The sequence below is a fragment of the Rossellomorea sp. GQ25 genome (genome assembly GCF_059758515.1).
The window spans coordinates 1-230,686 of the sequence record NZ_JCAXEQ010000004.1 but is presented as its reverse complement, the minus strand read 5'-3'; the positions used below and the strand labels follow the sequence as shown (position 1 = coordinate 230,686).

Sequence of the window (230,686 nt, the reverse complement as noted above, 5' to 3'; positions counted from 1 at the left end):
AGTCACAGGCGATGGCAGAACAGCTCGTATCTGAATTATTGTTGATTCACATTACGATGGCGATCCTTTCATATGGGGCCTTTTCACTATCCTTTGTGTTTTCCTTGCTATACCTCTTGCAATTTAAACTTTTGAAGGAGAAAAAATGGGGACAAAGGTTATGGCGGATCAGCGATTTGTCCAAACTTGAGAAGATTTCATATATATCGAACTCCATTGGTGTAGCAATGCTTCTATTGAGCTTGATACTGGGGCTGCAATGGGCATATATCAAGTTGCCGGATTTCATTTGGTATGATCCGAAAATAGTAGGCTCATTCATTCTATTAATTTTATATAGTAGTTATTTATATCTTCGCATTAAAAAGAATGTATTTGGTAAGTCATTAGCTTTACTTAATGTAGCAGCCTTCTTGATCATTTTAATTAACTTTTTCTTGGGTAGTCGGTTGTCTTCATTCCATTTCTGGTATTCATAAGTTTTCAGGAGGTCATTATGAGAAAAATCATTGTTGGATCGAGACGAAGTAAATTAGCACTGACACAAACAAACTGGGTGATCAATCAGTTGAAATCACTGGATCCCTCTTACGAATTCGAAGTGAAGGAAATTGTAACAAAAGGGGACCAGATCCTTGATGTCACCCTGTCAAAAGTCGGTGGAAAAGGCTTGTTTGTTAAGGAGATTGAACAAGCGATGCTGGATAAAGAAATCGATATGGCCGTTCACAGTATGAAAGACATGCCTGCGGTCTTACCTGAAGGACTGACTATCGGATGTATACCGGAACGTGAGGATCATCGTGATGCGTTCATCAGTAAAAATCATGTGGCACTTAAAGATTTACCGGGCGGTGCAATCGTAGGAACGAGCAGTCTGCGCAGAGGGGCACAGATTTTATCCGTTCGTCCAGATCTTGAAATCAAATGGATCCGTGGTAATATCGATACGCGCTTAACGAAGCTTAAAAATGAGGATTACGATGCGATCATCCTTGCAGCGGCAGGGTTATCACGTATGGGCTGGACATCAGATGTTGTAACGGAATTCCTTGACCCTGACCTTTGCCTGCCTGCAGTCGGACAAGGTGCGTTATCCATTGAATGCAGGGAAAATGATTCTGAGTTGCTTGAGCTTCTTCAGAAGTTTGCATGTGAAGAGACCACTGAGACTGTTACGGCCGAAAGAGCGTTCCTTCATAAAATGGAAGGTGGATGTCAGGTGCCGATTGCAGGATTTGCTGAGTTGAAAGACAATGGGGACGTAGCTTTAACGGGGCTTGTAGCTTCACCTGATGGGAAAACGATCTATAAAGAATACATGGTGGGACAGGATCCTCAGCAAGTAGGGGAAAACGTTGCAGAAAGCTTAACAGACCTGGGAGCTAAGGCTTTAATTGATCAGGTGAAAGAGGAGCTAGATCAATAATGAAGGGTATAGGGCCTTTAGAAAACATAAAGGTTTTGATTACTCGCGGAAGTGAGGGATCCAGTGAAACGGCTACCCTCATCGAAGACGTAGGAGGGGTTCCGATTGTGGTGCCGCTCCTTCATTTTCAACCTCATGAAGATGAGTGGGAAACGAATCTTCACACAACCATACATACGTACGAATGGATTATTTTCACCAGCAAAAATGGAGTAAGATTCTTTCTTCAAGCATTGCAGCGATTACAGATTTCCATTTCTTCTTTCCCTGGAAAGTTTGCTGCAGTCGGAAGTAAAACGGAACACTATTGCAGGAAATATGGAATCCCTGTCTCCTTCGTACCTGAACATTTTACAGGGGATGACTTTGCAGACGAATTCATTTCGAAAGTGAAGCCTTCAGGGGACGTCCTGATCCCAAAAGGGAACCTGGCAAGAAACGTCATTGCTTCAGCGCTTGCCTCTGCAGGGGTGTCCTGTCAGGAATGGATCGTCTATGAAACCGTCCTCCCTCAAGGGAGCATCGGTCATTTGAAGGATATCATTGAAGAAGAGAAACCTGATATCATTACGTTTACCAGCTCATCAACGGTTCATCATTTTATGAAGGTGGTCGACCAGTACAGCCTTCATGATAAAATCCAGGACCTACCCATTGCGTGCATTGGTCCCATTACAAAAAATACGGCTGAACAGTACGGATTACATGTAAAAATCTGTCCCAGCATTTATACTGTAAATGAAATGGTAAAAGAAATGAAAGAATTTATCATGAATAGATCATCGAAATAAAGCTTTATTTACTTAGGAGGTTTTCACATGAAAGATCTGCATTTTAATCGTCATCGCCGCCTGCGTCAATCAGGTCATATGCGTGCGTTAGTAAGAGAGACTCATCTAAGAAAAGAAGATTTAATCTACCCGTTGTTTGTAGTGGAAGGGGAAAATATTAAAAATGTCGTTCCTTCCATGCCAGGGGTTTTTCACATTTCCCTGGATAACTTAAAAGCAGAAATGGATGAAGTGGTTTCCTTAGGTATAAAATCCATCATCTTATTCGGAGTTCCAGCTGAAAAAGATGAGGCAGGAACACAAGCGTATCATGACCACGGAATCGTCCAAAGAGCAACCCGATTTGTGAAGGAACATTATCCTGAGCTTGTCGTCATTGCCGATACTTGTTTATGTCAATATACAAACCACGGACATTGTGGAATCGTAAAAAATGGTAAAGTACTGAATGACCCTACGCTTGATCTATTAGCGAAAACGGCGGTCAGCCAGGCTGAAGCGGGAGCTGACATTATTGCTCCTTCGAATATGATGGATGGATTCGTTGCAGCGATCCGCCACGGATTGGATGAAGCCGGCTATCATGATGTGCCGATCATGTCATATGCCGTTAAGTACTCCTCAAGCTTCTATGGTCCATTCCGTGATGCGGCACACTCCACACCACAATTTGGAGATCGCAGAACGTATCAGATGGATCCTGCGAATCGCCTCGAAGCGTTAAGAGAAGCACAGTCGGATATAGAAGAAGGCGCAGACTTCTTAATTGTCAAACCTGCCCTTTCATATTTAGATATCATGCGGGAAGTGAAAGACCGTTTTAATACCCCAGTTGTCGCTTATAATGTAAGTGGAGAGTACAGCATGGTGAAAGCAGCAGCTCAAAACGGCTGGGTAAACGAACAGGAAATCGTAATGGAAAAACTGACAAGCATGAAACGTGCGGGTGCAGACCTTATTATTACGTATTTTGCAAAAGATGTAGCGAATTGGTTATCTTAATTGGTGGAAAGTTCCTGTAAGGATGACGAAGAGATCACTAAAGGAGGAACCCGGAATGCGTTCATATGAGAAATCGAAGCAAGCGTTTAAAGAAGCAGTAAAACTGATGCCTGGGGGAGTTAATAGTCCCGTTCGGGCATTCAAATCCGTAAAGATGGATCCTATTTTCATGGAAAGAGGAAAAGGAGCTAAAATTTACGATATCGATGGAAATGAATATATTGATTATGTTCTATCCTGGGGACCACTCATTCTTGGTCACAGCAATGACCGCGTGGTGGAGTCCATTAAAAAAGTAGCGGAAAACGGGACAAGCTTCGGTGCCCCTACAGAGATTGAAAACAAACTTGCCGAACTAGTCATTGAAAGAGTTCCAAGTATCGAAGTGGTACGTATGGTGTCCTCTGGTACGGAGGCGACGATGAGTGCCCTGCGTCTTGCGCGTGGATACACTGGACGCAATAAAATCATCAAGTTCGAAGGCTGCTACCACGGACATGGAGATTCATTATTAATCAAGGCAGGATCAGGTGTAGCGACTCTCGGGTTGCCCGACAGCCCGGGTGTCCCTGAAGGCGTAGCAAAGAATACGATTACGGTTCCTTATAATGATTTGGAAAGCATCCGTTATGCCTTTGAACAATTTGGTGATGACATCGCTGGTGTGATCGTAGAACCTGTTGCCGGCAATATGGGTGTCGTTCCACCTCAGCCAGGCTTCCTGGAAGGTCTTCGTGAAATAACGGAAAATCATGGTTCTCTGTTAATTTTTGATGAAGTCATGACTGGATTCCGTGTCGGATACGGATGTGCCCAAGGCTATTACAATGTAACCCCAGACTTAACTTGTTTAGGAAAAGTCATTGGTGGAGGCCTGCCGGTAGGTGCATACGGCGGTAAAGCTGAAATCATGGGAAGAATCGCTCCAAGCGGTCCGATTTATCAAGCTGGAACCCTATCCGGAAATCCATTGGCCATGACGGCTGGATATGAAACCCTGAGCCAGCTGACTCCTGAAACGTACAAAGAGTTCGCACGCAAAGCAGACCTGTTGGAAGAGGGCTTAAAGAAAGCAGCAGAAAAGCACAACATCCCTCACAGAATTAATCGTGCCGGCTCCATGATCGGGATCTTCTTCACGAATGAAGAAGTAACCAACTACGAAGGGGCGAAATCATCAGATCTAGAGATGTTTGCCGATTACTACCGTGAAATGGCCCATGAAGGTGTATTTTTACCACCTTCCCAATTCGAAGGCCTATTCTTATCGACAGCTCACACAGATGAAGATATTGAAAGAACCCTTGAAGCAGCGGAAAAAGCGTTTGAGAAGATTAGTAAGAAGTCATGATGATAGCCGATCCTTTGGGGGATCGGCTATTTTTTTATGGGTGTTGAATTGGGAGAAGTGTTGTTTTGGAATTGGAAGGGAGTCGAATTTTGTAGAACGGTCGATATTGAAAAACCGTTGATAAAATGAAAGAACGGTCGATAAATCCATTTGAGTGTCGATAAATCAAAATAACGGTTGATAAATCGAAACGACCAACATCAATCCGGTTCACTCCCCGGTTTCTAAACCAAAAATCACCACACTCCCCACAACTTTTCGTTTTCCTATCATAATCCCCCTTTTCGGTTCATAAAGTGATAATGGCATTGTTTACTATTTCTTTGTTTGGAACCTGAAAGGAGGAATTTCTTTTGTCACAAGAACAACAATCGTGTTTGCGATTTTCCTTGGAAGAATCAATTTGGTTTAAAAAAGGACAGGAAGTTGAAGAATTGCTATCTATCTCCTTAGATCCTCATATAACGATACAAGAGCAAGAGCAGTACGTACTTATCAGGGGAAGCCTTGATCTTTCCGGTGAATATTTACCCACTTCACCGAGAGACGAAGAAGAGGATGAGTTTGAAGCGGGTGGTAAGTTTGTTCAAATTGTAGAAAAGAGGGAAAAAGGTGAATATGAATTTGTCCACCGTTTCCCGGTCGATGTGACGATTCCGAAAAATAGAATTGCCAATCTGGGCGATATCGATGTGTTCGTTGAGTCATTCGACTACATGGTTCCCGAGAATGCTTGTCTAAAATTGAATGCCGATTTAACGATTACAGGGATTTATGGAGAACAGCAGACGCATACTCCCCTTGAAGCTGAATTTAGCAGAGAGGAAGATTACGAGCCGCTTTACCGTTCCAGTGCAGTTGCCGAAGTAGAAGAAGATACAGCGGAGGAAGAAGTAGAAACAGAAGAAGAGCAAGAAGAAAGAGAAGAAGTATACGAGTATGAGAACTACGACGTTGAAGAATTAACGGCGAACGTTGAAGAGCAGGATGAAGAAGAGGATTCTGAAGAAGACTCTGAAGACGACGAGTACCAGCCGTTTAATCTGGAAGGACGGACACCGCCAGCTGAAGAGGATGATGAGATACCCGTACAGATTCAATACGATGCTCAGCCTGCTCCTACCTATGAGGAAAATTATATCCGAAAAGAAAACGTGTTTGAATTGCCACAGCATGAACTGAGCGAGTCATCAGAAGAACAGCCGACTGAACCCAAGGCTGCCTACACACCGCCTCCAAAATACAAACAGCAGGAGGAGGAAGAAGAAGAGTCCTCTTCATCATCTGCAGTAGATGCAAAAATGGAAGATAGCGTTGAAGAGCAGGATGAAAAGAAAAAGGCTAAAGGTAAAAAGAAATATGAGACCATTTCCCTAACCGATTTCTTTGCGAGAAAAGAAGAGGAAAAGGGTGCAACATTAAGGGTATGCATTGTTCAAGAGGGAGAGACGCTGGATTATATCGCAGAAAAGTATGATCTAACCATTCCTCAGTTATTGAGGGTCAATCAACTTGAAGCCAATCAAGACGTCTATGTGGGGCAGGTTCTATATATCCCGAAAAGCGAATATGTCTTCAAGGGTTAAAGGAATATAGCAAAGTCGCTCCCATCTAAGAAGAGCGCAATTGCAATATAGAAGGAACTACGGGGCTGACACCAAATGGAGTTAGTCCGTTTTTTTAGAAAAGTAATCTTAGAAGGTGAGAGGTATGGTACAAACGCTGGAGGGATTAAAGCCTGTCTTACAACCTTATGGTGTTGAACCCCATTTTGTTGAGAATTACGGGAAGATTTCCAAAGTATTCTCCAATAAAGGCACACTGGCTGTGAAGCAGCTACCCGCCCAAACTGGAGTTGATTTTGTCAGGAATGTACAAATGTTGTTTCAAAGGGGCTATAACCGGATTGTTCCGATCTATCCGACATTGGATGGGCGCTATGCGGTGTGGAATGATGGGCAGTTATACTATGTAATGCCCTGGCTCTTGAACCTGGAAAGGGAAGATCAATTTGAAAAGCATCAGAAAATGTTCCGGGAATTGGCAAGACTTCATACTCTCTCCTCTCAAGAAGTAAAGATTGATAAAGAAGAGAGGGAATCTCATTACGAGCAGCTGACATCCAGGTGGGATAAAGAACAGCAGTTTCTCGATGAGTATGTGGAAACATGTGAAAGGACAACGTATATGTCTCCTTTTCAATTCCATTTTTGTATGTACTATAAGGACGCTTCCCAAGCACTAAAATTTTCACGGAAAATGCTGGATGAATGGTATGAGGAGACGAAGGAGTTGGAAAAGGTCAGAACCGTCATTACACATGGAAAGGTATCGACGGAGCATTTTTTATTCGACGAAAGAGGCTTGGGGTATTTTCATAACTTTGAGAACTCCAAGATGGCATCACCCTTCCATGACCTGCTGCCGTTTTTATCCAGAACGTTGAAAACCTATCCTAAGTATTATGAGGAATGTATCGAGTGGCTCACCACGTATTTTCAGCATTTTACCGTACGTAATGAAGAGCGGCTCCTGTTCATGAGTTATTTAGCTTATCCAAGCTCTGTCATCGCTGTGGTGGAAAAGTATTTTCATACACCGAAGGATAAGCGGAATGAACGGAAATCTCTTAAGAAACTGCAACGGCATCACTGGCTTCTGAAAAACACGGAATATGTGGTCATGCGTTTAGATGAAATGGAAAAAAAGAAGCAGGAGCAGGCGGCCGACACAGAATAAAAAAAAGGACTGGCGAAGTCCACATTTCGTCAGTCCATTAAATCCAATCGAAATAAATGGCAAGGCCTATACCGATAAAAAGAGTTAAAAGAAGGACATCAAAAGTGGTTGGAAGCAAAATGGTCCGGACCCCTTGAAAGATAGTAAAGGGAATGATAAATTGCTTACATATTAACCGGGCGTTTCCCATCCATTTCTGCATGGTATATTGATTGATTTTTTTCATATTCGTCCACTCACTTTCCTGGGTATATTCACTACTTTATCTTATGAATACAGGATAGAATGGTGCCTGAGTAGGCGAAATGAATATTTTTATTAAAAATTGCCGATAATGATTGACGAAAGTTTATCTTTTCCTATACTATAATGAGTAAATAAATAATACTTGAAAAGCAATGAACGGGAAGAGTACATTGATCCTTACTTTCAGAGAGGAAAATCGTTAGCTGAGAGATTTTCTACGTTAAGACAATGGAAGGTCGCCTGAAGAGCTGTTTCTATGAAATTCAGTAGTAGAAGCCGGTTAAAAGCCGTTATAATCATCGAGAGTTCAGGAGGCTTATTTCTCCTGAGAAAAAAGGTGGTACCGCGAATGGAATCCTTCGTCCTTTTCATAGGACGGGGGATTTTTTTATTTTTTTTAGAAAAGTGTAGTAATTCGCACTAATATAGGAGGAAAACAAATGGAAACTCAAGATCAGCAATTATCTATGCCGACAAAATATGATCCAAATGCCATTGAGCAGGGCAGATACAAATGGTGGCTGGAAGGTAAATATTTCGAAGTCAAAAACGATAAGGAGAAGGAGCCGTACACAATTGTCATTCCTCCTCCGAACGTAACAGGAAAACTTCATCTTGGTCATGCTTGGGACACAACCCTGCAAGATATCCTGACTAGAATGAAACGCATGCAGGGATACGATGTATTATGGCTGCCGGGTATGGACCATGCCGGCATTGCGACACAGGCGAAAGTAGATGAAAAACTTCGCAATCAAGGCATTTCACGTTATGACTTAGGTCGTGAAAAGTTCGTAGAAGAAACATGGAAATGGAAAGAAGAATATGCCGAGCATATCCGTCAGCAGTGGTCTAAGGTTGGATTAGGCCTAGACTATAGCCGTGAGCGTTTCACGTTGGACGAGGGCTTATCGGAAGCTGTACAAAAGGTTTTTGTCGACCTTTATAACAAAGGCTTAATCTACCGTGGTGAATACATCATCAACTGGGATCCGGCAACGAAAACGGCCCTTTCAGACATTGAGGTCATTCATCAGGATGTACAAGGTGCATTCTATCATATGAAATATCCGTTGGCAGATGGAAGTGGTCACATTGAAATTGCCACAACCCGTCCAGAAACGATGCTTGGGGATACGGCCGTTGCGGTTCACCCGGAAGATGATCGCTACAAGCATCTAATCGGCAAAAACGTTACCCTTCCTATCGTTGGACGTGATATTCCGATTGTAGGGGATGACTACGTTGATATGGAATTTGGTTCCGGTGCAGTGAAAATTACACCTGCCCATGACCCGAATGATTTCGAAATCGGTAACCGTCACAATTTAGAACGTGTTCTAGTCATGAACGAAGACGGAACCATGAATGACAAGGCGGATAAATACCAAGGCATGGATCGTTTCCAATGCCGAAAAGAAATTGTAAAGGATCTACAAGAAACAGGAGTTCTGTTCAAGATTGAAGAGCATATGCATTCAGTCGGTCACTCAGAAAGAAGTGGAGCGGTGGTTGAGCCTTATCTTTCGACTCAGTGGTTCGTAAAGATGGGTCCTCTGGCAGAAGAAGCGGTAAAACTTCAGCAGGATGAGAACAAGGTCAACTTTGTACCTGATCGCTTTGAAACGTCTTACCTGCGCTGGATGGAAAACACGCGTGACTGGTGTATTTCCCGTCAGCTTTGGTGGGGACATCGCATCCCGGCCTGGTACCATAAAGAAACAGGCGAAATCTATGTAAACAACGAAGCACCGGAAGACATTGAAAATTGGACCCAGGAAGAGGATGTACTGGATACATGGTTCAGTTCAGCTCTATGGCCGTTTTCAACAATGGGCTGGCCTGATCTGGATGCAGAAGACTTTAAACGCTATTATCCAACGAATACACTCGTGACCGGATACGACATTATCGGTTTCTGGGTATCGCGCATGATCTTCCAAGGACTGGAGTTTACAGGAGAACGGCCATTTAAAGACGTACTGATTCACGGACTGGTTCGAGATGCAGATGGACGCAAGATGAGTAAGTCACTAGGGAATGGTGTAGATCCGATGGATGTCATCGAAAAGTACGGTGCCGATTCACTTCGCTACTTCCTATCGACAGGCAGCTCGCCGGGGCAGGATTTACGTTTCTCCTTTGAGAAAGTAGAATCTGTTTGGAACTTTGCGAATAAGATCTGGAATGCATCACGCTTCGCTCTTATGAACATGGATGAAATGACTTATGACGAAATTGATCTTTCCGGTGAAAAATCAGTTGCGGATAAATGGATTCTTACCCGTTTAAATGAAACAATCGAAACCGTGACACGATTAGCCGATCGTTATGAATTTGGTGAAGTGGGACGCGTTCTTTACAACTTCATCTGGGATGATTTCTGTGATTGGTATATTGAAATGGCAAAACTGCCTTTATATGGAGAGGATGAAGAGGCTAAGAAAACAACCCGTTCGATTCTGGCCCATGTACTCGACAACACAATGAGACTTTTACACCCATTCATGCCGTTTATTACCGAGGAAATATGGCAGAACTTGCCGCATCAAGGCGAATCCATTACTGTAGCTGCATGGCCGACGGTTCAAGATGACCTTACAGACCAAGCGGCAGCAGAAGAGATGAAGCTGCTCGTTGACATCATTCGTGCCGTACGTAATGTCCGTGCAGAGGTGAACACTCCGATGAGCAAGCAGATCAACTTGATGCTGAAGGCAAAAGATGCACACACGCTAACGATCATCGAGAATAACAAAGCGTATATCGAAAAATTCTGTAATCCAGAGAAGTTGGAAATGGGTACAGATTTAGATACACCGGATAAAGCGATGACGGCGGTTGTAACGGGGGTAGACTTATTCCTTCCATTAGAAGGGTTAATCAACATCGAAGAAGAAATTGCCCGTCTTCAAAAAGAACTGGAAAAATGGACGAAAGAAGTTTCCCGGGTTCAAGGCAAATTAAACAACGAAAAATTTGTGAGCAAGGCGCCTCAAAAAGTAGTAGATGAGGAAAAAGCAAAAGAAAAAGATTATTTAGAGAAACAAGCGACTGTTAAAGCAAGAATCGAAGAGCTTAAATCACTATAATCTTATGAATAGAGGATAAGAAGAGGGCTTTAGAATCGGGTCTGATTGAGATAGGTGAGGGGATGCATGAAGGTTTTTCTCTCCAGCAATCTGCCCTGGTCGGAGCCCTCTTTCTAATAAAATCTTAAGGGGAGTGACTGAAATTGTTAACCTATGAAATGGCCGTTGGATGGATACACTCAAGACTCAGACTTGGAATCAAGCCGGGTCTAGAGAGAATGCAGTGCTTGTTAGAGAAGCTTGGGAATCCTCATGAAAATCTCAAAACCGTTCATATTGGGGGAACAAACGGAAAGGGATCCACTGTAACCTATTTGCGAAATATATTACAGGAATCAGGGTATTCGGTAGGCACCTTTACTTCACCTTATTTTGAACGGTTTAATGAGAGGATCAGCATCAATGGAGAGCCTGTTTCTGATGAAGATTTAACTCTTCTTGTGGAAAAGATAAAGCCCATTGCCGAAAGCATGGAGCATTCTGAATGGGGAACCCCCTCAGAATTTGAAGTCATAACAGCTATGAGCTTTTATTATTTTGCTGAAATGCAACCGGTAGACCTTGTCCTTTATGAGGTCGGGCTTGGAGGAAGACTTGATTCGACGAATGTCATCACACCGATGGTTTCAGTCATAACGAGCATCGGTCTGGATCATATGCAATTTCTGGGAAGCAGATTAGAAGACATAGCCTTTGAGAAAGCTGGGATCATCAAACGTTCTGTTCCTGTCATATCAGGGGTTCACCAGAAAGAAGCGGCTGAAGTGATTAGAAAGAAAGCGCTGGAAATGGGTAGTGACCTGTTTGAACTTGGAGAGGATTTTTCTGTGGAACGTAAAGCCTTACTCGAAAGAGGTGAGAGATTCCATTACACGTCTCCTGTCCAAAATGAAACATACGAGCTTTCCATGATCGGTGCACACCAAATCAATAATGCAGCGATTGCAATTAAAGTGATAGAGCTTCTTAGTGAAAAGTATAAGATAGCAAGTACCCATATTAAAGTGGGACTGAAAAAGGCATCATGGCCAGGCAGAATGGAAGCTCTATCATACAATCCCGGGATTTATATTGACGGGGCCCATAATCCTGAAGGTGTACAAGCCTTGGTGAAAACCATAAAGGATCGCTTTATCAATAAAAGAGTAACGGTTCTTTTTTCGGCACTCCACGACAAAGAATTGAAACCGATGATCACTCAATTGGAAGAAGCGGTGGAGGCAATTGGATTTACGACCTTTGCCTTTCCACGAGTCGCGTCAGTTGAAGAGCTTTATGAATTATCTTCCCATCCTAATAAGAAGAAAGTTCACCAATGGAGAGACTACCTTCCTGAAAAAATACAAGGCATGAAAGAAGAAGATGTCCTGTTAATAACAGGTTCCCTATACTTTTTATCCGAGGTAAAACCATATCTGCTGGACCAACTGGGAAATGCCAGAAAAAAGTAAGTGACTTTATTGAACTGCTTTGATAAAATATTCTTAAACTTGTGACTATTTAACTAGTATAGTATGATCGGACTATATTAGATAAATTGTGGACCTATGGGGGATAGATATGACGTTATCAGTAAAGAAGAAGCTGTACATATTGCTGTCCTGGCTGACCGTTGTACCTGCTGGTTTGTATATTACATATCAATACTATCCTCCTGAGAATATGGCAGGAAATGAGTTAGAGCTATTAACCTTGGTGGCTTTCGCTACTTTCATCCCGCTCATGCCCATTGTGATAAATGGTGCGACCATCTTCTTCATCCAGTGGGTGACCCTTGTAGGGTTTATAAAGTATGGTTTATTTGTTGAGATCATCCTCATGCAGTTCTCTATTATCCCATTACTCATCCGGCTTCAATTGACCAAAAATGAGTGGCATAGAATCCCCTTGAATTCAGTCATGTTTTTTATCGTTTCATTGGTTAGCGGTCTGGTCTATTTTCTATTCGGTGGAGAGGTCGGATTAAGAGATATCAGTCAATTAATCCTTCCTATATTGAGTTATCAAATAGTATCGATCATGGTTAACCAGATACTGCTTCTTCTATATCAACACTATCTAGTAAATAGTGATGTTCGCTTTTACAGCAAGGATTTTGTATGGGATTTTACGGCAAACATGATCATGTTCCCTCTTTCCTTATCTCTCTATTATTTAACGTTTGAACTGGGAGCCTTCGCTTCTTTATTGATTGGTATCCCTTTTGTGAGCTTATCGATCATCTTAAAGATGTATAACTCTTCTGAAAAGATCAATGAATACCTTCAAAAAGCGGGTGAAATCGGTCACCAATTAACGGAAAGCCTTAAAATAAATGAAGTGCTTGATATATTCATCGAGAAGATCATTGAGACTCTGCCGGTTGAATATGCATATATCCTTGATTGCCAGGAAGAAGAACTTGTCCTGTTAAGACGTGTTGAAAATGGAGAAATGAAGTCTAATAACCTGCGTCCATTAAAGAAAAGCCAGGGGATCAGCGGTGTAGTGTGGGAAACAGGGAAGTCCGTCCTCTATACTTCACGATCTGATTGGACCGGGATCGCTGAAGGGTACATGCCTGATGGAGTGGAAAGCGTTTTGTGCGTTCCCATTGTAAGAAGTCAAAAGGTACGAGGGATCCTTCTATTGGCTTCTTCCAAAAAGAAAGCCTATGAAAAATATCAATTGATGATCGTCGATATTTTATGCTCCTATTTCGGAGTGGCGATCGCAAATGCAAGGCATCATGAACGAACGAAGAAAAACAGTGAGAGATGTGCTCTGACAGGATTATACAATTACCGCTATTTTGAAGATCTCCTGTCCCTGGAATTCAGTCATCTAGATGTTGGGAAAAGGAAGAGTCTATCCCTCATTATGCTCGACCTTGATCATTTTAAGGTCATTAACGATAACTATGGTCACCAGAGCGGTAACGAAATCCTGATTGAACTTGCAGACCGCCTTCGTACTCTTATTGATACTAGGGGAACGGTTGCGAGATATGGAGGGGAGGAATTTGTCATCCTTCTGCCGGATACAAAACGGGATGAAGCGCTTAGCCTGGCAGAGCATGTCAGGGGTGCGATAGCCAACAAACCCTTCGCCATCCATGATAGTCTGGATGATTCCAACAAACAGATGATGGTCCGGATCACCGCAAGCATCGGAGTTTCAACCGCGCCAGAAGATGCTGATGATACCCTGGCACTCATCCGCCACGCGGACCGGGCGCTTTATACGGGGGCAAAGCAGGCCGGTCGGAATCGGGTTGCTCAGTATGTGAAATGAATATCAAAACACCTTCCTGATGTGAAGGTGTTTTCTGTTTGTGGAATAGAATACAGGACTTTTATTCTATTTTTTTCTACTAATAGCGGATAGTAGCTTTTCAATTACCTCTGGATATACTAAAATAGTAGTAGTCGAATTTTGTTGATTTTCATCGAAGGGGGAATCAGATTGGATGGTATAGTGTTTGCTCTCATAGCCTATCTTTTGTTATTGCCCATCCTGACTCTGGTTTCTAAGAAACTGGCATTTAAGCATAAAGTCCTTGTTTCTGCTTCAGCCCTACTCTTTACCATTTTGTGTATACTGGCAAGCCTAGTTATTCCTCTTTATCAGGTAATGATCATTTTCACATTATTACTACTTCTAAGTACCTACTTCCTTGAGACGAAGTTAAGACCATTATTTCTACATTCCACGAAACCACCCGAGAATCGTTCCAAAACAGAGAACAGCGTGATAAGTCAACAAGAAATGAATGAGAGGCCTGAACCCGAAACGGATGTTTCTTCAGAAGTAAGTGAAGACGTTCAAAGAGATGATTACATAGAAGAACCATTCTCGTATCCAAGTTCATCAGAAAACGTTTATAAAGAAATGAAAGAAGTAGAATCTTCTCCTCTCGAAGAATGGGATGACCTTGAGAAACAAATAAAAGGGTGGTACCCTCCTTCACAAGAGGGGGATTTAATGAAAGAAAGCGGGATTTCTTCTTCGACTCTAACATCAGAAGAAGAGGAAGAATACAATCCCCTATTCTTCGAAACCAAGAATTGAAAATCAATTCAAAAAAAGGAGCATCTGGGATGAGCAAAACGTTACCCTTAACGAACTTATCTGTCTTCTTTGTGTTATGCAGTATTTATATGTTTGGTTTTGCTCATCTTGGAGCTTTTGCATATGACCATTTTATATCACCTATTCAGTCATTTTCAGAAGGAACCAGAATCGGGGAAATAGATGTTTCAAATCTTTCTTATCAAGATGCAGAAGACAAACTGAAAATGGAAGTAGCGGGGTGGAAAGAAAATCAGTCTTTGGCCCTTTCCTACATGGGTAATCAGATACCTGTCGATTCAAGCTTGGTTGATATCGACATTCACTCTTCCATCAATAGGGCAATTCAAGGAAAACCCTCTCCATTGTTGGTGAGCATACATGGACTTGACTCCTTTCTGGCTTCAAAAGAAGTGGGCATAAGCTTGATCGATGTGGATTCATTAGGACAGGAAATTGCCCACCATGCAGAGAAGTTGGTTGTGACTGAAAAAATAGTGTTAGTCAGTGACTTTTTCATTCAATCAAATTCTATTGAAACCATTTCAGAGATCAACATGGAAGGTTTAACCATTACTCCTGGGATTCAAAACTTTGTTGATACATATCCAGAAATCGAAATAGAGGGGACTTCCCCATTTTCTTTATTAAAATTCATTGAAAATGAGGGTTTCTCTGGAGCATCCAAACAAGATTTAAGTACAATTGCATCAAGCATATATCAGTTGGTGCTGCGAACCAATTTTGAAGTGATCGAGAGACATCGGGGAAGGGAACTTCCAAACAATATCGAGCTGGGATTTGAAGCTTTCGTAAATCAGGAGCAAGGTCAGGATTTTAGTTTCATGAATCCCAATGATGCTTCCTATACGGTCAGCTTTCATAGGCAGGGGGGGTTGCTGTCCCTTACCCTCACTGGTGTAGAAATTCCATATGAGATCATTGTTGAGAGAAGAAACGAAGAAACCTTTAAACCGAAAGTGATTAAACAATACAGCCCTTATTTAAATAGCGGTGAAGTAAAGGTGACGGAAGCAGGCAGGAATGGCATGAAGATTGAAGTGTGGAGAAGCTTTGAGACAAAAAACGGTGAACTTCTCAAGGAAGAAAGAGTATCAGAAGACTTTTATCTTCCAATTTATAAAAAAGAGATACATAGTATGCAAGATTATGTGGCTCAACAACCTGCTCCCTCTTCTGAGACGAATGGGGCTGCCTCTCTGAATGAAGATACGAGTACTCAGGCGAGTCTGGAAACTCAAGAAAATGATAGTCAATCAGAAAACGTTGGTACATCTGACCCAACCGGAGCAGAGGACCTTTCAGCAACTGAGAATTCGAATGTTGACTCACCTCCTTCTGAAGAGGATCCCCCATTGGCTAAAATGAAATAAGAAACTGACAGTTAGGTGGAATAGCATGGCCCAAGAGAGGAAACGTTTAGGCGACTTATTGGTTGAATCAGGGTTATTGACAGAAGAAAAACTTCAAACCGCTCTTAAAGAAAAGGGAAAAAATCAAAAACTTGGAGACGCTATCTTACAAAAAGGGTACATAACGGAGCAACAGTTAATAGAGGTGCTGGAATTTCAACTGGGTATTCCACATGTCAGCTTATTTCGTTATCCGTTCGACCCTAAGTTGTTCCATCTGGTCCCAAAAGAATCAGCAAAACGGAATTTGATGATCCCTCTAAAAAAAGATGGAGATAAGCTTTTCGTCGCTATGGCAGACCCCATGGATTTTTATACGATAGAGGATTTACGATTGTCCACGGGATTTTATATTGATACGGCTATCGCCACAAAGGATGACATCCTTCGCTCCATCAATAAGTACTACGATATGGATGAAAGCTTTGAAGAGTTGAAGGGAATGGATAATGAACGTCCCCCGTTAGAGGATGAAACATTAACAGATCAGGATTCTCCCATTGCAAAACTTGTGAATCAATTGTTATCAAATGCCATGACTCAAAAAGCGAGCGATATTCATATCGATCCACATGAAACTAAAGTACTTATACGATACCGTGTGGATGGTATTCTAAGAACGGATAGAGCCCTTCCGAAGCATATGCAAAGTATGTTAACGGCCCGGATCAAAATTATGTCTCAATTGGATATAACCGAGCATAGAGTTCCTCAGGATGGAAGGATCAAAGCGAACATTGATTTTCGTCCCATTGACTTACGGGTATCAACTCTTCCGACGGTATATGGAGAAAAGATTGTTCTTCGCATATTGGATCTAAGTTCATCTTTGAATGACCTGGGACAACTTGGATTCAACAGCCTAAACCTTAAGCGATTTCAGGATTTGATTGATCGGCCAATAGGAATTGTCCTTATTACAGGCCCTACCGGTTCGGGTAAATCTTCCACTCTTTATGCAGCTTTGAACAAGCTAAACAGTGAAGAGGTCAATATTATAACCGTCGAAGACCCTGTAGAGTATCAATTGGAAGGAGTCAACCAAATTCAGGTCAACTCCAATGTAGGTCTTACTTTCGCCACAGGGCTCCGGTCCATCTTAAGGCAAGATCCGAATATCATCATGGTGGGGGAAATCAGGGATAGAGAAACGGCGGAGGTAGCAATCCGAGCTTCCTTGACTGGACACCTTGTCCTCAGTACCATCCACACAAATGATTCGTTAAGTACGGTAACCCGTTTGATCGATATGGGGGTGGAGCCATTTTTAGTCGCGACGTCTGTCAGTGGGATTGTGGCCCAAAGGCTGGTTCGGAAAGTGTGTAGGGATTGTGCCCAAGAAGAAATACCCACCTTACGGGAAAAGGATATCTTTAACCGAAGAGGAATGACAATTGAGAAAATCATCAGGGGCAGAGGGTGTGCTTCATGTAATATGACAGGATATAAAGGAAGAATGGCCATTCATGAAGTTCTGATGGTAAACGATGAAATGAAGAAAATCATGATGAACAATGAAACGCTCTCCACATTAAGAGAAGTTGCGATCAAAAACAAAACCATTTTTCTTCTGGATGATGGATTGTTCAAGGTAAAGCAAGGATTGACGACGACCGAAGAAATTCTGAGAGTAGCAATAGAGTAAAGAAGGTGTATCACTTGAAGGAACGGATCAATCAGCTATTACGGGCAGCCTTTGAATTGAAGTCTTCGGATATTCACTTAACGATAGGCTCAGCACCGGTATTTCGCATTCATGGAGATTTAAAGAGGTACGGACAGGAAGTACTAAAGCCTGAGGATACAGAGCAAATGGCAAGAGCCATTGTTCCCGAGCACCTATGGACGGAATTCAAGGAACGGGGGGAAATGGACTTTTCGTATGCTCTCCCGGGCGTTTCACGCTTCAGGGTGAACGCCTATTTTCAACGATCCTGTATTTCAATAGCTTTGCGTGTCGTCCCAAGAAACATACCGACCCTTGAAGAACTGAAGCTTCCACCCGTATTAACGAAAATAGCAGAAAAACATCAAGGATTGGTTCTGGTGACCGGTCCGACCGGAAGCGGGAAGTCGACAACACTTGCTTCGATGATTCACTATATGAACCAGACGATGAGGAAACATATCATCACGTTAGAGGATCCGATCGAGTACCTACATAAGCACGGTTCTTCCATTATCGATCAACGAGAGGTCGGGTTTGATACAAAGTCCTTTGCATATGGATTACGAAGTGCACTTAGACAAGACCCCGATGTCATCCTGGTTGGGGAGATGCGGGATCTTGAAACCATTCAAACGGCGATTACAGCAGCTGAAACCGGTCATTTAGTGCTGGGGACGCTGCATACGTCCAGTGCCGTGTCTACAATCGAGCGAATTATAGATGTTTTCCCAGCGGAACAGCAATCACAAGTACGGGTTCAGCTAGCATCTGTGTTGCAGGGAGTCATTGCTCAGCGCCTCCTGCCTACGATTGACAAAAAAGGGAGAATCGCCGTTTCAGAAATCCTTCTGAATAACTCAGCTGTATCCAACCTGATTCGTTCTGAAAAAATTCATCAAATCCCAACCGTCATGCAAACCTCTAAAGCTATTGGAATGGAGCTTTTTGAATCGAATGTAAGCAGATTCCTTCACGCTGGTATGATTTCGAAAGAAGTGGCGTCTCCTTTTCTTCAGGAGAATAGTCAAAGATGAGCAAATTTAAGTATGAAGGTCGGGATAAAAAAGGAAAGAAGAAAGGGCAAATCACTGCATCCTCCAAAAAAGATGCCATGCTCCGTCTGAAGAATCAAGGCATTCGCATTATATCCGTGGAGGAAGTACCGGAAACCCTCTTAACGAAAGAGATTTCGCTTGGGAATCCTGTTAAGCTACAGCATATGGTGATTTTTCTAAGGCAATTTTCAACGTTACTAAAGGCGGGTGTTACAGTTGTTGATGCGACCCGTATTCTCAGCAGCCAAACGGATAGCAAAACCTTGACGAAAATACTCCTGGATGTAGAAATAGAGCTGAAGGAGGGAAACCCTCTTTCAGATGCATTCGGCAAGCATAAAAAAGTGTTCGAGCCTTTATTCATCAATATGGTGAAAGCCGGCGAAGCCATGGGGAGTCTTGATGAAACTCTTGAAAGGCTTGGAGATCACTATGAAAAGCAACACGGGACACGTCAAAAAGTGATCGCCGCTCTCTCCTATCCGGCCGTCGTCGGTGTCATCGCCATCGGTGTCGTCATTTTCCTGCTTGCTGCAGTTGTTCCGACATTTGTGGATATGTTCAATGATTTCGGGGGAGAATTACCGTTAATAACGCGATTCGTCCTAGGGGCAAGCGAAGCCGTCCAACGATTCTGGTATGTCATTTTATTGGTTGTAATTCTTTTTATCACCGGGATTGCCATGGTGAGGCAAAGAAAATTATCAAAATACTACCTGGATTACTTCATCTTAAGGATTCCCATCTTCGGAAAGCTGATCCAAAAAGCGGTTTTGGCCCGAATGACCAGAACATTAAGTTCCCTTTTCTCATGTTCTGTACCCATTCTGCAGTCCTTGGCAATAGTGGAACGGGTAGTGGGAAATGAAGTCATGGCAGGTGTTCTCAGAGAGTCCAGGGAGTCATTGGAAAGAGGCGGGACATTAACAGAGCCTATGAAAAAACACTGGGCCTTTCCACCCTTGGTTTCGCAAATGATTTCGATAGGAGAAGAAACAGGATCCCTCGATTCAATGCTTTCAAAGGTCGCGGATTTTTATGAAAAAGAAGTGGAAAACTCCACTGATCAATTAAAGGCACTCATCGAGCCACTGATGATCGTCCTTTTAGCGGGACTTGTCGGGACTATCGTCACGGCCATCATGATTCCGATGTTTGAAATATTTAACAATGTTCAAAACTTCTAGCAATTTTGATAATTTTTTACACACATTTAGACTTATATTTTATTCTTCATGTTGTATAATAAAAATAGATTAAAAGAGTACTAAAGTACTACATGTGGTTAAGAGGGGGAAAATAAAAAGTGTTGAAGAAAATGAGAAAGATGTTGAAGAATGAGAGAGGTTTGACGTTGGTTGAACTTCTAGCTGTCATTGTGATTTTGGGGATTATTGCGGCGATTGCGGTCCCTAGTATTGGGAATATTATTGAGAAGTCACGTGCTGATGCAGTAAAAGCTGAAGGGATTCAAGCTTTAAACGCAGCTAAATTATATGTTGCTTCTGAAGGTACACCTGAAGCAAATACTGATGGAGACATTGTTATCACTTCTGCAAATATAGATAAGTATATGGACAAGCAAAGTGATACACTTACTGGATACACTGTAATGGTAGATACAACCGATGATAATAAACTAAAGCTAACAGCAACAGGTAAAAAAGGAAATGTATCAATATCATTTGCAAACGCAACTGTTCAAAATATTAATGAAGCAGAATCCACTACAGGTACTATACCTGCAGAATAATGACAATAATAATTTTAACTTTCTACGCACTCCTCCTAGGCTCATTCTACAACGTAGTAGGCCTCCGGGTGCCATTAAAGAAATCCATTGTAAAGCCAAGGTCGAGCTGTCCGTATTGTGGTCATCAACTGACTGCCGTCGAGCTGCTGCCTGTCTTTTCTTATCTCATTCAAAAGGGGAAATGCCGCAAGTGTCATGGGCGCATTTCTCCTTTATATCCGTTTATGGAGGCTTTGAATGCTAGTCTATTTGTACTGGCATATCTGGAGTTTGGATTCGATTGGGAGCTGCTTGTCGCATGGACGCTCATTTCACTGTTTATCATCATTACCGTTTCTGACTTGAAGTATATGGTCATTCCGGATAAAGTCCTACTATTTTTTGCGGGGATCTTTTTGCTGGAACGTCTGTTTATTCCATTAACTCCGTGGTGGGATAGTCTGGTCGGAGCTGCAGTGGGGTTTGCACTTTTACTTCTTATCGCCATTGTAAGTAAAGGTGGCATGGGCGGAGGGGACATCAAGCTATATGGGGTCATCGGCTTCGTTGTAGGATTGAAGGTCATGATTCTTTCCTTTATGCTCGCCACCTTCTTTGGAGCGTTCTTTGGCTTGATTGCACTGGCATTCAAGGTCATTGAGAAAGGGAAACCGATTCCGTTCGGGCCGTTTATCGCTTTAGGGACCATCCTCGCTTATTTGTATTACGATTCCATCCTATCTGCTTATCTATCGTTCTTCTATTAATTAAAGAAAGGGTTCATTCTATGGGTTTTTTATCGTTTCTCTCTAGCAGCAAAAAAACATCCAATATCGTTTTCACAGACAATTCCATCCGCTTTCTAGAGTTGAAGCAGACTTCCCCTCTACTCGTTCAGGCTTTAGGGGAACGCAGCATTCCAGACGGCATCATCAAAGGGGGCAGGATCCTTGATGAACAAACTCTATCTTTTATATTGGAAGAATGTGTAGAGGAGTGGGGGATTAGAGGAAGGTCGGTACGATTTGTCGTTCCAGATGCGTTTGTTGTTTTAAGAATAGTGAAGATTCCCCTTGATCTTAAACACGATGAAATAGAAGGTTACTTATTTTTAGAAATTGGCACAAGCATTCATTTACCTTTTGAAGATCCTGTATTTGACTATGCCCTATTGGATGAAGTGGGACAAGAGAGGGAGGTTCTTTTAATCGCATCCCACCAGGAAGTGGTCGATAGCTACAAAGATGTGTTGGAGGAAGCGAAATTAAAGCCCGTTGCTGCAGACATTTCTCCCCTCGCCCTTTACAGATTATCAGTAGAGCAGGGATTCGTTTCATCACAACAACATACAATGTTTCTTCATTTTGATGAGAGATTATTAACCATTTCGATTTTTCGTGAACATAAGCCAATCTTTACAAGACCGATTGTCATGGAACAGGAATATAAGAACGTATTGATAGAAGATCGTCTTGCTTGGAGAAATGTAGAAGATGCGTTTAGTGAAATAGAAAAAGTGATGAATTTTTATCAGTATTCACTGCATAAAGGAGAGTTCTCTGTCGAAAAGGCCCTTATTAGCGGAGATCATCCGAGTATACGTGAGATAGAAGTGTATGTAAAAGAACGGTTTACCATCCCCGTAGGGTTTCAGAATTTAGATGGTATCTATACGATGGACGACGAGAGAATTTCCAATCAGTTTGCCATCGCCCTGGGTCTGGCGTTAAAAGAGGTGCAATATATTGAATCTCATTGATATAAACTTATTGCCGGAAAAAGAAAAGAAGAGTTCCGTCTTTTTATATAGCATGGCTATCATCCTTCTATTATTTTTTGTCGGTTGTCTCTCCTTCTTTTTCTCTCTTCGAAGCATTCAAATGGATACGGATAGAACTCTGGGAGATATCTCTCAAACCAAACAACTTATTGAGGTGCAGCAAAGGAAACTGCTTGATTCTGAATCCACTGGGGGAGCAAAAAAACTTGAAAAAACGATTGAATGGATGAAAGACTATCCAATCCAGACAGTTCCGGTCCTTAACAAGCTGATCTCGTTACTCCCTCCCCGGGGATTCATTCAAACCTTTGAATATACTGATAGGCAAAGGGTCAATACCTCTGTACAATTCGATTCATCCCGGGAAGCAGCTTATTATTTGCATCATTTAAAAGAAGTATACTGGATTAAAGATGCAGAAATTCTTGAAATCACGACAGGTACTGGTGAAGAAGCAGAGGCTGATGAAAGGGAAGTGGTTCCGAGATATCTAGTTGAGTACACCCTTTCACTTAATCCAGAAAAACTTCAAGATTCAAATGAGACAGAAGATGCCTCTCTAGAAGAGGAGGTTGAAGAATGATTTCATCCCTGAACAATAAAGAGAAAGTGCTTTTTATAGGAATGACGATCGGGTGCATGTTCACTCTGCTTATCTTCTATTTCTTAATCTTTTCTCCTCAAAAAGAGAGGCTGAATCTGAAACAGGAAGAACTCAAAACGGAACAAAAGCTCTTAGCAGCGATTGAATCAAAGACATCAGAGATCGCAAAACATTCATACAGAGATACCAAAAGCATGCAAGAGCTAATCCCTGTCGATCCGCTAACAGAGCAACTCCTCCTTCAATTTGAAAAAGCGGAGGTGCTTTCTCAAAGTACCATCCAATCGATGAGCTTTGCGAAGGAAGACTTCATTTTTTCAATTGAACAAAATGAAGACGCCACTTTGCAATATCAAGGAGAAACCTCTGAGGAGCAAGTGATAGAGAACGACACCTCTACTGTCAAGAGAATGCAGATTACCATGACGGTAGAATCCGATAACTATTTTTCCATGGAGGAATTCATTAGTACCTTAGAAAACCTGGAACGAATTGTGGAAGTGAATCAACTTGTATTTGAAGGAAGGGCAGAAATGAGCCCAGTCCTTACTGGGGAGGAGACCCAAGTCATAACCTATCAACTAGTAGCGTCTGCCTTTTATTTACCGGAATTGACGGATTTGAAGGACAGTGTACCATCCATTGATAGTCCACCTCCGTCACTAAAAAAGAATCCCTTTATTCAATATACTGATCCTGCTACAAAAGAGGCTGATCAAACGAACGACAACGTTATTCGCTAAAACTAAAAAATTTGACGAAAACCTATTAGGACAAGACGACAAAAGTCTTGTTCTTTTTTTTGTTGGATGTGATAGCATGGAAAAAAATAGATGAAGGAGGGTGGCGATGATGGATAATAAAAAAGACAAAGATAAAAAGATATCTATTAAAATTAATGGTGAAAAAACAAATTTTGAGGAAGATCTTCTTGTTTATGATTGGAAGTTGGGGGAGTCTGAAACAGCTGCCGGGGAAGAGGCGGAAGACAATGGATTCGATTGGATCCTTCCCGACGATGAGGAAGCCCAACCTCCTAAGGAATACAAAAAAATCAACTATGTGTCAGGAAACAAAAAGAAGCGCAAGTCTTTCAAAAATCCTTTTCAAGACTCTGTTAATCTTCTAATGTCCATAATTGGTGCGGTTGTGGTAGGAGCGGTGCTGGGATTCGGCACGCTTAAAGTCATTACGACAACAGATGTTCCTTCGGCACCTGCTGCAACGTTGCAAGATACGACAGCAGAAGGAAATAAGGAAGGGAAGCAGTCTGTATCGGCTGTTGAATTACAGGATTTCTCAACGTCGATTCTCCAAGGCGGTGTGTTTTCTAAAAAGGAATCGCTAAATGCCATGAAGGACAGCTTAGCAGGAAAAGGGTTGAGCTACGCAAGTGTCGAAAAGGATGGACAATTCTTTCTTATATTGGGTGTTTCGGGAGATCTTGAAACAGCAAAAACACTTGGGACAGAATTGAAAGGGGTAAAGGTTTTCGCGAAAGATTTTGTATTTGCAGCTAAAGGAATAAATGCTTCAAAGGAAGAGAAATCCTTTTTGGAAAAGGGAAATGGGCTCTACAGCACATTAGCGCAGGAGAGCAGCAGTGGAATGGTCGGTGGAACGCCTGACGAAGCGACGATTCAAACCATTCAATCCGTAGTGAAGGAACTGGAAGGAATAAAGGTAGGTCAAGATACCATTGCTTCCATGAAAGAGTCCTTAGTCAATGCAGGGAATCTCGCGGCAGCGATGAAGTCCCCGGAGGATGCCCAAAAAGTTCAGGAAGAGCTATTATCCTACCTGCAACTTTACAGTGGATTATAATTTCGACTGAATTAGACTATTTTCTAGGAAATAATCTTTTATCGAAAATAGAGCCTCTCTCATTTTGTCAGATTTAAGCTTACTGACCATAAGAGGGGAGGCTCTATTTTTACTTGTTTAAAGAGGCGGAATTTGGTAGTATAATCATGTATCTCCCAACTTCTACCTTGAAAGGATTGGTATGGTGTGTCCAACCTCATACTCGCTTCACAATCTCCTCGTCGAAAAGAACTTCTGCAACAAATTCAACTTTCTTTTTCCGTTATCAGCTCCACTGTAGATGAAACCTTTTCATCTGATTTAATGCCCCATGAAGTCGTGATGTATCTTGCCTGCAAAAAAGCGAAAGAAATCTCGGATAAATACCCCACCCACTATGTAGTCGGTTCAGACACCGTCGTAGTGAAGGATGACCAGATTCTTGGTAAACCGGAATCCAAAGAGGAAGCGAAAGAAATGCTGACAATGCTTTCGGGTTCTACCCATTCTGTTTACACGGGGGTTGCCATTCTGCATGGTGATGTGGAGAATCACTTTTATGAAAAAACGGATGTAACGTTTTGGGAGTTGACTTCTAATGAGATCGACGATTATATTGCATCTGAAGAACCTTTTGATAAAGCCGGTTCATATGGTATTCAAGGAATCGGAGCGAAATTTGTCAAAGAAATTAAAGGCGATTATTTCTCCGTCGTTGGATTACCCATCTCACGGTTGAATCGCGTTTTACTTGAAATGGGCTATCTTCAACTAGAATGACTCCTTAACGTACGAAAAGGAGGAACCAATGGTTAAAGCAATACCTCAGCATGAAGAAAACAGGCTTATGATCCGGGATTTCCCTCAGGATGAAAGACCTAGGGAAAGATTGATTCAAAGTGGTGCAGCAAGCCTTTCCAATCAAGAACTGCTGGCTATCTTACTCCGGACCGGAACCAAATCCGAATCTGTTCTTCAACTGGCCAACCGGCTTCTCAATCACTTTGATGGATTGAATCTATTAAAGGATGCTTCCCTGGAAGAGATTACGAAAACGAAGGGAATCGGCCTTGCAAAGGCGGTTCAAATCATGGCCGCCGTCGAATTCGGTCGAAGAATCAGCAACTTGGCTTTTGATGACAGATATAGCATCCGTTCCCCCGAAGACGGAGCCAATTATGTCATGAACGACATGAGATTTTTGGCCCAGGAGCATTTTGTATGCTTATACCTCAACACAAAGAATCAAGTTCTCCACAAGCAAACCATCTTTATTGGAAGTCTGAATGCTTCCATCGTGCACCCCCGGGAGGTTTTCAAAGAAGCATTCCGACGATCCGCGGCATCGATCATTTGTATCCATAACCATCCATCGGGAGATCCGACTCCCAGTAGAGAAGATATAGAAGTGACAAAAAGATTAGTGGAATGTGGTCGAATCATTGGTATTGATATACTCGATCATCTTATAATAGGGGAGAAGAAGTTTATCAGTTTAAAGGAAAAAGGGTATTTATGACACTATGATTTTTTTCCTGGTTGCGATATAATAAAGCTTATGATTTTTACAAACAATATGGTGATTCTATATAACGCAGCTTATTGAAAAGAGAGAGTCATTCTTCAAGGGAATGAGTCTTTTCGTTATGCATGAACGTACAATTATTGTGACGAAAATTACGAGGATAGAGAGTGATTGGACAACTCTCCTGTGAAAACACATATAAAACGTTAAAAACCAGCCAATTTGTATCAGAAAGGGAGATACCATTCATGTTTGGAACGAAAGATTTAGGGATTGATTTAGGAACAGCTAACACTTTGGTGTACTTGAAAGGCAAAGGGATTGTCGTTCGCGAACCTTCTGTTGTAGCACTTCAAACAGATAACAAGCATATCGTTGCAGTCGGAAATGATGCTAAAAACATGATCGGTAGAACACCGGGAAATGTCGTGGCTCTTCGCCCAATGAAAGATGGGGTAATCGCTGACTACGAAACAACAGCCACGATGATGAAGTATTACATAAGACAAGCGACACGTAATAAAGGAGCTTTTTCCCGAAAGCCTTACGTCATGGTTTGTGTACCTTCAGGCATTACCGGAGTTGAAGAAAGAGCGGTCATTGATGCAACAAGACAGGCAGGAGCAAGAGATGCTTACACGATTGAAGAGCCGTTTGCCGCTGCGATTGGTGCAAACCTGCCAGTGTGGGAACCGACAGGAAGTATGGTCGTAGATATCGGTGGAGGAACGACGGAAGTAGCAATCATCTCTCTAGGAGGGATTGTGACAAGTCAGTCGATCCGTGTAGCCGGGGATGAGATGGATGATGCCATCATCAACTATATCCGCAAAACGTATAACCTGATGATTGGGGACCGTACAGCGGAGACGATCAAAATGGAAGTCGGTTCTGCCGGTGATTCTGAAGGAATTGAAGCAATGGAGATTCGCGGACGTGACCTTCTGACCGGTTTACCGAAAACGATCGAAGTAACGGCGATTGAAATTGCATCTGCTCTTCGTGATACCGTATACACGATTGTCGATGCCGTTAAGAGTACATTAGAGAAAACACCGCCTGAATTAGCCGCTGACATCATGGACAGAGGAATTGTGCTGACAGGTGGCGGGGCGCTTCTTCGTAATCTTGACAAAGTGATCAGTGATGAAACGAAAATGCCGGTCCTTATTGCAGAGGAACCTCTGGATTGTGTGGCAATCGGTACGGGGAAAGCCCTTGACCACATCCATCTCTTTAAAAATCGAGGGAAATAATAATAGATAATGAATAATGAATGGGGGACGTTTCCTTAAGGATGCTTGGTTAGCCTTAAGGTCGGCCCCATCTTTTTTCGAACAACCATGAATATTTTGACGAATGATATCAAAAATAAGCGATTTTTGATATAGTATTTACTAGAATGAGAAAAGGTTGAGGTGTACATCATGCCACAATTCTTCCTGAATAAGCGTTTGATCATTCTGCTCGTCGGTGTCATAGTCCTGGTGGGATTAATTGGATTTTCTTTGCGGGACCGTGATAGTATCAGCTGGCCTGAGCAGTTTGTGAAAGATATGGTAGGATTCGGACAGTCGTTGGTTTCAAAACCTGTCAATTATGTTGCCGGAGTTGTTGATAACGTTCAAGATCTTCAAAATACATACACAGAGAACGAAAAATTGAAAACACGTTTAGATGAATTAGTGAAGCTTGAAACAAAGGTGAAAGACCTGAAACAAGATAATAATGAATTAAGAGCGGTCCTTGAAAAGAAGGAAGACCTCCGTGCCTATAACACGATTCAAGCTACCGTTATTGCAAGGAATCCTGATCGCTGGCAAGAGCTCCTGACGATTGATAAAGGAGAAGTGAACGGGATTAAATCAGACATGGCCGTCATTTCATCGGCGGGATTGATCGGAAAGATTAAAAGCGTAAATGAATTTTCATCTACTGTTGAATTAATTTCAACCAATAATACTAAAAACCGGATTTCCACTGTGATACAGGGGAAAGAACAAGATATCAACGGGTGGATTGAAGGGTACGACAGTGATAAAAAAGAAATTTTGGTTAAGCGGATTTCCAACGATATGAAAGTCGACGAAGGCTCTAAAGTGATGACCTCCGGATTGGGAGGAGTATTCCCTAAGGGGCTGGTCATTGGGGAAGTGAAAGAAGTGAAACCGGATCAATACGGGTTGACTCAAACGGCATATGTAAAGCCTGCTGCTGATTTCTATCACCTGGAGCATGTCATGGTCATCGACCGTGAAATTCAGGGTGTGACGGAACAGGAAGCGGATGCTGAGGAGGATGGCAATGATCAGTAGGCTCCTCCTTCCGTTTATGACCCTGCTCTTCTTTTACAGTGAGAGTTTATTTGTTCATCTTTTTCCAAATGAAGAGTGGTTTGATCAGAAAATCATTGTTCCTCATTTTCTGATCATTGTGCTGTTCTTTATTTGTGCGTTTTATCAATACCGCACTGCATTGCTTTATGGTTTCATCTTTGGCTTTCTATTTGATATTTATTACACAGAAATCAATGGCATTTACTTAGTGCTCTTCCCATTTGTCATCTTTTTATCTCACCAGATAATGAGAATTTTACATAATAACCTCTTTGTATTGGGAATTATTTCAATTGTGAACCTTTCCGTATTAGAGTTTTTGGTGTATCAAATCAATCTAATTATCCAACGGACTGATTTGACGTTTATGCAGTTCGTGGACTGGCGTTTGTGGCCAACATTAGTCCTTAATATATTGTTTTATATAGTTGTGGCATTTCCACTTAGGAACTATCTTCTCCGAAAACGGAAAGAGTGGCTGGATGAATAAATTCTATTAGTAATTTTTTCATATAAAGAGGAAATGGCACTGCTTATGTCGAATTTAATAGACGACTGAGGTGAAAAATTGCGCCATGAATAAAAAGCCAAATGTGATGATAAAAGGAACAAAAGAAGGACTGACTCTTCATCTCAATGATCAATGCTCCTTTCATGAGTTAAAGAAGGAATTGGACGATAAGCTGTCTGCACATTACCGGGAAACAGAAGGGACTCCCCTGCTCACGGTCAATATTCAAACAGGAAATCGCTACCTGACGGATGATCAAGTAGAAGAGTTGAAAGAGATCGTAAGACAAAAACGTAATTTAGTAGTGAATGAAGTATGGAGTAATGTGATTACAAAGAATGATGCAGAGAAACTCATAGATGAACGAAATATAGAAACTCTAACCGGCGTGATCCGGTCGGGACAAGTCGTGGAAGTGTCAGGAGACATCCTTATTGTCGGCGATGTCAATCCCGGCGGGAAAGTGCTGGCTGGAGGGAATATTTACATATTGGGTTCGTTGAAAGGAATTGCCCATGCCGGCCACAATGGAAACCAGGATGCAGTCATTGTGGCATCCAAAATGGTTCCGTCCCAGCTCCGAATAGGGGATTCCCTGAACCGGGCACCTGATCGGGTGGAAGAAGACGATGAGCACGAAATGGAATGTGCTTATGTCGATGATCAGGGGCAAATTGTTGTGGATCGATTACAAGTTTTAAAGCATCTTAGACCAAATATTACTAGTTTTAAAGGAGGAAGCTAATGTGGGTGAAGCCATAGTTGTTACTTCAGGTAAAGGTGGAGTGGGAAAGACGACTACTTCTGCCAATGTTGGTACAGCATTAGCTCTACAAGGCAAAAAGGTTTGTTTAATTGATACAGATATCGGCCTCAGAAACCTGGATGTGGTGATGGGACTCGAAAACAGAATCATTTATGACTTAGTAGACGTTGTAGAGGGCCGCTGTAAAGTACACCAAGCTCTGGTAAAAGATAAGCGTTTCGAGGATAAACTATTTTTACTGCCAGCTGCACAAACAAGTGATAAATCCGCTGTTAACCCTGAGCAAATGAAGAAGCTAGTAGTAGATTTAAAACAAGACTATGATTATATCATTATTGATTGTCCTGCGGGGATCGAGCAGGGGTATAAGAATGCTGTGGCGGGTGCCGATCGTGCGATTGTCGTCACGACACCTGAAATTTCAGCTGTACGGGATGCGGATCGAATCATCGGTTTGTTGGAGAAGGAAAATATTGAACCACCGAAACTCGTCATTAACCGCATACGCAATCATATGATGAAAAACGGTGAAATGTTGGATGTGGACGAAATTACAGCCCATCTTTCCATCGATCTTCTTGGGATCGTAGCCGACGACGATAATGTCATCAAATCTTCCAATAAAGGTGAGCCCATCGCTCTTGATTCAACAAGCAAAGCCTCTATTTCCTACCGGAATATTGCCAGACGAATCTTGGGTGAATCGGTTCCGTTACAGTCTCTGGAAGAAGAACGGGCAGGAGTCTTTTCAAGAATTAAAAAATTATTCGGTGTAAAAGCATAAGAATCAATTCAGTCCCGGTAAAGCGCATCGAGCGTTTTGCCGGGACTTTTTTATTCTCCCCATGAATATTCTTTCAGGACAAGTCATACATTGTAGCAAATCATATGTAATCGAATGGGTCTCTTTTTAATATGGATCTAACACCCCTTGTCCCTCATCATGAATAGAACCATTTAGTATAGAATCACTCTTGAACGGGGTGATGCATCCAGAATTGAACCAGACGTTTATGAAACAATACCTTATAAAAAGGAATGGTGTACATGGGGAATCGTGCGGATGAAATACGTAAGCGGATAGCGAAACGAAAGAAAACGAATCCAGGCCAGAACTCTTCATACTTTCTCCCATCGGACGAGGAGCGCTATGGACTGGAACGACAGACAAGCTTTGAAGGGGGACCGCCACCTGAGGGAGTGCATCCATTATTTAAAAAGGAAACCTTTATGCTTAAGATACTTGGAGCGGGAATCATGGTATTAGTGACGGCGATTATGTTTAAGAGTCCTTCACCTGTATTCAATGAAGCGAAATCCGTTGTCACGAAAACCATGGATACAGAATTCCAATTTGCCGCCATTTCCACGTGGTATGAGGACCAATTCGGAAAACCATTAGCGTTATTACCAACAAGTAATACCAAGAAAGAATCCTCTACTGCACAAAGTTCGGAATATGCCATACCTGCGTCGGGGAAGGTCGTTGAAAATTTTAAAACCAATGGACAAGGCATCATGCTTGAAACGGGCTTAGGTGAAGATGTAGCGGCGATGAAGGGAGGCTTGATTATATTTGCAGGTAAGAAAGAAGAGCTGGGAAACACAGTCGTCATTCAACATGCAGACAAATCAGAATCCTGGTATGGTCACCTCGAATCGATTGATGTGAAACAGTATGAATCGATTGAGAAGGGATCTCTTGTAGGCAAGGTTTCCACCAGCAGTCAGAACGATGTGACAGGAGAGTTTTATTTCGCGATTAAAATGGGTGATGAATTCATCGACCCGATACAGGTGATGTCATTTGACTAATATCATTTCACTTTTAAAAAAATTTCATGTACACCCTTTGCTTTGGCTCGTCATAGCCATTGCGATTATGACGGCTCATTTTTTTGAACTGATACTGCTTCTCTTCATCATTACGATCCATGAATTGGGACATGGACTGATGGCCCATTCCTTTTCCTGGAGAGTAAAGAAAATCGCCCTGTTGCCTTTTGGTGGGGTTGCGGAGATGGATGAGCATGGAAACCGTTCCTTGCGGGAGGAGTTCTGGGTGGTGGCTGCGGGTCCCTTGCAGCACATATGGCTCATAGCCTCAGGTTGGGGGCTTATGAAGACCGGCGTAATCAGCCCGGACTCATTTTCGCTTTTTTTTCAGTTGAATATGATGGTGTTGTTGTTTAATCTTCTTCCCATTTGGCCTTTAGACGGAGGGAAAATCGTTTCCTTACTTTTAGCCACGAAGCTTAATTATTTGAGAGCATATGAATACACACTTCTCTTATCTTTTGGTTTATTATTGCTGTTCCACCTGGTTGTACTCATCATCGCTCCCCTTCATTTGAATCTGTGGATCGTTCTTTTGTTCCTGTACTTTTCATTATGGGTGGATTGGAAACAGAGGCGGTATGCGTTTATGAAGTTTTTGTTAGAGCGGTATTACGGGAAGAGTCATCAATTTGTGGAACTGCGGCCACTTCCCATTGAAAGCGAAGATTCCATCATTACAGTAGTGGAGAAGTTTCAGCGGGGGGTAAAGCATCCCCTGGTTGTCTTTGAAAAAGGAATTGAAGTAGGGAAGCTGGATGAAAATGAGCTCCTCCACGCCTTTTTTGCCGAAAAGATGACCTCTGCCAAAACGAAGGACCTCCTCTACCTTTATTGACGAATGAAGACGAACTGTATAAAGTAAGGGCATACTGGTAAAAGGGTTGGAATCAACCCTTTTTTCTTATGACTTTTTTCGTGGAAAAGGGGTTTTCGGTTTGGAAGAAATCATTGTACACAGTAAGAGCAGGGAAAAGCGGTGGGTATACCGATCAGATAATGAAATCATTGGATTATATACATATCAACCTGGAGAGGAAAGCTTAACAGGCAATATTTATCTTGGAAGAGTCGTCAAGGTTCAAAAAGGGCTGGGTGCGGCATTTGTAGATATTGGCGGGGGTAAAAATGGCTATCTTCATGAAAAGGACTTTCCGCAAAACGTGGAGGCATACCACGCCGGAAACGATCCTCATCCCATTGGAAAGTGCGTGCATGAAGGGCAAAAAATTATCGTGCAGGTCATGAAGGATGAGCTGGGAACGAAGGGTGCAAGATTGACGGCCGTTATCGAGCTCAAAGGGGAACATCTTGTTTACATGCCACAAGGGTACTATGTGGCGGTATCTAAAAAAGTGGATGTTGAAAACAGGAAGGTCTTAAGACGCTTAGGGAATGAGTGGAAAGAGCCGGAAGAAGGCATTTTGATGCGCACCAATGCCGTTGATGTGAGAGAAGGAGTGTTACAAGGGGAGCTGCACTCATTACGTTCTAGATATGAAAGCCTGGAAAGGGTGTCTCTGAGAGCTAAATGTCCTTCACTCTTATCCCGGCAGGATACTTTCTATGAGGATCTCCATGAACAACTGAAAAAGGGGAGTGGAGGAAGAATTGTAGTCGATGACTATGATAGTCTTCTTCATTTAGAAGAAATGAGCGGAGCCGGGATAAAAGATAAGTGGATCTTCGAACTTTATCAAGGCCAAGAAAATATTCTTCGTCATTATCACGTTGCCTCTGTATGGGAAAACGTACTGAAGAAAGTGGTATGGCTCGATAAAGGAGCATTTATTGTCATTGAGTCAACAGAAGCCATGACCGTTGTGGATGTGAATTCAGGAAAGTTTACGGGTAAAGACGATTTAGAACAGACCATTTTACAAACTAATAAACTGGCAGCGAAAGAAATGGCGAAGCAACTCACCCTTCGGAATTTGAGTGGCATGATTCTCATCGATTTTATCGATATGAAAAAGGAAAGCCACAAACAGGAAGTGGTGGATGCACTTTCAGATGCGTTAGTATCGGATAAGCAGCGCACGACGATCGTAGGCTTTACATCCCTTGGCATTCTTGAATTGACACGAAAAAGGACCCGTCAGTCCCTGTCTGCCTACTTGACTCGTCCTTGTTCAGTATGTCATGGTACAGGGAGAGAAATGACGCCTGAAACGTTGGCATTCCAGCTTGAAAGGGAGCTGTGGGAAATGCAGGCGATGGATGGGTCCCTCATTGAAGTAGAAGCGACTGGGGAAGTCGTAACCGTCTTTTCTGGAAAGCAGAACGTTCACCTTCAAAGATTGGAAAAAGCGTTGAGAAAAGAAATCAAAATAAAAGAAATCACTCATGAACATCCTTATTATCATGTAACAAAGTTTACATGAATTTCTTGATTGTTATTGACAGTACATCAATTTTTATGATAGGATTCTAATGTTATTGATTGTAGCACCCGTGCTACAACCGCTCATTACAGGTAGAAAAGCTTGGAGCAATCCAACACCTGTCATTGGCGAGTCTGAGTTTATAAGGAGGTGCGATTATGTACGCAATTATCGAAACAGGTGGTAAACAAATCCGTGTAGAAGCTGGTCAAGCGATCTACATCGAAAAGCTAAACGCAGAACAAGGCGATACGGTAACATTTGACAAAGTTCTATTCGTTGGTGGCGACGATGTGAAAGTAGGAAGTCCGTTAGTGGATGGAGCTACTGTAACAGCGAAAATTGAAAAGCAAGGCCGCGCGAAAAAGCTTGTAGTATTCAAATACAAAGCGAAAAAGAACTACCGTCGTAAGCAAGGTCACCGTCAACCTTACACTAAAGTTGTCATTGACGAAATCAACGCGTAAGGCGTGATGACATGATTAACGTTTACGTAGAGCGTTCCTCCAAGAAAAGAATCCGTTCTTTCTCTATGGATGGACATGCTGATTTTGCCGAAAATGGGCAAGACATTGTTTGTGCAGGTGCTTCTGCTGTTTCATTTGGCAGTATTAATGCCATTATGGTGTTAACCGGTGTAGAACCGGCCATCGAGCAATCCTCTGATGGTGGCTATCTTCGCTGTGTCATCCCTGATGATCTTCCGGAAGAAACAGAGAGCAAGATTCAGCTGCTACTAGATAGCATGCTTATCAGCCTCCAAACGATTGAAAGAGACTATAGTGATTTTATTAAAATAACCTTCAAAAAGTAGGAGGTGGAACAGATGTTAAGATTAGACCTTCAGTTTTTTGCGTCTAAAAAAGGAGTAGGTTCGACTAAAAATGGTCGTGACTCTATCTCAAAGCGTCTTGGTGCTAAGCGTGCAGACGGTCAAATGGTTACTGGTGGATCAATTCTTTACCGTCAACGCGGTACGAAAATTTATCCAGGCCTAAACGTCGGCCGTGGTGGCGACGATACACTTTTCGCTACAACCGACGGTGTTGTTCGTTTCGAACGCATGGGTCGTGACAAGAAAAAAGTGAGCGTATACCCAGTTGCGAATGAAGCTTAATCGCATATCTTTAACGAAAACTCTAACCGACTTTCGGTTAGAGTTTTATTTTTATCAGGGATATGGGTGTGGGCTCGGGTTTTGATGGGGTTCCAGACGAATTTATATGGAATTTGGGGCTGGTTTTGCTGAATTTGAGATACTTTTACTGAGAAATAGGGTTAACATGGAGAGTGTTTGATTAAAAGGCAGATGTAAAAGCGATTTATTTTCAACTTTAATCCATTTATTTTCAAAAATTGAATTTTATTTTCAATTTCCACCCATTTATTTTCAAATTTAAGGATTTATTTTCAATTCCTGAAAATCCAGCATCCCACTTAATCTCCATTCACCCCCACCAATTTTACAGAAACAATATACGCACCAGTCTCATCTTTGATATACTTACAGGTAGCACTTAAAGTATAGGAGTTAGATTATGAGCGAAAATTGGGGTGTAGTCGAGGCGTTAAGGCATGCTCGCCACGACTGGATGAATGATTTGCAAATAATAAAAGGCAACTTGGATCTTGATCGCGTGGAGCGGGCGAAGCAAGTGATCATGGAAATGGTTCTCGTTGCACAAAATGAGTCGAAGCTATCGAACTTAAAGCTTCCATTATTGGCAGAATGGATATTAACATATAATTGGTCAAGACATTTGATTAAGCTGGATTTTGAAGTCCTTCAATCGGAGTCATCACACGGGCTTGAAGATAGAAGGCTTTACAACTGGTGCAAGGAGTTTCTTGAATTCCTTGAATCAAATGTAATGAACAATGTAGAAAATCAATTATCCCTCTTACTGGACATTACAAAAGAACAATCCCGTTTTATATTTGATTTCACAGGCATACTAAAGAGTACAAGCATGGTGGAAGACTGGATAAAGAATCAACGATCAAACGGAAAAAATATAGAAATAGAACAACTTCAAGAAGAGGTTCTTGTCATTCATGTAGTCGCCCGATGAGGCGATTTCACGGATAAGTTAGGAGTGAAAGTATGTTTATAGATCAGGTCAAGGTTTATACAAAGGGCGGTGACGGCGGAAACGGTATGGTTGCCTTCCGTCGTGAGAAATATGTACCTAAAGGTGGTCCGGCCGGAGGAGATGGCGGTCACGGTGCAGACGTCATTTTTGAAGTGGATGAAGGCTTAAGAACGTTGATGGATTTCCGTTATCAGCGTCATTTCAAAGCACCTCGTGGAGAGCACGGGATGAGTAAGAATCAGCATGGACGCAATGCGGAAGATATGGTTGTAAAGGTTCCACCTGGAACCGTTGTGAAGGACGACGATACAGGTGAAACGATTGCCGACCTTGTGCAGCACGGTCAGCGTGCAGTTATTACAAAAGGTGGACGCGGTGGACGAGGGAATTCGAGATTTGCAACGCCTGCCAACCCTGCTCCTGAGCTTTCTGAAAAAGGGGAGCCGGGACAAGAGCGTTATATCGTGATGGAATTGAAGCTACTTGCAGATGTTGGCCTGGTGGGATTCCCAAGCGTTGGGAAATCAACTTTGCTTTCAGTTGTTTCAGCTGCCAAGCCAAAGATTGCTTCGTACCATTTCACAACAATTGTTCCGAATCTTGGAATGGTTGAAACAGGAGATGGAAGAAGCTTTGTTATGGCTGACTTGCCGGGGTTAATTGAAGGAGCCCATGAAGGTGTTGGACTCGGTCACCAATTCCTGCGCCATATTGAACGTACACGTGTTATTGTTCATGTGATCGATATGAGTGGAATGGAAGGAAGAGATCCATATGAGGATTATCTGACGATCAATGAAGAGCTTAAGCAATATAATCTTCGTTTAACGGAGAGACCTCAAATCATCGTTGCCAATAAAATGGACATGCCTGATTCAGAAGAAAACCTGGAGATTTTCAAAGAGAAACTGCAGGAAGATTTCCCTGTCTTCCCGATCTCAGCTGTTACGCGTCAAGGGCTAAGTGAGCTTCTGTATGCGGTAGCTGATAAGGTAGAAACGACTTCTGAATTTCCTATTCATGAAGAAGAGGAAACAGGCATTCACCGTGTTCTTTATAAGCATGAAGAAGAAGAGAGAGAGTTCGAAATCACTCGTGATCCTGATGGAACATTCGTTGTCAGCGGTGCGAAAATTGAGAGATTGTTTAAGATGACGGATTTCTCCCGGGAAGATTCTACGAGACGTTTTGCAAGACAGCTTCGTTCGTATGGAGTGGATGAAGCCCTTCGTGAGCGTGGTGCCGAAAACGGCGACACGATCCGCTTGTTAAAATATGAATTCGAATTTGTCGATTAAGTTTCATCCTTCATCTATTTCAGACAGAAGTGCATTGTCGGTTTATATAGACCGGCAATGCTCCACAATAGAAAGCTAAGAGATTTTCATAGAGGCTTAATCTTTGTCCCTGGCCTCTGCAGCTAGACAATTGGAGGAATAGTCATTGGGGAAAAAATTTCAAGAGGGCAAGTTTTATTTAGTACGTGAAGATGTGCTGCCCGAAGCGATGAAGAAAACCCTGGATGCCAAAGAATTGATTGAAAGAGGCAAGGCCGACTCAGTATGGGAAGCGGTCCATCGGGTTGATTTAAGCCGGAGTGCCTTTTATAAATATCGTGATACTGTGTTTCCGTTTCACACCGTGGTGAAGGAGAGAATCATCACGCTATTCTTTCATCTCGAAGATCGTTCAGGTACGTTGTCTCATTTACTCAGTGAAACAGCCAAGCATGGTTGTAATATTTTAACGATACATCAGACAATCCCCTTGCAAGGAAGAGCGAATGTCACACTATCACTAAATGTGACAGACCTTACGATAGGATTGGAAGACTTACTTTCAAAGATGAGACGATTAGAATTTGTAGAAAAAGTAGAAGTGTTAGGCTCCGGAGCCTAACACTTCTTTTTTTTCTAACAGACTATTTTCTAGAAGAATTTTGTTTTAAGTTAGCTTCTGTTAACCCCACTGCTACACCATGATGTTGATTGGAACGGAAGGTGCTCGACTCCTGCGGGAATAGCGGGACAGGTGAGAGCCCGCAGGAGCGCAGCGACGAGGAGGCTCACCGCCCGCCCCGCGGAAAGCGAGCATCCTGTAGTGGAAATCAACCACTATCTTCTATGCAACACATTTACGAATACAGCCATCTAAAAAAATATCTATTGTCTGCTTCGTTAGAAATAAAAAACTCTTCCTCTTTGATGCTATACGTGTTAGAATGTTCAATAAATTTGGTGAGAGTGAGAGGAAGAGTAGAGTGAAAATTGCTTATTTAGGACCCCAGGCTTCCTTTACAGATTTAGCTGTCAAGAAGGCATTTCCAGAACAAGATACGGTGCCGTATGTAACGATTCCTGATTGCATTGAAGCGGTGATAGAGAATGAGGTCGATTATGCCGTTGTTCCATTAGAAAATGCCTTGGAAGGCTCGGTACATATTACAGTCGATTATTTGTTTCATGAAGCGAATTTAGCGATTACAGCAGAATTGACATCCGCGATTCAGCAGCACTTAATGATACATCCAGAATGGAGCGATAGCGAAGAATCGATTCGAAAAATTCTTTCCCATTCCCACGCATTGGCACAGTGCCATAAGTTTTTACATAAGCAGTTTCGGGGCGTCACTTTAGAACAAACGACCAGTACGGCAGCTGCAGCTAAATTCGTGAGTGAGAACCCTGATGCGTTTCTAGGGGCGATCGGAAACGAGTTGGCCGCTGAAAAATACGGGTTAACGATCCTGCATGAAAATATTCATGATTTTGCCTATAATCATACAAGGTTCATTGTTTTACATAAGACGGCCGATCCCTTGTCGCTTTCCCAGGAAAAAACCATGGATAAGACGACCTTGATGGTGACTCTCCCGAAAGATCGATCAGGAGCGCTCCACCAGGTATTATCAACCTTTGCCTGGAGGCAATTAAACTTAAGTAAAATTGAATCCAGACCGTTGAAAACAGGGTTAGGGGATTATTTCTTCTTAATTGATGTGGCCCACGAAATGGATGATGTGCTACTGCCGGGAGCAATCAGTGAAATGGAAGCCCTCGGATGCAAAGTAAAAATGATCGGGTCGTATTCTTCTTATTTATTGGATAATTGAACAGTGAAAAGGCAGATTTCCAATTAGAAATCTGCCTTTTTTATTAAGACTGAATTAAAAATCCTGCTTCTTGAAGCGCACTTTCTGCTTTTTCCAGCGTTTCTTCATTTGGAGCCATTAACGTATGTAAATGAACTCCATCTGTTAGTTCCGATAGAAAGGAAGCTCCTGTATCCTCAATTTTGTTCATGAATTGTTCTACCTCTTTACGGTTTGAAACCATAATCGAAGCGGTTAGATCTCCGTAAACGCCATGCTCGATCTTTACATCTTTAACAGTTACGCCGTGATCGACAAGTAAGAATAGTTCTTCTTCTGATCGTTCAGGCGTGTGCTGACAGGCAACCGTGCGTTCGATCAGCGTTTCCTGGTTGGAAGTCGGCATGTACAGATAGCCCTGACTGGTTGCAATAATAGGTTCTCCTTTTGCTTTCAGCAATGTGATGTCACTTACGATGACTTGACGACTGACATTGGTCTGTTTAGCGAGATCTCCACCTGTTACAGGGGCCTGTTTTGTGATTAGTTTATCGAGGATCCATTGTCTTCTCTCATTCCCAAGGATCTTTTTTCCTGCCAAAGGTATCTCCTCCGTCCCCAATTTTATATAGGAAATCATACCACAACTCGTTCTTCAAGTTAAGGAAGATACGTGAGCCGCATGGATTTCAGAAAAAGTTTGTACCAATGCTTCTATGTGTTCTTCCCTCGTATCTCTTCCGAATGAAATCCGGATGAATTCTTTTCCGGCTCTTTGCCCGACTCCCATACTTGTCAATGTCTTAGGCGTATCCTGTGATCCTGCCGCGCACGCACTGCCTGTGGAAATGCCCATTCCACGCCTGTTGCATTCGAGCATGAGCCATTGACCCTCCAGGCCGTGAATCCCAAGTCCGACAACATGTGGCAACTGTGCGAATGCAGGCCCTTCATAGAGGGTGTAAATACCCGACAGTTGTTCTTCTAATTGTGTTAAGAAATGCGCTCTCAACCGAATAAAATGCGGTGTTGAAAAGGAGTCATGACACATACTTGCGGATGTCACGAATCCCGCTATCCCTGGCAGATTCACCGTTCCTCCCCTGAACCCGTCCTCATGAGTCTGTCCCGGGATCATGGGAGATACGTCCAGAGATGGATTGATATAAAGAGCACCGACTCCCTTTGGACCATAAATTTTATGAGAAGAGAGTGTGAAACTGTCAACGATGGAAGTGAATTCAGTGATGTCCATTTTCCCGAATGATTGAACCATATCGCTGTGCAGTAAAATGTCACGGTTTTTCAATAGATTCTTAATGTCGTGCAGGGGCTGGATCGTACCGATTTCTCCGTTGACGTGGCCGATGCTGACAATGGTCGTGTCCTCTGAAATCGATTCTTTTAATATTTGAAGGTCAATTAATCCTTGAGAGGTGAAAGGGATTTTCGTAATCGTAAAGCCAAATTGCTCAAGAAAAGCGACTGAGGAGTGCAGGGATGAATGTTCTGCACCACCCATGATGATGTGTTTTCCCTTCTCTTGTCTACTTAGTGCGAGCGTGATGAGGGCTAAATGATTCCCCTCTGTCCCTCCAGAGGTAAAGTATATTCCTTTAGGTGGGACCTCAAGCAATCCTGCCAATTTTTTTCTGCATTTAGTCAGTAAATGCTGTGCTTTTCCGCCAATGTCGTGAAGACTGCTCGGATTACCCCAGAACTCCTCACTGACTGTTTGAACCACATGTAAACTTTCAGGATCTATAGGGGTTGTAGCGGCGTAATCAAAATAGTTCATCATGTAACCTGCCTTTTATTAAAATAGTCTGAATATATGAGTCTGGTAAAAAACTCTTGTTATTAGTTTAAATATGTGTAAATATATGTGTCAAGACACCTGTAAATAATCAGGAGGGTTTTTGATGAAAAAAACCGATATTATCATCGTTGGAAGTGGCATTGCCGCCTTGCAATTGGCACGTCAGCTTCAAAATCATTTTTATGTGATGATTATCACAAAGGATAAAATCAAAAGTGGTAACTCTTACCTCGCTCAAGGCGGGATTGCGGCACCTTTAGGACTGAAGGATTCTGTAAATGCTCATTTTAAAGATACATTGGAAGCTGGACGCTATCACCAGGATGAAGATGGTGTGAATCAACTCATAGCAGATGGAAAAAGAATCGTACAATCCCTGGTGGATGAAGGAGCACCATTTGATCGAAAAGAGGATGGAAGTCTTTCTCTGGGGATGGAGGGAGCACATAGTGCACATCGCATCCTGCATAGTGGTGGAGATCAAACGGGGAAATATTTGGTGAAGTATTTGTTGAAATCCCTTTCAATGGAAAAGGTCGAATTCTTTGAAGGAGAAATGGTTTACGAGCTTATAAAAGATGACAAGGGCCATTGCTGTGGAGTGAAAACGAAAGATAAGAGTGACTCAATCCGCTATTACTATGCTTCACATGTCGTTCTCGCCACAGGAGGAATCGGCGGTTTATATTCCTCTACATCCAATCATCCAGCTGTGACGGGAGATGGAATGGCACTTGCTTTTCTTGCAGGGGCAAAGCTATCAGATATGGAATTTATTCAGTTTCATCCGACCCTGCTTTGGTTGGACGGGAGAACATGCGGTCTTATTTCGGAAGCCGTAAGAGGGGAGGGAGCCCTTCTCTTAAACGATAAGGGAAAAAGGATCATGGAGGGAGTCGACCCCCAACTTGAACTTGCTCCCCGGCATATTGTCGCTGAACGGATTTATAAGGAGCGGAAAAGGGGAAGGAACGTGTATCTGGATATTAGTAGAATAGAAGATTTCCAAGCGAAATTCCCTTCCATTTCCACTCTTTGCTTGAAACATAACATTTCCATCGAGGATGGGATGATCCCAGTTTCCCCGGGATGTCATTTTATGATGGGTGGGGTCGTAACAGATCATGCGGGAAGAACGAATATCCCCGGGTTATATGCCATCGGGGAAGTTGCATGCACCGGCATTCACGGGGCTAATCGACTGGCAAGCAATTCATTATTAGAAGGATTGGTATACGGAGATCGTCTGGGCAAATTTCTTATTCAAAAAGGAGACAGCGCCTCACCTCATTTCCCCTCCACATCTGACCAGATTAAAGAGGGGGAGTCCCTGAATACCCCCTTTCAATCTGCTGATATAAAAGAAGGTATGATGAATCGTGTTGGGATCATTCGGGAGGAAGATGGGCTGCTCGCTCATTTGAAGTGGTTAAAGGCACAGCCACTGACATTCCATGAGCTGCTTGATTTTAATTCACGTGAAGAGATTCACAAATATTTCATGTGGATCGTAAGCTTGCTCGTGACCGAGTCCGCTTTATTACGGAAGGAAAGCAGGGGAGGTCATATTCGATCAGACTTCCCTCGTGAAGATAATGATCAATGGTTTAAACGAAAAATGGTTTTACAAAACAATGATGGTCGATTGAGGGTGGAATATCATGAACAAAATGAAACTAAAATCTATGCTTGAAGAGTTTTACCGTGAAGATCTTGGCGACGGGGATCTATCTTCTGAGATCCTGTTCACGAAGAGCGATGAAGGGTCCTTTTCACTTCAAATGAAAGAGAATGGGATCTTTTGTGGAAAGGATGTAGTTGAAATCGGATTTTCATTATTCGATCCTTCTGTCAACGTTCAGGTCTTCGTTGAAGATGGTGAAGTGGTGGAAGCTGGCCAATTGATTGCTGAAATCAGAGGTACGGTAAGAGATCTCCTTCAAGCTGAACGGGTCGTTCTGAATCTGATTCAGCGCATGAGCGGTATTGCCACCGAAACCCATCGAGCCGTACAGCAGGTGAAAGGCAGTGGAGTTCGATTGTGTGATACACGGAAAACAACCCCTGGATTACGGATGCTTGAGAAGTATGCTGTAAGGACCGGTGGAGGATTCAACCACAGAAATGGCCTTTATGATGCCGTCATGCTGAAAGATAATCACATTTCATTTGAGGGATCGATTACAAATGCTGTAAAAAAGGTGAAAAGTCACATTGGTCATATGGTGAAAGTGGAAGTGGAGATCGAAACAAGGGAGCAATTAGTGGAAGCGATCGAAAGCGGAGCAGATGTCATTATGTTCGATAACTGTAGTCCAGAGGCGATCCGGGAGTGGATCCCCCTTGTTCCCTCTCATATCGTGACGGAAGCATCGGGTGGGGTCACGAGGGAAAGTCTCAGTGCTTATGCAGAGACAGGTATTCATTATATCTCCCTCGGGTACTTGACACATTCGGTGAAATCACTTGATATCAGCGCAAGAGTAAGAATAGCGAAAGGGGTATGAACATGGGGGTACTGGATGAATTAACAAAAGAAACGGGTGTTTTGCCTGAATCGATTACAAGCCTCACAACGGAACAAATGGAAAGTAGAGTGAGGGAAATTAAGTTCGAATTAGGAAAGAAGCTTTTTATCCCAGGGCATCATTATCAAAAAGATGAAGTAATCCAATTTGCTGATGCCGTCGGGGATTCTCTTCAACTTGCCCAAATATCGGCTCAAAATAAAGAAGCGGAATTCATTGTGTTTTGCGGGGTCCATTTTATGGCCGAAACGGCAGATATTTTAACGGATGAAAATCAAGTGGTCATCTTACCCGACATGAGGGCGGGGTGTTCCATGGCAGATATGGCAGATATTTATCAGACGGAAAAGGCATGGATCAAACTGACGGAACAATTCGGTGATACAATCATTCCCCTCACGTATGTCAATTCCACCGCAGCAATCAAAAGCTTTGTTGGCAAGAATGGAGGAGCTACGGTTACGTCATCAAATGCACACAAAATGGTCGAATGGGCATTAGGGCAGAAGGAACGGATTCTCTTCTTGCCTGATCAACACTTAGGACGTAACACAGCGGCTGATCTTGGTGTTTCCTTAAGTGAAATGGCTGTCTGGGATCCGATTAGAAACGAGCTGATCCATGATGGAGACCTTGATGGCGTGAAAGTGATCCTATGGAGGGGCCACTGTTCCGTACATGAAAACTTCACAGAGAAGAATATAGACGAAATCCGGAAAAATCATCCTGACATGAAGATCATCGTTCATCCTGAATGTCGCCGTGAAGTGGTGGAAAAATCAGATTTTAATGGAAGCACGAAATATATTATAGAAACGATTGACCAGTCGGCTCCAGGATCTTCCTGGGCGATTGGAACAGAAATGAATCTCGTGAAAAGACTGATCAATCAACATCCCGATAAGACTATTGTTTCCCTAAATCCATATATGTGTCCTTGTTTAACGATGAATCGCATCGATTTACCCCATTTAGTATGGTCCTTGGAAAAGATTATGGAGAGAAAAACCGAAAATATCATTAAAGTGGATGAAGATACTGCAAGAAATGCGATTTTCGCTTTAGAACGCATGTTAGCCCGTGCTTAATGAAGTTAAATAAATAAAACGACCAAGCTTAAATATACCTTCCCATCGCCGGGACGGTATATTTTTTTTGAATCACTCATAAGTTTTTATGTAGATGATTAGCAATTTGCCTATCTTGTCATAGGATATATAGACTTATGCCTGAGGAGGGAAAAAGAGTGAAAATCCATATTGTTCAAAAAGGGGATACTCTATGGAAGATCGCCAAGAAGTATGGCGTGAATTTCGAAGAGTTAAAACAGATGAATGCCCAGCTATCAAACCCTGACATGATCATGCCTGGCATGAAAATTAAAGTGCCGACTACAGGCGGATCCGTAAAGAAAGAGACACAGATCAAATACGGTTCCAAGGAAATGCCAAAGAAGGAGATGCCTAAAGCAGAGCATCCGTTCAAAGAGCAGAAGCCTATGGCCATGCCAGTAGAAGAGCCAAAGAAAGAAAAGCCGAAAGAAGTACAAAAGCCATTTGCACCTAAAATGCCTCAACCAGTAGTGCCGGAAATTGATATTAACAACTACTACATGATGAATATGGCGAATATGCAAATGCAACAACCAATGCAACAACCAAAGCAGCAAGCAAAGCCAAAGCCAAAACCTCAAACGCCGCCTAAACCTACTAATGTACTTCCAAAAGCAAAAGAACAGCCAAAGCCTAAACCGAAGCAAGAAGCCGTTCAAGGTATTCAAGAAGAAGAAAGCTTACAAATGCCATCTCAACCACAAGGAGGGAACACCCAGCCTATGTTTAACCCAAATAATTGTGTACCCGTATCACCGGTAATGCCAGGATCAGGTTTCTGTCCACCACATGGATGGGGAATGCAGCCAGGAGGATATGGAATGCCGATGGGTCAAGGAATGCCAATGGGACCTGGAAGCGGGGTTCAGGGTGCTTCCATGATGCCTGGAATGCAGCAGATGCCAATGATGCCACAAATGGGGTATGAAGAAGAGTCTTCATCTGTCATGCCATACATGCCGCATGGTCAAATGCCGATGCAACAGCCGATGCAACAGCCGATGCATATGCAACAGCCGATGCAAATGCCAATGCAACACCCAATGGATCAGCCGTACGGAGTAATGGGAGTGTCAGATGAAAATGACTATCCATCCGTTCATATGCCGCAACAGGTATCACCGGCCATGATGTATCCTCAGAATTGCTATCCAGTCTCTCCTGTCATGCCGGGACCAGGATTCCATGGTGGTGGAATGCCAGGAGGGTATCCAATGGGGCCAGGAGGTCATGTTCAGGGAGCAATGTCAGAAGAGTCCCCTTCTTCGATGATGTATGGACATCAAATGCCGATGGGCCAGCCATCAGGAGTAATGGGAGCCCAAACGGGTGGCCAAATGCCGATGGGCCAGCCATCAGGAGTAATGGGAGCCCAAACGGGTGGCCAGATGCCGATGGGGCAGCCATCAGGAGTAATGGGAGCCCAAATGGGTGGTCAAATGCCAATGGGTCAGCCGTCCGGAGTAATGGGAGCAAGCGACCAAGGTGATTGCGGATGCGGTGCACCTCAAGGGTATGGGCCAATGATGCATCATCCAATGATGCAACAACAAATGCCTCAAGGAATGCAGCAACAACCATACGGCTTCGGACCGGGAATGATGGGGCAGGGAATGCCTGGCCAAGGAATGCCGATGGGACCCCAAGGTCAGGGAATGGGCATGCCAATGGGACCTCAAGGAATGTTTGGTCCAAGAGCATTTTCCATGCCCAACTTCAATGACGATGACTTTGAGGGCTAACATGCATGTACGAGGAGACGATTATTCACATCGTCTCCTTTCTTTTTTACAATCTAAGTTATACGATCCCGGAGCAACCCTTAAAACGTTAAAAGAAGGAAAATGGAAGCTCAAAAGCAATGGTAGAAAGTGGTTTGTGAAACGATTTCCAAATCAACTGAGATTCTTACATCAGGAACGGCTGATTTCAACGTTGTTAAGGGAAAAGTTTTATCACGTTCTGCCGTTTCATCCTATTCATGAGCGGGAGATATTATTATTTGAAGGATCTCCGATCGGTATTACCACTTGGTTAGAAACGTCCCAGTCCATCAGTTATGATCAACCTGAAGATCGCGAAGATGCATTAAAGGTACTGAAAAAATTTCATTCAGTATCGAAAAAGATCAATGATTCATGGACAACTGAAATTCCACGGTACAAATGGCTGAAAAAATGGAAAAAACGAATGATACAGTTTCAATATAATCTTCCCTATTTGCAAGCCTTCATTCAACCTTATTATTTGTATACGTATTTAGAATGGGGGAAGTGGGCACTGAAAGAATTAAAATCAATCGACATCGATGAGCATGGAAAATGCATTACTCATGGAGATGTAGCACATCATAATTTCTTAAGAGGAAAGAACGGGATGGTGTATATGATTGACTTTGATTTAATGTCACTTTCTACAGAGTTAACAGATGACCTGCAGTTTTGTAACCGGATTTTACCATATTTAAATTGGTCTCTAAGTGACGTCAAACGCCTGACACCATTCAAATCATACGAGGATGAGCTCATTTTTTATCTTGGTTTAATGTATCCATCAGATGTGTTTCGAGAGTGGAATCGATTCATCCGTGAAGATCAATCTTATAAACAGCGTGTGTGGGGTTACTTAATCAATTTAACCCTTCATCAATTTTCGCAACGAATGCAATTCAATCAAGAGCTGCATGGAGAAGTGAAAAGGATCAATACCCAATTGTAGGAGATGTCTCCAAACTTTGACCCGAATGAAAGGTGAGATGCTTTCACAACCTATTGGTGAGCACAAAATATGCTCAAGTAATGGGTTGAAGGAGGAATCACCATTGAATAAACGATTATTCATGGTACCATTAACAGCCGTCATGACATTGGGCCTTGCTGCATGTAATAGTGGAGAAGAAGAAGCCCAAGATCGCTATACAGACTCCTATGAGCCCCTCGGCTTCTATTCAAACGAAGGCCACGGGGGAGATAAGGGAGATGAGAGGGACGGACCTCTAACTGAAATGTATGATCATTCTGTTGGGAAAGAAGGGCAGGATATCCGTCAAAAGAAACGTGATTACCTTCAAGTGAAGGATGAAAATGGAAATCCTCAAAATCCTTCAAGACCACTTGCTAACTATGACGAGAATTTCATGGCCCAAGACGGCCGCGCGAGCCATGGTGATGCGAATTATCACGGTCATTTAGATGATAATACGCGAAATGCGAAGAGATCTTATTATACAGCTTATGAAGGTGACCTCGCTGAGAAAATTGGCGATGTCACAGGAAAAGTTGAAAATGTCAGTGACGTTCGTGCGGTAGCTTATGGTTCTGATGTCTTGATTGCTGTAGAGCTTGATGACCATAGCAAGATAGAAGAAACGAAAACCAGAGTGAAAAAAGCCGTACAGCCATATCTTCATGGAAGAACGGTTTCGGTCGTGACCGATGAAGGTACATTCAGTCGAGTCAGAAACATTGACAATGATTTACGTGACGGCGGCCCAAGAGAAGGAATTAACTTTGATATGCACGATATGTTTAAGTCAGTAAAGCACCGTATCAATGAGTAAGAAGGGTGAGACTACTTAAAGAGTTCAATCTCTTTGGTAGTCTTTTTTTTGTTCTTTTCTCAAAGTTTGTTGTTTTGTAACATAAGCTCTGCCATTGGCTCTGTCAATCGGTGTGTGCAGATGGTGAGGGGAAATTTCAAGACAGAGCTTAAAATTGATAATACATTTAATTGAAAACAGGCTTTTTAGAAGATTTCTTTGCCGATTTCTACAACATAGGCGAAAATCAACCACATTACTCTTTATTAGAGGTTGCTTTTATTTTAGGATTTATTAAAACAAACCGCCCCGCGGAAAGCGAGCATCCTGTAGCGGAAATCAACTCCTACTTTCTTCTGTAAAATAGGTGATGGGTAATTTATTTCACTTTCTGAGGTCCGTCCCTAAAATAATTCACTTCAGACTGGATATTCTTATCATGGTTTGGCAAGACTAGTGGATAGAGCGTTACATAATTTAAGTTCGAGGTGATCACGATGACGATTAAGGTTCGAATCGTGTTTATGGTGATGTTGTTAATAGGTGCTTTTTACTTCACATTCTTTTATACAGAAGAGAAGCAGGCTGCTGATGGAGGCGAGCTGAATGAAACACCGGCAGAGGTTGCATCCGCCCACACAATCACGGTGATACTGGAAAGAGTATATCTGGATGGTGAGGTCAGTGAGGAAATTGTGCAGGAAACGATTTGGAGCATGGAAGACTTCTGGGCTGCATACGAGGATTGGCAGCTAGTGGATATGACGGAAGAACAGATCGTGTTTCAAAAACAAATGGATGATATATCCCCTCTCCTAAAGACAAATGGATATTTCGGTATATCGGATAATGGTGTTTTATCCATTTTTAATGGAAAACCGGGACAGGCAGAGATTATTCAATCCTTCTTCCCGATCGATGTAGAGAAGCTCGAAAGTAAACGGCATGATGATTTAGTCAAGGGCATCCCCATTAAGTCGAAGCAGGAATATGAAGAGGTACTCGAACAATTTAAAGCGTACTCCGTCCCTAAATAAGTGAGTGTAAAACCAGTGCACATGCCACTGGTTTTTTTATCGTTGAATTTTTCCCTGCCCAAGCTTTTCACAATCTGATAAAAATAGAACAAGTGTTTCTTTTTTGTCTCTCTTTCCCATCACTTCAAATAGTGATATGATACAATAGGTTTTATATGACTTTTTAACATGGTATGAAAGACTTTAGATAAATAGTGATAGTGGGAACAAGGAGAGAATGAGATGTATGAATATATAAAAGGGACAGTGACTCAAGTGGGTCCCGAGTACGTAGTGGTGGAGAATAGTGGAATCGGATTTCAGTTGTATACGGCGAATCCGTTTGTTTATTCTAAATATCAAAATCAAGAGATTCAGATTTTTACATATCAGCATGTGCGTGAAGATCTTATTGCCCTTTATGGCTTTCTTGCAATGGAAGAAAAATTGCTATTTATGAAACTATTAAATGTTTCAGGAATTGGTCCAAAAGGAGCTTTAGCGATTTTGGCCTCGGGTGCCCCCCAGCAGGTAATCACCGCCATTGAAGAAGAGAATGAGAGTTTTTTGACGAAGTTTCCCGGTGTGGGTAAGAAGACAGCACGTCAGATGATCCTGGATTTAAAAGGGAAGCTTCAGGATGTTGTACCTGATTATTTTCCAAGTTTATTCTCAAATCCAGAGGGGTCTGAAGTCTCCTCAGGGAAGGATGAGGCATTTGATGAAGCGATTCTTGCACTTAAAGCCCTTGGCTATTCTGAACGTGAAATCAAGAAAATCACTCCAAAGTTAAAAGGAGAAGGGCACACATCAGACGAAATCATCAGGAAAGCTCTTCAGCTCCTATTGAAATAAGTGGATTCCATGAAGGGAGGAAGTCTGGATGGAAGAAAGAATCGTATCAGGCGAATCAGAGTTAAATGAAGATTCCTTTGAATATTCCTTGCGTCCTCAGACAATAAAACAATATATTGGACAAGATAAAGTAAAGCATAATCTGGAGGTTTTCATTGAAGCGGCAAAGATGCGTCAGGAAACCCTGGATCATGTTCTTCTTTACGGCCCACCAGGATTGGGGAAAACAACCCTCGCTGCTGTCATTGCAAATGAGATGGGCGTAAACATGCGCACCACATCCGGCCCTGCTATTGAGAGACCGGGAGATTTAGCTGCCGTCCTGACGGCACTGGAACCTGGTGATGTGTTGTTTATCGATGAAATCCATCGTTTGCCACGGGCGATCGAAGAGGTTCTTTATCCGGCAATGGAAGACTTTTGTTTAGATATTGTCATAGGGAATGGTCCGAGTGCCCGGTCTGTTCGTTTAGACCTTCCGCCTTTCACCCTCGTGGGAGCGACGACCCGCGCCGGTGCATTATCAGCCCCTCTCCGTGACCGATTTGGAGTTTTATGCCGTTTGGAATATTATAATGAGGAACAGTTGAATGAAATTGTTCAGCGGACAGCCGCGATTTTAAATACAAAGATCGAAGCGACTGCATCTGAAGAATTGGCCCGCAGGTCGAGGGGGACTCCACGTATCGCCAATCGGTTACTCCGAAGGGTGAGGGATTTTGCTCAGGTGAAGGGCAATGGGGATATTACGACCAACCTTTCAAGGGAAGCCCTCGAGCTTCTTCAAGTAGACAAACTGGGTCTTGATCATATCGACCATAAGCTTCTTAAGGGCATCATCGAGCGCTTTAGAGGCGGGCCGGTAGGACTTGATACAATAGCAGCGAGTATCGGGGAAGAGTCCCATACGATTGAAGATGTATACGAGCCGTACCTTTTGCAAATTGGATTTATCCAACGGACTCCAAGAGGGAGGATCGTCACTCATCTTGTGTATGAACATTTCCAGTTGGAGGTGCCAAACAATTGACGGGATTGCCTAAGTTACTAATGATTATAGGTGGAATCATTCTTATTATCGGATTCCTGATGCAATTTATCAAAATAGGTAAGCTTCCTGGAGACATTATTATTAAAAAAGAAAACACAACATTTTATTTTCCACTTATGACTTCTATTCTGTTAAGTGTTATACTTTCCGTTGTCTTATATTTAATTGGGCGATTTAAATAGGAATCATGGGTGAGATTTAAATAAGCTAGGTGACAAATTGTGAAAGTAGAAGATTTTGATTTTCATTTACCGGAAGAACTGATTGCCCAGACTCCTCTGGAGAATCGTTCCGAGAGTAAACTGATGGTGTTGGATAAAAAGGATGGATCCATAGATCACCTCCATTTTAAAAATATCGTGGATTTCCTTCACGAAGGGGATTGTCTCGTTTTAAATGACACAAGAGTACTACCGGCACGTCTTTTTGGACAAAAAGAAGATACGGGTGCCAATATTGAAGTGCTTCTATTGAAACAAGAGGATGGAGACCAGTGGGAGACCCTTGTTAAGCCAGCGAAACGAATTCGCATCGGTACAGAGATTATCTTTGGAGACGGAAAATTAAGGGCTACCTGTGTTGGTTTAAAAGAGCATGGGGGAAGGATTCTTGAATTCCATTACGAAGGGATCTTCTATGAGGTTCTTGATGAATTGGGAGAAATGCCCCTTCCTCCATATATTCGCGAGCGATTGGAAGAGCAGGACCGCTACCAAACCGTATTTGCAAGGGAAAGAGGGTCAGCGGCAGCTCCGACGGCCGGTCTTCACTTTACGGAAGAACTGCTGGAAGAACTGAAAGCAAAGGGTGTACACATTGCGTTTATTACCCTTCATGTGGGGCTGGGTACGTTCAGACCGGTTTCCGTCGATACGATCGAGGAACATGATATGCATGCTGAGTTCTATCAGGTATCTGAAGGAACCGCCCGTCTATTGAACGATGTGAAAGCAAAGGGAGGGCGAATCGTAACAGTCGGAACAACGTCAACACGTACCCTCGAAACCATTGCAACGAAGCATGGGACATTCGTGGAAGAGAACGGCTGGACCAATATATTCATCTATCCTGGATATGAGTTCAAAGGGATCGACGGGTTAATTACCAATTTCCATTTACCGAAATCGACCCTGATCATGCTAGTCAGTGCCTTTGCGGGACAGGAAAACGTGATGCATGCCTATCAAACGGCCGTCAAAGAACAATACCGTTTCTTCAGCTTTGGAGATGCGATGTTTATTAAGTAATGGCTCTCTTTAACAAAAAGTCGTTGTTTTTGATATAGGTTTTGTAAACGTAATGGGTTTACCAAGAAGTTGATTGGAACGGAAGGTGCTCGACTCCTTTCGGGAATAGCTGGACAGGTGAGACCCCACAGGCGCTTGCGCCGAGGAGGCTCACCGCCAGCCCCGCGGAAAGCGAGCATCCTGGAGTGGAAATCAATCACTACTCGCTTATCAACAATGTTACTAAAACACCCTAAGTAATATACATGGGGACAAATAATGTTAACCCCTATGGAAATCGGAAGGAGAATTCGCACGTTGACTGCAATTAAATATGAATTAATCAAAACATGTAAACAAACGGGAGCGAGACTTGGGCGTGTACATACACCACATGGTTCATTTGAAACGCCGGTCTTTATGCCTGTTGGGACGTTGGCTACAGTAAAGACCATGTCTCCAGAGGATTTAAAATCAATGGATGCCGGGATCATTCTAAGTAACACGTACCATTTATGGTTACGCCCCGGACACGAGATTATCAGGGAAGCAGGCGGCCTTCATAAATTCATGAACTGGGACCGTGCCATCCTGACTGATTCCGGTGGATTCCAGGTGTTCAGTTTAAGTAAGCTTCGTCAGATTGAAGAAGAGGGTGTGCATTTCCGTCATCATTTGAATGGAGATAAGCTTTTCCTTAGTCCAGAGAAAGCGATGGATATTCAGAATGCCCTGGGCTCTGATATTATGATGGCCTTTGATGAATGTCCGCCGTATCCAGCAGAATATGAGTATATGAAGAGTTCTGTAGAGCGTACGTCCAGATGGGCAGAACGATGCTTAGCTGCACATCAGCGACCGCAGGATCAAGGATTATTCGGAATCGTGCAAGGTGGGGAGTATGAAGAGCTTCGTAAACAAAGTGCCCGTGATCTCGTTTCCCTTGATTTCCCTGGTTATGCTGTGGGAGGCCTTTCTGTCGGGGAGCCGAAGGACGTCATGAACCGGGTACTGGATTTCACGACGCCTCACCTGCCATCTGATAAACCTCGTTATTTAATGGGTGTGGGCTCTCCTGATTCCCTTATTGATGGATCGATTCGTGGAATTGATATGTTTGATTGTGTGCTTCCAACCCGTATTGCCCGTAACGGGACACTTATGACAAGCGAAGGCCGTCTGGTTGTGAAAAACGCAAAATTCGCAAGGGATTTCAGACCGATTGATGAGAATTGCGATTGCTATACATGTAAAAATTATAGCCGTGCGTATATCCGTCATTTAATTAAATGTGACGAAACGTTCGGAATTCGCCTTACGACTTATCATAATCTTCATTTTCTGTTAAAATTAATGGAGCAAGTCAGACAAGCGATTCGTGAAGATCGTCTAGGAGACTTTAGAGAAGAATTTTTCGAGCAATACGGATTCAACCGGCCTGATGCGAAAAACTTCTAAAGCTAAACCATAAATAGATAATTGAAAGGAGGGGAAAAGAATGGGAGGAAGTTTAGGAACAATTTTACCTTTAATATTAATGTTCGTTCTGTTTTACTTTTTACTGATCCGTCCTCAGCAAAAGCGTCAAAAAGCCGTTTCAAAAATGCAAAATGAGCTTGCCAAGGGTGATAGAATCATCACGATCGGTGGATTGCACGGTGCGATCGATGCTATCGAAGAAGGAAAAGTAGTCATTCTATGTGGTGACGGTAGCCGTCTTACATATGATCGTAATGCGATCAGAGAAGTAGTGAGAGCAGATCAAGTATAATAAAAAAGGGTTCCTCATCATTGTGCCAAGGCACTTTGGGAGGGACCCTTATTTATTTGGTGAGGGGACTAATTCTCCCTTTTTCCACCACTCATATTCACCCCGAGGATCCCCCCCATCATGGCTGTGAGGATGTAGCAGCCGTGATAGATAAGCTGCTCTATTGAAAACAGACTATCGTACCCGAGGTATTGAAATAAGAAGATGACCAGGGTGTAAATGAGCCCGGTTGATCCTCCGAGAGCCCATCCTTTTGTTTTTCCTTTTCCACCAGACATAAATCCGCCAACAAATAAAGACAGAAACGATATGATGGTGACAAATAATGTGATGGAGCTTTCAGTCAGTTCTGTAAACCGAAGCAGCAAAGAGAATAATAAGCTTGCGACAATCGCTATGACAAATATGGTTGTTGTCCCGTATAGAACGGCACCTCCCATTTTTTTCGCCTCGATGATGGTCCTCTCCCTTCTAACTCATTAAATTTTATTCATGTGATAGTACAAGCATATTCATCCATCCCTTGAAAAAGACTAGAAATTTTTCATGGTCAAGCCTCATAGACTAGTATGAAACTTCCTGGAGAAGGAGGGGCTGTGACCATGTCTCCGATAATCGTGTTGATTGTGTTTGTTTCTGTATACATCCTGCTGATGACTGAGAAATGGAACCGGGTATTGGCTGCCATGGCAGGCGGTGTTGCCATGCTTTTAATCGGGGCTTTTCCAATTGAGAAGGCGTTGTTTACGTATATAGATTGGAAAACCATCACTCTGCTGTTTTCTATGATGTTAATTGTGACGTTGACGAGTAAAACGGGGTTCTTTGAGTATATTGCCATCCGGTTTGCACAATGGGTGAATGGGAATGGACTGGCCCTTCTGACCCTTTTTTCCTTATTGGCGGCGATTGGCTCTGCCTTTTTGGCTAACGTAACGATTGCCATGTTACTAGTACCAATCCTTTTTAAACTTACGAAGTTACTTGAACTTCCTCCCATTCCTTTTCTGATTATGACGATCCTCGCTTGTAATATTGGGGGAACGGCGACTTTGATTGGCGACCCACCTAATATGATGATCGGTCAGGCGGTTAAACACTTTACGTTTAATGCATTTATTGAAAATTTATTACCCGTCGTTTTGCTGGTTTATATTGTTACGTTAATCATCATGTGTGTCCTATACAAAGAAGTCCTCCACGTAAAGGAAGACAGGAAATTACTTCTTAAAGGAATTAAGGCAGAGGAGTATTTAAAGAAAGACAGGGGGCTCCTTCAGTCCCTGTTTGTGCTTGGCCTAGTGTTGGTCGGCTTTTCTTTATATCCGATGTTTCATCTCGATGTAACGACCGTCTCCCTTGCCGGGGCGGTTCTGTTAATGCTGCTTCTCGAAAAAATTCATCCTCCAGAATCGATATTAAAAGAGGTGGAGTGGGGGACGCTGTTTTTCTTTATGGGCTTATTCCTTCTTGTGGGAGGGATCGAAGAGGCAGGCTTCATAGATGAAATCGCCCGTGAAATTTTGCGGTTAACAGATGGAGATATGAAGAAAACGGCATTCGTCATTTTATGGGGGACCGGTATATTGTCTGCCATTGTAGATAACATTCCATTTGTAGCTGCCATGATTCCGGTCATCCAGGAATTTGGTGAATTCGGTATGGTCAATATGGATCCATTATGGTGGTCGTTGGCTCTAGGTGCTTGTTTAGGCGGGAACGGTACATTGCTTGGTTCTTCATCAAATCTTGTGATTGCAGGACTGGCATCAAAAGAAGATGTACATATCAAGTTTTATCAATATTTACTTATTGGTGTACCCGTGACGTTGATTTCCCTTGCTGTTTCAACGATTTATGTGTATTTCAAATATATTCAGCCATTTTTAGGTGGATAAATATTCCTCCCATTAAATTTCTCTAACTGTCGATACTACATAAGACGAATGTATGAGGGGGAAAAGTAGTGGAGGAATATTTCCTAATTATTATACGCACTCTTTTTCTTTATTTTTTGATCATCTTTATTTTTCGAATCATGGGAAAAAGAGAGATCGGTGAACTAAGCATACTGGATTTAGTGGTCTTTATCATGATTGCCGAGATGGCTGTCATGGCCATTGAGCAACCTAAGGACCCCATCATCCACACGTTGCTTCCAATGGGGGTCATTGTGATGATACAAATCGTATTTGCATGGTTTTCCCTGCGATCCAAACCGTTTCGTGAACTGTTAGATGGGAAACCATCCGTTATCATCCATAACGGAATAATCGATGATAAGGTGATGAAAAAACAGAGGTATAACTATGATGATTTACTTCTGCAATTAAGAGAAAAAGATATCTTTAATCTGGCAGATGTCGAATTTGCAATTTTGGAACCTTCAGGTAAATTATCTGTATTAAAAAAAGATGATGAGGAGCAAGCATCTCAGTCCCTGACTTTGCCGTTGATATTAGATGGGCAGGTCCAAACCACTCATCTGGATATGATCGGGAAAACGGTTTTCTGGTTACGAAAGGAAATGAGGGATAGAGGCTTTAAGAATATACAAGAGATTTCATTCTGCAGCTTTCAGAATGGGCAATTCTATATTGACGAAAAAAATCATTAATCTTTAAAATGCAGGATCTGTTACCGTTCATGTAAAAACTCCTCAACAACATGTTGAGGAGTTTTTATGTGTGATGATTATACTGTAATAAATCGGCGGATGAATGGAATGCGCGCAAGGTCGTTTTTCACGATAAGCTTAAGACCGATGGAGAGGAGAAGGTATACAATCGTTGAAGACATGACTCCAATTAATAAGCGGAACACCAGGCCTTCACCGCTAAATAAGTATAGATACGAATAATGAGCCCATAATCCTGTGACAATCAGTACGAAGCCGATCTTTAAGTAATCCCTTAAGTAAATCGTCATCGGGATATATTTAAGGATGGTCATGAAATGAAGCATGGTGACGAGCATAAATCCTGTTACAATCCCGAGAGCTGCCCCATTGATGCCAAACGCGGGTTGGGAGGCAAGAATGAAGATGACACCGGTTTTTACCACGGCACCTATTAAGCTGTTGATCATTGCGGCTCTTGCCAGGTTCAGAGCTTGGAGAACAGCTTGCAGGGGCCCTTGATAATAATAAAATATAAAGAAAGGGGCCATGATCATTAAGAAACCTGCACCACTTTCGCTTCCGTACATCACCTGCATAAGAGGCTTGGCATAGACGTAAAGGATGACAACGGATATACCACCCGTAATCAAGCAGAATCTCAGAGCCTGTTGAAGCCTATGCTCAATTAATGTGAAGTTTTTTTGAGAGTTGGCTTCGCTTATGGCAGGTACAAGAGATTGAGATAATGAGAGTGTAATGAATGACGGAAGAAACAAGAGAGGTAGGGCATACCCTGTAAGAGATCCATACTGTTTCGTTGCCATTCCGGCCGCCACTCCAGCAAGGGCTAAGCTATTGACCACGACTATCGGTTCGAAAAACCAGGCAATCGACCCAATCATTCTACTCCCGGTTGTAGGCAAGGCCACACTCATCAATTCATTAAACGTCTCCCGTCCATTTCGGATCGAGGTGAAGAAATTTCGTCTAATTTTGAACTTTTTCTTTAATTTGAAGCTGGCGAACAGGTAAAGTAGAGATGCGAGTTCCCCTAATACGGATGCTACCATTGCAGCTGCGGCTGCATATTCAATCCCATATGGAAGAAAGGTTTTCGTTAAGACGGCTATCAACGTAATCCGGACCACTTGCTCAATGACTTGAGAATATGCAGATGGCTTCATGTTCTGTCTTCCCTGGAAATAGCCTCTGATGACAGAGGAAATCGCTACAATCGGAATGATCGGAGCGATGGCAACCAGGGGATAATAGATTCGATCATCAGTAAATAAAGCTTCGGTCAAGTAGGGAGCAAGCAGAATGAGAGCCGGGGTGAAGATGATGGAAAGCCCGAGTGTGATCGATAAGGAAACCACCAATATTTTTTTGACCTTCCGGATATCTCCCCTGGATTCAGCTTCAGCCACATTTTTTGAGATGGCTACAGGAAGGCCCAGTTGAGTGATGGTGATGACAAGGATCAGGGTCGGAAAAGCCATCATAAAAAGACCGACGCCTTCTTCACCGATGAATCTTGCAACGACGATCCGGTTTACAAACCCTAATATTCTAGTAATAAAGGCTGCCATCATTAAGATCATAGTGCCCTTAAGAAATTTTGACATAAAATTCCCTGCCTTCTCAAAATTGGTATTATCGTATACAATGATGTATATGCACAAGGGTGGACAAAGCATGACAAGTAGTGAACAATTCCGGCTATATTTAGCCCAGATGGGGTGAACGGGGAATGAAGAATAATCAGCATCCTTATGATCGTTTCTATGAATCGTTAGAACCAGCACTAATAAGCAAAGTAGAAGAATTTGAAATTCTTGGCTATGGAAAAGCAGATGTCGGCCGACTTTGGTCCTACTTAACGAAGAAAAAATGGAAGAAACCCGAAACGGATGTGAAATTCTTTCAGTTAGTGAGTGATGTGTTAACGGTTAAACCCGGGGAGTATATGAGCTTTGAAACGATTGAAGCATACAGGTCTCCCAATTGGTTCGCAGATGTGAATGAAGATGAGTTGAACGAACTTCTTCGTCCTAATAAGCACGGAAAATAGCCCGAAAAGAAATTGACACCTTTTTCTTTCTCGTAGATAATGAGAATGCCCGAAGATTTCAGGAATTATATTACTTTTTGAAGCACATAGTTCGTATGGTTTTTAAAACGGCAAGGAGGATCTATACATAATGGTAAAGCGTGGCCGAATAATTGCCTTCTTTATACTTGTGGTATTACTTGCAGGTACTATGGGAGGAACAACGAAAAGTATTGTCGATAACATTAAATTAGGATTGGACCTGCAAGGCGGATTTGAAGTTCTTTATGAAGTTCAAGAGATTAAGAAGGGTCAGGAAATTACGAAAGAAACGGTGTCCAATACAGCCGATGCATTGGACAAGCGTATTAACGTATTGGGTGTCAGTGAGCCTAATATTCAAATTGAAGATGGAAACCGGATCCGTGTTCAATTAGCAGGAGTGGAAGATCAAAACGAAGCAAGAGAAATCTTGTCCACTCAAGCCAACCTGTCGTTCCGCGACGTAAATGATAAAGTCCGGTTGGATGGTTCGGATCTTGCATCCGGTTCTGCGAAGCAAACCTTCGATGACAAGAACAATCCAATCGTTTCCTTGAAATTAAAAGATCGTGAAAAATTCTATGAATTGACAAAGGAAATATCAGCAATGGCTCCTCAAAATCAGCTGGTGATCTGGTTGGATTTCGAGGAAGGAAAAGATTCTTATCAAGCTGAAGTGGGGAAAGAAGATCCGAAATTCTTGTCTGATCCCGCTGTAAGACAGCCGATAAACTCCGATGAAGTCATCATTGAAGGGAATTTCACTGTTGAGCGTGCTCAGAATCTTGCTTCCTTATTGAATGCAGGAGCACTCCCTGTAAAGCTGGATGAAATATATTCAACTTCTGTCGGGGCAAAGTTCGGTCAGCAGGCTCTTGATAAAACAGTCACTGCCGGTATCATCGGGATTGCGATCATCTTCTTATTCATGATTGCGTATTACCGTTTCCCGGGCCTGATTGCTACGATTACACTTTCAGCTTATATTTACTTAATTCTATTGATTTTCGATTTAATGAATGGGGTCCTGACACTCCCTGGAATTGCAGCACTCATCCTTGGGGTCGGTATGGCCGTCGATGCCAATATCATCACCTATGAACGGATCAAAGAAGAAATGCGCGTTGGAAAGCCGATTCGTTCAGCCTTCCAAGCGGGTAATAAATCTTCATTCTTAACGATATTGGATGCTAACGTAACAACGATCCTTGCAGCAACAGTACTATTCTTATATGGAACAAGCTCCGTAAAAGGATTTGCAACGATGCTGATTGTCAGTATCCTGACAAGCTTCGTTACAGCTGTATGGGGTTCACGTTTATTACTTGGACTGTGGGTAAACAGCCGCTTCTTTAATACAAAACCAGGCTGGTTCGGTGTGAGCCAAAACGAAATCAAAGACCTGGCGGAAAATTACGATACGCTGGATCTGCCAACTCGTTTCGATCGCTTTGATTTTGCTGCACAGCGCAAAAAATTCTTCGGATTATCAGCTATCCTGATTACGGCGGGAATCATCATCCTGGCTATATTCAGATTGAATTTAGGGATCGACTTCGTGAGTGGTTCACGTATGGAAATCCTTGCCAATCAAAGCTTAAAGACAGAAGAAATTCAAGAGGAATTAACAGAGCTTGATTTGCCTTCTGAAGATGTCGTGATTTCAGGGGACGATGGGAATATCGCCGTCGTTCGCTATACGGAAGATTTAAACAAAGATGAGATCGCCGCATTAAAGGACCGATTTAATGAACTGTACGGAGCGGAACCAAGCATCAGCACCGTTTCACCTGTTATCGGGAAAGAGCTTGCTAAAAATGCGATGATCGCTGTTGCAATCGCATCGATCGGGATTGTCATCTATGTGACATTCCGCTTTGAATGGAGAATGGCAGCCGGTGCGATCCTTGCACTCCTGCATGATGCATTCTTTATCATTGCCTTCTTCAGTTTAACAAGACTTGAGGTAGATCTTACATTTATCGCAGCGGTCTTAACCATTGTCGGTTACTCTATAAATGATACGATCGTTACCTTTGACCGGCTCAGGGAAAACCTTCATAAGAAGCGTCGACTGAAAACGGATAAAGATATAGAAGATGTCGTGAACCAAAGTATCAGACAAACGATGGGGCGTTCGGTGAATACCGTATTAACGGTGGTGTTTACGGTTCTGGCTCTCATGATCTTTGGTAGTGAGTCCATTCGTAACTTCTCCATTGCCTTATTGGTCGGGTTGATTTCAGGTACGTATTCTTCTGTATTCATTGCCTCTCAAGTTTGGCTGGTGTTGAAGAAGAAAGAACTGAAGAAAACAGGTACGATCAAAACCGTGAAAGAAAAGAAAACGTGGTCAGACGAACCACAAGTATAAGAGTATGAATGGGTCCGGGGAGAGCTTCTCCCCGGACCTGTCTTTTTTTGTTTTTTTACGGTATTGGGTTACAATACTAATAGTTGAAAGGAGGCGACACCGTTGAATCATGAAGACCGTTTTAGGAAAGCTGAAATAGCTGCAATGATTGGTGTTGTAGGGAATATTGTACTGGCGGTTATTAAGTGGGGAGCCGGTACATTAGGAAATAGTAGAGCGTTGATTGCAGATGCCGTTCACTCTGCCTCGGATGTTGCAGGGTCTCTCGCCGTCTTTATCGGATTACGTGCAGCTAAGCAGCCTCCTGATCAGGATCATCCATATGGGCACGGGAAGGCCGAGTCCATAGCAGCAATCATTGTGGCCGTCTTATTGTTTTTAGTAGGGATTGAGATTGGAAAATCGTCCATAGAATCTTTCTTTCATCCTTTAACACCTCCAACAGCGATTGCTATCTATGCCGTCATCTTTTCCATTATTGTGAAGGAAGCAATGTTTCAATACAAATATCGATTGGGTAAAAGAATAAAGAGTGATGCTTTGATCGTCAATGCATATGAGCATCGTTCAGATGTCTTTTCATCCATTGCGGCACTTGTCGGGATTTCCGCATCCATCCTCGGAGGGAAATTCGATATAAGCTGGCTTGTATACGCAGATCCCGTAGCCGGTATCTTTGTTTCACTCCTTGTCCTCAGGATGGCCTGGCACTTGGGAGCTGAATCCATACATAATACGCTGGATCACGTAATGCACGAGGAGGATATCGTACCCTTTCGTAAAATGGTGGACTCTGTCCCTGAGGTGAAGGAAATCAATGAACTCCATGCCAGGGAACATGGGCATTACGTTATCATTGATTTGAAAATCAGTGTAGATCCGCATATGACTGTCGAGGATGGTCATCGCGTCGGGAAGCAGGTGAAGAAGAAACTTCTTGAAGAATCCAATGTGAATGATGTGTTCATTCATATTAATCCGTATAATCCGGATTCTGAAGAAAGGGATGAACAAATAGACTTATCATAAGGAGGGGAATCCGATGAAATTTCAGTGGACATTATTATTAGGTATTTTCTTTGCATTGGTGGTTTCCGTTTTCGCTGTCATCAATGTAGATCCTGTCACCGTCAATTATTTCTTTGGTGAAGCTGATTGGCCACTTATATTAGTCATACTCGGATCTGTATTCATGGGGGGAATCATTATCGGCTCGGTTGGACTGTTTCGATTATTCGTCGTCCAACGAAAAGTAAAGGCTTTAGAGAAAGAAAATTTACTGTTAAAAGAACAAGCTGAAGGTATGCATAAAGAAAAGGCAGAAAAAGTCCCTTTGAAAAAGAGTGCTCCCGGCTCAGTAGGGGAAACGGGAGAGTAAACAGCTTGGTGGTTTTGCCACCAGGCTGTTTTTTTATTGTATAAGAAAAAACCCTCCTTCTATTAAGATTGAAACCAACCCTTCCTTTTTGTATAATGAGTAAGGCTGAGGGGTGAACGTATGTTAAACTCAAAAACACGTTGGATGATGACAGAATCAGATCAACATAAAATATCAGAATTGGCAAATGAATTAAAAGTACCTTCGCTTGTGGCGAAACTATTAATCAACCGGGACTTGGAAGATGTTGAAGAAGCCCGGAATTTTTTATTTGATACAGGCGATTCATTTCACGATCCATTTCTTTTTGAAGATATGAAAAAAGCAACGGAAAGAATCCATAGAGCCATTGAAAATGGGGAGAAGATTCTTGTTTATGGAGACTATGATGCTGATGGGGTCAGCAGTACGTCGGTATTGATGACAGTGTTAAGGGACCTTGGAGCAGAGGTGGAATTCTATATTCCAAACCGGTTCAGCGAAGGATATGGCCCTAATGAAGGTGCTTTTCGCTGGGCAAAGGACGAGGAATTCACGCTCATCATAACAGTCGATACGGGAATATCCGCTGTGAACGAAGCAAAATTGGCAAAAGAACTGGAAGTCGATTTGATCATTACGGATCACCATGAACCTGGACCGGAATTACCTCCGGCTTTTGCCTTGATTCATCCAAAGGTCGAAGGGACCACCTATCCATTTGGAGAACTGGCAGGAGTAGGAGTAGCATTTAAACTGGCTCATGCCCTTTACGGTGAACTGCCTGTCCATCTGCTTGATCTTGCTGCGATTGGGACCATCGCCGATTTAGTACCGTTAAGAGGTGAAAATCGCCTTCTGGCCAAGCGTGGGATTGCCCAGCTTCGGGTATCAAACCGATTGGGAATAAAAGCATTATGCAGGATTGCAAATGCCCACCAACAAGAAATTACGGAAGAATCCATTGGATTCATGATTGCTCCCCGTATAAATGCTGTTGGGCGGTTAGGGGATGCAGACCCTGCCGTTGATCTTATGCTCACAGAAGATGCTGAGGAAGCAAAGGCCCTGGCTGAAGAAATTGACAGCTTGAATAAAGAAAGACAGGCGATCGTGTTTCAAATGACCGAAGAAGCGGTTGAGATGGTGGAGAATGATTTTCCTCTAAACGATAACTCTGTCCTTGTAATTGGGAAAGAAGGCTGGAACCCTGGAGTAGTCGGAATTGTAGCTTCACGCTTAGTGGATAAGTTTTATCGTCCAACCATCGTGCTTAGTTTCGATTCTGAGAAAGGAACGGCAAAGGGATCCGCAAGAAGTATCGCAGGTTTTGATTTGTTCAAGAATTTATCAACCTGTCGTGATATTCTGCCCCATTTTGGAGGCCATCCGATGGCGGCAGGCATGACCTTACAGTTGAAAGATGTCGAACAGTTCAGGGACAGGCTGAATGAATTGGCCTCTATAGAATTAACGGAAGATGACTTTATACCGGTCACTCAGCTTGATGCTTCTGTTACGGTCGACGAAATCTCCGTAGAGTCGATTGAAAAGCTTCAGCTTCTGGCCCCTTTTGGGATGCATAATCCAAAACCGAAGTGGATCATAGACAATGTAAGCATCGAACACTATAAAAAAATCGGATCTGCACAAAATCATTTGAAGCTGGTCTTAGAAGACAAGGGCGTACAATTGGATGGTGTCGGTTTTGGATTGGGAGAACTGGCAGATCATATGACACCATTTTCGAATGCCTCTGTTATAGGTGAATTATCGATTAATGAATGGAATAATCGCAAGAAGCCTCAGGTGTTTTTACAAGATGTCAAAATTGAACATTGGCAATTATTTGATGTTCGCGGGATTAAACAAGTCCATAAATGGAATGGGCTTATCCCTGATGAAAATAAAAAAATTATTTGTTTTAATCCGGCTACTTTAGAAAAGCTGAGTCTGGAAAAAGATGAAGTTATGCTACTTGAGGATGGTTCTTCACTTGAAGGAATTTCCACCGATAAGGCAAGCCTGGTTCTTCTGGATCTGCCCGTTTCCAAACCTATACTGGAAGAGCTCTTGAAGAAAGGTCATCCTCATCGGATTTATGCCCATTTCTTCCAGGAAGAAGATCATTTTTTCAGTACGATGCCAACACGTGAGCACTTCAAATGGTACTATGGATTTTTAACAAAGCGTGGATCATTTGATTTAAATAAACATGGTGATGACCTGGCGAAATACAAAGGCTGGTCAAAAGAAACAATAGATTTCATGTCACAGGTGTTTTTTGATTTGAAGTTTGTTACAATAGTGAATGGATTTATTTCTCTCAATCCTGAGAAAACCAAGAAAGATCTTTCTGAATCTCTAACATATCAGAAGAAACAACAACAATACGAGCTTGAAAACGAATTGTTATATTCTTCCTATCAAGAGTTGAAGACTTGGTTTAATGAAAGGATAGAAGAGTCTGTTACAATTGAGGAGGAAGTAAGAGCATGAACTTAAAACAATATGTTACGATCGTTGAGGATTGGCCTAAAGAAGGAATTAAGTTTAAAGACATCACTACATTAATGGATAATGGTGATGCATATAGATATGCGACAGATCAAATCGTAGAGTATGCAAAAGAGAAACAAATCGACCTTGTTGTGGGACCAGAAGCGCGAGGGTTCATCATTGGATGCCCAGTGGCTTATGCATTGGGAGTGGGTTTTGCTCCTGTACGTAAACCTGGTAAGTTACCGCGTGAAACCATTCAAAAAGAATACGGATTAGAGTACGGTAAAGATGCTTTGACGATTCATAAAGACGCAATCAAACCTGGACAACGAGTTCTTATCACGGACGACTTGCTTGCAACTGGTGGGACGATCGAAGCTACCATTAAGCTTGTAGAAGAATTAGGTGGAATTGTTGCTGGTACGGCATTCTTAATCGAATTAACGTACCTGGATGGCCGCGACAAGCTTGACAACTATGATATTCTTACATTAATGCAATACTAATTGTTTATCAATTTTCATATACGTATATACTTTGTGATATACTGTTAACTTAAGGGACTGACATCTGGTTTTGAATGTCAGCCCTTATTTTTTATTTGGAAGGGTCAATTAGATGCTGGATGTGGATAATGCGGATTTTTTCGTCGACAATTATCGACGAAAATAGATGGAATCTGAGAATTTTACACTAACCCCTTTACATAACCCTATTTTTTTTTGATAATAGTAACAATCATTAAAATCGAACACTAGTGAAATATATTAAAATACAAAGGTGATTTTGATCATGGCTAAAGATCAAGTACTAACCCCTGAACAGGTTATTGATAAAACAAGAGAATACTTAAACGATGAGCATGTAGAGATGGTCCAGAAAGCCTATGAGTATGCAAGGGATGCCCATAGTGAGCAGTACCGTAAGTCTGGTGAACCCTATATCATTCATCCCATCCAGGTAGCGGGAATACTCGCGGATCTGGAAATGGATCCGGCAACCGTCGCTGCCGGTTTTCTTCATGATGTAGTGGAGGATACAGGCGTTTCTCTTGGGGAAATTGAGGAAGCATTCAATGCCGAAGTGGCCATGCTTGTAGATGGGGTCACAAAGCTTGGAAAGATTAAATACAAGTCACAGGAAGAGCAGCAGGCTGAAAATCACCGGAAAATGTTTGTGGCGATGGCTCAGGATATCCGTGTCATTCTGATTAAATTGGCAGACCGTCTGCATAATATGAGAACGTTGAAACATTTGCCACAGGAGAAGCAGCGAAGAATTGCAAATGAAACACTGGAAATCTTTGCTCCTTTGGCACATCGTTTAGGGATTTCGAAGATTAAGTGGGAATTAGAGGATACTTCGTTGAGATATTTAAATCCTCAACAGTATTATCGTATTGTCAACCTGATGAAGAAAAAGCGTGCGGAGCGTGAAGAGTATTTAGAGGACGTTGTAAATGAGGTTAAGGATAAGTTAGGCGACGTGAAAATCACAGCGGAAATCTCTGGCCGTCCTAAACATATTTACAGCATTTATCGCAAAATGGCTCTTCAAAACAAGCAGTTTAATGAAATATATGACCTATTGGCAGTGCGTGTAGTAGTAGATAGCATTAAGGATTGCTATGCGGTTTTGGGAATCGTTCACACGTGCTGGAAGCCAATGCCTGGCAGGTTCAAAGATTATATTGCCATGCCGAAGCCGAATATGTATCAATCTCTTCATACAACTGTCATCGGTCCTAAAGGGGATCCTCTTGAAGTGCAAATCAGAACGCTTGAAATGCACCAAATCGCTGAATACGGTGTGGCGGCACACTGGGCATATAAAGAAGGAAAAGAAGAAGCGAACGAAAAGGTTTCCTTCGAGAAGAAACTTTCCTGGTTCAGGGAAATATTGGAGTTCCAGAACGAATCTGCCAATGCGGAAGAGTTCATGGAGTCTCTTAAGATTGATCTCTTCTCTGATATGGTCTTTGTGTTCACACCTAAAGGAGATGTACTGGAACTGCCATCGGGATCTGTTCCGATTGACTTTTCTTATCGTATACACTCAGAAATCGGTAACAAAACGATCGGTGCCAAGGTAAATGGTAAGATGGTCACTCTTGACTATAAGTTGAAAACGGGGGATATCATTGAAATTCTCACGTCCAAACATTCTTACGGCCCCAGTCAGGATTGGCTGAAGCTTGCGCAAACGTCTCAAGCGAAGAATAAGATCAAGCAATTCTTCAAAAAGCAGCGAAGAGAAGAAAATATTGAAAAAGGCCGGGATTTAGTAGAAAAAGAAATCAAGAATCAAGATTTCGATGTGAAAGAAATCCTTACTCCTGAAAATATTAAACGTGTATCTGAGAAGTTTAACTTCTCAAACGAAGAAGATATGTATGCAGCCGTTGGCTATAACGGGATTACGGCGGCTCAAATCGCCAATCGCTTAACGGAGAAAGACCGGAAGAAACGTGAACAGGAAGACAGCCTGGAAGAAACGATGAAGGAATTGAATGCCCAACCAGTCAAGCGTAAAAAAGATGCCGGTGTCCAGGTAGAGGGCATTGACAATCTTCTTATCCGTTTATCCCGTTGCTGCAGCCCTGTTCCCGGGGATGAGATCGTAGGGTTTATCACGAAAGGCCGTGGGGTTTCTGTGCATCGTGACGACTGTACAAACGTAATGGCGGATGAAGTAGAGCAGCGTCTCATTCCAGTGTCATGGGAAAGTGATAGAAATGACCGTAAAGAATACAATGTGGATATTGAAATCTCCGGTTACGATCGCAGAGGCCTTTTGAATGAAGTGCTTCAGGCGGTAAACGAGACGAAGACGAATATATCGGCTGTAAGTGGAAAATCCGATCGAAATAAAGTGGCAACCATTAATATGTCCATTTCGATTCACAACATCTCCCATTTACACAAAGTCGTGGAGAGAATTAAACAAATTTCAGATATTTATGCTGTAAGACGAATCATGAACTAAAGGAGATTTCTTTATGAAGGTTGTACTGCAAAGGAGTAAAGAAGCCTCCGTCACTGTTGATGGAGAAGTAAAGGGAGCCATTCGTTCAGGTGTTGTATTGCTTGTGGGGATTACCCATGAAGATACGGAAGAAGACGCTCGTTATGTTGCAGACAAAGTAGTGAACCTGCGTATTTTTGAAGACGAAGAGGGGAAGATGAATCATTCTTTACTGAATGTAGAAGGGGAAATTCTCTCCATCTCTCAATTCACTCTTTACGGGGACTGCCGTAAGGGGAGAAGGCCAAACTTCATGAGTGCAGCGAAGCCCGATCACGCAGAGTCTGTTTACGACTACTTTAATAAGGTATTAAAAGAAAAAGGTATTAAAGTGGAAACGGGCGTATTTGGAGCCATGATGGACGTGAAATTAACAAATGATGGTCCTGTTACGTTAATTATAGAAAGTAAATAAAGAAAAGCTGATCCTGCAAATAATTCAGGATCAGCTTTTCTTATTTTATTCATATAGCATGTTGTTCTCTGCGCAGCATCAGTCGGAAAAATAATCCCCTAATCCGTGATAGATAGCCGTTGCCGCCAGGTCTTGAAAATACTGTGTATTGACATTGGCTTCCTCTGCTGGATTACTTAAGAATCCCAGCTCCAAAAGGACCGCCGGCTGATTGTTTTCACGAACAACGTGATAATCTCCTACTCGTACACCGCGGTCTTTCGTCGGTAAACGATCTGCCAAGCTTCCATGAATTTCATCTGCCAGTTCTTTCTGCTGACCTTGATAATAGTAGGTAGTATGCCCGACGATAGAGGAATCAAGAATGCTGTCAAAATGGAGGCTGATAAAGGCATCAGCCTGATAATAATGAGATAATGATACCCTTGATGGTAATGAAAGATATTCATCGTTTTTCCTTGTTAAGACCACTTTGGCTCCAGCGCTCTTTAGCTTTTCGGCAAGGAGTTCCCCGGTTTTCATGGTAAGGATCTTTTCCAATGTCCCACTTGCTCCGGTCGTTCCACTGTCTCTGCCTCCATGCCCCGGATCAATCACCACGACTTTATCTTGTAAGCCACCGTTCCGGTTACGTGAAGGAGTGGTGTTTTCCCCGGTGCTGGATCGGATGGACACAACCCAGCCGGCAACAAAACCTGCACTGCCGTCTTCTAATTCAATTTCATACCAATCTCCGTTTTTGCTAATAACGGGGAAGGTGTCACCACTGGAGCCTCGTTCGATAACGCTTGCTCCGGCGTTTGCTTCACTTCTGATGTTGGTACCATTGTATAGAACGGTGACGTTTTCATTTTCTGAAGATGGTTCCCCCTCATGGGCGGAGGCAGTAACGGTTTTTTGGACATACCAACCGGCAATCCAGCCTTTTTTCCCATTTGAGAGTTTAATCTGATACCAATTGTTTTTCTCTTTTAATAAGGAATATTTCTCTCCTTTTGAGACCTTTCCAACGATACTCCCGTTTAAGGAGGTTTCATCACGGACATTTAAACCGTGAACCGTAATGATTCCTATAAGATCTGTGGATGAGGAGGCAGGCTCCTCTTCATTAGCGCTCGACGAGAATTCTACATAGGCATCGTTCACCCATGCCTTGTCGCTGCCAAATTGAATCTCGTACCACCCGCTGACACTTCCTGTTACCTCTACGTGATCTCCCTTATTTAATACTCCAAGGACGGAACTTTGAAGAGAAGGGGAGGTTCGAACATTAAGGGAGTTGTCGGTGATAATCCCTTGTTCATTCTCACTCTTTTTCGATGGGGAAGAAGTTGTGTTGTTTTCCGACACGTATTCCTCATACACCCAGCCGCTGTTCTTTCCCCATTCGATGAACAGCCAGTCACCCTCTTCGTCGGAAACGGATACCCTATCACCAGAGTTTAAAACCGTCACAACTCCTTCAGAGGTGCTGGGCCCTTTTCTGACGCGTAATCCATCGGTGTTCACCTGTCCTTCCTGTTTTGGAGAAACATCGGAAGCAGCAGGTTCTACTGAGACTAACCATTCGGCTACCCAGCCCTCACGACTATCGGTCCTGACCTTATACCAATCATTTTGTGTGTCTACTATACTGTACTCTTCCCCTCTATGTACCTTCGTCAGAACCGGATAACTGAGTCCTGGCCCCGTACGAACATTCAGAGTCGAAACACTGATCGTGGCCGTGCCGGCTTCTGCATGTGCATAATCAGCTTCAAGTGGCTGAAAAGGAATGATTATGAGCACAATCAGTATAGATGCAATTATTTTCTTAATCATCTTCACCTCCTGTTTGAAATACAAACCCCCATAGTAATATCGGATCTTTTCACTTAGATATTGATCAAAATTTCGACGATTTATCGAAAAAATCCCTTATGGTTTTAATACGATAAAAAAAATTAAATTCCTCTAAAACGAAATAAAAATAGGTAATTGGAAATGATAGAGTTAAGGAATGTTTTGAAAGGATGATGGAATTGAGGTCAAGTGAAAAAGGGTTTATGAATGCAAATGGTGATAACCAGCTGTTCGGTGTGGATTTTCACCAGTTTCTAGAACGTGAGAAAGATGCTTTAAATGTGGAACTTGCCTCCGAGTTCGGGTTATCGTTGAAAGAAGTTAAGCTACTGAAAAAGAAAATGGAAAGATCGTAACGAAATTTTCTTTAACCTCTTGACATGAACTAACGGCATCCGTATCATTATAGAAATAAAATAACATTTACAAAAACCGTTGATTGAGCATAGTAGCTGACCCCCACGTGTAAAGAGAGGAAATGCCTTGGCTGAGAGCGTTTCTACATTGTGACTTAGTGAATGAACACTCAGGAGGTTTCTCTCTGAAAAAGTTTCTTTAGTAGGAGATGAACGTACCAGGCGTTAACTGGCTAAGTGGAGGTCTTGATAGACTTCAATTAGGGTGGCACCACGGGAATAACAGCTCTCGTCCCTTGTATGATATACAAGGGATTGAGGGCTTTTTTTATTTACATAAATATCAATGTGCTTTATAAAAGGAGGAAATCAACTTGTCCATTCAGATTCCAAGAGGTACACAGGACATTCTACCAGGTGAAGTAGAAAAATGGCAGTTTGTAGAGGAAGTGGCGAAGAATCTTTGCCACGCCTATCAGTATAAAGAAATCCGCACACCTATCTTTGAGGCGAGCGAGTTGTTTACCAGAGGCGTAGGGGATACGACGGATATCGTTCAAAAAGAAATGTATATGTTTGAAGATCGAGGAGGCAGAAGCTTGGCGCTCCGACCTGAAGGAACCGCTTCTGTTGTTCGCTCCTTTGTAGGAAATAAGATGTTCGGGCATCCAAATCAACCAACAAAGCTCTTTTACTCTGGTCCTATGTTCAGGTACGAAAGACCACAAGCTGGCCGCTACCGCCAATTTGTCCAATTCGGGGTTGAGGCATTGGGAAGTGAAGACCCGGCGATTGATGCAGAAGTGATTTCATTAGCGATGGGGATTTACAAGAAACTGGGACTTACTCAATTAAAGTTAGTCATTAATAGTCTTGGTGATACGGGTAGTCGAAACGTTCACAGAGAAGCGCTGATCAATCACTTTAAACCAAGAATCGATGAATTCTGTGGAGATTGTCAGAATCGTTTAGAGAAGAATCCATTACGTATTCTCGATTGTAAAAAAGACCGTGACCATGAATTGATGACTACGGCGCCCTCGATTCTTGATTACTTAAACGGCGAATCGAAAGCCTATTTTGAAAAAGTCCAAACCCACTTAACCGGGATGGATGTTGAATTTGTTGTCGATCCGACTCTTGTTCGCGGCCTTGATTATTATAATCACACAGCCTTTGAAATCATGAGTGATGCAGATGGCTTTGGAGCCATCACGACCCTTTGTGGCGGAGGACGCTACAATGGATTGGTGGAGATGATCGGTGGTCCGGAAACTCCGGGAATCGGTTTTGCCTTCAGTATCGAAAGACTACTTTCGGCACTTGAAGCTGAAAACGTTGAACTTCCAATCGAGCGAGGCGTCGATTGCTTTATCGTTTCATTGGGGGAAGAGGCAAAAGATTATGCGGTTAAACTTCTTCACAATTTAAGACAAGTGGGAATTTCTTCAGAGAAGGATTACCTGGATCGAAAGGTAAAAGGTCAATTTAAAGCAGCGGACCGTTATGAAGCGAAATATGTAGCCGTCATTGGCGACAACGAATTACAGGAAAATAAAATCAACCTGAAAGATATGTCTACTGGTGAGCAGGAAGAAGTAAGTCTTGATCGTTTTGTAGAGAATGTGAAAGGCAAACTTGGTAAATAGAACCCGTTGATTTTGACAAGGAGGAGAACATGATGACAAAAAGAACAGCGTATTGCGGAGATATCACAGAATCATACATCGGTAAAAAAATTACGATTAAAGGTTGGGTACAAAAGAGAAGGGATCTGGGTGGGTTAATCTTCATCGACCTTCGTGACAGAGAAGGAATCGTACAAGTCGTCTTTAATCCGGATTTATCAGGGGAAGCCCTCGCCCTTGCGGAGAAAATTCGTAATGAGTATGTACTAAGTGTGACAGGTACTGTCGTAGCAAGAGGAGAAGGGACGGTCAACCCTAACCTGAAAACGGGGAAAGTGGAAATTCATGTAGAAGAGGTTCAAATCATAAATGAAGCGAAGACCCCTCCTTTCATGATTGATGATCAGATGGAAGTGTCGGAAGATGTCCGCTTGAAGTACCGTTACGTAGATCTTCGCCGCCCAGCGATGATGGAAACGTTGAGAATGCGTCATAATGTTACGACATCATTCCGTAACTTCTTAAACGAAAACGGATTCCTGGATGTGGAAACACCGATTTTAACAAAGAGTACGCCTGAAGGTGCCCGTGACTATTTAGTGCCGAGCCGTGTTCACCAGGGTGAGTTTTACGCGCTGCCACAATCACCGCAAATCTTCAAACAATTGCTGATGGTATCCGGTTTCGACCGCTATTACCAAATTGCCCGCTGTTTCCGTGACGAAGATCTTCGAGCAGATCGTCAGCCGGAATTCACTCAGATTGATATGGAAATGAGTTTCATGGATACAGAACAAATCATTTCCCTTGTAGAAGATATGATGAAGAAGCTGATGAATGATGTGAAAGACGTGAATGTTCAATTACCAATCCAAAGAATGACGTATGATGATGCCATGAGTCGATACGGTTCAGACAAACCGGATACGCGTTTTGGAATGGAACTGATCGATGTATCGGAAATCGTGAAGGAATCCGGATTTAAAGTATTCGCAGGTGCTGTAGCAAGCGGTGGTCAGGTGAAACTGATCAACGTAAAAGGCGGGGCTTCACAGTATTCCCGTAAAGACATCGATGGCTTAACAGATTTTGTTGCACGTTTCGGTGCAAAAGGGCTTGCCTGGTTAAAGGTAGAAGAAGAAGGCTTAAAAGGACCTATATCCAAATTTGTAACAGAAGAGGATGCTTCGCAAATCACTGCTTCAGCGAATGCAGAAGCCGGAGACCTATTGCTATTCGTGGCTGATAAAAAATCAGTAGTGGCAGATGCACTGGGTGCCCTTCGTTTGAAATTAGGAAAAGAATTGAAACTGATTGATGAAACAACATTCAATTTCCTATGGGTGACCGACTGGCCATTGCTTGAGTTTGACGAAGGGGAGAACCGTTATTATGCTGCCCACCATCCCTTCACGATGCCGGTGAGAGAAGACCTGGAACGTTTCGAGACAGATCCTTCCTCGGTCCGTGCAGAAGCATATGACCTTGTATTGAATGGATACGAGCTTGGAGGGGGATCCCTTCGAATTTATGAGCGTGATATTCAAGAAAAGATGTTTAATGTACTTGGTTTCTCAAAAGAAGAAGCAGAAAAGCAGTTTGGTTTCCTATTGGAAGCCTTTGAATATGGAACACCCCCACATGGCGGAATCGCCCTTGGTCTGGACCGTTTAGTGATGCTCCTTGCAGGACGCACAAATCTCCGTGATACCATTGCATTCCCTAAAACGGCAAGTGCAAGCTGTGTATTGACGGATGCTCCTGGTGAAGTGAGTGAAGCTCAGTTAAAAGAGTTATCCTTGTCGCTGGATGTAGAATAATGTAAAAAAGTTCCGGGGGTCATTCGTTGAAATCATCAAGGTGATATGATATTATTTAAACAATCACAAACGGGTCCTGATGTGTGCGACGTTTTTACCTAACAGTTTTGACCGAACACTTCAAACTTTGGGAGCTTGACGTTTCTGCTAGGCGTTCATGCCTCATGCCGAGGACTAACAAATAGTGGAATAAAGCACCCACCTGCCGAGAGCGGGTTCAAAACGAAGGAAATGATGGCGACGGCACGATTGGGACTCGTCCAAACATGATTTTTAATGAAGATCCTATAGAATGAAGAGTCAGGCTGAAAGTGGCCTGGCTTTTTTGTTGGGACTAAACCTCCTCTTAATAGGGTAAACGAAAGAGAAGGACAACATTTCATATTGATTTTCGTTCCTGTATCCTTTATTCTAATTCAGTATAAACCTAGTTGAATACTTATAATGGAGTTGATTATTTTGCTACACCAGTTTTCACGAAATGAACTAGCGATCGGTAAGGAAGGTCTTCAAACCCTTAAGAATAGTACGGTGGCAGTATTAGGAATCGGGGGAGTAGGATCCTTTGCAGCCGAAGCTTTAGCTCGATCAGGTGTAGGCCGTCTTGTGTTAGTGGATAAAGATGATGTGGATATTACAAACGTGAATCGTCAAGTTCATGCATTGCTTTCTACAGTAGGTCAGCCGAAAGTCGATCTGATGAGGGACCGCATCAAGGATATTAATCCGGACTGTGAAGTCATTGCCTTAAAGATGTTCTACACGGAAGAAACCTACGAAGAATTCTTCAATCAAGGATTGGATTACGTCATAGATGCTTCTGATACGATTTCGTACAAAATACATTTAATGAAAGAATGTCTAAAACGCGATATTCCATTGATCGCGAGCATGGGAGCGGCGAATAAAACCGATCCGACCCGCTTCAAAATTGCGGATATCAGCAAGACCCATACGGATCCAATCGCAAAGGTGATCCGGACCCGCCTGAAAAAGGAAGGCATTAAAAAAGGCGTGACTGTTGTTTTCTCTGATGAGAGTCCTATCGTCATCCGTGAAGATATTAGAAAAGAAATAGGGAACGATGATGCGAAGATTCGTAAAGCGCAGCTTCCTCCATCTTCAAACGCATTTGTCCCATCGGTTGCAGGTCTTGTTGCAGCCAGTCATGTGATGAACCAGTTGTTAAAGCATATTGAAATCAAAAGAGTAAAAGATAAATAATGCTTGTAAGGACTGAGTCCACTTTCGGATTCAGTCCTTTTTCATGTTCCGAAAAATCAATGAATAATAGGAGAAGGGAGACCTGCGTTTTTATCGAGGGCTTCTGCTTCCTTTAGCAGCGATAGCATCGCTTTTAACTTTTCATGCTTTTCAGAATACGCGACGTATTTTTTCTTCAGTTCGTTTTGTTTTAGAAGCAACTCTTCCTTTTCATTTAGGAGAAGTTTATTCTCTTTCTGCTTGCTGCCTCTCATTTCCCTTTGTAAAAAGGCTATACAAGATTCCAATGATATTTCAGATGTCTGCTTGTTTATTTTTGTATAATATCGGTGTGAACAAGTCCCGGGCGATCGCTTGATTTTCACTGCAGCTTCTTCAAAGGCCTCTCTTTTGGATTTACCTTTTTCTATATATGATTGGACGACTTCCCATATTAGTTGATCTTCTTCCTCAGTCCAAGGACGTTTTTTCTTTTCCATTTCCCATCCTCCTCTCCTCTTAGCTTTACACACATCAGCAAAAAAACAATTCCATTAATTAGGTGAAAAAGGTATTGACGGTACAATGTGTCATAGTGTACTATCTAACTAGAACACTAAAACACGTTATGAAGGAGTGCAAGTATGAGCGCTTTTAAAGGTCTTCTTTGGAAAGACTTCAAAACCTCTAAGGTTTGGTTCTATGGTTGGATTGCCATTATTTTTCTGATTTACATCATAGGAATGGTGATCGGAAACTTCGCCAACGAGCCTATAATCGTTCAAATATTTATTATCATGATCGGTGTGTTTCACTTTGCGTTTCTGCCGGGTATTGTCTTCTCCATGCTTCGATTAGAAGGAAAGACGCAGCTTTGGCTCCATAGTCCTTATAGTGGATTTATGCTTTTGTTGCCGAAACTGATTACTGCCTTTATATACTCTACGATGTCACTTCTATTAGTGGATCTTTTAGGTGTGATCACCATGGCGATCTTCCCTGAAGACTCTCTTTTTTCCTATTGGCCAATCAAAGAAGGTATCCTATTTAATTTAGGGGTAACAGTAGTTGGCCTATATTTTTCCGGATGGACGATATTCTTGTGGACTTTCTACCACTCACTTTCAAAGTATCCATCCATCAAGAATATACGATGGATTTTTGTAGCTGGTTTTATCATAGTGTATCAAAGTGTTGTCGCATTTCTTATGAGCATTAAATGGGTGGAAAGATTACTCTTCGATACTTTTACAGTTGAAGTGAGTTCGGGCGTCTTTTTCTCGGTTGGCTCTAATGAGGCGAATGCCGGTTTTGACCCTGAAATGATCCCGCTGCCCTTGCTGCCGTTTTTATTCGAAGGAATGGTGATGATTATCGTATTTATCATTTCCTGCTGGCTATTAGATCGTAAGGTTGAGGTGTAATACATGACAGAAGAATATACTGCTTCCAAGCCGATATACCTCCAAATAGCTGATCGAATCATACGTGAGATTGTAAGAAAAGAAATATCTCCGGGGGACAAACTGCCATCTGTCCGGGAAATGGCCGTTCAATCCGGGGTGAATCCAAATACCATTCAGCGTACGTATAGCGAATTAGAGAGGATGGACATTGTGGAGACGAGGAGAGGGCAAGGAACATTTGTCACGGAAAAGGAAGAGGTTCTTTCCGTTTTGAACAAAAAGGTTCAAGAGGAAATAATCGAGTTGTTCATTAAAAACATGAGAGAACTGGGGTTAACAAAAGAACAAATGATAAAAGGCGTCGAGAGATATCTTGCCCAAAGAGGGGGGGAATAGGATTGGTTGTGAAATTTGAAGCTGTGACCAAAAAATATGGTAATGAATTAGCCCTGAAGAATACGTCGTTTCACTTCGAAAAGGGGAAGATTTATGGTCTGCTTGGTCCAAATGGCAGCGGGAAATCGACCACTTTAAAGATGATCGCGGGATTAGTTCTTCCGAGTGTAGGTACAGTGACCATGAACGGTAAGCCCATTACCCGGAAACGAGCCAGTGAAGTGGCGTATTTAACAGAGCTGGATATGTTTTATGAAGCATTTACCGTTGATGGGATGATCCGTTTTTACTCTTCTCAGTTCGCGGACTTTAATATACAGCGGGCACATGAGTTAGTGGGATTCATGGAACTGGACAGTAAGAAAAAAATCAAACATTTATCAAAAGGGAATCGCGGCAGACTGAAGCTTGTTCTTACCTTATCCCGAAATACAGAGGTTCTGCTCCTGGATGAACCATTTTCAGGATTGGATCCCATGGTAAGGGACTCCATCGTAAAAGGTCTCTTATCCTATATCGACTTCGGAAATCAAACAGTAATCATTGCAACCCATGAAATCGATGAAATTGAAGGGATTCTGGATGAAGCGTATATCATCCATGATGGTGAAATTAAAGGGCACTGTCAGGTAGAGGAGCTTAGAGAAGTGGAAGGATTATCTGTCCTGCAGTGGTTGAAACAAACAACGAAAAAAGAAGGGAAGATGAAGTGATGAAGACGGTTGTGCAATTACAGGATGTCTCAAAAGTCATTAAAGGCAAGACTATTATCGATAATTTATCCTTTGACGTGTATGAAGGGGAAGTATTCGGTTTTCTGGGACCAAATGGAGCAGGAAAAACGACGACGATCCGAATGATAGTAGGACTAATGAATATTTCAAAAGGAGACGTCCTGATTTCGGGGAAAAGCATCAAAAAAGATTTTGAAGGTGCCATAAAAGATGTTGGTGCCATCGTTGAAAACCCAGAGCTCTATAAGTTCATGTCCGGGTATCAGAACTTAAAGCATTTTGCCCGCATGCAAAGTGGAATCACCGAAGAAAGAATGAAGGAAGTCATTGAACTGGTCGGTTTAACAGACCGCATCAATGATAAAGTGAAAACCTATTCCCTCGGGATGAGACAGCGCTTGGGTCTGGCGCAATGCCTGCTCCATAAACCGAAGCTCCTCATACTCGATGAGCCTACAAATGGTTTGGATCCTGCCGGTATCCGCGAAATTCGTGCGTATATCAGAAAGCTTGCCCAGGAAGAGGGTATGGCGGTCATCGTATCAAGTCACTTATTATCTGAAATGGAAATGATGTGCGATCGAATCGGGATCATCCAATCCGGAAAGCTTGTGGATGTACAGCAGGTACGTGATTTCGTTGAAGGTTCCGAACAGGTTTACCATTTTGAGGTGAATGATGTAGAAAAGATTAGAGCTGTACTCAGTGCGTTCGATCCGGGGATCAAATATGAAACGAAGGGTTCGGAAGTACAGGTCGCTTTAACGAAGGAACAAGTACCGAATGTCATTCGGGCACTTGTGGATGCGAATGTTCAAATCTTTAGTGTCATGCCAATTGCCAAGACACTGGAAGATAGATTCTTAGAAATCACGAATGAAAAAGGAGAGGTCGTGCATGCTTAGTCTCATTAGAAATGAATGGACAAAAATATTTAAACGGGTCGGAACATATGTCATGCTCGGATTGCTTATTCTGATTATTGGAGTGACGGCAGCTTTTACGAAGTATGATGACGGGAAAGCAAAGGAATCGGAAAACTGGAAGCAGGAACTCTCAGCACAAGTGGAAGCAGATAAAAAAATGTTGTCGGAAAATCCAAATATGAACAAATTCATAGAGAAAGACACTGAACGAAGAATTGCGCTAAATGAATATCGTATTGAAAATGACATTCAACCGAAAGTAAAAGAAACGGTTTGGACGTTTGTTGAAACGAATGCCTTTTCCGTACTTGTTGTAGGTCTGTTTGCCATCATTGTGGCAGCGGGAATTGTGGCAAGTGAGTTCAGCTGGGGTACGATCAAACTTTTGCTAATTCGTCCCATCTCAAGAACGAAAATCCTTCTATCGAAGTATTTCACTGTCATCATATACGGAATGAGCATGCTACTTGTATTATTCGTTGTATCGTTCCTGATCGGCCTCCTATTATTTGGTGGAACAGATCAGTCCACTCATCTGGCGTATGTGGATGGGAAGGTAGTCGAACAGAACATTGTCGGGTACTTGATCAAAACCTACTTATTAAAAACCATTGATGTCGTGATGATGGCTACAATGGCCTTCATGATTTCAACTGTGTTCAGAAGCAGCTCACTGGCTATCGGGATTTCCTTGTTTCTATTGTTTGTGGGAGCCAATGCAACAAGCCTGCTCGCTCTTCGTTTCGACTGGGCAAAATTCAGTTTGTTCGCAAACACAGATCTGACTCAATACACAGGTTTCACACCACCGCTAGTGGACGGCATGACCATGGGCTTCTCCATCACCATGCTCATCATCTACTTCATCATCTTCCAATTGCTGGCCTTCATCGTCTTTAATAAGAGAGATGTAGCGGCATAGAAAAGCGGAGGCGGCTTGTTCAGGCCCGACAAGCATAAGGCGAACATCCCGGAAAGGCGTCCTTTTGCCTTTTTGGGATGATTGACTTATGACCTCGAGGGACTAGCCGCAGGAGCTGGACAAAGAAAAGCGGAGGCGGCTTGTTCAGGCCCGACAAGCATAAGGCGAACATCCCGGAAAGGCGTCCTTTTGCCTTTTTGGGATGATTGACTTATGACCTCGAGGGACTAGCCGCAGGAGCTGGACAACTAAAAAGCAAACAAAAAGTGACGGACTCATCAGAGTTCGTCACTTTTATGCATAACGGTATAAATCTGCGAACTTCAAACGTGTGACTTGTTGAAGGAGAAAGGCTGGCTCAGTGGCATCTTTTTTTCGAAGAGTATTTAAAGCTTCTATCATTTCATCATGAGTCATGATTCCGACTCCGTGACCAAAATACTGATCCTTTCCTAAAAACACAGAATTTTCCCCCATCCATATAGGATCGTCATAGTCGGGATTAGAGAAGTAGTATACATCCCCTGGAATATAGTCCACTCCTTTATAAGTGACCATGCTCATATCATCGTCATAATTGTGACCCCACACTAAAAGGGGAGAGAACAGCTGATTGAAATAAGAAGTCCTGATCGTATCAAGGATCGATTTATAGTATATGAGGACAATGCTGGTAACGCATTCGAAGCTATAGGCAGAGCTATTTGTGAAAATATCTTCAATGGCCTCTGATGGAAGTTTCGAGTCGCGAAGCCTATATCCGTATGGAGTCTTAATCCAAAAAGTAGAGTTGAAATAGGAGTGTTCAAAAGCAGCAAATTTGGCGTCACCCTCATTCATGCTCCTTGCATTGACAATGAATCTTTCCCGCATCTTCAACTCAAATCGGAGCTCGCCTAAGCTACGGTAACGATACTCTGTAGGACTGCTTTCCAACGCTTTAACGATGCTTTCTTCTACAGGTGATAGATTCGTTAACTCTTTACTGGACAATCCATTTTCAATGATAATCAATCCATACACCTCCTGGCCTTTTTACTAATGTATGTTTAGGTGGGGTAATATGGCATCAACACGGTAAAAAAACTCCCAGCTCGTTGGGAGTTTTTATAGTGATGTTCACAATTTGGCGCAACAAATCCCGGAAGTACCGCAACAAATGGTAAAAGTGCAGCAACAAACGGCAAAGTGCCGCAACCAACCTCAAAAAGTGCCTCAACACCTAAGGCCAGCGGGTCATTTATAATAAGAATGCTTGTCGGGGCTAAACAAGCCGCCTCCGCTTTTGTTTCATCCAGCTCCGGCGGCTAACCCCTCGAGGTCATAAGACGAGCCACCCAAAAGGCCAAAAGCGCCTTTCCGGTGACTCGTCTTATGCTTGTCGGGGCTAAACAAGCCGCCTCCGCTTTTGTTATTTCTGTTTATTAATCTTCTCATACACCTGAGCGATCGCCTGTTCAAATTTACCCGTCGATTTAGGGGTATAGTATTGAGCATGCTTAAGTTTATCTGGTAAATAGGTTTGTGGTACCCATCCCGATTCGTAGCTGTGTGGGTACTTGTATTCAATGCCTCTTCCCAGTTCTTTGGCACCTTGATAATGAGCATCCTTCAGGTGATCCGGAACCTCGCCGCTTTTACCTTTACGGATATCACCGAGTGCCAGGTCGATGGCCGTAATCGCCGAGTTCGATTTAGGTGAGAGACAAAGCTCGATGATCGCATTGGCTAACGGAATTCTCGCTTCTGGAAACCCGATTTTCTCAGCTGTTTCGACTGCCGCCAATGTTCTTGGTCCCGCTTGGGGATTGGCAAGGCCGATATCTTCATAGGCAATTACCAATAGTCTGCGGGCGATGCTCGGTAGATCGCCGGCTTCAACAAGTCTGCCTAAATAATGTAGAGCCGCATTCACATCACTTCCTCGGATTGATTTCTGAAACGCGCTTACGACATCATAATGGGCGTCACCGTCTTTATCGTGAGAAAAGCTTTTCTTTTGCAGGCACTCTTCTGCGATATTGACATCAATAGAAATCACACCGTCCTCATTCGGTGATGTGGACAAGACAGCCAGTTCCAATGCATTCAACGAACTCCTCACATCTCCAAAGCTGCTGCTTGCAAAATGTTCAATCGCTTCGTCGGTTACATCAAGTGAATATCCACCTAATCCACGCTCTTCATCCTGTATGGCTCGATGCAAGGCGATTTTCATTTCATCGATCGTAAGTGGCTTTAGCTCGAAAATTTGGCATCTGCTTCTGATCGCTGGATTAATGGCATGGTAGGGGTTGCTTGTTGTTGCCCCAATCAGGGTGATCATCCCGTTCTCTAAATAAGGAAGGAGAAAATCCTGTTTTCCTTTATCCAAGCGATGAACCTCATCTAATAGAAGAATCACTTTCCCGGACATTTTGGCTTCTTCCGCTACGATTTGAATATCTTTCTTATTATTGGTTACAGCGTTCAGGGTTTTAAACCGGTATTTCGTACTTCCGGCAATGGCGCTCGCGATGGACGTTTTTCCAATACCAGGTGGACCATACAAGATCATGGAAGAAAGCTGTTTTGCTTTTACCATCCTGTCTATTATTTTCCCTTCTCCAACTAAATGCTGCTGCCCGATGATCTCATCAATGGTTCTGGGTCTCATCTTAAAGGCAAGTGGTTTAATCGACATGAAAACATCTCTCCAAACTGACGTTCAAGTTAAAATTACTTTATCATAGGCGGTTCTTTTAAGGAAATATTGTGGCTGAGAAAAAGGGGTGGAAAAGAGAATGAAGTCGCCATTTTCACAGTGAGATGGCGGATATGCTATAATAACAAAAGTCAATACAGAAGAAAAATACGTCTCGCTTATGGTTGTGACGTTATTAAATATAGTAGAGGTGCTGAACATGAAGATATCAACTAAAGGCCGATACGGTTTAACCATTATGATTGAATTAGCAAAACGCCATGGTGAAGGACCGACTTCACTGAAAACGATCGCGCAGCAGCATGAGCTGTCGGAACACTATCTTGAGCAACTGGTGGCTCCACTGCGTAATGGCGGTCTTGTAAGAAGTATCCGAGGGGCGTACGGTGGTTATGTGTTGGGACATGAGCCATCTGAAATTACAGCGGGAGATATTATCCGGATCCTTGAAGGGCCCATTAGTCCTGTAGAAGGTATTGAAGATGAAGAACCTGCAAAACGTGAATTATGGATCCGAATTCGGGATGCTGTTAAAGAAGTACTCGATAATACAACGATAGAAGATTTAGCCAGTCATTCAGATGACGGTGAATCAGATGCCTACATGTTCTATATCTAGGAGGTAACGAAAAATGGAAAGAGTGTACCTGGATCATGCTGCAACGTCTCCCATGCATCATGAAGTAATTGAAGAAATGACTTCAGTGATGAAAGAGTCCTTTGGTAATCCATCGAGCATTCATTCATTTGGCCGTGCATCACGTCATCTTGTCGACCGTGCACGTACCATCATCGCTCAAAGTATTCATGCAGATTACAATGACATCATTTTTACAAGCGGTGGAACTGAAGCGGACAATTTAGCTATTATCGGTTCAGCCGAGGCTAATAAAGGAAAAGGAAATCATATCATTACCACACAAACAGAGCATCATGCTGTTTTACATGCGTGTGAATTTCTTGAATCCAAAGGGTTTGACGTGACCTATCTGCCAGTAGACCGTACGGGCAGGATATCGGTGGAGGAACTGCAAAGGGAACTTCGAGACGATACAATACTTGTTACGATTATGTTTGGGAATAATGAAGTAGGAACGATCCAGCCGATTAAAGAGATTGGACAGCTTCTTCAAAATCATCAAGCTTATTTTCATACAGATGCTGTACAAGCGTTTGGCTTAACACACATTGACGTGAAGGAGCTTGGAATCGATTTGCTTTCAGTTTCGGGTCATAAGATAAATGGTCCTAAAGGAATAGGCTTTCTTTATTCACACAAAAACGTGGATGTTCAGCCTGGATTATATGGTGGAGAACAGGAAAGAAAGCGTCGCGCAGGTACAGAAAACGTCCCGGCCATTGTTGGTCTAGGAAAGGCTGTAGAAATTGCACAAAAAGCCGTTGAAGAGAAGAATTCCCAGTATTCTGGCTTCAAGGCTTTACTGAAAGAAACCTTAGCCGGAGCAGGCATTGATTTTGAGGAGAACGGATCTCTTGAGTATGGATTGCCCCATGTGCTAAACTTAAGTTTTCCCGGCACGGATGTTGAATCCATGCTGGTGAATTTAGATATGTCAGGTATCGCTGTATCAAGCGGTTCTGCTTGTACGGCTGGATCTATAGAGCCTTCACATGTACTGGTCGCGATGTTTGGCAAACAGTCAGGGAATTCAAGGAACTCCATCCGCTTTAGCTTTGGTCAGGGGAACACGGAGGAGCAAATTGTCTGGACTGCCCATGAAGTCGCAAAAATCGTGAAGCGATTAACAAATTAAGATTGTCGTCCGCAACGGACGAATGAACGAATAAGGAGGTGGCGTTAGTGAAAAAAGAACCAAAGGATACGAGAGTGGTCGTTGGGATGTCTGGTGGAGTAGACTCTTCTGTAGCCGCATTATTATTAAAGCAACAAGGCTATGAAGTCATCGGGATTTTCATGAAAAACTGGGATGATACCGATGAAAATGGGGTTTGTACCGCAACAGAAGATTACAACGATGTGATTCGGGTATGTAACCAAATTGGTATTCCTTACTACGCTGTGAATTTTGAAAAACAATACTGGGATAAAGTGTTTACGTATTTCCTGGAAGAATATAAAGCAGGAAGAACACCAAACCCGGATGTTATGTGTAATAAAGAAATAAAGTTCAAAGCCTTTCTCGATCATGCACTGAAGCTTGGTGCAGATTATCTGGCAACCGGCCATTATGCACAGGTTGAATACCGTGATGGAGAATACAAGATGCTCCGCGGTGTCGACAACAATAAGGATCAAACGTACTTCCTCAATCAGTTAGGGCAGGAGCAACTTGAAAAAGTGATGTTCCCCCTAGGCGGCATCGACAAGAATAAGGTTAGGGGAATTGCGAAGGAAGCAGGCCTTGCGACTGCTACCAAGAAAGACAGTACGGGGATTTGCTTCATCGGTGAACGCAACTTCAAAGATTTCTTAAGCAATTACTTACCCGCCCAACCGGGAACGATGGAAACATTAGACGGTAAAGTGATGGGCAAACACGATGGATTGATGTACTATACGATTGGCCAACGTCATGGGCTGGGTATAGGTGGAGCAGGTGAGCCTTGGTTCGCAATCGGTAAGGATCTTGAAAGGAACGTGCTCTATGTAGGTCAAAGCTTTGAGCATCCCGCCCTTTATTCAGATTCCATTCTCGCAACAGATGTACACTGGACCTCAAATGGAGAGAAACCAGCTGAATTCGCCTGTACGGCAAAATTCCGTTACCGTCAGGATGATAACAACGTAACGGTTATTCCTTTAGAAAATGGTAAGGTGAAAGTCATCTTTGACGAGCCTATCCGTGCTGTCACACCAGGACAGGCTGTTGTTTTCTACAATGGTGATGAGTGTCTGGGTGGAGGAACGATTGATACCATTTATAAAGACGAAAAGAAACTTACGTATGTAGGTTAAGACTGACCATAACCACAAAAAAGGACTGAGAAGAAGAGATGTACCACCTCTCTTCTCTCAGTCCTTTTTTCATCATGGATGTATATCAATATTGAGAGTACCTTATGTTATACTAGAAACGATAAACGGGAATATCCTTACTCAACTGGCATACATAAATCATAACAATATAGAGGTGTTTGAATTGGATAAGAATTTAAAAGGAATTGAGTTATTACAAGAAGGAAAAGTAGAAGAGGCTGTGAAGCTTTTTACAGAAGCCATCGAAGAAAACCCTAAGGATCCTGTAGGATATATTAATTTCGGGAACGTATTAATGTCGGTTGGAGACAATGAAAAGGCGAAGAAGTTTTTCGAACGGGCGATCTCGATCGACGAGAATGCAGGGGCAGCATACTATTCCCTGGGGAACCTATACTTTAATGAAAATAACTTTGATGAAGCAAAGGATCAGTTTGAAAAAGCTGTTTCGAAAGGAATGGAAAATGCCGACGTTTATTTTATGCTTGGAGTCAGTTTGTTCCAATTGGAGCAGCCGAGACTCGCTCTCCCTTACTTACAGCGAAGTGTCGAACTGAATGAAGAGGACACAGAGGCGCGCTTCCAGTTAGGCCTATGCTTAGCGAAGGTTGAAGCATACGAAGAAGCGATCGCGCAATTATCTCAAGTAGTGGAAGCCGATCCAACTCACGCAGATGCTTACTACAACTTAGGGGTTGCCTATGCAGGCCATAAAGATGATGCAGATACGGCACTGATGTATTTCAACAAAGCAATCGAAGTTCAACCAGATCATATGCTAGCGGGCTATGGCATCAAGATGATCGAAAAGCTAAAAAATGAACAAAGTGAATAGTTAGGAGGTTCACTGATTTGAGCCAGCAAGATTCTTTAAAGCTGTTTGGTGAGGAAGAAATCTATATAAAAGGAAGGCACCTTGTCACCATTTTTCATAATGAGGAAAATCTCTATACCGTGGTCCGGATCCGGGTGGACGAAACGAATGATTCTTATGAAGACAAAGAAGCGGTCGTAACCGGGAATTTTCCTAAGATACATGAAGATGAGACCTATGTGTTTTACGGGAGGTTTCAAGAGCACCCAAAGTTTGGCATGCAGTTTCATGCGAAGCATTTCAAGAAAGAAATCCCACAAACCACACAAGGTGTCGTCCATTATTTATCAAGTGATTTATTTAAAGGAATCGGGAAGAAAACAGCTGAGAAGATAGTGGAACATATCGGGGAAAACGCCATTACCAAAATACTCGAAAATCCAAGCCTACTGGATGAAATTCCAAAGCTTCCAAAGGAAAAAGCGAAAAGTATTTATGATACGCTTTCCGAGCATCAAGGCTTGGAGAGGGTCATGATCATGCTGAATGATCTGGGGTTTGGACCCCAAATTTCCATGAAGGTCTATCAAGCCTATAAAGAGCAGGCACTTGAAATCATTCAAAATAATCCCTATAAGCTCGTGGAAGATATTGAAGGAATCGGCTTTACCCGGGCCGATGAGATTGGGTCTAAGATTGGTTTGACAGGAAGTCATCCTGACCGGATCAAAGCAGGCTGTTTATACACTCTTGAGCAAACATGTGTGAAGCAGGGCCACGTGTATCTCGAAGCAGAAGAGCTCATTGTAACGGTGAAGGATCTCCTTGAGAAAAGTCAGCCCGAAAAAATCGATTACACTGAAATATCCAGTCAACTGGTTTCCTTAGAGGAAGAGGGTAAAGTCATTGGAGAAGGCACAAGGGTGTATGTTCCTTCTCTTTACTTCTCTGAAAAAGGGATTGTGACAAACATTGAAAAGATTTTGTCTCAAACCCAATATAAAGATCAATTTCCTCAATCCGAATTTCTTCTGTCACTTGGAGCACTCGAGGACCGACTGGGAGTTCAATACGCACCTTCCCAAAAAGAAGCCATCGAAACAGCGTTAATGTCCCCCATGCTCCTGTTAACCGGAGGGCCCGGTACCGGTAAGACGACCGTCATTCAGGGGATTGTCGAGCTGTTTGCTGATCTCCATGGTTGCTCCTTGGATCCCAAGGATTACAAAGAAGAACCCTTTCCTGTCTTACTGACAGCCCCGACTGGTCGAGCGGCAAAGCGCATGACAGAATCCACGGGCCTCCCTGCCATGACGATTCACCGTCTTTTAGGCTGGAACGGTCAAGAAGGATTTCAGAGTGATGAAGAACGGGCGATTGAAGGAAAGTTGTTAATTGTGGATGAAGTGTCCATGGTCGACACATGGCTTGCCCATCAATTATTGAAGGCCCTGCCTGAGGAAATTCAAGTAATATTTGTCGGGGATGAAGATCAATTACCGTCTGTCGGTCCCGGCCAGGTACTAAAGGACCTATTGAAATCGGCAGTGGTGCCAACAGTTAGGTTAACGGATATTTATAGACAGGAAGAGGGCTCTTCCATTATTGAACTTGCTCACTATATGAAAAGGGGGCAGGTTCCTGCAGATCTGACCAAACAGCAAAAGGATCGATCCTTCTTCCCATGCAGAACCAATCAGATATCCGAAGTTGTTCAAAAAGTCGTTGAGAACGCGAAGAAAAAAGGGTACTCGCCAAAGGATATACAGGTCCTTGCTCCTATGTATCGAGGCCCTGCAGGTATCGATCGATTGAATGAACTCCTTCAGGAAATCTTTAATAGCAATGACGGGACCCGGAAAGAGATCGCCTTTGGAGATGTGAAATATCGAATTGGAGATAAGGTGCTTCAGCTGGTCAATCAGCCTGAAAACAATGTATTCAACGGAGATATCGGTGAAATCGTCTCGATCTTTTATGCAAAGGAAAATACCGAGAAGCAAGATATGATCATTGTTTCATATGAAGGAAATGAGGTCACCTATACCAGGCAGGATCTCATGCAAATTACCCATGCGTATTGCTGCTCGATCCATAAGTCACAAGGAAGTGAGTTTCCCATTGTGATTTTACCTGTCGTGAAAAGCTATTATCGGATGCTGAGAAGAAATCTTCTATACACTGCCATTACCAGGAGCAAGCAATTCCTCATTCTTTGTGGAGAGCTTGATGCTTTTACGCTTGGAGTGGAGAGAGAAGATGATTTTCTCCGCAAAACAACCCTGAGCGAAAAACTGAGAAGCTTAACCGATGCTGAAGAGAACACGGCAGTTTCTCCTGAAGAAGGTTTACCCATTGAAGAGATCTTGCTGAATGAGGATCCAATGATTGGAATGGAAGGCATCAGCCCCTATGATTTCATGAAAGCATAAGGTCAACGAATGAATATTTCTCATGTAGAAACCATTCATTCGTTGACCTTTTTCTATTGGTTCACTGTCTTAATGATAGGCTCTTTTCGTAAACATTGTTGCTAAGTAGTAGTTGATTTCCTCTCCAGGATGCTCGCTTTCCGCTAGCCGGCCGGTGAGTATCCTCGTCGCTGCTTTGAAGTCTCACCCACTGGCTTTGAATTTCTTCCAAAAAAAGTGAATTTAATTGTGTGTTAGTGTGAAAACATGGACCGTTCCTTTCCGCTCCAGTCACAAGCCACGGGGAGGAAGTCTTAGCCTCCTCGACGTTCCGTCTGTGGGGTCTCGACCTTTCATCTATCTCCTGCAGGAGTCAAGTGCATTCCGCCACAATCCACTCTGTGCTACTCCATTCTTACTCTATCTCCAAAGGAGTACAAAAAAAATTATGTTACCTCATAAGTCGGAATATTATTGAACTATCTTTCAAATGGGTCAAACATCCCTTTGAATTGTCCATGTATGGAGCACCAAGCCCCAAGGCATATGGAATCAAATGTTATCGCCATGATTGCCTATATCCATTCCTTCAATGACAAAAAATAGGATTGAATAACAATCTTATCTGTAGATAGTCTTCTTTGCTCCACGGTAAATAACCTCTTGTGAAGAGCAGTGGTCGCTCTTCTCTTGTGTACTGAAATTCCGTTTTCTATAGATTTGTTTTTGTCACTTTTAAGCTCTGTCACGAAATTTTCTTATAGATGGTGAGGGGAACTGCGTAGACTCCGGCGGATTTTGGACGTGCCGAGACCCCGTTCGGCTAAGCTGAGGAGGCTCGGCCGAACGCTAGCTGCAAGCGGAGCGGTTCCCCTCACCATCCAGCACACACTAATGGACAGAGCCCAAGTAGACCTTATGTTAAAAAACAACAATCTTTGCGAAAAGAGCTTAATGAAAATATTAATGTTAACTATAAATAAATTAAAGTTGACATATATTTGTTGAAAGCGATATCCTTATCTTGTAGAAAAAAGACAGATGGGGGAAGACAGATGAACAGAAAATTAAGGACAATCGATCTTACACTGGCAGGGATGTTTGTTGCACTTATGGCGATTGGTGCCAATATCACGACATTCGTACCTTTTATGGTAGTGGGCGGTGTTCCCATTACGTTACAAACGTTCTTCGCCATTTTAGCAGGAGCGATCCTTGGAAGCAGGGTCGGAGCCATTTCCATGACAGTGTACGCACTGGTAGGATTAGTGGGTGTTCCTGTATTTGCACGATTTGGAGCAGGGTTATCTTCTATAGTGAGCCCCACATTCGGATTTATCGTTTCGTTTATTTTCACAGCTTACATTACAGGTAAAATCGTAGAAAAACATAAAGGAATCAAGGTCTACATTTTCGCGGCACTAGTCGGGATGGCTGTCAATTATGTGGTCGGTACGAACTGGATGTATGCAGCATACAAGCTTTGGGCTGCAGCTCCTGAAGGATTTACATATAAACTTGCATGGGCCTGGATGGTGGTTCCTTTACCGAAGGATATCATATTAGCCGTGTGTGCTGGAATAATGGCTCATCGTCTGGAGAAATCGGTCCTATCAAAGAGTACATTTAAGAATATAAATAGAGCGGCTTAAACTAAAGGGGGAGAAGGTTACATGAAAACGTGGAAGGAACTGGCACTTGGGGTAATCGAGGGAGAAGAATTGACGAATGAAGAGGCGTTATCGATTTTGCAAAGTTCAGATGACGAGCTTCTGGAATTATTACATGGCGCTTACCTGATTCGAAAACATTATTATGGGAACAAAGTGAAATTAAACATGATCATCAATACGAAATCAGGTTTATGCCCTGAAAATTGCGGCTATTGTTCACAGTCCATTGTTTCAAATGCTCCGATCGAGAAATATCGCATGGTGGATAAAGAGACCATTCTAAAAGGAGCTGAAAATGCTCATCAGCTAAATGTTGGAACATATTGTATTGTGGCGAGTGGAAGGGGCCCGAGCAATCGTGAAGTCGATCATGTGGTTTCAGCAGTAAAGGAAATCAAAGAGCAATATAACTTAAAAGTATGTGCGTGTTTGGGGTTATTAAAAGACGATCAGGCGAAACGGTTAAAAGAAGCAGGGGTGGACCGTTATAACCATAACATCAATACTTCAGAGAACCACCATGAAAACATCACCACTTCCCATACATATGAAGACAGGGTGAATACCGTAGAACAGGCGAAAGCACAAGGGATTTCCCCCTGTTCCGGAATCATTGTCGGCATGAAAGAGACATTACAGGATGTGGTTGATATGTCACGCAGCTTAAAGGTGCTGGATGCCGACTCCATTCCAGTGAACTTTTTACATGCAATAGATGGAACACCTCTTGAAGGAACAAACGACCTCGATCCGAGATATTGTTTAAAGGTCCTATGTTTAATGCGCTTCATCAACCCGACAAAAGAGATCCGTATTTCAGGGGGACGGGAAGTGAATTTGCGCAGTTTACAGCCACTAGGCCTTTATCCGGCCAATTCGATTTTTGTTGGTGATTACTTAACGACAGCCGGCCAGGAAGGGACAGCCGATCACCAAATGCTTGAAGATCTGGGGTTTGAGGTTGATTATGTGAAGGAAGTAATTGAGCAGGCAACTTCATGAAAATTGGATAAATAAATTTAGGTGGGTGCTATGGAAAAGGTTACTCCTTATGAAATCAAGAAAATATCCCACACTATATAAGAACGGTGATCAAACATCGTTTGGGTGGATATTCTCATCGAACAAGTATAAAATGAGCTCGGATTGGTCATGATGGTAGGGAATACACACCAGGTTTGGTGTAATAGAGGTGAACCTTACCGATGAAGTGTCCAAATTGTCAGAGCAAAGATATCGGAAAGATCGGCATCAACCAATATTACTGTTGGGGTTGCTATATAGAGCTTTCCTTGTCAAAGGGAGTCATTTATACTCATCAAGTGGAAGAGGATGGATCACTGAGCTCCTTAGACGACTTGTTTGATGAGGAAGAACGCCGACTAAGCTAGGAAGAGGTGTCTTTCTTGAACAAAACATTTGCATCCATCGTTGGTTTTGGAGCAGGAATCGCTGCTTCTATCTATTCACAAAGATCCAATATGATGAACCAAAGACAAATGAAACGAATTCGTAAACAAGTAAAGAAACTTTTTTAACAGCTAAAAAGGCTGGCTTTCGGGTCAGCCTTTTTTTATGTTTACACCTAAATGAATAAAACACCCTTCTATCTTCCAACAATATAGAAGAGAGGGAGTGTTGATGATGGAAAAGAGACCCTATGCCAAATGGTTGTACCGACTTTCAATTGCCCTTATTCTTGCTTTATTCCTTTATATTCTCTATTTATTGAAGCCTGTATGGCATCCGGTGCTGGAAGTCATGTTATTTTCCTTCCTTCCCTTCTTGATAGGGGGATTCATTGCATATTTGCTTCATCCTATAGTAGAAAAAATCCATGAGGCCGGCATTCATAGAGGAATAGCAATCATGCTCATCTACATCCTTTTCTTCGGAGGATTAGGATACGCGGTGTATAAGGGAACTCCGATCATCATACATCAGCTGAAAGATTTATCAGAGAATGCGCCACTATTTACAAAACAATACCAGAGGTGGCTGGACTATGTGCAAAGCGAGACTTCCACTTGGCCTGACGGAATACAATCTCAATTAGAGGAAAGAATAGATGGGATCGAAGCCTGGTTGACGGGGCTGGTAGCAGCCGTTTTGGCCACTGTGATGAAGTTTATGAACAGCCTTCTGCTTGTTGCGATCATTCCCTTCGTCTCTTTTTATTTATTAAAGGATATTACCAAAGTGAAAAAATTTCTGTGGCAGCTTACTCCTAAAAAATGGAGGGACAGTGCGATTTCATTCTCAAAGGATGTGGATGAATCACTGGGAGGTTATATCAGGGGACAGCTTTTAGTTTGTTTGATCATTGGGGGGCTTTCTGCCGTCACACTCTGGTTGATCGGCATGAAGTATCCCTTGATTCTCGGATTGATCATTGGGGTAACCAATGTAATACCCTATTTCGGACCGATTATCGGAGCGGTTCCCGCTGCCATTGTAGCAAGTACGATTTCTGTCAATATGGTGATTTATGTCGTCATCATGGTAGTAGTTCTCCAATTCTTGGAGGGGAATATTTTATCGCCTTTCATTGTCGGAAAAAGCCTTCATATGCACCCACTGTTTATTATGGCGGCCCTTATCATTGGTGGTGAAGTGGGGGGGGTGATCGGCATGATTGTTGCAGTACCCTTTTTAGCTGTGGTAAAAGTAGCGATTTTACATGGACGAACCCACTTCATTCATGCAGTAGGGGAAGATTAAATTAAAAAATTAGGCTCAACATTGACAAATACAGTGAATATTTCTATAATCCAACATATACAAGTATTCGTATAAAATGAAAGCAATGAAGGATCGAGTAAGTTATAGTCCATCTACCAGAGAGAAATCCCCCCAGGCTGTAAGGGATTTTAGATGAAGGATAACCGAATGCTAATCCTGAGTGCAGGTAAAGCCTGCCGTGTAGCCGCGTTAAGGTGTTTTGAGGGATGAATATAAGAAAAGCTGAAGGCTTTTCTCTATTCATAACCAGGGTGGTACCGCGAGAATAGCTCTCGTCCCTGTTTTAGGGATGAGGGCTTTTTTGTATTCTTTTTTAACTATACATACAAAGGAGGAAGCTTCAAATGAAAAAATTAACAGGTGCAGAAATTCGTCAGAAGTTTTTAGATTTCTTTCAGGAAAAAGGACACAGTGTTGAACCAAGTGCATCATTGGTTCCACATGAGGATCCGTCCCTTCTATGGATCAATAGTGGGGTAGCGACATTAAAGAAATATTTTGATGGACGTGTCATCCCTCAAAATCCAAGGATCGTGAATGCCCAAAAGTCGATTCGTACAAATGATATTGAAAACGTAGGGAAAACAGCACGTCATCACACGTTTTTCGAAATGCTTGGAAACTTCTCGATTGGAGAATATTTTAAAGTAGAAGCAATTGAATGGGCTTGGGAATTCTTGACCGACACGAAATGGGTCGGTTTTGATCCTGAAAAACTGTCTGTTACCATTCACCCCGAAGATCACGAAGCATTCGACATCTGGAACAAAAAAGTTGGCGTACCAGCTGAACGAATCATTCGCATCGAAGGGAACTTCTGGGATATCGGGGAAGGTCCAAGTGGGCCGAATACAGAAATTTTCTACGACCGTGGGCTGGAATATGGGGACAACCCTGAAGACCCTGAATTATATCCTGGAGGAGAGAATGATCGTTATCTTGAGGTATGGAACCTTGTGTTCTCACAATTCAATCATAACCCTGACGGAACGTACACTCCGCTCCCTAAGAAGAATATTGATACCGGTATGGGACTTGAACGTATGGCATGTGTGGTTCAAGAAGTACGTACAAACTTCGATACTGATTTATTTATGCCGATCATTTCGGCTACTGAAGAAATTTCCGGTAAGTCATACGGCAAAGACAGTGAAATCGACGTAGCGTTCAAGGTCATCGCCGATCATATCAGAACGGTTGCCTTTGCCATCGGTGACGGAGCTCTTCCTTCCAATGAAGGCCGCGGGTATGTATTAAGAAGATTGCTTCGCCGTGCGGTTCGCTTTGCGAAACAAATCGAAATCAACCGTCCATTCATGTATGAATTGGTCCCGGTTGTTTCTGAAATTATGGTGGATTTCTATCCGGAAGTGAAACAAAAAGCGGAATTCATTCAAAAAGTAGTAAAAAATGAAGAAGATCGTTTCCACGAAACATTGAACGAGGGGCTTGCTATTCTTTCTTCCATCATCAAAGTACAAAAATCTGCAGGTAATAAGGTCGTTCCTGGTGAGGATGTCTTCCGTTTGTACGATACCTACGGATTCCCGGTTGAATTAACGGAAGAATATGCAGAAGAAGAAGGATTAACAGTTGATCATGATGGTTTTGAAAAAGAAATGGAAGCTCAGCGTGAAAGAGCGAGATCGGCTCGCCAGGATGTAGGAAGCATGCAGGTGCAGGGTGGAGTCCTTAGTGACATCAAGGTAGAAAGTCGCTTTGTAGGGTATGACACTTTAGAAACGAGTGCTACTATTCTTGAACTATTGGTTGACAATGAACGTCAGCCGAAAGTAGATAAAGGACAGGAATGTCAATTCATTCTGGACCAGACACCTTTCTACGCGGAGAGCGGCGGACAAATCGGCGATAAAGGGTACATTGAAGCTTTGGGTGTGAAAGTTTTGGTGACAAACGTCAAGAAAGCGCCTAATGGCCAAAACCTTCACTCTGCCATCGTTGAAGAGGGTACGTTAGAGCAACATGCACAGGTGCTTGCTAAAGTGTCCCGTGAATCCAGAACAAGAGTGGAGAAAAATCACACAGCTACTCACATCCTTCATCAGGCATTGAAAGATGTTCTTGGAGAGCATGTAAACCAGGCAGGTTCTTTAGTAGAACCAGATCGTCTGCGATTCGACTTCTCTCATTTTGGTTCTGTTTCCCAAGAAGAGATTGAGCGAATCGAAACCATCGTCAATGAGAAGGTTTGGAAGGCTATTCCAGTGAACACAGCCCTTAAATCATTATCAGAGGCAAAAGCGATGGGGGCGATGTCTTTATTCGGAGAAAAATACGGTGAAGAAGTTCGCGTCGTATCGATTGGAGAATATAGCTTAGAACTTTGTGGTGGCTGTCATGTATCGAACACGTCTGAAATCGGGTTATTTAAGATTCTTTCTGAAAGTGGAATCGGAGCAGGCACGAGAAGGATTGAAGCTGTTACAGCAGAGAATGCTTATAAAGTGTTGAATGATCAGGTTTCTCAACTGAAGGAAATAGCAGGCAAACTTAAAGCGAATCCTAAAGAAGTTGTCAATCGCGTTGACTCTTTATTAGTAGAAATGAAAGAGCTTCAGAGAGAAAATGAATCATTATCCGCAAAGTTGTCTAACATAGAAGCAGGTAGCTTAACGGATCAAGTCAAAGTCATTGACGGGGTGAATGTTCTTTCCGCGAAAGTGGCTGCTGGAGATAGCAATGGATTACGTACAATGATGGATGATCTTAAACTGAAATTGGGATCAGGGGTTATTGTATTGGCAACAACTGGGGACGACAAAGTTACGATCATTGCAGGAGTTACGAAGGACTTAGTCGAAAAAGGATATCATGCTGGAAAACTTGTTAAAGAAGTAGCTTCACGCTGTGGTGGAGGAGGCGGTGGCCGTCCGGACATGGCTCAAGCTGGGGGTAAACACCCGGAAAAAGTAGAAGAAGCACTGCAAATTGTAGAAGAATGGGTCAAATCCATTTAACTCCGTGTTAAAGTGGTGTACAATGTAGGTAACGATTAACAATTCGGTTGTCAAAAAGACAAGCCTAAAGAGAGGTGCTAAAAATGAGTTCTTTTGACAAAACGATGCGATTTGATTTTTCAGAGGAGCCGTTCGAACATGACGTGAAGGAAGTACTCCTGCAAGTTCATGATGCTCTTCAAGAAAAAGGGTATAACCCGATCAATCAAATCGTAGGGTACTTATTATCTGGAGATCCTGCTTACATTCCAAGACATCAAGATGCCAGAAATATCATCCGCCGTTTAGAACGTGATGAGATCATCGAAGAATTAGTCAAATCGTATTTGAAACAGCACAAAGAGGGATAATACATGCGTGTAATGGGTTTAGACGTCGGCTCTAAAACAGTGGGAGTCGCAATTAGCGATGAGCTTGGTTGGACCGCTCAAGGAATTGAAACGATTAAGATTGACGAAGATCAAGGTGTGTTCCGGATCGACCGATTAAAGGAACTTGCCGAAGAGTACCAGGTGGATACAGTTGTAGTCGGATTGCCTAAAAACATGAACAACTCAATTGGTCCCCGGGGGGAAGCGTCTAAAGCATATGGAGAATTAATTCAGCAAGAGTTATCCCTTCCCGTTAAGTACTGGGATGAACGACTGAGTACAATGGCAGCGGAACGAGTCCTTTTAGAAGCCGATGTAAGTAGGAAGAAACGTAAGAAAGTAATTGATAAAATGGCTGCGATGATGATCCTCCAAGGATATCTTGACAGCCAAAAATAATGAGGTGAATGTTCATGGAACACGGAGAAAAACAAATTACAGTAGTTGACGAACAAGGAAATGAACAATTATGCGAGGTTCTTTTCACGTTTGAATCAGATAAATTCGGTAAATCATATGTCCTTTATTATCCACTGGGAGCAGATGACAACGATGAAGAAGAAATCGAAATTCACGCTTCTGCTTTCCTTCCGGGAGACGAAGGTCAAGAAGGCGAATTAAAGCCGATTGAAACTGAAGAAGAGTGGGACATGATTGAAGAAATGTTAAACACTTTCTTAGACGAAGAAGAAGACGCAGAATAAGCAGTAAGCTATAGTTTCATACGAAACAGGGACCGCAAAAAGGGACAAAAAATTCACCTTTTTGCAGGTCCCTGTTTCACTTTGTGCAAAATATTGTATAATAGTGGAGATGATGTCGAATTACGTTTAACGGATATCCCGCTTTTTTGCTCGAAAGGGGGAAATATAGCTTTGGAAAAGAACAAAAATATAAAAGAGACACTTATGAAAAAACTGCTGGAAAGACAAGAGGAGGCAAAGGTCATTAGAAAAATAGTAGGACTTGTCATTCTTTGTCTAGTCATCATTATTGGAGGAGCGGCCGTAGGTGGGTATCTATATGTGAATTCCGCACTGAAGCCAGTCGATCCGGATAATACGAAACCAGTGAAAGTGGAAATACCGATCGGTTCTGGGGTGACATCCATTGGGAACATTCTGGAGGAAGAAGGAATCGTCAAGAATTCCACAGTCTTTAAATACTATGTGAAATTTAACAATGAATCCGGTTTTCAGGCAGGATCTTATGACTTGACGCCTTCCATGACCTTGAGTGAAATTGTTAATAGTTTAAAAACGGGAAAGGTAATGAGAAAAGCAGAATTCAAGATTACCATACCCGAGGGACTTCAATTAGATCAGATTGCAGAGATTATTGCAGAAAAGTCTCCTTATAAACAAGAAGAAATCAAAAAGAAATTAAGTGATAAGAAATGGCTCGAGCAATTAAAACAGGAATATCCGGCACTGATAACAGATGAAATAATAAAGAAAGAAATCAAGCGTCCGTTGGAAGGATATCTTTATCCTGCGACGTACCCTTTCTATGAGAAGAAGCCTTCTTTAGAAGCCATCTTAACGAAGATGATTGCCCAAACGAATGAAGTCCTCGCTCAATATGAGGGAGCGATGGCAGACAGGGATTATACGGCTCATGAGCTTCTTACGTTATCTTCCCTCATTGAAGAAGAAGCGACAGAAAAAGCAGACAGAGGAAAAATCTCAAGTGTTTTCTATAATCGTATTGAGGAAGGTATGCCTCTCCAAACCGATCCTACGGTGCTTTATGCATTAGGTAAACATAAAAAAAGAACAGTCTACAAAGATCTAGAAGTGGATTCACCTTATAACACATATCAAGTGAAGGGGTTACCGCCCGGTCCGATCGCGAATGCCGGTGTATCTTCGATTGAAGCGGCTTTAGAACCGGAGGATACAGAGTATTACTATTTCCTGGCTTCTTCCAATGGATCCGTTTATTATTCTGAAACATTAGAAGAGCATAACGAGAAAAAGGCGAAGTACATTACTAACAAAGAAGAATAGCCGGTGAGAAGAGGAAAGAAATATTCGCTTTCCTCTTCTCTATGTGATAAAATAGTACAAGTTATTTTTATATACGGGCGATATCTTTATGAAGATGTGTGTGAAGTAGAAAGCTATTGTAGCTTTCTTCTTTTCATGTTGTCTGAGAAAGTATCGTTACCCGAGACCACTTATGAACATGATCGTGAGGCTTATTTATGAACGAACAGGTTATTCACTATATAGAATCAATCGTGAAAGAACGTCCCCCTTTACTTGCTGAGATGGAGCAATATGCAGAGGCTCATAACGTTCCGATTATGGAACTAGTAGGGATTGAAGCATTGCTGGGGATGTTACGTATACAACAACCGAAACGCATCTTGGAAATTGGGACTGCCATCGGGTATTCAGCTCTGAGAATGGCGGAGGCCCTTCCCGGTTCGACAATCGTTACCCTTGAACGGGATCAAGAAAGATTTGAGGCAGCGGAGAGGTTTCTGTCCCGTGCTGAAGAGGGGAAGAGAGTCGTAACCTTGTTCGGTGATGCCTTGGCGCTCAGCGAACAAGTGGAAAAGCACGGTCCTTTTGATGCGATATTCATCGATGCCGCCAAGGGACAATACCTTAAATTCTTTGAACTCTACTCTGAAATGCTGTCAGTAGAAGGGGTCGTCTACTCGGATAATGTCCTGTTTAAGGGGCTTGTTGCTCAAGAAGAGGTAGAACAGAAAAGAATTCGGAACATGGTCAAAAAATTAAAGAATTATAATGAATGGCTCATGAATCATGGGCAATTTGATACGAGTATTTTACCCGTTGGGGACGGTATTGCCATCAGTAAAAAAAGAGGTGATCGCTCATGAAAAAACCAGAATTACTCGTGACCCCTGTCTCTGTTTCTGATATTGAACCGTTAGCATTGGCGGGAGCTGATGCGTTTATGATTGGCGAACAAAGGTATGGCTTAAGGCTTGCAGGAGAGTTTTCAAGAGAAGATGTAGCCGAAGCGATCAAAGCGGCCCACAAACACGGAAAAAAAGTGTATGTAGCCATGAACGCTCTTTTCCATAATGATAAAATTTCTGAACTTGACGACTATATTGCATTTCTTCAAGATGCATGCGCGGATGCGATTGTGTTCGGTGACCCTGCTGTGTTAATGGCTGCCCGTGAAATGGCACCGGATATGTTGCTTCATTGGAACACGGAAACGACCGCCACCAATTGGTATACATGTAATTATTGGGGCAGAAAAGGGGCGAAACGTGCTGTTCTGGCCCGGGAATTAAGTATGGATACCATCGTGGAGATGAAAGACAATGCAGAGGTTGAAATCGAGGTCCAGGTCCACGGAATGACTTGCATGTTCCAATCAAAACGTTCATTACTAGGTAACTATTTTGAGTATAGAGGCAAGGCGATGGAGATTGAAAACCGTAAAGAACAACGTAATATGTTCCTGCACGATAAAGAACGTCATAATAAATACCCAATCTATGAAGATGAGAACGGCACTCATATTATGAGTCCGAATGATATGTGCATTGTAGATGAACTGGGTGAAATGATCGGGGCCGGCATTGATTCCTTCAAGATCGATGGGGTCCAGAAATCATCAGACTATATATTGGAAGTGACGAAACTATATCGTAAAGCCATTGATCTATGTGTAGAAGACGAAGATCAATACGAAGAGAAAAAAGACGGGTTTTTAGAAGAAGCGAAGAGCCTGCAACCTGAAAATCGTCCATTGGATACTGGATTTTTCTTTAAAGAAACGGTGTATTAAGAAGGAAATGAAGATTGATCAGAACGGAGGAGTTACGATGACCACGGTTGTGAAAAACCCCATATCCAAGATAGTAGATGGAAGACGTGTCATTGTGAAGAAACCTGAGTTACTGGCTCCTGCTGGTAATCTGGAGAAATTGAAAATAGCTGTCCATTACGGTGCAGATGCAGTCTATATTGGCGGACAGGAATACGGCCTGCGCTCAAACGCCGGAAATTTCACCCTCGAACAAATGAAAGAGGGCGTTGAGTTTGCGAGAAGTTATGGTGCCAAAATTTATGTAACAACCAACATCTATGCCCATAATGAGAATATGGATGGCCTGGAAGACTACTTACGTGGACTGCAAGAGGCGGGAGTTGCGGGTATTATTGTCGCTGATCCACTCATCATTGAAACATGCAGGAGGGTCGCACCAAATGTGGAGGTGCATTTAAGTACCCAGCAGTCCCTTTCAAACTGGAAAGCGGTTCAGTTCTGGAAGGAAGAAGGACTTGATCGAGTAGTATTGGCACGTGAAGCGAGCGGCGACGAAATCCGTGAAATGAAAGAAAAGGTAGATATTGAAATCGAGACCTTTATCCATGGGGCAATGTGTATCGCCTACTCTGGCCGCTGCACTTTAAGTAACCATATGACGGCCCGTGACTCAAATCGTGGCGGATGCTGTCAATCATGCCGTTGGGATTACGACTTATATGAAGTCGACGGAGGGAATGAAAATCCTCTTTACGCAAATGGTGATGCACCATTTGCCATGAGTCCGAAAGATTTAAAGCTGGTTGAATCGATTCCGAGAATGATTGAATTGGGTATTGACAGTCTGAAAATCGAGGGACGAATGAAGTCCATTCACTACGTAGCCACTGTCGTAAGCGTATACCGTAAAGTGATTGACGAATACTGTAAAGATCCCGATAACTTTACGATTCAGCAACAATGGCTGGAAGAGCTCGATAAATGTGCGAACCGTGATACAGCTCCGGCGTTTTTTGAGGGAGTTCCAGGCTTCAAGGAGCAATTGTTTGGTGTTCATAATAAGAAAAACACTAATTATGAATTTGTTGGACTTGTGTTAGATTACGACGAAGAAACGCAAATCGTCACCCTGCAACAGAGAAACCATTTTAAAACCGGACAAGAAGTAGAATTTTTCGGTCCCGAAATCTCAAACTTTACGCAAATTGTCGAGAAGATGTGGGATGAAAAAGGAAATGAGCTTGATGTTGCACGTCACCCATTACAAATTGTGAAATTCAAGGTTTATCAGAGAGTATATCCTGATAACATGATGCGAAAGGAGAACACCTAATACTTATGAAGCATAAACCCGTTGTGATTGGTGTAGCAGGAGGATCCGGCTCAGGTAAAACAAGTGTCACCAAAGCCATTTATGAGCAATTTCAAGGTCATTCGATTTTAATGCTGCAGCAGGACTATTATTATAAAGATCAATCGAATCTACCTTTTGAGGAACGTCTAAAAACGAATTATGATCATCCATTGGCATTTGATAATGATCTATTGATTCAACATCTGCACGGACTTTTAGATCATCAATCCGTAAATAAACCGGTATATGATTATAAAATGCACACCCGTTCAGACGACACCATCCTCGTTGAACCGAAAGATGTAATTATTTTAGAAGGAATTTTAGTATTAGAAGATGAAAGATTGCGTAACTTAATGGATATTAAGCTATATGTAGATACAGATGCCGATCTTCGCATCATCAGAAGAATGCTTCGCGATATTAAAGAACGGGGCCGTTCCATTGATTCCGTCATTGATCAATACATTACAGTTGTTCGTCCTATGCATAATCAATTTATCGAACCGACGAAGCGATATGCTGACGTGATCATTCCTGAAGGTGGTCATAATCACGTGGCGATCGATTTAATGGTAACAAAAATTCAAACAATTCTTGAACAAAAGTCATTTTTGTAATACGATAGCATAGATAAAGACATATAGGTAGAGATTACATTTTCCCACATTGTAAAGAATCAGGGAATGGAGAGAGAATTCATTCTCTCTCCATTCCCTACCTTTACATAGTTAACAAATGAACATTTACATAAAGAGTATGGGGAAACTCTTAGATAGTAGAAGGAGTGAAGAGGGTCATGAGTACAGAAAAAGTATTTCCGATGACAGCAGAAGGTAAAGCCAAATTAGAAAAAGAGCTTGAAAATTTGAAAACGGTTAAACGTAAAGAAGTCGTAGAGCGCATTAAAATTGCCCGAAGCTTTGGAGATTTATCCGAGAACTCAGAGTACGACGCAGCGAAAGATGAACAAGCATTTGTTGAAGGTCGTATTTCTACTTTAGAAAACATGATACGCAATGCGAAAATCATTCAAGAAGATGATATGAACTCAGATACAGTACAATTAGGTAAAAAAGTAACGTTCGTTGAACTGCCGGACGGAGACAAAGAAACTTACACAATCGTCGGTAGTGCAGAAGCGGATCCATTTGAAGGGAAAATTTCAAATGATTCACCAATCGCGAAAAGCCTTCTTGGTCATAAAGTAGGCGCGAAAGTAAGCGTTCAAACTCCAGGTGGAGAAATGAATGTGGAGATTGTAGAAGTAAGCTGATCATGTAGAAGGGACTCATTCGCGAGTCTCTTCTTTTTTTATGCTGTGAATAAGATTATTTCACATGAAACTCGTCAACAATGGGGACGAGGTGACAAAATGAAACGAAAACGAATCAGGTTACTCAGTATCTTTTTATTAATGGCTCTCTTCGCTTTATCGGGGAGACTGATGCAATTGCAATTATTTCAAACAGAATCCTATTCGAAACATCAAATCAATCTTCTGGAAGAAAGTGTCTCTCAACGAACGCAACAATTGGTGATCGATGAAGGCCGGGGAGAATTTCTCGATCGGAACGGAGAACCACTTACGTATATGGAGAAAAATATTCTTGTTCTTTTTCCTTTTCTGAAGAAAATGGACTGGCCTGCAGAAAAAGTGGCAGATATTCTCCATGTACCTTCTCAAACGATCGTATCAAAGCTGGAGGAAGCGAAAGGACCAATCATCTTTGGCGGAAAAGAACCGTTACAGCTGACCGAAAGCCAAATGAGTGACATTAATGACCTTGAAATCCAGGGAGTATTTGCACTCACCAAAAAGTTCAAAAGTACTCAAGTTCCTGCTTCACAACTGATCGGGGTAACAGGAGAAAATACAGAGGTGTTTCATGAGCGTTATCCTGATAAAGTAAAAGGAGCGAATCAGAAAATTGGCGTGTCCGGGCTTCAAGAAAGCTTTGACGAGTGGCTGGTCGCAGAGGAAGAAGCAAAGCTGATATATCATGTGGATGCCATCGGTGGTCCGCTATTCGGTGTAGACGTGAAATATCTTGCTCCTGCCAATCCCTTCTACCCCCTTAATGTTAAAACGACAATCGATGCCAGAATGCAGCAAGCATTGGAAGAAGTCGCCGATACATATAACATTCAAAAGGGAGGATTACTGCTCCTTGATATAGAAAAAAGTGAAATCGTTGCCAGTGTTTCAAGACCTTCCATGAGCAGCAAGGACCCGTTTAGTGGCGGGGCAACGAACTACATGTTGAAAGCGTTGATCCCCGGTTCCGTGTTTAAGACCGTTGTCGCCGCTGCAGCCATGGACGAAGGGATTGTGGATGAAAGCAGGCTGTTTGCATGTGATAAAGATATTCTAGGAGGTCCTGCGGAAAAACCCCACGGAAACATAAATATCAAGACGAGTATAGCTGTCAGCTGTAACCGAACGTTTGCGGATTTGGCGAATGAACTAACGGAGAAAGATGCCAATCTTCTTGATGAATATGCTGAAAAGATCGGCTTACTTGGAGATCTTTCCTGGAAAGGGAATGTCTTTCATTATGAAAGCTTTCCACAGCTTCAAGTGAGTGTAGGAAGGATTTTCGCGTCTGAAGAACACAGAAATGAACCAAAGCTTGTTTCTCAAACAGGCATTGGACAACAGGAAGTTCGAGTCACCCCCCTCGGCATCGCCAATATGATGGCCACCATCGCCAGGGGAGGGGAAAAATATCAGGTAAGTGCCGTATCCGCAGTCGAGTACCAAAATGGGACGAAGATGTTTTCCTTCCCCAAACAGAAGCAGGATGGTGAGACGATCACTCCTTATACGGCCATGAAGCTTCAGCAGTATTTAAGGGGAGTGGTGAATTCACCTGAGGGGACGGCTCCGTATCTTCAAACGGCGGCCTACACCATTGCCGGAAAAACGGGAACGGCCCAAACAGGGAATTATCGGGGAGAAGAAGTGAAGGAAAATGAATTGTACAATAAATGGTTCGCAGGATATTTTCCCTTTGAAAATCCCAAATACTCCCTCGTTGCCGTCAACATGGATGTGAAGATCGATGAGGGTGGGATCTACCCGATTTTCAAAGATAGCGTAGATGCCATCTATAATCTCGAAAATCAATAAGGTTATTTTTAATAGGCTCTTTTCGCAAAGGTTGTTGTTATCTAACAAACTATTTAGCCTCTGTAAATCAGTATGTGTTAGACGGTGAGGGGGAACTTTTCCGCTTGCAGCTAGCGTTCGCACGAGCCTATTCAGCTTAGCCGAATGGAGCTTGGTGCGCCCGTACTTCCGCAGGAGTCTGCACAGTTCCCCTCACCATCTATAACTGATTTCAGTGACAGAGCTAAAAGGAAGACAAAAAGGGATAATAGAAAACAGATTTTCTATAGTATACAAGCAGATAGCAATTTTAGATCTCATTCAAACATATTGATATTAGTGTATTTTAAATAAGGACAAGCTAAATCCTCCATGGGTAGTAACGATAACAAAGACTTATAACTGATTTTTGTGACCGTTCCTTTCCGCTCTGAGCTACTACATTCTTACTGCCTACAAGTATGGATAGACAAACACAAAAAAGCTCCTATTGTAGATAGTTTGTTCCCAAAAACAAACTATCTACAATAGGAGAATCAAATTTACTTCATTATGGTAGACATTTTATCACAATATCACTCATCTTAAACACAAATTTACGTTTTTGGGAAGTTATACAAAGCCAGTGGGTGAGAAGCAAGTATCATGGAGCAGAGCTCAACTATTGCTTGCTTTATTACGAAATTAGATATCCATATTAAGAGCGTCCAATGGTCCTGCGACCTTTTTCCCGTTCTTATGAAAGTGACTTAATGCCGCTCTAGATGGATAATGTTTCGCTTTATTCTTTTCCTCTAATCATGTTAAAATATTTAGGATAATAGGGAGGGAACGTAATGGCGAAATACCAATCTCGATTAGATAAACGATCTAAGAAGAATACAAATAAAATTTTGAACATAATGATCGCAGTCGTACTTTTATTGATTGTCGTTGTCGGTGCCACAATTGTGTTGGGTGGCGGCGATGAGAAGGCATCATCTGGCGTTGCTGATACAGAAACAAAAGATTCAGACAAAAGCAATAAGAATGCTGAAAAAGACGATAAATCTGTTTCTTTAGATGAGGATAAAAAATCTGAGGAAAATGATAATGGAGAAAATAAAGACGAAGAAAAGAAAAGCGATGAAGAAAAACAAAAAGATAAAGCTTCTGATGAAGAGGACACTGTTGCATTAGAGGGTGAAGAACAAAGTGAATTAAAAGTGGAAGAAAGTGACGAACCCAATGTGAAGAAAACAATGGTGCATCCTAACTGGAAGCCGATTGGAACTGAGCAAACAGGCGAGCACGTATCGTCATATGATATGGGGTCTGCCGACTGGCAGGAAAAGGTAAAAGCAACCTCGTATGCAACGGGCATTCCCGAAGAGAATATGACAGTTTGGTTTATCGAAGGAAATGGCGGACCTCAGAAGTCCATGGCTACCGTAACAGCGAAAGATACAAAAACCCCATACAGAGTGTATCTGCAATGGGTGGACGGCAAAGGATGGCAACCTACCAAAGTGCAGGAATTAGTGGAAAATGATAAAGATTAATACTAGATGAAAAAGGCTCTTCCGATTGGGAGAGCCTTTTTTTGAATCATTTTTTTACTTTAAAGTGAACCGCCGCGCTATACAATCTTCTACCATTCTCATCAATGGAAACGGCATGATTTACATGATGAACGCTCAGCATGATCGCTTTATTATGCTGGATTTGTTCATCCACCTTCTTTTCCAACGTTCGTAAGCTATCTGCTTCAAAAAACTCCACTTTATCTTCTATTAAGTCGAATGAAATATTCATAGGATTCTCCTCCTCTATTGCTTGTGATCTCTTACAGACAGGTTCTCCCCCCTATATTTTAGAGCCGGAAAACGGATTTTACAATTATTAATTGTTGAATTCGTTAAGAGAATATGATAATTTAATAACAGTTTTCATTTTAATTCATAGTATGTTTATAGGAATTATAAACTTAATGTAGCTGAGGTGCTTAACCATGGGTAGAGAATTTTTGGATTTGTTCCAGGATTGGGCAGATTCTTATGACGATACAGTAACGGGGAAAGACGTTGAATATCAAGCGGTTTTCGAGCACTATGAATCCATTCTTGACGAAGTAGTTTCCCGGTCAAAGGGAAGAATCGTTGAATTTGGCCCGGGGACAGGAAATTTAACCAGAAGATTACTGAATACAGGCCTTGAAGTGGTTCCTTTTGAACCTTCCCCTGAAATGAGAGCCATTGGAATGCAGAAGCTTGGAAAAGAGGTAACGTTCATGGATGGAGATTTTCTCGACTTTTCTTTAGAAGGAAAGGCAGATTCCATCGTGAGCTCCTATGCATTCCATCACTTAACAGATGAAGAAAAGGGAAAAGCTTTTCGCATATATGGAAAGCTCCTAGCACATGGTGGTAAAATAGTATTTGCCGATACGATGTTTGAAACGGATCAGCACTATCAAGCCGCCATATCCCAAGCAATCAAAAAAGAGTATTACAACCTTGCTGAAGATTTAAAACGGGAATATTACACTACCTTGGATGTTCTAAGGGAATTATTGGACCAGAATGGGTTTTCAGTCACTTTTAAGCAAGTAAATACCTTTGTGTGGATTATGGAGGCGACTAAACAGTAGAAAGAGGTTTTAGTAATGAAAATCGCCATCATTGGAGCAATGGAAGAAGAAGTAGCTTTACTTAGAGAAAATATTTCAAACCCGACTGTGGAAACAATCGCAGGGTGTGAATATACAAGTGGAACGATGAAAGACAAAGAAGTGATTTTACTTCGCTCAGGAATCGGCAAGGTGAATGCAGCGATGTCGACAGCCGTTCTTCTGCAGCATTTTAAACCGGATTGCATCATCAATACAGGGTCAGCCGGAGGATTCGATCCTTCGTTAAATGTTGGTGATGTTGTCATCTCAACAGAAGTAAGACATCATGATGTGGATGTGACGGCTTTTGGATATGAATACGGTCAGGTACCACAGCTTCCTGCCGCATTTACAGCAGACAAGAAATTAATGCAGACAGCCATTGATAGCGTGAAGGAACTAGGAGATGCACAAGTGGTGTCAGGATTGATCGCCACAGGAGATTCATTTATGAATGATCCTAAGCGTGTGGAAGCGATCCGTGACAAATTCACTGATTTACAGGCAGTAGAAATGGAAGCGGCAGCCATTGCGCAAGTGGCTCATCAATTCAACGTACCATTTGTCATCATCCGATCTCTTTCTGATATTGCCGGCAAGGAATCAGATGTTTCCTTCGAACAATATTTAGAAAAGGCAGCCCTCCACTCTGCCAAAATGGTTATGAGCATTGTAAAGTCTGTTTAATACAAGGAAAATACGGCTGACCCGGGTACCTTCCTTTCTTATCAAATCATACGGAACAGATGTGTTCAACGAGCACTCCAATCATATGCATTTGAGGACAGGGGAGGTGGATGGAGTCAGCTTTTTTTATGAAGGGGGGGATTGAATACATGGACGTGTATAACAGCGTACATGACCTGATTGGGAATACACCGATTGTCGAGCTGACAAACTTCCCAATAAAGAAAGGAGTTCGCCTCTTTGCTAAGCTGGAATTTTTCAATCCTGGAGGTAGTGTGAAGGACCGTCTGGGCAGGGAATTATTAGAAGATGCCATCCGTAAAGGTAAAATAGAGCCGGGAGGCACTCTCATCGAACCGACTGCAGGGAACACGGGAATCGGCCTGGCTCTCGCAGCTGTGAATTCGGGATACAACGTCATGTTCTGCGTACCTGAAAAATTCAGCATAGAAAAGCAGGAGCTTATGAAAGCATTAGGCGCCAAAATCATTCATACCCCAACCGAGGAAGGAATGAAGGGGGCCATTGCAAAATCAAATGAACTGGTAAAGGAAATCCCGAACTCTTATTCTCCGCAGCAATTTGGGAATGCCGCAAATCCGAAGACGTATTACAAAACTTTGGGACCTGAACTATGGAATCAGATGGATGGCAACATTCATACATTTGTTGCAGGAGCAGGGACAGGGGGGACCTTCATGGGGACTGCTCAGTACCTGAAGGAAAGAAATAACAGCATCAAAACAGTCATCGTTGAACCTGAAGGCTCCATCTTGAACGGTGGACCATCAGGAGCTCATAAAACAGAGGGAATCGGCATGGAGTTCTTACCTCACTATATGGATTCAAGTTATTTTAATAGCATCCATACCGTGACGGATGACAATGCTTTTAAACGAGTAAAAGAGCTTGCGCTGATGGAAGGCTTGCTGGTCGGAAGCTCTTCTGGTGCGGTGCTGCATGCTGCATTACAGGAAGCGGAAGAAGCAGAGCCGGGAAGCCATATCGTCACGATTTTCCCGGACTCGAGTGAGCGCTATTTAAGTAAGAAAATATATGAAGGAGGACTCTAATCATGAAAAAGAAAACGCAACTAATTCACGGCGGTATCCCTACAGATCCTCAAACAGGTGCTGTATCCACTCCCATCTATCAGGTGAGTACGTATAAGCAGGATGAAGTAGGAAAGCATAAAGGTTTTGAATATTCACGTTCAGGAAACCCGACAAGGCACGCACTTGAAGAGTTGATTAAAGACTTGGAAGGCGGAGAAAAAGGCTTTGCATTCGGGTCGGGAATGGCGGCTATTACGGCGGTTATGATGATGTTCAATAGCGGAGATCACATAGTCATGACAGACGATGTGTATGGCGGAACGTATCGTGTCATGACCAAGGTCTTAAACCGCATCGGCATCGAATCCACTTTCGTTGATTCAAGTGATATCGGCAATATTGAACGTGCTATTCAACCGAATACAAAGGCTGTCTACATTGAAACACCCACGAATCCACTGCTGAAAATTACCGATATCGAGGCAGCGGCCTCCTTAGCCAAGAAGCACAATCTATTGACAATTGTGGATAATACATTTAGCACGCCTTATTGGCAAAATCCAATCAGCCTGGGAGCAGACATCGTTCTTCACAGTGCAACGAAATACATCGGCGGACACAGTGACGTTGTGGCAGGACTGGTCGTTGTGAATTCCGAAGAGCTTGCTGAAGAGTTATTCTTTGTGCAGAATTCCACAGGTGGGGTTCTTGGACCACAGGATTCATGGTTACTGATTCGAGGCATTAAAACCTTAGGGCTAAGAATGGAAGAACATGAAGAAAACACGAAGAAAATAGTCGAGTATCTTACATCACACCCGAAAGTATCAAAGGTTTACTATCCAGGATTAGAAACGCATCCGAACCATGACATTGCCAAGAAACAGGCATCCGGCTTTGGGGGAATGGTTTCCTTTGATGTAGGAAGTGAAGAAAATGCCGATCGTCTGCTCACGAACACCAAATACTTCACATTAGCTGAAAGTCTTGGGGCTGTAGAAAGTTTAATCTCGGTACCTGCCCGAATGACTCACGCGTCCATTCCGGCAGATCGCCGAAATGAGTTAGGAATCACCGACGGTTTGGTACGTATCTCTGTCGGTCTTGAAGACGTAGAGGACCTGATAGAAGATATTGAAAATGCCCTTTCCAAGTAATTTGTCTACTGGCAGAACTGGTATCAATTACATGGTAGCTGACATGCGTTAGTATGTTACCATAGAATGAGAGTTTACTAGTTCTAAAGTAGGTGAATGCACATGAAGAACGCAAAGAAAAGGACCATTCAACAAAAAATGAACGACTTCAAGCGATTTGGTTTTACGTTACTTGCACTTAGTGTCTTTATGTATTTAGGGGTTATTATTCCAACAGAAACGGTCACACCAAGTAAAACGATCACCCTCATGACAGGGACCGTTGTTTTACTCGGATTGTCACTTATATTTTTTACAAAAGCGATCAAATATAAAAAAGATATGCAATCTGTAGATGAATAAATAATGTAAAGCGGGTTCTCATTGAGGACTCGTTTTTTCTTGTCGTTTTAAAAGGGGGCTGATGGTGAGCATCCTCACCCGCATATAGGATCTCATCCACAGGTTTTGTATAGATTCCAAAAAAGTAAATTCATTTTTTGTATGAGTGGAGTGCGAAAACCTGGACCGTTCCTTTCCGCTCCAATCCACTCTGTGCTAATTATTTTTTTCATGAAATAGTTCCTATTGTAGATATGTTGAGCGTTTGTTCTTAAAACAACCTATCTACAAAGGTGCTAAAAAACAATATATTGATAACTATATACCGGTCATAAGTCAATGTTTATCTTTCTTACTGCCCCATTGGATCATTGGAAATCATATCCTGTACATTCTATATTTATTTTACTCATCTTTAAGCTCTGTCACGAAGATCTTTTATAGATGGTGAGGGGAACTGCGTAGATTCCTGCGGAAGAACGGGCGTGCCGAGACCCCGGAAGCGAGGCTGAGGAGGCTCGGCCGAACGCTAGCTGCAAGCGGAGCGGTCCCCTCACCATCAAGCACATACTCATTGACAGAGCGCCCGGCAGATCTGATGTCTAAAAAACACAAACCTGTGAAAAAGAACATTCTAGAATCAAGTGGAAATTTGTAGAAAAAATAATAAGGAAAGTGGTTTACTTTCTTATGAAAATTGGATATACTAACCAATGTAAGAAAAAATCACAAGAGGGAGGTCGAAGAACATGTTTTTGCTTAATGGAAAAAAGGACACAACTTCATATTGTTTTCATCATTCGACCACTTGTGGGATGCTTTACGCTTAATTTTAAATCCATTAAATGATAGCCACATGGAGAATGTAGGTTCCTGTGGCTTTTTTGTGCCACAAGGATCGTCTCTTTGTGGCTTTTTAGTATGCCTTGCAGTTCTGCAGGCACTTTGAAAGGGGTGATACGTATGACACTGAATCTTTTATTTATAACGATAACGTTCAATAAGAAACAAGAAACGTTTGAAGAAGCGAGGCACAATGAAACGGTTTCAAAATCCTATGAAGAAACGAAAACCAAGAACCAATACATGTCGCAATTGTTCTAAGTTGATATCAAAAAATGGAGAGGGGAATGAAATATGATTTATGTACAGGAGAAAAGGCTTAATGCGCTATGGGTAGAGAAGGATACTGCCTAACGAAACAAAAGGTGGGTGGAACGATGTTTTTAAATATTGTTTTTTGGTCGGCTTTCTTGCATAAAAAGAAGAAGCAGGATAAGAAATAAATGATTAAGGAGGATGCCTTTTTTGCCGGGTGTCCTCCTTTGTTTTTATTGGGTTACGAGGGGCTAAGACAGACACAGTTCCGTCAATCTTTAGTAATAAGTTGTTCACGAATGAAAGGGGAATATCCGGCTTTTCGTGATACATTAATAGTAAGAAGAACAATAGTAATTACTAAGAGGAAGTGAGATTACGATGTTTTCAATGATCATGGGTCATGTCGTAACATCTGTGATTGATCTGATTATTGCCGCTGAAGTCAGTGTTGAATAGAGAATAAAAAAAAGCGATCCGAGCCTGGATCGCTTTTTTATGATTTATTCCGTTTTTCTTTTTCCTCACGATAAAATTCATGAAACATCTTCATGAGTGCCCTTTTCTCGATTCGTGATACATAGCTTCTTGAGATACCTAATTCCTTGGCAATTTCACGTTGGGTTTTTTCCTCTTTCAAGTCTAATCCGAATCGTCCGACGATTACTTCTTTTTCCCTCTCGTCCAGAACGCAAATGTATTTTCTTACCTTTTCAAGTTCCATACTTAATTGAATTGTATCGATGACATCATCACTCTCAGACTTTAAGATATCAATTAAGCTGATTTCGTTTCCTTCTTTATCTTGACCGATAGGATCGTGAAGAGAGACATCTTTTTTCGTTTTCTTGAGAGCACGAAGATGCATAAGAATCTCATTCTCGATACATCGTGCCGCATAGGTTGCAAGCTTTGTGCCCTTGCCTTCTGAATAACTTTCAATTGCCTTTATCAATCCGATGGTCCCGATGGAAATTAAATCTTCTGGATCTTCGCCTGTGTTTTCAAATTTCTTGACGATGTGAGCAACCAATCGCAGGTTATGTTCAATGAGCATGTTTCGGGCATGCTCATCTCCTTCTGCCATCAGCCTTAAATATTTTCGTTCATCTGATGCAGATAGAGGTTGAGGGAATGCATTATTCTTTACGTAAGAAACGAGGAAAATTAACTCTTTAAAGAAATACCCAAGTGCTGTTAGAACTCCAGACATATTCACACCTCCATGAGGACTTAAGCCTATACTCATTCATATGATACGAAAGGGATGTCCTTGCATGTCCCTAGAAAGTAATCAAAAAAAAGCAAACTTTCTTATCTGGGATTCGGGAAAGAAAGTTAGAAACTGCCTATACGCTATTTTCCTACAAACATATACTAGTAGTAAAAGTAGGTGAGGAGGTATTGCAATGCCGTATGGATACCCTTGTTATGGACCAGTCTATCCAGGTTACTATGGTGGTGGCGGATTCTACTTCGCTCTAGTCGTTGTATTACTAATCTTACTTTTCCTGTTTGGTGGATGGTGGTACTACAATAACTGTTAGCCTGACAAGCACAACATCTATAACCAAACAAAGCCCTGTTCAAGGTGAACAGGGCTTTGTCATACCCCTTACATCTTCTTCAATGTAAAAGGGCTGACCATTAAAACAGCTAGAGTGATTGTCATACATAAAATCAGCACACCTGAAACAAACGGGATAGCCAGGTAGCAGAGGGTCAGTAAACATCCGGCTACAGTGATCGGCAATCCCGTAAAGTAGCCATCGTTTTCTGAAATATTGAATCCGGCTAATCGAAAAGCTCCACACCCAATATAAAATATGGTGAAAAACATCCCCGGAAAGTCATACTGATTAAGAACGGATATATACAGGAGTAGGGCAGGAGCTATGCCGAATGAAATGATATCACTCATGGAATCCAGCTGTTTCCCTAACTCAGACTCAATTTGCATTTTCCTCGCAACCATCCCATCGAATCGGTCTGTTAAGGCAGCGATGAAAATCAATAACAAGCTTAGGTTTAATTGGTTATGAAGTATTGAAATAATAGCAAATCCACCTAATGATAAGTTGGACAAAGTAATGAGGTTGGCCGTTTGAGTTTTAAGCTTTTTAAATGTTTGATCGACGACTTCGGAGAGAAACAATCATCACTCACTCCCTTCGAAAAAAGTTTGTTCACTACTGAACATGTATTCTGGCTAACTTGTTCGCTTTCCATACGCCTTGCAAATACAATTGGAACGATAATAACAATATACGTTAAATCCCGCAGTGAAAAAAGATTCTTATAAATATAGTATATAATAATATTTTATTATATACTTATTAAACTGTTAAAGTTAATCGTTTTTTAGGAATTTGTGAGGGATATCAATGAAGCAATCCATTTATCGTCTATTTATCGAACTAACGAATAAAAAATGGTCCTCTTATATGATCAGGAAATTTGTACAGTCTCCTTTGAGTCGGCCATTTATTTCATCATTTATCAAAACGTACAAAATAAATGTGGATGAAATAGAAGGCCAAGTAGCTGACTATAAAACGCTCCATGATTTCTTTATAAGAAACCTGAAAGAAGATGCAAGGATCGTGAAATATAGTGAGAAACAAGCGGTCAGTCCAGTTGATGGATTATTGGCCGAAACCGGCATCATTTCCGATGACCTGGTAATTGAAGTGAAAGGAAAGCCCTACTCCATTCTTGATATGCTTGGTAGTGAAGAGAAAACTTCTGATTATAGTGGGGGAGAATTCGCGGTATTTTATTTGAGCCCTGCGAATTATCACCGCATTCACAGCCCGGTTTCAGGCACGATTCTCAGCAGGTGGTCACTTGGGCAACATTCTTACCCGGTCAACGAGCTGGGATTGTTGTACGGAAAAGAAGCCCTTTCAAAAAACTTCCGCTCGATTACGGAGCTGAAGCATGAAAAAGGGAAAGTAGCTGTAGTAAAAGTAGGAGCCATGTTTGTCAATAGCATTGATTATGTCCATGAGGGGAAAGAATGGGGGCAAGGCGAAGAAGTCGCATACTTCAGCTTCGGCTCCACCGTCATTCTCCTGTTTGAAAAAGATACCTTTCGTTTCAATCAAAGTGAAGAAGTACCAAGAAATGTAATGGTAGGAGAAACAATTGGAGATTTCATTAAATAACGCTGCTTTCTAAAGATTGAAGCGGAAAAATCGACCACTGCTAGCTTAGTCACATTTTTACGAAAAACAGCCTAATATAAAAAGAGGACGGATTTCAAACAAATCCGTCCCATTTCATGTTAGTATTCTACGATGAAGCTTTTATTTTATTAGTAAGAGATCGACGGTGAATTTCCATTTCGATGAGGCGAATGAATTCTGTATTGAGTTTCAACTCCAACGCTTTGAAATAAGAATCAATCAACAGTTCGTCCGATAATTTCCTCATTAATGCCACCTCCAATAATCATCATCTTTTTTGTATCTCGAAACATAATGTTAGTACGGTTTTAAGTAGTAATTAAACTTTACCAAAATTATTTTTTCAGAACAAGCGTTCCTTTATCCACAGTTCACGGTGGATAAGTTGTGACTAACTTGTATATAACTGGTAAATAAGCGATGTTTATGTCTTGTATATTGTGCATAAGGTTATCCACAACCATGAAAGCAATTGGAAATATGTCGAAAAATATTTATTCTCCTTGGGAATATTTATGGAATTCAAGGAATATATGTGATTTATTTTGAATCTGCAGGAAAAATTGGTTATCATTAATCTGTTATAGGTTAAAAGATACTATAGAGAGAATAAGTATCCGCAGAAACACAATTGACGTGGAGCTATACGACTAAGAAGAAAAGTAAAACAATAAAGTATATAAATGATAATGAAATTTGAGGTGCTGCAAGTGATAAAGCAATTTTTACCCGATGAACAGGTTCAAGATATTTTTAATATCAGACCGGAGTATTTAAAACAAAAAGGAATTAAAGCGATCATTACAGATTTAGATAATACGTTAGTGGAATGGGATCGTCCCAATGCCACCCCTAAATTGATTCAGTGGTTTAAAGAAATGCAGGAGCATGGAATCCTTGTGACCATTGTGTCCAATAATAACAAAAACCGGGTGGGAGCATTTGCAGAGCCTTTGGGCGTTCCGTTTATATTCCAGGCCCGTAAGCCAATGGGACGTGCTTTTAAAAGGGCGATTCAGGAAATGGGTGTGAAGAAGGAAGAGTCGGTAGTCATTGGAGACCAGCTGTTAACAGATGTACTAGGCGGAAATCGAAACGGTTTTCATACGATATTGGTTGTTCCTGTTGCACAATCAGATGGATTTATCACAAAGTTCAATCGTCGGGTAGAACGAAGAATAATGAAGTTTTTCAAGCGTAAAGGCATGCTTGAGTGGGAGGATAAAAAGTGAGTCAAGTTGTATGTATAGGATGTGGCGTTGAAATCCAGACGGAGAATAAGGAAGGGATGGGGTATGCACCTCCTTCAGCTATTCAAAAAGAAGAGATTATTTGTCAACGTTGCTTTAGATTAAAGCATTATAATGAAGTCCAGGATGTCCCCTTAACGGATGATGACTTCTTGAAAATTTTAAATGAACTTGGTGATTCAGAAGGGTTGATTGTCAAGATCGTCGATATATTCGATTTCAATGGGAGCTGGCTGCCTGGATTGCATCGTTTCGTGGGATCTAACCCGATTCTGCTCATTGGAAACAAAGTGGATCTGCTGCCCAAGTCTGTGAAACCCTCCAAGCTGATTCATTGGATGAAGCATGAAGCAAGTCAATTAGGATTAAAGCCTATTGATGTACAGTTAGTAAGTGCCGCAAAAGGTCAGGGAATTGCCGAAGCGATCGAAGCGATTGAACATTATCGAAATGGAAAAGACGTGTATGTAGTAGGGTGTACAAACGTAGGGAAATCAACGTTCATAAACCGTATTATCAAGCATGTATCAGGAGAACAAGATGTCATTACGACTTCTCATTTCCCTGGTACCACTCTCGATATGATTCAAATTCCACTTGATGATGAAGAATCACTCATTGATACGCCGGGAATCATTAATCATCATCAGATGGCCCATTTTGTTGATAAACAGGATTTGAAAATCATTACTCCTAAGAAAGAAATCAAGCCGAGAACCTTCCAGTTGAATCCAGAACAAACCTTGTTCTTCGGTGGGCTTGCCCGGTTTGACTTCATGGCTGGTGAGCGTCAGCCATTTACCTGCTATTTCTCAAATGAGCTATCCATTCATCGCACAAAGATTGAAAAAGCCGATGATCTCTATAGGAACCATGCAGGTGAGCTGTTACAGCCGCCAAGAAAAGATGATATGGGCACATTCCCTCCACTTGTGAGGCATGAGTTCAGAATTAAAGAAGCAAAAACGGATATCGTCTTCTCAGGTTTAGGATGGATTACAGTAAATGACGCAGGGGCGACCATTGCTGCCCATGTTCCTAAAGGCGTTAGTGTTTTCTTGAGAAAATCATTAATCTAGGAGGGATTCTGTGGCTCTTTATGGTGTTCTAGGAGATCCGATTGCTCACTCTATGTCTCCCCAGATGCATAATGCCGCGTTCCAAGAATGTGGAATAGATTCTGCTTACGTGAAATTTCACGTGAAAAAAGAGCAGCTTTCCCAAGCCATTAATGGAATAAAAGCATTAGGAATTCAAGGAGTGAATGTGACAGTTCCCCATAAGGAACATGTCATGCAACTTTTAGATGAAATTGATCCATTGGCCGAGGCTATCGGGGCAGTGAATACGATTGTCAATGAAAATGGAAAGCTGATCGGTTATAATACAGACGGTCTTGGTTTTGTGGAAGGCTTGAAAAATATAGCAAATGAACAACTTGAAGATAAATCGATGCTGATTATCGGTGCCGGTGGTGCTGCGAAAGCCATTTATTATTCCCTTGCTTCTCTTGGAGTGAAAAGAATCGATGTGACCAACCGAACGGCACTGAGAGCTGAAAAGATGATTGAGGCTTGTCCTTTCTATTTGAACTCGAGTTTTCTATCTGTAGAGGCTGCTGAAAACATATTGGACCAATATGATGTGATCATCCATACAACATCTATAGGAATGTTTCCTCATATAGAAGACAGTCCATTAACAATCAAAGAGTTAAAAGAGGGATGCATCGTTAGTGACATTATCTATAATCCTTTGGAAACAGCATTATTGAAGCAAGCGAATCAGAAAGGTGCTCGTACTCAAAATGGTCTTGATATGTTTGTGTACCAGGGAGCTCTGTCATTTGAAAAGTGGACAGGAATCTTTCCACCATATTCGATTATGAAAAACACCGTTTTACAACAACTAGGAGGTCAACATGTTAACAGGTAAACAAAAAAGATATTTACGTTCAGAAGCACATCATTTAAATCCGGTTTTCCAAGTAGGGAAAGGTGGAGTCAATGAAAATATGATCAAAACAATCGGAGAAGCGATTGAAGTAAGAGAATTGATGAAAATCAGTGTACTTCAAAACTGTGATATGGATAAGTCCGAGGTTGCTGACCAGCTATCAAAAGGCGTAGGAGCAGAGATTGTCCAGGTAATTGGAAGTACCATCGTGCTATACAAAGAATCGAAGGAAAACAAGCAATTAATCCTACCACGATAAGGATTGATAAAATGATGAAAAAGGTTGGGCTCCTGGGAGGGACATTTAATCCTCCTCATATGGGCCACTTGGTTATTGCGGAACAAGTTTTAGAAAAGGCGAATTTGGATGAAATACGATTTCTTCCTAATCACGTTCCTCCTCATAAACAGGCGGATGAAAGTGTATCAGTAGATCAGCGCCTCTTCATGCTGCAAAAAGCGATTAAGAGTAACCCTCACTTTTCCATTGAACGGATTGAACTTGAAAGAGAGGGTGCCTCATACACCTACGACACCGTCAAGCTATTAACCGAGAGGGAAGAGAACACCGAGTTTTCTTTTATAATAGGCGGGGATATGATCGAATATCTACCCAAGTGGTACCGGATAGAGGAACTTCAGGAAATGGTCAGGTTCATTGGTGTTAATCGTCCTTCCTATTCACATGACACTTCATTTAATGTTCAATTGATTGAAGTACCGGCCATTGATATTTCTTCTTCCTACATTCGCAACACAGTGAAACAGGGACAATCGGTCCGCTACTTAGTCCCGGACGATGTGTATCGATTCATAAAGGAGGAGAAATTGTATGAATAGGGAAAAAGCCTTGGAAATCGTGAAAGAACATTTAACGGAACATCGATATATACACACTTGTGGAGTCGTGGAAACAAGCATAGAGCTTGCAAAGCGATATGGAGCCGATGAGAAAAAGGCAGAAATAGCGGCGATTTTCCATGACTATGCGAAGTTCCGTGATAAGCAGGAAATGCAAACAATCATTGTAGAAGAGAAGCTGGCTCAGGATCTTTTGCTGTACAATAGCGAGCTTTGGCATGCACCTGTAGGAGCGTTACTTGTAGAGCGTGAAGTTGGTATACAGGATGAAGATATTTTAAATGCCATCCGATACCATACTTCGGGAAAAGAAGAGATGACGATTTTGGACAAAGTGATCTATTTAGCTGATTACATCGAGCCGAATCGTCAATTTCCCGGGGTGGAAGAAGTGAGGGAACTCGCAAAAGAGTCATTAGACCAAGGGCTGTTGAAGGCACTTCAAAATACGATGACGTTTCTTATGAAAAAAAATCAAGCGATCTACCCAGATACATTTCGCTTTTATAACGGATTAATTTTAAACCAGAGGAGATGAAGGAATGGAACAAAATTTAGTAGAATTAGCGTTTAATGCCGCTGATGATAAACGTGCTGAAGATATTGTTGTATTAGATATGAAAGGTGTTTCTTTAATTGCGGATTATTTTCTGATCTGTCACGGGAACTCAGACAAACAAGTACAGGCCATTGCCCGAGAATTAAAGGACAGAGCAGAAGAAAACGGCTATATTGTCAAACGATTGGAAGGCTTTGATCAAGCACGCTGGATCTTAGTTGACTTAGGTGATGTCGTCGCTCACGTGTTCCATAAAGAGGAGAGAGGCTACTATAATCTAGAACGTTTATGGGGAGATGCATCCTTCGTCGAAGTTGGACAAGGTGAGAGTCACTAAATGAGTTATGAACGTTTTGCTTATGTGTACGATTATTTAATGCAGGACGTCCCATACGACGGCTGGTTGGAATTTGTCAATAAACAAGCTAAAGCCTATTCAATCCAAGGGGAAAGCGTCCTTGACATCGCTTGTGGCACCGGGGAATTATCGCTGCGCCTTGTCCGGGACGGCTACGATGTGACAGGCGTCGATCTCTCTCAGGATATGCTGATGGTAGCACAGGAAAAGGCTTTGGAAATGAGAGTAAAGCTTAATCTGTTTCAACAGGATATGTCAAAGCTTGATTCCCTTGGTGAATACGATCTTATTACGATTTTTTGTGATTCCCTGAATTACCTGGAAGACGAAAAAGACGTGGAAAATACGTTCAAAAGTGTATATGCTCATCTTAAGCACGATGGCTTATTCCTATTTGATGTGCATTCCATTTATAAAATGACGCAAATATTTATAAACCAGACGTTTACCCTTACGGATGAACATGTCTCGTACATTTGGGATTGCTTCCCTGGAGAAGTACCCAATAGTGTAGAGCATGAACTGACTTTTTTTGTGAAAGATGAGGAAACAAATCAGTACGAAAGAGTAGAAGAGCTTCACAAACAGCGCACATACCCCATTCTTACCTTAAAGGAATGGTTAATGGATGCAGGGTTCGAAGTGTTGAACATCTCTGCAGACTTCACAGAAGAAGCCCCTACAGACCATAGCGAAAGAATTTTCTTTACATGTAAGAAGAAATGATAAAAAGCCGGATCGTCTCTGAAAAGAGAATGGTCCGGCTTTTATTTATGGTTTTTGGCTCTTTTCGTAAACATTGTGGCTATTTTACAGGAGAAAGTAGTAGTTGATTTCCGCTACCGGATGATACTCGCTTTCCGCGTGGCGGGCGGTGAGCCTCCTCGCCGCTGCGCTCCTGCGGGATCTCACCTGTCTAGCTACAGGGCTTAGGGACTCGAGGTCATAAGCCAAGTCTGCCGAAAAGGCAAAAAGCGCCTTTCCTGCAGACTCGACTTATGCTTGTCGCCCTTGGCAAAGCCCTTCCGCTTTTCGTACTGTCCCGCTTCTCCCGCAGGAGTCGAGCACCTGCAGCGAGAATCAACTTTCTCAGCATAAGTTTCTAAAAAAATCTAAATATAAACAACAAACTTTTAGAAAACAACCTCTTTTAAAGAAATCAGTGGTCGATTTCTTCTAGAAATTCTGTTTTCTTTAGATTTTTTTGTCACTGTTAAGCGTTGTCACGATATTTTCTTATAGATGGTGAGGGGAACTGCGTAGACTCCGGCGGATTTTGGACGTGCCGAGACCCCGTTCGGCTAAGCTGAGGAGGATCGGCCGAACGCTAGCTGCAAGCGGAGCGGTTCCCCTCACCATCACGCACACACTAGTTGACAGAGCTTCTGGCAGATCTTATGTTTCAAAACAACAATCATTGCAAAAAGCGCCTTTATAAAAGATTTTTAAAAAATAAGAAGGAAAAAATCAATTCGTGTCGAAATATAAAAAAGGAGCCTCACTAGACTCCAAATTGTGATTTCGTTCCTTCAATATCATCCACGTACTTTTCCTGTGTGGCTTCAAATAATTTCTCGAAAACATCTCCCAGTTCTCTTTCCATTACGGAAATTCCTATTCCAGTGACTCCACCCTTTACACAAACTTTTTCTTGAAGTGTAGGTAATGTATAGATATTTTTCTTCAATAAGTCCCCAAGACCAACAAGCATTTCAGATGCTAAAACAGTGGCCGTTTCCCTATCAATTTCTGTCACTTCTGCAGCAGCGTTAATAAACCTTTGTGTAACATAACTGAAAAAAGCAGGTCCACAGCTGACAATGTCTGATGCCACTCGCGTCACATTTTCATCAATGACTACCGGTGTGGAGATATGCTCAACCAGTCTCATTAAATCCTGCCTCCATTTATCTGAACAATGACTTCCATACGTTAAAAGTGACACTCCGCTTAATGCACGATTCGTAATGCTTGGAATGAATCTGGCACAGGAACTGGTCAGGATCGATTCTAATTGCTCCACGCTTACTGGACTGGTAATTGAAACCGCGCATTTATCCCTGGTAAAACTTTTTTCATTCTCCTGAATCACATCATAAACATCATGAGGTTTCACACATATGAAGATTAAGTCAGATGACTTGATCACTTCTTCATTTGAATGGCTTACATTCACTTTATTCCATTTTTCTTTTATATCCTCGGCTTTTTTTAATGAACGATTCGTAATATGAAGATGTGAAGGAGAAATCGCTTTTGATTCAATGAGAGCTTCAATAATGATTTTCCCCATGTTCCCCGTTCCAATGATACCCACTTTCATATACAGCCCTCCTTCTATCACACTCTCTCCTAAAACTTATGAATTCCTTTCAATGAATATTCCACCAGAGGTGATTTCCTGTGCATTCCCTAATTGAAAAATACAGAACGGTTCTTGTGATTCTTGTGATTTGTGCCATTGTCCTGATTGCATATATATTAAAAGATGCTTCCGCTGCTCCTGTTAAAGATGCTTCTTTTACAGCCGCTCCCGTTAAAACAGAAAAGGAGCCTGAAGAATTGAAAATAGTCGAAAAAGTATTTGTAGACGTAAAGGGGGAGGTTGTTAAACCTGGGTTATATGAAGTCAGGCAGGGAGACAGGTTGAAGTTTGTGATCGATCGAGCCGGTGGTTTCACCGCAGAAGCAGATAAGAAAGTGATCAATTTAGCGGTAAAGGTATCAGACGAAATGATGATTTATGTCCCTAAAATCGGAGAAATAGAAACGCCCCAGCAGATTATAGCTCCTTCAATGCCTGGGACCGATTCAGGAAAGGGAAGAATCAACATTAATACAGCCACTCAACAGGAATTCGAAACACTGCCCGGAATTGGGCCTGCGAAAGCTTCAACCTTTATACAATATCGCGAAGAACATGGTCCGTTTGCGACTATAGAAGAGATTCAAAACATCTCTGGAGTCGGAGAAAAAACTTTTGAGAAATTAAAAGAATTTATTTATGTTCAATGAATTGACGAAACATAGGAAGTCTTTATACACTTAAACAAGCAAATGAAAATGCACCTAAAAACATAGAAGGGGGAATGGTGATGGAAAGAATCGCTTGGCATCAATATTTTATGGCCCAAAGTCAGCTCCTTGCCCTGCGCAGCACATGTACAAGACTGGCGGTGGGGGCAACCATCGTTCGTGAAAAACGAATCATTGCAGGAGGCTATAACGGCTCCATTGCAGGAGGGGATCATTGTATAGATGAAGGGTGCTATGTGATTGACAATCACTGCGTGAGGACCATTCATGCCGAAATGAATGCTTTGCTTCAATGTTCAAAGTTTGGGGTAGGAACGGAAAATGCGGATATTTATGTTACTCACTTCCCCTGTCTTCAATGCTGTAAGGCTCTTATCCAGGCAGGAATCAAAACGGTTTATTATGCAAAAGATTATAAAAATCATTCTTATGCCATTGAACTTTTCCAAAAGGCAAACGTCCATGTAGAGAAAGTGCCCTTTCAAGAAAGCAGCATCGACGTAAAACACAAAGAAAAAGCCTCCATGATGCTTCAATTAATCGAAGACTTGAGAAATCAAGGTGCTGAAGACGAGAAGCTCGATTACTATGAACAAGAATACATAAAACTATTTAATGAATAGAGGATTATACCTTTACTCCGCGATTTCAGTACTTTCAGGAACATTACTGGCACTTCAATTTCATTGGGGTGCTGTCGTTCTTGCTCTGCTTCTGTTATCCCTTTTCCTCAGAAAAATGACCTTCACCATCCTTTTTCTCTGCCTCGTATTTCTCTTTATTTCCTTTCTCAACACCACTATTCAAGAAAAGAGACAGAAAACCGTGCTGTCATCAGAACCTGAACCGATCGACTTACAAATAGTGATCAATGACATTCCAACCATCGATGGGAATTCCTTTGTTGCCCTCGCTCAAATAAAGAAAGAGAAGGTTCTCATGCGCTATTATTTCTCTTCAGAGGAAGAAAAACGAAAATTCCAACATGTGAAACCCGGTTTTGTGTGTGAAGTGAAGGGGGAGTTAACAGAACCCAAACCGAATAAAAATCCAAACTTGTTTCATTATAAAAATTATTTAGCTCATCGAGGAGTGTATTGGATTCTTGGCGTAAACGTATTTGAGAAGTGTGCAGATCAAAGTAAATGGAAACATTCCCTCATAAATCTGAGATTCAATGGATTGAAAAAAATCGAAAGGGAATTTCCATCTTCAACAGTAGGAATGACCCAAGCGTTACTATTTGGAGAAACAGGGATGATCGCTGAAGAGACGATGAAGGCATTCAAAGAGCTCGGTGTCGTTCATTTACTGGCAATTTCAGGCCTGCACGTTGGGTTGATCTTTGCGATTCTTTACTATTGTCTATTGAGGATCGGCGTCACAAAAGAATCGGTGACATGGATAGGGATTGTTTTTCTCCTATGTTATATCGTATTGACGGGCGCATCACCTTCCGTGATGAGGGCATCTTCCATGCTGATCGTGATTCTGCTCAGTAGAAAAGTGGCGAGTAAGTTAAGTACAATCGACAGTTTGTCCATGGTATTTGTGATGTTAGTTTTATATGATCCATATTCTGTATTCAATATTGGATTTCAGCTGTCATTTATGGTGAGTTTTTCTATTGTAGTATCGTCAGCAGTTATACTAAATACTTCTTCATTCATTGCACAATTGATGAAAGTAACACTTGTTGCCCAGCTATCTTCGTTACCTATCATCATCTATCATTTCTATGAATTTTCTTTGATGGGCTTTCTCACGAATCTTCTTTATGTACCCCTTTTCTCAGTCATTGTTCTTCCCTTGACCATCATCGTCTATATTCTGTCAGTTGAGTGGTTGATTCTGCTCCATAAACATCTTATGGATGGAATACAATGGGTATCTACTTTTATCGCTTCTTTTCCATTAAGCACAATTGTGATGGGAAGACCTCCATTTCTGTTATTGATTGGTTACCTAATAGCTATTTATGTTGTATTTGTTTGGTTTGAAAAGAGGAAATATATGCTTTCCGGGCTTCTTTTGCTTTTCTATGGAGCCTTACACATGCTTCTAAACACCTATAATCCTTATGGAGAGATTGTATTTATGGATGTTGGGCAGGGTGATGCTACATTGGTCAAGCTGCCGTACAATCGAGGAACCTATCTTATCGATACAGGTGGGGAAGTGCAGTTTCCAAAAGAAGAATGGGAAGAGAGAAAGAATCGTTTTTCTGTAGGGGAAGACATCGTCGTTCCTTTTTTGAAAAGTAAAGGTATCACGTCCATTGACACCCTAATCTTAACACACGGAGATCTCGATCATATTGGCGGATCAGAAGCGGTTCTTGAGGAAATGAAAGTGAACGAAGTCTTGATTAGCCCTAACAGCGAAGAGAAAGGCGAAATGAAGAAAATCATGAAAATCGTCCGACAAAAGAGAATTCCTGTTAAAGAAGCACATTATCCATACAGTTGGGCTGGTGATGATGATGGACTGCATATTGTTTCCCCACAGGATGAAGAGTATGAAGGAAACAATGACTCCATTGTATTATATGGAGAAATCGGGTCATTGAAATGGTTATTTACTGGAGATTTAGAAGAGCAAGGGGAGAAAGAGTTCATCCGAAACTTCGATCTGCCGATTGATGTGTTAAAAGTAGGTCATCATGGGAGTAATACGAGTACAACCGAAGAGTTCCTCGTTGAAACGAATCCGTCTGTGGCGGTGATCTCTGCGGGTGAAACCAATCGCTTTGGGCATCCTCATCCTGAAGTAATGGAACGATTGAAGAGAAGAGGAATAACTATATATAGCACCGGAGAAAATGGGGCGATCACCTATCGTTTTTGGGATAAAAAAGGAACGTTTTCAGCCCACTTGCCATAGGATGTATGACAAAGCAAATTAAGCGCTAATGAAAAAGGGGCAGACCTATCACAAGGAGTCAGGCACCTTCAAGCCATTCTGTATGATACACCAGTACCATATATGGAAGTTGAAGAAACCGGAATCTTTAAGGTCTGCCTCCTATCTTTCATTAAGAGCCGATTAACTTAATAACAGTTGCAATAACGAACATTGTAGCAAAGAATCCAAAAGAAACAATAAACCCAACGCCTGAATCTACTGCATCATTTCTTTTTGATTGTACATTCTTTTCAAATTGGTTCACAACTACCCCTCCTATTTCTATTCTAGTATAGAACATCGCTACTGAAAAATCTATACTTCACTTTACTTTTTCCTTTACTGACAAGAGTTGTCACCTATAAGTTCCCCAACCTTGGTGACACTAATCATTACAAAGGAAATACCGTTTTCGGAAAAGGTTCCTAGGTCTTCTCCGTTAACGTTAATATAGATATAGGGGGTGTCCCATATGACGGATGTCCCCTTTACCCCTTGTCAAAACCAAAAAGCTTTTTTACCATAGAGTAGAGAAAAGAATTAATGGAGAGTGCTGACTTGGTTATTGATATTTGGAAAAAAATAGAGAAATCTCAATTCTCAGCTATTTATTTAGTTTACGGAAATGAGTCATTTATTATTAATGAAACGAAACAAAGAATTGTCTCAAGTGCCCTTTCAGAAGAAGAAATGGATTTTAATTTTTCCAGTTATGATCTGGAGGAAACTCCTGTGGAAGTGGCGATAGAAGATGCAGAAACATTTCCGTTTATGGGGGAGAGAAGGGTCGTCATTCTCCAAAACCCTGTTTTCTTGACAGCTGAGAAAACAAAAGAGAAGGTAGAGCACAACATTAAACGACTGGAACAATACATACAATCACCTGCTCCCTATACAGTTCTGGTCTTTACGGCGAATTATGAAAAACTGGACGAGCGTAAAAAGATTACGAAGTCCTTGAAGAAACTGGCAGAAGTCGTAGAGGCCAAAAAGCTGAATGAGCATGAATTAAAGTCGTGGGTAAGAGAACGAGCGGCCTCTAATAGTGTTCAGATAGACGAAGATGCAATTGAAATATTGCTGACCCTCGCTGGAACAAACCTAATGATGCTAACACAAGAGCTGGACAAACTTTCTTTATACGCAAGCGATACAAACAGAATCGACGTGGAAGTGGTGGAACGATTAACAGCCCGGTCTTTGGAACAAAATATTTTCACATTAGTGGACAAGGTCGTTCACCGAAGAATAGATGAGGCATTGAGAATTTATTACGATCTTCTCAAACAAAACGAAGAACCGTTGAAGATTCTATCGATACTGGCAGGACAATTCAGACTGATATATGGAACGAAGGAACTATCACGAAGAGGATACGGGCAGCAAAAAATTGCTTCCTACCTAAAAGTACACCCTTTCAGAGTAAAACTTGCAGCAGGACAGGCCAAACACTTCAACGATAAACAACTCGCCCATATCATCGAATTGCTATCTCAAGGAGACTATGAAATCAAAACAGGAAAAATTAAAAAAGAACTGATGATTGAAATGTTTCTGTTTAAACTTCATGATCAGAGTTTTACGTGATTTTTAATTCAATTCAATTCAATAAATAATGAGGAAAAGAAAAACCACCTGGCCATAGGGCGAGGTGGTTTTTTCAATTAGTTCGCTTTTTTCATAAGGCGAGACTTTTGACGATCCGCAGCGTTTTTGTGGATAAGACCTTTTTGAGCTGCTTTGTCTAATTGACGAACCGCTTCTGTTGCTAATTCTTTAGCGTTATCTGCGCTGTTAGCAGCTGCAGCTTCTGCTTTCTTGATAGCAGTACGCATTGTAGATTTCACAGCAGCGTTTTGAGCGTTGCGCTCGTTGCTAGTTTTTACACGTTTGATAGCTGATTTGATATTTGGCATTCCTGTCACCTCCTATAAAAGGATCGAGATTCTATGTGACTCGATTTAAATTCCTAAACAATAAGAACAAATGATATTTTATCAAACGAACAGTGATATTGCAATACTATGTATTGAAATTAAACGAGTGAATGAACCCATACGAAAAAGGTAAACATAAAAAAATAGTAGATAACATCCCAAGCCAGGAGGTAGAGTCGAAATGAAAAACGAAGAAATCGATTACAGTAAATATTCAATTCGAACCGATCTTGCCGTTGAAGCAAGAGAAATGGTCGTCAGTGATAATGCGGAAGATACGTCATCCATCCAAGGAGTCATGATTAAAGAGAAAGAAGAGGATGGGGTAAAAGTTTCCCTTGTCACCGTTACACCTGAAGGAGAAGAGAAAATCGGTAAAAAACCAGGTAATTACTTAACCATCGAGGCTCATGGAATTCGCCAGGAAGATGCAGAACTGCAACAAAGAGTTGAAAAAGTATTTGCCAATGAATTTAATCAATTTTTAATTAATAATAAAATCAGTAAAAATGCAAGCTGCTTAATTGTTGGACTCGGTAACTGGAATGTTACCCCCGATTCATTAGGGCCCCGCGTCTGTGAAGATATCATTGTGACGAGACATCTTTTTGAACTGCAACCGGAATCAGTGGAGGAGGGCTATCGACCGGTCAGTGCCCTCGTGCCTGGTGTGATGGGGCTGACGGGCATTGAAACGAGCGATATCATTTTCGGTGTAGTAGAGAAATCCAAACCCGACTTCATCATTGCCATCGATGCCCTGGCCTCCCGTTCCATTGAGCGTGTCAATTCTACCATTCAGATTTCGGATACAGGCATACATCCAGGATCAGGAGTAGGGAACAAACGAAAAGGATTGGATCAGGAAACATTAGGGGTTCCGGTTATTGCCATCGGCGTTCCGACCGTACTCGATGCTGTCACAATCGTAAGTGATACAGTCGACTTTCTCTTAAAACATTTTGGGAAAGAAATGAGAGAAGGAGGTCGTCCATCCAGATCCCTTGCCCCTGCAGGATTAAGCTTCGGTGAGAGAAGGAAATTAACGGAAGAAGATCTTCCGGAGGAACAACATCGTCAAACCTTCATGGGAATTGTCGGAACACTCGAGGATCAGGAAAAACGAAAACTGATTCATGAAGTATTGGCTCCCATTGGTCATAATCTGATGGTCACACCTAAAGAAGTGGACGTATTCATGGAAGACATGGCCAACCTCATCGCAAGCGGTTTGAATGCTGCACTTCATGATGCGGTTGATCAGGAGAATGCGGGTTATCAGACGAGATAGATGGCATGTGAAAGTAGCGCCTTGGGGTAGGTAATGATCCTTGAGGCGCTTTTTGGATTGCTGAATGATGTGAGGGAATAGGGTGGTCGGATATTGAGGGAAATTGTCAGATCTCGAATATCCTGGTTCCGGAATCAGTGTGGTCTGCGATCAAATCGTGTCGAAAAGAACGTTTCGACGATATATTTGAAATTTCGCCGATAAAATCAAAATATCGCCGTTATCCATAAATCATTTGATGGTATTTCATAAAATTCGGAAAAAACAGGAGGTGAGCAGTGTAAATCATCAGTAGCAGGGCTTTTTGTCGTGAAAATGGCGCATTCTACGAAAAAAATCATCCCTAAAATAATCGGATTTTTCCATATTCACTCTACCGCCTTGTCCTTTCTAAATCCTACTTCTATCCCCATCCCCTTCCAGCTCACCCTAAAAATAATAGATTCCCCCGTTTAACTTTCCACCAATAACCTCATAATGACTACTAAATATAGTTCTACTATCTCTAGTAATGACATACGTTGTACTAGAGTAGGATTTAAGGAAAGGGTGGGAGAATGAGGTCGTATAAAGCGCCTAATTATGTAGTAGCGATTAATATGTCAACGATACTGAAAGGGATGTTGATCTTCGTGGCAGGATTGCTCTCGATTTTTTCGATAACGGGCATCCTCACTTCCTTGAACCCTGAGTATAGAATTACATCGAATTCATTGAATCAAGCGGCTTCCAATGTGAAGGGTGATGCATTATATAAGATCTTGGCATTAGAAAACCGGTCTTTTAATCAAATTTTGACTGAAGAAGAGCAGGCTTTACCGAATTTGTCATCCCTCCTTTTTCAAGTGGCTACCAATGTGAGCTTTGAAGATCCCCGAAGTTTCCTGGGGAGAGAGCTTCCGGGTTTCTCGATTTTCGATGGGGATATCCTCGTGGCCGGAGAAGGAACGGATTTTACGAATATGCCGATTGAGTCGGTCCCCCCTCCTGAAGCTCTCGAAGCGAGGAATGAAGCACCACTTAAGAATGTTGAAAATCGTAAAGAACCGGATCAAAAGAGTGGGGACGTGGCCCCACCATTATCAACCGGAAATAAAAAGACAGTTCATCTTTACTTCACCCACACCCGTGAATCCTATCTGCCTTACTTGGAGGGTGTGACCAATCCGGATTCAGCCATGCACTCAGATGTCAATGTCACCAAGGTGGGAGACATGGTGAAGAGGAACTTAGAGGACCTTGGTATTGGAACGAGCATTGATAAAACCGATGTGATTCAGACCTTAAACAAAAAAGGATTGGATTATTGGGCTGCTTACCAGGAGTCGAGACCGTTAGTGCAGGCTGCCATGACAAGTAATAAAGACTTGCTGTATCTCGTTGACATCCATCGGGATTCTCAAAGAAGGGCTGTCACGACGGGGACAATCAATGGAAAATTTTATGCCAAGCTCGCATTTGTCGTAGGGGAAGAGCATCCGAATTACGAGCAGAATTTAAAGGTGGCAACAGAGCTTCATAAATTATTGGAAGGGAAATATAAAGGTATTTCACGTGGAGTGATTGCGAAAAAGGGAAGCGGGACAAACGGGAAGTTCAATCAGGATCTTTCAAGCAATGCCATGTTACTGGAGTTTGGTGGAGTCGATAATACGTTCGAAGAATTGGAACGTTCTGCACAGGCTTTCGCTGAAGTATTCGCTGAGTATTATTGGCAGGCTGAAAAGGTGAATCATACACCTGTCACTCCTGCTTCAAGTCAGTAATAAAAAGGATGAATGAACCCATGACAAAATTCTTTTTTAAATGTGCATTCCTTATATCTGCATTATTTATCGGGGTACTGATCGGGATGCAGTATGCGAATCAAGGTATCGTGGAAATGAAGGGACATGAACAACAAAAATTCACTTCGCCGGTGGGAGTGAGTCAGGACGGGGAAGGAAACGTGGAAGCGTCTTTTCTCGGGAATGAAGTAGAATCGAAAACGTTAAGCGAAAAGAAAGAGAAATTAGAGGACATGAAAGCCTTTAATGCGTTTTCCTCGATCGGAAAGGCGCTGGCGAATATAATTGAAAGTATCACCAATGAAATAGTGAACTTTATTGCTTCGTTAATATAAGAGAGGGCTTTCGGAAATGTTCCAGCCTTCTCTCTTTTTTTTGAGGCTTTGTCTCTAAGAACTTAATTGATTTGCTTTTTAAAATGGACAATTCCCGTATAGCCCTTCAGTTTACATTGAATAATATATAGTCTACTGCTATAATTCAAAATAGTGTACATGTGTGGAAATAACAGGAGTTGAACGTATAATGAACCGTGAAGAGAAATTAGAAAGACAATCGAGAATTAGAAACTTTTCAATTATTGCTCATATAGATCATGGGAAATCTACCCTTGCCGATCGTATTTTGGAGAAAACGAAAGCACTGACGGCGCGTGAAATGAAAGAGCAATTACTGGATTCAATGGATCTTGAGAGAGAACGTGGAATCACAATCAAATTAAATTCTGTGCAATTAAAGTATCAAGCAAACGATGGAGAAGAATATATCTTTCATCTGATTGATACACCAGGGCACGTAGACTTTACATACGAAGTATCTCGTAGTTTAGCTGCTTGTGAAGGAGCCGTCCTTGTTGTGGATGCTGCTCAAGGGATTGAAGCGCAAACATTGGCAAACGTGTATCTTGCCTTGGATAATGACCTGGAAATCCTGCCGGTCATTAACAAAATCGACCTTCCTGCAGCAGATCCTGAAAGGGTTCGACAGGAAGTGGAAGATGTCATCGGTCTGGATGCATCGGAAGCAGTCCTTGCATCAGCTAAAGCAGGGATCGGGATTGAAGAGATCCTCGAACAGGTGGTTGAAAAAGTACCCGCCCCGCAGGGAGATCCAGATGCCCCACTAAAAGCCCTTATCTTTGACTCTTTATATGACGCATATAGAGGAGTCGTTGCCTACATCCGTGTGATGGAGGGAAGTGTCAAAGTCGGAGATAAAGTTCGTATGATGGCGACCGGGAAAGAGTTTGAAGTAACGGAGATCGGTGTCTTCACTCCGAAACCGACGGGACAAAAAGAATTAACGGTCGGGGATGTTGGGTACCTAACAGCAGCGATCAAGAATGTTGGGGACACCCGCGTAGGAGATACCATCACTCTTGCCAAAAATCCTGCACAGGAAGCATTGCCGGGATACCGACGATTAAACCCGATGGTCTATTGCGGTTTATATCCAATCGATTCAAATCGCTATAACGATCTTAGGGAAGCACTTGAGAAGCTTGAATTGAATGACTCGGCACTTCAATATGAGCCTGAAACATCTCAAGCGTTAGGTTTCGGGTTCCGTTGTGGATTCTTGGGACTTCTTCATATGGAGATCATCCAGGAACGCATTGAGCGCGAATTCAAAATCGACCTTATTACGACTGCACCAAGTGTTATCTATCATGTTAAATTGACAGATGGCGAAGAAGTGAAAGTGGATAACCCGTCCATGATGCCTGATCCGCAAAAAGTGGATCATGTTGAAGAGCCTTATGTTAAAGCAACGATCATGGTTCCGAACGACTACGTCGGTGCGGTGATGGAGCTTTGCCAAGGAAAACGCGGAAACTTTATCGACATGCAGTATATGGATGATACACGAGTGAACATCGTCTATGAAATCCCGCTTGCTGAAATCGTGTATGACTTCTTCGATCAACTGAAGTCGAATACGAAAGGGTACGCTTCATTTGATTATGAGTTGATCGGATACAAAGAATCCAAGCTTGTGAAGATGGATATCCTTTTGAACGCTGAAAATGTCGATGCCCTGAGCTTTATCGTTCATCGTGACTTCGCTTATGAACGCGGGAAGTTGATTGTAGAGAAATTAAAGGAATTAATTCCGAGACAACAATTCGAAGTACCCGTCCAGGCAGCGATTGGACAGAAGATTGTTGCAAGATCGACCATCAAAGCCATTCGGAAGAACGTTCTGGCAAAATGTTACGGTGGAGATATTTCTCGTAAACGTAAACTTCTTGATAAACAAAAAGAAGGTAAAAAACGTATGAAGTCCGTTGGGAATGTAGAAGTTCCGCAAGAAGCATTCATGGCCGTCCTGAAAATGGACGATACGGATAAAAAATAAGGTTCTTGATGATAAAGGGGGAAAGTGGCTTGTACCAACCAAGCACTGCTTACCCCCTTTTCTCTATGAATACCCCAAAAGGAGGGATATACTTGGTAAAATCAGCTTATATTCATATACCTTTCTGTGAACATATCTGTCACTATTGTGATTTCAATAAAGTCTTTTTAGAAGGACAGCCCGTAAATGAATATTTAATCAACCTTGGCAATGAAATGAAGCAAAGAGTCATGTCTCCTGACAAACTGGATACGATTTTTATCGGTGGCGGCACTCCGACATCATTGAATGCAAGCCAGCTTGATATATTATGCGAATCGATCAACACTCACCTGCCCTTTGATCAGGGTGAATTCACATTTGAAGCAAACCCCGGCGATTTGACAGAAGACAAACTTCGAGTGTTAAAGGACCACGGTGTGAATCGATTGAGTTTTGGTGTTCAGTCATTCAATGATGAGCTCCTAAAAGGAATCGGACGGACACATAAAAGCGAAGATGTGTATACGTCTGTGGAAACAGCTCAAAAAGTAGGATTCTCAAATATCAGCATTGATCTGATTTATAGCCTGCCTAAGCAAACAGAGGAAGATTTTCAAGATACATTGAAGAAAGCACTTGACCTAGATCTTCCTCATTACTCGTCTTATTCACTCATCGTAGAACCTAAAACGGTCTTCTACAACCTGATGAGGAAAGGGAAGCTGTCTTTGCCTTCTCAAGATCAGGAAGCGGCTATGTATGAGATTCTGATCGAAACGATGGAGAAATACGGGATCAATCAATATGAAATCAGTAATTTTGCGAAAAAGGGATTCGAGAGCAAACATAATCTCGTTTATTGGGACAATAATGAATATTATGGTTTAGGAGCCGGTGCTCACGGATATATAAACGGAGTACGTTATTCCAATTACGGTCCCCTAAAAAAATATATGGACCCGATAGCAGAAGGTTCCCTACCTACCATCCAGAAACACGAGGTAACGAAAGCAGAACGAATGGAAGAAGAAATGTTCCTCGGATTACGTAAGGTGGAGGGAGTAAGTAAGGTTGTTTTTCAACAAAAATTTGACTGCAGTATCGAGTCAGTATTCGGTTCATCCATTGAAGAAATGAAGAAACGGAAACTGCTCACTGTGAATGAAGAACGGGTCTCACTTACGAAACAGGGCCGCTTTTTAGGAAACGAAGTATTTCAATCTTTTCTGGGTGTAATCTAATATATTGACATCCCTTTTCTGATTTGATAATTTATTAATTAGATTTAGCACTCATCTCAATAGAGTGCTAACAGGGGTGATGAATGTTGTTAACAGATCGACAACTTCTAATTCTTCAAGTGATTATCGATGATTTTATCCTGTCAGCTCAGCCTGTCGGTTCGAGGAGCTTGTCCAAGAAGGATGAGATTTCCTTCAGCTCAGCTACGATTCGAAATGAAATGGCTGATTTGGAGGATTTGGGTTTTATCGAAAAAACGCATACTTCTTCAGGCCGGGTTCCATCTGAAAAGGGTTATCGTTATTATGTGGATCACTTGCTTTCTCCACAGAAATTACAGAAGAATGACGTGCATGCAATACGCTCCATCTTCACTGAGCGAATATATGAATTGGAGAAAGTGGTCCAGAAGTCGGCAAAGATACTTTCCGAGCTGACGAATTACACGACAATCGTATTAGGTCCCGATTTGAAGGAAAATAAGCTGAAAAAGATTCAACTTATTCCTCTGAACAAAGATACAGCGATTGCCATTATCGTGACGGATAACGGACATGTTGAAAATAAACTGTTCCATATCCCGCCGACAATGGATGCAGCCGAGCTTGAGAAGCTTGTGCACATCTTGAATGACCGGTTATCGGGTGTTCCTATCAGTGAGTTAAACGATAAAATTTTTAAGGAAGTCGCTCTTTTGCTAAGAGAGCATATTCAGAACTATGATTTTATCCTTCACTCGATCACGGATTCCTTTAATCCAACGGTCACGGATAAGCTGTTCTTTGGTGGGAAAACCAATATACTAAACCAACCTGAGTTTAATGACGTCCATAAAGTTCGCATGCTCCTCGAAATGATCGAACAGGAGGAGAGCATCTACAATTTGATTCGTCCATCCGCTACAGGATTGAACATTAAAATCGGGAAAGAAAATAATCATCTCGCTATGGAGAATTGCAGTCTCATAACCGCTACTTATTCTATTGGTAAAGAACAATTAGGTTCCATTGCGATTATCGGACCTACTCGAATGGAGTATTCCCGTGTCGTGAGTTTACTTAATTTCTTTTCAAATGATATGTCCAAGGTTCTTACGAAGCTGTATCAAAGTGAAGATTAGTGGACATATTGTATAAAGGAAAATAAGGCCCAGATGCCGTCTTTATCGTCATCTGGAGCCTTCTAGTGTTCGTAGATTTTTAAGGAGGTGAATGTTATGTCTGAAGAAACAAAACAAGAGCAGCAGGATGCGAAAGAAGAAAACAGCGAAGTGGTGGAAGAAGTGTTCGCTGAAGAACCTCAATCAGAGGAAGTAGAAGAAGAGCAACAAGAATCAGATGAGCTTTCACAATTGGAAGAAAAGCTGAATGAGTCTGAGAATCGTTATCTTCGTTTAAGAGCTGATTTCGATAACTTCCGACGCCGCGTCAATGTAGAAAGCGAAGCGAAAGAGAAATATCGTGCTCAAGGACTGATCACTGAACTATTGCCGGCACTTGATAATTTCGAGCGTGCTTTAAATATAGATGCTGATAATGATCAAACAAAAACACTGCTTCAAGGAATGGAAATGGTTCATAGAAGTATCGTTGAAGCCCTTAAGAAAGAGGGAGTAGAGCCAATTGAAGCGGTAGGTCAGGAGTTTGATCCACATTTGCATCAAGCAGTTATGCAAACAGAAGATGAAAATTTCAATAGCAATGTAGTTGTTGAAGAATTTCAAAAGGGATACAAACTGAAAGACAGAGTGATACGTCCTTCCATGGTGAAGGTCAATCAATAATAAAGACATTACATATACAAAATAGGGAGGTTTCTTACTATGAGTAAAATTATCGGTATTGACTTAGGTACAACAAACTCATGTGTATCAGTACTTGAAGGCGGAGAGCCAAAGGTTATTGCAAATGCAGAAGGAAACCGCACAACTCCTTCAGTTGTTGCGTTCAAAAATGGAGAAAAGCAAGTTGGGGAAGTAGCGAAGCGTCAAGCCATTACAAACCCAAACACGATCATCTCAGTGAAACGTCATATGGGAACAGATCACAAAGTAGAAGCTGAAGGAAAAGAATACACTCCACAAGAGATTTCAGCTATGATTCTTCAACACTTAAAATCATATGCAGAAGACTATCTTGGAGAAAAAGTTGAAAAAGCAGTTATCACAGTACCAGCTTACTTCAATGATGCAGAACGTCAAGCAACAAAAGACGCTGGTAAAATTGCCGGCCTGGAAGTTGAGCGTATCATCAACGAACCAACTGCTGCTGCACTTGCATATGGTCTGGATAAAATGGATCAGGACCAAACCATCCTAGTTTATGACCTTGGTGGCGGTACATTTGACGTATCCATCCTTGAACTTGGTGACGGTGTATTCGAAGTACGTTCTACTGCCGGTGACAACCGTCTTGGCGGAGACGACTTTGACCAAGTGATCATCGATTACCTTGTAGCTGAATTCAAAAAAGAGAACGGCATTGACCTTTCTAAAGATAAAATGGCTCTTCAACGTCTTAAAGACGCTGCTGAGAAAGCGAAGAAAGATCTTTCAGGAGTGACTTCAACTCAGATCTCACTTCCATTCATCACGGCTGGAGAAGCGGGTCCACTTCACTTAGAAGTGACTCTTTCAAGAGCGAAATTCGATGAAATCTCTTCAGATCTTGTAGAACGTACAATGGGACCAACTCGTCAAGCGATGAAAGATGCTGGTCTTTCTGCAAGTGAAATCGATAAAATCATTCTTGTTGGTGGATCAACTCGTATCCCGGCTGTACAAGAAGCGATCAGAAAAGAAACTGGTAAAGAGCCATCTAAAGGTGTTAACCCTGACGAAGTTGTAGCAATGGGTGCAGCGATTCAAGGTGGAGTTCTTACTGGAGACGTTAAAGATGTTGTCTTACTTGACGTTACCCCACTTTCACTTGGTATCGAAACCATGGGTGGCGTATCAACAAAGCTGATCGAGCGTAACACGACGATCCCAACGTCTAAATCACAAACATTCTCAACGGCCGCTGATAACCAGACAGCTGTTGATATTCACGTATTACAAGGTGAGCGCCCAATGGCTGCTGATAACAAAACGCTTGGTCGTTTCCAATTAGCTGACATTCCGCCGGCACCACGTGGCGTACCACAAATCGAAGTGAAATTCGATATTGATAAAAATGGTATCGTAAATGTAAGTGCGAAGGATCTTGGAACGGGTAAAGAGCAAAACATCACAATCAAGTCTTCTACCGGTCTTTCAGATGATGAAGTAGAACGCATGGTGAAAGAAGCAGAAGAAAATGCAGAAGCGGATAAACAACGTAAAGAGGAAGTCGAACTTCGCAACGAAGCCGACCAACTTGTTTTCCAAACGGAAAAAACGTTAAAAGACCTTGAAGGCAAAGTAGAAGAAGATGAAGTGAAAAAAGCGGAAGATGCGAAAGCTGAATTAAAAGAAGCAATCGAGAAAGATGATTTAGATCTTATCCGTGAAAAGAAAGATGCATTACAAGAAATCGTTCAAAGCTTAACAATGAAGCTTTATGAGCAGGCTCAAGCGGAAGCTCAAGCAGCTCAAGGAGCAGAAGGCGAAGCTTCGAAAGACGAAGATGTAGTCGATGCTGAATACGAAGAAGTAAACGACGACAAGAAATAATCTAGTATGAACGAAAAAGTCAAAGTCAGGGCGGTTCTTGGCTTTGACTTTTTCTATGATTGAAAGAAACAGAAGGTGATTCATTCATCTAACAGACACAATCAATTAGAAGGAATGTTGAGTTTTTATTGATAATAGTCAAAGCTCAATGTTAAAATAACCTTTATGCAAAGGATTCGGGAGTGGTGTTTTAATGAGTAAACGGGACTATTACGAGGTTCTTGGTGTCGGAAAAGATGCATCAAAAGATGAAATGAAGAAAGCATACCGCAAGCTCTCAAAAAAATATCATCCGGATATTAATAAAGAAGCGAATGCGGATGAAAAATTCAAAGAAATATCGGAAGCCTATGAAGTATTAAGTGATGATCAAAAGCGTGCTCAATATGATCGTTTCGGACATACTGACCCTAACCAGGGATTTGGCGGCGGAGCTGACTTTGGCGGTGGCGGTTTCGGTGGTTTCGAAGACATCTTTAATACATTCTTCGGTGGCGGCGGAGGCCGCAGAAGAGATCCGAATGCACCTAGACAAGGTGCCGATCTTCAGTACACGATGTCACTGACATTTGAAGAAGCGGTCTTTGGGAAAGACACAGAAATCGAGATTCCGAGAGAAGAAGAATGTGACACTTGCCATGGTTCAGGTGCGAAGCCGGGAACAAAAGTCAATACATGTTCTCACTGTAATGGATCGGGTCAATTGAATGTAGAACAGAATACACCATTTGGCCGCATTGTGAACAGACGGGTTTGTCACTACTGTAACGGTACAGGTAAACAAATCAAGGAGAAATGTTCAACGTGTGGCGGAGCCGGAAAAGTACAGAAGCGCCGTAAAATCTCTGTTAAAATCCCGGCTGGTATCGATGATGGACAGCAGCTGCGTGTGACTGGTCAAGGTGAACCAGGTATAAATGGCGGACCTGCCGGTGACTTGTATGTTGTCTTCCACGTTCGCTCACATGATTTCTTTGAGCGTAACGGAGATGATATCTATTGTGAAATGCCAGTGACGTTTGCACAAGCGGCATTAGGTGATGAAATTGAAGTACCGACCCTGCACGGGAAAGTAAAGCTCAAAGTGCCTGCAGGAACTCAAACAAGTACGAGATTCCGTTTGAAAGGTAAAGGAGTACCGAATGTACGTGGATACGGTACAGGTGATCAGCATGTTCAGGTGAAGGTGGTTACCCCTTCTAAATTAACAGATAAGCAAAAGCAATTATTAAGAGAATTTGCGGATATTAGCGGACAGGTTCCAGACGAACAGCATGAAAGCTTTTTTGATAAAGTAAAGAAAGCCTTTAAAGGCGAATAACTAAAGGACGGAGTTGGTAGATCAATGAAATGGTCAGAAATCAGTATTCTTACTACGAATGAAGCGATTGAGCCTATTTCAAACATTCTTCATGAATCAGGAGCAAGCGGTGTGGTCATTGAAGACCCTGCCGAATTAATTAAGGAAAGAGAAGATATGTTTGGAGAGATCTACCAACTCAATCCTGATGATTATCCGAGTGAAGGTGTTTTAGTCAAAGCGTATTTACCCGTAAATAGCTTTCTTGGTGAAACTGTTGATGAGATCAAGCAGGGCATTACGAACCTGGTTACCTATGATATCGACATTGGTGAAAACAAAGTGGAGATTTCAGAAGTGAATGAGGAAGAATGGGCAACGGCGTGGAAGAAATACTACCATCCTGTGAAGATCTCCGATAAATTTACGATCGTCCCTACTTGGGAAGACTATACGCCGGTTCATAGTGACGAACTCATCATTGAACTGGATCCAGGCATGGCGTTCGGGACAGGAACTCATCCTACAACGGTCATGTGTATCCAGGCTCTTGAGCGAATCGTTAAAGAACATAATACGGTCATCGATGTAGGAACAGGTTCAGGTGTATTATCCATTGCTGCTGCACAGTTAGCTGCAGATAATGTAAGAGCGTATGACCTTGATGAAGTGGCTGTTCGTTCAGCGAGACTGAATGTGAAGCTGAACAAAGTTCAACAAACTGTGACGGTTGACGCGAATAATTTATTGAATGGCGTTACAGGGCAAGCGGATGTGATTGTAGCGAACATTTTGGCTGAAATCATTTTACGCTTTACAGAGGATGCCTTCGAACTTGTGAAACCGGGAGGATTTTTTATCACCTCTGGGATTATTCAGCCTAAGAAACAAGAAGTACGTGATGCATTGGAGTCTGCCGGATTTATAATAGAAGAAATTATGGTCATGGAAGACTGGGTCGCTCTTATTGCTAAGAAGCCAATGTGAATTTAAGTAAAAACGGTGGAGTTGAAACTGTATGCAACGATATTTTATAAATGACACATATCGAGAAAATGATCCGATTACAATAAAAGGGGATGACTATCATCATATCGTTCGGGTCATGAGAATGAAGGAAGATGATGAAGTCTATGCTGTTTTTAAGGATCAAGCATCAGCAATTGCCCGTATTGAAACGATTTCCAGTGACTCAGTAGAACTATCAATAGTAAAATGGGAAACAACGACGAAAGAATTACCAATTAAAGTAACCATTGCGAGCGGACTGCCGAAAGGGGATAAATTGGAGTTGATTTTCCAAAAGGGAACAGAGCTTGGAGCCACTCAATTTATCCCTTTTAATGCGGATCGCTCCATTGTGAAGTGGGACGATAAAAAAGCAAAGAAAAAGGTAGAACGATGGGAGAAAATCGTCAAGGAAGCAGCGGAACAGTCTCATAGACTCCTTGTTCCCGACGTATCTGCACCCATTTCATTGAAACAATTAATACAGGCACAGTTTGATTACAAACTGATCGCATATGAAGAAGAAGCAAGAGGCGGAGAAAAAGGAAATCTTTCAAAGGTGTTATCGACGATCGAAAATGGACAAAGTGTCCTTGTCGTATTCGGTCCTGAAGGTGGATTGACAGAAAAAGAAGTAGAGGTGTGTAAGAGCGAGGGTTTTATTCCATGTGGACTAGGACCAAGAATCTTACGGACAGAGACTGCTCCATTGTATGTCCTCTCAGCCATCAGCTATCAATTAGAACTTATGAGGTGATTGTAATGCCATCAGTAGCGTTTCACACTCTAGGGTGTAAAGTGAACCACTACGAAACAGAAGCCATTTGGCAACTATTTAAAGAAGAAGGATATGAACGTGTTGAGTATGATTCGATTGCAGATGTGTATGTCATTAACACGTGCACGGTAACGAATACAGGAGATAAGAAAAGCAGACAGGTCATTCGTCGTGCCATCCGTAAGAATCCTGACGGAGTGATTTGTGTAACAGGATGCTACGCTCAAACATCCCCTGCTGAAATTATGGCGATACCGGGCGTTGACGTCGTGGTTGGGACGCAAGACCGAAGAAAAATGCTAACGTACATTGAAGAATATAAACAAGAACGCCAACCAATCAATGGCGTTACAAACATTATGAAGAATCGTGTCTACGAAGAGCTGGATGTCCCGGCATTTACGGATCGTACCCGTGCCTCTCTTAAAATCCAGGAAGGGTGCAATAACTTCTGTACATTCTGTATTATTCCATGGGCCCGTGGACTGATGAGATCCCGTGATCCTGAAGAAGTCATTCATCAAGCTCAACAGCTTGTGGATGCCGGCTATAAAGAGATTGTCCTGACAGGAATTCACACAGGTGGATACGGAGAGGACATGAAAGACTACAACCTTGCCATGCTTCTTAAAGACCTGGAGCAAAAAGTGAAGGGTCTGAAGAGAATTCGTATCTCTTCCATCGAAGCCAGTCAACTGACGGATGAAGTCATTGAAGTAATCGATCAATCAAATATCGTTGTCAGACACTTACACATTCCACTTCAATCAGGATCCAATACGGTCCTTAAGAGAATGCGTAGAAAATATACGATGGAATTCTTTGCAGAGCGCTTGGAAAAGCTTAAGAAGGCTTTACCAGGACTTGCCGTTACTTCTGATGTCATTGTCGGTTTCCCCGGTGAAACGGAAGAAGAATTTATGGAAACATATAATTTTATCAATGAACATAAATTCTCAGAGCTTCATGTGTTCCCATATTCTAAGCGAACAGGTACTCCTGCAGCACGTATGGACGACCAAATCGATGAAGATATCAAGAACGAACGAGTTCATTGTTTAATTGAACTTTCTAACCAACTAGCGAAAGAATACGCTTCTCAGTTTGAAAATGAAGTATTAGAAGTTATCCCTGAAGAAATTTACCAAGATGATCTCTATGTTGGATATACGGATAATTACTTGAAAGTGGTATTCCCTGCAACGGAAGATATGGTAGGGAAACTGGTAAAAGTGAAAATCACGAAAGCAGGCTATCCTTTAAACGAAGGTCAATTTGTATGTATTTTTGAAGAGGCAGACGAAAAAGCTGCTATATAATCGATATTAGGCACCTGACTATGGTTGGGTGTTTCTTTTTTTATTATGGATCTTTTTTTAGTATAATGCTTTGTAACCACTTTCTTTTTTTGCCTAGAATCAAAATATCTATTGATATGTACGGGAGAAGGTTGTAAACTATTATTGATAATGAAACAATTGAGAAGTTGCTTTTTTTTTATCCATTCAGTGCAAACGATTGCATTAAATGTAAGCGTTTGTATCTTACTATACTTTGATGAGGTGTTACGATGAAAAAGGCATGGCGTAAAGAAGCGGTAGGCTATCAAATTTATCCTAGGAGTTTTCAGGATTCAAACGGCGACGGAATTGGTGACTTGCAGGGCGTGATTCAACGGCTTGATTATATTAAAGAATTAGGTATCGATGTGATCTGGATTTGTCCAATGTATAAATCACCTAATGATGATAATGGATATGATATTTCTGATTATCAGGATATTATGGAAGACTTTGGTACGATGGAGGACTTCGATCAACTACTTAATGAGGTTCACAAGAGAGATATGAAACTGATCATTGACCTTGTACTTAATCATACAAGTGACGAGCACCCTTGGTTCATTGAGTCTAAGAGCTCTAAAGACCATCCAAAGCGTGACTGGTATATTTGGAGAGATGGCGTAAAAGGCAAGGAGCCAAATAATTGGGAAAGCATCTTTGGAGGATCAGCCTGGGAGTATGACGAAGAAACAGATCAATATTTCCTTCACGTATTCTCTACGAAGCAGCCGGATTTGAACTGGGAAAATGAAGAAGTCCGCGACGCTCTTTATGACACAGTCAACTGGTGGCTTGATAAAGGAATTGATGGCTTCAGAATCGATGCCATCAGCCATATTAAGAAACGTCCAGGTCTTCCCGATATGCCAAATCCGAAAAAAGAAAAGTATGTTTCTTCTTTCGATATGCATATGAACCAAAAAGGGATTCATACGTTCCTGCAAGAATTCAAGGATCGGACGTATGCAAACTATGATGTCATGTCCGTTGGAGAAGCAAATGGTGTAAAAGCCGATGAAGCGGAACTATGGGTTGGAAAAGAAAACGGTAAGATGGATATGATTTTCCAATTCGAACATCTTGGTCTCTGGGACGCAGAAACCAACCCGGACCTTGATATCGTCGAATTGAAGAAGGTGCTCACTCGCTGGCAGAAAGGCCTTGAAGGCAACGGGTGGAATGCTCTATTTATCGAAAACCATGATAAACCACGAGTTGTATCCACTTGGGGCAATGATAAAGAATATTGGAGAGAAAGTGCCACTGCCATGGCCACCATGTACTTCTTAATGCAGGGGACTCCATTTATTTATCAAGGACAGGAAATCGGTATGACAAATGTTCAATTCCCTTCCATTGAAGATTATGATGATGTAGCGGTCAAGAATCTATATCGTCTGAAGCGTGAAGAAGGAGTACCTCATCAAGACATCATGGACATCATCTGGGCTTCTTCCCGTGACAATAGCAGAACACCGATGCAATGGACTGATGAGGTAAACAGTGGATTTACAAACGGCAAACCTTGGATGAAAGTGAATCCAAACTATAAATCAATCAATGTAAAAGCTCAGGATAAGGATGAAAACTCCATTCTGAACTTCTACAAAAAAATGATTCAACTAAAGAAAAATGAAGATGTCTTCACGTTCGGGATCTATGACCTGCTTCTTGAAAAAGACAAGCAAATCTATGCGTATACCCGCACAGGAGAAGATCAATCCATGATCGTGATCACAAACCTTTCCACTAAGAATGCCGTTTGTAACCTTGGTGAATTGGAAGTCTCCTCTTCTAATCTTCTGTTAAATAACTATGATGTAGACAGCCATGAAAATGTAAGCAAGTTAACTCTTAAGCCATACGAGGCGAGAGTGTACCGTTTAACATAATGAAGTTGCAACCCTGGTATTGAATACCGGGGTTGTTTTTATTTGGCACTTTTCGTAAAAATAAATTGTTGTTATTTAAGAGAAGAAAGTAGTAGTTGATTTCCGCTCCAGAATGCTCGCTTTCCGCGGGGCAGGCGGTGAGCCTCCTCGTCGCTGTGCTCCTGCAGGGTCTCACCTGTCCCGCTATTCCCCGCAGGAGTCGAGCACCTTCCGCTTCAATCAACTTTCGCAGCATGAGGTTTTAATAATATTCAACTAAAGACAACAAACTATTAGAAAACTACCTCTTTTAAAGAGAACAGTGGCTGATTTCCTTTGTATACTAGAAATTCTGATTACTGTCACCTATAAGCTCTGTCACGAATATTTCTTAAAAGATGGTGAGGGGAACTGCGTAGACTCCCTCGGATACGGGGCGTTCCGAGACCCCGTTCGGCTAAGCTGAGGAGGCTCGGCCGTACGCTAGCTGCAAGCGGAGCGGTTCCCCTCACCATCTAGCACACAGTGGTTGATGGAGCCCCTGGCAGACTTTACGTTAGAAAACAACAAACTTTGTGAAAAGAGCTTTAATAAATGAAAAGGTTTTCTTTTTTTGGAGATGCTAGTAAGAAATGCTCGTCTTTTTCTCTTTGTTTTGGTATGATTAGAGAGGTACGGACAACTGTTTAAAGGAGAGATAATAAATGACTACGAACATTGCAAGTATGATTGATCATACTTTACTTAAACCTGAATCAACGAAAGATCAAGTAGAAGTACTTTGCCAGGAAGCGAAAGAATTTAAGTTTGCTTCTGTGTGCGTTAACCCGGCATGGGTTCAATATTCAAGCGAATTATTAAGCGGCACTGAAGTGAAAGTGTGTACGGTTATCGGGTTCCCATTGGGAGCTTCTACGCCTGAAACGAAAGCATTCGAAACAAAAGATGCAATCGAAAAAGGTGCTACAGAAGTGGATATGGTCATCAATATCGGCGCATTGAAAAGTGGCGATCATGAGTTGGTTAAACGAGATATTGAAGCTGTTGTGGCAGCATCTAAAGGGAAAGCACTCTCAAAAGTAATCATTGAAACGTGCCTACTGACAGATGAAGAAAAAGTGAAAGCTTGCCAATTAGCTGTAGAAGCTGGAGCCGATTATGTGAAAACATCTACAGGATTCTCTACTGGGGGAGCGACTGTAGAAGATATCGCTCTAATGAGAAAAACAGTTGGACCTGATATCGGTGTGAAAGCTTCAGGAGGCGTACGTTCTTCTGAAGATGCACAAGCAATGATTGATGCAGGAGCTACTCGCCTGGGAGCCAGCTCAGGTGTGAAGATCGTACAAGGCTTGACAAGTGACTCTGACTATTAATAAGAAAAAAGCTGAACGAGGATCCCATTCCTTGTTCAGCTTTTTTTTGGATGGTGAATTCTTTCAATAAAACGGGCGAATTGATTCGCAAATGGCAGAACAAGGATCGAGCATAAAATGTTAAATAGGACGCTGGCGTGAGCCAATTGTAAATCGGGCGAACCTGCTAAAGATCGAACCACCAATCCTAGTAATGGGATGAAGGGGATAAAAAGAGCGACCCCAATAACGTTAAGCCATATGTGAGCGTACGCCGTCAGTTTCGCTTGAGCACCTCCACCGATGCTTGCAATAAAGGCTGTAATACATGTCCCGACGTTTGCGCCGAGCATAATGGTGATTCCAGCATGAAGATCAATGGATCCTGCAGCCAGAAATCCCATCGTCACCCCTGTCACAACGGTGCTGGACTGGATGATCGCCGTTAATACACAACCAATAAGTAGAGCGAGTACAACATGCTCGTTCACTTCTATGATATACGTGCGCAAGGATTCGTGAGTCGTTAATGGAGTAGCTAACCATTGAATCGCGCGGATCGACGTAAAGATTAATCCAAACCCGATAAATATCATTCCCGCACTTCTGATGGAAGGTGAGCGGAAGAAATACAGAATGAATCCGATGATCATGGATGGGACAATAAGATAATTCATATCCAGTGTGAACATTTCAAGGGTAAACGTTGTCCCGATATTGGATCCAAGCATGATTCCAATAGTCTGTCTGAACGGTATCAAGCCGGAAGTGGCCAGTCCCACAGTGAGAACCATAACGGCTGAACTGCTATGGATAAAGGCTGTCACAATCGTTCCTGTAAGCACACCCTTAGTAGGAGTGCTCGTTAAATAATGAAGCCATTTCTTTATTTTCTGATTGGCAATATTAAAAAGCCCTGACCGCAGCCAAGTCATCCCCACTAAAAAACATAAGATAAAAAAAATAAAGGCGATTCCATGTAAAATCATTACATTCCTCCCACACACCAGCCTGCTTTATACAAATGTATGGAAGAAATGAGTGAGACATGCCTATTTATATGAGGTGTTTTATGATAAATTGTTGACCTATTACATATCATATATTATAATGGCAAAGTACATGGATTTCTTTATATTAATAAAGAATTCATCCAAGAAAGACATACACTTTCTGTCCCCTTGTGACAATGATCCAAGGGCAAAGCCATAACCTATTGGTGAAGTAAAGGACGCTGGATAAACTTGCGTCTTAAGAAATTGGTACAAACCATTTCTTGACTTGAACATGTAAGTGTAGTGTGTTCGGAGGGAGGGAAAGAGAGATGTCAAAAACAGTTGTTCGTAAAAACGAATCGCTTGAAGATGCTCTTCGTCGCTTCAAACGCTCAGTTTCTAAAACAGGAACTTTACAAGAGTTTAGAAAGCGCGAATTTTATGAAAAGCCAAGCGTAAAACGCAAAAAGAAATCAGAAGCTGCAAGAAAGCGTAAGTTCTAAGAGAGGGTGTAAGCATGAGTCTTCTCAATCGTTTAAATGATGATATGAAACAAGCGATGAAAAATAAAGAAAAAGAGAAGCTTTCTGTTATTCGCATGCTTAAAGCTTCACTTCAAAATGAAGCGATTAAACATGGGAAGCAGGAACTCTCTGAAGACGAAGAGTTGACTGTCCTTTCTCGAGAAGTGAAGCAACGGAAAGACTCCCTCCAGGAATTTCAAAACGCTGGTCGCGAAGACCTCGTTGAAAAAATTCAAACAGAACTGACTTACGTCGAAATATATATGCCGAAGCAGCTTTCAGAAGAAGAAGTCTCTGCTATTGTCCAACAGACAGTAGCGGAGGTAGGTGCTACTTCTAAAGCCGATATGGGCAAAGTGATGGGAGCAATCATGCCTAAATTAAAAGGGAAAGCCGATGGAGCTCTCGTCAACAAACTTGTTCTTCAACATTTATCATAAGATTAAAGAGACCGGAAAGCCATAATGCTTTCCGGTTTTTTTATTCACATTAAAGAGGGGGTGCAATGAGCGGGGAGGTTTGAAAATAAGTGGGGGAAAGTTAAAATTAAAGTTTGAAGGTTGAAAATAAGCTTGAGGAAGTTGATAATGAGGAAGTCGATAATAAAAGGTGAAAAATCGTAATAGCCAAGATTCAACCCATCAAAAATACCCTTCTTTTTCAAGTTTTTTTACTATATTAATAATTTCCGCGTCAACAACATAATATTTTTAAAAAAGTTGAAACTATTTTAATAGGTCAATCGTACATAGAGTATCAAGGAATATTACCTGAAACGAGGGGGTTACGTTGAAAAGAGGTCTACTTGTATTTTTCATGATGATTCTTGGGTTTAGTTTTCTCCAGCCCTTGTTAAGCTCCTCTGCTGAGAATACCAAAAAAGTATACGTTATTCCCATTCACAAAGAAGTTGAGAAAGGCCTTCATGCATTTCTGGAGAGAGCGATAAGTGATGCAGAGGATAACAATGCTGAACTGATTGTTTTTGATATTGATACGCCTGGAGGTCTGGTCACTGCAGCTGGTGATATTGGTCAGCTCCTTGACGGCGTAGAAACAAAGACGGTTGCCTTTGTGAATAATCATGCTTTATCGGCAGGTGCCTTCATCTCCCTTCATGCAGATGAGATCTATATGGTTCCTAATGGTCAAATAGGTTCGGCGGCTGTGATTGATCAAGGTGGAAATGCCGCTGATAAGAAAGCTCAGAGTTACTGGCTTTCTGCCATGAAGAGTGCGGCTGAATCAAATGGGAGAGATCCTCAAGTTGCTTTAGCTATGGCGGATGAATCGGTAGTGATCGAAGAATTGGGGATTGAAAAAGGGGAATTATTAACTCTCGGTTCAAAAGAAGCCAAGCAAGTCGGCTACTCTGAAGGAACTGTTGCGAATCTGGATGAGTTATATGAAACCCTTGGTGTCGATAAATCTTCTGTCGTAAATGTCGAAGAGACCTTTGCAGAGAAGCTGGCACGATTTATAACCAATCCGGTCGTGGTTCCAATCCTTCTTTCGTTGGCAAGCCTTGGGTTGATTGTCGAATTGTATTCTCCAGGCTTTGGCATTGCCGGTTCTATCGGGTTGGTTTCTCTTGTATTATTCTTTTATGGACACTTAGTGGCGGGACTTGCCGGTTACGAAACCATAATCCTCTTTATCATTGGAATCGCTCTTATCGTTGCGGAATTTTTCCTCCCTGGGGGCATCGCAGGCGGACTTGGCATCGGGGCAATTCTCGCAAGTATTATGTTGGCAGGGGGCGATGTAGTGCAAATGGGAATTTCTCTTTTTATCGCTTTACTTATTGCCGTTGCGACAATGATTATATTTGTAAAGGTGTTTGGTAAAAAAATGAAAATCTTTAACAAAATCATTTTAAAAGATTCAACAAGCACAGAAAGTGGATATGTATCAAATATCAATCGATTAGAGTTGATCGGTAAAGAAGGTGTAACGAAAACACCTTTAAGACCTTCCGGAACCGTGATCGTTGATGATGAAAGAATTGATGCAGTGACAGAGGGCGGCTTTATTAAAGCAGGCGAAAGAGTTAAGATTGTGAAAGTAGAAGGTTCGCGGATTGTTGTAAGAGACATTTCATAATTACTTAGGAGGTAAAGAATATGGTTATAGGACCAAGTACGATTTTATTGCTCGTTGCCATTGTGGTGGGAGTGATTGTATTAGCAGTTTTATTTACATTTGTACCAGTTATGCTGTGGATTTCAGCGATCGCAGCAGGAGTAAGAATCAGTATTTTCACACTAGTGGGGATGAGATTGAGACGTGTTATCCCGAGTCGTGTGATCAATCCATTAATTAAAGCCCATAAAGCAGGAATCACTGTAACAATCAATCAGCTGGAGAGTCACTATTTAGCTGGTGGTAATGTAGACAGAGTGGTCAATGCACTGATTGCAGCTCATCGTGCAAATATTGAACTAACCTTTGAGCGTTGTGCGGCGATTGACCTTGCTGGTCGTGACGTACTTGAAGCGGTTCAAATGAGTGTTAACCCTAAAGTGATTGAAACGCCATTTATTGCCGGTGTTGCAATGGATGGAATTGAAGTGAAAGCCAAAGCTCGAATTACGGTTCGAGCGAACATTGACCGCCTTGTCGGGGGTGCTGGGGAAGAGACGATCGTTGCCCGTGTAGGAGAAGGGATTGTATCAACAATCGGTTCATCCCACAATCACAAGAAGGTATTGGAAAATCCGGATCTGATTTCTCAAACGGTCCTTTCAAAAGGCTTGGATGCAGGTACGGCATTTGAAATTCTCTCGATTGATATCGCGGACGTTGATATCGGCAAGAATATCGGAGCAGAACTGCAAACAGAACAAGCGGAAGCTGATAAAAACATTGCACAAGCGAAAGCGGAAGAAAGAAGAGCAATGGCCGTTGCCAATGAGCAGGAAATGAAAGCAAGAGTAGAAGAAATGAGAGCGAAGGTTGTGGAAGCAGAAGCTGAAGTACCTCTTGCCATGGCTGAAGCACTGCGATCAGGCAATATCGGTGTGATGGACTATATGAACTTAAAGAATATCGACGCTGATACGGAAATGAGAGACTCGATCGGGAAACTAACCGGGGATAAAAATGATCCGAAAAATTCTAAAGATAAGTAATTTCCCCTTGTGAGAAAGGAGTTTTCTCCATGGAACCTTTAATCATTGCCATACTGATCGGGCTCATTACTTCGATTTTCAATAAAGTGAAAGAGTCGCCTTCAAATAAACCAGTAAGGCAAAAGCCGATTCAAACGGCATCTCCCCCTCCTTCCTCGCCTCAGCCCGAAAGAGAGAGGGAGAGACCGGCACGGAGCAGAGTGCCAAGAGAATATAAAGAACCATTGAAAGACGCAGCCTCTTCTATTCAAACCCGGTTTGAAGAAAAGAAGAAGGAAGCAGAATCAACGTATGCAGACTTGCAAAAGAAAGAAGAGCGTTATTCCCGCAGACTGGAAGCTCATCAAACTAGGGCAAAGAAAATACGGGAAAAAGGGTCAACTCTAAACATTGACTTCAACAAGGAAGATGATATCGTAAAAGGATTTATTTTTTCAGAGGTATTTGGACCTCCAAGATCAAAAAAACGCCATCATCAAAAATAAGAGTGATGAAACCCCTTTTCATTTCATACATATGAGATGATTTATAGGGGGTAACAAAAAAAGCTGTCAGGACTTGATCTTGGCAGTTTTTTTATGCGAAAAAATAATCCCCCTAACAGTCGCTAAGACCATTAGAGGGAAAAGTGAAGATACACTGTTATCACTGTTAAGGAATTAAGGTATCTATAACACCAGCTATTAACTGGTGACATTATTTAGTTTAGATTAAAAGAATTACTTACGTCACTTCATTCACTACGTTCATTCAGTGTATATTTTTAAAGTATCTATTCTATATTAGCTATTCTTAGTAAGGTTACTGGTTAATGTTTTAATATTAGTGAGGAACTTGTTCCGAACTGGCGAAGCCATATTTTTTATTAGAGTAAGTTATAATTAGTATCTTTACTTCCTTAATTTATAGTGTGGCAACTACCGCCACTTTACAGGGTGTTTTTAAAAGAAATTTATTGCTAACGCTAGAACCATTGACATGACTGGGTTTGTTGTTAATCACCAATTTAGGGATTAACCTTAAATTGTGCATTGGTTAGTTTACCTCATTTTGTTAATCACAAAATTAGTGAGTTTACTGTGATTGTTATATCTCACGAATCCTATTAAATCGGGCTTTTTAGATTGAGTTAATCACAGGTCACAAGGTGACGGGATTTATAAAAAGAATGAACCCTTGATAATAGTGGGTTTGTACAATTTAATAATCACACCGTCTTGTGATTTAGCCCCATAAAGCAAAAATGCCCAGCCCCTAGAGGCTAAGCAAAGTTGCCGCAAGGTTAATTAAAGTCGTCAATAGCCCGACACCCTCACTTGAAATCTTGACTCGTACTGACATCTTAATTTCCATTTCAAATTTCATGTAACTCACCCTTTAGAAGGGGACGGGCAACCACCGAAGCAGAAACCCTGGATTACCGACAAGTCGGAACCCACTTCTTTCATGTTGCTTTTCTATTGTACTTTAAATTCCTAATATTGTAAATGTTTTAAATTCAATAAAGGAAAAAGTATACATTTTATAGAATGTAATATTAAGTGAAAGGAGAGGGAATAATGGAAGAAATTAAAAGAGGTGATATATATTGGACTGAACTTTCTCCCGCCTTAGGTTCGGAACAATTCGGCTATCGACCATCTTTAGTAATTCAAAATGATATAGGTAATAAACATTCAACAACAGTAATTGTTGCTATAATTACTTCTAAAATAAAAAAGAAAAAATTACCTACTCATGTATTCTTAGATAAAGAGAAGTACCTTTTGGAAGAGGACTCGATAGTTATGCTAGAACAAATTAGGACTATTGACAAATGGAGAGTTAGAGAAAAGATCACATCACTGGATATGGAAAAAATGCTTGAAGTTGACAATAAAATAGTAAAAAGTTTAGGTGTTGAGTTAGTATCATTGAAAATTGAGGGAAGTAATGAAATTATTACTGTTCCTAAGCAGAAATTATTGGAGTACGGAATAATATAAACCATAATGACTAAATTGGAATTAAATAAAGAAATCTAGTGGGAAGGACATGTGTATAATCTTGTGCAAAAATAAGGCTTGTTTACCTCCTTCTCATGCAGTCTCAGAAATATTTTTTTATGCACAATCCCTTGGTGTAAAGGTTTTTAACCTGACGAAACCTTCAGTGAACAATCCCTTTATGCACCAAGCACAACCTTACTTTTTTGAGTATCTATTTATTGATTCTAATGTTTAGAATGAAAAAAAGGCTATCACTAATTAAAGTGTAGCCTTTTTCTTTGCCCTTATTAAGGTACTCTTGCTAATTCCAGTTGTTTCTTCTACCTCTTTATATGAACAGGTTTCTAACAGCTTTACAGCGTGTTCTAGCTGTTTCTTGCTGTACTTGTTAGGTCTTCCTTCTCTAAAGTCCTCACGCTGTCACTTTTGATTTTATTTTGCACATATATTGAGTGTTATTTTGCACTATCTGACAAGTAAAAAATCTATCTTCATTTCAAAAGATAGATTTTTAAATTTACTTGATTCCGATTACTAAACTGTCTCGTGCAGCTTCAACAACTTCTGTTGTTATGGTTTCAAGATTATTAATTTCAAGTATTCTTTCTATCTGAGTGAAAAGTCTCTGTATGAGCCTAAAGTTTCCTCCAGTAATTTTAATGATACTGGTTATTGCTTCATAATCGGAAAAATCTTCTAGTTTTATAGAAAGACCTAATTCTTCCCATTTATACTCCAAAATATGATGGGTTTCATCTTTACTAAGTTTATCAAATTCATGAGCAAATCCAATTCTAGAGTAGAGTTGGGGATATCGAGCTAATCGCTTCTCAATCCCAGGCATTCCAATTAATATCATTGCTATGTCATTTCGATCATAGATATCCCTAAGTTGTTCTAGATTTTGTACTTTTAGTCGATCTATTTCATCGACAATAATCAGATCGATATCTTCATAAGCGTCGGCGGAATATTTTTCTTCTTCTCCTTTAGTGAGTACTTTATACATAGTTCTTACCATATCATTCTGAATCCAATAGTACTAATCTGATCAGTCATTTTAGTCGCTCGTACTGCTGGAGCTGTATAAAAAATTGTTCTTGCTTCAAGTATCTTTTCATCTGCATCTAAGCCTACTTCCTTTGCTGTTTTATAAGCTATTTGTTTTTCGATGGAATCCCAATTTGAATAATATCTTGAGGATAACGTTTTTCCAACACCAGGTAATCCATAACAAATTCCTATATATTTATATTTGATACAGGCATCACAAAACTCTGCAAATCTTTTATATTCTTTTGTTTCAATAAACTTTTGTGTTTTATTCATTGAAATACCTCTTTAGTTTCGACTTTTTGGAATTTGATTTATTCCCCTTTTCCTCCAATTCTTTTTGTTTTGACAAGGCAACTTCTGCAACAGTATTTCCAGAATCAAGTTGTTTCCTTAGATTGTTCCGTATTTTATTTCGTGCTGAAACAATATCCTTTAAATCTACTGTATAATCGGAAATTTCAGGGGAAATAGCCGTACACACTTCCAAGGACTAAGATATATAGATACAAACCTAGCTGCATACGTTGGTGAAACAGTCATTATTCGTTATGATCCAAGGGATATTGCGGAGATCCGAGTGTTCTATCAAGATAAATACTAATAAATCAAGACTTTCCAAACTCTCAGGCATATTGGGAAGAAATCCAGAATTATTCCATGCATGTATCGGTTCTTTTTTTGTTGTACCATGAACCCTATGGTGATAGTTAAATATGATGAAATTCAATAATTTTTCATCTAACTCCTTAAGGGTAAGATGTGAAGCGTCAGACTGATTCCCCAAATAACCGGGTAAATCTTCGAGAAACAATTGATTAATGGTTAAAAAGAATCTTTCTATTTTCCCTCGCCCTCTTGGAACACCGATTGCAGAAAAGACTAGGTTAAATTTTAAATCAATTGCTACTTGCTCCATATGGTTGGACGTAAAATCACTTCCATGGTCCGTATAAAACATTTCAGGGATACCACATATTTGCCAATCGGGATTACTTTTTCTCCATATTGCTTGGTGTAAGACCAAAGATGTATGTATGGCAGAGGGGTTTTCAAAAGTTAAAAAGTATCCAGCGATTGCTCGGCTATAATCATCTAAAATGATTGTTAGCCAAGGTCTTTCTGGTTTTCCTTTTTCATTTAAAACTATAATATCTAACGGGGTATGGTCTGCTTGCCAAATTTCATTGGGATAGCTTGCTTCTCTTCGATGAATTAAATCATATTGATTGTCGTATGCTTTTTTGCCATCATGCGCTAACTTTTTCAAGCTTGGCGAAAGGGACTGCGATACCTTATACACTTTATAATAACTCGGTTCTTGCCAGCCTTTTTTCCGACATTGCTCACAGGTCATTCGATGAATAGACGTTAATGAATTCCTTTTGTACTTCAATATCAATTGTTCAATCGAAGCGACAATTTCCGGCTCTAAATGTATTTTTCCAGCATCATTTCTCGTTTTTCGAATTAAACCTTTTAATCCAAATTGTTTATAGTCCCGAATCCAGTATTGTAGCGTTCTTTTTGCAATGCCGGTTTCTTCTGTAATGACAGTTAATGTTTTTTCGTCGGTAAGATAAGGCGCAATGATTTTATACTTTACCATCGCTGCTTGTCGTTGTTCTTCTGAGTACGCTGTTAATGGAGGATGTTCATTTTGCATAGACATCAACCCTTCCGATTTACTGTTTTTCTAAATAGCGATAAATCGTAGTGCGAGACACACCCCACTTTTCCGCAACATCTTTAATCGGTGTGCCACTTTCAATTAAAGCTTTCATCATTTCAATATCTTTTAATCCATACTTCTCCGGGCGTCCACCTAGACGCCCACGTGCTTTTGCGGCTGCTCGTCCAGCAGCAGAGCGCTCCTCAATCAAATTACGTTCAAATTCCGCAAACGCTGCGAACAAGTGAAACATTAATTGCCCTGTCGCATTGCTTTTGTCCATTGTTATGTTTTCTTGTAGACTATGAAAGCCAATACCTCGTTCATTTAAGCTGTTCACAATTTGAATCAAATCGTGCATGTTACGTCCTAGTCGGTCCAATCGCCAAACAACAATTGTATCGCCTTTACGTGCATACTGAAGTACTTCTTCTAAACCGGGACGTTGTTTTTTTGTACCACTCATTTTATCATGAAAAATTTTCGCACAACCGTGTTGCGTTAAAGCATCTGATTGTAAATCCAAATTTTGTAATCCTGTTGACACACGTGCATATCCAATTAACACCAAAATCACTCTTTTCTCATTTTTCCTTATATTCCATTGTAACATAAGATAAATAATAATAGGTTAATACACATAGAATAATGAACGGAGTTTTGTTACATTTTAAGTGATAAAAAGCGCTCATTTCGAAGTGCAAGGAGCGTGTTCAGAAAAGGGCGAGTTTTGTTACAATGACTTCAATTATTCACTATATATGCTTATTGTTTGAGGGGCATTTTCTCCTCTTTTTTTTGTAGGAATAAATGAATTTAATTACTTATACGAATTAAACCTAAAGGGTTGATGTTAACACTTAACATTACTGGTTTTTATTTTTGAAACCGTTGATTACAGCCATCGAATTGAGCCAGTTCGGACATCAAGAGAGCCACTACCAAAAGGTAGTGGCATGAAACAGACTATTCTTTAATGCCATGGTTGTAGTTGGATATGTAAGGTTGATGCCCGGGTGGAGGGTCCCGAATTGTAGAGGAACAAGAAGTCAGGGACTATATCTATCAATACTTGAAATCAGCCACTATAACCATCATTAAATAACGGGTGCGATAGTAAAATTAAGGGAGGACCTATGAAAATAGAAGAAAAAAATGACTTAGTTATTATTGATGACTTTGACTTTGAAGGTTTTATCGATAAAGAACAAGGTTGTTCTATTTGTAAATTCAACTTAGTTTACTATGAAGATTTTGATGCTTATTTTCTTTACCGATCGTTCTCAATATGTTATATTTTCGATGGGAGGAGGAAAATAGAATGGCAAGAAGCAAAGAATTCGAAGAGAACGTAGTATTAGACAAGGCGATGAAGCTCTTTTGGGCACAAGGTTATGAGAAGACATCCTTGACCGATCTGGTCGAGCATATGGGAATCCATCGCAGAAGTTTATATGACACATTTGGCGACAAACATACGCTGTTTTTGAAAGCTATGGATCGATTTCGCGATAAAGTCAGAGCTGAGCTTACGGGAGAAGTTAAACGCTCCAAAACTGCAGCGGAGGCTCTTCACTTTATTTTTAGTTTCATGATATATGGTGAAGAGAACTCGCCTTCAGGCTGTTTAATGGTAAATTCGGCGGTGGAATTGGCAATGCGCGATGCCGACGTGGATTCAAAGTCCACTGAATCGTTCACACTATCAGAGCAGCTACTCAAGGATATTATTCTGTGGGGGCAGGAGGAGGGAGAATTTACCTCAGATTACGATGGCGGCGAACTGGCGGAACATCTGCATACTGTATGTGTTGGGTTAAGGGTAATGACAAGAACCTCCATTCCAAAAGAAAAACTACACGGTATAGCCAATTTATCCATAAAACTTTTAGATAAATAATTATTTTATTCTTAGAATAATAGTTCCTATATGAGTAAGTCTGAGCTGTAGTAAAGCTTACTCCTAAGAAGATATCATTGCTTATGGATTTTTTAGAATGATCAGATCGTTCTCGTATATGAATCTTTCCTTGCTTAAGCTTTCTCCATGAAGGGATCATTCTTTTGTGCTTTTTAGAATGGTCGTTCTCGTATATAAGTCTTGCCTTACTTAAAGCTCTCTCCATAAAGGGATTTTGTGCTTTTTAGAATGACCATTCCCATATAATGAGACTCGCCTATGTCCAAAACTTTTCCTTAAGGAAATCATTGCTTGCGTAGTTTTGAGGAGGAAGACATTTTGTTGTACCAAAATTAAATAATAAAAGGAGCACATAAAAATGAAAATTTCTGAACAAGTCGCATTTGTCACCGGCGCGAACCGAGGTTTTGGACGCCATTTAGCACTTGAACTTCTATCCAGAGGGGCTAAGGTTTATGCTGGTGCAAGAAATCCGGAGTCCATTGACATTCCCGGTGTAATTCCTGTAAAGCTTGATATTACCAACCCTCAAGAGGTAGCTGCAGCCGCTATGGCAGCTAAGGATGTTACGCTTTTGATCAACAATGCAGGATCGTCTACAGGTGCTTCTTTGATTGACGGTGATCTCGATAAAATACATTTGGAGTTTAATACGCATTTCTTTGGCACACTTTCCACGGTTCGTACTTTTGCACCGATTCTATCAAATAATGGGGGAGGATCGATTCTGAATATTCTTTCCGCATTATCTTGGGTTAGTTCGGGATCTGTTGGCGCTTATACGGCTGCAAAGGCGGCAGAGTGGGCATTGACGAACGACCTACGTTTAAATCTCTATCCTCAAAATGTGAGAGTAGCTGGATTACATGTAGGCTTCATGGAGACAGACATGACGTCGAGCTTAGAAGTTCCCAAATCCAACCCTGAGGATATCGCAAAAATTGCTATTGATGGATTAGAATCCGACAGCTTTGAAATTGTTGCTGATGACGTGAGCCGAAAGATCCAAAGAGATTTTGCCGGTGGTGTATCTGCGATATACCCACATCTCTCCTAATACAAATTACTAATTCAGTGATTTGTCCAAGATTTCAAACAAAAGGTAAAAGGACACGTTCCACAATGAGCTGACGTTGTTACCGTAGGAACTTGGTTAATCTCAAACCTTGATTTGGTGGAACGTTTAAAAGTTGGCGCACTATTGAACGAACCTGACCGAAATACAATGTATGCTGGCGGGGCGGAAGGATATATCGATTATCCTTCTATGAAACAATAACTGGCATATAAACAGCAGGAATGATTAATGAAACTTTCCCATATCTATTCAAGTTTTGGGGGAGTTTCATAATGTTTGCGTTTAAAGAGAATGATGAAGTTTCAGGATATCTTGTTTTTACAATAAAATCAGGAATTTACTAGTAATTAATGTAGAGAGGCAGGTGTTTTGGCGTGAGAGCATTTGTAATAGAAGGATATAAAAAAGATCCTACTTTTATTGAACGACCAATGCCCAGAATAAGAGATAATGAGGTGTTAGTGGAAATACATGCAGCGAGTATAAACCCCCTTGATGCAAAAATACGTAAAGGCGAATTAAAACTTTTGTTGCAATACGACATGCCTTTAACATTAGGGAACGATTTTAGTGGAACCATTATCGAAGTTGGTAAAGGGGTAACCAAATTTAATGTGGGTGATGAAGTTTACGGTCGTCCTCGTTCAGAAAAGATGGGTACATTTACAGAATATCTATCTGTTCATGAAGCAGATATTGCTTTAAAACCTAAAAACCTTAGTTTTGAAGAAGCAGCTTCTATCCCTTTAGTTGGATTAACTTCATACCAAGCACTTCACGATATATTGAGTGTGAAAAACGGTCAAAAAGTTCTCATTCATGCTGGCTCAGGCGGCGTAGGAACTTTTGCTATACAACTAGCAAAAGAAATGGGAGCGTATGTTGCAACAACTTCTAGCGAAGGAATTGAATTAACCAAATCACTTGGAGCAGATAAAATTATTAATTATAAATCTGTGAATTTCGAAGACGTCATAAAAGATTATGACGCAGTAATTGATAGTGTTGGAGGTGAAACATTAGAGAAGTCATTTTTGACAGTAAAAAAAGGGGGTAAAATTGTTTCTATCGCTGGAACTCCGAATGGTCGTTTCGCAAAAGAAATGGGACTTGGTCTAATTAAGAAAATAATTCTCTCATTAGCCAGTTCAAAAATAACTGGATTGGAAAAAAAGTATGATATAAAATACACCTTTCTTTTTATGAAACATAGTGGGCAACAGTTAGATATTTTATCAGAACTTTTAGAAGCAGGAACAGTGAAACCAACAATTGACCGAGTGTTTCCTTTTGAAGAAGCTAAACATGCTTTAGCGTATACAGAGACAGGTAAAGCTAAAGGGAAAGTAATTCTTAAGTTAAGGTGATACTGAGTGTCTGAATGAGCACTAGCACTATAAAAAAGTTACCTTACTAATACAAATGTTCTTAAACTAACGGGTTAGCGTTAGTGCAAGAAGCTAGTTTCCTTTTAGTACCTAATACCTATCGATTCTTTCTTCAACAATCAGGCGCGATTGCTGAACAATGAGCAGTAGCTTTTTTACTCGAATAGTTCTATAAATGATTGAATGTAAATAATTAAGAAACCCAGCTAATCTTCTAATGTGAAGGTAGCTGGGTTTTTAAAGTTGGATGTGCAAAATAAAACTCAAAATATACGCAAATTATCGGTCAAAGTGACAAAAAATGGAACTAATTTATTTACAAATGATGTTCATTGTTTTAGGTGGAATAGTAGCTATCTTTGGTGGACTAGCCTTTCACGTCATTAGAATATATTTTCTCATCAAGAAGAATGTAGGGGCTGGAAAAGGGGTTAAGAGGGGCTAAGAAAGAAGGGAAGAGGGGCTAGGGTATAAAAACAACTATAAACAATCAGCACAGCCCTCTATAAGCCCTGTACAAGCCCATATACGGGTACATAACAAAGGTAAGATAAAGGATAGCACCAGCACTACTATGAGGCACAAGACAGCAGAGGAACAGCAATAAAGCAAGAGAAACACACGAACAAAAGAAGAAAAGATATGATAGAAGTAATACACTATTAGGACGATTTAAAGGTAAAGATCAGTAGTAACGTGAGTGGACTGAAAGGGGTATATAGGGGGACGGGGGTATCTAGGGTGCTGGTCTGGTCTCTGTAAAATATACGTACCAGTTTTGAATTCTTTTCAGGTGAGGCGTATTGCTGACGTTTTTAATGCAATTAACTTATCAACCCAATATCGTATTACGTCAGCATTGCTGAAAGCCTTATATAGAAAGGGGTCGTTCAGGAATTTTCATATTTAGTTATCTAATATAACCTTATAAATTATTAAGTCCTGTTTCTAAAATACTACTATCTAAACATATTTTTCTATTTATCAGGAAATCACCTACCAAATACTTTACATTCATGTTACAATTATTACTGTAATTATTAAACTTATTTGGGGGAATAAAACATATGGCAAAAGAAAAAGTAAAGAAACCATTCTACAAGAAATGGTGGGTATGGTTACTGGCTGTAATCATCATTGGAAGTATCGCTACAAGTGGTGGAGAAGATACAGCAAATGATACAGCTTCTTCTACTGAGGCTGAGACGACTTCTGCTGAACCTAAGGAAGAAAAGAAGGAAGAGGCTAAAAAGGAAGAAAAGAAAGCCTTTGCTGTTGGGGACGAGGTTAAAGTCGGTAAACTTACTTATACTGTGAACGGTGTGGAAGAGACTCAAACTATCAGTTCTGTAATGGGTGACAAAACTACTGAAGGTAAGTATGCAATTGTAGATATGTCAATTAAGAACGGTGACAAGAAGGCACGTTTTATTGACGGTGAAATGTTCCGTATTAAGACTGCTGACGGTACCGAGTATTCAAGTGATGCTGAATTAGATATGTACGTTAATGATGGTGGTATTGGTTTCTTCTTAGAGGAAATTAACCCTAATTTATCTAAATCAGGTAAAGTAGTATTTGAACTTCCTAATGAGGCTGCTGAGTACAGTCTACAAGTTTCAAGTGGCTTTGGTTGGTCAGGTGGAAAATACGAGAATATCAAGTTGAAATAATGCTAATGCTGAGGTGAATTCCTCAGCTTTTTTTGTTTTTAGGGCAAAGTAAAAAGCCCTCACCAGTTAAAGGTAAGGGCTATATTTAAGGGAGGGAAATATTCTATTAAGCGTTAAACTCAGCAGATACTTGCTTAGCTAGTCCAACTTTCTCAGTACGTTCTTTTTCTTCCTGTTCAATCTGTTTAACCAACTTTTCTTTAACCCCACTGTCAGCCATTTGTCTTAGCATAGCCTCACCGATCTCTTTATCCTTCACAGGTGAAGTCTCTATAACGTTTCCAGCTTCATTCTGTAAAGCAAGACCTAAGTTTAAAGCCATGACAGGTGGCAAGTCTTTCAATACCTCAGTGTTACCTTTTCTTAGTTCAGCTAGGATTTCACTTTTCACAAATTGAGTAGCTGTCATTAAGTTTGCCATTATTATTCCACGTCCTATTCAATTTTGTTTACTTCTTCTACTTGCATATGTTTAGGCTTATTAGGTTTGTAACCACGTCCAGCACTAAATACTTCATTCTTAGAAACAACAGAATCACTATACCAGCCAAACGCTGGAACATACTGATCTTGGTTAAAGACATACTCTAAACGAGGGAACTCTTTTCTTACAGCCTCTTCCTCAAACACCTCATAAATGTCCTCAGAAATGCCTCTATATTGTTGTTGCATTTGTATACCAATTTCACTGATTTCTTTAAGCATTAGGTACTTGTATTTTTTAACAATCTCACTAGAACCATATCCAATTCTATTACCAGCGTCCTGTCTAATTGCTTGACGATAAATAGGTGTGAACTCTAACTTTAGTGCTGTACGTTCCTCAGCTAGTTCCTCTAAGAGTACCTTAATGATTTCAGTCTTTTGAACAATCTCTTTAGCTTGTATCTTTAAATAAACCATTTCGGATACAGTAGAACTTTCCTGGTCTAAGAGATTGGCTGTCATTTCTTCTTGTAGTACATGTAATTCTGCATTTAGTTCTCGTTCCTGTTGGTCAAGCTGTTCAGCCTTAGCCTTGTACTCAGCTACGACCTTTTTAGTTTCTGTAAATAAGTCTCTTACTTTTACTTGTTCCATACCTTAAAAACCCCCAAAAAGAATTTCTTTCATTAACAGTAACAACAGTGCAAGTGTAACCATTACTTGTAACCCCTTTGTTCCTTCATTTCGATTATTTTTCGGATACTAGCTAGTTCAATGTTAGAAACCCTTAATCGCTTATTAGCATCCTTGAATTTACTTTCATAGTAGGGCGTAAAGGTTAGTTGTCCTTTTTCTAACTTTGCAATAGTACTGTGGTCTACGCCCATAAACTCAGCAAATTGAAGTAGTGTTTTGTTTCTTAAATGTCTAACATGCTTAATATATCTGTGGTCAAACTCTTGATTATATGGCAATCGTGAATTTACCGTATACATAATTTTCACCCTTTCTGTTAGTACTAAAAATTAGAATTGAAAATTCAAATAAAAAAGGCATAGCTGAATGCTATACCTTAAATTGAGATGAGTTCTTCTATTATATAGTGTAAGAAATCAGGGGGTGATACAGGGTGATTTTAAATATTTTCATTTTGGTTTAATCGAGACTTTTATGAAGTCTCCTTTTTCTGTATCTACATAACCATCTTCATATAGAATAGTTTCTTCATTATATCTTTGATAATATAACTTATCCAAAATTAACTTTAGTAATCGATTCATTTCTTCTATGTCCTCAGGTTCTACTTTAAAGGAAGGTGCATTAGTTAACTCACTACCCATAACAAATAATTTACCATCGTACTTATCAGAAATTTTTCTAATATCGGATAACCATTCTAGCTTAGTTTCGTATTGCATAGATATAGCTTCCTTATTAGATAACTCTATCTTTTCTTCCACTTCATTTATTACGGTACTGATTTTTGTTAATTCATTTTCCACTTCTGATTTATCTTCAAGATATTCTTCACGTGTCATATCTCCATCAGTATAGATATTTCTGATACGTTTTGCCTTCTTAGTTAACTTCTCCTTTTCTGAACTTAACAAGGTAAGTTGGTTACGTAAATTTTCGATGTTTTTGGAAGTGTGATCTGCATCATTTAACAAACTATCCCATTCATGACGAAACTGTCTTTCAATAATAGATAACTCTTCCCAAAAAGCTTCAATTATCTTATATTCTGCAATACCCCTATTTCCGCAATTACATGCTTTAACGAAGACCTTGTCCTTTTGCTTACTATCCTTCTTGAATTGCATCTTTAATCCACAAGGACAATAAACTAAATCTTTTAATATTGTAATTACCTTACCTCTAGAACGTGTACGCTTAACCAATCCATCAATTCCACCACTGATACGACTTTTAACAGCTTCCTGTACTTGTTGAAACTCAACAGGTGTTACTATCCCTTCGTGGGCATCATTTACGATTATTGTCTCAATAACTTTCTTAAGTTTATTCTTTACCTGATATGAAATAGTTCCTTTATAAACAGGATTCTTAAGAATAGTATCTACATGACTAATTCCAAACGGTTTACCTGGGTGTATTGTTTCAGCCTTTTTACCGTTTTGAATTTTATAAGAACGTGTACGATAACCGACAAGTTTATTTACAATTGTAGCGATACCGTATCCAGCTAATGCGTATTCAAATATCATTCTAACGACTTTGGATTCCTTTTCTTCGATAACCAGTTTCTTTGTTTTAGGGTTTCGTACATAACCAAATGGCGTTACCCCTTGAACCCATTCACCTCTCAACGAACCTTCCCGCTTACCTCTTTTATAACGCTTCGTAATCAACCTTAATTCTTGTGATGCCATTACACCTTGGACATCAAACATAAACCTATCGTCTGAATTTAAATCATATGAACGTTCTGGAGTAAGTAATGGTATTTCATAGTCTGCTAAAGTGTCGGCAATCTCTTGTGATGCACCAAGTTTACGTGACAGCCTGTCAGTTGATACAACAAATACAGCATCCAATAAACCTGCTTTAACATCGTTTAGTAACTTAGTTAACTCAACACGTTCACTAATATCTTTAGCCCCAGAAATAACTTCCTCATATATCTTGTATTGGTAGCCACGTTCATTACAGTAGCGTTCACCAATAATTCTATGTGACAGTAGGGTGTCTTTTCCTTCACCCGCTTCTCGAGAGATGCGTAACAGGATACCGACATTCTTTATATTGGCTGTTATCGTCATAGTAGCCTGACCTCTTTCATATACTTTATTAACACCATTATAACAAGGTATTAAATCACTGTCCATGAATCATTTCATACATATGAGATGAAAGGGGGTTCTTTTTTTATGGCAAAAAGCGTTTTTCGACATATGCGTAAATGGATGACACAGAAAATGGATTTACCTGAAGATGTCATGATGGACCTTCCTCGCGTCACAATGATTGGACAAATTCATATCTATATAGAAAACCATCGGGGTCTGTTAACGTTCACAGATCGAGAGGTACGGCTTCTGCTAAAACAAGGTCAACTTTTAATAAAAGGTGAACAATTTGTCATCAAGATGATTCTTCCGGAAGAAATTCTTCTTCAGGGGAAGATCGTAGAAGTGATCTATTTAGAACAATAGGAGGGACGGATTTGAAGAATCAATGGTTCACCTTTCTAAGGGGAAAGGTATTTGTGAAAATGGAAGGCAGATTAGTTGAGAGGGTCATCAATCAATTGCTTCGTGCCAATATCACGATTTGGAATGTGAAGAGAGCTGGAACTGAGACCATCACCTTTTACTTATCCTTAGAGGATGTACATAACTTCCGAAGAGCGGTTCGAACATCCGAGTGTAAAGTGACATTTCTAAGAGGTCAGGGAGTTCCATTTTTGTTTAAGCGATCCCTGAAGAACTCAGGATTCATGATAGGTGGACTTGCTTTCTTCGTCATCGTCTTCCTGCTTTCCAATATGGTTTGGGACGTTCAAATTAAAGGGGCATCACCTCAAACGGAGCACAGTATTAGAAAAGAGCTGGAAGAAATGGGAGTGTCGAAAGGGAAGTTACAATTCTCCCTGCCGGATGTGGAAAATATCCAACGGGAGCTATCCTACAGAATGAACAATATTACGTGGGTAGGGGTGGAATTGCAAGGGACAACCTTTCACTTCCAAGTGGTTGAGAAGAACGCCCCTGAGCCTTCTGAATCCTCTGGTCTGCAGCATATTGTAGCTAAGAAGAAAGCCATCATCACTCAAATGTTCGTAGAAGAAGGAGATCCCCAGGTGAACGTCAATGACTATGTGAACAAAGGTCAGCTCCTCGTATCCGGTTTGATCGGGAATGAAAAAGATCCTAAAGGGGTACCGGCCAAGGCGAAAATCCTAGGGGAAACATGGTATAAATCTAACGTTAATTTACCGTTAAAATCCCAATTTGTGGTTTTTAGCGGCGATGAAAAAAGAAAACATTATGTCGGAGTCGGCTCTTTCAATATTCCGATTTGGGGATTCGGGAAAGTTGATTATAAAGAGTCCATCGTGGAAGAGAACAAAAAGAACCTTCGTTTCTTGAAATGGGAGCTGCCAATATATTATATTGATAAAAGCTTTAAAGAGAAAGAAGATGTAGAGAGAACTTATACGAAATCAGAAGCCATCGATGCGGCGAAGAAGCTGGCCAAGAGTAATTTGGAGTCCACCCTCCCTGAGGATGCAGAAATCATAGGTGAAAAAATTTTGCAAGAAAAGGTTGAGAATGGTAAAGTTAGGGTAACAATTCACTTCAAAGTATTAGAAAACATTGCAGTAGGACAACCAATTATTCAAGGAGACTAACGAATGTCAGATGAAATCTTAATGAAATTACAACTTGAAAACCCTAATGAAGCCATCGCTTTGTTTGGCGTTTCAGATTCTCACCTAAAATTAATAGAACAGGAATTACACGTTTCAATCGTAACAAGAGGCGAAGAATTGCTGGTTTCAGGTAGGGAAGAAGATGTAAGTCTCGCTCTTGATGTTTCAGATCGACTCGTAGCAGTGATACGTAAAGGAATAAATATAGGCCAAAGAGATGTCCATTATGCACTTGAAATGGGCAAGCAAGGGACACTGGAATACTTTACAGACTTGTACAATGAAGAAATTACGAAAAATGCAAAAGGTAAATCCATCAGGGTGAAAACCCTTGGGCAGCGTCAATACATTCAGGCTATCAAAAAACACGATTTGGTGTTTGGGATTGGTCCGGCAGGTACGGGGAAAACCTATCTTGCTGTGGTGATGGCGGTACATGCGTTGAAAAACGGGCAGGTAAAGAAAATCATTCTCACACGGCCTGCTGTTGAAGCGGGAGAGAGTCTCGGTTTCCTTCCTGGTGACCTGAAGGAAAAAGTGGACCCTTATCTACGTCCCTTATATGACGCTCTGCATGATGTGTTGGGGGCTGAGCATACAGCTCGGTTGATTGAAAGAGGAACCATTGAAATCGCTCCTCTTGCTTATATGAGAGGGCGTACACTGGATGATGCGTTTGTCATCCTCGATGAGGCCCAAAACACAACGAAAGCACAAATGAAAATGTTTTTAACCAGACTTGGCTTTGATTCGAAGATGATTATTACAGGAGATCGCTCTCAAGTGGACTTACCGAGAGGAAGCGAGTCAGGATTGATTTCTTCTGAAAAAATATTAAAAGATGTAAAAGGAGTATCGTTTATTTATCTTGATCAAGCGGATGTGGTTCGTCACCCATTAGTTGCTAAAATAATCGATGCCTATGAAACAATTGAAAAGTAATACAATAAAGAGATTGATCCAATGTGTTCATGCCACCTGTTAATACTGGTGGCACATGCAGGGATCAATCTTTTTTTATAGGGTTTAACATGGATAATTATGTGGAAAACTGTTATCATTTTACATAATTGCTAGATATTTTTTCTCGTGCTTTTCTGTAAACTCTATACCTTGAACTGGTTGGAATTGTACTTACATAACAGGGGGTTCTTTATGCAAACGCACCCATTCTTACTCAAAATAAGGAGCTTTCTTAGCTACCGACTCTTTACTAACCTCTTATTTGTGTTACTTGGCATTATTGTTTTCGGGGTTTTATATGGGAATGTAAAACCGAAAACTCTGGATATTAATTTGTATGAAGAAGCTCCTACAACAATTAGGGCGCCGAAGAAATTTGTTGATGATGAGGCTACAGAGAAAAAGCAGCTGGAAGCTGAAGAAGAAGTAGGAAATGTCTATACCCCTAAAGAAGGGGCGGTCGACAACTCGATATCGTTACTTCGTTCCCTCATGGAAAGTGTAAAAGAAGTGAAGAAGGAATCTGAAACTCAAGAACCCGGATCAGAGGAACTGAAGCCTCCAGCTGAAGCGGAAATAAATGAGCAGCTAAAACGGCTTAAAGCTAAGCTTCCCAAGGATAAGAATAATAATGTAACCAACCAATTGAATGATACGGTTTTAAAAACTCTATTGGAAGCTGCAGAGGAAGATCTGGAACGAGTAGAGACAATCGTTTCTACGCAAATGAAGATTATCATGGAAAATGGTGTGAAAGAAGAGGAATTGAGTGAAGCGAGATTAAATTTAGAACAAAGGATCACAAACTATACCTTTAGGGGGGATCTATCTAATGCTGCCGTAAAGCTTGGGAATGTGGCACTTGAGCCGACTCAATATTTTGACGCGGAAAAAACGGATGAATTAAAAAAGCTGGCCGTGGCCAATGTTCAATCAGTTGAAATCATTGAAGGCGGAGTCATTGTAGAAGACGGGGAATTGATTACTCCTAAAGAATATCGGATCATGAAAACCTTGGGGATGGTGGAAAATACATTCTCTTTTAAGCCGTATATTGGGCTTGCGCTCTTTGTTCTCGTGGTGATCAGTTCTCTGTATTACTTCTTTTATACCCTCGAGGTAACAGAGGAACGAAAACAAAACTATTTAATCCTCACGAGTATCGTGTTTGTCATCTCACTGTTGATCATGAAGATTGTAGGGTTGATAGAACAGCTGGAAATCAATGATATTGCCTTTATATTCCCTGCTGCATTCACGGGAATGATCCTGAGGATTTTATTAAATGAGCGGATTGCCATGATGATGGTGTTTATTTTATCAGCTTGCTCAAGTATCGTTTTTCATCAGCAGTTCTCAGGTTCAATCGATATGGAGATCGCTATTTATACGTTATTCAGTGGAGTATCAGGTATCTTATTCCTGGTGAGCCGCAATCAGCGCTCGAATATTTTAAGAGCGGGTATTTACGTAGCTCTTGTGAATATATTGATATTGGCGTTTTTGGTTCTATTAAGCGGTACTTCTTATTCCAATAGTGAATATGTGTATTATCTAGTGTTTGCCCTGGTATCAGGAATCAGTTCCTCTATTTTAACAATCGGTTTCCTGCCGTTTTTCGAGGCCGGGTTTGGCATACTTTCTTCCATGAGGCTGGTGGAGCTCTCAAGCCCTACACAACCATTATTAAAGAAGCTGCTGACCGATGCGCCGGGTACTTATCATCACAGTGTCATGGTAGCGAATCTTGCAGAATCTGCATGTGAATCCATTGGTGCAAACGGACTATTAGCGAGAGTCGGCTGCTACTATCATGATGTTGGAAAGTCAAAGAGGCCACACTTTTTTATTGAAAATCAGCTTAATATGGAAAATCCTCATGATCGGGTCTCGCCTGAGACGAGTAGGGATGTTATTATAAGTCATGCTTCAGATGGTGCCGATATGCTACGGAAGCATAAGCTGCCAAAGGAAATCGTCGATATTGCCGAGCAGCATCATGGAACGACCTTGTTGAAATTTTTTTATTATAAGGCAAAGGAACAAGGGAAAGATGTTAAGGAAGAAGATTATCGATATCCCGGTCCTAAACCACAAACAAGGGAAGCGGCCATTATTAGCATTGCGGATAGTGTAGAAGCGGCTGTCAGATCGAAGAAATCTCCCACGCAAGGAGAGATTCAACAGCTTGTTCATTCCATTGTACAAGACCGCCTGCAGGACGGTCAGTTTAACGAATGCGATATTTCATTGAAGCAATTAGAGACAGTCAAGAAGTCTCTCTGTGAGACTTTGAATGGAATCTTTCATCCGAGAATAGAATATCCGGAACTTAAAGTAAAAGGAGAAGAAGCATGACTTTATTGATCGACTTTATTGATGAAAGTGAACAATTATCCGAAGAGGAAACAAGTTTGGTGCAAAACATCTTAAACTTTGCAGCAAAAAAAGAAGAGGTCGAAGATGACAGCGAAGTGTCGGTTACGTTTGTGACGAACGAAAGAATTCAGGAAATTAACCGTGAATATCGCCATAAGGACCAGCCGACGGATGTCATTTCCTTTGCTCTTGAAGAACTGGGAGAGGACGAAGTCGAAATAGTAGGTGGTCAAATTCCCCGGGTTCTCGGTGATATCATCATTTCCATCGATCGAGCCAAAGAGCAGGCTGAAGAATACAATCATTCATTTTCCCGTGAACTGGGTTTTCTTGCTCTTCACGGATTCCTGCATTTATTAGGCTATGATCATATGGAAGAAATTGATGAAAAGAAAATGTTCCAGAGACAAAAGGATATTTTAGATGAATATGGACTCAAAAGGGACTAAGTTCGGCCTATTCAGGTTCATGAAGTCTTTTGGATATGCGGCAGATGGGATTAAATCTGTATGGGCGACGGAGCAGAATTTCAGGATTCACTCATGTGTAGGGATAATTGTCTTTATCTTAGCGTATCTGCTTTCTGTATCTGCCATGGAATGGATCATCCTGATTATATTGGTGTTTTCGGTATTGGCACTTGAAACCATGAATACGGCGATTGAAAAGGCAGTGGACCTTTCAATTTCAGACTACCATCCCTTGGCGAAAGCGGCAAAGGACCTTGCTTCTGCTGCCGTGTTACTCTTTGCGGTCTGTACTGCGATTGTGGGTGCCATTATATTTCTTCCAAAGTTGCTTGAGCTCATTTCTGCTCTTTGATGGGAAGTAAAGAAGATACGAATACCTGAAAAACAAAGGCTGCAGGAGAGGAATTGAACGATTTCTTTCCTGTAGCCTTTAATTCATTTGAAAACGTTCTTATACTTGTATAGAATAAGTGGAGCGAAGAACAAAATCGATAAATAGTTTGAATTATCTAACTATTTTATTACAAAATGATAACAGCCCATTTTCTTTTATGAAAATTGTAGTAAAATGAATTTGTAAGGGTTAAAAGGAGAGTTAAACTAATGAATGCAGAACAATTGATACAAGAAGCTAAACTAGCGAGAGAAAAAGCATACGTACCCTATAGTAAATTTAAGGTGGGAGCGGCCCTTCTGTCTAAGGATGGTAAGGTATATCACGGTTGTAATATCGAGAATGCAGCCTACAGTATGTGTAATTGCGCTGAAAGAACAGCTCTATTCAAAGCATACTCAGAAGGCGATACAGACTATTCAATGATTGCGGTTGTAGCAGACACGGCAAGACCGGTGCCGCCATGTGGAGCCTGTCGTCAGGTCATTTCAGAGTTATGTCCGAAAGAAATGAAAGTCGTACTGACAAACCTTAAAGGCGATGTGGAAGAACTAACCGTTGCAGAACTATTACCAGGAGCTTTTTCACCGGAGGATTTACATGAGTAATATAGGCAGTAATACAGAATACAAATCAGGCTTTATCTCCATCATCGGACGGCCAAACGTTGGGAAGTCCACTTTCTTGAACCATGTAATCGGTCAAAAGATTGCGATTATGAGTGATAAGCCTCAAACAACACGAAACAAAGTTCAGGGAGTGTACACGACAGATGATGCACAGATGATATTCATCGATACTCCAGGGATACACAAACCGAAACATAAACTGGGAGACTTCATGATGAAGATTGCTCAGAACACTTTAAAAGAAGTGGACGTCATTTTGTTTATGGTCAACGTAGAAGAAGGGTTAGGAAAAGGAGATCACTTCATCATCGAGAAGTTAAAAGGGGTTAAAACACCTGTTTTTCTTATTCTGAATAAGATTGATCAAATTCACCCTGATGCGTTATTGCCGATGATTCAACAATACAATGACCTGTTTCCTTTCGCGGCGACTGTTCCGATTTCAGCACTTGAAGGAAATAATGTAGATAACCTTCTACAATTATTAAAGGATCAATTGCCAGAAGGACCTCAATTTTATCCTGCTGATCAGATTACAGACCATCCTGAACGTTTTATCGTTTCAGAACTCATACGTGAGAAGGTCCTGCACCTGACAAGGGAAGAGATTCCCCACAGCATTGCAGTCGTGATCGATAAGATGGAGCGAAAGCAAGAGAAGGACCTTATTGACGTGATCGCAACCATTATTGTGGAGAGAGACTCGCAAAAAGGAATTGTCATCGGAAAACAAGGGTCGATGCTAAAGGAAGTAGGAAAGCGTTCTCGTGTAGACATTGAGAACCTGTTAGGATCAAAGGTTTATCTTGAACTATGGGTGAAGGTACAGAAGGATTGGAGAAACCGATCTTCTACCCTGCGTGACTTTGGATTCAGCGACGACGAATATTGATGGCTGAATTAACAATATTTAGGCCGCATCTTTTAGAGAGAAAATGCTCATTCTAATCACAAGAAAGCTTATGAAGTCTTGCTAGTTTAAATCCAGAAAGGTGGGTTTTTTATGTTAGACTTAACATGGAAATTTTTTTCGCAGACAGGAAGTATAGACACCTATTTACTTTTTAAGGAGCTTGAAAAGGAGACGGTTGAGGATCCTTACAGCTTTGAAGAAGAAACAGCGGAAGTTGATTTTCCTTTAACGTGATAAGTTTGTCATCACCCGGGTGGATTGATGTCGGGAGGTGGCTATATGCTGCAGAAGTGTGAAGGAATCGTTATCAGAACGAATCATTACGGTGAGTCGAATAAGATTGTTACCATATACACACGAGAATTCGGAAAGATTGGATTGATGGCTAGAGGGGCAAAGAAACCTAATAGCCGTCTATCCGCCATTTCACAATTGTTTACATATGGTTATTTCCTTTTTATTAAAGGAAGCGGGCTAGGGACTCTTCAACAGGGAGAGATGGTAGAATCGTTAAGGCATGTGAGGGAAGATTTGTTTAAGACGGCTTATGCCACTTACATCGTCGACCTTCTCGACAAAGCGACGGAGGACCGGAAACCGAACCCGTTTCTATTTGAATTGCTTTACAAGACCATTCACTATTTAAATGAAGACTATGATCCCGAAATTCTTATGCACATATTTGAAATGAAAATGCTCCCTGTATTAGGGTTGTATCCTCATTTGAATGGATGTAGTGTATGCGGGGAAGCTGATGGTGAATTCGCTTTCTCCTTTAAAGAAAATGGATTCATCTGTCATCGTTGTTTAAGTGAAGATCCTCATCATTTTCCGATCTCACAAAGCACTGTGAAGCTTCTGAGGGTATTTTACTATTTCGATATCAATCGATTGGGAAATATATCGGTGAAAGATGAAACAAAACGTCAATTAAAGCGGGTAATCAGAACTTATTACGATGAAAACTCAGGTCTAACATTAAAATCCAGGAGGTTCTTAGACCAAATGGATAACATGAAGGACTTATTCTAGCTTATAATGCTGCTTGTGATTATTTAGAAAAGGCTCATTCATGCGGTGCGTGAATGGGCCTGTTTTTTTATGGTTTTGAAAGTTGAATGGGGGCGTTCACAATTTGGCGTGACAAATCGGGAAAGTGCCGCAAGTTTGCCCAAAAGTGCCGCAACAACCTGCGAAAGTGCAACAACAAACGTCCAACGTACCGCTACAACCCCCAAAATGCAGTTTAGCGAATCCCTAAAGAGCATAAAAATACGTCATTCTTGTGATCAGACAGCGCCAACCCATCTGAAACACACGTATAAATATACTTTCTATCATAGATACGACAAAAAAATCCCCAAAGGCACGCCTTCAGGGATTTCTAGATATGCTTGTCGACTCTGGGCAAAGCCTCTGTGCTTTAGGTTTTAAAACTTAATTTTCTCCTGCAAGAACGCCTTTACTTCACTGATTGGCATTCTTACCTGATCCATCGTGTCACGGTCCCGTACGGTCACTTGACCATCTTCAACCGAGTCGAAGTCAAATGTGATACAGAATGGTGTACCGATTTCATCTTGACGACGATAGCGTTTACCGATCGATGCTGTTTCATCAAAGTCTATCATAAGATCCTGTGATAATTCTTCATATACTTTGAATGCATCACCAGATAACTTTTTGGAAAGCGGGAGGACAGCTGCTTTGAATGGAGCAAGTGCCGGATGGAAGTGGAGCACTGTTCGTGAATCATTTTCAAGCTCTTCCTCTTCAAATGCGTCACATAAGAATGCAAGAGTGACACGGTCTGCACCAAGGGATGGTTCAATACAGTATGGTATATACTTTTCATTTGTTTGAGGATCCATGTAGTGGAAGTCCTCATTCGAATGTTCCATATGACGTTTCAGGTCAAAGTCTGTTCGATCAGCTACACCCCAAAGCTCTCCCCAACCGAATGGGAATTTGTATTCAATATCCGTAGTAGCATTACTGTAATGAGATAATTCGTCTTTATCATGATCGCGTAAACGCATGTTATCTTCGTTCATTCCCAGATTAAGTAACCAGTTTTTACAGAATTCACGCCAGTAAGAGAACCATTCCAGGTCTTCTCCGGGTTTACAGAAGAATTCCAGTTCCATTTGTTCAAATTCACGTGTTCTGAATGTGAAGTTACCAGGAGTAATTTCATTTCGGAAGCTTTTTCCGACTTGAGCAATACCGAATGGCATTTTCTTACGCATGGAGCGCTGAACATTTTTGAAGTTAACAAAGATACCTTGAGCTGTTTCTGGGCGTAAATAGATTTCATTTGTAGAAGATTCTGTCACACCTTGATGAGTCTTAAACATTAAATCGAATTGACGGATATCGGTGAAATCCTGGCTTCCGCAATCAGGACACACGATACTGTGCTCCTTGATGATTTCTTCCATTTTTTCAAAAGAAAGTCCATCCACGATCATCTCGATCCCTTTTTCTTCAAGGGCGTTTTCAATGATTTTGTCTGCACGATGGCGTGTTTTACATTGCTTACAGTCGATCATTGGATCATTGAAGTTTCCAACGTGACCAGAAGCTACCCAAGTTTGCGGATTCATTAAAATACTTGCATCAAGACCCACATTGTAAGGGGATTCCTGAACGAATTTTTTCCACCATGCTTTTTTAATATTGTTTTTTAACTCTACACCTAATGGACCGTAATCCCACGTGTTAGCAAGTCCGCCGTAAATTTCAGAACCCGGGAAAACAAATCCTCGATGCTTCGCTAAATTTACTACTTGTTCCATTGACATAAAAGTCACTCCTTTTCATCATGTATGTAATAAAATAAAAAAGCTCGTCCCTAGGCATATAAGCCTAGGGACGAGCTTGATACTCGCGGTTCCACCCTAGTTGATATACATCATACATGTATACCCACTTTTAAATGTAAAATAGCTCGGGATTGCCGTTTTCCTGCTTTCCAGGCTTTCACCGTCCCTGGTCGCTTGAGTGCAGCAAGTACTTATTGATCCGTCATAGCATTATTGATTATAAGATGAAGACATTTTATCATGATAAAGAAATAAAAACAACTACTGATCAGTAGAAGGGAAAAGATTTGAAGTTTGTATCAAAAAAAGATACTCTGTGTTAGGTGAAATTTAAAATATAGTGTTGACACAATTGAATGATAATATGCTCTTTTCATTTTCTTTAAATAGTATATAATATTTAATATAAAGTATAACATAAATCGTTTGTCCGTTAGGTGGTGAGTAACAATCGAACTTAATAAGCGTCAAGAACATATCTTACAAATAGTTAAAGACAACGGACCTATCACTGGTGAACAAATCGCCGATCAATTAAACTTGACCAGGGCGACTCTGCGACCTGATCTAGCCATTCTAACCATGGCGGGTTACCTGGATGCACGTCCTAGAGTGGGATATTTCTATACAGGGAAAACAGGGACGCAGCTGTTGACAGAAAACCTTAACAAAATATATGTTAAAGATTATCAATCGATTCCTGTAGTGGTAAACGAAAATGTTTCTGTGTATGATGCCATTGTTACAATGTTCCTGGAGGACGTAGGAACATTATTTGTAGTGGATGGGAATACGTACTTGGTCGGCGTCCTGTCTCGTAAGGATCTTTTAAGGGCGAGCATCGGGAAGCAGGAACTTAGTACGTTGCCGGTGAATATCATTATGACGAGAATGCCTAATATTACGGTCTGTGAAAAGGATGACCAGCTAATAGGGGTAGCCAAAGACCTGATTCATAAGCAAATCGACTCTGTTCCGGTGATTAAGAAAACGGAAAAAGGCGATTTAGAGGTCATAGGCAGAATTACGAAAACCAATATCACGAAAGCATTTGTAGCGTTAGCAGATGAATATTAGAAGGTGGTGAGCGATCGTGAAAGAACCGATCATCTATGTTGTATCAGACTCGGTGGGTGAAACTGCTGAACTAGTCACAAAAGCGGCGATTAGCCAATTCAATGGTTCCAATACGGTCATTAAACGCTTTCCGTATGTAGAGGACTTAGAGCATATCGATGAAGTGATTTCCCTTGCTAAATTAAACCAGGGACTGATTGTGTATACTCTCGTAAAGCCGGATATGCGTGCGTATATTAAAAAAGAAGCTGAAAGAGAAGAATTGTACGCATTTGATATTATCGGTCCGTTAATGGATAAATATCAATCAGCTTACCAAAAGGAACCGTTGTTCGAGCCGGGAACGGTAAGGAAGCTGGATGATGATTACTTCAAGAAAGTGGAAGCGATAGAGTTTGCCGTCAAGTACGATGATGGGCGGGACCCCCGCGGCATCCTTAGAGCGGATATTGTGCTTGTAGGTGTTTCCAGAACTTCAAAGACTCCGTTATCACAATATCTTGCACTGAAGAGGATTAAGGTGGCCAATGTACCACTAGTACCGGAAGTCGATCCTCCAGAGGAATTATTTATGGTTTCTCCGAAGAAGTGCTTCGGGTTAAAAATCAGCCCTGAGAAGTTGAATACGATTCGCCGGGAAAGGTTAAAGTCATTGGGGTTGAATGATCAGGCAAGCTATGCAAATATTCAACGCATTGAAGATGAGCTGAAATATTTCGAGAAAATAACCAATCGTATCGGCTGCCATGTGATTGACGTAACGAACAAAGCCGTTGAAGAAACAGCCAATGTCATTACGAATATCTATCAACACTCAAGCAATTAACACTTAAAAAAGAATGATTCTTTTCCTGAATAAAAAAGGGAAAGAATCATTCTTTTTTGGTGAATCTAAACGTGAATAATTAAAGATTTCATAAAATGAGTTTTTATAGTGGTCAAACTTGTCCGATTATACTATAATAAAAAATTGTGATAAAAATATTTAAAATAGGTTTAGACTAAACTCTTAAGGAATAAACTAATTATTGTGATATGTCAAGTCTCGCCTCAATTAAAATTCGACAATTTTAATCAATTCTCCAGGAAAGTTCATAAAGAGAGAAGGATAATACGGAGTGATGTAGAATAGTTAGTATTAGCGAACATAAGTCTACCGTATATGTAGATGCAGATGCTTGCCCGGTAAAGCAGGAAATCATTAACATTACCAGGGGTTATGGCTTTGAAGTTGTTTTTGTTGCTTCTCATGCCCATAGAAAGAACACACCTGATCAAGGCAGGTGGGTATATGTCGATAGTTCGAAAGAAGCGGCTGACTTATACATCATGAATCATGTTCAACCACATGATGTACTGGTTACCCAGGATATTGGATTGGCGTCCTTGGTTTTGCCGAAAAAAGTTTATGCTATCTCTCCCAGGGGAAAAACCTACAGGGAAGAGAGTATAGTCACCGCATTGGATTATCGATATGTCGCAGCAAAAGAACGTCGTAGAGGAAACTATGGTAAAGGTCCTAAACCTTTTACAAATGAAGACAGAGAAACATTTTGTACTTCATTTGATAAAATCTTGTCGGAAATTGCAGGAGAATCGGAATAAGTACAGAATGGATTTAAGAGGGTAAATAAAAACAGGTGATAAATGGTGTCTGAAAGAATCCCTGAAGATAAGTTAAATAAAATATTATCGTCAACCGATATCGTAGATGTTGTCAGTGATTATGTACAACTGAAAAAGCAGGGACGCAATTATTTTGGCTTGTGTCCGTTTCATGGAGAGAATACTCCATCTTTTTCTGTTTCCCCTGACAAACAAATATTTCACTGTTTCGGATGTGGGGCCGGGGGGAATGCGTTTACGTTTCTAATGGATGTTGATGGTTTAAGCTTCCTCGAAGCAGCGCAGAAGCTTGGTTCTAAAGTAGGGGAAGAAATCTCCATTCAGACCTCTTCATCTGATAGGGAGCTTCCCCCTCAAGAAGATGAAAAGCAAATGATGGAAGCTCATGGGTTATTAAGTAAATTTTACCATCATCTCCTTCTAAATACAAAAGAAGGCCAGGAAGCCCTCGAATATTTATTGGCCCGGGGGTTTACAACTGAAAGCATTACTAAATTTCAGATTGGCTGGTCACTTCCAAGCTGGGATTTCACGGTTAAATTCCTTCAGAAACGAGGCTATACCCTGGAGCTGATGGAAGCGGCAGGCTTACTCGTTAGAAGAGAAAGAGACAATTCCTTCTTGGATCGCTTCAGGGGTAGGATTATGTTTCCTATTGTTGATACGAAAGGAAACACGGTCGCTTTTTCAGGAAGAAGCATCGATGCGAATGATGAACCGAAATACTTAAACAGTCCGGAAACGAAAATTTTTAACAAAAGCAGCATTCTTTATAACTATCACGGTGCTCGTTCCATGATTAGAAGAAAACAGCAGGCCATTCTGTTTGAAGGGTTTGCCGACGTCATATCAGCCAGTGAAGCAGAGGTGGAAAATGGCGTAGCCACTATGGGTACTTCATTAACAGAGCAGCAAATCGGGCTGCTTAAACGCCTGACTGATTCCGTGATCATATGTTATGACGGTGATTCTGCCGGAGTGGAAGCTGCATTCCGTGCAGGAAACCTTCTTCATAATCATCAGCTGAACATTCGTGTCGCAACAATACCGGAACAATTAGACCCTGATGACTACATTTCAAAATATGGTGCAACAAAGTTTCAACAAGATGTAATAGGGGCAAGCTTAACGTTCATGGCATTTAAGCTTCGGTACTATAAGCTGAATAAAAACTTAAATGATGAAGGAGATCGCCTTAAGTATATAGAAGACATACTCAAGGAAATTACCCAACTGAATAAAGCGGTTGAAAAGGATTATTATTTAAGGTATTTAGCAGATGAGTTCGAATTATCTCTTGAGGCTCTTCAACAGCAGCTCTCTGAACTGGAAGGCCCGGACAAACGGAATTCTAAACCGCCTAAACAGATAGGTATGCAAGGCAATTTCTCCAGGCAGACTCAGTCTAAACTATTACCCGCTTACCAAACGGCTGAGAGAAGATTGATTGCCTATATGCTTAAGGATCCGAACATCGCTTATAAGATTCAGGAGTGGCTTGCAGGTACTAACCTAAATATTGATGAACATCAGGCTATTATTACTTATTTATTGGGTTATTATGAAGAAGGTCTACCTCCAAGTGCCAGTGCCTTTATCGGGTATCTTCCCGATGAGAGGTTAAGAAGAATCGTAACGGACATTGAAATGATGTCAATTAGCGAAGAAAGTACGGACCAAGAATTAGTAGATTATGTCAATCAGGTGTTAAAACATCAAAAGATGTTGAGAATAAAAGAAAAAGAAGTGGAAAGAAAAGAAGCAGAACGACTAAAGGATTACCGAAAAGAAGCACAAATAGCAATGGAAATCTTACAGCTGCGTAAGTCTCTATAAAGTTTTGTAAGGAAGTTGGAAGGAGGGGAACAAATGGCTGAAAAGTCAGCGCGTTCCAAACAAATAGCGTCAGAATTAACAGTTGATCAGGTGAAAGAATTTTTAGTTAACCAAGGTAAGAAAAGAGGAGTCCTCACATACGAAGATATTGCCGATAAATTATCAGGGTTTGAGTTAGATTCCGATCAAATGGATGAATTCTACGAACACTTAGGTGAACAAGGTGTAGAAATTATCAATGAAAATGACGAAGATGATGATCCGGGTGCAACGGAGTTAGAGAAAGAAGAGGAAGAAGAATTCAATCTGAATGATTTAAGCGTTCCTCCAGGAGTTAAAATAAATGATCCTGTTCGTATGTATCTGAAAGAAATTGGAAGAGTGGATCTTTTATCTGCAGAGGAAGAGATAAATCTTGCCAAGAGAATTGAAGAAGGCGATGAGGAAGCTAAGCGACGTCTTGCTGAAGCGAACCTACGACTTGTTGTCAGTATTGCCAAACGTTACGTTGGTCGAGGTATGTTATTTTTAGACCTTATCCAAGAAGGAAATATGGGTCTGATTAAAGCGGTAGAAAAGTTTGATTACCGTAAAGGATACAAATTCAGTACGTATGCAACTTGGTGGATTCGCCAAGCCATCACCCGTGCGATCGCTGACCAGGCCAGAACGATTCGTATTCCGGTTCATATGGTTGAAACCATTAACAAACTTATTCGTGTGCAAAGACAGTTATTGCAAGACTTAGGGCGTGAACCGGCACCGGAAGAAATTGCAGAAGAAATGGATCTGACACCTGAAAAGGTTCGGGAAATCCTTAAAATCGCTCAAGAGCCAGTATCCCTTGAAACACCAATCGGTGAAGAAGACGATTCCCATCTTGGTGACTTCATTGAAGATGCAGAAGCACAATCTCCTTCAGAACATGCTGCTTACGAACTTTTAAAAGAACAGCTTGAAGATGTACTGGATACTTTAACAGATCGTGAAGAAAATGTTCTTCGTTTACGCTTTGGTCTGGACGATGGCAGAACCCGCACCCTTGAAGAAGTAGGGAAAGTCTTCGGTGTAACAAGGGAACGTATTCGTCAAATAGAAGCAAAAGCTCTTAGAAAACTGCGTCATCCAAGCAGAAGCAAACGATTAAAGGACTTTTTAGAATAGAACCCCAATTACTGCCTCTATTGTGCATAGAGGTGGTTTTTTTTGCTCGAAATAAAGGGTTTTCCATCACCTTTGACGAATGTAGCTAAAAGATTTAACAGATAAAGGTGTGACAACTGTGAAAACAGTAAAAAATTCAAGAAAAAAATTGATTGTGGATGAAATACTACTTTGGAAGCAAGCCGATATGCTGCCACAGCACTATTCCGACTATCTCCTTACATTATATACCGAAGGAGAAGGTATGGAACACAATGATCAAAAGAATGCCAAAAAGAAAACAATGCTTAAAGACTTCTTATTTGCAAATTGTGCGATATTAATTTCATTATTTGTCATTTATTTTACTGAATTGTCAATCGTTTTGCAAACAACGATTTTGGCAAGTTTTGTCGGATTATTAGTAGAGATAGGAATTTATTATACTAAAAAACAATTATCACCTTTACTCTTGTATATGGCTGCCGCTTGTATACTTCTTCTGGCCTCCATAGATATAACAGAAGAGTTATTCGGTGGGAGTTCTTTTGGAATGTACATAACCTTATTTCTGAACTGTTTCCTTTGGATAAGTGCAGGTTTGAAATGGAGGCTGAGTTATTTTTCCCTTTCAGGTTTGGCAGGGGGAATCCTACTAATTATTTTTATATTACTATAACTTCTGAAAATTTAAAAGTTTTTTAAAGTTGAGAAAATTCACTATTCCCTTTTATAATAAGAATGAGAGCGCATTCATAGAGTGCAGTGATTATGCTTAAAAGCGCTATTATGGAAATGGGTTAGGGCTTTCAGTCATCAAAGTTAGACAAGGGGGATAAGGATGAATTTCGACTTAACACAAGAACAAACAATGATTAAGAAGACAATCAGGGAATTTGCTGAAGAAGAAGTGGCTCCTGGTGCATTAGATCGGGACCGCACAAAGGAATTTCCTAAAGAAATTTTCAAAAAGCTTTCTGATCTGGGGATGATGGGACTTCCGTTTCCAGAGGAATATGGGGGGGCAGGTGCCGATACGGTCAGTTTCGCAATCGTAACCGAAGAGCTTAGCCGGGCATGTGCGTCGACAGGTATTACGTACTCTGCGCATATTTCACTGGGTGGAGCACCGATTAACTTATTTGGTTCTCATGAACAAAAGCAGGAATACTTAACGCCAATCTGTACAGGGGAATCGTTTGGAGCTTTCGGCCTGACTGAACCCAATGCAGGTTCTGATGCAGGCGGAACCCAAACCACTGCAGAAGATAAAGGTGATAAATGGGTTATAAACGGTAATAAGTGCTATATTACCAATGCAAGCTATGCGAATCATCTCGCTTTAACAGCGATTACAGGAAGAAACAATGGAAATAAGGAAATTAGTGCAATTATCGTTCCGACTAAAGCAAAAGGATTTACGGTAATCGATAATTATGAAAAAATGGGGCTTCATTCATCAAACACGACTGAGTTGGTCCTTGAAAATGTAGAAGTGCCGAAGGAAAACCTGTTAGGAAAGCAAGGAGAAGGATTTAAGCAGTTCCTTGTCACCCTGGATGGGGGCAGGATTGGAATCGGTGCTATGGCTGTCGGTGTGGCACAGGCTGCATTTGATAAAGCACTGCAGTATTCCAAGGAAAGAAAGCAATTTGGCAAAACTTTATCACAGTTTCAAGTCACTCAATTTAAGCTGGCAGACATGGCAATGAAGATTGAACTGGCAAGGAATATGGTTCATAAGGCAGCATGGTTGAAAGATCAAGGAAGACCATTTTCGAAAGAAGCTTCGATGTGTAAGCTATACGCTTCAGAAATCAGTATGGAAGTAGCAGATGAAGCCATTCAGATTCACGGTGGATACGGATACATGAAAGAATATCATGTTGAAAGATATCTACGTGATGCCAAACTCCTTGAAATCGGAGAAGGGACCTCAGAAGTCCAGAGAATGGTCATTTCAAGGCTTATCGGTTGTCAATAAGGTGAAAACACGATAAGACAAATTAGGAGCTCTATTGGTCCTCTAATGGGCAGTAGGGCTCTTCTTCATTCAATGAAAAACTCACCGTCTTCTAAGTGAATGGTTTTTTTCTAATGTCTTCTCGTACAAATTGTTGCTTTTTTAAAAAAAGTCCTGTCAAAACAAACCATTGAAGTTGATTCTCGCTGCAGGTGCTCGACTCCTGCGGGAGAAGCGGGACAGGTGAGACCCCGCAGGCGAAGCAAGAGGAGGAGGAGGCTCACCGCCCGCCCCGCGGAAAGCGAGCATCCTGTTGCGGAAATCAACCTCTACTCGCTTTGGGTTAGGTACGACAATTTTAAATTAAGAGACTTATGAAAAGAAAGAATTTCACACGAAATGTGTCTAATTTGTGAGAAAGATGGAAAAGTTAATTGATAGTACTTTTACTTTGTCGTTTTTTACAGTAAAATATAAAGTGTTGAAAAGAGCACTATTTTTGGATGTTGTACATAAAGGAGGTTAAATCATGAATCGTAATCCAATAATTCCATTCATACTAATCATGGCTCTTGGAATTGGTCTTGTTTTCTTCTTATCTTTAGAAGGCCTTAACAACGCTAATGAAAAAGCAAAAGAAGAAGGTCACGGGGAAATGGAAGGTAAAGAAGGCGAACAGGCTTCAAGCGGAGAATTCGATCCGGAAGCTAAATACAAAGAGTCTTGTATATCTTGTCATGGTGGAAACTATGAAGGTGGCGCCGGTCCTGCTCTTAAAGGAACAAAGCTGTCTAAAGACGAGATCAAAGAAACGATCAAAAATGGTAAAGGTATGATGCCGGCTGGTCTAGTTGAAGAAGAAAATCTGGATGCTATGGCAGACTGGATCAAGTCACTTAAATAATCAATGATTGAAAAAGGTTCTTTGTCTTTTGGGCAAAGGACTTTTTTTATCGGGAAAAGTTGGTTAGAATGATTATCGTACATGATTTACCCAATAAAAATGATTAAAGGTGAACGAATGAATATTCAACAATTATCAAAACGACTAGAAACAGTTGTGTCATACATACCCACGCAATCTAAAATCGCTGATATCGGTTCAGATCATGCATACTTACCGTGCTATGCCGTCAATAAAGGCATTGCTTCCTTTGCAATCGCAGGAGAAGTAGTGAAAGGACCATATCTTTCTGCCAAGAAACAAGTGGAAGATGCCCAATTAACTCAGGAGGTAGAGGTGAGGTTTGGAAATGGTCTGGAAGTGATTGCTCCAGGTGAAGTAGATTGTATTACGATTGCCGGAATGGGAGGCACATTGATTGCCTCTATCTTGGAGGCAGGTAAAGCAAAGCTGACCAATCAACCCAGGTTAATTCTTCAGCCGAATGTGAGTGCAAGATCCATCCGAACGTGGCTCATGGACAATGAATGGGACTTAGTAGGGGAAGAAATTCTTGAAGAAGATGATAAGGTATATGAAATTTTAGTGGCGGAGAAAGGAAATCCGAGACACCACTACTCTGGTGAGCTTGAAAAAGAGTTGCTGCTCGGTCCTTTTTTGATGAAGGAGCGCAACGATGCATTTATGAAAAAATGGAATCAGGAGCTTCATCAATGGAAGAATATATTGAATAACATGGAAAAAGCGGAAAAAACCGATGGGTTGGAAGAACGAAAACGGGAACTTATTCAAAAAATACAAATGGTGGAGGAGGTTCTTATCCCATGAAGACAGTAAACGGTCATGAGATCATTCAGCTGTTTGAACAATTTTCACCTAAATATTTAGCAGAAGAAGGGGATCCGATTGGTCTTCAAGTTGGTAAGTTGAACGAAAAGGTTGAGAATGTGATGATCACCCTTGATGTATTGGAGAATGTGGTGGATGAAGCAATTGAAAACAATGTGAAATTAATTATTGCCCACCACCCACCGCTTTTTCGTCCATTAAAGTCCCTGCAAACGGACACGTATCAGGGACGAATGATTGAGAAATTAATCAAGCATGATATTGCCGTGTATGCGGGTCATACGAATCTTGATGTGGCGACAGGGGGAGTGAATGACCTTTTATCCGACATGCTGAATTTGCAGGATACGTCTGTACTCATCCCTACTCACAATGAGGAGCTCCGTAAATTGGTCGTTTATGTGCCAAAAGAAAACGCAACGGAACTTCGAACGGCCCTCGGTAATGCAGGAGCCGGGCACATCGGGAACTATTCACATTGCAGCTTCTCGACTGAAGGAAAGGGAAGATTCCTCCCTGAGGAGGGCACGAACCCGCATATCGGTAAGCAAGGTTCCCTCGAGGAAGTAGCAGAAGAGAAGGTGGAAACGGTTTATCCTGTTTCTTTAGAAAAAAAAGTGTTGAAATCGATGTTTACCCACCATCCTTATGAAGAAGTTGCCTATGATATCTATTCCCTTAAAAACGGATCACCTGCTTTAGGATTAGGTAGAATCGGACATTTACAGAATGAGATGAGTCTTAAGGAATTTGCTTTAGTTGTGAAAGAAACATTTGGTATGGACGGAATCAGAGTCATTGGTGATGGGGAAGCGAAAGTGAAGAAAGTAGCAGTGCTTGGCGGAGATGGAAATAAGTTTATCGGGAAAGCGAAAAGACAGGGAGCGGATGTATTCGTTTCAGGCGATATTTATTACCACACCGCCCACGACGCCATGATGATGGGGCTGAATGTCGTTGATGCAGGACATCACATCGAAAAAGTCATGAAGGATGGAGTGGCCTGTTATTTAGCGAAAAAATCCTCGGAAAAAGGGTATATCGTCAATATATTCGCGTCAAAAGCTGAAACCAACCCATTTACGTATATGTAAAGATGGAAGGCCCCTTAGAATTTCTAAGGGGCCTTTCACGTTTATTTTGTTCCCAATTTAGCTTTTCGTACTTTAGGGAGAATTTTATTTAATGGAACATTTCGCTCTCTTGTCCAAGTGGATTCATCTTTTGGATTAAAAGCTTCAAGGAATTTAATGACTTCTTTTACGATTGGAGTAGGAGTGGATGCACCGGCTGTTACAGCAACGATGTTGGCATCTTTAATCCATTCTATATCCAATTCACTAATGTCGGAAATTCGATGTGCTGGAGTACCTGCGATATCCTTTGATACTTGAGCGAGCCGATTGGAGTTATTACTCTTAGGATCTCCAACGACGATGAGAACATCTGCATCTCCAGCTTGTTCAGCAACTGCTTCTTGGCGAACCTGGGTAGCCAGGCATATTTCTTTGTGCAGCTCAACGTGAGGATACATTTCCTTCACTTTATCCATTGTATCCAATACATCCCATTGACTCATCGTCGTTTGGTTTGTCACAATGATTTTTTCGTTTTCAATTGAAAGTTCTTCTACATCTTCTGCTGTTTCCACGAGATGCACGATCTCAGGTGCAACCCCGACAGCCCCTTCAGGCTCTGGATGTCCTTTTTTACCGATATAGATCACGTCATAGCCTTCTGCTTCTTTAGCGCGAATCAGATCATGGGTTTTCGTTACATCGGGACACGTTGCATCCAGTGTAACAAGTCCTTTTTGTTTGGCTATTTCTTTCACTTCAGGAGATACTCCATGAGCCGTGAAGATAACCGTTCCTTCATTTACTTGTTCGATGATTTCTTTTCTGTTGCTGCCATCCAGGGTAATGATCCCATCTTCTTCGAATGCGTCAGTCACATGCTTGTTGTGAACGATCATGCCTAAAATATAAATTGGACGAGGAAGCGATTTGTCTAATGCGGCGTTTCTTGCAATGACCATTGCATCTACAACACCGTAACAATAGCCTCTCGGAGTAATCTTAATAATTTCCATCTATGAATATCCTCCTACATGAGAAAAGGTTCTGTCTTCATTATAAAGGAGAACAGTCTTCCTGACAAAGAGAACGATAATATTGTGAACCTTTCCCTCTTGAAATGCCTTTGATTGGTGGTTAAATAAAAGGCTCTTTTCGTAAAGAATATTGTTTTTTTAACATAGTGTCTGCTAGATGGTGAGGAGAACTGCTTCGCTTGCAGCGTTCGGCCAAGCCTCCTCAGCTTCGCTTCCGGGGGCTTGGCACGACCAAAATCCGCCGGAGTCTACGCAGTTCCCCTCACCATCTTTAAGAGATTTTTCGTGACAGAGCTAAAAGGTGTCAAAAAACAATCTAATTTGAAAACGAATTCTTCTTCTTCAATCGGACATTAACCTCTTCTCACCTTAAAGAGGTGGTTTGCTAGAAGTTTTTGTGTTTTTATTGATTTCGTTTAAAGAAACATGCTCAGAAAGTTAATTGGAGCGGAAGGATGCTCGACTCTTTTCGGGAATAGCGGGAGAGTTAGAAAAACGGAGGGGCTTTGCACAGGGGCGACAAGCATAAGTCGAGTCTGCTGAAAAGGCGCTTTTTGCCTTTTTGGCAGACTTGGCTTATGACCTCGAGCCCCTAAGCCCCGTAGCTGGACAGGTGAAACCCCACAGGAGCGCAGCGACGAGGAGGCTCACCGCCCCCTGCCCCCCGCGGAAAGCGAGCATCCTGTAGCGGAAATCAACTAATACATTCTTCTCAAAGATAGTCACAAACTTTGCGTAAAACGACAATAAAAAAATCCCTAAGCAGGTGATTCAGTACCTTTAGGGATCCTGGACTTAAATATACAGTTTGGGTTTTGATCCTGATTTAGACTTTGATGGCGCCTGGTTATCATCACTATTATCTGAAATTTCTACCGGTGGTTTCTTCTTCTTTTTTTTCTTAACGGTGGGTTCGACTTCAGGGATGTCGATATCCTCTTTGATTTCTTCGCTATTCCCGTCGTCGGATGCATCATCGACAGACATATCTTTGAATCCACGATATAACTTCCATAGTGCCGGGATATTTTTCACCATAGGTCCATATTGTTGGAACATCGGACCCAGCTGTTGAGCGGTCTGGAGCATTTGCTGTGTATTGGATAAAAATGAATTCACATTCCCGGGGTTCAATAGGCTCTGGAGGATTCCGCCAGCGGCCTGGGGAGATCGTTCAAAGCCAGTCGTATTGGAAGATGAATCCCCCCTGGAAAATTGTTGTAATAATCCTCCGCCGGCATTTTGATTATCACCCTTTTTAAGAAACTTAGACAATAAACCACCTTTACCTGGCCCCCGGCTTCTTCCTCTCTGATTCATCCCCAGATTGAATCCCTGATTTTGACGTTGTCCTCCAAATTGAAACGGAGGTGGCTGCGTCTGCCCCGGTCCAAAGCTGTTTCTTCCAGGCTGCTGCATTCCGAACCCGTTGAATCCCCGCTGCTGTCTCATTCCGAAAGGATTTCGCATATCCTGGCCCTGATTCCTCATTCTTCTAGGCGACATAATGACAGCCTCCTTTCATTCGAATAAATTCCTCGTCATTATAGAGTATGCAATAGCTGAAAAAAGGGTATTCATACAAATATCATCTTAAATTAAAATAAGTATGAACTAGATGTTTTGCCAAAAAAATATTATAATGGTTAGATGTTCTTTAAATATGACGCTTACTAAACTGTTACGTTAAGATAAAATCACTCACGATGATAAAGTGATCCGTAAATTTTATATATATCTATGGTGATGATGTGTACGAGAAGACATCCATCCCGATAACAGCGTAAATAAAAGGATATTTTGATAAAAGGAGATGTAAAGAATGAAAAAGAATTTATTTCTACAATTCGGATTCCAGTCTTTCATTAATGAAGCTGTAGAAGAGCAGGGTTTCTACGAACCAACAGAAATTCAAAAGAAAATGATCCCACTGATTTTAAAAGGGCAAAGTGCGATTGGTCAATCCCAGACAGGAACGGGAAAAACACATTCATATCTATTACCGATCATTGAGAAGGTGAATGCAGCTTCTGAACAGGTACAAGCAGTGATAACTGCTCCAACACGAGAACTGGCACAACAGATCTATCAAGAAGTACTAAAGATCACGAAAGCTAGCAACATTGTTTCCCGCTGCTTTATTGGTGGAACGGACAAGCAGAGAACGATTGAAAAATTAAAGAACCAGCCCCATATTGTGGTTGGTACTCCTGGCCGAATCAATGATTTAGTGAAAGATCAAGCCTTGTTTGTTCATACTGCTAGTCAACTGGTGATTGATGAAGCCGATCTAATGCTGGATATGGGATTCATTGAAGACGTGGATCAGATTGCCGCTAAGATGCCTGAAAAATTACAAATGCTAGTATTCTCTGCGACGATTCCAGAGAAACTGAAGCCATTCTTGAAAAAGTATATGGAAAATCCACAATATGCACATGTTGAGCCCGAGCAGCTATCGGCAAAGAATATCCAACATGTAATCGTCCCTCTTAAGAGTCGCGATAAAATTAACCTTTTGTACAATATTTTAGTGGATATTAATCCATATTTAGGTATCGTTTTCACCAATACAAAACAAAAAGCAGATGAAGTCGCAGATGCTTTGATCGCTAAAGGTTTAAAGGTTGGACGGATTCACGGAGACCTTTCTCCCCGTGAGCGTAAGAAAATGATGAAGCAAACGAGAAACCTGGATTATCAGTACATCGTAGCGACTGATTTAGCAGCAAGAGGGATCGATATTGAAGGTGTAAGTCATATCATTAACTTTGAACTGCCACAAGATCTCGATTTCTATGTTCACCGTTCAGGCCGTACAGCGCGTGCCGGTAATAGCGGAATTGCCTATACCATTTATACACCTTCGGATGAAGATGCATTGAATCGTCTGGAGAAGCTCGGAATCAGCTTTGCTCATCAAGACATTAAAAAAGGGGAATGGTCTGAGTTACCACCCCTGAACAAACGTAAGAACCGTCAAAAAACGAATGTTGATGAGATTGATGAAAAAGCTAAATCAATGGTTCGAAAACCAAAAACAGTTAAACCAGGCTATAAAAAGAAAATGAAATACAAAATGGATCAAATCAAGAAACGTGAGAGAAGAAAGAAAAACAGAAGCAAATAAGTGTTTTAACGTGATTCATTTGTACACATTCGATACAATATAGAGAGAGATTTTCTTAGGAGTTGAGAAGAATGGTTAAGATTGGATCCCATGTTTCAATGAGTGGTAAAAAAATGTTATTATCTTCCAGTGAGGAAGCCGTTTCCTATGGAGCTAATACATTTATGATCTATACAGGTGCACCTCAAAATACGAGAAGAAAAAAGATCGAAGACTTAAATATTGAAGCAGGTATCGCTCACATGAAAGAAAATGGGATAGAGGACATTATCGTGCATGCTCCCTATATCATTAACATCGGAAATACGACGAACCCTGCTACATTTGAATTAGGTGTCAATTTCCTCCGTTCTGAAATCGAGCGCACAGAAGCTCTAGGAGCGGGGCAGATTGTGCTTCACCCGGGTGCTCACGTAGGTGCAGGAGCAGATAAGGGAATCGAAAAGATCATTGAAGGTCTGAATGAAGTATTAACCAAAGACCATAAAGTGCAAATTGCATTGGAAACAATGGCAGGGAAGGGTTCAGAATGTGGAAGATCTTTTGAGGAATTAGCTCAAATCATCAATGGAGTAGAACTGAATGACCGCCTTTCTGTTTGCTTCGATACTTGTCACACCCATGATGCAGGATATAATATTGTGGAAGATTTCGATGGAGTCTTGGAGGAATTCGATAAGATTGTCGGGATTGATCGCTTAAAGGTTCTTCACATTAATGATAGTAAGAACGAACGGGGAGCAAGTAAAGACCGCCATGAAAATGTAGGATTCGGACATATCGGATTCAAAGCACTGAACTATATTGTGCATCATCCACAGCTGCAAGAGGTACCTAAGATTCTGGAAACACCATATGTAGGGGAAGATAAGAAAAATAAAAAACCTCCTTACAAGTTCGAAATTGACATGCTTCGCAATCAAACTTTCGATGAAGATGTATTAACGAAAATTCTGAATCAATAAAAAAAGGCAATAGAGGAGGTCATCTCTCATCAAAAGGGACGCCTCCTCTTCTTTTACTATCTGATTAGCTGCAAAAAGAGTTGGTTGATTTCCTTCGCCTTGGCAGGACCTATGATCCTGGCTAAGTTCTTCACCAATTTACTGCGTTTGCTGTCATCAAAGATATTAATGTTCTTTCCTTTAACACTCGCGACGATGCTTGTTGCCTGCTGGGACGTCAATGAAATGTTATATTGATCGGCGTACTTTAATAATTCTTCATTTGTGATATTGTTGATTTTGTGATTAATCACGTTTTGTAATAGCTTCATGTTTATCACTCCTCATCAGATACATATGTAACTCCTGATCAGAAAGTGACATTTTTATAAGAAAATAAAGTGAAAGGAAAGGAATTGACGATGCCCCAAAGAGTACATAAAAAAGAAAGTCCCCTTCATTTTATTTACCGATTGATCTTTATTACGATTGGAGCAGCCTTAGCTGCTATATCCATTGAGTTGTTCCTTGTTCCAAATAATATTATCGATGGTGGAATTATTGGTGTTTCGCTGATTTTAGATTATTTAGTTTCAGACACCATTCCATTTGTAAACTTTGCAACCCTGCTGGTTCTTCTAAATCTCCCTTTCATGTATTACGGGTATAAACATATCGGGAAAACCTTTGTCGTTTCTTCTCTGTTTGCCATTATTGCGCTGGCAGGAATTGAAAGCCTTTTACACCATATTGATCCGTTTGTAACAGAGAAAGTGTTAGCCACTGTTTTTGGAGGCTTGACTCTTGGAGTTGGGGTCGGCCTTGTGATACGTCATGGTGGATCTCTGGATGGAACTGAAATCCTTGGTATTCTTTTAACGAAGAAGCTTCCATTTTCAGTGGGGGAGTTTGTTATGTTCATCAATATTTTCATTTTCGCCTGGGCAGCATTTGTCTTCGGACTTGAAGAAGCGATGTATTCCGTTATGACCTACTATATAGCCTTTAAGACAATTGATACGGTGATTCAGGGAATGGATGAAACGAAGGCCGTTATCATTGTTTCTGACCATTACCTTGATGTATCCGACGCAATACTAAAAAGACTTGGCAGGGGAACAACCATGTTAAAGGGGCGTGGAGGTTACACAGATAATGATAAAGAGGTCATTTATGTCGTGGTCACCAGACTTGAAGTAACAAAGTTGAAATCCATTGTTTCTGATGTAGATCCCAATGCATTCATTACGATTATGAGTACACAGGAAACAAAGGGTGCACGATTTAAGTCTGCCATTCATTAATGCAGCATTCAAGTAAAGGACTGCTCACTCATATTGAGCAGTCCTTTCATTATGGTATCAGGGTATGAATATTTACAATTGTGCACCCATCATGTATACTACCATATGTACTTTTAAATCGTAATGATTCTTATAAAGAGAGATGATTAAAATGGATACTACAAATCCTATTATAAAAATAGAAGATGTGAATTTCAGATATGAGCGGGAAAGAGTGCTCGAGGATATTAATCTAAGCATTCCCAGAGGGGCATTCCTTGGGATCGTCGGACCTAACGGTTCAGGAAAATCGACCTTACTAAAGCTTGTTCTGGGACTTTTACGAGTGAAACAAGGGAATATTGAGCTATTTGGGATCCCTCAGCATAAATTCAAACAATGGGATCGAATAGGGTTTGTTTCCCAGAAAGCCAATAGCTTCAATACAGGTTTTCCAGCCACGGTTTATGAGGTGGTGGCGAGCGGATTAGCGAAAAAAGCAGGTTTGTTCAAGAGGATTTCATCTAAATATAAATTAGATGTTTATAGAGCCATAGAATCGGTTGGGATGAGTCAATACGCTAAACGCAATATTGGAGAATTATCAGGAGGACAACAGCAAAGGGTGTTTATTGCCCGGGCGCTCGTCAGCCAGCCTGATGTATTGATTCTTGATGAACCGACAGTGGGAGTGGACAGTCAAAACGTCCAAAACTTCTATGATATGTTAGAAACCTTAAATAAAGATTTAGGGATTACACTCGTTCTTGTCACACATGACATAGGATCAATTTCGAACAAAGTGACACATGTCGCTTGTTTAAATAAACACTTACATTTCCATGGCAAAACAGAAGAGTTTGAAATGCTAAAGGAAAATCAGCTTTCCTCTTTTTATGGTCATGATGTACATTTTTTAAATCATGAGCATGAACACCATCATTCATGATCGATTGGAGGGAAGACAATGCTTCAAGCTATTTTTCAATATGAATTTTTACAAAATGCATTTCTTACGGGGATTCTCATTGGAATCATCGCACCCTTACTAGGAGCATTCATCGTCGTAAGGAGGCTCTCTTTAATAGCGGATGCCTTGAGTCACGTCACTCTGTCAGGTATTGCAGCGAGCCTGTATTTAAGTAAAACAATGCCTGCTTTTTCGGGATTGAATCCACTCTATTTTGGAATGGTCTTTTCTGTCATGGGCTCCTTGTTTATTGAACGTTTGCGTATGTTATATAAGCATTATCAGGAGCTTGCGATTCCGATCATCCTATCTGGAGGAATCGGGATAGGGGTCATCTTCATTTCTCTAGCAGACGGTTTTAATACCGATTTATTTAGTTATTTGTTTGGTAGTGTCAGCGCAGTCAGCAGAGGTGATTTGTATCTGATTGGAGGAATCAGCGTTCTTGTGATAGGCGTGATTTTTCTGCTTTATAAAGAATTGTTTCTTCTATCCTTTGATGAAGATCATGCAAAGGCGTCAGGTATCCCCGCTAAGGCGATCCACTTTATCTTTATGGTCATGGTAGCACTTGTGATTGCCGCTTCCATGCGCATCGTCGGGATCCTGCTGGTTTCGTCTCTTATGACATTACCGGTTGCTGCAAGTATCAGAATTGCCAATGGATTTAAACAAACGATTGGGTTTTCACTGTTATTCGGTGAAATTTCTGTAATTGTTGGATTGATCAGTGCGTTCTATTTGAATCTTGCACCAGGTGGTACGATTGTCATGACGGCGATTTTAATCCTTCTCATTACAATTGTGATTAAGAAAATAAGAACGTCGAGTCATTCTTCTAAAGTTGAGGTGTAGAAAGTGAATGTAACGGAAGCAATGGACCTGTTAAAATCAAAAGGATATAAGCATACAGGAAAACGGGAGCAATTACTTGAACTGTTTTCCAGCTCTAATAAATATTTGACGGCCAGGGATGTTTTGGAAAATATGAAAGCTGATTACCCGGGGCTCAGTTTTGATACAATCTACCGTAATTTGAGCTTGTTTGTTGAACTTGAGATCTTGGAAGAGACTGAACTCTCAGGTGAAAGACATTTTCGATTTACATGCGAAAGTCATCACCATCATCATCACTTCATTTGTATGGATTGTGGGAAAACGAAAGAAATTCACACATGTCCCATGGAAGCACTTAAAGAAAATTTAACGGATACAGGGTATGATATATCCGGTCATAAATTCGAAATTTATGGTAAATGCCCCCAATGTCAGTAGAGAGATCCTTTAGGGTCTCTTTTTTCTTGGCTCTTTTCATAAAGTTTGTTGTTATTTAAGAGAAGATAGTAGTAGTTGATTTCTGCTACAGGATGCCCGCTTTCCGCGGGGCGGGCGGTGAGCCTCCTCGGCTTCGCCTGTGGGGTCTCACCTGTCTAGCTACGGGGCTTAGGGGCTCGAGGTCATAAGCCAAGTCTGCCAAAAAGGCAAAAAGCGCCTTTTCAGCAGACTCGATTTATGCTTGTCGCCCCTGTGCAAAGCCCCTCCGCTTTTCGTACTGTCTAGCTACGGGGCTTAGGGGCTCGAGGTCATAAGCCAAGTCTGCCAAAAAGGCAAAGAGCACCTTTCCGACAGACTCGTCTTATGCTTGTCGCCCCTGGGCAAAGCCCCTCCGCTTTTCGTACTGTCCAGCTACGGGGCTTAGGGGCTCGAGGTCATAAGCCAAGTCTGCCAAAAAGGCAAAGAGCACCTTTCCGACAGACTCGACTTATGCTTGTCGCCCCTGTGCAAAGCCCCTCCGCTTTTCGTACTGTCCAGCTACGGGGCTTAGGGGCTCGAGGTCATAAGCCAAGTCTGCCAAAAAGGCAAAGAGCACCTTTCCGACAGACTCGTCTTATGCTTGTCGCCCCTGGGCAAAGCCCCTCCGCTTTTCGTACTGTCCCGCTATTCCCGCAGGAGTCGAGCACCTGCAGCGAGAATCAACTTTCTGAGCATGTGTCTTTAAAAGAATTAAATAAAAACAAAAATTTTTAGCAAACCAAATAACTCATTGTAAGGTGTGTATAGGTTGATTTCTTTTGGAGGAAGAAAAATTTTGTTTTCTAGTTTGATTGTTCTTTGACACCTTTAGCTCTGTCACGAAAATCTCTTAAAGATGTTGAGGGGAACTGCGTAGACTCCGGCGGATTTTGGGCGTGCCGAGACCCCGTTCGGCTAAGCTGAGGAGGCTCGGCCGAACGCTAGCTGCAAGCGGAGCAGTTCCCCTCACCATCTAGCACACACTGTTTGACAGAGCTCAAGCAGACCATATGTTAAACACACAATCATTGTGAAAAGAGCCTTTTTTTATTGAAATGTCCAGAGTTTAAGTGAAGGTAAAAGAGGGAAAAGACGCAATTATACAGAAGGAATAGAGGAGAGATGCAGCCATGGAAACTGTCCCTTTTACTCACTGCCCAACGAATAAAAAAAACTGTGTGAGCACAATTGATCTCACATCATATCATCGAATAGCACCACTTCCCATCAGTGGAAGCACAGAGGATGCGAAGGCGAAAATCCGCAACACCATCAGTAAGTTCGATCATGTAGAGATCAGGGAAGAGAAGTCACATTATGTGCATGCGGTTTTCACATCAAAGTGGTTGAAATTCAAGGATGACCTTGAACTCTATATTGATGAAAGCACCAACCTTCTACATATCAAGTCAGGTTCACGTCTCGGATATTATGATTTTAAAGTGAATCGGAAACGGGTGGAACAATTTAAAGATTTATTTAATAAGTAAGGGAAAAAGCCTCTTACGATTAGAGGCCTTTTGATTCATTTTGAAGCCAGGTTTGAACCCAGGAGTTCGCTTCCCGCCAGTCATTTACGCGAATGACTCCATCAGGGATCGGTTTTTGATTGTATGGTGTGTTAAATAACAGAACCGGAATCGATAGTTCTTCAGAAATCGCTACAGCATTATCATGTTTGTCTTCAAAGAAAATATCGACACCGTGTTTTTTTGCTGTTAAAATTTTGTCATGTGAGCCAATTAATTCGATGTGATGATACATCAAATCTTGTGAATTAAACCATTCTTTAGTTAATTGAATGAGATCGGATCTTCTTGCACTTATAAAATAAAGCTCATGTATTTCTTTCCATTGATCCAATATTTTCTTTGCGCCAGGAGCAAGGGGAGATTCTTTGTAAATGGTTGGTTCTGCTTCCTTAAACCATTTCCCGAAAGTGTGAGGTGAAATATCCAGAACCTCTGTCAGTTCGTATTGGGTGATGTCTTGTAAGGTTAAATTCAACTTAAAATAATCATTTATGTGAGGCAGTAAAGATTCAGGTGACGTAACTGTCCCATCAATATCGATTCCAAAACGTTTCATTCTTTATCATGCTCCTCTTTATAAAAACTCCTTCAAGTTTATCATATTTCTGACCAGTAGATAAACGATGTTTACACAAATGCTCTTTTCGTAAAGTTTGTTGCTATCTTAGAGAAGAAAGTAGTAGTTGATTTCCCCTCACGATCCAGCTCACACTGATTGACAGAGCCCAGGCAGACCATATGAAAAAACAATAAAATCTTTGCAAAAAGAAGCCTTTCAAAAGCAATTAATGGTTTGAAAAGTGAAAGTCAGCTAACAAAAATGACAAACATTAGCATAGTAAATATAGAGAAGTGACACACAATAAGAAGGCTCCCAAACACAGAAAGTGAGGGATTGCTGTATGAATGATGAACGACGCGAATTAAACAGCGTTGATCGAAATCTAAAAGATATCGACGTGTATTACGACAATCCGGAAACAGATGTGAGTAAAGAATACCGTGAAGAAACAGCAGCAGAAATTGCTGCTCCAATGAGTGTAAGCCGCGACTTTGAAGAGGATGCCGCCCGAGATACGACAACATCAGGTCGTGTTTTGGGTTACTCTGCACTTGCTCTATCCATTCTTTCCTTATTTATTCTCCCGGTAATCATGGGAGCTGCGGGAATTGTTCTTGGATTCGTGGCAAGAAGACGAGGAGCAGAAATGCTCGGTGCCTGGGCAATCGGAATTGGGGCCGTATCGATAATTATTGGATTATTTGTACTGCCGTTCTTTTAAAAATAACACTATTTCTTGAAATTGGGAGCGTTTCAAGAAATAAAAAAAGGGGACTGATCGAGATCAGTCCTCTTTACATGCATTTAAACTTCTTGTTCTTTCTTTTCTGCTTCTTGCTGTGCAAAATATTCTTCTGCGATTTTGTCGATCTCTTTCTTTAATTCCTCAACCATCGTCTCTTCAGGAACTTTACGGACAGTCTTTCCTTTTCGGAATAATAGTCCTTCACCACGAGCCCCGGCAATACCGATATCGGCTTCTCTGGCTTCACCTGGTCCATTTACTGCACATCCAAGGACAGCCACTTTGATTGGTGCTTTAATGGTGGAGATGTACTCTTCTACTTCATTGGCAATTGAAATTAAGTCGATTTCGATACGGCCGCATGTAGGACACGAAATTAAGGTAGCAGCATTTGAAGCTAATCCAAACGACTTTAATAATTCTCTGGCTACTTTCACTTCTTCAACAGGGTCAGCACTTAAGGAAATACGCAGTGTATTACCAATGCCAAGACTTAGAATCGCCCCTAGCCCTGCTGCACTCTTTACAGTTCCTGCAAATAATGTACCTGATTCAGTGATTCCGAGGTGAAGGGGGTAGTCAAATGCTTTAGCTGCTTTCGTGTATGCTTCTATTGCTAAGTTCACATCAGATGCTTTCATGGAAACGATTATGTCATGAAAATCTAAATCTTCCAGGATCTTGATGTGGTGAAGGGCACTTTCTACCATACCGTCAGCCGTTGGGTATCCGTACTTTTCAAGAATTTTTCTTTCCAAGCTTCCGGCATTTACCCCGATTCGAATTGGAATCCCTTTTTCTTTCGCTGCTTTGACAACGGCCTCCACTTTTTCACGGCGACCGATATTTCCTGGGTTGATCCGGATTTTATCGGCTCCGCCTTCAATCGCTTTTAAGGCTAGTTTATAGTCAAAATGTATATCGACAACAAGTGGAATATTGATTTGTTTCTTAATATCAGCTATCGCGTCTGCTGCGCGTTCATCTGGACAAGCTACCCGGACAACCTGACAACCTGCTTCTTCGAGACGGTGAATCTCTTTAACCGTTGCTTCAACATCATGTGTCTTTGTAGTAGTCATACTTTGGATAACAAGTTCATTGTTACCGCCGATAGTTAAATCTCCGACTTTGACCGGACGTGTTTTTGAACGATGTATAATTTCACTCAAGTGTAATTCGCTCCTTTAGAAAGGTTCTCAAACTTTCATTATAAGTAATACGAAGCTATTGTAACAGTGTTTTGTGTGAAATGACAAGAAATAGGTGTTTTTTGAATGCCTGGATTATTGATAATTCGGGATTTTGTAGGTTTTCCCGATCTGGATCTTTGCAGGAGGAACATTATTTAATTCTTCGAAATCAGTAATCACACGTTCAATGGAAACAGGCATAGAACCATCAAGAAGATCTTCTGCAAGACTTAAGACTGTATCACCGGGCTTGACCTCCATTTCCACGTAAGGTATGGATGAGGGATCTTCCTCAGCAGATTCCTGTGAAGCGGTTGGAGACGCCTGACTAACCTGTGGCTGGGCTGTTGCGACAGTGGATTCTTTATAAAGCAGCCGTAAGGTTCCCTTATTTAAATCATAATAGACACTATAAAGAAGAATGATAATACCAAAGAAAATAGCCATTCTTTTCATATATACTTTCCTCCCGGGTTTTTTAGAATCTGACTATGAAGGGGTTACGAATCATGACGAATAAGCTTCTCCAACTGGTAATCGGATTACTACCCATATTAATGGTACTGGGAAATTCTATGCTTATTCCCATTCTCCCGAGTATTGAAGCGGATTTACATTTGACTAGCAGCTGGTCTGGTTTTATTTTAAGCTCATTCACCATTCCTGCAGCAGTGGTGATTCCGTTTGTGGGGATGTTGTCGGATCGCTTTGGACGTAAACGATTAATCATTGTTTCACTTTGGATAATGATTCTGGGAAGTGTACTTTGTGTTGTGAGCGGAGAAGTAAATGAAATTGTTAGTCTTTTCATGATTGGCCGAGGATTACAAGGTGTGGGGGCCGCTGGAACGACACCTCTGGCCATGGCATTGATCGGTGACATCTTTCAGGGACAGGAACGCTCAAGGATGTTAGGCTCGTTAGAAGTGTTTAATGGGATAGGCAAGGTAGTCGCACCTCTTACTGGTGCCACACTAGCTATCCTTGTCCATTGGAATCATGCATTTTGGGTGTTTCCTGTATTGTGCGTGGTGATTTTAATAGGACTTAGAGAAACGATTGAAACGAAAGAGGGTTATCACAAGGCTGATAAAAAGAACCTGTACTCCATCCTTATTTCAAAGGGACGCTTATTATTTCCACTATATACGATTGGAGGGATAGGCTTATTTTTATTATTCGGCATTCTCTTCTTTCTTTCCTACCATATTGAAAATACTTTTCATATTGATGGCTTTTTCAAAGGATTTACATTTATCTTTCCACTTGGCGCGATGACCATTAGCTCTTACTGGTGTGGGGGGAGGTTAAAGACGGATGAGGAACTCGGATGGAGGTATATGAAATGTGGATTGTTAATGATGTCGGTCCCATTAGGCTTTCTGATCTTTTTTTCATCATTGGGGTTTTTAATGTTCTTTATTACGGTAAGCTTTGGTGGATTAGGCTTGATGCTGCCGGTCATTAATACCTTTATTACGGGAAGTGTATCGGAGCATGAACGGGGATTGGTTGTCAGTATTTATGGAGCTGTGAGGTTCGGGGGGGTTGCACTTGGACCTATTGCTTACAGCCTTTGGAGAGACGATGTGTTGGAAATGTATTTGATCACCTTTGCTTTTTCTCTTCTTAATTTGTTGTTATTTATGCTTATCGCCAAGCGTAGGAAGGGGGTCTTTCGTCCTAAAATTCAATAAACCTTTACTCCACCTTTACATTTCCTTCATCTTTCTTTGAGAAAATGAAGTGTGGAAAGATGAGGGAAGGGTGTATAATTTTGTCGGAAAAACTAAACTTCAAACGAGAATGGCTCTGGGGAATTAATACGGTGAAAATGATTGATCCGTTTACCAAGTTATCATTAAAGAATCGATTATTGATTGTCATTTTACCCCTGGTTGCCATTACAGGCTCGACAATTGGGAGAATATCCTATATAAAGTCCAAACAGGCAACGATCCATTTAATGGAGCAGCGATTGGACCGTGAAGTGACGTCGATGAGAGATATAGCACAAAGCTTGATGCTCCTTTATATTGGAAAACAAGAACAGTTTGAAAAAAAGCTAGACGATGTGATTATGAAGCAGGATGCTGCACTAATCCAGGACAATATAGAGGCACAATTCTTTTTTATCAAAGATTCGAAAGCAGTCCCTTTTTCAGTAAGTAAACGTTCTGAATTACGATTTGAGAAACCCCTTATTGATCGAATTGAAAATCTTGAAAAAGGAACCATTCAAACCACCATCAAGGGTGAGGCATATACGTTAGCATTTCATTCGATTCAGGAGCTGCAAGGTGAATACGTGATGGTTGTTCCTCAGGAAGAGTATATGCAAGACATTCGGTCAATGGATGCCTATACAATGGTTATGATTGGTCTAAGTGTAGGGATTGCCTTTATCATTGTCCTATTATTGGTGAGCCGGCTAACCTCCCCGATCGCTGAATTGCGAGAATCAATGAAGAAAATAAGAGATGGGGATCTTGCAGCAAACGTTCCTGTGGAAACGACGCTGCCGGAAATTGTTTCCCTTCAAAAAAGTTTTGATTCGATGGTATTGAAAATGAAAGACTTAATACATAATATTCATCAAACAACAGACAGTTTAGCTTCTACAGGGATTAAGCTTCAATCCTCTTCATCAGAACTATTGAAAGAAAATGAGTATATGGTAGAAACTGTGAGAATGGTGAAAGTGGGGGCAGAACAAACGGCGGGTACTTCTGAAGTAAGTGTCAACCACTTCCAAGAAATGAATATGACTGTCAAATCCATATTTATGAAAATGAATTCCGTCTTTGAGAAAACAATGGATATGAACGAATCAGCGGGTGTCGTGGAGTACAAGGTTGATAAAATGGTTGAGGGGTTGAACAGGGGATCCGGCGACTTCAAGCATATGAATAAGATCATTCAAGATGTCAATGATCAATCATCCTCCATCGTCACTGTAAGTTCATTGATTAATCAAATTGCTGAACAAACGAAACTCCTTGCCCTCAATGCCACGATTGAAGCCGCAAGGGCGGGTGAATCCGGTCGTGGATTTGCTGTTGTAGCGAATGAAGTGAAGAAGCTTGCAGATCAATCATCAGATGCTACGAAGAATATTAGTGAAACCATTCATAAAATGGAGTCAATTTCTTTAAATGCTTCCAGGCAATTCGAACAATTTTTCAAAGAATTTCATCACTTCGTCTCAGAAGCTACAGAAACACGAGAATCGTTTGATTTGTTAAAAAATGAAATAGATGGTGTCAGCAGGGATCTGCAAAATATGAAGGCGATTTGGGCTACTTTGAAATATCTCTCCCAAAAGTGGAAGCTTCAACAGAGGCCTTTTCTTACGTGTCACAAGAAACGTTAGCGGGAACGGACCAAATGCTTGCTGCCTTTGTAGAGCAGCAGGAAAAAGTAAGGAATACACATGAAGTAGGGGAGGAACTATTAATCGCCTCTAACCAATTAGCAGGCAATTCAAGATATAAAGTGTACATGAAAGAAGAGTCCCTGTCTCCATTAAGACAGGGACTTTTGCTATGCACGTATTCTCTTTTGAGGAATCTCTTTCACGACTAAGTAAAGAATAACGGTGATCACAAACCAATCCAATATCGGGGCTGCAGGAATATAGGTTTGCAGCATTTCCATTAGGGTAAAAAATAAGGTGGAAACCGTTGCGGAATAGGCTGTCATTCGAAAGCTTTGCCGGTAATTTGCATTCCGTTTAAGGACATTGGCAAACGTAACACCGATTATGGCGAATAGCGTGATCTTCAAGAACATCATTCCGGAAGTGAATAAGTAGAGAAAAAATAAGGCTACGGGAAGGAGAATCCATTTCATACCTATTAAAGAATCTAACAAATCAATTAAGCCATCTTTTGAAAGGGTTGTACTGCCAAATAAAGAATAGGAAGAAGATTGAACGTTTCCTTGGTTAATGACAACGAAGTTCTTTTTCAAAAATGCAATCGTATTTTCATTTTCATCAAGGTTTCTTTCCTGGAGTTCACCCGTACTATCAAAGATAATGGTCATTCCGTCTTTTTCGATTGTAATCGGTTCTATATCACTGGATGACAATGAACCATTCTCTATTGAAAAGGATGGAAATTCAGTTTCCACAGATTCTCTTACATTGTCAATGGCACTGGTAGCAAAAGATATAAATTGGATAGCTACAGGTAATATAGAAATAAGTGCCAGCAGAAAGACGTAACGGATCGTCTTGCCAATTCCCTGAAAGCGGAATGTTGCAATGTCTTTTGGGGAATAGATACTTTTATACAATTGTTGAAATACATTCATTTATATTTTTTCTCCTTTCATACGTACCATATCTATTTTATGCTTGTCTTTCTTCTTCAGCAAGTATCGAACACGTGAACAATTTGTAATAATTACATTTTGTAACGTAATTGTAATAAAAGACGAGTTTTATTAACATATTGTAAATTTGGAGTAAAAAGTATTTACCTTTGCTCTATAATATATTAAAAATGATATGGGGTTTTTGTTGTTTAGTGTCGAAAATTTATGTAGGGGTTGAAAAAATGGAATTAAATTGGCAAGAGATGTTGTTTCAGTTCTTTGGAGGTTTAGGGATATTCCTCTTTGGGATAAAGTATATGGGGGACGGACTTCAAAAGTCTGCCGGTGAACGCCTGAAAGAGATTCTTGATAAGTTCACGACCAACCCATTCATGGGCGTATTGGCAGGTATTTTTGTTACAGTCTTAATACAGTCCAGTAGTGGTACGACGGTTATCGTAGTCGGATTAGTAAGCGCAGGCTTCATGACACTGAGACAAGCGATCGGTGTCATCATGGGTGCGAATATAGGTACAACGGTAACAGCGTTTATCATTGGGATTGATATTGGAGCATATGCATTACCAATCATTGCAGTAGGAACAATTATGTTATTCTTCTTTAAGAATAAAAAAGTACACAATTTTGGACAAATGATTTTTGGTTTCGGTGCATTATTTTATGGATTGGAATTAATGGGTGGAGGAATGAAGCCTCTGCGTTCACTTGAAGCCTTTCATGACTTAACTGTAAGTATGAGTACAAATCCAATTCTTGGAGTAGTAATTGGAACTCTATTTACTGTAATTGTACAAAGTTCATCTGCAACTATCGGTATTTTACAAGAGCTATACAGTTCAGATTTAGTGGACATCCAGGCAGCACTTCCTATTTTATTTGGGGATAATATTGGAACGACCATTACAGCCGTTTTAGCAGCTTTGGGTGCTTCAGTCGCTGCAAGACGTGCTGCAGCAGTCCATGTACTCTTTAATCTGATTGGCTCAACCATCTTTTTAATCATTTTGCCATTTTTCACTAAGTTTGTTCTGTTTTTACAATCTTCATTTAACCTGAATGAACCGATGACAATCGCTTTTGCTCACGGCTCATTTAATATAACGAATACGATTATTCAGTTCCCGTTCATCGCCCTATTAGCGGTGATCGTCACGAAATTGATCCCTGGGCAGGATTCACTTGTTGATTATAACTCTAAACATTTGGATCCAATGTTTATTGAACAATCACCTTCTATTGCTTTAGGACAAGCTAAGGAAGAAGTACTTCGCATGGGTAAATTCGCTGTTAAGGGATTAGAAGAAACCAATGAGTTCTTGAAGTCAAAGAGCTCTAAGAATGCAGAGGCAGCTTATCAAATTGAAGGAGCCATTAACAATCTTGATAAGAAAATCACGAACTACCTGGTTGATTTATCTTCTGCTTCATTATCTGAAAATGAATCCGAGCGCCATTCCATATTAATGGATACCGTACGCGACATCGAACGTGTAGGGGATCATTTTGAGAATATTGTTGAATTGATTGAATACCAGCAGACCAACAAGGTTAAGATTACGGATGATGCAATGAATGACCTTGAAGTAATGTTTAATCTAACAATAGAAACAGTAGAAAAAGCGTTAAAATCTTTAGACTTAAACGATACTGATATTGCAAGGGAAGTAGCTGAAAAAGAAGATCAGATCGATAAAATGGAAAGAAAGCTTCGCAAAAAGCATATTCTGCGTATGAACGAAGGGAAATGTTCGGGACAAGCAGGTATTGTGTTTGTCGATATCGTAAGTAACTTAGAACGTATCGGTGATCATGCTGTCAATATTGCTGAAGCAGTATTGGGAGTAGAATAATACAAGTGCTGACTCATTTGAAATTTGTCAAATGGGTCAGTTTTTTTTATACTTTATGGGAGGTGTTAAAAGATGGAAGTAATCTATTGGAGTATCATTATCGTACTGATGATATTGTCCTTTGTTGGATTGATTTACCCGATATTGCCCAGTGTCGTCTTTCTGATTGGAAGCTTTATTTTGTACGGAGTGTTTTTTAGCTTCGAACCCTTTAGCTGGTTATTCTGGACTGTGCAGGTTCTGTTTGTGATTCTTCTCTTCGGTGCTGATTACATGGCGAACCTCATTGGGGTAAAGAAATTTGGTGGTACAAAAGCAGGGATTTGGGGAAGTACAATCGGTTTGCTTGTCGGACCTTTCGTCATTCCTGTCATTGGAATCCTGATTGGCCCCTTTTTAGGTGCCATCATAGGTGAATGGGTAGTGCATAGATCCAATCTAAAGACCGCCGTAAAAGTAGGCGTAGGATCTGTCGTTGGATTCATTTCCAGTGTCGTGACAAAAGGAATCATCCAAATTGTCATGGCTGTATATTTTTTTCTTGTTATTTGAGGGGGAAATACATTCTTATGACTAGGGATGAAAATATAGGGGATTTTATTCTTGTAAGAAAAAGTGAAGATTAGAAGGCAAAATATTTGAACAGATATAGTAGTTTTGGTAATCTTATACTGAAACGGCCTGAATGCATTGTTCAGGAAACTATACATAGGGAGGAATTTATAATGGCTTACGAATTACCGCAATTACCTTATGCATATGATGCTTTAGAGCCTCATATTGACAAGGACACAATGAACATTCATCACACGAAACACCATAACGCATATGTTACGAAAGTAAATGATGCACTTCAAGGTCACGATGATTTACTAAGCAAATCCATTGAAGATCTTGTTTCTAACTTAGACGCTGTTCCTGAAGGTGCTCGTACTGCAGTACGCAACAATGGTGGCGGCCACGCTAATCACTCTCTATTCTGGACAGTATTATCTCCGAATGGTGGAGGCGCTCCATCTGGAGAGTTGGCAGAAGCTATTTCTTCCAAGTTTGGAAGCTTCGATTCATTTAAAGAAGAGTTCGCTAACGCTGCTGCTACCCGCTTTGGCTCAGGTTGGGCTTGGCTTGTGGTAAACAACGGTGAATTAGAAGTAACAAGCACACCAAACCAGGATAGCCCCCTAATGGAAGGGAAAACCCCAGTTTTAGGTCTTGACGTTTGGGAGCATGCTTACTACCTGAATTATCAAAACCGTCGCCCTGATTACATCGGAGCATTCTGGAACGTTGTAAACTGGGATGAAGTAGCGAAGCGTTATTCAGCTGCTAAATAATTTAAACGTAGGAGGAGAGAGGTTCTTTCAAGAACCTCTCTTTTTTTTGTATAACTTCCCTCCCTTTTTCACAAGATAGGGGTACGTTAAAGGGGAGTTTTTCAAATGAGTAGCTATAAAAAGTTATTAGGCGATATTGATTTAACGAGAGATCTTACTCTGCTACTATTAATTGGCGGATTATATTCATTAAGTATTGCGCTCTCAAACACATTTGTAAACATCTACTTGTGGAAGCAATCAGGTGAATTTATTGATTTAGGCATCTATAATTTAACCGTTGTCATCTTTCAGCCATTAACTTTTATATTAGCTGGAAGGTTGGCAAAGAAAGTAGACCGGGTGATTGTATTACGCTTCGGGGTTATTTTTTTGGCGCTTTTTTACATATCTGTATTGGCTTTCGGGGAGTCGGCCGAAAATTACCTGGTTGTGTTAGGAGCGTTGCTCGGAATCGGCTACGGCTTCTATTGGTTAGCGTTTAATGTACTGACCTTTGAAATTACGGAACCTGAAACGAGAGATTTCTTCAATGGTTTCCTCGGTACGTTATCGTCAGCTGGAGGAATGATCGGCCCGATCCTCGCAGGTTTTATTATTTCCAGATTTGCTTCGTATAAGGGCTATACCATTGTATTCGGTTTATCTCTCCTCCTATTTGCTATAGCCGTTCTTTTGAGCTTCTTTCTAAAAAGACGACCGGCATCCGGAAGATATCTATTCCTCAGAATTCTGGAAGAAAGGAAAAACAATGCTAATTGGCGCTTCATTACGAACGCCCACTTCTTCCAGGGATTGAGAGAAGGAACATTTATCTTCATTATTTCTGTGTTTGTGTTCATTAGTACAGGAAGTGAATTTGCCATTGGTACATTCGGACTCATAAACTCAGGGATCGCATTCGTTGGCTATTACATTGCATCGCGGGTGATTAAAAAAAAGTTTCGGAAAAAGGCCATTTTATTAGGTGGAATTCTTCTCTACCTGTCAATATTCTTGATCGTGTTTGATGTCACTTACACGAAGTTATTGCTCTATGCCGGGGTGATTGCCATTGCGTACCCCATACTCCTGGTACCCTATATTTCAATGACATATGATGTAATCGGAACGGGATGGAACGCCGCTGAAATGAGAATTGAGTATATTGTCGTGAGGGAGATTTTCTTGAATTTAGGAAGAATTGTGTCAGTCCTGGCGTTCATCATTGCCGTCACATTTTTCAACCAGGAAGAGAGTATCCCCATCCTCTTACTAATGCTTGGAGCGGGTCATACCCTCATTTATTTCTTTGTTCGAAAAGTGGACTTGCCCATATAGGATATTTAAGCAAAGAGAGGGAAAGATTTCCTCTCTTTGCTTATGTCTAGATTATCCTTGTATTTTTCTATAAAATAAGAAGGGATGGTCACGATATAAAGATATTTTTACATAGAGGAAGGGTTGGAAAGATTGAAAAGAAATAAGAGAAAAAGAAAGACGCATGTTCCCGTTCGGATGAATCTGCTGTTTTTTGCCGTGTTCTTATTATTTTCTCTTCTGGTTCTTAGACTGGGACTCGTTCAAATAGTGAACGGAGAAAGCTACAAGAAGGAAGTAGAAAGAACAGAGGATGTTGTCGTCAATACAGGTGTGCCACGAGGGAAAATGTATGACCGTTATGGTAATGTGATCGTCGATAATGTTCCGTTAAATGCGATTACGTATACACGTGCAAACAACACCAAGATCGAAGAGATGATGGAGGTTGCTTCCAAGCTTTCTGAGTACATTGAAAAAGATACAAAAGAAGTGACAGAAAGAGACAAGAAAGATTATTGGTTATTAAATAATAAAGAACAAGCAGACAAAAAGGTGTCAGAAGAGGAAATAAAAAAGCTTCAAAACAATGAAGATTACTCTGAAGACGACGTGAACGCGAAAGTGTATCAAATGAGACTAGATCGGATCACAAAAGACGAATTAGCGTCACTGACTGAAAAAGATTTAGAAATCATTGCGATTTACCGTGAGTTCTCCAGCGGCTATGCATTAAATCCGCAAATTGTGAAAAACGAAGGGGTCACCCCGGAAGAATTCGCTGTCGTCAGTGAACATCTCAGTGAACTTCCCGGCATCAATACGACAACAGACTGGAAGCGATCCTACGTATTTGATGATACGTTGAGGACGATTCTCGGGAACGTTTCTTCTTCAAGAGAAGGTTTACCGAAGAACCTGGTAGATTCCTATTTAGCAAAAGACTACAACCGGAATGATCGTGTAGGGAAGAGTTATGTTGAATTAGAATATGAAGATGTTTTGCAAGGTCAAAAGGAACAAATCAAAAACGTCACAAAAGGCGGTAGTGTATTGGAATCTGTACTCGTTCAAGAAGGTCAACGGGGAAAAGATATTGTTCTGACAATCGATATGGAGCTTCAACGTGAGGTTGAAAAGATTATAGAAGAAGAATTACGAAAACAGATAGTGAATCGCGGTGAGTCTCCTAACCTGGATCGAGCTTACGTGGTCATGATTGACCCTAATACAGGGGAAATATTAGCTATGGCCGGAAAACAATATGTAAAGAACCCTGAAACAGGCAAGTACGAGATGAGGGATGCTGCGTTAGGAACCTTTACGTCTTCTTATGAAGTTGGATCGGTGGTTAAGGGTGCCACTGTTTTAACAGGTTACATGACAGGGAACTTGACTCCTGGTGAAGTGCTTGTAGATGAACCAATTAAAATTGGTAAAGATCGACCAAAAACTTCATGGTTTAATCGATCGGGAAGAATTCCGATGTCCGACTTGTTCGCCCTTGAGAAATCTTCGAACTCCTATATGTGGAAAATTGCATTTAGAATTGCCGGAAGAGAATATATTCCGAACGAAACCATGATTAATAATCCACAGGCATTTGACGTTTTACGAAATCATTATGCCCAATTTGGATTAGGTGTGCCAACAGGAATCGATTTACCTGGTGAGTCTTCCGGGCTGACAGGTACCGACACCACTCCAGGTTTCTTACTTGATTTAGCGATTGGGCAGTTCGATACGTATACAACGATGCAATTAGCTCAGTATATCTCAACGATTGCTAATGATGGTTATCGGGTGGAGCCACATATTATGAAAGAAATAAGAGAGCCAACAAACGACCAGGAAAGCTTGGGACCGATTCTGTTTGAAAAAGAGACGAATGTGCTGAATCGCATTGGAGCTACACAAGCCCAGGTCGAGCACGTCCAACAAGGTTTCTATCGTGTGTACCACTATCCTGATGGAACGGCGTATGATCAATTTAAGGATGCACCGTATAATGCGGCAGGTAAATCGGGTACCGCTGAGACGTATGTAGATGGAGAGCTGAACTACAACACGACTCTAATCGGGTACGCCCCATTTGATAACCCTGAAGTGGCGTATGCCACAATGGTTCCTGCTTCTCATATTCAAGCAAGCGGAGTGGCCGATCCTTACGTGAATAAATACATTTCCAAACGAGTGATGGATAAGTACTTTGAACTGAAGAAGAAACGTGCAGAAGAAGTGAAGGACCCGACTTCAGTTAATAAGAAAGTAGAAAACGCTGAAGAGGCAGAAGAACAAATGCAAGAGGAAAGAGAACAAAATAACTGAGCAGACTTTAGCTGATTTCCACGAAATAACTTTCTGGAAATCAGCTTTTTTATGTTGTTTAAGTCTTTTTACTCAAATACAATGAACATTCTTATAATATATACGAAAATATCAAATCGATTATTTAATCATTTTTGTGGGAACTACATAATTTACAAATCATTGTCTAATACTATGTTTAATAAGGGTTTGATAAGGTTTTCTAGGTTCGGGGAAGGGTCTGAAGATGAAGAATAATGTCGAATTTACAAAACCTTTACAAACGGTTAAAACCTCATTAACACTCATCTATTAATCTATTACTCGTAGGACAAAACAACCAAGTTTCTTAGGGGGAATTTAGGAATGAAAAGCTTTAAGTATCTGGCAATGTCAGCAATGATCGGATCAGCTCTTGTATTAGGAGCATGTGGTGCTCAAGGTGGAGCAGAGAATGGTTCAGGAGAACAACTATCCGGCAGCGTAAAAATGGATGGTTCATCGACTGTAGCTCCAATCATGGAAGCTGTTAACGAAGAATATGCAGCTACACAACCTGATGTAAAAGTATCTATCGGTGTTTCCGGTTCTGGTGGTGGATTTGAAAAGTTCATCGCAGGTGAAACTGATCTTTCAAACGCTTCCCGTCCAATCAAAGACGAAGAAAAGCAAAAGCTGGAAGAAGCTGATATTGATTTCACTGAATTCGAAGTTGCTAAAGATGGTCTTACAATCGTAGTTAACAAAGAAAACGACTGGGCAGAAGACATGACAGTCGAAGATCTTCAAAAGCTTTGGATCGAAGATGGAAAGACAAAAAAATGGTCTGATATCAACCCGGAATGGCCGGATGAAGAAGTGAAATTCTATTCTCCTGGTACTGACTCAGGAACTTATGATTATTTCAACGAAGTAATTTTAGAAGAAAAAGATATGGTTAAACAAAACATTCAGCTTTCTGAAGATGATAACGTTCTTGTACAAGGTGTAACGGGTGATAAAAACGCGATCGGATTCTTCGGTTATGCTTATTACCTTGCAAATAAAGAAGAACTTAAAGCGGTAAAAATCGGCGGAGTAGAGCCGAATAACGAAACAATCGAGAGTGGGGAATACACTCCACTATCACGTCCATTGTTCGTATATGCTAAAAACGCTTCTGTTAAAGATAATGAAGCTGTATATGATTTCATGAAATTCACTCTTGATAACTCTGCTGAAATGGCAGAAGCAGTAGGTTATGTAAGTCTTCCTGAAGATAAAATCAAAGAAGCTACTGAAAAATTAGAAGGTCTTAAATAAGTTTTAATCGTTGTTAAGTCAAAATGAAGAGGTGAGAAGCGATTACTTGCTTCTCATCTTGTCATGTGGATGAAAGGGGTTTGCATTATATGGCTACAAATTCAAAAGGATCATCATACTCTGTTGCTGAGATGATTTCACAAAAAAGTGGTAAAGGCTTGAATCGTTCTATTGAAAAGTCTATTCCATGGATCTTGTTTGCAATAGCCGGGGTTTCAGTATTAACAACCATAGGTATCGTATTTACTCTTATATTTGAAACATTTACATTCTTTTCAAGAGTATCCGTATTTGATTTCATAACAGGAACAGAATGGTTTCCTTTTTCTAATCAGAATCCAAGTTACGGAATCATTCCTTTAATCTCAGGAACATTGAAGATTACCGGAATAGCTGTAGTGGTAGCAGTACCGATAGGACTTGCTTCCGCCATTTATTTGAGTGAGTATGCAACAGATCGTTCAAGAAGATTCATCAAACCGATATTAGAGGTATTAGCCGGGATTCCAACGATCGTATTTGGGTTCTTTGCTCTAACATTTGTTACTCCTATATTGAAGTCATTTATACCTGCATTAAGTATATTTAATGCATTAAGTCCTGGAATTGTAGTTGGTATCATGATTATTCCCATGATTGCTTCTCTATCTGAAGACGCGATGTCGTCTGTTCCGAATTCCATACGTGAAGGTGCACAGGCATTAGGGGCAACGAAATTAGAAGTTGCACTTAAGGTTGTTTTACCCGCTGCTGTATCAGGCATTGTTGCATCGATTGTTCTTGCCATCTCCCGTGCAATTGGAGAGACCATGATTGTAACGGTTGCTGCAGGAGCTTCTCCAAACCTCTCTTGGAATGTTACTGATTCCATCCAAACGATGACAGCGTACATCGTTCAGGTAAGTACAGGAGATGCAGGGTATGGAACGACGATTTACTATAGTATTTATGCAGTAGGTTTCACATTATTCTTATTCACGCTTGGTATGAACCTGCTTGCCCAATACATCTCTAAGCGATTCAGAGAGGAGTATTAATCATGAAGTATATCAATCATGAAAATGTCTTAAAAAAGATGTCTTCCAGACTAATGGTGAATAGCGTCTTTAAAGGGCTTTTCTTCCTAGCGACTTTATTTGGCTTAGTCGTGTTATGTGTATTATTATATCGGGTATTCACTCAAGGAATTGGATACTTGGATCTGCAATTTTTACAAAATGTGGGATCAAGGTTCCCTGAAAAAGCAGGGATTTATGCCGCCTTTATGGGAACGATTTGGCTGATGTTCGTTGTTGTTATTGTTTCGTTCATATTAGCAGTAGGGACGGCCATTTATTTAGAAGAATATGCTATACAAAACAAAATCAATAAATTTATCAAAGTAAATATTTCAAATCTTGCAGGTGTTCCTTCCGTTGTATTTGGTCTTTTAGGTTTAACGATCTTTGCCCGGGCCTTTGCCCTTGGTCAAAGTGTACTGGCAGCCGGTTTGACGATGAGTTTGCTAATTCTGCCTGTTATTATTGTTGCAGCACAAGAAGCGATTCGTTCTGTACCAAGAGAGTTAAGGGACGCATCGTATGGTATGGGTGCTACAAAGTGGCAGACAATTACTAGAGTCGTATTACCAGCCGCAATACCCGGGATATTGACAGGAAGCATTTTAGCGTTTTCCCGTGCAATCGGAGAAACAGCGCCCCTCGTCGTTATCGGTGTACCAACGATATTACTGTTTACTCCAGGTTCCATCTTGGATACATTTACAGCACTTCCAATGCAAATTTACGATTGGACAAAACGACCACAAGCAGATTTCCATGATGTGGCAGCTGCAGGTATTATAATCCTGTTAGGCTTACTGTTACTCATGAACTCGATCGCAGTGCTGATTCGTAATAAGTTTCAAAAAAGATATTAATATCGTTTATTTATTGGTTTTTAATGGATGAAGGAGGCTTTCAAATATGGAAACAACAATGGTCAACAACAATAATAAAGGTATGATCAATAGTTCAGTGAGAAAAGAGCCTGTTTATCAGACAAAGCAGCTTAACTTATGGTACGGTACAAATCATGCGTTGAAAAATATTGATTTAGATATTATGGAAAATGAAGTGACGGCCATCATCGGTCCATCCGGTTGTGGGAAATCCACTTATATTAAAACATTAAATCGTATGATCGAGCTGATTCCAAGCGTAAAAACATCAGGTGATATCTTTTATCGTGAGCGTAATATTTTTGATCGGAATTATCGTGTTGAGGAATTAAGAACGAAGGTAGGGATGGTTTTCCAAAAACCTAATCCGTTCCCTAAGTCGATTTATGACAACATTGCATACGGTCCTCGTATCCACGGAATTAAAAACAAAAAAATGCTGGATGAAATTGTTGAAAAAAGCTTACGCGGTGCAGCGATTTGGGATGAAGTGAAAGATCGTCTGAATCAAAATGCATATGGACTATCTGGTGGACAGCAGCAGCGTATCTGTATAGCAAGATGTCTTGCTATTGAGCCGGATGTCATTCTGATGGATGAACCTACGTCTGCTCTTGATCCGATTTCTACATTAAAGATTGAAGAACTGGTTCAAGAATTAAAAACAGAATATAGTATTATTATTGTTACTCATAATATGCAACAGGCTGCACGTATTTCTGACCGCACAGCCTTCTTCCTAAACGGGGAAGTAGTTGAATTTGACAAAACAGATAAAATCTTCTCTACTCCATCTGATAAGCGTACAGAAGACTATATCTCTGGTCGTTTCGGTTAATTCACATTCTAAGAAGGATAACTATCACCAGATGTTTAATTCATACTATTGAAAGCTTAAGTGTTGAAAGAGGAAGGGGTATAATCATGGCAGTAAGAGGACAATTTGATGCAAATTTAAAAGAATTGCAAACCAAACTAATGGATTTGGGTAATATTGCAAAGGTTGCACTTGAAAGAAGTATTGTGGCGTTAGAAGAGAAGGATGTTGATACGGCGCTTGCTATTATCGAAGGCGACCAAAAAGCCGATGATCTGGAAGAGGAAATCAATGATTTAGCCATTCTGACTATAGCTAAGCAACAACCAGTGGCAACTGATTTAAGAAGAATCATCGTTGCTATCAAAATTGCTTCAGATTTGGAAAGAATAGCAGATTTTGCTGTGAACGTAGCGAAATCAACGATCCGCATTGGTAATGAACCTTTGATTAAACCGATTCATCATATTAAGGAAATGCATGCCATAACATCTGAAATGATTCAGCTTACATTAGAGTCATTTGTCGAAGAAGATGTGGCGAAAGCAAAGAGAATCGCTGATATGGATGATAAGGTGGATGACTTATATGGTGAAACGATTGTAGAGCTTCTGACTCTTAATAAAGAAAAGCCTGAATTCACGGCTCAGATTACTCAGCTCTCTTTCGTTTGCCGTTACCTTGAAAGAGCTGCGGATCATTCAACAAACATTGCAGAAGGTGTATTCTATCTTGTGAAAGGTCGTCGTTACGACTTGAATGAATAGACACTACCAGAAAAAGCTGTCCCGCACAAGGACAGCTTTTTTCTATGGAATCTATTGAGTATCATTTTGGTCAATAAATTTAATAAAATGTAATTCATACACCCTCTTTTTATAGCTTCGAAATAAGTAGCTGAACTTCTGTTTTAGAAAGTGCGGATTGTTTTGCGATTTGTTCGATAGGTATTCCTTGTTGATATAACGCAATGACTTGATTTTTTACAACCTCATGAATGGGTTTTCTCACAGGAGCTGTTCTTTTTAAAGGCGCATCGCCATCCACCATCAACTCTTCTTCCAGTACCCGTATTCTTTTCTTTAACTGATAATGCTCCTGGAGAACATTCATTGACAATTCTTCCATGTCTTTTTCAATATCACGATACCGATCCCGTTGGAAAAACGAAATGACTAGTAATAGGATAGAGAAACTTACTAATCCAATGAATAGTAAATCCACTATATCACCTCATGCAGTATTATTCTCCTTTAGTTATAGCATAGATAAAGGCTTATCTCTATAAGATGAAAGGATAAATTTGTGGAAAGAACCAATATTTTGTCGAATGTCATTAGGCAATTGTGAAAGAATCTTGTCGTTCTAAAAATGTAATCGCTTTAATATCATTTCAGCATGATAATTTGTAAAAAAAATGCATGATAAACCCCATTATCACCACGTTTAACAAGATACGACAAAATGCGTTTATTGTAGCTTTTTGAATAGGGTGTTACGATGAATTTATAGATAATTGTCATAATTTTTAGATTGAAATTATATAATATTAGGTTACTCTTTAGGAGGAATTGTTTTGATCACAGAAATCATACGGTTAAAAGAACAAGGAGTGTCATTCAGGAAAATTGCCAAAGAGCTGAATACTACCGTTGGGAAAGTTCAATATCAATGGGTGAAGTATCAGAAGGCTCAGGGAAACTCTACTGTAAATGAGGGTGCCTCTGTAGAAGTGATTGAGCCGAAAATACCGAAAAAGCGGGTAGGAAGAGCTTCCTTTGGAAGAAAGATGCCCAAGCCCCGTGCGAAAAACCCGCGTGCCAATGAATTATCGATCATGTTCTCTACGTCATCCAGAATCTATTGCTATTGGAACATTACTCAAGAATGGATTCGCCATGTGAAAAGCCACTTTAAAATGAATACAGACCCTCAACCTTTTGTCCTTCGTTTATATGATATTACATCGATTTCCTTTAACGGACATAATCATCACTCATACTCAGATTCATATGTTCCTCATACGGAGAGTGATTGGTTTGTAAATGGTCTAAAGGAAAACCGAAGCTACTGTATGGAAATTGGATTGCGCTTACCGTCCGGTGACTTTGTTTCATTCACCCGCTCCAATGTACTCCACACCCCAAGAACGTCCCATCATCAGGAGTATCATAGTATGAAAGAGTTATTTGAATATGAGCAAGGATTAATTAAGGAACCGAAATGGGTGGAGCATGTGAGCACCTATTCGTATTATGTAATGAATCAGGAGGAAAAGGCATGAAAGGACTTTCGGAAGTGATGATATATCCACAATTTAACGAACTGGCTTTTTCACAATGTAATGAACGGGAAGATCTACTTACTTCTATCCTTATCGAAAATAGTGCATTGTTAGATCTTCTGCAGCGGAACGGAGCATCCTCTATACCTGTTGTGATTAACCCTACCCTCTTTTCACTTTTTATGAGTGAAGAGTTTAAGGAGAAAGCTCATTCAATCATTCAAGCCAACCTTCTACAAGCTGAGCCGCATGAAAAGAGTAAATGGCAGCTGATTTATTCCCAATGGTCAACCCATGACATGAATTTCGTACAAGCCTATAAGACTCTGGTGGTTGAAGGCAAAGCCACCGTGATCCCTACGACGGTAAGCTCATTTCCACTAACTCACTACAGGACTCCGAGAGCGATTGAGTCTCAGGTGCGTATGAGTACGTTGTTGTATAAGCGGTATTTCCAAATGGTTCCAAAGGTTTTTTGGTTACCACAGGCAGCGTATGTGCCGGGAATTGACTTATACCTCACTAAGCAAGGAATCGAATACACATTTATCTCCTCCTACTCCTATGAACATAGTGAAAAAGAAAGTGACAGCGGTGTAATCAGAACACCTAGGGGCTTAAAGTTAATACCGGTTTCAGAGGGCAGAATCGGAGCATTGGAAGAGAACGGTCATTCCCTCTCGATTGTTTTCATAGAGAATAGAGAAAACTACGCTGAATTAAAAGCCAGAGAGTTCACACACTCATTAGAGGAGAAGATGGAATCTTCTACTGCTCTTTCCAGAGTGGGTTTTGGATTTCTTGGAATGGAGAAGCAAACCCCGATTCTATCTGATCCGGCCATGAAGAATATTCGAATCATTCATCGTATGGAAGAGAAACTCGACGAACTGTATACATCTGCAGAACCGACAGAGATGACACATCAACTGCTAAGGGAATGGGTAGCCAGCCTTGAAGGTTCGAATATTCAAAATGGCTTGACGTCTGTTCACTTTGACAGCTTACTTGATTTGGTACTGGAAGGGCAGAACGATGAACATTTATTCCTTCATCGTAAAAGGGTCGTTCCATTTCCATCTGATGAAATCCTTGAAGGGCTTTTCGCAGGCAATTTAGAAGAAAAAGCAGTGAAACAGGATTCCGTTCTGATCCTCTCATGGGAATACCCGCCGAATATCGTGGGTGGACTCTCGAGGCATGTGTATGATCTGGCTAATAATCTTGTGAAAAAAGGGAAACAGGTGCATGTTCTTACAACGAAAGCAAATGATGCCCTGTCACTTGAGAAAATGGAAGGGGTTACGATTCACCGTGTGCACCCATTACATCCATACGAAGAAGATTTCTTCAAATGGGTATTTGATTTAAATCAAGCGTTCATTCATTACGCTCATGAACTGATAAGAGATGATAGAATCACTCATATTCATGCCCATGATTGGATTGTGTCCACTTCAGCGATGAAACTGAAAGAGTATTATTCGATTCCTCTCATAACGACCATTCATGCTACGGAACATGGACGCAATCAGGGGATTTATACCGATTTACAACACAAGATTCACCGGGAAGAGCAGCTTCTCATTAGTGCATCTGACCATCTTATTGTGTGCAGTGAGCATATGAAAGAGGAAATCAAGAGCTTATTTACTATCGAAGCACCAGTCGCTGTGATACCAAATGGCGTGGAATTAGAGAAGCTCGATCAATCTTCTCCTTATAGCTTTGAACAGCCATCCACTCCGTATTTCTTTTCAATCGGACGGATGGTTCATGAGAAAGGGTTCGACACGATTATCAGGGTAGCCTCACAGTTAAAGAGAGAAGGATTTAACATCTCTTTTATCATAGCAGGAAAAGGTCCGATGCTAGAGCATTATCGTCAAATGGTAGCCCATGAAGACCTGAGTGATTGTGTGTCCTTCATCGGATACATTTCTGATAGGGAGCGGAATGACTATTTGAAAAATTGTTTAGCCGTGATTTTTCCAAGCCTTTATGAGCCATTCGGCATTGTTGCACTGGAGGCGATGGCTTTCCGTAAAGGGGTTGTCGCATCCAATACAGGAGGACTTAAATCAATCGTGAAACATGAACAAACCGGCTTATTATTTGAGCCCAATCATGAACAAAGCCTTTATGGACAATTGGTCTCATTAATTGAAAATCCTTCAAAATCGGAGCAATTAGGGAATCTCGGTTTCAAAATGGCTCAATCCATGTTTAGTTGGGATCGAATTGCTGAACAAACCATCCACGTATACGATGATGTGCTTCTTCAATCAAAAGTGGAAGGCATAAAAAGATGAAGGCCGTGATATTGGCAGGTGGAGAAGGCAAGCGGTTAAGACCCTATACAATGTCGATTGCAAAGCCGATGGTTCCGATTTTGAATAAGCCAATTCTGGAATACAGCATCAACCTCCTAAGGTCATATGGAATTAACGATATTCTCATCACCACTTGTTACAAAAGCGAAACGATTAAAGACTATTTTGGTGATGGGAAACATTTCAATGTAAACATTACCTATCTGGAGGAAAAATCCCCCCTTGGTACAGCGGGAGGGATCTTTCTCGCCAGGCACAGACTTCGTGAACCTTTCCTGGTGTTAAGTGGAGATGCATTCACAAATATTCCAATTGATAAAGTCATAGAATTCCATTATGAGAAAAAAGCGGTTATGACCGTTGTTTCAAAAGAAGTAGAGAATCCAAAAGAATATGGGATTTGTCATACAGACGAAAATCGTAAATTGGTTGATTTTATTGAAAAGCCGAAAGAGTGGGTAGGAAATGAAGTGAACACCGGGGTATATATGTTAGATCCACGACTGCTTGATCGCTATGCTCACTTAGGAGCGAGGGATTTCGGTCAGGATTTCATTCCTCAGCTGCTTACGAACAATGAGGAAGTCTATGTGTTTAAAACAAGTGCTTATTGGAGAGATATCGGAAACCCAGAAGAATATAAATGCGCACGTGATGACCTCATGAGGGGGCAATATTCTCCTCCCTCCTTAAAAAAAGGCTTCCACCACTCTAAAGACTTTATAGAGCCTTTTATCACCAGACTTCAAGTAGCGTGTCCAAATGGTAAGAAACCCATCGTCCTTGCTAAATTACTGGAAACCGTTCCGTCTTCCTCCAGTCAGAAAGAAATCGTTTTTGATCATAGAGATGGTGGCCGAACGAAAATCATCAGTGATCCAAAAAAAGGATTCATCATTTATTCCAAAGCTGACAGACGAAATCTGGCAAGGGAGCTTGCCAGGTATTATGGAAAGAAAATAAAAATCTGGCAAAAGGTGTAGAGGCTAATGAAGGAGAATCCGAATGAAAAGTTCCATATCCAAGGAATAGCCTGGAACAAGAATAATGAATATGTACCCCTTTACTCAGAGAAACTAACCTCTCTTACCGGCATAAGTGTAAAAATTCACGAACATATTGAAGGGTGGGGAGAATCCTTTGCCTTTGAAATGGAAAATACCACAAAAGTAAGCAGGCATCTTAAGGTTTTCTTTCTCATTGAATGGCTCGCTTGTAAAGAAGATGGAGTTGGGGTCTTATCACTATCCAAGGATACGTTCTGGAATTACAGTGGTAAACTTGTTGCCATCACGAACATTGTTTCCTGCGCGGGATCTGTTAAGAAATCAATCTATCCCCTTAATTTGAAAGGCTTACAACTATGGAAAAAATCCCTGAGTAACGGAAGCCTTTACTACTATCCGATCACCAATGGCCTTAATATGATGGTCTATATGTTAGACTTCTCATTCAAGCCTTTTGAAGTGAAACAAGGCAAAGTGTATGCCATTGAAGGTGCTTTGGAAGAGGAGGTTTCAAATATAAGCGATAGAATAAAAAACGGACTAGCATTTCCGAAAGAAAAGTGATATTATAGAAAAGTCGTATGAATAGTAGAAGATGTATATGTTTGGAGGGAAACAATAATGCGTGTAAACATTACTTTAGCTTGCACAGAAACTGGTGAGCGTAACTATATTACAACTAAGAACAAGCGTAACAACCCAGACCGTCTTGAGCTAAAAAAATATTGCCCGAAATTAAAGCGTGTGACTCTTCACCGCGAAACGAAATAAGCAGCCGGATTTTATCCGCTGCTTTTTTTTATGCTCATAACTGTTATATCATCGCATTTACATAGAGAATCCATTAAAATAGTATAGTAAGTATGGAGGGATATTATGTCTAAAAAAGAACTACGGAATCTTCAGCTTCAATCTTTAAAATTAATCGATCATATAGCATTTCAACAAAAGTGTTTTAGAATAGAACAATCACTCTTTGAATCTCCTGAGTGGAAGAAGAGCAACACTGTTGCGGTGACCATTTCAAAGCCTCCGGAAATCAATACGTGGAATATCATCAAACGGGGCTGGGAGGAAGGGAAAACGGTAGTAGTCCCGAAATGTTTTCCAAAAAACCGTGAATTGGTCTTCTATGAGCTTCATGATTTCCATCAGCTCGAACAATCCTATTTTGATTTGTATGAACCAGACCCATACAAGTCGACCGTTGTACATAATGACGCTATTGAATTGATGATCGTTCCAGGTTTGGCTTATACAGAAAAGGGCTATCGGCTGGGGTTTGGTGGGGGATACTATGACAGGTTACTCTCAAGCTATTCGGGTCTGACGATGTCCCTTGCCTTTGTGGAGCAAATGGTCGCTACATTGCCAATCGAATCTTTCGACATACCCGTTGGAACGATCTTGACGGAAAAGGGACGAATCGATTGTGATTAATGAGTATTTCTATCTTCTCCTTTTTATTTTCACTATCGCCATAGTAGGATGGAAAACCAGTAATTTAAGTCTCTCAGGCGCTGTAATGGCCATAATGATAGGCCTGGCTATTGGCTGCTCATATGGGTTTGAGGGACTGTTTATATTAGGCGTGTTCTTCCTGTCATCAAGTATATGGTCTCGCCTTTTTAAGAAAAGCAAGATAGGAATCGAGGAGCGCTTAGCGAAAACGTCCATCAGGGACTGGCAGCAAGTGTTGGCGAACGGAGGTCCTGCAGCCCTCTTTGCCATAATATTCAGTGTGACGGGAAACGAAGTTTGGACACTAGCCTTCATTGCGTCAATCGCAGGGGCAAACGCTGATACATGGGCATCAGAAATCGGTCCTCTCAGTCATAAAATGCCGTTTTCCATCAGAACGTTTAGGAGAGTTCCCAAAGGCACGTCGGGTGCTGTTTCCATCATCGGTACGGCAGGGGCTTTCTTTGGATCTGCCTTTATCTCACTGGCCTCATTGATTATGTTGAATGTCATGGATGTATCTCTCTTCTTACTCCTTCTCCTTTCCGGGTTTTTAGGAAACATCCTGGATACAGTGCTGGGCGCGTTCATTCAGTTGGAGTACCGGTGTCCGGTCTGCGATCTTCGAACAGAGTCATCCGTTCATTGTGGACATCACACAGAAAGAACGAAAGGGCTTCCTCTCATGAATAATGAGACAGTAAATGCTCTGTCGAGTCTTTTTGCAGGTATACTTATGCTCATACTCTATTGACGGTAACGAAAGAATGTATCGTCTCCTTGTAATTTAGTGGGATAAGCTTCTCTATAATGATCCAAACTACTAGCAGGAGGGATCATCATGAACGGATGGACAAAATGGTTAGTGCTGGGCGGTTTGATTCTTTTTCTGATTCCAAATCGTTATCGACTGTTAAATGTACTTCTGGGGAACTTTCTCATTAGGAAATTTGCTGTGAAAGCAGCGATGGGGATACCTGGTATTCGCTCTAAATTTATTCAAGGTGCATTCAGAGGATAACAGTGAAAAAGACTGTAAGGGGGAAAACCTCTCTTACAGTCTTTTTATTTTACAGGTTAAGAAAAGGTTCGGTATAGTAGGGGAAGAATAGGATTTCTTAAAAAAAGAAAGTAGTGGATGATGTGGATTTACGTTATCATTATTTGTTTTGGAAGATAGCTTACCATTTGGTGGAAGATAAACACTATCGAATTCTTAATCTCTCACCCAATCAGGATGAAATATGGCTTGAGAATACCGGGAAGAAAGAAGCAACCATCATTCGAATGGTCCGGAAAGATCTGGATTGGGGAAACTGGGTCAAGCGGGATATGGAATTGACCTCGGTGAATGGGGAGAAAATCAGAAAATCCCTTGGGAAAAGGCAACTTCAAGTGAAGAATATCTATGTCTCCACTTATCCACCTGTAGATGCAGATCCGGATTTATTCCAGGAATCCCTGAACAATCAAAAGACGTCCGTTCAGCCACTTCTTCTTCATGGTGATCAGAGTGTCGAAACGCTTAGGAATGACCCTTTTTTCAATGAAGGGGAATGGGAGCTTCCCCGGGAAGTACTGGATGCCAATGTAGAGTGGATAAAAAACATGACCATGACTTCTTCTTCCAAACAGATACAAAAGGAAAGGCAGCTGTTTGAAAAAGGAAAGCCGTTCTTTACTTATTTCTTCATTGCACTCCAATTGATCATGTTCTTAATTCTTGAACTAAATGGTGGAAGCAAGGATCCACAAACACTGATTGAGTTCGGTGCTAAGTACAATCCCCTCATGATTGAAGGAGAGTGGTGGCGACTTGTAACCCCGATCTTTCTGCATATAGGAATATTGCATTTACTTATGAACACACTGGCCCTATTTTATCTCGGGATGGCAGTGGAGAAAATGTTTGGACGACTCAGATTCATCTTTATTTATATGATATCGGGAATCACGGGGTCTCTAGCCAGCTTCCTTTTTACATCCAATCTTTCTGCAGGAGCCAGTGGCGCAATCTTCGGCTGTTTCGGTGCACTGCTTTATTTCGGTGTATTATATCCGAAAATTTTCTTTAGAACGATCGGTACCAATATTATTGCGGTGATCTTGTTAAATTTAGCCTTAGGGTTTACCATCCCGGGAATTGATAATGCAGGTCATATCGGTGGATTAGTGGGAGGTTTTCTCGTAGCAGGAATTGTCAGCTTGCCGAATGCTCACCGCCCACTGCGTCAATTGCTATTTCTGGTGGGAAGTATCCTGCTTATTGGAGTTCTTGTGTCGAGGGGGATTGGTACAGATCCAACCTCTTGGGATGTTGACACAGTGAATGGCGTGGCTCAAGAAAAGATTTCAAATCAACAGTGGGAGGAAGCGGAAAATATTCTTGTCCCTGTGGTTGAAGAAGGTTCACCAAATGCTCAGACATATTTCTACCTATCATACGCTGAAATCAAGATGAACAAATTAGCACAAGCGAAAGATCATTTGAGAGCTGCGATCCAAGAAAATGTTGAATTTCATGAAGCTCACTACAATCTTGCGTTAATTCTGATCGACTCTGGCGACAGAAAGGAAGCTCTTGTTCATGCCAAAAAAGCCTATGAATTAAATAGGCAGGATGAAAATTATGAAAAGCTTTATAAAGAATTACAGGAGAACACTTAAATGGAAATCTGTTGTTTAAGTAAAGACGCTTCTCCGTTCTTATCAATCAGCAACACGAGAACTTCCTTTCGATCATTTTTCACTAATATAAGTGGGATGGCACTGTCTATTGACTCAATGACAGAGCCGTCCTCTTTTTTTATTCCTAAATAATAGTTTTTATAAAGTCCTTCCCATAGGTTTCCGATTACACGTTCCCATTCTTGCTCGGCGAATCCTTCCAAAGGTTGATTTTCTAATTTAGGAAGTTGGGTTAATGGAAAGGATGTATAGTTTTCCATAGGGATTTGCATGGATGCGGTTGCCTTTTCCCAGAGATAGTCAAGCTGTTGAGAGGTCACTTTGTCCAGTATGTTCTTCCATTCTTTTTCTGCATCTGTACCGGGTTGTCGGAAGGCATTTAAAGGGCTGAAGTTCGAATCAATCACATACAATGTATCTTCAGACATTTTCTGAGCACTTGTAAAATCTGTTTCCGTTTCATGAATTTCAGAATAGTGGAATGACACAGCTTGAAGAAGACTACTTTCTTTTCCCTTTATGGTTGATTCTTCAACAATTTGATCGGTGTCCTGTTCCCATTCGTTCATGAGTCCTTTTAGTCTCCCGTTCATAAATAAAAAGCCGACATCCTGACGTAAATAGGCAGGTGTATCAAGCTTTGAAGATACCTTCCAGTTTACCTCATAATGATCATTTTTCTTCTCGGGTTGAAGCATTAGAATTGTAGTGGCAGATTCATAGGAAACATGTTCATTTATCGGGAAAAAAATAATGCTTTCTTCTGTTTGGGGCTTGTAAACAAATTGAATCCCAAGAGCAACAATGCACATGATGACAAGAAAGGGCATGGCTTCTTTTAGTCTTTGTTTCATTTCGTTCACTCCAGTAGTATGTCCATTTAGTAAATAGTATGAAGCGCAAGATATCAATATGATAGGATGTATGTTTTCTAGCTGCTTTGTCTAGGATGGTAAAGATGGAAATTCATGTAAAGGTATTGGGAGTGAAGGCTATTGACAAATCAAAAGAAAAAGCCTGTCTCTACTCAGATTGAAGAAAACACCAATTATCTAAGGGATACCTTAGCAGTAGACAAAAGCTTTGATGTCATTCAATTGGATCTGGAGTATGCTGAGAGAAAAATGGCGATGTTTTTAGTGGATGGCTTTGTTAAAGATGATATTATGCATTATCTAATGAAGCTCTTGTCGGGACTTAGTCCTGAACAATTAGAAGAAGATACGTTAGAGAAATTATTGAAGACGTACATTCCTTACATAGAGATCGAGCAAGTGGATGATCTGAACCAAGTGATTGACTTAGTATTGGCAGGTCCCACAGCCCTTGTGGTGGATGGTATTGACAAGGTCATTATGATTGATGCAAGAACGTATCCAGTCAGAGGACCTCAGGAACCAGATATCGAACGGGTGGTGAGAGGTTCAAGGGACGGGTATGTCGAGACGATTGTGTTTAATACTGCTTTGACAAGAAGAAGAGTTCGTGATCCTTCTCTTCGAATGGAATATATGCAAATTGGGAGAAGATCAAAAACCGATATAGTCGTCAGCTATATAGAAGATATTGCCGATCCAAATTTAGTCCATAAAATCAAAGATTCCCTATCGAAAATCGACACAGATGGTCTTCCCATGGGAGAGAAGACACTGGAAGAGTTTATTGCCGGGCGACACTGGAATCCATATCCTATGGTCCGGTATACGGAAAGGCCGGATACAGCTGCTGCACATTTATATGAAGGACACGTCATTATTATGGTGGACGGCTCACCGAGTGTCTTGATTACACCGACAACTTTTTGGCATCACCTTCAGCATGCAGAAGAATATAGGAATAAGCCTTCAGTTGGAGCCTACTTGCGCTTTGTCAGGTTTATCGCTGTTTGGAGTTCGATTTTCTTACTGCCGTTTTACTATTTATTTGCCATTCATCCTGAACTATTGCCGGAAGCAATGAGTTATGTGGGGCCAAATGATGTAGGGGAAGTCCCATTATTCCTTCAATTTTTAATCATTGAAGTCGGGATTGATATTCTAAGGATGGCTGCCATTCATACCCCTTCTTCGTTAGCTACGGCCCTTGGTCTCGTTGCTGCGTTAATGATTGGACAAGTGGCGGTGGAAGTTGGTCTCTTTATCAACGAAGTCATTCTTTACCTCGCCATTGCAGCAATCGGTACCTTTGCAACGCCAAGCTATGAGATGAGCTTAGCCAACCGGTTAGTCAGGATTTTCTTATTGATTTGCACTGCATTGTTTGGAGTGTACGGATTTGTTGTGGGTATACTGCTATGGATTATTATGCTTTCAAGAATGAATTCCTTTGATATTCCGTATATGTGGCCATTTATTCCGTTTAATTTGAGAGCATTCCGGGACGTATTCCTGCGTTCGCCTATGCCGTTAAAAAACAGACGACCGCGTTTCCTACACCCGAAAGATCCCGATCGTTAATATCAAGTTAAAGAGATTTTCTTATTGGATATTCCATTAAGGAGGTCTCTTTATTTTTAGATAAGCTACTTTCGTAAATTTTGTTGCTAATTGGTTTCCGCTACAGGGGCTCGCTTTCCGCGGGGCGGGCGGAGAGCCTTCTTGTAGTTCTGTTCCTGCTGGGTCTCGCCCATAGGTTTTGTACAACTTCCAAAAAACATAAATTTATGTTTTAAATAAGTGATTTGTGTACAAAATGTTGAGCGTTCCTTTCCGCTCCAGGCACAAGATTCCCCGGGGAGGAAGTCGAGCCTCCTCGACGTTCCGTCTGTGGGGTCTCGACCTTTCCTCTATTTCCCGCAGGAGTCAAGTGCCTTCCGCTCCAATCCACTCTGTGCTACATTCTTACTGCCTATAAGTATAGATAGATTCCAAATGAATTAAACGATCCTTCGATTTGTCAATGTAAGAAGCCCCAAGGTTCTAAAAAGTCGTAAAAAAATCTTTAGAAAGGCTGTTTTCGTTTAGCTTGAGGTTTTTGTCACAATTAAATTCTCTCACGAACTTTCTTATAGATGGTGAGGGGAACTGCGTAGACTCCGGCGGAAGTACGGGCGTGGCGAGACCCTGTTCGGCTCAGCTGAGGAGGCTCGGCCGAACCTAGCTGCAAGCGGAGCGGTTCCCCTCACCATCTAGCACACCCTAGTTGATAAGGTCATTGCTGATTTTATGTTACAAAACAACAACCTCTATGAAAAGAGCCTAGTTAGTATACTTGATAGCTGCGTATTGAGAAGATAGGAATTTTCACTTATACTTTAATGTGAATGATAGAAAGCAGGGTGTATGATATGAAAACGATTTATGATATCCAACAGTTATTAAAAAGTTATGGAACCATTATCTATGTTGGGCATCGTCTTTCTGACCTGCAACTAATGGAAGGCGAACTAATAGAACTTTATCAATCTCAGCTGATCGACACGCGGGATTTTCAAGCAGCTTTGTTTTTGTTGCGACATGAAATAGAAATTGAAAAAGAAAAACAGGACAGGTGATAAAGATGACAGAAAAATGGTTGGTCGGTGTAGATTTAGGAGGAACAACGACAAAAATCGCGTTCTTGAATAAGTACGGTGAGCTCTTACATAAATGGGAAATCCCTACTGATAAATCAGAGAATGGCAAAAATATTATTGTAGATATAGCTAAAGCGATTGATAAGAAGCTTGAAGACTTAGATCAATCAAAAGATAAACTAGTCGGAATCGGAATGGGTGCGCCGGGACCTGTCGATATGGCGAAAGGGATTATTTACGAAGCCGTTAATTTAGGCTGGGACAAGAATACGCCATTAAAAGATTTACTTGAAATGGAATCAGGTTTATCAGCTGTTATTGATAATGATGCAAACTGCGCGGCACTGGGTGAAATGTGGAAAGGTGCAGGAGACGGAGCCAAGGATATCGTCTGTGTGACACTTGGAACAGGTGTTGGTGGGGGAGTCATAACCAATGGAGATATCGTGCACGGGGTGAAAGGTGCAGGTGGTGAAATCGGGCATATTACCGTTGTTCCTGAAGGTGGGTTCCAGTGTAACTGTGGGAAGACAGGTTGTTTGGAAACGGTTGCTTCTGCGACTGGAGTCGTTCGTCTCGCACATGAAAAACTGGATGCGACAACGAAAACGTCTGTTCTACGAGGGATAAGAGAGTCCCATGGAACAGTCAGTGCAAAGGATATTTTTGATGCAGCCAGAGAACATGATGAACTTGCTCTTGAAGTCATTGATCAATTAGCCTTCTATTTAGGGTTGTCCCTCGCAAATTTAGGAAATGCCCTGAATCCTGAAAAGATCGTCATTGGTGGAGGAGTGTCCAAAGCGGGTGAGATCTTATTAACCCCGGTCGTGAAATATTTCAAGCAATTTTCATTTCCTACAGTCCGTACTTCAACAAACTTGAGCATCGCTACACTTGGAAATGACGCCGGTGTGATCGGTGCAGCCTGGTTAGTAAAGAATAAAATCTGATAAAAATAAGTTGCATAATTATTGGGGAAAGAGCTTTCCTGTAAAGGAGGGTTCTTTTTTCTATGATTCTACTAAAGGTCGCAACTAGTCTTTATGACCCAGGGACGTAGGAACTGTTTTGAAAAAATATAGTTATTTTGAAACTTTCAACGGTTTCAATCGTCTAATAGTATGGGTAAGAGAATAAGACTTAAATAATCATTGTACATGATCGATGTGAAATGGAGTTTGACGTTTTGTAAAAAAAGTATTAAGATAGGTCAAGGTTGACGCCTGGTATTACCTAATTTTACCAATGAAATATTACATGAATTTGTTACATACGAATGAACCGTTTGTAGCAAGGAGGTTGATTAAATGAAATCGAAAAAGACACCAAAGGCTTCTCTTATTATCATCGCTGCATTGCTCCTTTGGGTTAAAACGTACATTGTCTATAAAACTAGTTTTGATATAAAGATAGAGAATACACTCCAAGAACTTATACTCTTCATCAACCCACTAAGTTTCTTACTTTTTATCTTCGGAGTAGGATTACTTCTTAAGAAGGATAAGTCTCGCACCCGCTATATTATCGCTGCCAGCTTCGTCCTTTCGTTTATTCTATACGGAAACGTTGTTTTCTATCGATTCTTTGATGACTTTTTGACACTCCCCGTCCTGTTTCAAACAAGCAATTTCTCTGATTTAGGTACGAGTGCCAGCGCAATTATGAGCTGGAAGGATTTATTCTATTTTACAGATGTCATTGTGTTAATTCTTATCATCAAGTTAAAGCCAACATGGTTCTCTCTGCAAAACTACAGCAGAGCCAATCGACGTGCGTATTTCCTGGTTGCCACGGCCCTTGTTTTCTTTAACCTAGGCTTGGCGGAATCGGAACGACCACAACTGCTGACAAGAACGTTCGATCGTGAAATGTTAGTAAAGAATATTGGAACGTATAATTACCATGTGTATGATATTTTCTTACAATCAAAGTCTTCCGCTCAACGAGCAATGGCAGACGGCAGTGAACTAGCGGATATTGATAATTATGTTCGCGCAAGTTATATCGAACCTGATAAAGAAATGTTTGGTGTGGCAAAGGACAAGAACTTGATCATCGTATCACTTGAATCACTACAGAATTTTGTCATTAATAGCGAAATGAATGGTCAGGAAATTACCCCTTTCCTGAATGACTTTATTGGTGAAAGCTATTACTTCAATAATTTTTACCATCAAACTCAGCAAGGGAAAACGTCTGACTCAGAGTTTTTACTCGATAATTCCCTTTACCCATTGAACCGGGGAGCAGTATTTTTCACTCATTCAGGAAATGAGTTTGAATCCATGACGGAAAAGCTTGGTGAAAATGGATACTATACAACCGCTATGCATGCAAACAACAAAAGCTTCTGGAATCGTGACATTATGTATGATTCCTTAGGATACGAACGCTTCTACTCTTTACCGGATTATGAGGTAACGGAAGAGAATTCTGTTAACTGGGGTATGAAGGATATCCCATTCTTTGAGCAATCTGTTGAGCATATGAAAGAGATGCCTCAACCGTTCAGTACGAAGATGATTACATTAACGAACCATTATCCATTCACATTAGATGAAGAAGATAAGCTTATCGACCCTTACACATCCAAAGATGGTACGGTCAATCGTTATTTCCAAACTGTTCGTTACATGGATGAAGCTGTAAAGAACTTCATTACAGACTTAAAGGAATCAGGTTTATATGAAAACTCTGTTATCGTGATGTACGGAGATCACTATGGTATTTCTGAAAACCATAATAAGGCCATGAGTCAATATTTAGGTAAAGAAGTAACGCCATTTGTAAGCACACAGCTTCAACAGGTTCCAATGATCATTCACGTTCCTGGACAGGAAGGGAAGACCATTTCTAAAGTTTCAGGGCAAATTGACTTAAAACCAACGATTATGCATCTTTTAGGAATCGACACGAAGGAAGATATCCAGTTTGGTTCTGATATATTCTCCAGTCAGCATGAAGATCTGGCCATTCTGCGTGATGGTCGATTCATCACTGAGGACTATGTTTTTGCAGGTGAAAAGTGCTGGAATAAAGAATCCGAAGAAACAACGGATATGAAATACTGTGAGCCATACAAAGAGCGTGTAAATGAGGAGCTGGAATACTCCGATAAGATCATTAATGGAGACCTCCTTCGCTTTTATGGTGAAAACGAAGACCATGATGAATAAGTAAGACAGAGCTTGCGAAGAGATTCGCAAGCTTTTTTTGTCATGAATTATAGAACCATTCATACATGTAAGTAAGGACGTATGAATAGGGAGGTTCCTTCATGAAAGTGAAAGTTCGTAGTGGCGATTCTTTTTGGTACTATAGCCAGCTGTTTTATATTCCAATCCAATTAATCATTGATTCGAACCCTTCTGTTGATCCGAATGGATTGAAGATTGGTACAGAGATAGAACTCCCTGGATTCAGAAAAGAAAACCATACAATTAAACGAGGAGATTCCTTTTGGACGCTTGCCGAGCAGCGGAATATTGGAGTAGACGCCTTACTCCTATTGAACGAAGGAGTTAATCCTAACCGTTTACAAATAGGGTCAAGCATTTTTCTGCCATCAAGAGTGGTATATCCGATAGTCAATGGGAAACAAGCCTATAGCTCTAAAACATTCGAAGAAGATGTGAAAAAATTAAAAGAGGTCTATCCGTTCATCAAATTAAACTCGGTCGGCGAAAGTGTCCTTGGAAAAGATCTCATTGAAATGAGAGTTGGAATAGGAAAGAAAAAGGTTCACATAGATGCATCTTTTCATGCAAATGAATGGATAACCACTTCCGTATTAATGACGTTCATTAATGACTATTTATTATCGTTAACGAATGGAAATCTTATGAGAGGAATTCAAACCCTCCCATTATATGAAGTAGTGACAATATCGTTTGTACCTATGGTTAATCCAGATGGAGTAGATCTCGTTTTGAATGGTCCTCCGAAAGACAAACGAAAAGAATTAATCGAAATCAATCGGGGAAGTTCCGACTTTACAGGCTGGAAAGCAAATATAAGAGGAGTAGACCTGAATAACCAATTCCCTGCCAAGTGGGAGGTAGAAAAAGAAAGAAAGGAAGAAAAAGCACCAGCTCCGAGAGATTTCCCAGGATATAAGCCTCTTTCAGAACCTGAAACAGTCGCTATGGCAAAACTGGCCCGACAGGAAAAGTTTGACCGGCTGCTTGCCCTCCACACTCAAGGGAAGGAATTTTACTGGGGCTATGAGAGCTTAGAGCCGCCCGAAGCTTCAAAGCTGGCAGAAGATTTTAACATAGTAAGCGGGTATGAATCCGTAAGGTATGTGGATAGCTACGCGGGTTACAAGGATTGGTTCATTAAAGACTTCAAGAAAGCGGGGTTTACCATAGAGTTAGGAAAAGGAATAAATCCGCTGCCCCTCTCTCAATTCAACGAAATCTACCAAGATATGCTCGGAATCTTCCTCGTGTCCATCTATCGTTGGTACTAACAGAAGCGAAGCCGCCGCTGGATGAAATAAAAGCGGAGGC

At 41.2% G+C, this 230,686-nt stretch carries 224 protein-coding genes, 1 other RNA gene, 4 pseudogenes and 4 other annotated features (1 of these 233 cut by a window edge); of the genes and pseudogenes, 195 read left to right on the top strand and 34 right to left on the bottom strand.

The window, feature by feature from the left end:
* The 7 genes from AC6CIB_RS14545 to ysxE all read left to right on the top strand — a co-directional run.
* On the top strand, nt 1-479 hold the 3' portion of the coding sequence (locus AC6CIB_RS14545; protein WP_482629751.1) for a cytochrome c biogenesis protein. Its footprint begins 355 nt before the window's first position; the window shows 479 of its 834 coding nt (coding positions 356-834); its start codon lies beyond the left edge, outside the window; the stop codon is at nt 477-479.
* A gap of 17 nt (nt 480-496) precedes the next feature.
* The gene (gene hemC / locus AC6CIB_RS14540) at nt 497-1,429 is read left to right on the top strand and encodes a hydroxymethylbilane synthase (protein ID WP_498281800.1); all 933 of its coding nucleotides are present in this window, start codon (nt 497-499) and stop codon (nt 1,427-1,429) included.
* A complete protein-coding gene (locus AC6CIB_RS14535) occupies nt 1,429-2,220 on the top strand; it encodes a uroporphyrinogen-III synthase (RefSeq protein ID WP_498281798.1) in 792 nt (263 codons plus the stop codon). The genes hemC and AC6CIB_RS14535 overlap by 1 nt, the downstream gene beginning before the upstream one ends.
* A 27-nt stretch (nt 2,221-2,247) precedes the next feature.
* Nucleotides 2,248-3,222, top strand: coding sequence for a porphobilinogen synthase (gene hemB / locus AC6CIB_RS14530; protein ID WP_498281796.1), 975 nt, complete (start codon nt 2,248-2,250; stop codon nt 3,220-3,222).
* A gap of 55 nt (nt 3,223-3,277) precedes the next feature.
* Complete coding sequence (gene hemL, locus AC6CIB_RS14525) at nt 3,278-4,573, top strand: glutamate-1-semialdehyde 2,1-aminomutase (RefSeq protein ID WP_498281794.1); 1,296 nt, start codon at nt 3,278-3,280, stop codon at nt 4,571-4,573.
* Between the two features lie 353 nt (nt 4,574-4,926).
* Nucleotides 4,927-6,159: a stage VI sporulation protein D gene (spoVID, locus tag AC6CIB_RS14520; RefSeq protein WP_498281792.1), complete on the top strand. Its 1,233-nt coding sequence runs from the start codon at nt 4,927-4,929 to the stop codon at nt 6,157-6,159.
* A 124-nt stretch (nt 6,160-6,283) separates the two neighbouring features.
* Nucleotides 6,284-7,312 (top strand): spore coat protein YsxE, encoded by a 1,029-nt coding sequence (gene ysxE, locus AC6CIB_RS14515; protein WP_498281790.1) that lies wholly within the window; start codon nt 6,284-6,286, stop codon nt 7,310-7,312.
* Nucleotides 7,313-7,349: 37 nt separating this feature from the next.
* On the opposite strand, the gene AC6CIB_RS14510 is transcribed toward ysxE, so the two are convergent.
* Nucleotides 7,350-7,538 carry a YszA family small membrane protein gene (locus AC6CIB_RS14510; protein WP_044339496.1) on the bottom strand — a complete coding sequence of 63 codons (189 nt, stop codon included), beginning with the start codon at nt 7,536-7,538 and terminating at the stop codon, nt 7,350-7,352.
* 163 nt (nt 7,539-7,701) lie between these two features.
* Nucleotides 7,702-7,928, top strand: a binding site (T-box leader).
* A gap of 70 nt (nt 7,929-7,998) precedes the next feature.
* Here AC6CIB_RS14510 and AC6CIB_RS14505 point away from each other — a divergent pair.
* From AC6CIB_RS14505 to pheA, 31 genes are all read left to right on the top strand, one after another.
* Complete coding sequence (locus tag AC6CIB_RS14505; RefSeq protein WP_498281788.1) at nt 7,999-10,650, top strand: valine--tRNA ligase; 2,652 nt, start codon at nt 7,999-8,001, stop codon at nt 10,648-10,650.
* 143 nt (nt 10,651-10,793) lie between these two features.
* A complete protein-coding gene (locus tag AC6CIB_RS14500) occupies nt 10,794-12,101 on the top strand; it encodes a bifunctional folylpolyglutamate synthase/dihydrofolate synthase (RefSeq protein WP_498281786.1) in 1,308 nt (435 codons plus the stop codon).
* Nucleotides 12,102-12,210: 109 nt separating this feature from the next.
* On the top strand, nt 12,211-13,923 hold the full coding sequence (locus AC6CIB_RS14495) for a sensor domain-containing diguanylate cyclase (RefSeq protein WP_498281784.1): 1,713 nt from the start codon (nt 12,211-12,213) through the stop codon (nt 13,921-13,923).
* Nucleotides 13,924-14,094: 171 nt separating this feature from the next.
* The gene (locus AC6CIB_RS14490; protein ID WP_498281780.1) at nt 14,095-14,700 is read left to right on the top strand and encodes a hypothetical protein; all 606 of its coding nucleotides are present in this window, start codon (nt 14,095-14,097) and stop codon (nt 14,698-14,700) included.
* A 29-nt stretch (nt 14,701-14,729) separates the two neighbouring features.
* Nucleotides 14,730-16,094, top strand: a complete 1,365-nt coding sequence (locus AC6CIB_RS14485; RefSeq protein ID WP_498281778.1) for a G5 domain-containing protein — start codon at nt 14,730-14,732, stop codon at nt 16,092-16,094.
* A gap of 25 nt (nt 16,095-16,119) precedes the next feature.
* Nucleotides 16,120-17,778 (top strand): GspE/PulE family protein, encoded by a 1,659-nt coding sequence (locus AC6CIB_RS14480; RefSeq protein WP_498281776.1) that lies wholly within the window; start codon nt 16,120-16,122, stop codon nt 17,776-17,778.
* A 14-nt stretch (nt 17,779-17,792) separates the two neighbouring features.
* Nucleotides 17,793-18,836: a type IV pilus twitching motility protein PilT gene (locus tag AC6CIB_RS14475; RefSeq protein ID WP_498281774.1), complete on the top strand. Its 1,044-nt coding sequence runs from the start codon at nt 17,793-17,795 to the stop codon at nt 18,834-18,836.
* The gene (locus AC6CIB_RS14470; RefSeq protein WP_498281772.1) at nt 18,833-20,044 is read left to right on the top strand and encodes a type II secretion system F family protein; all 1,212 of its coding nucleotides are present in this window, start codon (nt 18,833-18,835) and stop codon (nt 20,042-20,044) included. The genes AC6CIB_RS14475 and AC6CIB_RS14470 overlap by 4 nt, the downstream gene beginning before the upstream one ends.
* Nucleotides 20,045-20,163: 119 nt before the next feature.
* The gene (locus AC6CIB_RS14465; protein WP_498281770.1) at nt 20,164-20,610 is read left to right on the top strand and encodes a type IV pilin protein; all 447 of its coding nucleotides are present in this window, start codon (nt 20,164-20,166) and stop codon (nt 20,608-20,610) included.
* Nucleotides 20,610-21,356 (top strand): prepilin peptidase, encoded by a 747-nt coding sequence (locus AC6CIB_RS14460; RefSeq protein ID WP_498281768.1) that lies wholly within the window; start codon nt 20,610-20,612, stop codon nt 21,354-21,356. Before AC6CIB_RS14465 ends, AC6CIB_RS14460 begins: the two co-directional genes overlap by 1 nt.
* A gap of 20 nt (nt 21,357-21,376) precedes the next feature.
* Nucleotides 21,377-22,348 (top strand): type IV pilus biogenesis protein PilM, encoded by a 972-nt coding sequence (pilM, locus tag AC6CIB_RS14455; RefSeq protein ID WP_498281766.1) that lies wholly within the window; start codon nt 21,377-21,379, stop codon nt 22,346-22,348.
* On the top strand, nt 22,335-22,952 hold the full coding sequence (locus AC6CIB_RS14450; RefSeq protein WP_498281764.1) for a hypothetical protein: 618 nt from the start codon (nt 22,335-22,337) through the stop codon (nt 22,950-22,952). Before pilM ends, AC6CIB_RS14450 begins: the two co-directional genes overlap by 14 nt.
* Nucleotides 22,949-23,716 carry a hypothetical protein gene (locus AC6CIB_RS14445; protein WP_498281762.1) on the top strand — a complete coding sequence of 256 codons (768 nt, stop codon included), beginning with the start codon at nt 22,949-22,951 and terminating at the stop codon, nt 23,714-23,716. The genes AC6CIB_RS14450 and AC6CIB_RS14445 overlap by 4 nt, the downstream gene beginning before the upstream one ends.
* Nucleotides 23,717-23,822: 106 nt before the next feature.
* Nucleotides 23,823-24,797, top strand: coding sequence for a hypothetical protein (locus AC6CIB_RS14440; protein WP_498281760.1), 975 nt, complete (start codon nt 23,823-23,825; stop codon nt 24,795-24,797).
* A gap of 186 nt (nt 24,798-24,983) precedes the next feature.
* Entirely contained in the window at nt 24,984-25,556 is a 573-nt protein-coding gene (locus AC6CIB_RS14435) for a Maf family protein (RefSeq protein ID WP_498281758.1), read from the top strand.
* A gap of 28 nt (nt 25,557-25,584) precedes the next feature.
* Nucleotides 25,585-26,295 (top strand): RadC family protein, encoded by a 711-nt coding sequence (gene radC, locus AC6CIB_RS14430; protein ID WP_498281756.1) that lies wholly within the window; start codon nt 25,585-25,587, stop codon nt 26,293-26,295.
* A 254-nt stretch (nt 26,296-26,549) separates the two neighbouring features.
* A complete protein-coding gene (locus AC6CIB_RS14425; protein WP_113969495.1) occupies nt 26,550-27,557 on the top strand; it encodes a rod shape-determining protein in 1,008 nt (335 codons plus the stop codon).
* A 171-nt stretch (nt 27,558-27,728) separates the two neighbouring features.
* Complete coding sequence (gene mreC / locus AC6CIB_RS14420) at nt 27,729-28,616, top strand: rod shape-determining protein MreC (RefSeq protein WP_498281754.1); 888 nt, start codon at nt 27,729-27,731, stop codon at nt 28,614-28,616.
* Nucleotides 28,606-29,127 carry a rod shape-determining protein MreD gene (gene mreD / locus AC6CIB_RS14415; protein ID WP_498281752.1) on the top strand — a complete coding sequence of 174 codons (522 nt, stop codon included), beginning with the start codon at nt 28,606-28,608 and terminating at the stop codon, nt 29,125-29,127. The genes mreC and mreD overlap by 11 nt, the downstream gene beginning before the upstream one ends.
* 85 nt (nt 29,128-29,212) lie before the next feature.
* A complete protein-coding gene (gene minC, locus AC6CIB_RS14410) occupies nt 29,213-29,893 on the top strand; it encodes a septum site-determining protein MinC (protein WP_498281750.1) in 681 nt (226 codons plus the stop codon).
* A 1-nt stretch (nt 29,894) separates the two neighbouring features.
* The gene (gene minD, locus AC6CIB_RS14405) at nt 29,895-30,698 is read left to right on the top strand and encodes a septum site-determining protein MinD (protein ID WP_113969491.1); all 804 of its coding nucleotides are present in this window, start codon (nt 29,895-29,897) and stop codon (nt 30,696-30,698) included.
* A gap of 263 nt (nt 30,699-30,961) precedes the next feature.
* Complete coding sequence (locus AC6CIB_RS14400; protein ID WP_498281748.1) at nt 30,962-31,729, top strand: peptidoglycan DD-metalloendopeptidase family protein; 768 nt, start codon at nt 30,962-30,964, stop codon at nt 31,727-31,729.
* On the top strand, nt 31,722-32,588 hold the full coding sequence (locus tag AC6CIB_RS14395) for a M50 family metallopeptidase (RefSeq protein ID WP_498281746.1): 867 nt from the start codon (nt 31,722-31,724) through the stop codon (nt 32,586-32,588). Before AC6CIB_RS14400 ends, AC6CIB_RS14395 begins: the two co-directional genes overlap by 8 nt.
* 100 nt (nt 32,589-32,688) lie before the next feature.
* On the top strand, nt 32,689-34,134 hold the full coding sequence (locus tag AC6CIB_RS14390) for an Rne/Rng family ribonuclease (RefSeq protein ID WP_498281744.1): 1,446 nt from the start codon (nt 32,689-32,691) through the stop codon (nt 34,132-34,134).
* 67 nt (nt 34,135-34,201) lie between these two features.
* Nucleotides 34,202-34,280, top strand: a sequence feature (ribosomal protein L21 leader region).
* A gap of 12 nt (nt 34,281-34,292) precedes the next feature.
* Nucleotides 34,293-34,601 carry a 50S ribosomal protein L21 gene (gene rplU, locus AC6CIB_RS14385; protein WP_498281742.1) on the top strand — a complete coding sequence of 103 codons (309 nt, stop codon included), beginning with the start codon at nt 34,293-34,295 and terminating at the stop codon, nt 34,599-34,601.
* An 11-nt stretch (nt 34,602-34,612) separates the two neighbouring features.
* On the top strand, nt 34,613-34,948 hold the full coding sequence (locus AC6CIB_RS14380) for a ribosomal-processing cysteine protease Prp (RefSeq protein ID WP_498281740.1): 336 nt from the start codon (nt 34,613-34,615) through the stop codon (nt 34,946-34,948).
* A gap of 12 nt (nt 34,949-34,960) precedes the next feature.
* A complete protein-coding gene (gene rpmA, locus AC6CIB_RS14375) occupies nt 34,961-35,251 on the top strand; it encodes a 50S ribosomal protein L27 (RefSeq protein ID WP_498281738.1) in 291 nt (96 codons plus the stop codon).
* A 421-nt stretch (nt 35,252-35,672) separates the two neighbouring features.
* Nucleotides 35,673-36,206, top strand: a complete 534-nt coding sequence (locus tag AC6CIB_RS14370; RefSeq protein WP_498281736.1) for a Spo0B C-terminal domain-containing protein — start codon at nt 35,673-35,675, stop codon at nt 36,204-36,206.
* A 32-nt stretch (nt 36,207-36,238) separates the two neighbouring features.
* Nucleotides 36,239-37,525: a GTPase ObgE gene (obgE, locus tag AC6CIB_RS14365; protein ID WP_498281734.1), complete on the top strand. Its 1,287-nt coding sequence runs from the start codon at nt 36,239-36,241 to the stop codon at nt 37,523-37,525.
* Nucleotides 37,526-37,670: 145 nt separating this feature from the next.
* Nucleotides 37,671-38,126: a transcriptional regulator ThrR gene (gene thrR / locus AC6CIB_RS14360; protein WP_498281732.1), complete on the top strand. Its 456-nt coding sequence runs from the start codon at nt 37,671-37,673 to the stop codon at nt 38,124-38,126.
* Between the two features lie 361 nt (nt 38,127-38,487).
* Nucleotides 38,488-39,339, top strand: coding sequence for a prephenate dehydratase (gene pheA / locus AC6CIB_RS14355; RefSeq protein ID WP_498281730.1), 852 nt, complete (start codon nt 38,488-38,490; stop codon nt 39,337-39,339).
* Nucleotides 39,340-39,382: 43 nt separating this feature from the next.
* On the opposite strand, the gene AC6CIB_RS14350 is transcribed toward pheA, so the two are convergent.
* Together AC6CIB_RS14350 and AC6CIB_RS14345 are read right to left on the bottom strand one after the other, a co-directional pair.
* Entirely contained in the window at nt 39,383-39,958 is a 576-nt protein-coding gene (locus tag AC6CIB_RS14350) for a transcription repressor NadR (RefSeq protein ID WP_498281728.1), read from the bottom strand.
* 15 nt (nt 39,959-39,973) lie between these two features.
* Nucleotides 39,974-41,116: an IscS subfamily cysteine desulfurase gene (locus AC6CIB_RS14345; protein ID WP_498281726.1), complete on the bottom strand. Its 1,143-nt coding sequence runs from the start codon at nt 41,114-41,116 to the stop codon at nt 39,974-39,976.
* 124 nt (nt 41,117-41,240) lie between these two features.
* Here AC6CIB_RS14345 and nadB point away from each other — a divergent pair, with 124 nt between their 5' ends.
* The 13 genes from nadB to yajC all read left to right on the top strand — a co-directional run bounded on the left by nadB (nt 41,241) and on the right by yajC (nt 54,234).
* Nucleotides 41,241-42,830, top strand: coding sequence for an L-aspartate oxidase (gene nadB / locus AC6CIB_RS14340; protein ID WP_498281724.1), 1,590 nt, complete (start codon nt 41,241-41,243; stop codon nt 42,828-42,830).
* Nucleotides 42,799-43,644 (top strand): carboxylating nicotinate-nucleotide diphosphorylase, encoded by an 846-nt coding sequence (gene nadC / locus AC6CIB_RS14335; protein WP_498281722.1) that lies wholly within the window; start codon nt 42,799-42,801, stop codon nt 43,642-43,644. The genes nadB and nadC overlap by 32 nt, the downstream gene beginning before the upstream one ends.
* A gap of 2 nt (nt 43,645-43,646) precedes the next feature.
* Nucleotides 43,647-44,753, top strand: coding sequence for a quinolinate synthase NadA (nadA, locus tag AC6CIB_RS14330; protein ID WP_498281720.1), 1,107 nt, complete (start codon nt 43,647-43,649; stop codon nt 44,751-44,753).
* Nucleotides 44,754-44,911: 158 nt separating this feature from the next.
* Nucleotides 44,912-46,519, top strand: a complete 1,608-nt coding sequence (gene safA, locus AC6CIB_RS14325; protein WP_498281718.1) for a SafA/ExsA family spore coat assembly protein — start codon at nt 44,912-44,914, stop codon at nt 46,517-46,519.
* A 1-nt stretch (nt 46,520) separates the two neighbouring features.
* A complete protein-coding gene (locus AC6CIB_RS14320) occupies nt 46,521-47,495 on the top strand; it encodes a phosphotransferase (RefSeq protein ID WP_498281716.1) in 975 nt (324 codons plus the stop codon).
* A 103-nt stretch (nt 47,496-47,598) separates the two neighbouring features.
* The gene (locus AC6CIB_RS14315; RefSeq protein ID WP_498281714.1) at nt 47,599-48,336 is read left to right on the top strand and encodes a YhcN/YlaJ family sporulation lipoprotein; all 738 of its coding nucleotides are present in this window, start codon (nt 47,599-47,601) and stop codon (nt 48,334-48,336) included.
* A gap of 476 nt (nt 48,337-48,812) precedes the next feature.
* Nucleotides 48,813-49,352 carry a BofC C-terminal domain-containing protein gene (locus AC6CIB_RS14310; RefSeq protein ID WP_498281712.1) on the top strand — a complete coding sequence of 180 codons (540 nt, stop codon included), beginning with the start codon at nt 48,813-48,815 and terminating at the stop codon, nt 49,350-49,352.
* A 222-nt stretch (nt 49,353-49,574) separates the two neighbouring features.
* Nucleotides 49,575-50,186, top strand: coding sequence for a Holliday junction branch migration protein RuvA (ruvA, locus tag AC6CIB_RS14305; protein ID WP_498281710.1), 612 nt, complete (start codon nt 49,575-49,577; stop codon nt 50,184-50,186).
* A 28-nt stretch (nt 50,187-50,214) separates the two neighbouring features.
* Nucleotides 50,215-51,216 (top strand): Holliday junction branch migration DNA helicase RuvB, encoded by a 1,002-nt coding sequence (ruvB, locus tag AC6CIB_RS14300; RefSeq protein ID WP_498281708.1) that lies wholly within the window; start codon nt 50,215-50,217, stop codon nt 51,214-51,216.
* Nucleotides 51,213-51,419, top strand: coding sequence for a DUF2905 domain-containing protein (locus tag AC6CIB_RS14295; RefSeq protein ID WP_498281706.1), 207 nt, complete (start codon nt 51,213-51,215; stop codon nt 51,417-51,419). The genes ruvB and AC6CIB_RS14295 overlap by 4 nt, the downstream gene beginning before the upstream one ends.
* A gap of 39 nt (nt 51,420-51,458) precedes the next feature.
* Nucleotides 51,459-52,484 carry a tRNA preQ1(34) S-adenosylmethionine ribosyltransferase-isomerase QueA gene (queA, locus tag AC6CIB_RS14290; protein ID WP_498281704.1) on the top strand — a complete coding sequence of 342 codons (1,026 nt, stop codon included), beginning with the start codon at nt 51,459-51,461 and terminating at the stop codon, nt 52,482-52,484.
* A gap of 297 nt (nt 52,485-52,781) precedes the next feature.
* Complete coding sequence (gene tgt, locus AC6CIB_RS14285) at nt 52,782-53,921, top strand: tRNA guanosine(34) transglycosylase Tgt (protein ID WP_498281702.1); 1,140 nt, start codon at nt 52,782-52,784, stop codon at nt 53,919-53,921.
* Nucleotides 53,922-53,961: 40 nt separating this feature from the next.
* Nucleotides 53,962-54,234 carry a preprotein translocase subunit YajC gene (gene yajC, locus AC6CIB_RS14280; RefSeq protein WP_498281700.1) on the top strand — a complete coding sequence of 91 codons (273 nt, stop codon included), beginning with the start codon at nt 53,962-53,964 and terminating at the stop codon, nt 54,232-54,234.
* A gap of 68 nt (nt 54,235-54,302) precedes the next feature.
* Here yajC and AC6CIB_RS14275 read toward each other — a convergent pair whose 3' ends face one another.
* Nucleotides 54,303-54,674: a TIGR04086 family membrane protein gene (locus tag AC6CIB_RS14275; protein ID WP_498281698.1), complete on the bottom strand. Its 372-nt coding sequence runs from the start codon at nt 54,672-54,674 to the stop codon at nt 54,303-54,305.
* Between the two features lie 162 nt (nt 54,675-54,836).
* On the opposite strand from AC6CIB_RS14275, the gene AC6CIB_RS14270 reads away from it, so the two are divergent.
* Both AC6CIB_RS14270 and AC6CIB_RS14265 read left to right on the top strand, forming a co-directional pair.
* Nucleotides 54,837-56,132 carry an ArsB/NhaD family transporter gene (locus AC6CIB_RS14270; protein ID WP_498281696.1) on the top strand — a complete coding sequence of 432 codons (1,296 nt, stop codon included), beginning with the start codon at nt 54,837-54,839 and terminating at the stop codon, nt 56,130-56,132.
* A gap of 68 nt (nt 56,133-56,200) precedes the next feature.
* A complete protein-coding gene (locus AC6CIB_RS14265; RefSeq protein ID WP_498281694.1) occupies nt 56,201-56,851 on the top strand; it encodes a DUF421 domain-containing protein in 651 nt (216 codons plus the stop codon).
* A 77-nt stretch (nt 56,852-56,928) separates the two neighbouring features.
* On the opposite strand, the gene spoVB is transcribed toward AC6CIB_RS14265, so the two are convergent.
* Nucleotides 56,929-58,479 carry a stage V sporulation protein B gene (spoVB, locus tag AC6CIB_RS14260; protein ID WP_498281692.1) on the bottom strand — a complete coding sequence of 517 codons (1,551 nt, stop codon included), beginning with the start codon at nt 58,477-58,479 and terminating at the stop codon, nt 56,929-56,931.
* A 125-nt stretch (nt 58,480-58,604) separates the two neighbouring features.
* Between spoVB and AC6CIB_RS14255 the strand changes: the two genes are divergently transcribed.
* The 8 genes from AC6CIB_RS14255 to dtd all read left to right on the top strand — a co-directional run bounded on the left by AC6CIB_RS14255 (nt 58,605) and on the right by dtd (nt 68,618).
* Nucleotides 58,605-58,925 carry a post-transcriptional regulator gene (locus tag AC6CIB_RS14255; RefSeq protein WP_148969790.1) on the top strand — a complete coding sequence of 107 codons (321 nt, stop codon included), beginning with the start codon at nt 58,605-58,607 and terminating at the stop codon, nt 58,923-58,925.
* Nucleotides 58,926-59,055: 130 nt separating this feature from the next.
* Complete coding sequence (secDF, locus tag AC6CIB_RS14250) at nt 59,056-61,320, top strand: protein translocase subunit SecDF (RefSeq protein ID WP_498281690.1); 2,265 nt, start codon at nt 59,056-59,058, stop codon at nt 61,318-61,320.
* A gap of 144 nt (nt 61,321-61,464) precedes the next feature.
* Nucleotides 61,465-62,349, top strand: a complete 885-nt coding sequence (locus AC6CIB_RS14245; RefSeq protein ID WP_498282179.1) for a cation diffusion facilitator family transporter — start codon at nt 61,465-61,467, stop codon at nt 62,347-62,349.
* Nucleotides 62,350-62,362: 13 nt separating this feature from the next.
* Nucleotides 62,363-62,698: a LapA family protein gene (locus AC6CIB_RS14240; protein WP_149156362.1), complete on the top strand. Its 336-nt coding sequence runs from the start codon at nt 62,363-62,365 to the stop codon at nt 62,696-62,698.
* 120 nt (nt 62,699-62,818) lie between these two features.
* Nucleotides 62,819-65,176, top strand: coding sequence for a single-stranded-DNA-specific exonuclease RecJ (gene recJ, locus AC6CIB_RS14235; RefSeq protein WP_498281688.1), 2,358 nt, complete (start codon nt 62,819-62,821; stop codon nt 65,174-65,176).
* On the top strand, nt 65,173-65,685 hold the full coding sequence (locus AC6CIB_RS14230) for an adenine phosphoribosyltransferase (protein ID WP_498281686.1): 513 nt from the start codon (nt 65,173-65,175) through the stop codon (nt 65,683-65,685). The genes recJ and AC6CIB_RS14230 overlap by 4 nt, the downstream gene beginning before the upstream one ends.
* Nucleotides 65,686-65,971: 286 nt before the next feature.
* Nucleotides 65,972-68,164: a RelA/SpoT family protein gene (locus tag AC6CIB_RS14225; RefSeq protein ID WP_498281684.1), complete on the top strand. Its 2,193-nt coding sequence runs from the start codon at nt 65,972-65,974 to the stop codon at nt 68,162-68,164.
* A 13-nt stretch (nt 68,165-68,177) separates the two neighbouring features.
* On the top strand, nt 68,178-68,618 hold the full coding sequence (gene dtd, locus AC6CIB_RS14220; RefSeq protein ID WP_498281682.1) for a D-aminoacyl-tRNA deacylase: 441 nt from the start codon (nt 68,178-68,180) through the stop codon (nt 68,616-68,618).
* A gap of 78 nt (nt 68,619-68,696) precedes the next feature.
* On the opposite strand, the gene AC6CIB_RS14215 is transcribed toward dtd, so the two are convergent.
* Complete coding sequence (locus AC6CIB_RS14215; protein ID WP_498281680.1) at nt 68,697-70,439, bottom strand: N-acetylmuramoyl-L-alanine amidase family protein; 1,743 nt, start codon at nt 70,437-70,439, stop codon at nt 68,697-68,699.
* Nucleotides 70,440-70,633: 194 nt separating this feature from the next.
* Here AC6CIB_RS14215 and AC6CIB_RS14210 point away from each other — a divergent pair, with 194 nt between their 5' ends.
* The 5 genes from AC6CIB_RS14210 to AC6CIB_RS14190 all read left to right on the top strand — a co-directional run bounded on the left by AC6CIB_RS14210 (nt 70,634) and on the right by AC6CIB_RS14190 (nt 75,488).
* Entirely contained in the window at nt 70,634-70,816 is a 183-nt protein-coding gene (locus AC6CIB_RS14210; RefSeq protein ID WP_397540966.1) for an RNA polymerase subunit sigma-70, read from the top strand.
* Nucleotides 70,817-70,886: 70 nt separating this feature from the next.
* Nucleotides 70,887-71,116, top strand: a binding site (T-box leader).
* A 74-nt stretch (nt 71,117-71,190) separates the two neighbouring features.
* The gene (gene hisS / locus AC6CIB_RS14205; RefSeq protein ID WP_498281678.1) at nt 71,191-72,465 is read left to right on the top strand and encodes a histidine--tRNA ligase; all 1,275 of its coding nucleotides are present in this window, start codon (nt 71,191-71,193) and stop codon (nt 72,463-72,465) included.
* Between the two features lie 29 nt (nt 72,466-72,494).
* Nucleotides 72,495-74,264, top strand: a complete 1,770-nt coding sequence (aspS, locus tag AC6CIB_RS14200; protein WP_498281676.1) for an aspartate--tRNA ligase — start codon at nt 72,495-72,497, stop codon at nt 74,262-74,264.
* Between the two features lie 70 nt (nt 74,265-74,334).
* Nucleotides 74,335-74,524: non-coding RNA, 6S RNA (gene ssrS, locus AC6CIB_RS14195), on the top strand.
* Nucleotides 74,525-74,723: 199 nt separating this feature from the next.
* Nucleotides 74,724-75,488: a tRNA threonylcarbamoyladenosine dehydratase gene (locus AC6CIB_RS14190; protein ID WP_498281674.1), complete on the top strand. Its 765-nt coding sequence runs from the start codon at nt 74,724-74,726 to the stop codon at nt 75,486-75,488.
* A gap of 56 nt (nt 75,489-75,544) precedes the next feature.
* On the opposite strand, the gene AC6CIB_RS14185 is transcribed toward AC6CIB_RS14190, so the two are convergent.
* A complete protein-coding gene (locus AC6CIB_RS14185) occupies nt 75,545-75,967 on the bottom strand; it encodes a hypothetical protein (protein WP_498281672.1) in 423 nt (140 codons plus the stop codon).
* Between the two features lie 144 nt (nt 75,968-76,111).
* Between AC6CIB_RS14185 and AC6CIB_RS14180 the strand changes: the two genes are divergently transcribed.
* The 5 genes from AC6CIB_RS14180 to AC6CIB_RS14160 are packed head-to-tail and all read left to right on the top strand — an operon-like array spanning nt 76,112 to nt 79,851.
* Nucleotides 76,112-76,891, top strand: a complete 780-nt coding sequence (locus AC6CIB_RS14180; RefSeq protein ID WP_498281670.1) for a hypothetical protein — start codon at nt 76,112-76,114, stop codon at nt 76,889-76,891.
* A 3-nt stretch (nt 76,892-76,894) separates the two neighbouring features.
* On the top strand, nt 76,895-77,269 hold the full coding sequence (locus AC6CIB_RS14175; protein WP_498281668.1) for a GntR family transcriptional regulator: 375 nt from the start codon (nt 76,895-76,897) through the stop codon (nt 77,267-77,269).
* 2 nt (nt 77,270-77,271) lie between these two features.
* Nucleotides 77,272-77,982, top strand: coding sequence for an ABC transporter ATP-binding protein (locus AC6CIB_RS14170; protein WP_498281666.1), 711 nt, complete (start codon nt 77,272-77,274; stop codon nt 77,980-77,982).
* Nucleotides 77,982-78,908, top strand: coding sequence for an ABC transporter ATP-binding protein (locus tag AC6CIB_RS14165; protein WP_498282177.1), 927 nt, complete (start codon nt 77,982-77,984; stop codon nt 78,906-78,908). The genes AC6CIB_RS14170 and AC6CIB_RS14165 overlap by 1 nt, the downstream gene beginning before the upstream one ends.
* On the top strand, nt 78,901-79,851 hold the full coding sequence (locus AC6CIB_RS14160; RefSeq protein ID WP_498281664.1) for an ABC transporter permease: 951 nt from the start codon (nt 78,901-78,903) through the stop codon (nt 79,849-79,851). The genes AC6CIB_RS14165 and AC6CIB_RS14160 overlap by 8 nt, the downstream gene beginning before the upstream one ends.
* A 294-nt stretch (nt 79,852-80,145) precedes the next feature.
* Here AC6CIB_RS14160 and tgl read toward each other — a convergent pair whose 3' ends face one another.
* A complete protein-coding gene (tgl, locus tag AC6CIB_RS14155) occupies nt 80,146-80,865 on the bottom strand; it encodes a spore coat transglutaminase TGL (RefSeq protein WP_498281662.1) in 720 nt (239 codons plus the stop codon).
* 397 nt (nt 80,866-81,262) lie between these two features.
* Complete coding sequence (locus AC6CIB_RS14150) at nt 81,263-82,534, bottom strand: replication-associated recombination protein A (RefSeq protein WP_498281660.1); 1,272 nt, start codon at nt 82,532-82,534, stop codon at nt 81,263-81,265.
* A gap of 220 nt (nt 82,535-82,754) precedes the next feature.
* Here AC6CIB_RS14150 and cymR point away from each other — a divergent pair, with 220 nt between their 5' ends.
* The 22 genes from cymR to AC6CIB_RS14040 all read left to right on the top strand — a co-directional run bounded on the left by cymR (nt 82,755) and on the right by AC6CIB_RS14040 (nt 106,272).
* Nucleotides 82,755-83,174 carry a cysteine metabolism transcriptional regulator CymR gene (cymR, locus tag AC6CIB_RS14145; protein ID WP_044339554.1) on the top strand — a complete coding sequence of 140 codons (420 nt, stop codon included), beginning with the start codon at nt 82,755-82,757 and terminating at the stop codon, nt 83,172-83,174.
* A 13-nt stretch (nt 83,175-83,187) separates the two neighbouring features.
* On the top strand, nt 83,188-84,330 hold the full coding sequence (locus tag AC6CIB_RS14140) for a cysteine desulfurase family protein (protein ID WP_498281658.1): 1,143 nt from the start codon (nt 83,188-83,190) through the stop codon (nt 84,328-84,330).
* Nucleotides 84,331-84,377: 47 nt separating this feature from the next.
* Entirely contained in the window at nt 84,378-85,493 is a 1,116-nt protein-coding gene (gene mnmA, locus AC6CIB_RS14135; RefSeq protein ID WP_498281656.1) for a tRNA 2-thiouridine(34) synthase MnmA, read from the top strand.
* A 184-nt stretch (nt 85,494-85,677) separates the two neighbouring features.
* Nucleotides 85,678-86,349, top strand: a complete 672-nt coding sequence (locus AC6CIB_RS14130) for a tetratricopeptide repeat protein (protein WP_498281654.1) — start codon at nt 85,678-85,680, stop codon at nt 86,347-86,349.
* 17 nt (nt 86,350-86,366) lie between these two features.
* Complete coding sequence (recD2, locus tag AC6CIB_RS14125; RefSeq protein ID WP_498281652.1) at nt 86,367-88,760, top strand: SF1B family DNA helicase RecD2; 2,394 nt, start codon at nt 86,367-86,369, stop codon at nt 88,758-88,760.
* 1,034 nt (nt 88,761-89,794) lie between these two features.
* On the top strand, nt 89,795-90,391 hold the full coding sequence (locus AC6CIB_RS14120) for a biotin transporter BioY (RefSeq protein WP_498281650.1): 597 nt from the start codon (nt 89,795-89,797) through the stop codon (nt 90,389-90,391).
* A 21-nt stretch (nt 90,392-90,412) separates the two neighbouring features.
* Complete coding sequence (gene bioB, locus AC6CIB_RS14115; protein WP_498281648.1) at nt 90,413-91,414, top strand: biotin synthase BioB; 1,002 nt, start codon at nt 90,413-90,415, stop codon at nt 91,412-91,414.
* Between the two features lie 203 nt (nt 91,415-91,617).
* The gene (locus AC6CIB_RS14110) at nt 91,618-91,803 is read left to right on the top strand and encodes a YrzR-like zinc ribbon domain (protein ID WP_498281646.1); all 186 of its coding nucleotides are present in this window, start codon (nt 91,618-91,620) and stop codon (nt 91,801-91,803) included.
* 15 nt (nt 91,804-91,818) lie between these two features.
* Nucleotides 91,819-91,950 (top strand): YrzQ family protein, encoded by a 132-nt coding sequence (locus AC6CIB_RS14105; protein WP_082051298.1) that lies wholly within the window; start codon nt 91,819-91,821, stop codon nt 91,948-91,950.
* 106 nt (nt 91,951-92,056) lie between these two features.
* Entirely contained in the window at nt 92,057-93,133 is a 1,077-nt protein-coding gene (locus tag AC6CIB_RS14100; RefSeq protein WP_498281644.1) for an AI-2E family transporter, read from the top strand.
* A gap of 76 nt (nt 93,134-93,209) precedes the next feature.
* Nucleotides 93,210-93,437: a binding site (T-box leader), on the top strand.
* A gap of 61 nt (nt 93,438-93,498) precedes the next feature.
* Complete coding sequence (gene alaS / locus AC6CIB_RS14095; RefSeq protein ID WP_498281642.1) at nt 93,499-96,132, top strand: alanine--tRNA ligase; 2,634 nt, start codon at nt 93,499-93,501, stop codon at nt 96,130-96,132.
* 83 nt (nt 96,133-96,215) lie between these two features.
* On the top strand, nt 96,216-96,482 hold the full coding sequence (locus AC6CIB_RS14090) for an IreB family regulatory phosphoprotein (protein ID WP_034757362.1): 267 nt from the start codon (nt 96,216-96,218) through the stop codon (nt 96,480-96,482).
* A gap of 3 nt (nt 96,483-96,485) precedes the next feature.
* Complete coding sequence (ruvX, locus tag AC6CIB_RS14085) at nt 96,486-96,902, top strand: Holliday junction resolvase RuvX (protein WP_148969767.1); 417 nt, start codon at nt 96,486-96,488, stop codon at nt 96,900-96,902.
* A 14-nt stretch (nt 96,903-96,916) separates the two neighbouring features.
* Complete coding sequence (locus AC6CIB_RS14080) at nt 96,917-97,207, top strand: DUF1292 domain-containing protein (protein WP_498281639.1); 291 nt, start codon at nt 96,917-96,919, stop codon at nt 97,205-97,207.
* Nucleotides 97,208-97,372: 165 nt separating this feature from the next.
* On the top strand, nt 97,373-98,512 hold the full coding sequence (gene mltG, locus AC6CIB_RS14075; protein ID WP_498282175.1) for an endolytic transglycosylase MltG: 1,140 nt from the start codon (nt 97,373-97,375) through the stop codon (nt 98,510-98,512).
* 197 nt (nt 98,513-98,709) lie between these two features.
* A complete protein-coding gene (locus AC6CIB_RS14070; protein ID WP_498281637.1) occupies nt 98,710-99,357 on the top strand; it encodes an O-methyltransferase in 648 nt (215 codons plus the stop codon).
* Complete coding sequence (locus AC6CIB_RS14065; RefSeq protein ID WP_498281635.1) at nt 99,354-100,283, top strand: peptidase U32 family protein; 930 nt, start codon at nt 99,354-99,356, stop codon at nt 100,281-100,283. Before AC6CIB_RS14070 ends, AC6CIB_RS14065 begins: the two co-directional genes overlap by 4 nt.
* 37 nt (nt 100,284-100,320) lie before the next feature.
* Nucleotides 100,321-101,598, top strand: a complete 1,278-nt coding sequence (locus AC6CIB_RS14060) for a peptidase U32 family protein (protein WP_498281633.1) — start codon at nt 100,321-100,323, stop codon at nt 101,596-101,598.
* 5 nt (nt 101,599-101,603) lie between these two features.
* Entirely contained in the window at nt 101,604-102,239 is a 636-nt protein-coding gene (gene udk / locus AC6CIB_RS14055) for a uridine kinase (RefSeq protein ID WP_498281631.1), read from the top strand.
* Nucleotides 102,240-102,418: 179 nt separating this feature from the next.
* Nucleotides 102,419-102,895 (top strand): transcription elongation factor GreA, encoded by a 477-nt coding sequence (gene greA, locus AC6CIB_RS14050; RefSeq protein WP_498281629.1) that lies wholly within the window; start codon nt 102,419-102,421, stop codon nt 102,893-102,895.
* A 99-nt stretch (nt 102,896-102,994) separates the two neighbouring features.
* Entirely contained in the window at nt 102,995-104,752 is a 1,758-nt protein-coding gene (locus AC6CIB_RS14045) for a peptidoglycan D,D-transpeptidase FtsI family protein (RefSeq protein WP_498281627.1), read from the top strand.
* Nucleotides 104,753-105,567: 815 nt separating this feature from the next.
* Nucleotides 105,568-106,272 (top strand): YrrS family protein, encoded by a 705-nt coding sequence (locus AC6CIB_RS14040; RefSeq protein ID WP_498281625.1) that lies wholly within the window; start codon nt 105,568-105,570, stop codon nt 106,270-106,272.
* A 46-nt stretch (nt 106,273-106,318) separates the two neighbouring features.
* Here AC6CIB_RS14040 and AC6CIB_RS14035 read toward each other — a convergent pair whose 3' ends face one another.
* A complete protein-coding gene (locus AC6CIB_RS14035) occupies nt 106,319-106,525 on the bottom strand; it encodes a DUF2536 family protein (RefSeq protein WP_113971303.1) in 207 nt (68 codons plus the stop codon).
* 196 nt (nt 106,526-106,721) lie between these two features.
* On the opposite strand from AC6CIB_RS14035, the gene AC6CIB_RS14030 reads away from it, so the two are divergent.
* The 6 genes from AC6CIB_RS14030 (at nt 106,722) to AC6CIB_RS14005 (ending at nt 111,705) form a co-directional block, all read left to right on the top strand.
* A complete protein-coding gene (locus tag AC6CIB_RS14030; RefSeq protein WP_498281623.1) occupies nt 106,722-107,360 on the top strand; it encodes a class I SAM-dependent DNA methyltransferase in 639 nt (212 codons plus the stop codon).
* Nucleotides 107,361-107,375: 15 nt separating this feature from the next.
* A complete protein-coding gene (gene mtnN / locus AC6CIB_RS14025) occupies nt 107,376-108,068 on the top strand; it encodes a 5'-methylthioadenosine/S-adenosylhomocysteine nucleosidase (protein WP_498281621.1) in 693 nt (230 codons plus the stop codon).
* Between the two features lie 149 nt (nt 108,069-108,217).
* Nucleotides 108,218-109,141 (top strand): PLP-dependent cysteine synthase family protein, encoded by a 924-nt coding sequence (locus AC6CIB_RS14020; protein WP_498281619.1) that lies wholly within the window; start codon nt 108,218-108,220, stop codon nt 109,139-109,141.
* 2 nt (nt 109,142-109,143) lie between these two features.
* Nucleotides 109,144-110,280 carry a bifunctional cystathionine gamma-lyase/homocysteine desulfhydrase gene (locus tag AC6CIB_RS14015; RefSeq protein ID WP_498281617.1) on the top strand — a complete coding sequence of 379 codons (1,137 nt, stop codon included), beginning with the start codon at nt 109,144-109,146 and terminating at the stop codon, nt 110,278-110,280.
* Between the two features lie 102 nt (nt 110,281-110,382).
* Entirely contained in the window at nt 110,383-110,622 is a 240-nt protein-coding gene (locus AC6CIB_RS14010; protein WP_498281615.1) for a YrhC family protein, read from the top strand.
* A 942-nt stretch (nt 110,623-111,564) separates the two neighbouring features.
* On the top strand, nt 111,565-111,705 hold the full coding sequence (locus tag AC6CIB_RS14005) for a YrzI family small protein (protein WP_498281613.1): 141 nt from the start codon (nt 111,565-111,567) through the stop codon (nt 111,703-111,705).
* A 490-nt stretch (nt 111,706-112,195) separates the two neighbouring features.
* Here the strand turns inward: AC6CIB_RS14005 and sigK are convergent, their stop codons facing one another.
* A complete protein-coding gene (gene sigK, locus AC6CIB_RS14000; RefSeq protein WP_498281611.1) occupies nt 112,196-112,912 on the bottom strand; it encodes an RNA polymerase sporulation sigma factor SigK in 717 nt (238 codons plus the stop codon).
* 196 nt (nt 112,913-113,108) lie between these two features.
* On the opposite strand from sigK, the gene AC6CIB_RS13995 reads away from it, so the two are divergent.
* Entirely contained in the window at nt 113,109-113,246 is a 138-nt protein-coding gene (locus tag AC6CIB_RS13995; protein ID WP_172655779.1) for a hypothetical protein, read from the top strand.
* 68 nt (nt 113,247-113,314) lie between these two features.
* On the opposite strand, the gene pssA is transcribed toward AC6CIB_RS13995, so the two are convergent.
* Entirely contained in the window at nt 113,315-113,854 is a 540-nt protein-coding gene (gene pssA / locus AC6CIB_RS13990) for a CDP-diacylglycerol--serine O-phosphatidyltransferase (protein WP_498281608.1), read from the bottom strand.
* A 229-nt stretch (nt 113,855-114,083) separates the two neighbouring features.
* Between pssA and AC6CIB_RS13985 the strand changes: the two genes are divergently transcribed.
* Nucleotides 114,084-114,866, top strand: a complete 783-nt coding sequence (locus AC6CIB_RS13985) for a phosphatidylserine decarboxylase (RefSeq protein ID WP_498281606.1) — start codon at nt 114,084-114,086, stop codon at nt 114,864-114,866.
* Nucleotides 114,867-114,993: 127 nt separating this feature from the next.
* Here the strand turns inward: AC6CIB_RS13985 and AC6CIB_RS13980 are convergent, their stop codons facing one another.
* Complete coding sequence (locus AC6CIB_RS13980; protein WP_113970654.1) at nt 114,994-115,134, bottom strand: sporulation histidine kinase inhibitor Sda; 141 nt, start codon at nt 115,132-115,134, stop codon at nt 114,994-114,996.
* A 463-nt stretch (nt 115,135-115,597) separates the two neighbouring features.
* Here AC6CIB_RS13980 and AC6CIB_RS13975 point away from each other — a divergent pair, with 463 nt between their 5' ends.
* The 8 genes from AC6CIB_RS13975 to AC6CIB_RS13940 are packed head-to-tail and all read left to right on the top strand — an operon-like array spanning nt 115,598 to nt 120,597.
* Entirely contained in the window at nt 115,598-116,119 is a 522-nt protein-coding gene (locus AC6CIB_RS13975; RefSeq protein ID WP_498281604.1) for a YqeG family HAD IIIA-type phosphatase, read from the top strand.
* Nucleotides 116,116-117,216, top strand: coding sequence for a ribosome biogenesis GTPase YqeH (gene yqeH / locus AC6CIB_RS13970; RefSeq protein ID WP_498281602.1), 1,101 nt, complete (start codon nt 116,116-116,118; stop codon nt 117,214-117,216). Before AC6CIB_RS13975 ends, yqeH begins: the two co-directional genes overlap by 4 nt.
* A 10-nt stretch (nt 117,217-117,226) precedes the next feature.
* Nucleotides 117,227-118,072, top strand: a complete 846-nt coding sequence (gene aroE / locus AC6CIB_RS13965; RefSeq protein WP_498281600.1) for a shikimate dehydrogenase — start codon at nt 117,227-117,229, stop codon at nt 118,070-118,072.
* Nucleotides 118,059-118,352, top strand: coding sequence for a ribosome assembly RNA-binding protein YhbY (yhbY, locus tag AC6CIB_RS13960; RefSeq protein WP_498281598.1), 294 nt, complete (start codon nt 118,059-118,061; stop codon nt 118,350-118,352). Before aroE ends, yhbY begins: the two co-directional genes overlap by 14 nt.
* A 14-nt stretch (nt 118,353-118,366) precedes the next feature.
* Entirely contained in the window at nt 118,367-118,933 is a 567-nt protein-coding gene (locus tag AC6CIB_RS13955; protein WP_498282173.1) for a nicotinate-nucleotide adenylyltransferase, read from the top strand.
* Nucleotides 118,926-119,492, top strand: coding sequence for a bis(5'-nucleosyl)-tetraphosphatase (symmetrical) YqeK (gene yqeK / locus AC6CIB_RS13950; RefSeq protein ID WP_498281596.1), 567 nt, complete (start codon nt 118,926-118,928; stop codon nt 119,490-119,492). Before AC6CIB_RS13955 ends, yqeK begins: the two co-directional genes overlap by 8 nt.
* A 4-nt stretch (nt 119,493-119,496) precedes the next feature.
* Nucleotides 119,497-119,850: a ribosome silencing factor gene (rsfS, locus tag AC6CIB_RS13945; RefSeq protein WP_498281594.1), complete on the top strand. Its 354-nt coding sequence runs from the start codon at nt 119,497-119,499 to the stop codon at nt 119,848-119,850.
* The gene (locus AC6CIB_RS13940; protein WP_498281592.1) at nt 119,851-120,597 is read left to right on the top strand and encodes a class I SAM-dependent DNA methyltransferase; all 747 of its coding nucleotides are present in this window, start codon (nt 119,851-119,853) and stop codon (nt 120,595-120,597) included.
* 775 nt (nt 120,598-121,372) lie between these two features.
* On the opposite strand, the gene comER is transcribed toward AC6CIB_RS13940, so the two are convergent.
* Nucleotides 121,373-122,194, bottom strand: coding sequence for a late competence protein ComER (comER, locus tag AC6CIB_RS13935; RefSeq protein WP_498281590.1), 822 nt, complete (start codon nt 122,192-122,194; stop codon nt 121,373-121,375).
* A gap of 80 nt (nt 122,195-122,274) precedes the next feature.
* Between comER and AC6CIB_RS13930 the strand changes: the two genes are divergently transcribed.
* From AC6CIB_RS13930 to AC6CIB_RS13920, 3 genes are all read left to right on the top strand, one after another.
* Nucleotides 122,275-122,886: a helix-hairpin-helix domain-containing protein gene (locus tag AC6CIB_RS13930; RefSeq protein ID WP_498281588.1), complete on the top strand. Its 612-nt coding sequence runs from the start codon at nt 122,275-122,277 to the stop codon at nt 122,884-122,886.
* A gap of 80 nt (nt 122,887-122,966) precedes the next feature.
* Complete coding sequence (locus AC6CIB_RS13925) at nt 122,967-123,530, top strand: ComE operon protein 2 (RefSeq protein ID WP_498281586.1); 564 nt, start codon at nt 122,967-122,969, stop codon at nt 123,528-123,530.
* Nucleotides 123,523-125,790 carry a DNA internalization-related competence protein ComEC/Rec2 gene (locus AC6CIB_RS13920; RefSeq protein WP_498281584.1) on the top strand — a complete coding sequence of 756 codons (2,268 nt, stop codon included), beginning with the start codon at nt 123,523-123,525 and terminating at the stop codon, nt 125,788-125,790. The genes AC6CIB_RS13925 and AC6CIB_RS13920 overlap by 8 nt, the downstream gene beginning before the upstream one ends.
* 151 nt (nt 125,791-125,941) lie before the next feature.
* Here AC6CIB_RS13920 and AC6CIB_RS13915 read toward each other — a convergent pair whose 3' ends face one another.
* Nucleotides 125,942-126,076 carry a YqzM family protein gene (locus AC6CIB_RS13915; RefSeq protein ID WP_044339687.1) on the bottom strand — a complete coding sequence of 45 codons (135 nt, stop codon included), beginning with the start codon at nt 126,074-126,076 and terminating at the stop codon, nt 125,942-125,944.
* A gap of 293 nt (nt 126,077-126,369) precedes the next feature.
* Between AC6CIB_RS13915 and holA the strand changes: the two genes are divergently transcribed.
* Nucleotides 126,370-127,398, top strand: coding sequence for a DNA polymerase III subunit delta (gene holA, locus AC6CIB_RS13910; RefSeq protein WP_498281582.1), 1,029 nt, complete (start codon nt 126,370-126,372; stop codon nt 127,396-127,398).
* Nucleotides 127,399-127,475: 77 nt separating this feature from the next.
* On the opposite strand, the gene rpsT is transcribed toward holA, so the two are convergent.
* Nucleotides 127,476-127,727, bottom strand: coding sequence for a 30S ribosomal protein S20 (rpsT, locus tag AC6CIB_RS13905; protein ID WP_044339591.1), 252 nt, complete (start codon nt 127,725-127,727; stop codon nt 127,476-127,478).
* A 202-nt stretch (nt 127,728-127,929) separates the two neighbouring features.
* On the opposite strand from rpsT, the gene gpr reads away from it, so the two are divergent.
* From gpr to deoC, 14 genes are all read left to right on the top strand, one after another.
* Nucleotides 127,930-129,039, top strand: coding sequence for a GPR endopeptidase (gene gpr, locus AC6CIB_RS13900; protein ID WP_498281580.1), 1,110 nt, complete (start codon nt 127,930-127,932; stop codon nt 129,037-129,039).
* Nucleotides 129,040-129,596: 557 nt separating this feature from the next.
* Entirely contained in the window at nt 129,597-130,805 is a 1,209-nt protein-coding gene (gene spoIIP / locus AC6CIB_RS13895; protein WP_498281578.1) for a stage II sporulation protein P, read from the top strand.
* Between the two features lie 20 nt (nt 130,806-130,825).
* A complete protein-coding gene (locus AC6CIB_RS13890; protein WP_498281576.1) occupies nt 130,826-131,161 on the top strand; it encodes a DUF3679 domain-containing protein in 336 nt (111 codons plus the stop codon).
* A 190-nt stretch (nt 131,162-131,351) separates the two neighbouring features.
* A complete protein-coding gene (gene lepA / locus AC6CIB_RS13885) occupies nt 131,352-133,184 on the top strand; it encodes a translation elongation factor 4 (RefSeq protein WP_498281574.1) in 1,833 nt (610 codons plus the stop codon).
* A gap of 65 nt (nt 133,185-133,249) precedes the next feature.
* Nucleotides 133,250-134,407, top strand: a complete 1,158-nt coding sequence (gene hemW, locus AC6CIB_RS13880; protein ID WP_498282171.1) for a radical SAM family heme chaperone HemW — start codon at nt 133,250-133,252, stop codon at nt 134,405-134,407.
* Between the two features lie 86 nt (nt 134,408-134,493).
* The gene (gene hrcA, locus AC6CIB_RS13875; protein ID WP_498281572.1) at nt 134,494-135,528 is read left to right on the top strand and encodes a heat-inducible transcriptional repressor HrcA; all 1,035 of its coding nucleotides are present in this window, start codon (nt 134,494-134,496) and stop codon (nt 135,526-135,528) included.
* Nucleotides 135,529-135,624: 96 nt separating this feature from the next.
* Complete coding sequence (gene grpE, locus AC6CIB_RS13870) at nt 135,625-136,191, top strand: nucleotide exchange factor GrpE (RefSeq protein WP_498281570.1); 567 nt, start codon at nt 135,625-135,627, stop codon at nt 136,189-136,191.
* A gap of 39 nt (nt 136,192-136,230) precedes the next feature.
* The gene (gene dnaK / locus AC6CIB_RS13865) at nt 136,231-138,060 is read left to right on the top strand and encodes a molecular chaperone DnaK (RefSeq protein ID WP_498281568.1); all 1,830 of its coding nucleotides are present in this window, start codon (nt 136,231-136,233) and stop codon (nt 138,058-138,060) included.
* 193 nt (nt 138,061-138,253) lie between these two features.
* A complete protein-coding gene (gene dnaJ / locus AC6CIB_RS13860; RefSeq protein WP_498281566.1) occupies nt 138,254-139,381 on the top strand; it encodes a molecular chaperone DnaJ in 1,128 nt (375 codons plus the stop codon).
* 24 nt (nt 139,382-139,405) lie between these two features.
* Nucleotides 139,406-140,347, top strand: coding sequence for a 50S ribosomal protein L11 methyltransferase (prmA, locus tag AC6CIB_RS13855; protein WP_498281564.1), 942 nt, complete (start codon nt 139,406-139,408; stop codon nt 140,345-140,347).
* A gap of 31 nt (nt 140,348-140,378) precedes the next feature.
* Nucleotides 140,379-141,125, top strand: a complete 747-nt coding sequence (locus tag AC6CIB_RS13850; RefSeq protein WP_498281562.1) for a 16S rRNA (uracil(1498)-N(3))-methyltransferase — start codon at nt 140,379-140,381, stop codon at nt 141,123-141,125.
* 5 nt (nt 141,126-141,130) lie between these two features.
* The gene (mtaB, locus tag AC6CIB_RS13845) at nt 141,131-142,465 is read left to right on the top strand and encodes a tRNA (N(6)-L-threonylcarbamoyladenosine(37)-C(2))-methylthiotransferase MtaB (protein ID WP_498281560.1); all 1,335 of its coding nucleotides are present in this window, start codon (nt 141,131-141,133) and stop codon (nt 142,463-142,465) included.
* A 251-nt stretch (nt 142,466-142,716) separates the two neighbouring features.
* Nucleotides 142,717-144,381, top strand: coding sequence for a glycoside hydrolase family 13 protein (locus tag AC6CIB_RS13840; RefSeq protein WP_498281558.1), 1,665 nt, complete (start codon nt 142,717-142,719; stop codon nt 144,379-144,381).
* 683 nt (nt 144,382-145,064) lie between these two features.
* Nucleotides 145,065-145,736, top strand: coding sequence for a deoxyribose-phosphate aldolase (gene deoC / locus AC6CIB_RS13835; protein WP_459226466.1), 672 nt, complete (start codon nt 145,065-145,067; stop codon nt 145,734-145,736).
* Between the two features lie 35 nt (nt 145,737-145,771).
* On the opposite strand, the gene AC6CIB_RS13830 is transcribed toward deoC, so the two are convergent.
* Nucleotides 145,772-146,704 (bottom strand): Na/Pi symporter, encoded by a 933-nt coding sequence (locus AC6CIB_RS13830; RefSeq protein ID WP_498281556.1) that lies wholly within the window; start codon nt 146,702-146,704, stop codon nt 145,772-145,774.
* A gap of 335 nt (nt 146,705-147,039) precedes the next feature.
* Here AC6CIB_RS13830 and rpsU point away from each other — a divergent pair, with 335 nt between their 5' ends.
* The 6 genes from rpsU to AC6CIB_RS13800 all read left to right on the top strand — a co-directional run bounded on the left by rpsU (nt 147,040) and on the right by AC6CIB_RS13800 (nt 152,350).
* Entirely contained in the window at nt 147,040-147,213 is a 174-nt protein-coding gene (rpsU, locus tag AC6CIB_RS13825; protein ID WP_032087602.1) for a 30S ribosomal protein S21, read from the top strand.
* 14 nt (nt 147,214-147,227) lie between these two features.
* The gene (locus AC6CIB_RS13820) at nt 147,228-147,674 is read left to right on the top strand and encodes a GatB/YqeY domain-containing protein (RefSeq protein ID WP_148995755.1); all 447 of its coding nucleotides are present in this window, start codon (nt 147,228-147,230) and stop codon (nt 147,672-147,674) included.
* Nucleotides 147,675-148,023: 349 nt separating this feature from the next.
* The gene (locus tag AC6CIB_RS13815) at nt 148,024-149,337 is read left to right on the top strand and encodes an NfeD family protein (protein WP_498281554.1); all 1,314 of its coding nucleotides are present in this window, start codon (nt 148,024-148,026) and stop codon (nt 149,335-149,337) included.
* Between the two features lie 26 nt (nt 149,338-149,363).
* On the top strand, nt 149,364-150,365 hold the full coding sequence (gene floA, locus AC6CIB_RS13810; protein ID WP_498282169.1) for a flotillin-like protein FloA: 1,002 nt from the start codon (nt 149,364-149,366) through the stop codon (nt 150,363-150,365).
* A gap of 29 nt (nt 150,366-150,394) precedes the next feature.
* Nucleotides 150,395-150,850, top strand: coding sequence for a YqfB family membrane protein (locus AC6CIB_RS13805; protein ID WP_498281552.1), 456 nt, complete (start codon nt 150,395-150,397; stop codon nt 150,848-150,850).
* 1,074 nt (nt 150,851-151,924) lie between these two features.
* On the top strand, nt 151,925-152,350 hold the full coding sequence (locus AC6CIB_RS13800; protein ID WP_498281550.1) for a type II toxin-antitoxin system PemK/MazF family toxin: 426 nt from the start codon (nt 151,925-151,927) through the stop codon (nt 152,348-152,350).
* 261 nt (nt 152,351-152,611) lie between these two features.
* Here AC6CIB_RS13800 and AC6CIB_RS13795 read toward each other — a convergent pair.
* Together AC6CIB_RS13795 and AC6CIB_RS13790 are read right to left on the bottom strand one after the other, a co-directional pair.
* Nucleotides 152,612-152,773 (bottom strand): annotated as a pseudogene (locus AC6CIB_RS13795) (recombinase family protein); the annotation flags it as partial.
* A gap of 97 nt (nt 152,774-152,870) precedes the next feature.
* Nucleotides 152,871-153,682: pseudogene (locus AC6CIB_RS13790) on the bottom strand (AAA family ATPase).
* 205 nt (nt 153,683-153,887) lie between these two features.
* On the opposite strand from AC6CIB_RS13790, the pseudogene AC6CIB_RS13785 reads away from it, so the two are divergent.
* A pseudogene (locus AC6CIB_RS13785) lies at nt 153,888-154,007 on the top strand (Mu transposase C-terminal domain-containing protein); the annotation flags it as partial.
* A 249-nt stretch (nt 154,008-154,256) separates the two neighbouring features.
* On the opposite strand, the pseudogene AC6CIB_RS13780 reads toward AC6CIB_RS13785, so the two are convergent.
* Together AC6CIB_RS13780 and AC6CIB_RS13775 are read right to left on the bottom strand one after the other, a co-directional pair.
* Nucleotides 154,257-155,015 (bottom strand): annotated as a pseudogene (locus AC6CIB_RS13780) (TnsB C-terminal domain-containing protein); the annotation flags it as partial.
* A gap of 76 nt (nt 155,016-155,091) precedes the next feature.
* Nucleotides 155,092-155,646: a recombinase family protein gene (locus AC6CIB_RS13775; RefSeq protein ID WP_498281548.1), complete on the bottom strand. Its 555-nt coding sequence runs from the start codon at nt 155,644-155,646 to the stop codon at nt 155,092-155,094.
* Nucleotides 155,647-156,214: 568 nt separating this feature from the next.
* Here AC6CIB_RS13775 and AC6CIB_RS13770 point away from each other — a divergent pair.
* From AC6CIB_RS13770 to AC6CIB_RS13745, 6 genes are all read left to right on the top strand, one after another.
* Complete coding sequence (locus AC6CIB_RS13770; protein WP_347550032.1) at nt 156,215-156,433, top strand: hypothetical protein; 219 nt, start codon at nt 156,215-156,217, stop codon at nt 156,431-156,433.
* Entirely contained in the window at nt 156,400-156,978 is a 579-nt protein-coding gene (locus AC6CIB_RS13765) for a TetR/AcrR family transcriptional regulator (protein ID WP_347550031.1), read from the top strand. The genes AC6CIB_RS13770 and AC6CIB_RS13765 overlap by 34 nt, the downstream gene beginning before the upstream one ends.
* 379 nt (nt 156,979-157,357) lie before the next feature.
* Nucleotides 157,358-158,056, top strand: coding sequence for an SDR family oxidoreductase (locus AC6CIB_RS13760; RefSeq protein ID WP_498281546.1), 699 nt, complete (start codon nt 157,358-157,360; stop codon nt 158,054-158,056).
* A 395-nt stretch (nt 158,057-158,451) separates the two neighbouring features.
* On the top strand, nt 158,452-159,444 hold the full coding sequence (locus AC6CIB_RS13755; RefSeq protein WP_347550029.1) for an NADP-dependent oxidoreductase: 993 nt from the start codon (nt 158,452-158,454) through the stop codon (nt 159,442-159,444).
* A gap of 322 nt (nt 159,445-159,766) precedes the next feature.
* Nucleotides 159,767-159,910: a hypothetical protein gene (locus tag AC6CIB_RS13750; RefSeq protein WP_498281544.1), complete on the top strand. Its 144-nt coding sequence runs from the start codon at nt 159,767-159,769 to the stop codon at nt 159,908-159,910.
* A 622-nt stretch (nt 159,911-160,532) separates the two neighbouring features.
* Nucleotides 160,533-161,138 carry a DUF4352 domain-containing protein gene (locus tag AC6CIB_RS13745; RefSeq protein WP_498281542.1) on the top strand — a complete coding sequence of 202 codons (606 nt, stop codon included), beginning with the start codon at nt 160,533-160,535 and terminating at the stop codon, nt 161,136-161,138.
* Nucleotides 161,139-161,244: 106 nt separating this feature from the next.
* Here the strand turns inward: AC6CIB_RS13745 and AC6CIB_RS13740 are convergent, their stop codons facing one another.
* From AC6CIB_RS13740 to AC6CIB_RS13730, 3 genes are all read right to left on the bottom strand, one after another.
* On the bottom strand, nt 161,245-161,559 hold the full coding sequence (locus AC6CIB_RS13740) for a hypothetical protein (protein ID WP_498281540.1): 315 nt from the start codon (nt 161,557-161,559) through the stop codon (nt 161,245-161,247).
* Nucleotides 161,560-161,573: 14 nt separating this feature from the next.
* Nucleotides 161,574-162,218: a hypothetical protein gene (locus tag AC6CIB_RS13735; RefSeq protein ID WP_498281538.1), complete on the bottom strand. Its 645-nt coding sequence runs from the start codon at nt 162,216-162,218 to the stop codon at nt 161,574-161,576.
* 491 nt (nt 162,219-162,709) lie between these two features.
* Complete coding sequence (locus AC6CIB_RS13730; RefSeq protein ID WP_498281536.1) at nt 162,710-164,347, bottom strand: recombinase family protein; 1,638 nt, start codon at nt 164,345-164,347, stop codon at nt 162,710-162,712.
* A gap of 108 nt (nt 164,348-164,455) precedes the next feature.
* Here AC6CIB_RS13730 and yqfC point away from each other — a divergent pair, with 108 nt between their 5' ends.
* From yqfC to recO, 10 genes are all read left to right on the top strand, one after another.
* A complete protein-coding gene (gene yqfC, locus AC6CIB_RS13725; RefSeq protein WP_498281534.1) occupies nt 164,456-164,740 on the top strand; it encodes a sporulation protein YqfC in 285 nt (94 codons plus the stop codon).
* Between the two features lie 11 nt (nt 164,741-164,751).
* Nucleotides 164,752-165,939, top strand: a complete 1,188-nt coding sequence (gene yqfD, locus AC6CIB_RS13720) for a sporulation protein YqfD (protein WP_498281532.1) — start codon at nt 164,752-164,754, stop codon at nt 165,937-165,939.
* 3 nt (nt 165,940-165,942) lie between these two features.
* Nucleotides 165,943-166,902 (top strand): PhoH family protein, encoded by a 960-nt coding sequence (locus AC6CIB_RS13715; RefSeq protein WP_498281530.1) that lies wholly within the window; start codon nt 165,943-165,945, stop codon nt 166,900-166,902.
* Nucleotides 166,903-167,115: 213 nt separating this feature from the next.
* Entirely contained in the window at nt 167,116-169,281 is a 2,166-nt protein-coding gene (locus AC6CIB_RS13710) for an HD family phosphohydrolase (protein ID WP_498281528.1), read from the top strand.
* Complete coding sequence (gene ybeY / locus AC6CIB_RS13705; protein ID WP_498281526.1) at nt 169,278-169,751, top strand: rRNA maturation RNase YbeY; 474 nt, start codon at nt 169,278-169,280, stop codon at nt 169,749-169,751. Before AC6CIB_RS13710 ends, ybeY begins: the two co-directional genes overlap by 4 nt.
* The gene (locus AC6CIB_RS13700) at nt 169,726-170,124 is read left to right on the top strand and encodes a diacylglycerol kinase (RefSeq protein WP_498281524.1); all 399 of its coding nucleotides are present in this window, start codon (nt 169,726-169,728) and stop codon (nt 170,122-170,124) included. Before ybeY ends, AC6CIB_RS13700 begins: the two co-directional genes overlap by 26 nt.
* Nucleotides 170,125-170,375: 251 nt before the next feature.
* Complete coding sequence (locus tag AC6CIB_RS13695; RefSeq protein ID WP_498281522.1) at nt 170,376-170,774, top strand: cytidine deaminase; 399 nt, start codon at nt 170,376-170,378, stop codon at nt 170,772-170,774.
* A complete protein-coding gene (gene era, locus AC6CIB_RS13690) occupies nt 170,767-171,687 on the top strand; it encodes a GTPase Era (protein ID WP_498281520.1) in 921 nt (306 codons plus the stop codon). Before AC6CIB_RS13695 ends, era begins: the two co-directional genes overlap by 8 nt.
* A gap of 111 nt (nt 171,688-171,798) precedes the next feature.
* Nucleotides 171,799-171,942, top strand: coding sequence for a YqzL family protein (locus tag AC6CIB_RS13685; protein ID WP_341356603.1), 144 nt, complete (start codon nt 171,799-171,801; stop codon nt 171,940-171,942).
* 45 nt (nt 171,943-171,987) lie between these two features.
* Nucleotides 171,988-172,740, top strand: coding sequence for a DNA repair protein RecO (recO, locus tag AC6CIB_RS13680; RefSeq protein ID WP_148969716.1), 753 nt, complete (start codon nt 171,988-171,990; stop codon nt 172,738-172,740).
* Between the two features lie 398 nt (nt 172,741-173,138).
* Here the strand turns inward: recO and AC6CIB_RS13675 are convergent, their stop codons facing one another.
* Nucleotides 173,139-174,512: a glycine--tRNA ligase gene (locus AC6CIB_RS13675; protein WP_498281518.1), complete on the bottom strand. Its 1,374-nt coding sequence runs from the start codon at nt 174,510-174,512 to the stop codon at nt 173,139-173,141.
* Between the two features lie 471 nt (nt 174,513-174,983).
* Between AC6CIB_RS13675 and ccpN the strand changes: the two genes are divergently transcribed.
* From ccpN to AC6CIB_RS13625, 10 genes are all read left to right on the top strand, one after another.
* Nucleotides 174,984-175,610, top strand: coding sequence for a transcriptional regulator CcpN (gene ccpN / locus AC6CIB_RS13670; protein WP_149158020.1), 627 nt, complete (start codon nt 174,984-174,986; stop codon nt 175,608-175,610).
* 13 nt (nt 175,611-175,623) lie between these two features.
* On the top strand, nt 175,624-176,436 hold the full coding sequence (locus AC6CIB_RS13665) for a pyruvate, water dikinase regulatory protein (RefSeq protein WP_113970612.1): 813 nt from the start codon (nt 175,624-175,626) through the stop codon (nt 176,434-176,436).
* A gap of 311 nt (nt 176,437-176,747) precedes the next feature.
* Entirely contained in the window at nt 176,748-177,215 is a 468-nt protein-coding gene (locus AC6CIB_RS13660; RefSeq protein ID WP_498282167.1) for a YaiI/YqxD family protein, read from the top strand.
* Nucleotides 177,216-177,260: 45 nt separating this feature from the next.
* Nucleotides 177,261-179,072, top strand: coding sequence for a DNA primase (gene dnaG / locus AC6CIB_RS13655; RefSeq protein ID WP_498281516.1), 1,812 nt, complete (start codon nt 177,261-177,263; stop codon nt 179,070-179,072).
* A 33-nt stretch (nt 179,073-179,105) separates the two neighbouring features.
* Complete coding sequence (gene rpoD / locus AC6CIB_RS13650) at nt 179,106-180,236, top strand: RNA polymerase sigma factor RpoD (RefSeq protein ID WP_148969711.1); 1,131 nt, start codon at nt 179,106-179,108, stop codon at nt 180,234-180,236.
* Nucleotides 180,237-180,354: 118 nt separating this feature from the next.
* On the top strand, nt 180,355-180,894 hold the full coding sequence (locus AC6CIB_RS13645) for a hypothetical protein (RefSeq protein WP_498281514.1): 540 nt from the start codon (nt 180,355-180,357) through the stop codon (nt 180,892-180,894).
* Between the two features lie 162 nt (nt 180,895-181,056).
* Nucleotides 181,057-182,199 (top strand): acyl-CoA dehydrogenase, encoded by a 1,143-nt coding sequence (locus tag AC6CIB_RS13640; RefSeq protein ID WP_498281512.1) that lies wholly within the window; start codon nt 181,057-181,059, stop codon nt 182,197-182,199.
* A 508-nt stretch (nt 182,200-182,707) separates the two neighbouring features.
* Nucleotides 182,708-183,082, top strand: coding sequence for a cytochrome c550 (gene cccA, locus AC6CIB_RS13635; protein WP_498281510.1), 375 nt, complete (start codon nt 182,708-182,710; stop codon nt 183,080-183,082).
* A gap of 117 nt (nt 183,083-183,199) precedes the next feature.
* Nucleotides 183,200-183,910 carry a tRNA (adenine(22)-N(1))-methyltransferase gene (locus AC6CIB_RS13630; protein ID WP_498281508.1) on the top strand — a complete coding sequence of 237 codons (711 nt, stop codon included), beginning with the start codon at nt 183,200-183,202 and terminating at the stop codon, nt 183,908-183,910.
* Nucleotides 183,907-185,025 carry a Nif3-like dinuclear metal center hexameric protein gene (locus tag AC6CIB_RS13625; RefSeq protein WP_498281506.1) on the top strand — a complete coding sequence of 373 codons (1,119 nt, stop codon included), beginning with the start codon at nt 183,907-183,909 and terminating at the stop codon, nt 185,023-185,025. Before AC6CIB_RS13630 ends, AC6CIB_RS13625 begins: the two co-directional genes overlap by 4 nt.
* A 41-nt stretch (nt 185,026-185,066) precedes the next feature.
* Here the strand turns inward: AC6CIB_RS13625 and AC6CIB_RS13620 are convergent, their stop codons facing one another.
* Nucleotides 185,067-186,023 (bottom strand): 4-hydroxy-3-methylbut-2-enyl diphosphate reductase, encoded by a 957-nt coding sequence (locus tag AC6CIB_RS13620; protein ID WP_498281504.1) that lies wholly within the window; start codon nt 186,021-186,023, stop codon nt 185,067-185,069.
* A gap of 816 nt (nt 186,024-186,839) precedes the next feature.
* Nucleotides 186,840-187,550 (bottom strand): VrrA/YqfQ family protein, encoded by a 711-nt coding sequence (vrrA, locus tag AC6CIB_RS13615; protein WP_498281502.1) that lies wholly within the window; start codon nt 187,548-187,550, stop codon nt 186,840-186,842.
* Nucleotides 187,551-187,866: 316 nt separating this feature from the next.
* Here vrrA and AC6CIB_RS13610 point away from each other — a divergent pair, with 316 nt between their 5' ends.
* Both AC6CIB_RS13610 and AC6CIB_RS13605 read left to right on the top strand, forming a co-directional pair.
* The gene (locus tag AC6CIB_RS13610; RefSeq protein WP_498281500.1) at nt 187,867-189,174 is read left to right on the top strand and encodes a DEAD/DEAH box helicase; all 1,308 of its coding nucleotides are present in this window, start codon (nt 187,867-187,869) and stop codon (nt 189,172-189,174) included.
* A gap of 71 nt (nt 189,175-189,245) precedes the next feature.
* Entirely contained in the window at nt 189,246-190,139 is an 894-nt protein-coding gene (locus AC6CIB_RS13605; protein ID WP_498281498.1) for a deoxyribonuclease IV, read from the top strand.
* 56 nt (nt 190,140-190,195) lie between these two features.
* On the opposite strand, the gene AC6CIB_RS13600 is transcribed toward AC6CIB_RS13605, so the two are convergent.
* Nucleotides 190,196-190,450, bottom strand: a complete 255-nt coding sequence (locus AC6CIB_RS13600; protein ID WP_498281496.1) for a DUF2624 domain-containing protein — start codon at nt 190,448-190,450, stop codon at nt 190,196-190,198.
* 90 nt (nt 190,451-190,540) lie between these two features.
* On the opposite strand from AC6CIB_RS13600, the gene AC6CIB_RS13595 reads away from it, so the two are divergent.
* From AC6CIB_RS13595 to AC6CIB_RS13575, 5 genes are all read left to right on the top strand, one after another.
* Nucleotides 190,541-191,422, top strand: coding sequence for a YitT family protein (locus AC6CIB_RS13595; RefSeq protein WP_498281494.1), 882 nt, complete (start codon nt 190,541-190,543; stop codon nt 191,420-191,422).
* A 151-nt stretch (nt 191,423-191,573) separates the two neighbouring features.
* A complete protein-coding gene (locus AC6CIB_RS13590; RefSeq protein ID WP_498281492.1) occupies nt 191,574-192,350 on the top strand; it encodes a metal ABC transporter ATP-binding protein in 777 nt (258 codons plus the stop codon).
* 18 nt (nt 192,351-192,368) lie between these two features.
* Nucleotides 192,369-193,226, top strand: coding sequence for a metal ABC transporter permease (locus AC6CIB_RS13585; RefSeq protein WP_498281490.1), 858 nt, complete (start codon nt 192,369-192,371; stop codon nt 193,224-193,226).
* Between the two features lie 3 nt (nt 193,227-193,229).
* Nucleotides 193,230-193,646: a Fur family transcriptional regulator gene (locus AC6CIB_RS13580; RefSeq protein ID WP_044339634.1), complete on the top strand. Its 417-nt coding sequence runs from the start codon at nt 193,230-193,232 to the stop codon at nt 193,644-193,646.
* A 1,148-nt stretch (nt 193,647-194,794) separates the two neighbouring features.
* Complete coding sequence (locus AC6CIB_RS13575; protein WP_498281488.1) at nt 194,795-195,154, top strand: DUF1499 domain-containing protein; 360 nt, start codon at nt 194,795-194,797, stop codon at nt 195,152-195,154.
* A gap of 19 nt (nt 195,155-195,173) precedes the next feature.
* Here the strand turns inward: AC6CIB_RS13575 and AC6CIB_RS13570 are convergent, their stop codons facing one another.
* The gene (locus AC6CIB_RS13570; protein WP_498281486.1) at nt 195,174-195,752 is read right to left on the bottom strand and encodes a hypothetical protein; all 579 of its coding nucleotides are present in this window, start codon (nt 195,750-195,752) and stop codon (nt 195,174-195,176) included.
* Nucleotides 195,753-196,098: 346 nt separating this feature from the next.
* On the opposite strand from AC6CIB_RS13570, the gene AC6CIB_RS13565 reads away from it, so the two are divergent.
* Nucleotides 196,099-196,479, top strand: coding sequence for a DUF4190 domain-containing protein (locus AC6CIB_RS13565; RefSeq protein ID WP_498281484.1), 381 nt, complete (start codon nt 196,099-196,101; stop codon nt 196,477-196,479).
* An 83-nt stretch (nt 196,480-196,562) separates the two neighbouring features.
* On the opposite strand, the gene ispG is transcribed toward AC6CIB_RS13565, so the two are convergent.
* Together ispG and yqfZ are read right to left on the bottom strand one after the other, a co-directional pair.
* Nucleotides 196,563-197,666 carry a flavodoxin-dependent (E)-4-hydroxy-3-methylbut-2-enyl-diphosphate synthase gene (gene ispG / locus AC6CIB_RS13560; protein ID WP_187443688.1) on the bottom strand — a complete coding sequence of 368 codons (1,104 nt, stop codon included), beginning with the start codon at nt 197,664-197,666 and terminating at the stop codon, nt 196,563-196,565.
* Nucleotides 197,667-197,789: 123 nt separating this feature from the next.
* Nucleotides 197,790-198,152, bottom strand: a complete 363-nt coding sequence (yqfZ, locus tag AC6CIB_RS13555) for a protein YqfZ (protein WP_498281482.1) — start codon at nt 198,150-198,152, stop codon at nt 197,790-197,792.
* 53 nt (nt 198,153-198,205) lie between these two features.
* Here yqfZ and AC6CIB_RS13550 point away from each other — a divergent pair, with 53 nt between their 5' ends.
* The 3 genes from AC6CIB_RS13550 (at nt 198,206) to AC6CIB_RS13540 (ending at nt 201,281) form a co-directional block, all read left to right on the top strand.
* Nucleotides 198,206-199,393, top strand: a complete 1,188-nt coding sequence (locus AC6CIB_RS13550; RefSeq protein WP_498281480.1) for an MFS transporter — start codon at nt 198,206-198,208, stop codon at nt 199,391-199,393.
* 80 nt (nt 199,394-199,473) lie between these two features.
* Complete coding sequence (locus tag AC6CIB_RS13545; protein ID WP_498281478.1) at nt 199,474-201,069, top strand: methyl-accepting chemotaxis protein; 1,596 nt, start codon at nt 199,474-199,476, stop codon at nt 201,067-201,069.
* Nucleotides 201,051-201,281: a hypothetical protein gene (locus AC6CIB_RS13540; protein ID WP_498281476.1), complete on the top strand. Its 231-nt coding sequence runs from the start codon at nt 201,051-201,053 to the stop codon at nt 201,279-201,281. Before AC6CIB_RS13545 ends, AC6CIB_RS13540 begins: the two co-directional genes overlap by 19 nt.
* On the opposite strand, the gene AC6CIB_RS13535 is transcribed toward AC6CIB_RS13540, so the two are convergent.
* The gene (locus tag AC6CIB_RS13535; RefSeq protein WP_498281474.1) at nt 201,240-202,013 is read right to left on the bottom strand and encodes a DUF1189 domain-containing protein; all 774 of its coding nucleotides are present in this window, start codon (nt 202,011-202,013) and stop codon (nt 201,240-201,242) included. The two genes, AC6CIB_RS13540 and AC6CIB_RS13535, sit on opposite strands and share 42 nt — an antisense overlap.
* A 245-nt stretch (nt 202,014-202,258) precedes the next feature.
* Between AC6CIB_RS13535 and AC6CIB_RS13530 the strand changes: the two genes are divergently transcribed.
* The 10 genes from AC6CIB_RS13530 to phoU all read left to right on the top strand — a co-directional run bounded on the left by AC6CIB_RS13530 (nt 202,259) and on the right by phoU (nt 213,652).
* Nucleotides 202,259-203,887, top strand: coding sequence for a Na/Pi cotransporter family protein (locus AC6CIB_RS13530; RefSeq protein WP_498281472.1), 1,629 nt, complete (start codon nt 202,259-202,261; stop codon nt 203,885-203,887).
* Nucleotides 203,888-203,959: 72 nt separating this feature from the next.
* Nucleotides 203,960-204,439, top strand: coding sequence for a DUF456 domain-containing protein (locus AC6CIB_RS13525; protein WP_498281470.1), 480 nt, complete (start codon nt 203,960-203,962; stop codon nt 204,437-204,439).
* A gap of 173 nt (nt 204,440-204,612) precedes the next feature.
* The gene (locus AC6CIB_RS13520; RefSeq protein WP_498281468.1) at nt 204,613-205,221 is read left to right on the top strand and encodes a superoxide dismutase; all 609 of its coding nucleotides are present in this window, start codon (nt 204,613-204,615) and stop codon (nt 205,219-205,221) included.
* A gap of 105 nt (nt 205,222-205,326) precedes the next feature.
* The gene (locus AC6CIB_RS13515; protein ID WP_498281466.1) at nt 205,327-206,541 is read left to right on the top strand and encodes an MFS transporter; all 1,215 of its coding nucleotides are present in this window, start codon (nt 205,327-205,329) and stop codon (nt 206,539-206,541) included.
* 177 nt (nt 206,542-206,718) lie between these two features.
* Nucleotides 206,719-208,848 (top strand): peptidoglycan D,D-transpeptidase FtsI family protein, encoded by a 2,130-nt coding sequence (locus tag AC6CIB_RS13510; RefSeq protein ID WP_498282165.1) that lies wholly within the window; start codon nt 206,719-206,721, stop codon nt 208,846-208,848.
* A gap of 345 nt (nt 208,849-209,193) precedes the next feature.
* A complete protein-coding gene (locus AC6CIB_RS13505; protein ID WP_498281464.1) occupies nt 209,194-210,129 on the top strand; it encodes a PstS family phosphate ABC transporter substrate-binding protein in 936 nt (311 codons plus the stop codon).
* Nucleotides 210,130-210,260: 131 nt separating this feature from the next.
* Entirely contained in the window at nt 210,261-211,166 is a 906-nt protein-coding gene (pstC, locus tag AC6CIB_RS13500) for a phosphate ABC transporter permease subunit PstC (RefSeq protein WP_498282163.1), read from the top strand.
* A gap of 2 nt (nt 211,167-211,168) precedes the next feature.
* Nucleotides 211,169-212,047: a phosphate ABC transporter permease PstA gene (gene pstA, locus AC6CIB_RS13495; protein WP_498281462.1), complete on the top strand. Its 879-nt coding sequence runs from the start codon at nt 211,169-211,171 to the stop codon at nt 212,045-212,047.
* A 58-nt stretch (nt 212,048-212,105) separates the two neighbouring features.
* On the top strand, nt 212,106-212,906 hold the full coding sequence (gene pstB / locus AC6CIB_RS13490) for a phosphate ABC transporter ATP-binding protein PstB (RefSeq protein ID WP_498282161.1): 801 nt from the start codon (nt 212,106-212,108) through the stop codon (nt 212,904-212,906).
* An 86-nt stretch (nt 212,907-212,992) separates the two neighbouring features.
* Nucleotides 212,993-213,652, top strand: a complete 660-nt coding sequence (gene phoU / locus AC6CIB_RS13485; protein ID WP_498281460.1) for a phosphate signaling complex protein PhoU — start codon at nt 212,993-212,995, stop codon at nt 213,650-213,652.
* A 109-nt stretch (nt 213,653-213,761) separates the two neighbouring features.
* Here phoU and AC6CIB_RS13480 read toward each other — a convergent pair whose 3' ends face one another.
* A complete protein-coding gene (locus tag AC6CIB_RS13480; RefSeq protein ID WP_498281458.1) occupies nt 213,762-214,109 on the bottom strand; it encodes a helix-turn-helix domain-containing protein in 348 nt (115 codons plus the stop codon).
* Nucleotides 214,110-214,461: 352 nt separating this feature from the next.
* On the opposite strand from AC6CIB_RS13480, the gene AC6CIB_RS13475 reads away from it, so the two are divergent.
* The 9 genes from AC6CIB_RS13475 to AC6CIB_RS13435 all read left to right on the top strand — a co-directional run bounded on the left by AC6CIB_RS13475 (nt 214,462) and on the right by AC6CIB_RS13435 (nt 222,637).
* Nucleotides 214,462-215,169, top strand: a complete 708-nt coding sequence (locus tag AC6CIB_RS13475; RefSeq protein ID WP_498281456.1) for a DUF4912 domain-containing protein — start codon at nt 214,462-214,464, stop codon at nt 215,167-215,169.
* Nucleotides 215,166-217,481, top strand: a complete 2,316-nt coding sequence (locus AC6CIB_RS13470; RefSeq protein ID WP_498281454.1) for a glycosyltransferase family 4 protein — start codon at nt 215,166-215,168, stop codon at nt 217,479-217,481. The genes AC6CIB_RS13475 and AC6CIB_RS13470 overlap by 4 nt, the downstream gene beginning before the upstream one ends.
* The gene (locus AC6CIB_RS13465; RefSeq protein WP_498281452.1) at nt 217,478-218,485 is read left to right on the top strand and encodes a nucleotidyltransferase family protein; all 1,008 of its coding nucleotides are present in this window, start codon (nt 217,478-217,480) and stop codon (nt 218,483-218,485) included. The genes AC6CIB_RS13470 and AC6CIB_RS13465 overlap by 4 nt, the downstream gene beginning before the upstream one ends.
* 6 nt (nt 218,486-218,491) lie before the next feature.
* Nucleotides 218,492-219,073: a hypothetical protein gene (locus AC6CIB_RS13460; RefSeq protein ID WP_498281450.1), complete on the top strand. Its 582-nt coding sequence runs from the start codon at nt 218,492-218,494 to the stop codon at nt 219,071-219,073.
* A gap of 57 nt (nt 219,074-219,130) precedes the next feature.
* A complete protein-coding gene (rpmG, locus tag AC6CIB_RS13455) occupies nt 219,131-219,280 on the top strand; it encodes a 50S ribosomal protein L33 (protein WP_064091498.1) in 150 nt (49 codons plus the stop codon).
* Between the two features lie 105 nt (nt 219,281-219,385).
* Nucleotides 219,386-219,949 (top strand): 5-formyltetrahydrofolate cyclo-ligase, encoded by a 564-nt coding sequence (locus AC6CIB_RS13450; protein ID WP_498281447.1) that lies wholly within the window; start codon nt 219,386-219,388, stop codon nt 219,947-219,949.
* Nucleotides 219,942-220,724 carry a DUF92 domain-containing protein gene (locus AC6CIB_RS13445; protein ID WP_498281445.1) on the top strand — a complete coding sequence of 261 codons (783 nt, stop codon included), beginning with the start codon at nt 219,942-219,944 and terminating at the stop codon, nt 220,722-220,724. The genes AC6CIB_RS13450 and AC6CIB_RS13445 overlap by 8 nt, the downstream gene beginning before the upstream one ends.
* A gap of 87 nt (nt 220,725-220,811) precedes the next feature.
* Nucleotides 220,812-220,991: a protein YqgO gene (gene yqgO, locus AC6CIB_RS13440; RefSeq protein WP_149157856.1), complete on the top strand. Its 180-nt coding sequence runs from the start codon at nt 220,812-220,814 to the stop codon at nt 220,989-220,991.
* 122 nt (nt 220,992-221,113) lie between these two features.
* Nucleotides 221,114-222,637, top strand: a complete 1,524-nt coding sequence (locus tag AC6CIB_RS13435; RefSeq protein WP_498281443.1) for a rhomboid family intramembrane serine protease — start codon at nt 221,114-221,116, stop codon at nt 222,635-222,637.
* Here AC6CIB_RS13435 and AC6CIB_RS13430 read toward each other — a convergent pair.
* The gene (locus tag AC6CIB_RS13430) at nt 222,634-223,512 is read right to left on the bottom strand and encodes a hypothetical protein (protein ID WP_498281441.1); all 879 of its coding nucleotides are present in this window, start codon (nt 223,510-223,512) and stop codon (nt 222,634-222,636) included. The two genes, AC6CIB_RS13435 and AC6CIB_RS13430, sit on opposite strands and share 4 nt — an antisense overlap.
* 141 nt (nt 223,513-223,653) lie before the next feature.
* On the opposite strand from AC6CIB_RS13430, the gene AC6CIB_RS13425 reads away from it, so the two are divergent.
* From AC6CIB_RS13425 to AC6CIB_RS13405, 5 genes are all read left to right on the top strand, one after another.
* Nucleotides 223,654-225,114 carry a spore germination protein gene (locus AC6CIB_RS13425; RefSeq protein WP_498281439.1) on the top strand — a complete coding sequence of 487 codons (1,461 nt, stop codon included), beginning with the start codon at nt 223,654-223,656 and terminating at the stop codon, nt 225,112-225,114.
* An 830-nt stretch (nt 225,115-225,944) separates the two neighbouring features.
* Complete coding sequence (locus AC6CIB_RS13420; RefSeq protein WP_498281437.1) at nt 225,945-226,151, top strand: YqgQ family protein; 207 nt, start codon at nt 225,945-225,947, stop codon at nt 226,149-226,151.
* Nucleotides 226,152-226,156: 5 nt separating this feature from the next.
* Nucleotides 226,157-227,125: an ROK family glucokinase gene (locus AC6CIB_RS13415; RefSeq protein WP_498281435.1), complete on the top strand. Its 969-nt coding sequence runs from the start codon at nt 226,157-226,159 to the stop codon at nt 227,123-227,125.
* Between the two features lie 357 nt (nt 227,126-227,482).
* Nucleotides 227,483-229,351 carry an LTA synthase family protein gene (locus tag AC6CIB_RS13410; protein WP_498281433.1) on the top strand — a complete coding sequence of 623 codons (1,869 nt, stop codon included), beginning with the start codon at nt 227,483-227,485 and terminating at the stop codon, nt 229,349-229,351.
* A gap of 101 nt (nt 229,352-229,452) precedes the next feature.
* On the top strand, nt 229,453-230,646 hold the full coding sequence (locus AC6CIB_RS13405; protein ID WP_498281431.1) for a M14 family metallopeptidase: 1,194 nt from the start codon (nt 229,453-229,455) through the stop codon (nt 230,644-230,646).
* Nucleotides 230,647-230,686: the final 40 nt, after the last annotated feature.

Bases quoted from the DNA above. Each gene is read 5' to 3' on its own strand.
- AC6CIB_RS13675 (WP_498281518.1), bottom strand. From the start codon at position 174,512: ATGTCAATGGAACAAGTAGTAAATTTAGCGAAGCATCGAGGATTTGTT.
- AC6CIB_RS13750 (WP_498281544.1), top strand. From the start codon at position 159,767: ATGGAACTAATTTATTTACAAATGATGTTCATTGTTTTAGGTGGAATA.
- AC6CIB_RS14425 (WP_113969495.1), top strand. From the start codon at position 26,550: ATGTTTGGAACGAAAGATTTAGGGATTGATTTAGGAACAGCTAACACT.
- AC6CIB_RS13575 (WP_498281488.1), top strand. From the start codon at position 194,795: ATGGAAACTGTCCCTTTTACTCACTGCCCAACGAATAAAAAAAACTGT.
- rpsU (WP_032087602.1), top strand. From the start codon at position 147,040: ATGTCAAAAACAGTTGTTCGTAAAAACGAATCGCTTGAAGATGCTCTT.
- AC6CIB_RS14210 (WP_397540966.1), top strand. From the start codon at position 70,634: ATGGAATTGAGGTCAAGTGAAAAAGGGTTTATGAATGCAAATGGTGAT.
- AC6CIB_RS13710 (WP_498281528.1), top strand. From the start codon at position 167,116: ATGCAAACGCACCCATTCTTACTCAAAATAAGGAGCTTTCTTAGCTAC.
- dnaJ (WP_498281566.1), top strand. From the start codon at position 138,254: ATGAGTAAACGGGACTATTACGAGGTTCTTGGTGTCGGAAAAGATGCA.
- AC6CIB_RS14270 (WP_498281696.1), top strand. From the start codon at position 54,837: ATGTCTCCGATAATCGTGTTGATTGTGTTTGTTTCTGTATACATCCTG.
- AC6CIB_RS13570 (WP_498281486.1), bottom strand. From the start codon at position 195,752: ATGAAACGTTTTGGAATCGATATTGATGGGACAGTTACGTCACCTGAA.
- AC6CIB_RS14010 (WP_498281615.1), top strand. From the start codon at position 110,383: ATGAAGAACGCAAAGAAAAGGACCATTCAACAAAAAATGAACGACTTC.
- AC6CIB_RS14485 (WP_498281778.1), top strand. From the start codon at position 14,730: ATGAGCAAAACGTTACCCTTAACGAACTTATCTGTCTTCTTTGTGTTA.
- AC6CIB_RS13535 (WP_498281474.1), bottom strand. From the start codon at position 202,013: ATGAATGTATTTCAACAATTGTATAAAAGTATCTATTCCCCAAAAGAC.
- AC6CIB_RS13800 (WP_498281550.1), top strand. From the start codon at position 151,925: ATGGAAGAAATTAAAAGAGGTGATATATATTGGACTGAACTTTCTCCC.
- AC6CIB_RS13430 (WP_498281441.1), bottom strand. From the start codon at position 223,512: ATGAAACAAAGACTAAAAGAAGCCATGCCCTTTCTTGTCATCATGTGC.
- AC6CIB_RS13940 (WP_498281592.1), top strand. From the start codon at position 119,851: ATGAGTTATGAACGTTTTGCTTATGTGTACGATTATTTAATGCAGGAC.
- AC6CIB_RS13995 (WP_172655779.1), top strand. From the start codon at position 113,109: ATGCCGTATGGATACCCTTGTTATGGACCAGTCTATCCAGGTTACTAT.
- AC6CIB_RS13700 (WP_498281524.1), top strand. From the start codon at position 169,726: ATGAATATGGACTCAAAAGGGACTAAGTTCGGCCTATTCAGGTTCATG.
- AC6CIB_RS13730 (WP_498281536.1), bottom strand. From the start codon at position 164,347: ATGACGATAACAGCCAATATAAAGAATGTCGGTATCCTGTTACGCATC.
- AC6CIB_RS13840 (WP_498281558.1), top strand. From the start codon at position 142,717: ATGAAAAAGGCATGGCGTAAAGAAGCGGTAGGCTATCAAATTTATCCT.
- AC6CIB_RS13405 (WP_498281431.1), top strand. From the start codon at position 229,453: ATGAAAGTGAAAGTTCGTAGTGGCGATTCTTTTTGGTACTATAGCCAG.
- AC6CIB_RS13595 (WP_498281494.1), top strand. From the start codon at position 190,541: ATGCCCCAAAGAGTACATAAAAAAGAAAGTCCCCTTCATTTTATTTAC.
- AC6CIB_RS13550 (WP_498281480.1), top strand. From the start codon at position 198,206: ATGACGAATAAGCTTCTCCAACTGGTAATCGGATTACTACCCATATTA.
- AC6CIB_RS14350 (WP_498281728.1), bottom strand. From the start codon at position 39,958: ATGATTTCCTATATAAAATTGGGGACGGAGGAGATACCTTTGGCAGGA.
- AC6CIB_RS14030 (WP_498281623.1), top strand. From the start codon at position 106,722: ATGGGTAGAGAATTTTTGGATTTGTTCCAGGATTGGGCAGATTCTTAT.
- ybeY (WP_498281526.1), top strand. From the start codon at position 169,278: ATGACTTTATTGATCGACTTTATTGATGAAAGTGAACAATTATCCGAA.
- AC6CIB_RS13505 (WP_498281464.1), top strand. From the start codon at position 209,194: ATGAAAAGCTTTAAGTATCTGGCAATGTCAGCAATGATCGGATCAGCT.
- nadA (WP_498281720.1), top strand. From the start codon at position 43,647: ATGGGGGTACTGGATGAATTAACAAAAGAAACGGGTGTTTTGCCTGAA.
- nadB (WP_498281724.1), top strand. From the start codon at position 41,241: ATGAAAAAAACCGATATTATCATCGTTGGAAGTGGCATTGCCGCCTTG.
- vrrA (WP_498281502.1), bottom strand. From the start codon at position 187,550: ATGTCGCCTAGAAGAATGAGGAATCAGGGCCAGGATATGCGAAATCCT.
- hemW (WP_498282171.1), top strand. From the start codon at position 133,250: ATGAATACCCCAAAAGGAGGGATATACTTGGTAAAATCAGCTTATATT.
- yqfZ (WP_498281482.1), bottom strand. From the start codon at position 198,152: ATGAAAAGAATGGCTATTTTCTTTGGTATTATCATTCTTCTTTATAGT.
- pstA (WP_498281462.1), top strand. From the start codon at position 211,169: ATGAAGTATATCAATCATGAAAATGTCTTAAAAAAGATGTCTTCCAGA.
- AC6CIB_RS13890 (WP_498281576.1), top strand. From the start codon at position 130,826: ATGACAAAATTCTTTTTTAAATGTGCATTCCTTATATCTGCATTATTT.
- AC6CIB_RS13465 (WP_498281452.1), top strand. From the start codon at position 217,478: ATGAAGGCCGTGATATTGGCAGGTGGAGAAGGCAAGCGGTTAAGACCC.
- AC6CIB_RS14470 (WP_498281772.1), top strand. From the start codon at position 18,833: ATGAGCAAATTTAAGTATGAAGGTCGGGATAAAAAAGGAAAGAAGAAA.
- AC6CIB_RS14160 (WP_498281664.1), top strand. From the start codon at position 78,901: ATGCTTAGTCTCATTAGAAATGAATGGACAAAAATATTTAAACGGGTC.
- mtaB (WP_498281560.1), top strand. From the start codon at position 141,131: ATGCCATCAGTAGCGTTTCACACTCTAGGGTGTAAAGTGAACCACTAC.
- yqeK (WP_498281596.1), top strand. From the start codon at position 118,926: ATGAATAGGGAAAAAGCCTTGGAAATCGTGAAAGAACATTTAACGGAA.
- AC6CIB_RS14440 (WP_498281760.1), top strand. From the start codon at position 23,823: ATGATGGATAATAAAAAAGACAAAGATAAAAAGATATCTATTAAAATT.
- AC6CIB_RS14535 (WP_498281798.1), top strand. From the start codon at position 1,429: ATGAAGGGTATAGGGCCTTTAGAAAACATAAAGGTTTTGATTACTCGC.
- mreC (WP_498281754.1), top strand. From the start codon at position 27,729: ATGCCACAATTCTTCCTGAATAAGCGTTTGATCATTCTGCTCGTCGGT.
- AC6CIB_RS13610 (WP_498281500.1), top strand. From the start codon at position 187,867: ATGAAAAAGAATTTATTTCTACAATTCGGATTCCAGTCTTTCATTAAT.
- AC6CIB_RS13565 (WP_498281484.1), top strand. From the start codon at position 196,099: ATGAATGATGAACGACGCGAATTAAACAGCGTTGATCGAAATCTAAAA.
- ruvX (WP_148969767.1), top strand. From the start codon at position 96,486: ATGCGTGTAATGGGTTTAGACGTCGGCTCTAAAACAGTGGGAGTCGCA.
- ruvA (WP_498281710.1), top strand. From the start codon at position 49,575: ATGTATGAATATATAAAAGGGACAGTGACTCAAGTGGGTCCCGAGTAC.
- prmA (WP_498281564.1), top strand. From the start codon at position 139,406: ATGAAATGGTCAGAAATCAGTATTCTTACTACGAATGAAGCGATTGAG.
- AC6CIB_RS14100 (WP_498281644.1), top strand. From the start codon at position 92,057: ATGGAAAAGAGACCCTATGCCAAATGGTTGTACCGACTTTCAATTGCC.
- AC6CIB_RS14380 (WP_498281740.1), top strand. From the start codon at position 34,613: ATGATTAACGTTTACGTAGAGCGTTCCTCCAAGAAAAGAATCCGTTCT.
- AC6CIB_RS13820 (WP_148995755.1), top strand. From the start codon at position 147,228: ATGAGTCTTCTCAATCGTTTAAATGATGATATGAAACAAGCGATGAAA.
- AC6CIB_RS13685 (WP_341356603.1), top strand. From the start codon at position 171,799: ATGTTAGACTTAACATGGAAATTTTTTTCGCAGACAGGAAGTATAGAC.
- AC6CIB_RS14015 (WP_498281617.1), top strand. From the start codon at position 109,144: ATGAAAAAGAAAACGCAACTAATTCACGGCGGTATCCCTACAGATCCT.
- obgE (WP_498281734.1), top strand. From the start codon at position 36,239: ATGTTTATAGATCAGGTCAAGGTTTATACAAAGGGCGGTGACGGCGGA.
- aspS (WP_498281676.1), top strand. From the start codon at position 72,495: ATGATGACAAAAAGAACAGCGTATTGCGGAGATATCACAGAATCATAC.
- AC6CIB_RS13830 (WP_498281556.1), bottom strand. From the start codon at position 146,704: ATGATTTTACATGGAATCGCCTTTATTTTTTTTATCTTATGTTTTTTA.
- AC6CIB_RS14310 (WP_498281712.1), top strand. From the start codon at position 48,813: ATGACGATTAAGGTTCGAATCGTGTTTATGGTGATGTTGTTAATAGGT.
- era (WP_498281520.1), top strand. From the start codon at position 170,767: ATGAGTAATATAGGCAGTAATACAGAATACAAATCAGGCTTTATCTCC.
- AC6CIB_RS13420 (WP_498281437.1), top strand. From the start codon at position 225,945: ATGAAAACGATTTATGATATCCAACAGTTATTAAAAAGTTATGGAACC.
- pstB (WP_498282161.1), top strand. From the start codon at position 212,106: ATGGTCAACAACAATAATAAAGGTATGATCAATAGTTCAGTGAGAAAA.
- AC6CIB_RS13695 (WP_498281522.1), top strand. From the start codon at position 170,376: ATGAATGCAGAACAATTGATACAAGAAGCTAAACTAGCGAGAGAAAAA.
- AC6CIB_RS13450 (WP_498281447.1), top strand. From the start codon at position 219,386: ATGTCTAAAAAAGAACTACGGAATCTTCAGCTTCAATCTTTAAAATTA.
- AC6CIB_RS13740 (WP_498281540.1), bottom strand. From the start codon at position 161,559: ATGGCAAACTTAATGACAGCTACTCAATTTGTGAAAAGTGAAATCCTA.
- AC6CIB_RS14445 (WP_498281762.1), top strand. From the start codon at position 22,949: ATGATTTCATCCCTGAACAATAAAGAGAAAGTGCTTTTTATAGGAATG.
- AC6CIB_RS13520 (WP_498281468.1), top strand. From the start codon at position 204,613: ATGGCTTACGAATTACCGCAATTACCTTATGCATATGATGCTTTAGAG.
- recJ (WP_498281688.1), top strand. From the start codon at position 62,819: ATGTTAAACTCAAAAACACGTTGGATGATGACAGAATCAGATCAACAT.
- AC6CIB_RS13460 (WP_498281450.1), top strand. From the start codon at position 218,492: ATGAAGGAGAATCCGAATGAAAAGTTCCATATCCAAGGAATAGCCTGG.
- AC6CIB_RS13510 (WP_498282165.1), top strand. From the start codon at position 206,719: ATGAATCTGCTGTTTTTTGCCGTGTTCTTATTATTTTCTCTTCTGGTT.
- AC6CIB_RS14080 (WP_498281639.1), top strand. From the start codon at position 96,917: ATGGAACACGGAGAAAAACAAATTACAGTAGTTGACGAACAAGGAAAT.
- AC6CIB_RS14495 (WP_498281784.1), top strand. From the start codon at position 12,211: ATGACGTTATCAGTAAAGAAGAAGCTGTACATATTGCTGTCCTGGCTG.
- AC6CIB_RS14040 (WP_498281625.1), top strand. From the start codon at position 105,568: ATGGCGAAATACCAATCTCGATTAGATAAACGATCTAAGAAGAATACA.
- AC6CIB_RS14175 (WP_498281668.1), top strand. From the start codon at position 76,895: ATGACAGAAGAATATACTGCTTCCAAGCCGATATACCTCCAAATAGCT.
- yajC (WP_498281700.1), top strand. From the start codon at position 53,962: ATGGGAGGAAGTTTAGGAACAATTTTACCTTTAATATTAATGTTCGTT.
- sigK (WP_498281611.1), bottom strand. From the start codon at position 112,912: ATGTCTGGAGTTCTAACAGCACTTGGGTATTTCTTTAAAGAGTTAATT.
- yhbY (WP_498281598.1), top strand. From the start codon at position 118,059: ATGTTAACAGGTAAACAAAAAAGATATTTACGTTCAGAAGCACATCAT.
- AC6CIB_RS13760 (WP_498281546.1), top strand. From the start codon at position 157,358: ATGAAAATTTCTGAACAAGTCGCATTTGTCACCGGCGCGAACCGAGGT.
- cccA (WP_498281510.1), top strand. From the start codon at position 182,708: ATGAATCGTAATCCAATAATTCCATTCATACTAATCATGGCTCTTGGA.
- yqgO (WP_149157856.1), top strand. From the start codon at position 220,812: ATGAACGGATGGACAAAATGGTTAGTGCTGGGCGGTTTGATTCTTTTT.
- mreD (WP_498281752.1), top strand. From the start codon at position 28,606: ATGATCAGTAGGCTCCTCCTTCCGTTTATGACCCTGCTCTTCTTTTAC.
- AC6CIB_RS14480 (WP_498281776.1), top strand. From the start codon at position 16,120: ATGGCCCAAGAGAGGAAACGTTTAGGCGACTTATTGGTTGAATCAGGG.
- AC6CIB_RS14505 (WP_498281788.1), top strand. From the start codon at position 7,999: ATGGAAACTCAAGATCAGCAATTATCTATGCCGACAAAATATGATCCA.
- AC6CIB_RS14120 (WP_498281650.1), top strand. From the start codon at position 89,795: ATGAACAGAAAATTAAGGACAATCGATCTTACACTGGCAGGGATGTTT.
- AC6CIB_RS14110 (WP_498281646.1), top strand. From the start codon at position 91,618: ATGAAGTGTCCAAATTGTCAGAGCAAAGATATCGGAAAGATCGGCATC.
- AC6CIB_RS13620 (WP_498281504.1), bottom strand. From the start codon at position 186,023: ATGGAAATTATTAAGATTACTCCGAGAGGCTATTGTTACGGTGTTGTA.
- AC6CIB_RS13640 (WP_498281512.1), top strand. From the start codon at position 181,057: ATGAATTTCGACTTAACACAAGAACAAACAATGATTAAGAAGACAATC.
- AC6CIB_RS14065 (WP_498281635.1), top strand. From the start codon at position 99,354: ATGAAAAAACCAGAATTACTCGTGACCCCTGTCTCTGTTTCTGATATT.
- secDF (WP_498281690.1), top strand. From the start codon at position 59,056: ATGGTAAAGCGTGGCCGAATAATTGCCTTCTTTATACTTGTGGTATTA.
- AC6CIB_RS13590 (WP_498281492.1), top strand. From the start codon at position 191,574: ATGGATACTACAAATCCTATTATAAAAATAGAAGATGTGAATTTCAGA.
- AC6CIB_RS13980 (WP_113970654.1), bottom strand. From the start codon at position 115,134: ATGAGGAAATTATCGGACGAACTGTTGATTGATTCTTATTTCAAAGCG.
- AC6CIB_RS14245 (WP_498282179.1), top strand. From the start codon at position 61,465: ATGATTGGTGTTGTAGGGAATATTGTACTGGCGGTTATTAAGTGGGGA.
- hemL (WP_498281794.1), top strand. From the start codon at position 3,278: ATGCGTTCATATGAGAAATCGAAGCAAGCGTTTAAAGAAGCAGTAAAA.
- mtnN (WP_498281621.1), top strand. From the start codon at position 107,376: ATGAAAATCGCCATCATTGGAGCAATGGAAGAAGAAGTAGCTTTACTT.
- ruvB (WP_498281708.1), top strand. From the start codon at position 50,215: ATGGAAGAAAGAATCGTATCAGGCGAATCAGAGTTAAATGAAGATTCC.
- dtd (WP_498281682.1), top strand. From the start codon at position 68,178: ATGAAGGTTGTACTGCAAAGGAGTAAAGAAGCCTCCGTCACTGTTGAT.
- AC6CIB_RS13410 (WP_498281433.1), top strand. From the start codon at position 227,483: ATGAAATCGAAAAAGACACCAAAGGCTTCTCTTATTATCATCGCTGCA.
- AC6CIB_RS14460 (WP_498281768.1), top strand. From the start codon at position 20,610: ATGACAATAATAATTTTAACTTTCTACGCACTCCTCCTAGGCTCATTC.
- comER (WP_498281590.1), bottom strand. From the start codon at position 122,194: ATGAAAGTGGGTATCATTGGAACGGGGAACATGGGGAAAATCATTATT.
- AC6CIB_RS14370 (WP_498281736.1), top strand. From the start codon at position 35,673: ATGAGCGAAAATTGGGGTGTAGTCGAGGCGTTAAGGCATGCTCGCCAC.
- AC6CIB_RS13925 (WP_498281586.1), top strand. From the start codon at position 122,967: ATGGAAAGAATCGCTTGGCATCAATATTTTATGGCCCAAAGTCAGCTC.
- AC6CIB_RS13955 (WP_498282173.1), top strand. From the start codon at position 118,367: ATGAAAAAGGTTGGGCTCCTGGGAGGGACATTTAATCCTCCTCATATG.
- greA (WP_498281629.1), top strand. From the start codon at position 102,419: ATGAGTACAGAAAAAGTATTTCCGATGACAGCAGAAGGTAAAGCCAAA.
- AC6CIB_RS14005 (WP_498281613.1), top strand. From the start codon at position 111,565: ATGACACTGAATCTTTTATTTATAACGATAACGTTCAATAAGAAACAA.
- AC6CIB_RS14060 (WP_498281633.1), top strand. From the start codon at position 100,321: ATGACCACGGTTGTGAAAAACCCCATATCCAAGATAGTAGATGGAAGA.
- AC6CIB_RS14140 (WP_498281658.1), top strand. From the start codon at position 83,188: ATGGAAAGAGTGTACCTGGATCATGCTGCAACGTCTCCCATGCATCAT.
- AC6CIB_RS14230 (WP_498281686.1), top strand. From the start codon at position 65,173: ATGAACTTAAAACAATATGTTACGATCGTTGAGGATTGGCCTAAAGAA.
- AC6CIB_RS14185 (WP_498281672.1), bottom strand. From the start codon at position 75,967: ATGGAAAAGAAAAAACGTCCTTGGACTGAGGAAGAAGATCAACTAATA.
- grpE (WP_498281570.1), top strand. From the start codon at position 135,625: ATGTCTGAAGAAACAAAACAAGAGCAGCAGGATGCGAAAGAAGAAAAC.
- AC6CIB_RS14225 (WP_498281684.1), top strand. From the start codon at position 65,972: ATGGCTAAAGATCAAGTACTAACCCCTGAACAGGTTATTGATAAAACA.
- phoU (WP_498281460.1), top strand. From the start codon at position 212,993: ATGGCAGTAAGAGGACAATTTGATGCAAATTTAAAAGAATTGCAAACC.
- AC6CIB_RS13625 (WP_498281506.1), top strand. From the start codon at position 183,907: ATGAAGACAGTAAACGGTCATGAGATCATTCAGCTGTTTGAACAATTT.
- AC6CIB_RS14090 (WP_034757362.1), top strand. From the start codon at position 96,216: ATGAGTTCTTTTGACAAAACGATGCGATTTGATTTTTCAGAGGAGCCG.
- AC6CIB_RS14255 (WP_148969790.1), top strand. From the start codon at position 58,605: ATGAAGAATAATCAGCATCCTTATGATCGTTTCTATGAATCGTTAGAA.
- hemB (WP_498281796.1), top strand. From the start codon at position 2,248: ATGAAAGATCTGCATTTTAATCGTCATCGCCGCCTGCGTCAATCAGGT.
- cymR (WP_044339554.1), top strand. From the start codon at position 82,755: ATGAAGATATCAACTAAAGGCCGATACGGTTTAACCATTATGATTGAA.
- rpmA (WP_498281738.1), top strand. From the start codon at position 34,961: ATGTTAAGATTAGACCTTCAGTTTTTTGCGTCTAAAAAAGGAGTAGGT.
- AC6CIB_RS13470 (WP_498281454.1), top strand. From the start codon at position 215,166: ATGAAAGGACTTTCGGAAGTGATGATATATCCACAATTTAACGAACTG.
- AC6CIB_RS13985 (WP_498281606.1), top strand. From the start codon at position 114,084: ATGAAGCAATCCATTTATCGTCTATTTATCGAACTAACGAATAAAAAA.
- AC6CIB_RS14150 (WP_498281660.1), bottom strand. From the start codon at position 82,534: ATGTCGATTAAACCACTTGCCTTTAAGATGAGACCCAGAACCATTGAT.
- AC6CIB_RS14180 (WP_498281670.1), top strand. From the start codon at position 76,112: ATGAGCGCTTTTAAAGGTCTTCTTTGGAAAGACTTCAAAACCTCTAAG.
- AC6CIB_RS14070 (WP_498281637.1), top strand. From the start codon at position 98,710: ATGAACGAACAGGTTATTCACTATATAGAATCAATCGTGAAAGAACGT.
- nadC (WP_498281722.1), top strand. From the start codon at position 42,799: ATGAACAAAATGAAACTAAAATCTATGCTTGAAGAGTTTTACCGTGAA.
- spoVB (WP_498281692.1), bottom strand. From the start codon at position 58,479: ATGTCAAAATTTCTTAAGGGCACTATGATCTTAATGATGGCAGCCTTT.
- AC6CIB_RS14400 (WP_498281748.1), top strand. From the start codon at position 30,962: ATGGGGAATCGTGCGGATGAAATACGTAAGCGGATAGCGAAACGAAAG.
- pilM (WP_498281766.1), top strand. From the start codon at position 21,377: ATGGGTTTTTTATCGTTTCTCTCTAGCAGCAAAAAAACATCCAATATC.
- AC6CIB_RS13630 (WP_498281508.1), top strand. From the start codon at position 183,200: ATGAATATTCAACAATTATCAAAACGACTAGAAACAGTTGTGTCATAC.
- AC6CIB_RS13765 (WP_347550031.1), top strand. From the start codon at position 156,400: ATGGCAAGAAGCAAAGAATTCGAAGAGAACGTAGTATTAGACAAGGCG.
- AC6CIB_RS13735 (WP_498281538.1), bottom strand. From the start codon at position 162,218: ATGGAACAAGTAAAAGTAAGAGACTTATTTACAGAAACTAAAAAGGTC.
- AC6CIB_RS13715 (WP_498281530.1), top strand. From the start codon at position 165,943: ATGTCAGATGAAATCTTAATGAAATTACAACTTGAAAACCCTAATGAA.
- rplU (WP_498281742.1), top strand. From the start codon at position 34,293: ATGTACGCAATTATCGAAACAGGTGGTAAACAAATCCGTGTAGAAGCT.
- rsfS (WP_498281594.1), top strand. From the start codon at position 119,497: ATGGAACAAAATTTAGTAGAATTAGCGTTTAATGCCGCTGATGATAAA.
- AC6CIB_RS14510 (WP_044339496.1), bottom strand. From the start codon at position 7,538: ATGAAAAAAATCAATCAATATACCATGCAGAAATGGATGGGAAACGCC.
- AC6CIB_RS14045 (WP_498281627.1), top strand. From the start codon at position 102,995: ATGAAACGAAAACGAATCAGGTTACTCAGTATCTTTTTATTAATGGCT.
- dnaK (WP_498281568.1), top strand. From the start codon at position 136,231: ATGAGTAAAATTATCGGTATTGACTTAGGTACAACAAACTCATGTGTA.
- AC6CIB_RS13515 (WP_498281466.1), top strand. From the start codon at position 205,327: ATGAGTAGCTATAAAAAGTTATTAGGCGATATTGATTTAACGAGAGAT.
- AC6CIB_RS13920 (WP_498281584.1), top strand. From the start codon at position 123,523: ATGAATAGAGGATTATACCTTTACTCCGCGATTTCAGTACTTTCAGGA.
- AC6CIB_RS14165 (WP_498282177.1), top strand. From the start codon at position 77,982: ATGAAGACGGTTGTGCAATTACAGGATGTCTCAAAAGTCATTAAAGGC.
- AC6CIB_RS13530 (WP_498281472.1), top strand. From the start codon at position 202,259: ATGGAATTAAATTGGCAAGAGATGTTGTTTCAGTTCTTTGGAGGTTTA.
- AC6CIB_RS13745 (WP_498281542.1), top strand. From the start codon at position 160,533: ATGGCAAAAGAAAAAGTAAAGAAACCATTCTACAAGAAATGGTGGGTA.
- minC (WP_498281750.1), top strand. From the start codon at position 29,213: ATGAATAAAAAGCCAAATGTGATGATAAAAGGAACAAAAGAAGGACTG.
- AC6CIB_RS13805 (WP_498281552.1), top strand. From the start codon at position 150,395: ATGGAACCTTTAATCATTGCCATACTGATCGGGCTCATTACTTCGATT.
- AC6CIB_RS14275 (WP_498281698.1), bottom strand. From the start codon at position 54,674: ATGGGAGGTGCCGTTCTATACGGGACAACAACCATATTTGTCATAGCG.
- AC6CIB_RS13415 (WP_498281435.1), top strand. From the start codon at position 226,157: ATGACAGAAAAATGGTTGGTCGGTGTAGATTTAGGAGGAACAACGACA.
- pstC (WP_498282163.1), top strand. From the start codon at position 210,261: ATGATTTCACAAAAAAGTGGTAAAGGCTTGAATCGTTCTATTGAAAAG.
- AC6CIB_RS14020 (WP_498281619.1), top strand. From the start codon at position 108,218: ATGGACGTGTATAACAGCGTACATGACCTGATTGGGAATACACCGATT.
- AC6CIB_RS13585 (WP_498281490.1), top strand. From the start codon at position 192,369: ATGCTTCAAGCTATTTTTCAATATGAATTTTTACAAAATGCATTTCTT.
- AC6CIB_RS14345 (WP_498281726.1), bottom strand. From the start codon at position 41,116: ATGAACTATTTTGATTACGCCGCTACAACCCCTATAGATCCTGAAAGT.
- yqfC (WP_498281534.1), top strand. From the start codon at position 164,456: ATGGCAAAAAGCGTTTTTCGACATATGCGTAAATGGATGACACAGAAA.
- AC6CIB_RS13770 (WP_347550032.1), top strand. From the start codon at position 156,215: ATGAAAATAGAAGAAAAAAATGACTTAGTTATTATTGATGACTTTGAC.
- udk (WP_498281631.1), top strand. From the start codon at position 101,604: ATGAAGCATAAACCCGTTGTGATTGGTGTAGCAGGAGGATCCGGCTCA.
- AC6CIB_RS14240 (WP_149156362.1), top strand. From the start codon at position 62,363: ATGAAATTTCAGTGGACATTATTATTAGGTATTTTCTTTGCATTGGTG.
- hemC (WP_498281800.1), top strand. From the start codon at position 497: ATGAGAAAAATCATTGTTGGATCGAGACGAAGTAAATTAGCACTGACA.
- AC6CIB_RS13525 (WP_498281470.1), top strand. From the start codon at position 203,960: ATGGAAGTAATCTATTGGAGTATCATTATCGTACTGATGATATTGTCC.
- AC6CIB_RS13600 (WP_498281496.1), bottom strand. From the start codon at position 190,450: ATGAAGCTATTACAAAACGTGATTAATCACAAAATCAACAATATCACA.
- ysxE (WP_498281790.1), top strand. From the start codon at position 6,284: ATGGTACAAACGCTGGAGGGATTAAAGCCTGTCTTACAACCTTATGGT.
- rpmG (WP_064091498.1), top strand. From the start codon at position 219,131: ATGCGTGTAAACATTACTTTAGCTTGCACAGAAACTGGTGAGCGTAAC.
- AC6CIB_RS13850 (WP_498281562.1), top strand. From the start codon at position 140,379: ATGCAACGATATTTTATAAATGACACATATCGAGAAAATGATCCGATT.
- lepA (WP_498281574.1), top strand. From the start codon at position 131,352: ATGAACCGTGAAGAGAAATTAGAAAGACAATCGAGAATTAGAAACTTT.
- AC6CIB_RS14035 (WP_113971303.1), bottom strand. From the start codon at position 106,525: ATGAATATTTCATTCGACTTAATAGAAGATAAAGTGGAGTTTTTTGAA.
- alaS (WP_498281642.1), top strand. From the start codon at position 93,499: ATGAAAAAATTAACAGGTGCAGAAATTCGTCAGAAGTTTTTAGATTTC.
- AC6CIB_RS14215 (WP_498281680.1), bottom strand. From the start codon at position 70,439: ATGATTAAGAAAATAATTGCATCTATACTGATTGTGCTCATAATCATT.
- rpsT (WP_044339591.1), bottom strand. From the start codon at position 127,727: ATGCCAAATATCAAATCAGCTATCAAACGTGTAAAAACTAGCAACGAG.
- spoIIP (WP_498281578.1), top strand. From the start codon at position 129,597: ATGAGGTCGTATAAAGCGCCTAATTATGTAGTAGCGATTAATATGTCA.
- deoC (WP_459226466.1), top strand. From the start codon at position 145,065: ATGACTACGAACATTGCAAGTATGATTGATCATACTTTACTTAAACCT.
- AC6CIB_RS13605 (WP_498281498.1), top strand. From the start codon at position 189,246: ATGGTTAAGATTGGATCCCATGTTTCAATGAGTGGTAAAAAAATGTTA.
- recO (WP_148969716.1), top strand. From the start codon at position 171,988: ATGCTGCAGAAGTGTGAAGGAATCGTTATCAGAACGAATCATTACGGT.
- radC (WP_498281756.1), top strand. From the start codon at position 25,585: ATGGTTAAAGCAATACCTCAGCATGAAGAAAACAGGCTTATGATCCGG.
- bioB (WP_498281648.1), top strand. From the start codon at position 90,413: ATGAAAACGTGGAAGGAACTGGCACTTGGGGTAATCGAGGGAGAAGAA.
- AC6CIB_RS14320 (WP_498281716.1), top strand. From the start codon at position 46,521: ATGCATGTACGAGGAGACGATTATTCACATCGTCTCCTTTCTTTTTTA.
- gpr (WP_498281580.1), top strand. From the start codon at position 127,930: ATGAAAAACGAAGAAATCGATTACAGTAAATATTCAATTCGAACCGAT.
- rpoD (WP_148969711.1), top strand. From the start codon at position 179,106: ATGGCTGAAAAGTCAGCGCGTTCCAAACAAATAGCGTCAGAATTAACA.